This is a genomic window from Micromonospora sp. DT227, assembly GCF_049841835.1.
GTDB lineage: Bacteria > Actinomycetota > Actinomycetes > Mycobacteriales > Micromonosporaceae > Micromonospora.
Genome location: NZ_JBNCLA010000001.1, coordinates 288,779 through 470,493 on the forward strand (window position 1 = coordinate 288,779; position 181,715 = coordinate 470,493).

Sequence of the window (181,715 nt, forward strand, 5' to 3'; positions counted from 1 at the left end):
CCGCTGTCGTCCCGTCGTGGGTGGAAACCGAAGACGTCACCATTCCCGTGGGCGGGCACGGCGACATCCGGTTGGGCTCGATCGCTGCCGTCTACGGGTCGAATGCGTCCGGAAAGACCAATGTGCTGCGGGCGATGTGGTCGATGGCGAGCATGGTGTCCAACTCACATCAGTCGTGGAAGCCGTCGTCCAAGATCCCCTACTCTCCCTTCTTCGCCAGCCCGCACAACTCCTCGCCCGTGATGTTCGAGGCAGAGGTCCTACTGAACGGCGAACGACACCAGTACGGTTTCCGATTCGATCACGACAGAATCATCGAGGAATGGCTCTATGTTTTTCCCAAGGGCCGGCCCCGCCTGTTGTTCGATCGAGATGTCAACAGAGACACCGAATTCCGCTTCGGTCGCGCTCTGCGGGGCAGGCCCCAACTGATCGCGGACCTGACTCGCGACAACAGTCTCTATCTCTCAGCCGCAGCCGCCAACAACAGCCAACAACTGACCGAGCTGGCCAACTGGTTCGACACCGGAGTCCAGAGAGCGACCCCCGGAGATCGCGAGGCGCACGTCCGATACACGGTTGCCCAGGTGCGGAACGAACAGAAGAAGGCGGCAATCCTGGACCTGCTCCGCTTCGCGGACCTCGGCATCTCCGACCTTCGGATCGTCAGCCATGAGGTCGACGAGGAACTGAAGAGTCGGGTCAAGTCGCTGATGCAGGCGCTGAACCCGAATGCAGAGCCTGATGAGGTCGACTGGTCGGAGATCGCTCAGGGAACTCAGCTCGCCCACCGCATCGGAGACGACGATACGGCTTTTCTTGATCTCGATGACGAGTCGATGGGGACCAGAGCCTGGCTCGGCCTGATCGGCCCCATCATGCGGGCCTTGGAGAAGGGGACGCTGCTCCTGGTGGACGAACTGGACGCCAGCCTGCACCCACGACTCAGCAGTGAGGTGATCCGCATCTTCCACGACCCGCACCTGAACACACAGGGCGCCCAGCTCATCTTCAACACCCATGACCCCTCCCTCATGGGCGCCCTCCTGGGTGATGCGCCACTGCGACGGGACGAGGTGTGGCTGACGGAGAAGGGGAAAGATGGGGCGACCCGCCTCTACCCGCTGACGGAGTTCCGGCCGCGCAAGTCGGAGAACCTGGAGCGCGGGTACCTTCAGGGGCGCTACGGAGCGGTCCCGTTCGTCGACCGCGACCTGGCCCGTGCCGCACTCGTCCGACCGGAGGGCAACGCGCTTGCCTCCGCGTAAACCAACGTCGGCACACGGCTTACAGAGACGAAGAGGAAACCGCGAGGTCAGGCAGCGCTTTCTCCTGCTCTGCGAGGGAGAAGTCACCGAGCGGGAGTACTTCGAACACCTGCGCAAGGAGTTGCGCGGCACCCTGGTCACGATCGAAATTTCCCGAGACTCGGGCGAGCCGCTCAACCTCGTCAGGGAAGCGTGCCGCATGCTCCGGGATTCTTCCCGGGAGGCCAAACGCGCGGGGGATGACTACATGCGCTACGACTCGGTCTGGTGCATCTGCGACGTCGACGAGCACCGCCGCCTAGAGGCTGCCATCGAACTCGCCATGCGCGAAGGAGTGAACATGGCGATCTCCAACCCCTGCTTCGAGATCTGGCCCGCGCTCCACTTCGATCCGTGCACGCGCTACATGAGCGCGGGCGATCTCAGGTCGATCATTCGTCAGCATCAGCCGGGATACGAGAAGAGTCTGGACTGCCAAAAGCTCAACGGTCGTCAGGCGGAGGCGATCCGCCGGGCGATGGCACTGGACAAGCAGCATGCGAGAAACGGAAACCCGCCAGGGTCCAACCCCTCGACCGGCGTGTGGCAGCTCGTCCGAAAGCTGGCGGAGTCGGCGGGGTCACCGGCGGTCAGGTAACCCTGCGCATTGCTCCACCGGAGTGCCGGCCTGCCCGGCACCTCGACGAGACCGGGTGCTTGCGCAGCCGGCGGCAGGACCGCCGAGCCGGCTACAAACTTGATGGCATCAACGACTCACCTCGCGCGGGCGAGGCGACCGGGGACCTGGTGAGCCAGCAAAGATGTCCCGGCTCCGAGACGGAAGCCGGGGCAGTCCTGCTTCATCCGGTGCGGGCAGAGGCGCTAGTTACTCTTGAGGGAGCCGATGAAGGTACGCCAGCCCTGGGCGCCGAACGCCAGCGCGGGACCGGCCTTGTCCTTGCTGTCTCGGACGGCCACCCCGTCGCGGAGATCGGCCACCTCGACGCACGCGCCGCCGTTGGAGTCGCTGCGGGTGGACTTCCGCCACACCGCGCCGGTGAGGTCCGGGTTCGACATGTCAGCCTCTACTTTATCTCGTCCGCGATCCGCAGAATGAGTCGGCGGGACTCCGCCGGCCCCAGGGCCGCAGCTTGAAGGCGTCCCCACAGCCGATTGTAGGACCGGAGCGACTCAGGGCTGTCGAGGTAATCCGCGTCCGTGAACGTCTCCAGGTAGACGACGTCCGAGGCGACTTCCTCGCCGAACCGCAGGATGATGAAGTTGTACGAGGCTGTCACGTAGGTCTCGGCATCGAGTGGAAAGACCTGGATCGTCACGTTCGGACGGTTGGCCAGAGCGGCGATATGGGATAGCTGCTCCCGCATCGCTTCCCGGTCGCCGAGGTCACGGCGCAGTGCTGACTCGCTGAGGATGAAGCTCAACTCCGGTCCGTCGGGGCGATCGATCACCTTTTGTCGTTCGAGGCGCACTGCGGTCTGCTGTTCCACATCCTCACCTTCGATGATCGCTCGGATGTAGGGCTCGATCTGGAGGATGCCCGGGATGACCTCGGACTGGTACCAGCGGATCTCGGCCGCGTCCGCCTCCAGATCGAGGTACTGCCGGAACCAGTCCGGCACGACGTTGCGGTATCCACTCCACCGTCCCCGCTGCCGTCCGGCGCGGGCGAGGTCCCGCAGCGGCTCGGCGTCCTCACCGGTCACCCCGTAGAAGTCGAGCAGCAGCTTCAAGTCCGTCAGCCGGATGCCGGACTGTCCCAACTCCAGCCGACTGACCTTGCTGGACGCCGAGTCGATGACCTCCGCAGCCTCTTCCTGGGTCTTGCCCGCCGCCTCACGGGCTCGCTTGAGAGCGTTGCCGAGGCGACGTCTCTGGATCGTCGGGGTGACCATGCGGCGAGTATCCCGCCGTTCCGGCCAGCCGCCCGGCGACACGCCGTGAGTTCCCAAATCAGGAGTAGGTCGCTAGCCTTCTCGTCTGGACTCCTATTTTAAGGAACCAGAATTATCTTCCGGGAGGACTCATGGGACGAAAGTCCGAGCGCGAGGACCGGGGCGAGCAGATCCAGGCGGCGGAGCGGGAGGCCGCGCGGCAGCGCCTTCTCGCCCAGGCCGAGGCGGAACGGATACCCGCCGAGGAAACCACCCGGGCGGTGCCGGACCGGCAGCGGCAGCGTGGACAGCAGTGAGCTGCTGCCGGTCGGCCGGCGGGTGGCGTACTGGCGGGGGCGGCGGAAGTTGTCGCAGCAGGTGTTCGCCGATCGGCTCGGCCGGTCGAAGTCCTGGGTCGACAAGGTCGAGCGGGGTGTCCGGTCCCTCGACAAGGTGTCGACGCTGCGGGACATCGCTGCCGTCCTGCGAATCGACACCGCCGTGCTGCTCGGCCGGGACACCCGACCCGCTGCGGTGGCCCAGCGCACCGAGGGAGTGGAGGGGATCCGGGCGGCGCTGTCGGCGTACGAGATCGCTTTGGCACGGCCGACCGCCCACGGCACGGTGCTGCCGGCGGACCGGGTGGCGCGGGATGTCGAGCACGCGTGGGTGACGTTCCAGCATGCCCGGTATCCGCAGGTGGTTGCCGCCATGCCGGGCCTGCTGGCCGGCGTGCGGCGCGTCGCGGCCGACGGATGGGGGCGCCCGCTGCTGGTGGAGGCGTACCGGCTCACCGCGTCGCTGCTGGTGAAGCTCGGCGAGGTCGAGCTGGGCTGGCTGGCCGCGGACCGGGCCATGACTGGCGCGACCGGCGATCCGGTGTTGGTGGCCGCCGCCACGGTGCAGCTCGGCCAGGTGTTCCGCGCGTCGGGGCGGGCGCGGGAGGCACAGTCGGTGACCCTGGCCGCCGCGTACCGGATCGCCCCTCAGGACGGCTCTCCCGGCGGGTTGTCGTTGTGCGGGACGTTGCTGGTGCAGGCCGCGCTGGCGGCGGCCCGCCGAGGTGACGCCCGCGTCGCCGCCGAACTCATCGACGAGGCCGCCGGCATGGCCACCCGGGTGGGTGACGGTCACGACCATCACCGGACAGCGTTCGGGCCGACGGCGGTGGACCTGGCCCGCGCCGCCGCCGCGCTCGACCTGGGCGACGCGCGTGAGGCGGTCGCCTGGCACGAGAAGACGACCGCGCGGGACGCCTGGCGGTGGCTACCGGTGGAACACCGGGCGGCACACCTGATCGACGCGGCCCGCGCCTACCTTCAGGCCGACGACCCGGCCAGCGCCGGCCGCGTACTGGTCGACACCGATCGGATGGCACCCGCCGAGGTACGCCAGCGGCCGGTCGCGCGGCAGGTGCTCGCCCAGGTGGCCCGCGATCCGCGCGCTCCCGCCACGATCATCCAACTCGCCGCCGCTCTCGGGGTGAGCTGAGCATGACCGGGCCGGCTCGGACGGCCGTAGCCGGCAGGAGATCGCCTCGGCAGCAGATCAGGGGGAGACACATCGGGCAGCGGTGCGGCGCTGGCGTGCCGACTCGTAGAGCAGGACGGTCGCGGCGGCCGCCGCGTTCAGGGAGCTGGCGGCCCCGGACATGGGGATCCGGACGAGCTGGTCGCAGGCCTCCCGCCAGCCGACGCTGAGACCTGTGGTCTCGTTGCCGATCAGGGTCAGCGTGGGTCGCGTGAAGTCGTACTCGGCGGCGTCCAGTGCGCCGTGCTCGTCGGCACCCACCACGCCGACGCCGACGCCGTCGGCGCGCACGTCGGCCACCCAGGACAGCACGGCCTGGTGTGCGGGCACCCGGACCACGGGCAGCGCGAACAGCGAGCCGGTGCTCGCCCGCACCGCCTTCGGGTCGTACACGTCGGCGGCATGGCCGGTGACGATGACGCCGGACGCGCCGAGGGCGTCCGCGGACCGGATGACCGTTCCGATGTTGCCGGGGCTGGTGGGCCGGTCGAAGACGACGACGTTCATGGTCGGCCCGGCCGGGATGCGGCACAGGTCGTCCTCCCGTGTCGCGACCACGGCCAGCAGCTCCGGCACCGTGTCCGCCTTGCCGCCCAGCTCGTGCATCAGCTCACGGGAGACGGCGAACCGCTCGGCCCGGACGGTGTCCAGGGTCCTGCGAGCCCAGCCGGACATCTGGGCGTCGGCGTCGTAGAGCAGCTCCCGGACCTGCCAGCCGTGTTCGACGGCCATGGCGATCGGGCGTACGCCCTGCACGAGGAACTCGCCGCGACGCTGCCGCTTGGCCCGGTTGCGGAGCAGCGCCTCCCACTGCTGGAACCGGGCATTACGGCCACTCACCCGCACCGTCACCGGTGCACCTCGGCACCGGGGGTGTCCCGTCCGAGTCCCCGGCGAATCGCGATCTCCACGGGCGAGTACGCGCCGTCGGCCCGGTCCAGTTCGTACGGCGCGGCCGGCATCAGCGGCGGCTGGGCCATGAAGCGCGGTCGCGTCCCGTGGTGCGGTTGGGCCGCGTGCACCAGGAACGGATGGCACAGGAAGACGTCGCCCGGGGACCCGGTGGCCAGGGCGAGTGGCCGGTGGTCGGAGGCCGCCACCAACTCGGGCGCGAGGTCCAGCCCGCTCGCCCCGTCCTCGCCGTACTTCTCCAGCACCTTCGGCACGTCGAGGTGTGAGCCGACCCGGATCCGGGTCGGGGCGTCCTCCGCACCGACCTCGCTGAACAGGAACAGCATCAGCAGCGCCCGGTCCCGGGAGCGGACGTTCGTGAAGTACCAGGTCGCGCCCTCCGGCAGATAACTGCCCTCGATGTGCCAGCCCGCGTCGTCCGGCTCGTCCTCGTGCGGGAAGCGCAACGGGAACGTGCCAAGCGAGTAACGCGGTTCCCACCGTCCCGCGCCGACGAGCAGGTCGTACGCGTGGTGGAGGAACGGCGAGTTGGGCGCGGCGGCGAACGGCCCCTGCGCCAGGCCGGGCACCCAGTGCAGGGGCTGCGTCCAGGTGGCTGGGTCGTCCGGGTCGCAGCCCGTCTCCCGCCACAGCAGCCGCGCGCAGTCCGCGGCCACGCGCGGTGCGACCGCCCCCGCCAGCTTCACGAAGCCGTCGCGAAGGAACCGGGATACCAGTGTCTCGTCGTCCATGCCTCCCATCGTGTGGTGGCACCGGCCCCGATCACCCGACACTTCCCGCGCCGCGTCGGTCGGGTGGGCCGGGAAAGAGGCGGCGGGAGGGAGCGGGTCAGGACAGGGAGGCGTAGACGTCGATCAGGCGCTTGGTGATCACGTCGGGGTGGAACGTGCGCTCGTAGCGGGTGCGGGCCGCGCCGGCCAGGGCGCGCGCCTCCGCGGCGGCCAGCGGCAGCGCGGCGGCCAACGCGTCGGCCTCGGGCGCCACCACCCAGCCGGCCTCGCCCCGCTGCACCCCGGTCGGCAACGGGACGTGCCCTTCCCCGGGCGCGGCGGTCGCCACCTCGGCCGGCCCGGTGCCGGCCGGCTCGCGGGGGGTGTCCGCGCCGACCAGGTACGGGATGCCGCCGAGCGCGGTTCCGAGCACCGGCCGACCGGCCGCCAGCGCCTCGATGATCACGGTGGGCAGCACGTCGTGCCAGGTCGAGGTGGCCAGCACCACGGCGCTGTCGGCCAGCGCGGCGCGTACCCCCTGGCGGTCGAGCTGGCCCAGGTAGCGCACGTCGGGCCGCTCGGCGGCGGCCGCCTCGGCCAGCGGGCGCAACTCGCCGTCACCGGCGATGCGCAGCGGGCCGAGCGCGCCCACCGGGTGTCGCCGCCACGCCGCGAGCAGCAGGTCCAGGCCCTTCTCCGGGCTGAGCCGGCCCATGAACAGGAAGCCGTCCCCCACCGGCGCCGGCGGGCCCGGGTCGGGCACCGCGTTGGGCTTGACCACGATCCGCTCGTCCGGGATGCCGTAGTCCCGCAGGTGGTCGGCGACCGCCGTGGTCAGCGCGATGAACCGGTCCACCGACCGCCAGGTCGGACGGTGCACGGCCAGCGTGGTGGCCATCAGCGCGCTCTGCGCCCGGGAGTCGCGGTAGCAGCGGTGCACGATCGCCGGCACGCCCAGCGCGCGACCGCGGCAGTCCTGGCAGATCACGCCGTCGCGGAAGTAGAGACCGGAGGAGCAGACCTGCCGGTAGTTGTGCACCGTCTGCACCACCGGCACGCCGCGCTTGTGCGCGGTCCGCACCACCCAGGGCGAGAGCAGCGGGTACGGGTTGTGCAGGTGCAGCACGTCCGCTCGGTGCTCGACGAGCAGGCGGTCCAGGTCGTGCTGGGCCTTCGGGGCCCAGATCGGCGAGATCGGCAGCAGCGCCTTGGCCGGCTTCGACATCGACGGAATCTCGTCGGAGCTGCGCAGGAACGGCAGCACCTCCACGCCGGCAGCGGTGAGCTGGGCGATCTCCGCGTCGACGATGGTGTTCTCGCCGGACGGCTGAGCTTCCCGGTACCGGTTGTGCGCCACCACGATTCTCACGGGAAAGAAGGCTACCGTTGTCCCGTGCCTGAACTACCGGAGGTGGAAGCGCTCGCCGGATACCTGCGTGAGCGGGCGGTGGGCCGGCGGGTCGAGCGGTTCGAGGTGGCCTCGATCAACGCGCTGAAGACGTACGATCCGCCGCCCAGCGCGGTCGCCGGTCGGACGGTCACCGGCGCGGGCCGGCACGGGAAGTTCCTGGACGTCCGGTTCGACGAGGATCTGCACCTGGTGATCCACCTGGCCCGGGCGGGCTGGCTGCACTACCGGGAGGCGTTTCCGTCGGCGACCCCGCTGCGGCCCGGCAAGGGCCCGATCGCGGTGCGGGTACGCCTCGACGACGGCTCCGGCTTCGACCTGACCGAGGCCGGCACCCAGAAGAAGCTGGCCGCCTACCTGGTCACCGACCCGGCCCAGGTGCCGGGCGTGGCGAAGCTGGGGCCGGACGCGCTGGCGGCCGACCTGCCCACGTTCGTCGAGCGGCTGCGCAGCCGCCGGGGGCAGGTCAAGGGCGTGCTGACCGACCAGTCGGTGCTGGCCGGCGTGGGCAACGCGTACTCGGACGAGATCCTGCACGCGGCGCGGCTCTCCCCGTTCGCGATCACCGACCGGCTCACCGACGACCAGCTCGCCGGCCTGCACGCGGCGACCCGGACGGTGCTGGGCGACGCGGTCCGGCGGTCGATGGGCCAGCGGGCCGCGGAGCTGAAGGGGGAGAAGCGCTCGGGCCTCAAGGTGCACGCCCGGAAAGGGCTGCCCTGTCCGGTCTGTGGGGACACGGTGCGTGAAGTCTCGTTCGCCGACTCCAGCCTCCAGTACTGCCCCACCTGTCAGACCGGCGGCAAGCCGCTGGCTGACCGAAGGTTGTCGCGACTCGTACGGTGAGTAACCACACCCGGTGGTTACTGAGCGGAATCGACCGGGGATCGCGGAAGGTCCCGAACGGTGGCTCTACCCGAGCCGTCATCCATCGGTATAGTGGCTCGGTCCCCGGCTTCACAACTGACTCGGAGCCGGCCAGATCGCCACGGTCAACGTGGGAGACTGGAACGGTGAGCGACCCGCGTCCTCACGGCGAGTGAGGTTCGGGTCATGCGGGAGGACATGGGTTGAGGTGACGACAAGCCTCCAGCGCCCGGTAACCGACACAGGCCGGAGCAAGAGCGTGCGGCACGTCGACAGCTTTGAGATCCAGCCGCCGACACCGCCGTCGCACAACGGCGTACCCCGGTCGGGATGGGCTCGCGCCCGCCGCCGGGTCTCCCGCTGGCACCGTCCCTACATCGCGGTCCTGCTGCTGGCCGACTTCGGCGCCGCGGCGCTGGCCAGCTTCCTGGCCGTGCAGATCTTCGAGCAGGCCGACTCCGGCTTCAAGAACTCCCCTCAGGTGTGGTTCTACACCGTCGCGTTCCTGCTGCTGCCGCTCGGCTGGCTGCTCATCCTGTGGGGAAACCGGGCGTACGACCGGCGCTACCTGGGCCTCGGTCCGGACGAGTTCAAGCGCGTCATCCGCTCCGGTGTGGCCGTTGCCGCCACCGTTTCGTTCCTGGCCTTCGCCACGGTGACGTCACTGTCCCGGTGGACGGTCGGCTTCGCGCTGCTCGGCGCGCTGCTGCTGATCCTGCTCGGCCGGATGATCGCCCGGGCCGGTCTGCACGCGTTGCGCCGCCGGGTCGGTCAGGCCGGGCACCGGATGGTGCTGGTCGGCACGCTGCCGGAGTGCCTGGAGGTCTACACCACGGTCACCCGCAACCCCGGCGTCGGCCTGGTGCCGGTCGCCATCCACCTCACCGACGGGTACGCCGCCGCCCGGGGCCTGGAGACGCCGGTGCCGGTGTACGCCGGCCGCGACGTGCTGGCCCTGGTGCGGGAGGTCGGCGGCGACACCATCGCGGTCTGCGGCTCGGCCACCGCCGAGCCGGGTGAGCTGCGCCGGCTGGCCTGGCAGTTGGAGGGCTCCGGCGTCGACCTGGTGGTCGCGCCCCAGCTCACCGACATCGCCGGCCCCCGGGTGCACATCCGCCCGATCGAGGGCCTGCCGCTGCTGCACGTCGAGGAGCCGACCCTCTCCGGGCCGGCGCTGCTGCTCAAGAGCCTGATGGACCGGGTCGCGTCCGGGCTGGGCCTGCTGGTGCTCGCCCCGCTCTTCGCCGCGGTCGCGCTCGCCATCCGCATCTCCGACCCCGGCCCGGTGTTCTTCCGGCAGCCCCGGGTGGGGCACGAGGGGCGCACGTTCCGGGTGTGGAAGTTCCGCACCATGTACGTGGACGCGGAGGAGCGACTGGCCGGCCTGGTCGACCAGAACGAGACCGACGGCATGCTGTTCAAGATGAAGCAGGATCCCCGGGTCTTCCCGGTGGGCCGCTTCCTGCGGGCCTCGTCGCTGGACGAGCTGCCCCAGTTGATCAACGTGCTCTGGGGCGAGATGTCGCTGGTCGGCCCGCGTCCGCTGCCCGCCGACGACGGCGACTTCCTGGGCGACGTGCGACGCCGGCTGCTGGTCCGGCCGGGCATGACCGGGCTGTGGCAGGTGTCCGGCCGCTCCGACCTGTCCTGGGACGAGGCGGTCCGGCTCGACCTCTACTACGTCGACAACTGGTCGCTGGCGTACGACCTGAGCATCCTGTGGCGGACCGTCGGAGTGGTGCTGGCCCGCAAGGGCGCGTACTAACGTTCCCGGGGTGGGTGGCAACCTCTCGGCCGTCTTCGCCGTCGTCTCGCTGGTCACCGCGTTGGCCGCGGCGCTCTGGGCGGTGCTGCGGTTACGCGCCCGACGGGGCATCGCCACCGCGACCCAGCGGGCCACGTACGAGGTGCTGCACACCGCCGGCCTGGCCGCCGAGCCGCTGCGCGCCGGCCTGAGCGCGGCGGGCGCGGCGAAGGCCGTACGCCATCTGCGCGCCCTGGTGGGCGCCGCCGGCCTGGCGCTGACCGACCGCGAGATGCTGCTGGCCGTCGACGGGCGCGGCGCGCACCACGGCGACCAACTGGTCGCGGCGGCCCGGCGGGTGGTCGACAGCGGGCGCTCCACCGTGCTGCGCGAGTCGGAGCTGCGCTGCGACCTGGTCGACTGCCCGGTACGCGGCGCGGTGGTGGCGCCGCTGAGCGCGGACGGCCGGGTGGTCGGCGCGCTGGTGGCGGTGGCCGACGAGCGGCCGGCGCCGGGCCTGGTGCAGGCCACGCTGGAGACCGCGCACTGGGCCGGTGACCAGCTCGCCCTGGCCGAGCTGGACTCGTCGCGGGAACGGCTGGCCCGGGCCGAGGTACGCGCGCTGCGCGCCCAGATCAGCCCGCACTTCATCTACAACGCGCTCACCGCGATCGGCTCGTTCGTGCGGACCGACCCGGACCGGGCCCGGGAGCTGATCCTGGAGTTCGCCGAGTTCACCAGGTACTCGTTCCGCTCGCACGGCGAGTTCACCACGTTGGCCGAGGAGCTGCGCTCGATCGACCGCTACCTGACCATCGAGCGGGCCCGGTTCGGCGAGCGGCTCCAGGTGCGCCTCCAGATCGCCCCGGAGGTGCTGCCGGTGACGCTGCCGTTCCTCTGCCTCCAGCCGCTGGTCGAGAACGCGGTGCGCCACGGCTTGTCCCGCAAGCCGGGCACCGGCATGGTGAGCATCGAGGCCCGGGACGCGGGCGCCGAATGTCACATCACGGTGGAGGACGACGGAGTGGGGATGGATCCGACCACGCTGACGGCGGGCATCGCCGAGGTGTCCGGCGGCGGCAGCGACCCGGCCGACGACCCGGGGCAGCACGTCGGCCTCTCCAACGTCGACGAGCGGCTGCGGTCGGCCTTCGGGGACCGCTTCGGCCTGGTCGTCGAGACCGGCCTGGGCTCGGGTACGAAGGTCAGCATGCGGGTGCCGAAGTTCCACCCCGGCGTCCGGGTCTCGTCATGACCGCGACCGGCACCGGGTTCCTCCGCGTGCTGGCCGTGGACGACGAGCCGCCGGCCCTCGACGAGCTGGCCTACCACCTGCGCACCGATCCCCGGGTGGCCCGGCTGCACACCGCCGGCGACGCCACCGAGGCGCTGCGGGTGCTCCGCGACGACGACGTGGACGTGGTGTTCCTCGACATCCGGATGCCGGGGCTGGACGGCATGGAGCTGGCCCGGGTGCTGCGCCGGTTCGCCCGGCCACCGGCGATCGTCTTCGTCACCGCGTACGACGACGGCGCGGTGGACGCGTTCGACCTGGGCGCCACCGACTACGTACGCAAGCCGGTCCGGGCCGAGCGGCTGGCCGAGTCGCTGCGCCGGGTGATCGGCTCGCGGGTGGTGCCGTCGCATCCGGCGGCGCTGGCCCGGGCGGAGGAGGACCCGACGATCCCGGTCGAGTTGGCCGGCACCACCCGGATGCTGCCCCGCTCGGCGGTGCGCTGGGTGGAGGCGCAGGGCGACTACGCCCGGCTGCACACCGCGGAGGGCTCGCACCTGGTCCGGGTGTCGCTGGCCACGCTGGCGGAGCGCTGGGCCGACGCGGGGTTCGTCCGCGTCCACCGGTCGTACCTGGTGCAGTTGCGGCTCATCGCCGAGCTGCGGCTGGTCAACTCCGGTTACGTGGTGGTGGTCGACGGGACGGAGCTGCCGGTGAGCCGCCGGCACACCCGGGAGCTGAAGGACAAGCTGGTCCGCGCCGCCAAGCAGGACTGGAACCGCTGACTCCACAGTCGATTCCGCCGGTACGGCTGATCGACGGGTGTCGCACCGCGTACCTATCCTGGCCGGGCCGATCCCGGACGGGGCGCGGGGGGCGGTGTGGGCGGAGCCTGCGCGGGGTCGCCCCACCATCCTCACGTTGGGACGCAGATGCGTTTTTCCTTCGCACGTCGTGCCGCCACCGCGGCCGTCGTCGCCGGTTTCCTCGTCCTGCCCGGGTCAGCCCCGGCGCAGGCCGCGGAGACCAGCACGGTCAGCGGACGGCTGACCACCAGCTCCGGCGCCGGCGCGGCCGACGCCCAGGTCGAGGTGTTCGACGCCGACAGCTACGCCACGGCCGGCTGGACCACCACCGACAGCGACGGCCGCTGGTCGGTCGGCGGGCTGGACGCGGGGCGCTACCTCGTCGGCTTCCACCCGGTCGACCAGCCGGCGCAGTACTACCGGCAGCAGGCCGTGATCTGGGACGCCGACCCGGTGACGGTCGGCAGCGGCGAGACCGCCACCGCCGACGACCAGCTCCGGGCCACCGGCCTGCTCACCGGACGGATCACCGACGCCGGTGGCGCACCCGTCGCCTGGCTCAGCATCTACGCCGACCGGCCCGACAACTCCGCGAACGCCTACGGGTCCACCGACGAGGACGGGCGCTTCCGGATCGCCGCGACGCCCGGCGACTACACCCTCTCCTTCCGGCCGATCGAGGGCTCCTACCAGACCCAGTACGTCCCCGGGAAGCTCGACGAGGTCGACGCCGGCCGCTACCGGGTGACCGCCGACCAGGAGACCGTGGTCAACGAGACGGTGCTGCCCACCGGCAGCCTCACCGGCACGTTCACCACCGCGGCCGGCGCGCCGCTCGCCTCCGCCCGGGTCGCGGTCAATACCGCCAACATGTACGGCGGGGTCGACGCCGAGACCGCTGCCGACGGCACCTTCACCGTCCCGGCGCTGCTGGCCGGCTCCTACAAGGTGCGTTTCGAGACCGACGACCGGACGCAGTACTACCGGGGCAAGCTCGACTACACCGACGCGAACCTCGTGGTGGTACGCGGCGGCCAGCGGACCCGGATCGCCGACGCGCTGCTCGGCACCGGCTCCGTGCGGGTCCGCGCCGTCGACTCGGTCACCGGCGCCCCGGTGGCCGACTTCTGCGTCGAGTCGGCGGAGACGTGCAGCCGGGGCACCGGGGCCGTCACCCTCACCGGCCTGCCGCAGGGCCGGCACGAGATCTACGTCTACACGGCGGACCGCCTGCACTTCGACCGCCGCCTCACCGTACGGGTGCTGGCCGGCCAGACCACCGAGGTCGCCCCGAAGCTGCTTCCGGGCGCGCTCATCACCAGCACCATCGTCGACCGGGCCACCGGGCGGCCGGTGGCCGACGTCTGCCTCGACGCGTTCCTGCCCAAGCAGGCCGGGCTGGTGGACGGGCACGGGAACTGCAGCGACCAGGCCGGACGGATCCGGGTGGGTCCGCTGGCCGGTGGCACCTACCGGCTCTTCGCCGACCCGGGCGACGCCCCCTACGGTCGGCAGTGGGTCGGCGCCGACGGCGGCACCGGTGACGAGCGGCAGGCCGCCACCGTCACCGCGACGGTCGGCACGGTGACCGCCGGGCCGCAGGTCCGGCTCGACCCGGCCGGCCGGATCACCGGCACGGTCACCGACGCGGCCAGCGGCAAGCCGGCGAACTCGGTCGACGTCTCGGTGCTGACCGGTCACCCCGGTGTCGGCGTCAACGACGCCAGCACCGACGAGCAGGGCCGCTACACGCTCGACCGGCTCGGCCCGTACGACTGGCCGGTGGTGTTCAGCGGTCACCCGTACGCCGTCCACTGGTCCGGTGACGCGGTCAGCCGCTACACCGCCACGCCGGTGCCGGTGACCGCCGGGGGCACCGCGACCCTCGACACCGCCATGCGTGCGGGCAGCACGGTGACCGGCACGTTCACCAACCAGGACGGCGCGTCGTTCACCAACGGCTGGGTGGTCGCCCGCAGCGCCGACACCGGCGACGTCGCCGGCTCCGGCTGGATGTCCGACGGCCGCTACACGCTCCAGGTCACCGGCCGCCAGCGCGTCTACGTCACCTACGACGTGTCGTTCGCCGGCCAGGACTACTCCGGCCGCTATCTGGTGACCGGGCCGGACGGCACCCGCAAGCTCGGCCTGTTCGTGGTGCCGGCCACCGGCACGCTCACCGCCGACCTGGTGGTCCCGACGAGCTGATCCGGCACGTGCGGGGCCGGTCCGTCGGGCCGGCCCCGCGCTGCTGTTCCGGTCCCGTCGTCCACAACGATTCCGCGCTCGTCCACCGGGTTGTCCACAGGTGTGCGGCGTTATCCACAGGTTGTACACAGGGCCGTCCACGCTGCGCTTGACATTCGCGCTGATCGGGCGAGACTGCCGGGGATGACCGCAGCCGACGACCAGCAGCCGGCGGGGCAGCCCGTCGCGGCGGCCCCGGTCCCCGGCCCGCGCGTGCCGCAGCGGACCCGGGTCGTGCTGGCCGAGGTCTCCCGGACCGGCAGCCGCGCCGACCGCACCCGCTCCGAGCTGACCCAGCAGACCCGGGTCGGCGAGACGCTGGTGCAGGGCCTGATGCGCGCCCAGCTCTCGCTGGCGCTGCGGCTCAGCCTGCTGGTGGTGATCGGGCTGGGCGGCCTGCCGTGGCTGTTCGCCATCGCGCCGTCGGTCGGGCGGGTCACCGTGCTCGGCGTGAACCTGCCGTGGGTGCTGCTCGGGGTGGCCGCGTTCCCGTTCCTGATCGTGGTCGGCTGGGCGTACGTGCGGCTGGCGGAACGCAACGAGCAGGACTTCGTCGACCTGGTCCAGCGGCCGGAGCGCTGATGGCCAACGGGTACGTGGTCCCCGCGATCGTGGCGGTCACCCTGGTCACCGTCGGCATCGGCTTCTACGGCCTGCGGCTGGCCCGCACCACGTCCGACTTCCTGGTCGCGTCCCGGGCGGTCAGCCCGACCTGGAACGCCGCCGCGATCGGCGGGGAGTACCTGTCGGCGGCCAGCTTCCTGGGCGTGGCCGGGCTGATCCTCAAGTACGGCGTGGACGTGCTCTGGTACCCGGTCGGATTCGCCGCCGGCTACCTGGCGCTGCTGCTGTTCGTGGCCGCCCCGCTGCGCCGCTCCGGCGCGTTCACGCTGCCGGACTTCTGCGAGGTGCGGCTCGGGTCGCGTCGGCTCCGGACGATCGCCACCGTCTTCGTGATCTTCATCGGTTGGCTCTACCTGGTGCCGCAGTTGCAGGGCGCCGGGCTGACGTTGGCCACGCTGACCGGTTCGCCGTACCCGGTCGGGGCGCTGCTGGTGGCCGTGGTGGTGACCGCGAACGTGGCGCTGGGCGGCATGCGGGCGATCACGTTCGTGCAGGCTTTTCAATACTGGCTCAAGTTGACCGCGCTCGCCGTACCGGCGATCTTCCTGGCGCTGCAGTGGCAGGCCGACGCCCGCCCGGCGGTGACGCCACCCGACGGGCCGGCGTTCCGGACCGCGACCACCGTGGTGGTCGAGCACCGCGCGACGCTCACCCTGCCCGACGGCGACGTGCGGGAGGTACGCCCCGGCGACCGCCTCGACTTCGCCGCCGGTGACCCGGTGCCGGAGGTGTCCGGCGCCGCGATCGCCGCCACCGACTGGCTGCTGCCGGACACCGCCGGCGACGACGACCGCAGCCTGTTCGCCACGTACTCGCTGATCCTGGCCACGTTCCTGGGCACCATGGGGTTGCCGCACGTGCTGGTGCGCTTCTACACCAACCCGGACGGCGCCGCCGCCCGGCGCACCACACTCGTGGTGCTGGCCCTGGTCGGCGTCTTCTACCTGCTGCCCACGATCTACGGCGTGCTGGGCCGGATCTACACGCCGCAACTGCTGGTCAGCGGTCAGACCGACGCGGTGGTGGTGCTGCTGCCCGGCGCGGCGCTCGGCGACGGTGTCACCGGCCGGCTGCTCGCCGCACTGGTCGCCGCCGGCGCGTTCGCGGCGTTCCTCTCCACCTCGTCCGGGCTGCTCACCAGCGTCGCCGGGGTGATCTCCACGGACGTGCTGGGCCGCGGCTCGGTACGCGGTTTCCGGCTCGCCACGGTGATCGCCGGCGCGGTGCCGGCGGTGCTCGCGTTGAACGTCTCCGGGCTGGACGTGTCGCAGGTGGTGGGGCTGGCGTTCGCGGTCGCCGCGTCGAGCTTCTGTCCGCTGCTGGTGCTCGGCATCTGGTGGCGCGGCCTGACCGACCTGGGCGCCGCCGCCGGGGTGCTGGTGGGCGGCGGCGCGGCGATCGGTGCGGTGCTGGTCACCGTGCTGGGCCCGCCGCTGACCGGCTGGCCGGCGACGCTCACCACCCAGCCGGCGGCGTGGACGGTGCCGCTGGCGTTCACGGTGATGGTGGTGGTCTCCATGGCCAGCCGGCGACGCCTGCCCCGCGACGTCGGCACCACCATGCTCCGCCTGCACACGCCGGAGTCACTGCGCCTGTAGGCGCGTACCTCTCAGGTATGACGGAAAGATCGTCCTTCGGCCCGAGCAGGCGCTGGCCGGGGCGGGCTACCGTCGGACCATGACCGATCAGCACCCGGCCCTGCACCTCCGTGGCCTGGCCAAGCGCTTCGACACGAAGGTCGCGGTGGCCGGGGTCGACCTGGCCGTGCCGACCGGCTCGTTCTACGGCCTGCTCGGCCCGAACGGGGCCGGCAAGACCACCACCCTGTCCATGGCCGTCGGCCTGCTGCGGCCCGACGCCGGTGAGGCCCGCGTCCTCGGGTATGACGTCTGGGCCGACCCGGTCCGCGCGAAGAGCCTGCTCGGCGTGATGCCGGACGGCGTACGCCTCTTCGACCGGCTGAGCGGGGCGGAGCTGCTGGCGTACCACGGTCTGCTGCGCGGCATGGACCCGGCGGTGGTCGACCAGCGGGCGGCGGAGCTGCTCGACGTGCTGGCGCTCGGCGACGCCGGCCGCACGCTGGTGGTCGACTACTCGGCCGGCATGAAGAAGAAGATCGGCCTGGCCTGCGCGCTGCTGCACGGCCCGCGCCTGCTGGTCCTCGACGAGCCGTTCGAGGCGGTCGACCCGGTCTCGGCGGCGCTGATCCGGGACATCCTGCACCGGTACGTGACCGGTGGCGGCACGGTGGTCTTCTCCAGCCACGTGATGGAGGTGGTCGAGCGGCTCTGCTCGCACGTGGCGATCCTGGCCGACGGCACGATCAAGCGGGTCGGCACGCTGACCGAGGTGCGCGGCGACCGGTCGCTGGAGGACGTCTTCGTCGAGGTCGTCGGCGGCCGGACCGCGACCGGCGAGGAGCTGTCGTGGCTGTCCCGGTGACCGCCGTCGAGCCCCCGGCGCGGGCCGTCTCGCCCCGGCACTTCGTCCGGCTGAAGCTGCGGGTGCTCGGCAACAACTTCCGTGGCCAGGCGTGGCGGATCGCGCTGTTCGTGCTGGGTGTGCTGTTCGCGCTCTGGTTCGCCGCGACCGGGTTCTTCCTGCTGGCCGCGCCCGGCCTGGCCGACGAACCCCGGTACGCGTTGCTGGCCGCCGCGTTCGGCGGCGGCGTGCTGACGCTCGGCTGGCTGCTGCTGCCGCTTGTCTTCTTCGGCGTGGACGAGACGCTGGACCCGGCCCGGTTCGCGCTGCTGCCGCTCTCCCGCCGGACCCTGGTCACCGGCCTGCTCGCCGCCGCGCTGGTCAGCGTGCCGGCGCTGGCCACCCTGATCACGGTGGCCGGGCTGGTGATCACCGCGGGCGCGCTGGGTGGCTGGTCGGCCGCGCTGGTGGAGGCCGTCGGCGTGGTCGCCGGGCTGCTGGTCTGCGTGGCCGGGGCCCGTGCGGTGACCAGCGCGTTCGCCACCATGCTGCGGTCCCGCCGGGTCCGTGACCTGGCGGCCGTGCTGCTCGCGGTGCTGGCCGCGCTGCTCGGGCCGTTGCAGCTGCTGGTGCTGGCCGCGGTGCGCAGCGCCGACTGGGACCGGCTGACCGGGGTGGCCCGGGTGGTCGGCTGGACGCCGTTCGGCGCGCCCTGGACGGCCGGCATCGACGTGGCCGAGGGCCGGGCCCTCGCGGCCGTGGTGAAGCTGCTGATCACCGCCGCGACGGTCGGCGTACTCCTGCTCTGGTGGTCGCGGTCGTTGGAGTCGGCGATGGTCGGCGCGGCGAGCGCCGGGCCGGCGCGGGCCCCGCGCGGCGTGGTCGGCGGCGCGATCGCGCAGCTCTTCCCGCGCGCGGTCGGCTGGGCCCGGCGGGACCGGTTCGGCGCGCTGGTGGCCCGGGAGTGCCGCTACTGGTGGCGGGACGCCCGACGGCGGGCCAACCTGATCACGATCGCCGTGGTGGGCGTGTTCGTGCCGGTGATGGTCAACCTGGGTGGCGCGTCGCTCGCGGTCGAGGGCGGGGCCGCGTTCGGCGAGGCCAGCGCCAACTCCTCCCCGGTGCTGGTCAGCATCTCCATGGTCTTCGTCGGGGTGCTCGCCTCGGTGACGCTGGCCAACCAGTTCGGCTTCGACGGCAGCGCGTACGCGGCGAACGTGGTCGCCGGCGTGCCGGGTCGGGTGGAGCTGCGGGCCCGGATGACGGCGTTCTCGCTCTACGTGGTGCCGATCCTGCTGGTCGTCGCGGTGGTGCTGGGCGTCGTGCTGGGGCGGCCGGAATGGCTCGGGGTGATGGCCGGCGGGCTGTTCGCCGCGTACGGCTGTGGGCTGGCGATCAACGGGTTCATCTCGGTGCTCGGCGCGTACTCGCTGCCGGAGACCAGCAACCCGTTCGCCATGAACACCGGCGCGGGCATCGCGAAGAGCCTGTTCACGCTGCTGTCGATGGTGTCCTCGGCGGCGGCGGCGATCCCGTTCGTGGTGGCCGCCGGGCTGCTCGGCGACGTCTGGCTCTGGCTGGCGCTGCCGGCCGGCCTGGCGTACGGGACGGGCGCGGCGCTGCTCGGCGCGTACCTGGCCGGGGACGCGTTGGACCGCCGGCAGCCGGAGCTGCTGGCCTCGGTCACGCCGAGGCGCTGATGCCGGTCGTCGAGGCGGTCGTCACCGTGCCGGTCCCGCCGGAGCTGGCGTTCGCGGTCTCCCAGACCGTCGCACCGGTGCGTTACCGGTGGGACCCGTTCGTCCGCGAGCAGCACTTCGTCGACGGCGCGACCCGCCCCGGCCGGGGCGTGCGCACGTTCACCCGCTCCCGGCACGGGTTGACCATGGTCAGCGAATACGTCTCCTGGGCGCCGCCGACCAACGTGGGCATGAAAATGGTCCGTGGACCGTGGTTCTTCGAACGCTTCGGCGGCGGCTGGCGCTTCGCGCCCGGCCCGGAGCCGGGCACCACGGTCGCCACCTGGCGGTACAACTTCCGGTGCCGGCCGGCGTTCCTGCGCCCGGTGGCCGAGCGGATCGGCGGGTGGCTGCTCGGCCGGGACATCCGCCGCCGGATCGCCGGGTACGCGGCCGGCTGCGCCGACCCCGAGGTGCTGGCCGCCGCCCGCCGCATGCTGCCGTCCTAGCTTCGGCGCTTCGGCGCTTCGGCGCTTCGGCGCTTCGGCGCTTCGGCGCTTCGGCGGCAATCTACTTTTTCGCGCTATGACCGTGAGTCATAAATATGACCCAGAGTCATGACGGAAAAAACCAGTGCCTTGTTCCGGCCGTGGACCGTCGCCGGAAGGAGGCGTTACACGGTGCGGCGCATCGCGGCGTAGACGTGGTGACCGTCGCCGACGCTGAGCACGTTGACCAGTTCCCAGCCGTAGTTCGACAGGTGCTCGACCGCCTCCATCAACGGCGGGAAGCCGCTGCTGCCCCATTTGTGCCGGGCGATGACCATCAGGTGCCGGTGCGGGTAGGCGCGCAGGTCGACCTGACCGCCGACGATGGCCTCGGCGGTGATGACGCGGTCCTGGGCGAGCTTCTGCGGGGGTACGAGAGCCATGCCCCGGAGGGTAGGCGGATCAGTCGAGCGGCGCCCGGTGGAGGTGGGCGAGCAGCTCAGCGACGCCACGGACCGGTACGGGCGCTTCCTCGGCTGGGCGCGGGCCCGGGGCGGCACAATGTTTCACGTGAATCATGAGCAACCGGGTGCCGAGATCCACCACACCGACCCGTTCGCCGTGCCGGCCGGGCAGCGCTCGCCGGCACGCCGGCTGCGTGGCCGGCTGGCCGCCCCGGTGACGCTCTGGACCGCGCCCGGCCCGGCCGGGCTCACCGTCTCCTCCACGCTGATCGCGGAAGGGGAGCCGGACCGGCTGCTCGGCCTGGTCGACGCGGAGTCGGAGCTGTGGGCGGCGGTCGAGGATGCCGGGCGGTTCGCGGTCGCGCCGCTGGGCCCGCGCCACCGGCAGCTCGCGGACCGCTTCGCCGGCCTCTTCCCGTCGCCCGGCGGCCTGTTCGCGCTGGACGCCTGGACCGAGACGCCGTACGGGCCGGTGCCGGCGGACGCCGGTGGGTGGGCCGGCTGCCGGCTCGACAAGGCCCGCGAGTACGGCTGGGGTCTGCTGGTCGAGGCCACCATCGAGGCGGTCGACCTCCCCGGCGAGAGTGCTCCCCTGCTGCACTACCGGGGCCGCTACCGGGAGCTGACCGACTAGGTCGGGAACCTCCGGCACGAGCGGCCCGGAGGTTCCCGACCGGGCTACTTGGCGAGCCCGCCGCCGCGCTGCTGGCTGGTGGACGGGCCGGACGCGCCACCGCTCGGCGGACGGACGCTCGGGGGACCGGCCCGGCCCGCGTCATCGGTGGAGGTCATCCGGGCGATCGCGGCCGTGTTCCCGTTCTGGACCTGCGCGATCCGTTCCGTCGGGCTCTCGCTGCCCCGCAGGTAGGCACGCTGGACGTCCTGGTTCGTGTACCCACCGTCGCGTACCGCGTCGCGGACGGTCCGGGTCTCCTCCCGATAGGTGAAGCCGCGCTGCCCCGGCTGGCCCGCCGTCCGGAAGTCCAGCCCGGCCGCGGACTGCGTCATGTATTCCGTCATCCCCTCCACGGTGGAGTCGGTGAGACGGCTGCCCGGCGCCTGGAGGCTGGGGTGCTCGATGCGGTGGAAGTTCTCGTGGGCCTGCGCGAACACGGTGTGGTTGTTCGGGTTGAGGTAGGTGTCGCGTTCCCCGACCGGCCCCCGGGTGGTGATGCCCTCCACGTGCGCGGCCCGCCCGAACGCCTGCCCGGGCGCGCCGGCGTCGTTGGCCGCCACCTGCGACACGAACTCGCTGTAGCCGGGGTGGTGCACCCGGCTGTCGTCCGCCAGCGCCGAACGGTGCTCGTCGGTGTACATGTCGCTGCCGGTCAGATAGTTGCCGACGATGTTCCGGGCGCGGTCGTTGTTCTGCTCCGGGGTGGGGCGCACCACCTGATCCGGTTCCGGGGAGGGGGTCGACTCGGTCGGCTGCCGGCCGACGTACCTGACCTCGCCGGTCGCCGCGTTGCTGATCTGGATGTCCGTGCGCCCGGGGTGATTCGCCCGGACCGCCTCCTCGATCCGCGCGCGCCAGGCGTCGTCCACCGCGAACGGCACCAGCACGGTCGTCCGGCTGGCGTCCTGGCCACTGTGCACGTAGTCGACCTGGATGCTGCTGTCGTCGCCATAGGGCAGGTAGAGGTGCCCTCTCGTCGCTGGCATGGCACTCCTTCCGAAGGTGCCCTCCACGACGGGCCGGGTTCCGTCCGGGTTCACGGTCGACCCGGATCCGACCGGTTAGCGGAGTGATCTGGGTCACTGGGCGCAGCGGGGGCGCCGTTCGGCGCAGCCGTCGCCCGGGACCAGGCTGAGCCTTTCGCGCCGGGAGGCGCGCTCTCTAGCGTGCCCGGAAAATCCCCCACGCCTGCGAAGGTGGTGATCCACAGATGTCCACGGACACACCCGCGTCCGCACCCTCCGAGTCGACGGCGGAACGGTACCTAGCCGTCCAACGGTCGGACGAGTTCGCCGGGTTGCGGCGCGCGCTGCGCGGCTTCGTCTTCCCGATGACCGTCGCGTTCTTCCTGTGGTACGCGCTCTACGTCATCCTCTCCGCGTACGCGCGGGGATTCATGGGCACGAAGCTGGTCGGCAACATCAACGTCGCCCTGGTCTTCGGCCTGCTCCAGTTCGTCTCGACGTTCGTCATCGCCTGGCTCTACTCGCGGTACGCCAACCGGCGGATCGACCCGGTCGCCGACCGGATCCGCGCCGAGATGGGGGAGGTGAACCATGAACACGGTCCTCGCGGCTGAGGCGGGCAGCACCACCGCCCGGAACCTCACCATCACACTGTTCCTGATCTTCGTGGCGATCACGTTGGCGATCACGGTCTGGGCCAGCCGGCAGACCAAGACCGCCACCGACTTCTACGCCGGTGGGCGCTCCTTCTCCGGCTTCCAGAACGGCATGGCGATCGGCGGCGACTACATGTCCGCCGCGTCCTTCCTGGGCATCGCCGGCATCATCGCGCTCTACGGCTACGACGGCTTCCTGTACTCGATCGGCTTCCTGGTCGCCTGGCTGGTGGCGCTGCTGCTCGTCGCCGAACTGCTGCGCAACTCCGGCCGGTACACGATGGCGGACGTGCTGGCGTTCCGGATGCGGCAACGGCCGGTCCGGACCGCGGCGGCGGTCTCCACCATCACCGTGTCGATCTTCTATCTGCTGGCCCAGATGGTCGGCGCGGGCGCGCTGGTGGCGCTGCTGCTCGGCATCAAGCCGGGCACCACGTTCCTCGGCATGGACGCGGACACCGCCAAGGTGGCCACCATCGTGCTGGTCGGCGCGCTGATGATCATCTACGTCACGGTCGGCGGCATGAAGGGCACCACGTACGTCCAGATCGTCAAGGCGTTCCTGCTGATGACCGGCGCGCTGGTGATGACGCTGCTGGTGCTCGCGAAGTACAAGTTCAACCTGTCCTCGCTGCTGGGTGACGCGGCCGACGCCTCCGGCAAGGGCGCGGCGTTCCTGGAACCCGGGCTGCGTTACGGCGTGGAGACGCCCGGCGACGCGCTGAAGACGTTCTACAGCAAGATGGACCTGCTCTCGCTGGGCATCGCGCTGGTGCTCGGCACGGCCGGCCTGCCGCACATCCTGATCCGCTTCTACACCGTGCCGACCGCGCGGGCGGCCCGCAAGAGCGTGCTCTGGGCGATCGGCATCATCGGCGCGTTCTACCTGCTCACCCTGGCGCTCGGCTTCGGCGCGGCGGCGATCGTCGGCGGGCAGGCGATCACCGCCCAGGACAAGGCCGGCAACACGGCCGCACCGCAGCTCGCCGAGGCGCTCGGCGCGGACTTCTTCGGCGGGAACCTGGGCGGCGCGACACTGCTGGCGATCATCGCGGCGGTCGCGTTCGCCACGATCCTCGCGGTGGTGGCCGGGTTGACGCTGGCGTCGTCGTCCAGCCTGGCGCACGACTTCTACGCCAACGTGGTGAAGAACGGGCAGACGTCGGAGCGGCAGGAGGTGAACGTCGCCCGGATCTCCGCGCTGGTGATCGGCGCGGTCTCGATCGTACTGTCGATCTTCGCGCAGAACCTCAACGTGGCGTTCCTGGTCGCGTTGGCGTTCGCGGTGGCCGCCTCCGGCAACCTGCCGGCGATCCTCTACAGCCTGTTCTGGAAGCGGTTCAACACCTCGGGCGCGGTCTGGTCGATCTACGGCGGCCTGCTCGCCGCCGTGCTGCTGGTCTTCTTCTCCCCGGTCGTCTCCGGCGCGCCGACGGCGATGTTCCCCGACCACGACTGGCACTGGTTCCCGCTGTCGAACCCGGGCATCCTCTCCATCCCGTTCGGCTTCCTGTGCGGCTGGCTCGGCACGGTCCTGTCCAAGGAGCGCGACGACGACAAGTACGCGGAGCTGGAGGTGCGCTCGCTCACCGGCGCGGGCGCGCACTGACGGGTAGTTGTTAAGCGGGGCCCCCGCCTCTACCGGAGGCGTTAAGCGGGGGCCCCGCCTTACCTGTATAGGGTGCTGAGCATGAAGGTCGCTAATCGGTTTGGTGCCGGACACCGCATTCTCGTCACCGGCGGCGCCGGCTTCGTCCCGTCCCACCTGGTCGACCGGCTCGTCGAGCGCGGTTGCACGGTGGTGGTGCTGGACAACTTCGTCACCGGCTCCAAGGACAACGTGTCCCACCTGCTGGAGAAGCCGACGTTCACGCTGGTCGAGGCGGACATCTCCGACGGCCTGCCGACCGACCACCCGGCGATGACCGAGCGGTTCGACGCGATCCTGCACATGGCGTCCCCGGCCAGCCCGACCGACTTCGAGAAGCTCCCGGTGGAGATCCTCCGGGTGGGCTCGGTCGCCACGCTGGCCCTGCTGGAGCGCGCCACCGCCGACGGCGCGCGGTTCCTGATGGCCTCCACCTCCGAGGCGTACGGGGACCCGAAGGAGCACCCGCAGCGCGAGACGTACTGGGGCAACGTCAACCCGATCGGCATCCGGAGCGTCTACGACGAGGCGAAGCGCTTCTCCGAGGCGGCCACCATGGCGTACCACCGCAGCCGGGGCACGGACACCGCGATCGTCCGGATCTTCAACACGTACGGCCCGCGGATGCGGCCGGACGACGGCCGGGCCATCCCGACGTTCATCTCCCAGGCGCTGCGCGGCGAGCCGATCACGGTGCACGGCACCGGCAACCAGACGCGCTCCATCTGCTACGTCGACGATCTGGTGCGGGGCATCCTGCTGCTGCTCGACTCGACGCAGACCGGCCCGATCAACTGCGGCACCGAGCACGAGATGTCGATGCGGCAACTGGCTGAGACGATCGTGTCACTCACCGGCAGCACCTCCGAGGTGAGCTACATCACGCGCGCCTCGGACGACCCGGAGATGCGCCGCCCGGACCTGACGCTCGCCCGTGAGCTGCTCGGATACGAGCCGAGCGTGACGCCCGAAGACGGCCTCGGACGCACCATCGCGTACTTCCGTGGGCGGCTAGGGTACTGAGCCCGGCTGTCAGCCGGCTGAGCGCCGCGCGCGCCTGAGCGCGGTGGTGGAACGGCCGACCTACCCTCGGTTACATGTCAGCGACATCGTCTGCCGGCGCACCTCTCCCCCGCCCCCTGAACCGGGGTGCGGGCCGCGCCTCGGTCCCCGGCTCCGGCCGGGACGCCACCTCGCGCGCCCGCGCCACGGAAACCCGCTGGTACCCGTCACACGACGAGGCGCCCCGCTCGGGCGGCCCGGCTGGTCCGGGCGGGCCCGGCGGCACGGGCGGCGGCGGCTTCGGTGGGCCGGGGCGTCGGCCCCGCCCGCGCTGGGGGCGCATCGGCCTGGTGGCCGGCATCGCGGTGCTGGTGCTGGCGCTGCTCGGCGGGATCGGGGCCTGGTTCTACGCCCGCAACCTCGACGACGACCTGGCCCGCACCGATCCGTTCTCGGAGATCACCGGCGGCCGGCCGGCCAAGCAGGTCGACGGCGCGTTCAACATCCTGCTGGTGGGCAGCGACTCGCGGGACCCGGACGCCCCGGTCGACGGCGCCGGCAAGTGGCGGGCGGACACCGTGATCGTCATGCACATCCCGGCCGACCACAAGCGCGCCTACCTGGTCTCCGTCCCGCGTGACCTGTACGTACCGATCCCGGAGAACGCGGGCGCGTCCTGCGACTCCGGCTCGCGCAACAAGATCAACGCAGCGTTCGCGTTCGGCGGCCTGCCGCTGGCGGTGAAGACCGTGGAGTGCTTCACCGACGTACGCATCGACCACGTCATGGCCATCGACTTCGCCGGGTTCAAGGACGTCACCGACGCGCTGGGCGGTGTCGACCTGAAGGTGGAGCGCACCGTCACCTCGATCCACAAGCCGTACCGGACGTTCACCAAGGGCGTGAACCACATGAGCGGCACCGAGGCGCTGGACTGGGTCCGGCAGCGCAAGCAGTTCCCGGACGGCGACTTCGCCCGGATGCGCCACCAGCAGGAGTTCCTGAAGGCGCTGATGGACAAGGCGGCGAGCACCGGCACGCTGACCAACCCGAAGAAGCTGAACGACTTCCTCAAGTCGGTCACCGCCGCCGTCACGGTCGACCAGGGATTCTCGTTGACCGACATGGCGGTGCAGTTCCGCAGCCTGCGGGGCGAGAACCTGACGTTCGTCACCAGCCCGAACCTGGGGGGCCAGACCGTCGACGGCCAGTCGGTGGTGGTCTCCGACCGGGAGAAGGCCCTGGCGATGTACCAGGCCATCGCCGGGGACAAGATGGCCGACTGGGTCGCGGCCAACCAGAAGAGTTCGGGCGACAGCGCCGGCGGCTGACCGGGCGCACAGCCTCGCCCGTTCGGCCACATCTCGGCACCATCGGCCGGGATTGACGGGAATACCCGCCTCAGGAGGTCGCGAGAACGGGAACGGATACGTAAAGTGGTCCCGCCCCCGATCACCGAGCTGGAGCACGCATGTCGGTCCAGACCAGTCGTCGCCCGCAGTCACCGGCACCCGGATCATCCGGGCGGGTTCCCCCGGTCATCCCCACGCAGCCCGGTCCCGGCGGCCGTGGTCCCGGCGGCGGCGGGAAGAAGAAGCGCACCAAGCGCAAGGACCCGCTCTGGGCGAAGCTCACCCTGGTGCTCGGCGCGGTGCTGATGGTGACCAGCGGCGTCGCGATCGTCGGCAGCAAGGCCGTGATCGGTCAGGCCACCAACAACATCGCCCAGCGCAACCTGCTCGGCGAGGCGGGCAAGAGCGAGGCCGAGGGCGGCAACAGCCTGGACGGCCCGATCGACATGCTGCTGCTCGGCGTGGACGCCCGGGCCCGCTGGGCCGCCGACGACGTCCGGTCGGACACGATCATCGTGCTGCACATCCCGGCCAGCCACGACCAGGCCTACCTGATCTCGATCCCCCGGGACACCGAGGCCCGCATCCCGGCGTTCAAGAACAGTGGCTACAAGGGCGGCACCGACAAGATCAACGCTGCGTTCTTCTTCGGCGCGCAGAACGGCGGCGGCTGGGAGGGCGGCGCCCAGTTGATGGCCAAGACGATCAAGGGGATGACCGGCATCAGCTTCGACGGTGCCGCGATCATCAACTTCGGCGGCTTCAAGAACGTCATCGACGCGCTCGGCACGGTGCGGATCTGCGTCAGCCACGAGGTCCCGTCGCACCACATGTCGATGGTCGAGGGCAAGCCGATGTGGAACGCGGACGCGAAGAAGACCGGCAAGCCCTACAAGCCGGTGGTGCACAAGAAGGGCTGCAAGGAGATGGAGGGCTGGGAGGCGCTCGACTACTCCCGCCAGCGCTACGGCCTGCCCAACAGCGACTACGACCGGCAGCAGAACCAGCAGCAGCTCATCAAGGCGATGGCCAAGAAGGCCACCGACGGCGGCATGCTGACCAACCCGATCAAGCTGAACTCGCTGATGAAGGCCGCCGGGAAGGCGTTCGTGCTGGACACCGGCGGCGTGCCGATCGCCGACTTCATCTTCACGCTCAAGAACCTCAGCGGGAACGACCTGGTCACGCTGCGCACCAACGGCGGGACGTTCGCCGGCAACAGCAACGGCCGGGAGACGTTCAACGAGACGACCATGGACATGTTCCAGGCGGTCAAGAACGACAAGCTGGCCGACTTCATCGTGGCCAACCCGACCGTCCTCTCCACCCGGAAGTGACGAAAGCCGGCACCGGCCGGCCCGTCCCCCCGTAGCCTGACCTGAGCGGGTCTCAGGTCGGCGCCACGGGGGGATCGTCACGTCCAGACCAGCACGGAACCGACGCGGGCGGCCTCGACCGGCCCGCTGGCCCCGGCTCCTGCTCGGCAGCGGCCTCGCCCTGGTCCTGCTCGCCACGCTCGGCGTGGCCGGGCTGCACTGGCTCACCCACCGGTACGACCGCACGGTGGCCAAGGAGCAACTGCTCGACCCGGCCGCCCGGAAGAAGCGGACGGACCTGGGCGGCGCCCTCAACTACCTGCTGATCGGCTCCGACCACCGGCCCGGCGCGAACGCCGCCGACCAGCGCTCGGACACCATCCTGATCGTGCACGTGCCGGCCGGCATGCGGCAGGCGTACCTGATCTCCGTCCCGCGCGACCTGCTGGTCGCCGTCCCGGCGGCGCCCGGCTGGCCCGGCGGCCAGGACAAGGTCAACGCCGCGTACGAGCACGGCGGCGGGGGCGAGGGCGGCGCGCGGCTGCTCAGTGCCACCCTGACCCGACTCACCGGCGTCCGCTTCGACGGCGCCGCGCTCGTCGACTTCTCCGGCTTCACCCGGGTCATCGACCAGCTCGGCGGCATCCGCATGTGCGTGGACACGCCGGTCCGGTCGATCCACACCGGCACCCGGTTCGAACCCGGCTGCCGACAGATGGACGGGGCTCGGACGCTCGACTACGTGCGGCAGCGCTACGACCTGCCGAACGGCGACTACGACCGGCAGCGGCACCAGCAGCAGATGCTGCGGGCGGTGCTCGACCGGGCCGGCGAGACGCACCTGCGCGGCGACCCGGTGAAGCTGGACCGGGTGCTACGCGCGGTCGGCGGGGCGCTGACCGTCGACACCAACGGCGTACCCCTGGACGAACTGGTGTTCGCGCTCCGCGCGCTGCCGGCGGACGCGCTGCGCGGCGTCCGGCTGCCCTCCCACCCGCAGACCATCGACCAGGTGTCGTACGTGGTGCTGGACCCCGACGGCGGTGATCTGTTCACCGCGTTGCAGGACACCCGGATGCCGGAGTGGGCTGGCGCCAACCCGCGCTGGGTCAACCGGCTCTGAACGCCGCCGGGCGACTAGGCTTTGACCCGTGTTCGGAGCCCAACTTCCCAGCGTGCCCGCGTCGGCCGTGCCCGACGACGTCTACCTGCTCGACGTCCGGGAGGACGACGAGTGGGCCGCCGGCCACGCGCCGGCCGCCCACCATCTGCCGATGACCGAGCTGCCGGCCCGGCTCGCCGAGATCCCCGACGACCGCGAGGTGGCGGTGATCTGCCGGTCCGGCGGCCGCTCCGGGCAGGTCGTCGGCTACCTGCTGCGCAACGGGTGGGACCAGGTCCGCAACGTCGAGGGCGGGATGGGTGACTGGGCCGCCGCCGGCCGTCCCGTGGTCACCGACGACGGGCAGCCGGGTCGGGTCGTCTGAGGCACGTCCGGTCATGACCGAACCGCTGGTCTTCGCCCACCGAGGCTCCTCGTACGACCTGCCGGAGCACACGCTCGCCGCCTACCTGCGCGCGCTGGACGAGGGCGCGGACGGGCTGGAGTGCGACGTCCGGCTGACCCGCGACGGGCACCTGGTCTGCGTGCACGACCGTCGACTCGACCGGACCAGCAACGGTCACGGCCTGGTCAGCGCGCGTACGCTCGCCGAGCTGGAGGCGCTCGACTTCGGCTCCTGGCACCCCGCCGCGGCGGAGGCGGTCGCGGCGGCCCGGCTCGACGAGTCGCACATCCGGCTGCTCACGCTGGAACGGCTGCTCGACGCGGTGCTGGCGGCCGGACGGCCGGTCCGGCTGCTGATCGAGACGAAGCACCCCTCGCGTTACCGGGGCGATGTCGAGCGCCGGCTGGTCGACCTGCTGCGCCGGCACGGCCTGGCCGAGCCCGGCCCGGACGATCCGGTCCAGGTGACCGTGATGTCCTTCTCGCCGCTGGCCGTACGCCGGATCCGTGAGCTGGCGCCGGCGCTGCCCACCGTGCTGCTGCTGGAGGTGCTGCCGCGCTGGCTGCGGCTGGGCCGGCTGCCCTTCGGCAGTCGCATCGCCGGCCCGGGGGTGGAGCTGGTCCGGGCCCGCCCGCAGCTCGTCCCGGCGCTGCGGGCCGCCGGCAACGCGGTCTACGTCTGGACCGTGAACGAACCGGAGGACCTGGAACTCGTGCTGGCCGCCGGCGTGGACGGCGTGATCACCGACCGGCCGGCCCGCGCGTTGGCCCGGTTGGGCCGGTGAGCCCCGTCGATCCGCCAAGGGGCCGGTCGCCCGGCCGGGGGTGTCCCCGGCGCGGCCGGCGCGGCACACTCGGGGCATGCCGGAGCGAACCGACTACCCCACCCTCATCGCCGGCCACACGAGCGCGATCCACATGATCAATTCTGGCGAGTCCGGCCTCTCCGTGCTCACCCGCCTGCTCCGCGAGGTCGAACCGGCGCTCGGCGCGGCGGGCCTGGTCTTCGTGGAGTTCACCCCGGCCGGCGGGCGGGTGATCGCGGCGACCGGCAGCGCCGAGTTCGTCATCGGCCGCCCGCTGCCGGCCACCGACCCGGCCACCGTCTGCCTGCTGGCCGGCCCGCCGGTCCGGGAGGTCCGGGTGGACGCGATCCCGGGCGCGCTCGCCGACGAGGTGGTCGGCCGGGGGCTGCGCCGGATGATCGTGGCCCGCGCCGAGATCGCCGGGCTGACCGTCGGCAGCCTGCACGCCCTCTACCGGACCGCCGAGCCGCTGGACGCCTCGCAGCGCGCCGTCGTCGGGTACGTCGCCGCCTGCATCGCGCACATGTACGGCGACCAGACCGGCCTGCCGGTGCACGGCGACGGCCCGGTCGTGGCGGCGCTCGCCGACGGCCTGGCCGTGGTCGACCGCGACCAGCGGGTCCGGCTCTGGAACCCGGCCGCCGCCCAGGTGACCGGCCGGTCGGCGGACGAGGCGCTGAGCCGGCCGCTGCCGTTCCCGCTGCCCCCGCCCGGGCAGGTGCTGGACCATCGGCTGCCGGACGGCCGCTGGCTGCGGATCACCTCCGGTGAGCTGCCCGGCCCCACCGCGCTGCGGGTGGTCACCTTCCGGGACATCACCGACCAGCAGCGGCGCGACCACGACCGGGACCTCTTCGTGGCGGTGACCAGCCACGAGCTGCGCACCCCGGTCACCGTGATCAAGGGGTACGCGGACACGCTCACCGACCACTGGGAGTCACTCACCGACACCGACCGGAGGCAGGCCGCCCGGGTCATCGGCCAGCGCGCCAACGAGCTGGCCCGGCTGGTCGACCGACTGCTCACCGCCGCCACCGAGAACCGCCCCGGTGGCGAACCGGCCGCCCCGTTCGACCTGGTCGACGCGCTGCGGGCGGCGGTGCTCGACCTGCCCGCCGACCTGCGCCACCGGATCGTGCTCGCCCTGCCCGCCGACCTGCCCAAGGCCCTCGGCGACCGGCACAGCCTGACCACCGTCCTCACCGAGCTGGGCACCAACGCGGGGAAGTACTCACTGCCGGACACGCCCATCGAGATCGGCGCCGACGCGAACGAGCGGACTGTCTCGTTCCGGGTCGCCGACCGGGGCATCGGCATCCGGCCGGAGCACGTGGAACGGGCCTTCGACCGGTTCTGGCAGGGGGAGTCCGGCGACCGCCGGCGCTACCCCGGCGCGGGCCTGGGCCTCTATCTCGTCCGGCAGATCGTGGAACAGCAGAACGGCTGGGTGTCCCTCCGGCCGAGGGCCGGCGGAGGTACGGTCGCGGAGGTGCGGCTGCCCCGGGGCTGATCCGGGGCGTCCACGGGTGGAGAGGAACGGCGTGTCGACGGGACCGGCGGAACGGTCGTGGTGCGTGGTGGTGCCCCACCACGCGACCGGCGCGCGCGTGGCCCGGCACCGGCTCGCCGACGAGCTGACCGGCGTCGTCCCCCCGGCGCTGCTGGCGGACCTGGTGGCGGTCCTGGCCGAGCTGGTCGGCAACGCGGTCCGGCACGCCGAGGCGCTGCCCGGCGGCGTGGTCCGGGTGGCCTGGCGGTTGCGGGCCACCGACCGGGGGCCGGCCGTCCTGGTCCGGGTCACCGACGGGGGCGCCGGGGCGGGCCCGCGGATGCGCGTCGCGCCCCCCGACGCGGTCGACGGGCGCGGGCTGCACATCGTCGCCGGGATGGCCAGCCGCTGGGGTGTCGAGCGGGACGGCCTGGGCCAGAGCGTGTGGGCGGAGTTCGACCCGACCGGGTCGCACCGGGCGGACCTGGTCGCCACCGGCTGATCGGGTCCCGCCCCCGGCCGGGACCTGAGCCATCTAGGCTGTCTGGCCGTGAGCAAGCGTCGAAAGAGCCAACGGGCCACCGAAGCCACCCCGAAGCGGGAGAAGGTGCGCGACATCTTCGTGCCCCGACCGTTCGAGGGCCTGGTCGACGAGCCGGAGTGGATCGCCCTGCGGGAGCTGGTGCCCGCCGCGTCCGCGCCGCTGCGGTTGACCCCCGAGCTGGTCGAGGAGTACGGCGACCGGCCGGTCGTCCTGGCCACCGTGCTGCCGATGGCCGCCCCGGCGGTGGCCAAGGCGGACGGCCGGGTCCTGATCGGCCTCCAGCGGCACCAGCAGTCCGGCGACGTCTCCCGGGACCTGGCCGACGCGCTGCTCTGCGCGCTGCGGACCGAGCCGGGCGGTCAGGTGAGCGTGCCGCCGCTGCCCGGCCCCGGCCCCCGCCTCCAGGACATCCTGGTGGACGGGCCGCTGGAGATCAGCATGCACGACGGGTTCGAGTTCTGGCTCGACCCGGGCGCCACCGACGACCCGACCGTGCAGGCGTCCCTGGAGCGGGCCAACGCGGCGGTCTACCCGACGGTCAAGCTGGACGCGGCCCGGGCGGCGTACTGGTGCCAGGTGCCGGAGAAGGCCCACGTGCGCTGGGTGCTGCCGGACGACGAGGACGCGGCGCTGGACGCCCTGTCCCGGCTGGGCGCGACCGGCACGCTGACGCTCGGCGACGACACCCGGTTCGCCGGCATGTTCCGGGCGCACGGCCGCCTGGCGCCGGTCTGGGACCTGCCGGAGGACACCCCGGCCGCCACGTGGGAGGGCCCGGTCGCCGAGTTCGCCAAGCGCTACGCCGAGGCGCTGGCCGAGCGGGAGCCGCTGGACGCCGCCGGTCGCCGGGCCCGGCAGGGCCTGCTCGGCCGCCAGCTCACCCTCCGCTGACCGCCCCCGGGTGCAAGCACGGGCCCCTTCTTGACACTCACGCGTGAGAAGGGGCCCCTTCTCTACCGGAGGCGTTAAGCGGGGGCCCCGCCTTTCTCGCGGACCAGGGGGCAGGACATGCAGCGGGGGCCGCCTCGGCCGGAGCCCAGCTCCGAGCCGGCGATGGCGATCACCTCGATGCCGGCCCGCTCCAGTTGCGCGTTGGTCTCCACGTTGCGTTCGTAGCCCACGCACAGGCGCGGCGCGAGCGCGAGCGTGTTGTTGCCGTCGTCCCACTGCTCCCGTTCGGCGGTCACCGGGTCGAGGCCGGTGTCGATCACCCGGAGCTGGTCGAGGTCCATCGCGTCGGCGGCGGCCCGCAGGAACGGCGCCGGGCCGTCGACCCGGGGCTCGCCGTCCGCGCCGGCGACCACGGTGTACGCGGACAGCTCGCTGGCGATGTTCGGGTACATCAGCACGGCGTCCACGTCGACCATGGTGCAGACCGTGTCCAGGTGCATGGTGGCGCGTTCCTGGGCGATCGGCACCACCAGGATGGTGTGCGCCAGCCCGGCGGCGAAGACCTGCCGGGCCAGCCGCTCCGCGCCGGCCGGGGTGGTGCGCTCGCCGACGCCGACGGCGAGCACGCCCGGGGCGAGCAGCAGCACGTCGCCGCCCTCCAGGTGCTCCAGCCCGGGGTGGTAGACCAACTCGGTGCCGACGAAGCGCGGGTGGTGGCGGTAGATCGCGTCGGTGAGCGTGGTCTCCCGCCGCCGGGCCGGCATGGCCAGGCTGGTCACGCCCACCCGGTCGCCGATCCACACCGACGAGTCGCGGGTGAAGAGCAGGTTGGGCAACGGGTCGATGACGAAGTCGTGCCGGTCCATCAGCGTCCAGACCAGACCGCCCGGTCGTTCCGCGCCGATCCGCAGTTCCTCGTGGGCGAGCCCGGCCATGAACACGTCGGCGAGGGCGGCCGGATCGAGGTAGGCCAGGTGGTCGGCGACCCGGGCGCGGAGGGTGTCGCCGAGGCGGGGGGACCGCAGCACCTGCTCGGTCAGTTCGGCCCGGGCGTCCGCCACGGCGAGCGTCTCGGCCAGCAGGTCGGCCAGGTAGAGCACCTCCACGCCGCGCGAGCGCAGCGCCGCCGCGAACGCGTCGTGCTCCTCCTGCGCCCGTCCCACCCATGGGATAGCGTCAAAGAGGAGGGAGTCGTTGTTGCGTGGGGTGAGGCGGGCGAGTTCCGGCCCCGGGCGGTGCAGCAGTACCGTGCCGAGTCGAGCCACTTCGCTGTCCACGTAGTGCGTCACCCCCGCAGCCTAGGGCAGGCTTCCGCACCATCCGGAAAAGAAGTGTGAATGAATATGGCATTCATCCGCACTCACTCCGGCGGTCCAACTTGCCGAACCCCCGGGTGTGCAACGTAGGGTAGTGGAGACATAACTTCGAGAGACCTTTTGCCGGAGGTCGCGATGACTGTCTTTCCCGCTCGCCGGGCCGTGCCGACCCGGGCCCTGCCGCCTCCCGCGGCACATCCCCGGGTCGATGCCGCCTCGGCGCTCGAGCCGGCTCGGCCGACTCCCCTGGAGTGGGCCCGCCGCCGCCGTGCCGAGCGGGGCGCCCGCCGGCTGGAGGCCGCCGGCGCCCGCGCCCTGGGGCAACTCGACCACCTCGGTCCCGCCTGGCACGTCATCGAGTGGCCCCGGACGGACCCGGCCGACGCGCTGTTCGACCAGGGCGATTCCGACCGGGCCGGGTTCCTCGCGATCGGGCCGAGCGGCCTGTTCGCGGTCACCGTCGCCGACCACGGCCGGGCCCGCGTGCTGGTCGCCGGCGATGTCGTGCAGATCAACGGCAAGCGTCCGCCCTATGTGGCCGAAGCGCGCCGGGACGCCAAGCGGGCCAGCAAGGCGCTCTCCGACGCGGTCGGGCTGCCGATCCCGGTGACGCCGGTGCTGACGTTCGTCGGTTCCGGCGTGATCAGCGTCTACGGCCTCCCGAAGGACTGCCTCATGGCCACCCACCGGGAGCTCGACCGGCTGCTCGTGGCCGCCGGCAACCGGATCAGCCCGGCCACCGCCGAGAAATTGTCGCGGGTCGCCCAGGCGCCCTCCACGTGGCTGAACGGCACGTACCGTCCATCCGCCGACTACCGGTGGTATGACGAGGGCCGAACGGCCGCTGACAAGCGGGCCGCCCGCCGGTAACGTCTCCGGCGACGCCACGCGGTCCGCGGCACCGCCCCGACCGGTTCGTCGGTCCGCGTCGTCGCCGGCCGCCCACCCCCCGGGGCTCCCGCCGCACCGACGCATGTCCCCGGCACCTGAGCCACCCCGGCCTCACGGGCGGCACCGGCGGCCGGAGAGCGCAGCGCGGCCGGAAGGTCGCCGTGCCGACCGGCTAGCGTGGACGGACCGTCGGTGTACATAGGAGGCGCGGTGGCCCACGTCGAGCTCTCACTCTCGGAAGTGTTCACGTCCCCGGCGGAGGCATGCACCGAGCAGGAGTCCGACAACTTCGCGCAGTGGTGCGGGACGGTCTCCCGGGCCGCCGAGCCATGCCTGTTGATCGACGTCGACACGACCGTGGTGGCGATCTCCTCCTCCGGCTGCGACCTGCTCTGCCTGGGCGCCCCGGCGGACGTGGTCGGCCGGCCACTGCTCGAAGGCGGCCTGCGCCTGGTCGACTTCACCGCCAGCCCGAGTGAGCTGACCGAGCAGGAGACCGACAAGATCCCGCCGCTGCTCGCGCTGCTCTCCGGCCGGCTCGCCCGTGGCCTGCTCCGGGTCCAGGGGCCCGGCTCCGACGCCGGGACGACAGTGGACGCCATCTCCACGCCGGTGCTCACCGGCGCCGCGGTGGCCGGCTCGCTCACGTTCTTCTCCGTGCTCTGACCGCTCGCCCGAGGTCGAGGACCATCCCCCGTGCCCGCTACCCCGTCCGCCCGTCGGCATGCCCCGGTGACGCTGCTCGCGCTGCTCGCGCTGACCGCCTGCGGCACGCCGCCTGAGCTGCGTGACCCGCCGCCCAGCCCGACCGGCGCTTCCCGCGCCTCGGCGTCGGCCACGCCCACTCCCACGGCGAGCGCGACCCCGATCGTGCCGGCCGTGCCGTCCCTGCCGGCGCGCACTCCACCGGCCCCCGATCCGGTCGCCGTGCCCTGCCGGGGCACGCCGTCCGGCGACCGGATCGTGGCGATGCTGCGCGGCTCCGCCGGGGTGCTGCCCCGCAACGTCCGGATCACCGTACGGACCGGGCCGCTGTGCGCGGAGGGCTGGCAGTACACCGTGCTGGCGGTCTCCGGGCACGAGGAACTCCAGGTGGTCACGCGCGGCCGGTCCGGCACGCCCAGGCTGGTGACCGCCGGGACGGACGTGTGCGGCGTCGAGGTACGCGCCACCGCGCCCACGGGCATCCGCACCCTGGCCTGCGACAGTCCCCCGGGTGCGTAGGCTGGTCGCCATGCCCGGAACACCGCCGACCCGTTTCGTCTACCTCGGTCCCGAGGGCACCTTCGCCGAACAGGCGCTGCGCACCGTGCCCGCCGCCGAGCGGGGGAGCCGCACGCCGGCCCGCAGCGTGGGCGAGGCGTTGGACGCCGTACGGGCCGGGGAGGCGGATGCCGCCCTGGTGCCGCTGGAGAACTCCATCGGCGGCGCGGTCGGGGTGACGCTCGACGAGTTGGCCGAGGGCGACCCGTTGGTGATCACCCGGGAGGTGGTGCTGCCGGTCGAGTTCGTGCTCGCCGGTCGGCCCGGGGTGACGCCGGCCGGGGTGCGCAGCGTGGCGGCCCATCCGCAGGCGTCCACCCAGTGCCGGGGCTGGCTCCGGGACCACCTGCCCGACGCCACCGTGGTCGACGTGCTCTCCAACGGTGCCGCCGCGGCCGGCGCGGCGACCGGCGAGTACGACGCCGCGATCTGCGCCCCGATCGGCGCCGCCCGGCACCGGCTCACCGTGCTCGCCGACAAGATCGCCGACCATCCCGACGCGGTGACCCGGTTCGCGCTGCTGTCCCGCCCCGGGACACCCCCGCCACCGACCGGTGACGACCTCACCTCACTGGCGGTCTACATCGCGCACGACCGGGTGGGCGCGCTGCTGTCCGTGCTCATGGAGCTGGCCGTCCGCGGCGTGAACCTGACCCGCATCGAGTCCCGCCCGACCGGTGAGGCGCTGGGACGCTACGTGTTCTTCCTGGACTGCACCGGGCACGTCGCCGACGTCCGCCTCGGCGAGGCGTTGCAGGGGCTGCACCGGGTCTGCGCCGGCGTGCGCTTCCTCGGGTCGTACCCCCGGCACCGCTGGAGCACGGCGGCGGGCGACCGGCCGACGCCCGCGCCGGCCGGTCTCTCCGACGCCGACTACGCCGACGCGGCGGCCTGGCTGGCCCGGCTGCGCGCCGGCGAGCTGAGCTGACCGGGCCGGGTGCGCCCCCCAGGGTCGCACCCGGCCCGGAGACTTCACTGCAACAGGCCGCCGAGCAGGCCGCCCTGCTGCTGCTGGGCGCCGCTGCCGGCCACCGGCGGCTCCTCCGACGGCTGGACCACGACGAAGCCGTGACCGGCGAAGCTCATCGTGAACGCCTCACCGGTGCTGCGGCCGAGCAGCGTGCCCAGGCCGAGTTGCTCGGCCCGGTGGTAGCCGGTCTGGAGGTTGGCCGACCAGCAGACCGCCGCCTGCGGGTCGACGTACGTCGGCGCGTCCACGTTCAGCACCACCGGGGTGCCCTTGGTGGTGATCGCGATCCGGCCGTGCCCGGTGAAGACGCAGTTGAACAGGCCGGCCGAGGAGGCCACGCCCATGCCGCTGACCATCTTGATGTCGTACTGGAGGCTGGAGTCGAACGCCAGCACGCTGGAGCCGTTGATGGAGAGCGCGTCGCCCGGCTCCAGGTCGATGATGTGCACGTCCTTGGCAGCCTCGGCGAGGAAGACGTCGCCGCGACCGGAGAGCTTCATCAGCGGGACGCCCTCGCCGGTGAGCCGCTGCTTGATGAACTTGCCGATGCCGCCGGAGCCGAGCGCCTGGAACTGCACCTGGCCCTGGTACGCGACCATGGACCCGACCCGGGCCATCGCCTCGCCGTTCAGCTCGATCTTGAGCATCTTGGAGTTCTGCAGCCGCATGCCCGGCTGCTGGGACTCCTTCTCCAGGTTCTCCGCGGAGAACAGCTCGCTGCGCATCGGGTTTCCTCCTGCATCGGGATGTGCCTGATCCGCAGGTTAGGGGACGGGCGCAACCGCGGGGATCGGCCGAGCGGGGGTCGGGCGGGACCCGGTCAGCCCCAGCCGAGGGCGTGCAGGCGCTCGTCGTCGATGCCGAAGTGGTGGGCGATCTCGTGCACCACGGTCACCGCGACCTCGTCGACGACGTCGTCGTCGGTGTCGCAGATCGCCAGGATCGGGTTCCGGTAGATCAGGATGCGGTCCGGCAGCACGCCGGAGTAGTCCCAGCCGCGCGCGGTGAGCGCGTGCCCCTCGTAGAGCCCGAGCAGGTTCTCGCCGGGCGGTGGGTCGTCCTCCACCAGGATGACCACGTTGCTCATCAGCCCGAGCAGCTCCTCGGGCACCTCGTCGAGCGCCTCGCCGACCAGTTCCTCGAACCGGTCCCGGCTCATCTCCACGGCCACGCGGCCGGTCCCTCCCTCACGGTCGGCACGCGGCACGGCGAGGACGCCCGAGAGGGCGCCCCCACCGCGTCGGACGGGTCAGGCCAGGCGGGCGGTCAGGGTGATCTCGGCGCCCGGGGAGAGCAGCCGGGAGATCGGGCAGCCCTCCTTGGCGGCCTCGGCCAGCTTGGTGAAGCCGGCCTCGTCGAGGCCCGGAGCCTGGCCGACGGTCTCCAGGTCGATGCGGGTCACGGTCATGCCGGCGTCGGTCTTGTCGAAGTGCACCTTGGCGGTGGTCTCCACCGACGTGTCGGTGACGCCCGAGTCGGCGAGCTGCTTGGAGAGCGCCATCGAGAAGCAGCTCGCGTGCGCGGCGCCGATCAGCTCCTCGGGGTTCGTGCCCTCACCCTCCTCGAACCGGGACTTGAAGGAGTAGTTGCCGGACAGGCCGCCCTTGCCGGTGCGGACGGTGCCGGACCCCTCGGCGAGGTTGCCCTGCCAACGAGCGGAAGCGGTACGGATAGGCATGGCACCGACGCTAACCGAAAGCGGGCCGTCCCGCACCGCCTGTCCTGCTCACCTCGCGGTCCGGGTGACCGGGGGCCGGCTGTGCCATGATTCGACGCAGACCCGCGTACCGGAGAAGGGTGGCCGATGTCGCAGGATCCCCCGGTCCCCAGGCAGGACAACCGCGCCGACGGCACCACGGTGGTGGAGTGGGGCGACGCCGACACCGGGGCGGTTCCGTCCGGCCGGTTCGGTCGGGCGCTGGCCGGTCTGGGCCGGGACCATCGCCTGCCGCCGGTGCTCGCCGGGCTCGGCGCGGTCGCCGCGCTCGCCTCGCTGATCGGCGAGTGGCTGGTGATCACGGTGCCCGACGAGGGGGAGGACGGGAACACGACGTTCCGGCTGCCCAGTGGCGTCGCCGAGATCGGCGGCTTCGGGGCGGCGTACCTCGTGGGGCTGCTCGGGCTGTCGGTCGCGGTGGCGCTGGCGCTGCGCGGCGCCCCGGCGGTGCGGCAGCACGCCCGGATCGCCGGGCTGGGCCTGGCGGCGACGCTGCTCGGCGTGCTGGTCGCGACCGCTTCCTCGCTCCAGCCGCTCGCCCGGCGCATCCTCTTCTTCCCGGTGGAACGGGACATCCAGGTGGAGCACGGGCGCGGCCTGGTCACCGCGTTCCTCGCGGTGGCGTTGCTGGCGGTCGCGCTGCACCTGGCCGGGCGGGCCACCGACCGGACGGGCGTCGAGGCGGCGCCGGACGACGAGACACCGGCCGACGAGACGCCGGACGACCGGCCGTTCCGGCGACGTCGCCGGGCCCGGGACGACGAGGCGCCGCCGGCGCCGGCCGACCTCACGGTGGAGCCGACCGTGCCGTTCGCCGGCCCCGAACGCTCCCGCTGAGCGGGCCGACCCACCGACCCCGCCGGTCCGCCGGTCTCGCCGCCGCCACCGGCCCGCCGACCTGCCGACCCGTCGGTGCGGCGGCCACCGGATCGCCGCCGTGGATTCGCGGCGGATTCGCCGGAACGCCATGGTCGCCCCCTGCCGCGCGAGATACGGTTGCTGCCCGCCGTTCGACGGTCCTGGCACGAGCACCGGACCGGCCGGCGTGACGGCGGCGGGGCCGAAGGAGGAGCCATGACCCGCCCGGGCCTGCCCAAGCTGATCGCCACCGACCTCGACGGCACGCTCGTCCGCAGCGACGACACCGTCTCCGCGTACACCCACGGGGTGCTGGACCGGGTGCGGGCCGCCGGGATCCCGGTGGTCGGCGCCACCGGACGCGGGCCCCGGCTGGCCGAACTGAGCCGCAACGACATCCGGGCCGCGGACTTCCTGGTGATGGCCGGCGGCGGGTGGGTGGTCGACCAGAGCGACCCGGCCGGCCCGCTGGTGCTGCGCGACGAGCGCCTCCGGGGCGAGGTGCTCGCCCGGCTGATCGCCGACCTGGAGGCCGCGGTCGGCCCGCTCACCGTGATGGTGGAGGCGTCCGGCGAGGACGACACGCCGCTGTGGGGCGATTACCACCCGAGCTGGCCCTACCCGGACCGGTTCGAGGCGCGCAGCCGGGCGGAGTGCCTCTCCTGCGACGTGGTCAAGGCGTTCGCGCGGACCGAGGACCACCACGTCGACGAGCTGCTGGCGGTGGCCCGCCGGATCGTGCCGGCGGAGGTCGCCTCGCTCACCCAGGCCGGGCTCGGCTTCGTCGAGATCTGCCCGCCCGGGGTGGACAAGGCCTCCGGGCTGAGCGTGGTCGCCGAGCGGCTCGGGGTGGACCCGGCGGACGTGCTGGTCTTCGGCGACCAGCCCAACGACCTGCCGATGTTCGGCTGGGCCGGCTGGGCCCGGGTGGCGGTGGCGAACGCCCACCCGGAGGTGCGCGCCGCCGCGGACGAGGTCACCCTGCGCAACGACGACGACGGCGTCGCGGTCTACCTGGACCGACTACTCTCCCGGTGATGGGAGAACCACCCCGCCTCGTCGCCAGCGACATCGACGGCACGCTGCTCACCGACGACCGCACGCTCAGCCCGCGTACCGCGCGGGTGCTGGCCCGGATCGCCGCCGCGGGCACGCCGGTCGTGCTGGTCACCGGCCGTCCGATCCGCTGGCTCAAACTCGTGTACGACCAGCTCGCCGCGCCGCTGCCGGCCATCTGCGCCAACGGCGCGGTGGTGTACGACCCGGCCGCCGACGAGGTGCTGCGCGCCGACCCGCTCGCCCCGGAGCTGCTCGCCGAGGTGGCCCGGCGGTTACGCGCCGAGGTGCCCGGGGTGAGCTTCGCGGTGGAGATCGTGGACAGCCGGCAGATGCGGCACGAGTCGCACTACCCGCTGCGCTGGGACGCCGACGCGGACGCGATCCGCGCCGTCGAGTCGCCGGAGGAACTGCTCGCCGCGCCGGCGGTGAAGTTGCTGGTCCGGGCCGGGGAGCAGGACCCGGACGTGTTCGTCCGGGTGGTCGCCGGTGCGCTCGAAGGGCTGGCCGAGGCGACGCACTCGTCGTACAGCGGCCTGATCGAGGTCTCCGCCGCCGGGGTGACCAAGGCGGCCGGCCTGGCCTGGTACGCGGCCCGGCTGGGCATCGACGAGCGGGACGTGCTGGCGTTCGGCGACATGCCGAACGACGTGCCGATGCTGACCTGGGCCGGTCGGGCGGTGGCGGTGGCGAACGCCCACCCGGCCGTCCGGGAGATCGCGGACGAGGTGACCGGGGCGAACACCGAGGACGGCGTGGCCGCGTACCTGGAGAAGATCTTCGGGGTGGACTGACCGGCCGGGGCGCGTCAGGCGCCCCGGCCGGTGTCGGTCAGAGGTACTGGCCGGGCGCGTGGCCCTCGGTGCCGGGCATGCCCGGCATGCCGGGGACCATCCCGCCGGGGCCGCTGGGCAGCGCCTGCCGGCCGGAGCGCATCTGCTCCAACTGGACGCGGGCGGCCATCTGCTGGGCGACAAGCGCGGCCTGGATGCCGTGGAACAGCCCCTCCAGCCAGCCGACGAGCTGGGCGTGGGCGATGCGCAGCTCGCCCTCGCTGGGCGCCTGCTGCTCGGTGAACGGCAGTGAGATCCGTTCCAGCTCCTCGCGGAGCTCGGGGGCGAGGCCCTCCTTCAGCTCGACGATCGAGCGTTCGTGGATCTCGCGCATCCGGTGCCGGCTGGCGTCGTCGAGCGGGGCGGCCTTCACCTCCTCCAGCAGCTGCTTGATCATGCTGCCGATCCGCATCACCTTGGCCGGCTGCTCGACCAGGCGGGTCGGGTCCTCGCCCTTGCCCTCCTCGGTCTGCACCGTGCCGACCGGTCGACCGTCCGGGCCGACCACCACCACGGTGCCGGGGATGCCGTCGTTGGCCTGTTCGTCGTCGTGTCCACCGGAGTGTGCTTCGGTCATGGCACCCATCTTTACCCACCCCGGCCACGCGCACGCGCCCGGACCGGGCAGGCTACCGTCCCGGCATGCCCAGCGACCCGCGTGAGGTGCTGACCCGGCCGGCCCCGCCGCCGGACGCCACCGTCGCCTACGGCGACCATCCGGACCAGTGCGCCGACCTGCGCGGCCCGGCCGGTGAGGGGCCCGCCCGGCCGCTGGTGGTCGTGGTGCACGGCGGCTTCTGGCGGGCCGAGTATGACCGGACCCACACCGGCCCGATGGCGGCGGCGTTGGCCGCGCTCGGTCATCCGGTGGCCCAGCTCGAATACCGCCGGACCGGTCGGCCGGACAGCGGCTGGCCGGACCCGCTCACCGACGTGCTCGCCGGCGTCGCCGCGCTGCCGGGGCTGGCCGCCGCCGCATGGCCCGGCCGGGTGGCGCCGGTGCCGCCGATCCTTCTCGGCCACTCCGCCGGTGGGCATCTGGCGCTGTACGTGGCGGCCCACGCCCCGGAAACGACCGGCGGGGTGCTCGCGTTGGCCCCGGTCGCGGACCTCGCCGAGGCGTACCGGCTGGACCTGGACTCCGGGGCGGTGGCCGCGCTGATCGGCGGGAGCCCGGCCGACGTGCCGGAGCGGTACGCCGCCACGGATCCATCGGCATTGGTGCCGATACGAACACGCACAGTAGTCATGCACGGCGTTCTCGACCGGCAGGTTCCGGTGTCGATGAGCCGCTCATGGGTGGCCGCCGACCGGGCCGCCGGCGGCTCCGCCACGCTCATTGAGCTGCCAGAATGCGAGCATTTCGGGCTGATCGCCCCCGACTCGGCCGCCTGGCCGCGGGTGGTGACGGCGTTGCGGTCCCTGCTCGGTGATCCACCCGGCATTGACGCAGCGTCGTCGACCAGGTAGAACGCCGGAGGGGTGTGCACGATGGCCACCCCCGCGGAAGGAAGTCGGTGGCACAGATGAACCGCAGGCGGGCCCTGCAACTGCTGGCCGCACTGGGCACCACCGGGCTCGCCGCGGGCTGCGGCCCCGGCGACGACGGCACGGACCAGGCCGCCCCGGGCAGCCCGGTCAAGATCGGGCTGATCGTGCCCGGCAGCGGCCCGAACAAGGTCATCGGGGACGAGATCGCCAACGGCTTCCAACTCTTCCTCGCCACGCACGGGCAGCAGCTCGGCGGGCACCCGGTCACCGTGGTGCCGGCCGAGGAGGGCGACAGCGTCGCGACCGGCAAGGCCGCCGTCGACCGGCTGCTCAAGGAGGGCGTGCTGGCGCTCACCGGCGTGGTCAACCCGGCCGTCATGACCGGCATCCGGGACACCGTGGAGGACGCCCGGGTGCCGCTGATCGGCTCCAACGCCTCCCCGGCCACGCTCCAGGGCGTCGTCTTCATCTGGCGCACCTCGTACGTGCTGGACGAGCCGGGCGTGGCACTCGGCGAGTACCTGCGGCAGAACCTGGACCCGTCCAGCCGGATCGCCATCTTCGGCACCCAGGGCGCCGGCAGCCGGGACGTCGTCAACGGGCTGCGACGCGGCTACGAGCAGGGCCGCCGGCTCACCGAGGACCCGATCTACACGCCCGACTACGCCAACCCCAGCAAGGGCGCGTACGCCGGGCCGATCCGCAAGGCGCTGGGGCGCCGGCCGGACGCGGTCTTCTGCCACTACACCGGCGTGCAGGCGGTGCAGTTCGTCAAGCAGCTCTACGACGAGGGCTACCGGGGGCCGATCTACGCGCCCGGCTTCCTCACCGAGGGGACCGTCCTCGACCAGCTCGACGACGGCGAGAAGGGCCGGGACCGGGCGCTGATCGAGAAGTACGGCATCGAGACCGCGCTGAACTACTCGGCCGACCTGAACAACACCGCGAACCGGGTGTTCGCCTCGGCGTACCGCAAGACGTTCAACACGTCCCCGACCACGTACTCGATGGCCTCGTACGACGCCGCGCTGGTGCTGGACAAGGCGATCCGGCTGACCGGCGGGAACGTGTCCCCGCAGCAGGTCAACCTCGCCCTCGGCACGATCGGCCAGGTCGACAGCCCGCGGGGTCCCTGGCAGTTCAACCAGCCGCGTACCCCGCAGCAGAAGTGGTACCTGCGCAAGGTGCAGCTCGACGGCCGGATGCTCTCCAACGTGGTGATCAACGAGCTGGCCACGCTCGGCTGACGCGACGACGAGGGCGGCCTCCCCGGGGGGAGACCGCCCTCGCGCATGTCCAGCTCGGTGCCGCAGCTCGGCTCAGTGCCGCAGCTCGGCGATGCAGCACTTCACGCTGCCGCCGCCCTTCTTCAGCTCGGCCAGCTCCACCGGCACCGGGTGGTAGCCGGCCGCCTTCAGCTTGCCGGCCAGCCGGGTGGCGTCGCTGTTCAACACCACGTTGAGCCCGTCGCTGACCAGGTTCAGGCCGAACGCCAGGGCGTCCTCGTCGTCCGCGACGACCGCGTCCGGAAACAGCTGGGCCAGCACCTTCTGGCTGGCCGCGGAGAACGCGCCCGGGTAGTAGACGACGTTCCCGTCGTCGATCGAGGCGAGCGCCACGTCGAGGTGGTAGAAGCGCGGGTCGACCAGGCGCAGCGAGATCACCGGCCGGCCGAGCGCCTCCTGCGCCTCGGCGTGCGCGGCCAGCTCGGTACGGAAGCCGTGGCCGGCCAGGACCAGACCGCCGTGCGCCTCCGGCAGGTACGCGAAGTCGCCCTCGCCCTCGTTGGTCTCGCTCGGCGCGATGAAGTGCCAGCCCTGCGCCTCGTAGAACGCCCGGTGGGCGGCGGCCTCGGCGGCACGCTGCTCGTGCTTGAACCGGGCGCCGTAGACGGTGCCGTCCACCACGAACGCCCCGTTCGCGGCGAAGACCATGTCCGGCAGGCCGGCCTCGGGGGTGAGCAGGTGCACGTCGTGGCCGAGCCCGACCAACGTCTCGCGCAGCCGGTCCCACTGCTTGACCGCCAGGTCGGCGTCGACCGGCGTGGCCAGGTCCATCCACGGGTTGATCGCGTACTCGACGGCGAAGTGCTCCGGCGAGCACATGAGATATGTCCGCTTTCGCGGGACTCGCTGCTGGTTCACGGTCACCAAGAGTAGGTAGGCTGGAACTTTGGTAACAGCCACAACCATTGCTTCCCGAGGGCGGAACGTTGCAGATAGACGCGGTTGACCAACGAATCATTGCGTTGCTCGTGGCGGACGCCCGCGCCTCGTACGCCGACATCGGCGCCCGGGTGTCACTCTCCGCCCCCGCGGTCAAGCGACGGGTCGACCGGCTGCGCGCCACCGGCGTGATCCGCGGCTTCACCGCGGTCGTCGACCCGGCCGCCGTGGGATGGACCACCGAGGCGTTCGTCGAACTGTTCTGCGCCGGCCGGACCACGCCCGCGCAGATCGGCGTCGCCGCCCGCCGGCACCCCGAGGTGGTCGGCGCCTACACCGTCTCCGGCGAGGCGGACGCGCTGGTGCACCTGCGCGCCGCCGACATCGCCCACCTGGAGGAGGCACTGGAACGGCTGCGCGCCGAGTCGTTCGTCACCTCGTCCCGCAGCACCATCGTGCTGTCCCGACTCGTCGAGTCCCCCGGCGTCGGCCCGTCCACGAGTTGACCTCAAGCCCGCTTCACGTCGTTCACTCCTTCGAGGTGGACGATCCGGGAGGCGCGATGCGTGCGGTGTGGCTGCGAGAATTCGGTGGACCCGAGGTGCTGGTGCCCGGTCCGGCGCCGGACCCGGAGCCCGGTCCGGGTCAGGTGCTCGTCGAGGTGGCGCACGCGAACCTGACCTTCGTCGAGACGATGTTCCGGGCCACCGGGTTCGGCCCGTTCACCGGCGAACCGCCGCTGATCCCCGGCAACGGCGTCGGCGGCACGATCGGCGCGGTCGGCCCCGGAGTCGATCCGGCGCTGGTCGGCCGACTCGTCGTCACCGGCACCGGCGGCACCGGCGGGTACGCCGAGCGCGTCGTGGTCGACCAGCACACGCCCATCCCCGTACCCCCCGGGTTGCCGCTGGACACGGCCGTGGCGCTGCTCGCCGACGGCCGGACCGCGCTGATGCTGGCTCGGGCGGCCGGGCTGCGGGCCGGCGACCGGGTACTGGTGGAGGCCGCTGCCGGCGGGGTCGGCACCCTGCTGGTGCAGCTCGTCGCGCGGGCCGGCGCGACGGTGGTGGCCGCTGCCGGCGGCCCCGCCAAGGTCAACCTGCTCCGCGCCGCCGCGGTCGACGTGGTGGTCGACTACCGGCAGCCGGACTGGGCCGGGCGGGTGCGGGCCGCCGTCGACGCGCTCGACGTGGTCTTCGACGGCGTCGGCGGCACCATCGCCCGGGAGGCGTTCGACCTGCTCGACCGGGGCGGACGGATGCTCAGCTTCGGGCTCGCCGGCGGCGCCTGGGCGGACGTCCCGGCCGACGTCGCCGCCGCCCGAGGCGTGACGCTGCTGCGCCCCCGGCCCCGACCGGACGAACTGCGCGCGCTCACCGAGGAAGCCCTCGGCATGGCCGCCGACGGACGGCTCCGGCCACTGATCGCCCAGCGCTTCCCGCTGGAGCGCGCCGCCGAGGCACACGCCGCGATCCAGTCCCGGTCCACCGTCGGCAAGACACTGCTCGACGTACGCTGACCCGGGCTCCCCGCTCAGAGGTACATGCCGGTGCGGTGCTCCTGCGGCCGGGCCGGCTTGTCACCCTCACCGAAGAAACGCTTGCCGCCGAACTCGCCGTGCAGCCGATCGTCCAACTCGTCGGCGAGACCGGTCATCACCTGCACGGCCAGCATCAGGTGAGTGGCCTGGAAGTTGCGGCCGAAGACCGGGATGGACGCCCAGACCGTGTCGTCGGCGCAGTAGAGCCGGCCGATCGGCATCCGGTTGGTCAGCTCGGAGAGCTTCACGTAGAGGCGCTCGGTCGGCTCGACCTCGGTCAGCACCGGGGAGAAGACGTCGACAAGCGGCGGATTGTCGCGGACCCGCACGAAGACCATCGCCGAGCCGGCCCGGATGTTGATGTCACCGTCGGAGTCGACCTGCACCTGGTCGGAGTTCGACTTCAACATCGTCGAGACGACCGTACGGACCCGCTCCTCCAGGGCCAACACGTCGTTCTCACCCGCCTGGGCGGCCGCCGCGGCGGCCAGCGCCTCCTCCAGGTCGGCCTCCACGTCCCGGTCCGGGCCGAACTCGCTGCGGGCGGTGCCGAGCGGCTCCACCGGCAGCGGCTCACCGTCGGCGTCGTGCACCAAGTAGACCAGGAACGCGGGATGCGGGGCGCCGTAGACGTCCCGCAGCGTCCGGGAGAGCACCGCGGACAACCGGGTCGCCTCGTCGACGCCGCAGTCCAGGCCGAACTGCTCGCCGGAACCCGCCACCACGCCGGGCGGCGACCAGCCCAGCGCCACCATGTCGGCCACCGCCGCCCGGTCCAGCCGGTAACCCGCCGGCAGCGTGGCGTTGCCGATCGCCCGGGCCGACAGCGCGCCGTCCTCGCCGGCGTCCGCGCTGACCGAGTAGACGGCATCCCCGGTGCCCGAGGCGGTCGGGTCGAGTGTCACCTCCAGGTGACCACCGGCCGGCAACCCGCGCAGCCGCTCGGCCAGCGCCCGGGCGAACTCCCGCCAGGCCTCGGTCACCTTGGCCCGCAGGTCAGCCGTGGTCGGCTCGTCGAGCAGGATCGAATCGTGCTGCTCCGGCGTACCGCCGGAAGGCTTGTCGACCGGCGAGGGGTGGTCTGCCGTCATGATCGCCTCCGTCCGTTCCCGCCACCCTACCCACGGGCGGCGGGGGCCGAATCACAGCCGACCAGGATCGGACAAGTCGCTACGCCACCGGCGTCGTCCCGTCCAGCTCCACCGGCCACGACCCCGCCAGCGCGCTGAGCCGGGCCGCCACCGCGGCCGGATCCGCGCCGCGCCCCACCGCCACCCCCAGGAGGTACGCGCTGACCGGCGCGCCCGGCCGCACCACCTGATGCGCCACGTCCCGGGCCACGTCCAGCACGGCCGACACCGGCACCTCGGCCGGATCCAGCTCCAACTCGGCGCAGGCCGCGGTGACCCAGTCGTCCAACACGGTCATGTCGTCCACTCCTCGGCCCGGCGTACGTCCTCGTCAGTGTCGCAGTCGAACCAGGGCGGCGGCCCGGCACCGGACCAGGCCACCTCCCGAACCGTGGCACCGGCCAGCAGGCCCCGCACCGCCGCGCCGTCGACCGTGCCGCCCCGCTCCGCCGCCAGCCGGTCCACCGCCGCGCGCAGCGCCGGCAGCCGCCAGACGCCGCAGAGCTGCTGCCGGCGACCGTCGCCGTCCACGTAGCAGGCCAGACCGGCGGTCGACCCGTCGAGCGCGCGCCGCAGCTCCGCCACCGCGGCGGCGGTGAGCAGCGGCAGGTCGGCGGCGAGCAGGGCGACCGTGGTCGTACCGGGTCGCAGCAGGGCCAGCCCGGCCGCGGTCGCCGCCACCGGGCCACCGCCGGCGGGCTCCTCGCGGGTCACCCGCACCGCCGCGGGCACCGGGCCGGACGGACCGACCACGATCCGCTCGTCGGCGTCGGCCACCGCGGCCAGCACCCGGTGCAGCATCGGCCGGCCACCGACCGGACGGGCCGGCTTGTCCACCCCACCCATCCGGCGGGCCGCACCGCCGGCGAGCAGTACCGCCGCGTACCCGGTCACCGCCTCACCCTACCCACGGCCCACGCCGGAACACCGGGTCAGACGGGCGTGCTGAGGTGCGGGTGGGACCGGGTGCGGGAGAGGATGGCGGCATGGGACGGGCGACAGACCGGCGTGGCGTGCTGCGGATCGACCTCGGGGCGGCGGACGACCGCCGGGACCGGGTCCGCCGGCAGGACACGCTGGCCGTGGAGGAGCCGCTGGAGATCCGGGTCGGACCGGCCGGCCCCGGTCGTCGCCGGCCGCTTGCGGTGACCATGCGCACGCCCGGCGACGACCTGGACCTGGCCATCGGCTTCCTGCTGACCGAGGGGCTGATCCGGTCGGCGGAGGATGTGCACACCGCGCAGCTCTGCTCCGGAGCGGAGACCCCCAACACCTACAACGTGGTCGACGTGGTGCTCTCCCCCGGCGTGCCGGAACCGGCCACCGACCCGGCACGCAACTTCTACACCACCAGCTCCTGCGGAGTGTGCGGCAAGGCGAGCATCGAGTCGGTCCGCACCCGCTCCCGGTTCGCCGTCCGGGAGGACCCGCTGGAGGTCACCGCCGCACTGCTGGCCGGGCTGCCCGACCGGCTGCGTGCCGCGCAACGCGCCTTCGACCGCACCGGCGGCCTGCACGCGGCCGGGCTCTTCACCCCGGACGGCGAACTGCTGGCCCTCCGTGAGGACGTGGGCCGGCACAACGCGGTGGACAAGGTGATCGGCTGGGCCACCCGGTCGGACCGGCTGCCGCTGGCCGGTCACGTCCTGCTGGTCTCCGGCCGGGCCAGCTTCGAGCTCACCCAGAAGGCGTGGATGGCCGGGGTGCCGCTGCTCGCGGCGGTCTCCGCGCCCAGCACGCTCGCCGCCGAACTGGCCGAGGAGGCCGGGATGACGCTTGTCGGATTCCTCCGCGGCCCGACCATGAACGTCTACACCGGGGCGCAGCGCGTGCCCCGCTGAGGCGGCGGCACAGCGACCCGGCCGCACGTCGGCGCGGACGACACCGCTGCCTCCGGTTCAGCGGCGCGGACGACGCCGGCGGCGGCGGAGGACCGCCGGGCCGGCGACACCCGGCCAGCCGTCCAGCTCGGACGGGGCCACGCCACGGCGGAGCGCGTCGTCGAGGAGCACCGCGAGGGAGTAGGCGGGATCCGCCGCGAGCACCCGCTCCAGGGCGACGGCGGCCAGCGCGCCGTGCCCGGACCGCCAGGCGGCGAACGCGAGCAGCGTTCCGGGGGCCGCGGTCAGTTCGGGTTCGGCCCGTCGGAGCACGTCGGTCCACAGGCTGATGTCCGTGTCCCGGCCGTCGGTGCGGGACCATGCGTGGTCGCGCACCACGAGGTGGGCGAGGAGCACGGTCAGCCAGGCCACCTCGTCGTCGGTGAGTCGCTCACCGTGCCGCTGCCGACGAAACGCGGCCCGTACCGCCGCCGTGCCGGCCGCCCGCACGGCCCGCGTCCCGGCGGACCGGAGACCACCGGACTCCGCACCGCCGGGCGAGGGATCACCGGACTCCGCACCGCCCGGCGAGTGGCCGTCGGGCGGCTCCCCGGTGAGTGCGGCCAGCCGGCGGCGGGCCCGCACGGTGGCCTGGCGCATCGCGAGCCGGACCGGGCCGCCGAACGACGACACCTGCGCGGCCAGGGCGGCGCGGTCGGGCAGGGCGACCTGACCGGCGAAGACGGCCGCCGCGCTGACCCGGCTCGCGGCCGGGTCGTACGGCGTGCCCTCCACCGGGCAGCAGGTGGGCTCGTCGCAGAGGTACGACCACCAGCGACCGTCCGTCACCCGGAGCGCGTCGAGGACGATCAGCCCCGCGTCGTCCAGCGCCGCGCCCACCGCGTCCACCACGCCGGTGACGCGGGTGGCCGGACCGAAGCCGATGACCGTCGCGGCGTCGGCGTCCTGCCGGGCCACCACCTGCGCCAGGTGCCGGGCCGCCGGACCGGGGTCGACACCCGGCTCGGGGAGGTCGCCGCGGGCCGCGAACACCACCCGCCGGCCCCGCACCGCGACCACCACCACGCTGTCCTCGGGGTGGAAGCCGAGCAGGTAGGGCACGGCGGCGACGAGGTCGGCCGGGGAGCGGACGGAGAGGCGGGGACGCTCGGTGGAGTTCATGCCGGGAGCGTGCGGGGGGCGCCGCCGCCGCGACAGGCCCTGTTGACGACACGCGGCTCATCCACAACCCCCGAACGCATCGGCCCAGGTGGGCAGCGTCCGCCACCCGCCACGGTACGACAGGGCCGACGCCTGTCCCAGGTACCGGCTACCTTGCGCTCATGGACCTGGCGTACCTGCGGGCACACCCGGAGCACCTGCCGACCTTCCTGACCCACCAGCGGATCCGGGAGACGCCGGTCTCCGGCGGTGACATCTGCGCCGCCTCGCGACTCACGCTCGACGACGGCCACTCCGTCTTCGCGAAGACCTGGCCGGAGCGGGCGACGCGGCCGGTGCCGGAGGGCTTCTTCGCCACCGAGGCGGCCGGTCTGCGGTGGCTGCGCGAGGCCGACGCGGTTCCGGTGCCGGAGGTGCTGGTCGCGCTGCCGGGGCTGCTGGCGCTGGACTGGGTGGAGCCGGGCGAGCCGGGCCCGGAGGCGGCGGAGGCGTTCGGCCACGGGCTGGCCGCGCTGCACCGGGCCGGCGCGCCCGCGTTCGGCGCGGAGTGGACCGGGTTCATCGGCGCGCTGCCGCAGGACAACACGCCCGACCGGGGGCCGTGGCCGGAGTGGTTCGCCCGGTGCCGGCTGCTGCCGTACCTTCGAATGTCGGTCGACGGGGGCGCGCTCACCGGCGCCGCGACGGCGCTTGTCGAGCAGGTCGTCGACCGGGTCGGCGAGTGGGGCGGCGACGAGCCGCCGGCCCGGCTGCACGGCGACCTCTGGCCCGGCAACCTGCTCTGGGGCGCCGACGGCCGGGTCTGGCTGGTCGACCCGGCCGCGCACGGCGGCCACCGCGAGACGGACCTGGCGCAGCTCGCGCTCTTCGGTGGTCCGCCGCAGTTCGAGCGGATCCTGTCCGCCTACCAGGAGTCCTGGCCGTTGGCCGACGGCTGGCGGGAGCGGGTGCCTCTGCACCAACTGCACCTGCTGCTGGTGCACACCGCGCTGTTCGGGGCGGCGTACGCGGAGGCGGTGGTCTCCGCCGCCCGTGCCGCGCTCGGCGGCGTCCGACGCGCTACGGTCGACGGATGACCGCCCCCCGGACGACGGCAGACGGGGTCCTCACCGACCGGTTCGGCCGGGTCGCCCGGGACCTGCGGGTCTCGCTGACCGACAAGTGCAACCTGCGCTGCACCTACTGCATGCCGGCCGAGGGCCTGCCCTGGCTGGCCGGCCCGCAACTGCTCACCGACGACGAGATCGTCCGGCTGGTCGGAGTCGCGGTGCGCCGGCTCGGCGTCACCGAGGTGCGCTTCACCGGCGGTGAGCCGCTCATCCGGCCCGGCCTGCCCGGCATCGTGGCGGCCGTGGCCGCGCTGTCGCCCCGGCCGCGCATCTCGCTGACCACCAACGGCATCGGTCTGGCCCGACTCGCGCCGGCGCTGCGCGCGGCCGGGCTGGACCGGGTCAACGTCTCGCTCGACACGCTCGACCCGGCCCGGTTCGCCGCGTTGACCCGGCGCGACCGGCACGCCGACGTGCTCGCCGGCTTGGCCGGCGCGGCGGAGGCCGGGCTGACCCCCGTCAAGATCAACGCGGTGCTGATGCGCGGCGTCAACGACGACGAGGCCCCGGCGCTGCTCCGGTTCGCCCTGGCGCACGGCTACGAGCTGCGGTTCATCGAGCAGATGCCGCTGGATGCCCAGCACGGCTGGGACCGCTCGACCATGGTCACCGCCGACGAGATCCTGGCCGCCCTGCGCGCCGAGTCCGCGTTGCGGCCCGACCCGACCGAGCGGGGCGCCGCGCCGGCCGAGACCTGGCTGGTGGACGACGGTCCGGCCAAGGTCGGGGTGATCGCCAGTGTGACCCGGCCGTTCTGTGGCGACTGCGACCGCACCCGGCTCACCGCCGACGGTCAGGTGCGCAACTGCCTCTTCGCCACCGACGAGTCGGATCTGCGGGCCGCGCTGCGGGCCGGCGCCGACGACGAGGAGTTGGCCCGGCGCTGGCGGGCCGCGATGTGGGGCAAGCGGGCCGGGCACGGCATCGACGATCCGACCTTCCTCCAGCCGGCCCGGCCGATGTCCGCGATCGGAGGTTGACCGTGGAGTTGACCGTCCGTTATTTCGCCGGTGCGCGGGCCGCCGCCGGCCGGGCCGAGGAGACCGCATCCGCCGGCCGGTCGCTTGACGAACTCCTCGACGACCTGTCCGCCCGCCACGGTGACCGACTGGCCGTGGTGCTCAAGGCGGCGAGTTTCCTGGTCGACGGCGTCGCCTGTCATGATCGTCAGGCACCGTTGCCGGCCGGGGTCACGGTGGACGTGCTGCCACCCTTCGCGGGCGGCTGAGGGAGGCCGACGTGCTGGCGATGGCGACATTCGTGGGTTTCGTCGTGCTCGTGATCGGGCTGATCCACTACTACCTGTGGCGGCGGCTGGTCCGGGACACCACCCGTCCGGGGCGGGCCCGCCGGGTCGGGGCGGCGGTGGCGGTCCTGCTCGCGCTGCTCGTGCCGGCGACCATGGCCGGCACCCAGAACGGCTTCTACTGGCTGGCCTGGCCGGGCTACGTGTGGCTGGCCCTGATGTTCTACCTGCTGGTGCTGCTGCTGGTACTGGAGGTGCCGACCGCGGTGACGCGGCTCGTCCTGCGCCGCCGGGCCCGGTCGGTCACGTCCCCGGGGCCGGCGGCCGAGCCGGCGCTGGTCGGCGCCGGCACCTCCGCCGCGGCACCCGCCGAGGCCGGTGACCCGCCGCCGACCAGCGACGCCGGCAACCCACCGCCGTCCGTCGATGCCGGTGACACCCCGCCCGGCCGTCCCGGTGACACCCCGCCGGGAGCGCCCGGCCGACCGGCCGGCGGCGCACCCGTGGACCACGACCCGTCCCGCCGGCTGCTGCTCGCGCGTGGCGCGGCGATCTTCGCCGGGCTCACCGCCGCCGGTGTCACCGGGTACGGCGTCCGCACCGCGATGGGGCCGCCCCGGCTGGACCGGGTACGCATCCCATTGGCGAAGCTGCCGCGGAGCATGGACGGGCTGCGGATCGCCACCGTCTCCGACATCCACCTCGGGCCGCTGCGTGGCCGGGCGCACACCGAGCGCATCGTCGCCATGATCAACCGACTGGACGCCGACCTGGTGGCCGTGGTCGGCGACCTGGTCGACGGCTCGGTGGCCGAGCTGGGCCGGGCGGCCGAGCCGCTGCGTGACCTGCGCTCCCGTTACGGCAGCTTCTTCGTGACCGGCAACCACGAGTACTACTCCGGCGTGGAGGAGTGGGTCCGCGAGGTGGACCGGCTGGGCCTGCGGGTGCTGCAGAACGAACGGCAGGAGATCCGGGCCCGGGGTGGCGTGCTGGACCTGGCCGGCGTCAACGACGTGACCGCCGACGGCACCGGGCTGGCCGCGCCCGCCGACTACGCGGCCGCGCTCGGCGACCGCGACCCGAGCCGCCCGGTGGTGCTGCTGGCGCACCAGCCGGTGGCCGCGCACGAGGCGGCGAAGTTCGGCGTCGACCTCCAGCTCTCCGGGCACACCCACGGCGGTCAGATGGTGCCGTTCAACCTGGCGGTGAAGCTCCAGCAGCCGGTGGTCTCCGGTCTGGGCGAGGTGGACGGCACCAAGGTCTACGTCACCAACGGGGCCGGCTTCTGGGGGCCGCCGGTGCGGGTCGGCGCCCCGCCGCAGGTGACGCTCGTCGAGCTGCGTGCTCCCTAGCGGGTCGGGGGCGCGCCGTCCAGCACCGCATTGCTCAGGTCACGCGTACGCGTGGCGGCGGGCGGGTAGGCAAGCGGACGTGACAGGATGCGGCGTGCCTCCGTTCAGTGCCGCACCCCCCGGTGGCCTCCCGCCCTACGTCGCGGATCTGCACATCCACTCGAAGTACTCCCGCGCGTGCAGCCGTGACCTGACGCTGCCCAACCTCGGTTGGTGGGCCCGGCGCAAGGGCATCGGGGTGCTCGGCACCGGTGACTTCACCCACCCCGCCTGGTACGACCACCTGCGCGAGACGCTGCACCCGGCCGAGCCCGGCCTCTACCGGCTGTCGCCGGAGGCGGAGCGGGACATCGCCCGGCGGCTGCCGCCCCGGCTGGCCAGCGAGGCGGAGGCGGACCCGGTCCGGTTCATGCTGAGCGTGGAGATCTCCACGATCTACAAGCGGGACGACCGGACCCGGAAGGTGCACCACCTGATCTACCTGCCGGACCTGGACGCGGTGGGCCGGTTCAACACCGCGCTGGGCCGGATCGGCAACCTCGGGTCGGACGGCCGGCCGATCCTCGGGCTGGACTCCCGCGACCTGCTGGAGATCACGCTGGAGGCCAGCGGAGACGGCTTCCTGGTGCCGGCGCACATCTGGACGCCCTGGTTCTCCGCGCTCGGCTCGAAGTCCGGCTTCGACGCGATCGCCGACTGCTACGCCGACCTGGCCGAGCACATCTTCGCGGTGGAGACCGGGCTGTCGTCCGACCCGGAGATGAACTGGCGGGTCGGCAGCCTGGACCGCTACCAGTTGGTGTCCAACTCGGACGCCCACTCGCCGCCGGCGCTGGCCCGGGAGGCCACCGTCCTGACCGCCGACCGCGACTACTTCGCGATCCGGGAGGCGCTGCGCACCGGGGACGGGCTGGCCGGCACCGTCGAGTTCTTCCCGGAGGAGGGCAAGTACCACGCCGACGGGCACCGGCTCTGCGGCGTGAACTGGTCGCCGGAGCGGACCCGCGAGGCGGGCGGACGCTGCCCGGAGTGCGGCAAGCCGCTGACCGTGGGCGTGCTCAGCCGCGTCGAGGCGTTGGCCGACCGGCCGGCGGGGCACCGGCCGGCGCACGCCCGCGAGGTGGCCCACCTGGTGCCGTTGGCCGAGATCCTGGGCGAGATCAACAAGGTGGGTGCCCGGTCGAAGAAGGTCGAGGGCAAGCTCAACGAGCTGGTCGCGGCGCTCGGCCCGGAGTTGGAGATCCTCACGCGTACCCCGGTGGAGGAGATCGGCCGGGTCGGCGGCGAACTGCTCGCGGAGGGCATCGGCCGGCTGCGTCGCGGCGAGGTCCGCCGGGTGCCGGGCTACGACGGCGAGTACGGCGTGATCACGCTCTTCGACCCGGCGGAACTGGGCGCTCCGGGCGGCGGGGCCGGGCAGGAGACGCTCTTCGACGTACCCGTGCCCGTGCCCGCGCAGCGGCGGCCCACGGAGCCGGCGCCGAAGCCGAAGGCCAAGCGCCCGGCGGCGGCCCGGCCGGAGCCGAAGCGCAAGCCGCCCGCGCCGCCGCTGGCGCCGCCGCCCTCCCCGCACGAGCCGTTCGAGCCGATGCTCGCCGGCATGGAGGAGGTCGGCACCGGCCTGCTGGACCGGCTGGACGCGATGCAGCGGGTGGCCGCCTCCGCGCCGGGTGGCCCGCTGCTGATCGTGGCCGGTCCGGGCACCGGCAAGACGCGCACGCTGACCCACCGGATCGCCTACCTGTGCGCGGAGCTGAACGTCTTCCCGGACCAGTGCCTGGCGATCACGTTCACCCGTCGGGCGGCCGAGGAGCTGCGGCACCGCCTCGACGCGCTGCTCGGGCCGGTTGCCGAGGACGTCACGGTGGGCACGTTCCACGCGCTCGGGCTGACCATCCTGCGGGAGAACGCGGCGGCGGCCGGCCTGCCGGCGGAGTTCCGGATCGCCGACGACGCGGACCGGACGGCGGCCCGGGCGGAGGCCGGCGAGGACGACGAGCGGTACGTCGCGCTGCTGCGCAAGCGGGACCTGGTCGACCTGGACGAGCTGCTCACGTTGCCGGTGGCGGTGCTGAAGGGGGACCGGAAGCTGGTCCGGGAGTACCGCGAACGGTGGAAGTGGATCTTCGTCGACGAGTACCAGGACGTCGACGCGGTGCAGTACGAGCTGTTGCGGCTGCTCAGCCCGCCGGACGGCAACCTGTGCGCGATCGGCGACCCGGACCAGGCGATCTACTCGTTCCGGGGTGCCGACGTGGGCTACTTCCTGCGCTTCTCGCAGGACTTCACCGACGCCCGGCTGGTGCGGCTGAACCGCAACTACCGGTCCTCCGCGCCGATCCTGGCCGCCGCCGTGCAGGCCATCGCGCCGTCGTCGCTGGTTCGGGGCCGTCGGCTCGACCCGGCCCGGCTCGACCCGGAGGCGCCGCTGGTCGGCCGGTACGCCGCGACCTCGGTGGCCGACGAGGCCGACTTCGTGGCCCGCACCGTCGACGAGCTGGTCGGCGGCCTGTCCCACCGGTCGCTCGACTCGGGGCGGATCGACGGGCGGACGACCACGCTCTCCTTCTCCGACATCGCCGTGCTGTACCGCACCGACTCGCAGGCGGCGCCGATCGTGGACGCGTTGACCCGGGCGAACATCCCGGTGCAGAAGCGCTCACACAACCGGCTGCGGGACCGTCCGGGCGTGGCGGCCATCGCCCGCGAGCTGCGGCACGCCGGCCTGGACGGCTCGCTGACCACCCGGGTACGCGAGGCCGGCCGACTGGTGGCCGAGCGCTTCGCCGTGCCCACGCTCGACGGTTCCGGCACGGTACGCCCCGACGACGTCCGCAGCGCCGTGGACCTGCTCACGCCGCTGGCCCGCCGCTGCGGCGACGACCTCGGGCTCTTCCTCAGCCAGCTCGCCACCGGCGCGGAGGTGGACGCGCTCGACCCGCGCGCCGAGGCGGTCACGCTGCTCACGCTGCACGCGGCCAAGGGCCTGGAGTTCCCGGTGGTGTTCCTGGTCGGCGCCGAGGACCGCCTGCTGCCGCTGCGTTGGCCGGGCACCGAGCCGGACGACGACGCGGTCGCCGAGGAACGTCGGCTCTTCTTCGTCGGCCTGACCCGGGCGCAGGACCGGCTCTACGTGAGTCACGCCGCCCGGCGTACCCGGCACGGTTCGGAGCGGGACGCCCGCCCGACCCCGTTCCTCGACGCGATCGATCCGGCGCTGTTCGACCGGCTGGGCGCGGCGGAGCCACGCCGCCCCAAGGACCACCAACTCCGCCTGATCTGAAAGGCCGGGCCCCTTCTTAACGCCTCCGGTAGAGAAGGGGCCCCTTCTCAACAACCGACGGTCAGGTGAGCACGGCGGCGAGCCAGGCACCGGCCAGGATCGCCGGGCCGAACGGCAGCGGTGTGTCCCGGCGGATCCGACCGGCGGCGAGCAGGACGAGGACGGTCCCGCCGGCGAGCAGGTGTGGCAGGAGCAGCCCGAGCCGGAGCGCCGGCCAGCCGAGCCAGCCCAGGGGGAACCCGAGCGCGGCGGCCAGCTTCACGTCGCCGAAGCCGAGCCGGGCGCCGGGCAGCAGGGCGAGCAGCAGATAGCCGCCCAGGGAGAGACCGACCCCGACCAGGGCGGTCGTCAGGCACCCCGGCTCGCCGGCCACCAGCGCGGTCGTCGGCAGGCCGAGCCCACCGCCGAGCGCCACCGCGCCGACCAGCGGGTCGGGCAGCCGCAACGCGCTGAGGTCGGTCACCGCGAGCACCAGCCCGACGGCGGCGACCAGCAGCAGCGCCGGCAACCCGGGCTCGTCCCCGCGCGCGACGGCCAGAGCGCCGTACACCACCGCCCCGACCACGGCCACGGTCCACCGCCGTGGCCCGGCGGCCGGACCGCCGCACCCCACCGCCCACCGCGCCCTCGGGGCGCCCGCCTCCGCCCGCCCGACCTCGGTGAACCGGCGTGGCGCGGCGCGGCCGACACCGACGGCGCGGCGGCCGATCGGCACCGCGGCCAGACCGGCCAACGCGCCGAGCACCGCCGTTCCCGCCACCGTCACCGCCGACACGGGCCGGGACGCTACCGGCCGGCGCGTCCCCGGGCCGCCCCGTCGCCGGCAGCCGGCGGGGTCCGGCCCGTCCCGTTGCCGCCGGCAGCCGACCGGGTACGGGCCGTCCCGTCGCCGGCAGCCGGCGGGGTGCGGCTCGGCCGTTCGGTGCTCACCACCACGGCGACGCCGGCCACGAGCACCGCGCCGCCGAGCAGCACCTGCGTGGTGACCGGCTCGGCGGCGAGCAGCGCGCCGAGCGCCACCGCGACCGCCGGGTTCACGTACGCGTACGTGGAGACCAGCGAGATCGGCGCGTGGGCGAGCAACCAGACGTACGCGGTGAAGGCGACCAGCGAGCCGGCCACCATCAGGTACGCCAGCGCCGCCCAGGACCGCCCGGTCACCTCGGCGGGGTCGAAGTCGGCCAGCTCACCGCGTCCGGCCCCGATCAGCAGGAGCGCCAGCGCGCCGGCCACCATCTCGTAGACGGTCGCCACGAACGGGTCGGCCGGCATCCGGATCCGCCCGGACAGGTAGGAACCGATCGACCAGCTCGCGGCGGCGGCGACCACGGTCAGCGCGCCCGCCAGCGGCACCCCGTCCACGCCGTCGCGGGGCAGGACGAGCAGGACGAGCCCGACGAAGCCCAGCGCGACGCCGGCGAACGTCCACGGGCGGGGCCGGTCCCCGCCGACCGTACGCAGCACCACCACCAGCAGCGGGACGGTGGCGATCAGCAGGGCGGCGACCCCGGAGGGCACCGCGTCGCCGGGTGGGCCGGACTCGGCGAGCACCACCAGCCCGTTGCCGCCGGCCAGCAGCAGCACCCCGACCAGCGCGGCCGCGCCGAGGCGACGCGGTGGCACGCGCAGCGCCCCGGGCCCGCGCCGGAGCCGCAGCACGATGGCGAGCACCACGGCGGCGGCGGCGAACCGCATCGCGGCGGAGGTGAGTGGCGGCAGGGATTCGACGGCGATCCGGATGCCCAGGTAGGTCGAGCCCCACAGCAGGTAGACCAGCGCCAATGCGGTCCAGACCAGGGCGGCGCGGACCGGCGGCGCCGGGGAGCCGGCGACGTCCGTCGTCCTCGGGGGGCGTGAGCTCATCGTGGGACCACGCTACGGTGACCACGGCGTCGGCGTCCCGTGTTGGTGGCCGGCCTCTCAGCACCGGCTACACAGGAGGCGTTCATGTCGAACTTCGGACCACCGGGCGGCGGCGCACCCGAGCCGTGGCGGGGACGACGCCCGGACGACGGCTACGCCCCCGATCCGCACCACGACCCGGCGCCCGGCGGCCCGCAGTACGGCCCGCCCTCGCAGTACGGCCCGCCGCAGGAGCAGTACGGGCCGCCCCAGCAGTACGGGCCACCGCACGAGCAGTACGGGCCGCCCCAGCAGTACGGGCCACCGCAGGAGCAGTACGGCCCGCCCGCCGAGCAGTACGGGCCACCGCGGGAGCAGTACGGCCCGGGAGCCGCGCCCCGTCCGGGTAATCCGGCCGGTCCCGGCTACCCCGGCCAGGTGCCCTATCCCGGGCAGCAGCCCTACGCCGGCGGGCAGCCGTCGTACGGCGCGGGGCAGCCCTACGCCGGCGGGCCACCGCCGTACGGGGCGGGACAACAGCCCTACGACGAGCCGACGCCGCCGAAGCGGGGCAGGGGCCCGTTGCTGGTGGTGGTGATCGTGCTGGCGGTGCTGCTGCTGGGCGGCGGCGGGGCGTACTGGCTGCTCGGCCGGGACGGGGACGAGCCGACGGCCGGGACGACGGCGACCACCGCGCCGGCCCCGGCGCCGACCTCGGCGGCGCCGAGCGATCCGGCGGAGGCGACGCCCACCACGGCGGCCCCGGCCTCCTCGACCGATCCGCGGTTCGTGAAGGCGGGTCAGTGCGTCGCCAACCAGGGCGGCGGCGCCCAGCCGAAGCTGGTGATCGCCGACTGCGCCCCGAAGACGTACGAGGTGCTGCGCCGGATCGACGGCGCGACCAGCGGAAAGAAGGACGCCGAGGCCAAGTGCGGCAAGGTCGCCGGCTACACCGACTGGTACTTCTTCGACAGCGAGCTGGACACGCTCGACTTCGTGCTCTGCCTGAAGCGTCGATAGGCCGCTAACCGAATCTAGGGCTGTCTGGGGTGGACGCTAGACAGACCTAGATTCGACTCGACGCCGACACGCGGTAGCCGCCTCTACGCGCGTCTAGCCTGGTCACTAGACGACCGGATACTGTGCGATCGTGGATCCGGTCCGCAATCCGTACGCTCCCGGCGCCGGTCAGCGCCCGCCCGAACTCGCCGGGCGGGGGCGGGAGCTGGACGTCTTCGACGTGGTGCTGGAACGCATCGCCCGGGGCCGGCCGGAACGCAGTCTGATGCTCACCGGCCTGCGTGGGGTCGGCAAGACGGTGCTGCTCAACACGCTCCGGTCGGAGGCGATCAACCACCTCTGGGGCACCGGCAAGATCGAGGCCCGGCCGGACCAGTCGCTGCGCCGGCCGATCGCCGCCGCGCTGCACATGGCGGTCCGCGAGCTGGCCCCCCGACACCGCGCGCCGGACCGGATCGACGGCTTCCTCGGCGTGCTCAAGGCGTTCGCGCAGCGGTCCGCGCCGGCCGGGCGGGGCGGCGCGGCGCCGAAGCTGCGCGACAGGTGGCAACCGGGCATCGACGTGCCGGCCAGCAGCGGCCGGGCCGACTCGGGCGACATCGAGATCGACCTGGTCGAGCTGCTCAGCGACGCGGCGGCGGTCGCCACCGACGTGGGCACCGGCATCGCGATCTTCATCGACGAGATGCAGGACGTGGGCGCCGAGGACGTCTCCGCGCTCTGCGCCGCCTGCCACGAGCTGTCCCAGCTCGGCGCGCCGCTCATCGTGGTGGGCGCCGGGCTGCCGCACCTGCCGGCCGTGCTCAGCGCCGCCAAGTCGTACTCCGAACGGCTCTACCGCTACCAGCGGATCGACCGGCTGGACCGGATCGCCGCCGACCAGGCGCTCTGCGCGCCGGCCGAGCGGGAGGAGGTCGAGTACGAGCAGAAGGCGCTCGACCTGCTCTACGAGAAGTCCGGCGGCTACCCCTACTTCGTCCAGGCGTACGGGAAGGCGACCTGGGACCACGCGCCCCGCTCGCCGATCACCGCCGCCGACGTGCGGGTCGCCGCGCCCGAGGCGGAGGCGGAACTGGCGGTGGGCTTCTTCGGCTCACGGTTCGAGCGGGCCACCCCGGCCGAACGGGAGTACATGCGGGCCATGGCCACGCTGGCGCTGGTGGACGGCGAGGAGGGCGCCCGGGACGACATGGACGCCGCAGTGCCCACCGCGGAGATCGCCCGGTCGCTCGGTCGCAAGCCGGCCAGCCTCTCCCCGGCCCGGGACGCGCTGATCAAGAAGGGCCTGATCTATTCCGGCGAGCGGGGCACGGTCGCGTTCACCGTCCCGCACTTCGGCCGCTACCTGCGCACCCAGCCGGCCTGAGCGGCGGCCGGGCCGGCGGGTGAGCGGTGCCCACCTTGGCCACGGCTGCGGGGCTCGCAAGCTCACTCCTCGCGTGGCCGGTCAGACCCGCGACCAGGGCGACGGGAAGACCACCTCACCAGCCGGTGGTGGTGGCTCCTCGCCGGTGGACGGCGGCAGCACCAGCGCCTGCCACGGCTCTCCCAGCCCGGACCACGGGCTGGTCAACCCCAACCGGTCCGCCGGGCCGAACCCGAAGCGCCGGTAGTACGCCGGGTCGCCCAGCACCACCACGAGCCGTTCCCCCAGCTCGGTGGCGGCGTCGAGCGCCGCCTGCACCACCGCCGTGCCGTGCCCGACGCGCTGCCGGTGCGGGGCCACCGCCACCGGGCCGAGCGCCAGCGCCGGCCAGCCGCCGCCGTCGGCGCGGACCCGCACGCGGGTGAGCAACGCGAAGCCCACCACCTCGCCGCCGTACTCGGCGACCATGGCCAGCTCCGGGATCCACGCGGCACTGTGCCGCAACTCCTCGACCAGGCCGACCTCGGGCGGGGTGGTCACGTCGGGTCGGGCGAACGCGGCGGCGAGCACCCGGGCCACCAGCGTTTCGTCGGCCGGGTCCTCCGGGCGCAGTCGCAGCGTCGTCACCCGCGCGACCTTACCGAACGCAACCGGTCCATCCGCGACGGTCGCTGAAATCGATACCGGACGGACGTCGATACCTTTCGTGTGTTGCAGGGGTGACCGGCCCCCGGACGGGGTAAGACTGAACCATGAAGCCCGTGCGCTCCCTCGCCCGAGTCATGTTGAGCGGCATCTTCGTGGTCAGCGGCGCCCGCAACCTGCGCAACGCGGAACGGCTGGTGCCCGCCGCGAAGCCGGTCACCGACCGGGTCGCCCCGCTGATCCAGAGCCTGCACCCGCGCATCCCGACCGACACCGAGACGCTGATCCGGGCCAACGCCGCCACCCAACTGGTCGGCGGTCTGATGCTGGCCACCGGTCGGTTCACCCGCCCGGCCGCGCTCGTCCTGGCCGGCACGCTGCTCCCGACGACCGCCGCCGGTCATCCCTTCTGGAACAACGACGACCCGACCGAGCGCAACAACAACCAGGTCCACTTCCTGAAGAACCTCGGGCTGCTCGGTGGCCTCCTGCTCGCCGCCGCGGACACCGAGGGCAAGCCGGGCCTGCGCTGGCGCGCCGGCCACCGGATCGACCACTCACGCCGGTCGGTCAAGCGCGCGGTCCGCACCGCCCGCCGGGAGGCGAAGATCGCCGTACGCTCCGCGGCGACCGCTCGCCGGATGCCCGGCTGACCTGCATTCGCACGGCCTCCACCCCCGCAAGGCCACCAATCACCTGAACCGTCCGACACCCGTTAACGCGGTGGAAATGTCGCAAACACGTGTGGGATCGGACACGGTCGCGTAACGCGGGAGGCAACATCGTGAGGCACCGTTCTAGGCTCCGTTCTGGACCTGGACGGGCACGACGACCTTGGTACGGGGGTGGCCACGCCATGCCGACGACAGTCGGTAGACGGACCAACCGCCTCCCACCGGCGCCCCGCGTCGTCCTCGGGGTCGACCAGCGGCTCGTGGTGCGCATCGGCATCGTGGCCGCCGTCTCGTACGCGGCCTGGCTCGCGATCGGCGCCTTCGGTCGGCCGTACAACTTCTTCGACATGAAGATCTACCACGGCGCGGTGCTGTGGTGGGCCAACGGCAACGAGCTGTACGACTTCGTCGCCCCCTCGACGACCCTCGGCTTCACCTATCCACCCTTCGCCGGCCTGGTCATGCTGCCGATGTCCTGGCTGCCGGTGGACGCCGCCGGGTTCGTCAACGCGCTGGCCAGCATCGCTGCGCTCGCGGTCGTGCTGGCGGCGTTGCTGCGTCCCATCGTGGACCGGCTCGGCTGGTCGCTCTGGTTCACCGTCGGCATCGCCACCCCGCTCGCCGTGGCGATCGAGCCGTCCCGCGAGACGCTCGGCTACGGCCAGGTCAACCTGCTGCTCTTCGCGCTGATCATGGCGGATCTGGTGGGCCTGCGGTGGCGCGCCAAGCGGGGCACCCACCACGAGACCGCCGAGTCGCCGCTGGCCCGCTTCCTCTACAGCGGCGCCTGGGCCGGCGTCGGCATCGGGCTCGCCACCGCCGTCAAGCTCACCCCGGCGCTGTTCATCGGCTACCTGATGCTCACCCGGCAGTGGCGGGCCGCCTGGATCGCGGTCGGCACCACGATCGGGGTGACACTCGCGACGTTCGGTGCGGTCGGTGAGGAGTCCCGCGCGTACTTCACCAGCGTGCTGTGGCAGACCGAGCGGGTCGGCGCGGCCGACATGACCGCCAACCAGTCCCTCGCCGGGCTGCTGGCCCGGCTCTACGACTCGATCGAGACGCCCGGGCTGCTCTGGCTCGCGTTCTCGGTGCTGGTGCTGGCGCTGGGGCTGTCCCGGGCGATCAGCGCCCGCACCGACGGCGACGAGCTGACCGCGTTCACGCTGGTCGGGCTCACCGCCAATGTGATCAGCCCGATCTCCTGGTCGCACCACCTGGTCTGGGTCATCCCGGCGATCGTGGTGCTGGCCGACGCCGCGGTACGCCGCCGCGAGGCCAGCCGCGGGCTGCCGCTGCGGCACGGCGGGCCGACCCCGGCGACCGGCGTGCCCGCGCTGCGCCCGCCGATCTGGTACCCGACGCTGACCGGGTTCCGGCACGCGGCCGGCGCGCTCGGGCTCTATCTCCTCTTCCTGATCTCACCGATCTGGCCGTACGAGCACCAGCTCCCCGAGGTGTCCCACTACCAGGACGGCCTGTTCGGCGCGCTGATGGAGAACTCGCTGGCCATCGCGTTGATCGTGCTGGTCGCGGCGCTGCCCTGGCGGCCCGGTGCCGAGCCGGCGTTCTACCACGACCGGTTGGGCCGTACGGCCCCGCTCACCGCCCGGCGCTGACCGGCCGGCTCAGGGGCAGTTCACCCACTCCTCGGTGCCGTCGTCGAAGACCTGCCGCTTCCAGATCGGCAGCCGCGCCTTCACCTCGTCGACGAGCCGGGCGCACGCCGCGAACGCCGCCGCGCGGTGCGCGGTGCTGACGGCGGCGACCAGCGCGACGTCACCGATCTCCAGCGGGCCGATCCGGTGCGAGACCGCCACCGCGTGCACCGCCGGGTCGGCGGCGATGTCCGCCGCCACCTCGCGCAGCACCGCCTCGGCGGTGGGGTGACCCTCGTACTCCAGCCGGGTGACCGTCCGCCCGTGGTCGTGGTCACGGACCACGCCCTGGAAGGAGACCACCGCACCGGCCCGCCGGTCGGCGACCGCCGCCTCGTGCGCGGCCAGGTCGAGCGGCTGGTCCGTCACCGCACCCAGCACCACCCGCGTCTCCACGGTCATGAGCGCTCTCCGGGAGTCAGGGGCAGCGGCACGAGGGGAACCCGGTCACCGGCGGCGCCGCTGGTGCCGGGCCGGATCACCGCGAAGCCGTCCGCGCCGGCCAGCCCGCGCAGCATCGCGGAGCCGACGTGCCGCACCGGGTGCGCGGTGCCGGCGACCCGGTCCCAGCGGGCCAGCGCCAGGTGGGTGTGATCCCCGCGCCCGGGCACCGGCTCGGCGAGGGTGACCTGCGGCAGCACCGGCATCGGCCGGCCGGTGAGACCGGCGAGCAGGGGAGCGACAAGCGAGACCAGCGCCACCACCGCGGACTGCGGATTGCCCGGCAGGCCAGCCACGAAGCGCACCCGGCCGTCGCCGTCGACCAGCCGGGCGAGCAGCATCGGGAAGCCGGGACGCACCGCCACGGTGTTGACCACGTAGTCGGCGCCGAGCGCCTCCAGCGTCGGGTGCAGGTGGTCCACCGGGCCGTGCATGGTGCCACCGGTGGTGCAGACCAGATCGGCGTTCGCGAGCGCACCGCGCAGGGCCGCGACGTGCGCGGGCAGCGTGTCGGCGACCGGCCCGACGACGTCGCCGCCCCGCACCTGGCAGCCGTAGCGGCGCAGCCAGGCCGGCACCGAGGGGCCGAGCGCGTCACGCACCCGGCCGGCGCCGGGCGGGCCGGAGGTGAGCAGCTCGTCGCCGAAGACCAGCAGCGCGGCCCGGGGCACGCGGCGGACCCGCAGCGTGTCGTGCCCGCAGGAGGCGGCCAGACCGATCACCGCCGGGTCCACCGGCGTGCCGGCGGGCAGCAGCTCCTCCCCGCGGTGCGCCTCCTCGCCCGGCTCGCGCCACTCCGGCTGCGGCCGGGGCGTGCCGGTCACCCGGCCGTCCACCGTCCGGGTCGAATCCTCGATCCGGATGATCGCGGTGGTGCCCGCCGGCACCATCGCGCCGGTGGCGATCTCCACGGTGGTGCCGTCGGCGTCCAGCGGCGACGCGGTGTGCCCGGCCAGCAGCCGGCCCACCACCCGCCACGGCCCCGGGCCGCGCACCGCCCAGCCGTCCACGCTGGAAGTGGGGAACGCCGGCAGGTCGGTGCGGGTGGTCAGCGGCTCGGCCAGGGTGTGCCCGTCGGTGTCGGCCAGCGGCCGGTTGACCGCGGGGAGCGCGGCAGAGAGCCCGACCGCGTACACCCGGGAGCGGGCCTCCTCCCACCCGGCCGGCGGAGGCGTGCCCACCTCGACGGCGGCGGCTTCGGTTTCCGTGCTCATCCGGCGAGCCTAGCGCCGGTGTGCGCGGCCCGCGGGCTCAGTGGTCGCCGCCGCGGAGCTGGTCGACCGCGTGCCGCAGGATCGGCCCGAGCACGGCCAGGCCGTCCCGCGCGCCACCGCGCGAGCCCGGCAGGTTCACGACGAGCGTCCGGCCGGTGACGCCGGCCCGGCCCCGGGACAGCGCGGCGGTGGGCACCGCGTCGCGGCTGTGCGCGCGGATCGCCTCGGCGATGCCGGGGATCTCGTAGTCGAGGAGCGCGCCGGTCACCTCGGGCGTGCGGTCGGTCGGGGTGATGCCGGTGCCGCCGCTGGTCAGCACCACGTCGACGCCGTCGTCGCGGGCGGCACGCAGCGCGTCGCCGACCGGGTCGCCGTCGGGCACCACCACCGGCGCGTCGACCGTGCACCCCAGCTCCCGCAGGCCGGCGACGAGCAGGGGGCCGCTGGTGTCGGCGTAGACCCCGGCGGCGGCCCGGTTGGAGGCCACGATCACCCGGGCCCGGATCACGACCGGTCCTCCGGCCGGACCCACTCGCCGGTCTTCCCGCCCTCTTTCCGGAGCACCCGGACGGCGTCCACCGACGCGGCCGGGTCGACCGCCTTCACCATGTCGACCAGGGCGAGTCCGGCGACCGCCACCGCGGTGAGCGCCTCCATCTCCACGCCGGTGCGGTCGGCCGTCCGCGCGGTGGCGGTGATCTCCACGGTGTCGGCGGTGAGGCGCAGGTCGACGGTGACGCCGTGCAGGGCGATCGGGTGGCAGAGCGGGATCAGGTCCGGGGTCCGCTTGGCCCCCATGATCCCGGCGAGCCGGCCGACCGCGAGCGCGTCGCCCTTGGGCAGGTCGTCGCGGCGGAGCAGCTCCACCACCTCGGCGGTGGTGCGGAGCCGGCCGGCGGCGACCGCGAGCCGGCCGGAGACCGGCTTGGCGGAGACGTCGACCATCCGGGCGGCGCCAGCCGGATCGACGTGGGTGAGCTGCGCGGGTTCGGTCACCGCCCGACCCTATCCGCCGGGTACGACGCCCCGCGCTCCACCAACTTGTCCAGGGTTACCAGTCGGTTGACCCGAACGGCGAGTAGCGCGAACACCAACTGCTGCTTTGGCGTTCCCAGCGGGAGATCGGCCTTTCCCCGCCGGGCCGTAAGACCGCCGACAACTCGGATTTCCGCGCTGCTGTTCCAGCCCCGGTTGGTGCCGTCCAAGTCGAAACGCCAGCTTAATCCAGTTATCACAAAATCGTTGTTCCGGCGGTCCCCGGCAGCGCAAGCCGTCCATCCGAGCGGTCCGCCCCGACTGGTCAAGCCGGCCGAGTCCGGTTGTAATGTTCCTCGACCGAGACGACGCTACAGATGTCGCTCGCGTCGAAACATTCTGGATGGCACTGAGCGACCACGTGAGTACGCGAGGCAGAAGGTCGGCTCCGCTCCGCACATAACTTGTGGACAGAACGTCATTTAAGCGACGAGAGTTGCTTATATTGCGCATACCGACATTAATTCTTCCTTACTGCCCCTTCCTCCCTCTAACCTTCGTTCCAGTCAACAAGGCGCGGATACACGCACAGGCGATGTCTGCGGCGGGTCGTGCCAATGCGCCACAACCGATTGCGGGTGACGACTCCGATCGGCGGCGATTCCGGCCCGACGGGATATTGGAGGAGGGACGAACAATGCGTAGCACCGAATGGGGATGAGAGTTTCCCGCACCGGAACGAAGCGGTAGGCTGCCGCTCATCGCGTACCGACGGTGAGCGGCGGGTGACTCGGGTGAGCCGGACGACGGAGAGCCGCACGGGTGTCGACCCCGGCCTGCGCGGCCTCGTCTACACCCTGGTGGCCGGCGCATCGCTCGTCGCGCTCATCGCGGTCTCCGCCACGCGCAGGCAACACCCCGAATCGGTACGCGACTTCGTCACCGTGGCAACCCTCGTGGTGACCGTCGCGCTGGCCACCGTCATCAAGACGCGGCTACGGATCAGGTCGACCACCTTCTACTTCGCCTGGGTGGAAACCGCAATCGTCATCGGCCTGGCCGTCGCGCCGGCCTCCTGGGTCGTCCTGGCGACCGGCCTCGGGGTGGCCGCCGGATCGGTGACCCGCCTGGCACCCATCAAGGTGGCGTTCGCCATCGCGAAGCACACCCTCGTGGCCGGAGGCGCCACCGTCGCCACACTGCTGCTCGGCGGCGCCTGGCCACCTCGAGAGCCACTCCGCATCGTCGTACTGCTGGGAATCGTCTATCTGGTCGCCGCGATCCTCGACGACGTACTTGCGATTCCGGTCATCGCGCTCGCGTCCCGAACGCCGATCCTGCGCCAGTTCCGCAATAACCTCGACCTACGGATCGCCGGCTTCGGCGTGCGATTCGTCGTAGCCGCCTCCACCGTGCTGATCCTCCGGGTCGACCCCCGGCTGTTGCTCGCCGTGCCGCCCCTGGTGCTCAGCCTGCACCTGGCCTACTCCGCCAGGATCCGCGCCCGCACCGAGCAGCAGGCCTGGCAGCGACTCGCCCGCACCACCGACGCGCTCAACGTGGTCGACCTCGACCAGGTCCTCACCACCGCGGTCACCGAGGCCGCCGAACTCTTCTCCGCCGACGAGGTCGAGATCGAACTACGCGAGGGCGGGCGCACGGTCCGCGGCGGCGCGGCCGGCATCGCGTACGACGGGACCGCACCACGCCCCAGCGCCACGGACGGCCGGATCATGCCGGTCACGCTGGAAGGACACGACCGGGCGGAGAACATCGGCGAGCTGCGGCTCCGCTTCGTCGGGCCGGTCGAGCTCTCCGAGCGGGAGCAGTACACCCTGCGTACCTTCGCCTCCGCGCTGTGCACCGCGGTCCGCAACGCCCAGGCGTACGCCGAACTGGCCCGCGTCGCCGCCGACCACGCCTACGCCGCCACCCACGACGCCCTCACCGGCCTGTCCAACCGCCGGCACCTGCTGGACGAGGGCACCGCCCAGCTCACCACCCGGCACGCCGACGGCGTCACCGCCCTGGTGCTGATCGACCTCAACCACTTCAAGGAGGTCAACGACACGCTCGGGCACGGCGCCGGCGACCGGGTGCTGATCCAGGTCGCCGAACGGCTCCGCGACGCGGCACGCGCCGACGACCTGGTCGCCCGGCTCGGCGGCGACGAGTTCGCCGTGCTGCTACGCGGCCTGCCCGCCCCGGCGGTCGCCGCGCACCGCGCCGAAGCCCTGCTCGCCGCGCTGCACGACCCGATCGACCTCGACGGCATGCGGATCAGCGTGGAAGCCAGCGGCGGCATCGCCGTCGCCCCCGCCACCGGCGGGATGCCCGAGCTGCTGCGCCGCGCCGACGTGGCGATGTACCAGGCCAAGCGCGCCGGCCAGCGGATCGCCACGTACGCGGCGACCCGCGACACCGCCGACCTCAGCCGGCTCACACTCGGCGGCGAACTGCCCCGGGCCGTCGCCGACCACGAGTTCACCGTCAACTTCCAACCCATCGTCGACCTGGGCAGCGGCCAGGTCACCGGCGCGGAGGCGCTGGCCCGCTGGCACCACCCCACCCACGGCCTGATCGACCCGCTGCGCTTCCTGGAGGCGGTGGAACGCTCCGGGCTGCTGCCCGCGTTCGCCGAGGCCATCCTCGACCAGGCGCTGATCGCGGCCGGCTCGTGGCACGACGCCGGCTTCGACCTGCCCGTCTCGGTGAACGTGTCACCACGCAGCCTCCTCGACGCCCGCTTCCCCGGCGCCGTGCTGGCCCGGCTGCGCGCCCACGACCTCCCACCCGACCGGCTCGTCCTGGAACTCACCGAGACGCTCACCCTCAGCCAACTCGACGTGGTCGACCGGGTGCTCAGCCGGCTCCGCGACTCCGGCGTCCGGCTGGCCCTCGACGACTTCGGCACCGGCTACTCCTCACTCTCCCTGCTCTCCCGCATCCCGGTCCACGAACTCAAGATCGACCGCAGCTTCGTCACCGCCATGGAAACCGCACCCGAGGCCGCCGCCGTGATCCGCTCCACCCTCGACCTCGGGCGCAGCCTCGACCTCACCGTGGTCGCCGAGGGCGTGGAGAGCGAACCGCAACGCCGCACGCTCTGGGAGCTGGGCTGCACGGCCGGCCAGGGCCACCTGTTCGCCCGGCCGCTGCCGGCCGGCGCGCTGCTCGCCGCCCTCCAACGCGGCGCCGGCGGCCGGCCCGGCGCACTCGCCGCACCGCTGCACGACACCGGCGCCGTCATCCGGCTGCCCGGCCGCCGCGCCGCCGGCACCCGTACCCGCCCGGCCCCCGCCACCGACGTCCGGCATCCCTGACCAACCGGCCCGACCCGGCCGGACCGCACCCCCGGTCTGCCAGACTGGCCCGCGTGACCGCCCACGCCGACCCGGCCACCGCCGCCTCCCGCCGCTGGTCGGCGCTCGACACCGCAGCCGGCGGTCTCGCCCTCGACCTGGGCCTCTACGCCGCCGCCACGATCTTCGCCGCGGTCACCGCCGCCACCTCCACCCTGCCGCCGCACCGCGCGTGGGGCACCGTCGCCACCATCGGGTACGCGGTCGCCGCGCTCGCCGCGACCACCCAGCTCATCGCCCGCCGCCGACACCCCGGCACCCCCCTGGCCGGCCTGCCCGCCCGCTGGACGGTTACCGGCCTCACCTGGGCCACCACCGCGCTGCTCCCGGTCGTCGCCCAGAGCATCCAACGGGCCGGCGGACGCACCGACCGGGCCCAGGAGGAGGTGCTCGTGGTGGAACACGCCGGCACCCGCCTCGCCGAGCACGGCACCCCCTACCTCGGCCCCGACGCCATCGCCGCCCTGCCCCCCGGCGAGCAACTCCTCGGCTACACCCCCTACCAACCCGGAATGGCGCTGTTCGGGCTGCCCCGGGCCGCCGCCGACGCCTGGTGGACCGACGCCCGCGTCTGGTTCGCGGTCGGCACCGCGCTCGCGCTCGCCGCCCTGGTCACCACGCTGCGCACCAGCACCGGCCCCACCTCGCCCCGACGCTCCGCCGCGCTGCTGCGCGCCGTCCAGGCCGCCACCGTCCTGCCCGTCGCCGCGCTCACGCTCGCCACCGGCGGCGACGACCTCCCCGTACTCGCGCTCTGCCTGCTCGCCCTCGCGCTGGCCGCCGCCGACCGGCCCGGCCGCGCCGGCCTCGCGGTCGGCGTCGCCGGCGCGCTGAAGCTCTTCGCGTGGCCGGTGGCGGTCGTGCTGGTCTGCTGGGCCGCCACCCGCCGGGCCGCGCCGCGCACCGCCCTGGGCGCCCTCGGCCTGCCCGTCCTCGCGCTGCTGCCGGTCCTGATCGTCGACCGGGACGCACTCGTCGAGAACGTGCTCCGGTTCCCGCTCGGCCACGGCCTGGTGACCAGCCCCGCCCAGTCCCCGTTCCCCGGCCACCTGATCGCCGAGGCGCTCCCCGCCGGCCGGGTGGTCGCCGCCGCGCTGCTCGCCGCGGTCGGCCTGGCGATCGCCGTCCGGCTGCTGCGCCACCCGCCGCGCACCGCCGCCGCCACGGCCCTCATCTGCGGGTACGGGCTGCTCGCCGCGATCCTGCTGATGCCCTCCACCCGCTTCGGCTACCTGCTCTACCCGGCCGCGCTGCTCGTCCTCGCCCCCGCGCTGGCACTCGCCGAGGCGTCCGCCGGGCAGCCCGGCCGGCCGGCATTCCCGGCAACCGCCCGGCGCGACCCGGCCGGAAGGCGTACACCTGAGGCATGACCACCTACCGTGACCGGACCGAAGCGGGACAGGACCTCGCCGAGCGACTCACCGACCTCGCCGACCGGCCCGACGTCGTCGTGCTCGCCCTGGTCCGCGGCGGCGTCCCCGTCGCCCGGGTGATCGCCGACCGGCTCCACGCCCCGCTCGACGTGCTGGTCGTCCGCAAACTCGGTGTGCCCTGGGCGCCCGAGGTCGCCTTCGGGGCGCTCGGCCCCGGCGGCGTGCAGGTCCTCAACGACATGGTCGCCGGCCGGATCAGCGAGAACGACCGGGCCCAGGTCCGCCGCCGCGAACAGGCCGAACTGGACCGCCGCGAGCAGCGCTACCGCGCCGGCCGGCCACCGCTGGACCTGACCGGCCGCACCGCCCTGATCGTCGACGACGGGCTCGCCACCGGCGCCACCGCCCGCGCCGCCGTCCAGGTCGCCCGCCAGCTCGGCGCCGCTCGGGTGGTCGTCGCCGTCCCGGTCGGCTCCCCGCCGGCGTACGAGCTGCTCGCCGCCACGGCCGACACGGTCGTGAGCAGCCAACTCCCATCCGACTTCGCCGCCGTCGGCGCCTACTACGACGACTTCCACGAAGTCTCCGACGACGAGGTGACGCACGCGCTGACCGCCAACGCGTGAAAACACCCGGTACCGTCGGTGTCATGCAGCTCACCTGTCCCAAATGCCGTGGAGAGATGCGCCAGTACGAGCGCAGCGGAGTAGTCATCGACCAGTGCGGCGAGTGCCGCGGAATCTTCCTCGACCGAGGCGAGCTCGAAAAGCTGTTCGAGGCCGAGGCCAACTGGAACCGGCAGCAGGGCGGCGCCCCGCAGGCCGCACCCGCCGGGGCCGGCTACCCACCGCCTCCGCCGCCCCCGCCCGCCGCCCCGCACCAGCCGGGCTACGGCGCCGTCCCCCCGCCCCCTCCGCCGCCTCCCGGCCACGGCTACCCGCAGCCCGCGTACGGCCACGGTCAGCAGCAGCACTACGGCTACCACGGCCACTACCGCCGCAAGAAGAAGCACGGCTTCCTCGGCGAACTGTTCGACTGACCAGCGTGTAAGGAGGGGCCCCTTCTTAACGCCTGGGCGATAGGAAGGGGCCCCGCCTAACCGTGCCGGTGGCCGCGCGCCGTGGCAGGCTGCACCCCATGAGCCCGATCCGGCCGCACGAGGCGCTGGCCCAGGCGTACGACGGCATCACCGCCGCCGTCGCCCCGCTCGACGACGCCGGCCTGCAACGACCCACCCGCTGCCAGGGCTGGCTCGTCGCCGACCTGCTCTTCCACGTGCTCTGCGACGCCCAACGCGCGCTCGTCGCGCTGGCCAGCCCGGTGCCCGGCCCGGCCGACGTGGACGACATCAGCTACTGGCGGGCGTTCGGTGCCGACGGCGACGACGGGGCCGGCGCGCGGCACGCCTGGTGGGCCCGCCGCTCGGCCGCCGCATTCGACCGGCCCACCGGCGTGGTCCGGATCTGGTCCGACACGGCTCCCGCCGCCGCCCGGGCGGCCGCCGCCGCGGACGCCACCGGGCACGTCACCACCCAGGGCCACGTGCTGCGCGTACCGGATCTGCTCGCCACCCTGACCACCGAGGCGGTCGTGCACCACCTTGACCTGGTGGTGGACCTGCCGGACGCGCCACCGCCGGCGACCGGCCCGACCCGGGTGGCGGTGACCACGATGGACGGCCTGCTGTGCGACGACGCGGTACGCCCGGCCGCCTGGGACGACCACGAGTACCTGCTCAAGGCCACCGGGCGGGTGCCGTTGACCGACCGGGACCGGTTCGAGCTGGGCGAGGCGGCGGGCTGGTTCCCACTGCTCGGCTGAGAGGGGAGGCATTCGGCGCACTCATCCCCCGATCGTGTCGACTCCGTTGACTACGTCAATAGTCTCCGTAGTTGTCGCCGTCTGCGGACTACGCCGCTGCCATCGTCAACGCGTGGAGCTGGTGGGTGTGTCGGAGATCCGGGCGATGCTCGGCAACGTCTCGCGCCAGCGCGCGTCCGTGATCGCCAATCAGCGCAACTTCCCCGAGCCCATCGCCGCGTTGGCCATGGGCAAGGTGTGGCGCAAGTCCGACGTCGAGAAGTGGATCCGGGAGCACCGCCCGGACCTCTCGTCCGACTGAACCGCCGATCCGCACGGTCGCTGGACCGCTCCCCTCCCGGGAGATGAAGGTGATCATGAACTTGACGGCATCAACGTAGATCAACAACGCCGCCAACCTCATGATCACGGCCTCGGAGGAGCCCTCCGGGCGAGGCGGTCGCTCAGACGATGGCCATGTCCACGAATCGCGACAGGTGCAACTGGGCGGCGACCGTCACCGTGTCGGTCGGCCCATTCCTGTGTTTGGCGATGATGAAGTCCGCCTCCCCGGCCCGCGGCGACTCCTTGTCATAATAGTCATCGCGGTGCAAAAGTATGACAACGTCAGCATCTTGCTCAATAGAGCCAGACTCGCGCAAATCGGACAATTGCGGTCGCTTGTCCGTACGCTGCTCCGGGCCACGGTTCAGCTGACTCACCGCGATCACCGGGCACTCGACCTCCTTGGCGAGCAGCTTCAGGCCACGGGACAGGTCCGCGACTTCCTGCTGCCGGCTCTCGGTGCGCTTCGGTGAGGTCATGAGCTGGAGATAGTCGACCACGATCAGCTTCAGGTCGTGCTTCTGCTTGAGCCGTCGTGCCTTCGCCCGGATCTCCATCAGGTTCATGCTCGGGGTGTCGTCGACGAAGAGCGGCGCCTCGCTGATCTCGCCCATGCAGCGGGCCAGCTTGGTCCAGTCGTCGTCGGAGAGCTGCCCACTGCGCAGCACATGCAGCGGCACGCGCGCCTCGGCGGAGAGCAGTCGCATGACGATCTCGACCTTGCTCATCTCCAGCGAGAAGATGGCCGCGGCCTGGTTGGCGCGAATCGCAGCATTCCGGGCGAAGTCCATGCTGGCTGTGCTGTTGTGCGTCGGGATCATCGACCGACCCGCCAGGTACAGGTGGTCGGCGTTGTCCACGGTCACGCAGCGCACCGGAACACTGGCCACGGGCCGGACGTCCACGATGAAACGGGAGTGGGAACGCACGTCCGAGGACGTCCGCCGCCGGGCCAGGTGCGCGGCCCGCTTCCGTTCCAGGCGGAAGACCGGATCAGGGGTGGAGAAGTTCGCCGTGTAGGCGACCGATGAGTCCTCGGTGCGTCCGCGCACCCTCCGCTCGGTGATCGAGCATCGGTAGCCCAGGCTGACCACGAGTTCCCGAACACCCTCGATCAACCGCTTCGACGTGGAGGTGTACTGGAGGTTCCCGGCCGGCGCCACCGTACCGTCGGTGTCCATCAGGCCGGCGAGCAGCGCCCGGCGCTGGGCCTCCGAGGCTCGCAGGTAGTCCTGTGGGATGTGCTTGTCGGAAGCCACCCCGATCCGGCGGATCAACGCCAGGAACGAGCCGCCTCGCTCGTGGCACTCGGCGCATCGGCGGACCGCCTGGTTCTCGCGCAGTGCTCGGGTGGCGCCTCCGCAGTCGACACAAGTGCGGTCGGTCGGCCGCCCCACGGTGGGCAGCAGGATGGTGAACACCATTGGGCCGCTGGGTCGCACGAGGAAGCCGTCCCGGGCCACCAGGTCGACCATCTCGGCGTCCGCGGTGGTGAATCGGCTGGCTCCGGTGTGACCGTCGCCGAGCCACACCCCGAGGGTGTACGGAGGGACGACCAGTTCACGTTCCGGGAGCCGGAGCGGCGCGCAGTTCTCCACCGTGTGGTTGAGGCGCCGGTCGGCGGTGTCCGTGCGAAGCGTCGCCGCGATGTGTGCGGTGGTCACGACTCCGTCGTGCCGAACGGGGGCGCCGTCGTTGACGTGTCGCTCGGCCCGCCGGCGAAGGCCGGAGACGAGAGCGCCCGCCGGGTAGCCGGGAGCGGTCCAGTTGCGTGACTTGCCGGCCCGGGTCACCGGACGGGCGATCCGTCCGTTCGCGCCGGCCTGGTGCGCCACCGTGTGCAGCACGTTGCGGAACTCGGGGCCGACCTGCTCGAGCGTGTCCGCCAGGGTGACCAGGCGGTGCGGCTCGGCGGACGCCGCCGCTTCGGCCGCCCGTACCCTCGACAGCGCCGCCTCGGGCCAGTAGTGACGGGGACGTGCCTCGGACTGCCGACGGCTGGCCCGGGTGGTCGTCTTCCAGAGGTGTTCGGCGTCCGCCACGATGACCGAGCCATCGGAGAACTCGACCTCGTAGCAGGGGCGATCGTGCATCACCTCGAAGACGTTGGTGATGGTGGTCGGGTTGCCGTCGGCCGCGAGCAACTGGTCGCCGACGCGTACGGCACCCATTGTGGTCCACCCCTCCGGGGTGGGCAGAGGCGTGTCGAGCGCCAGCGCCTTGCCAAGACCCGGTCGACCCGCCACGATGATCAACTGCCCGGCGTGCAGGCCGTTGAGCAGGCGGTCGAGGTCGGTGAAGCCGGTCGGGACGCCGGTCATCACGCCGCCCTGGGCGCCGACCGCCTCGATCTCGTCCAGCGTGGGCTGGAGCATGTCGGCCAGGATCGCGAAGTCCTCGCTGACCCGCTTCTCGGTGATCTCGTAGACGGCCTGCTGGGCGAGGTCGACGATGTCGTCCACGTCCCGGCTGCCGCTCGGGCCGGTGCCGTAGCCGAGCTGCACGATCCGGGTGCCGGCCTCGACCAGTCGGCGGAGCACGGCCCGCTCGCCGACGATGCGGGCGTAGTAGGCGGCGTTGGCGGCGGTGGGCACGCTGGCGATCAGCGTGTGCAGGTAGGGCGCGCCGCCGATGCGGGCGAGGTCGCCGGAGTCGGCCAGCGCTGCGGCCACCGTGATCGGGTCGGCCGGTTCGCCCCGACCGTAGATGTCCAGGATCGCGTCGAAGATGGTGGCGTGCACCGGGCGGTAGAAGTCGTTGGTCTTGAGGATCTCCACGACGTCCGCGATGGCGTCCTTGGAGAGCAGCATGCCGCCGAGGACGCACTGTTCGGCGGCCACGTCCTGGGGTGGTGTCTTCTCGAAGGACGCGTCCCGCGGCGGCGGCTCGGACGCTTGCCCCCCGGCCCGTCCCGCGCGCGTCTCGTCGGTGACCGACACGGGTTCCCCCCTTGCTGCGTCGGATCGAGTCCAGCTCTATCGCCGGGGTGTGACAACTTCCGCCGACCCTCCGGTCGATCGGGGGCCATCGCCCGGCGGTCGCTGGCCACGATACGGAACCCGAGGTCAGCCACCAACAGGGCCGGTGGACGAGCCTCGGGACAACCTGTGGACGCAGGGGGCCAGCATGTGCGCAGGGTGTGCACAGGGGTGTGGAAAAGTGATGGCGTTTTCCGGGCGTATCGCTCCTGACCTGGGCTTCTGCCGTCCCCACCCTGTGGACGGAAGATTTCTGGTCGAGCCTTGGCGTCGTTCGTCCCGTACTATCGCTGCGAACGGCTGCACCTTGACAGCGGATTGCACTTTCGGGTTGAGAAGGGTCACGCTCCCGCCGTGAGACACCGGGACTGGGCAAGCGGGGAGGACAGCCCGCGCGAGCGCCGGCCGAGCGCTTCCTGGGACGCTTCCGCTGGTCCGCGGCGCGTGGACCCGTACGCGCCGGAGCGTCAGCGCACGCCGAGCCGGCGCCGGGCGATCGAGCGCGGTCAGGACGAGCCGGTGGACGCCTACCTTCCGCGGTGGGCGGTGGAGTCGGGGATCAGTCGGGCGGACGGCGGTGGGCGGCATGCCGCGCCGGACGACGACGAGGCGGAGGCCGGGCCGCCCGCTTCCGACGGTGGTTGGCGGCCCGAGGCCGGTCGGCGTCGGGACGACGGCCGGCGCGGGCTGCGGGCCGTCGGGGCCGGGCCGGTGTCCGACCACACCGCCGAGTGGACCATGGACGCCCCGCAGGAACAGGGCTACGTCGGGAGCCGGCGGGCCGAGTCCGGGGAGGACGGGCCGGTGTCCGGGACGGCGCCCCGCAGCCGTCCACGACGTGCGGCGACCCGACGGCCGGAGGTGATCTGGTCAGGGCTCCCGGAGGAGGCGGACCCGGGTGGTGACACCGGCGGGTGGGAGGCCGAGCGGCCGGCCCGGCGGAGTCCGCGGGCGGCGACCGGTTCCTCCTGGCCGCCGGCGGCGGTGGATCCCTGGGAACGGGGTCGGGCGGCCGAGCGGGCCCCGGCGGAGCAGCCGGCGGTCGACCCGTGGGACGCGTCGGGCGTGCACGCGTGGGGTCGGGCGGACGCCGGGAGCCGGTGGGAGCAGGCCGGGAGCCGGTGGGACCGCACCGAGCACACCGGTGAGTGGGACCGGTTCACCGACACCGGTCACCTCGACCGGGTGCGGGACGCCGGTCCGCGGTATCCGGCGGCCGACCCGTGGGACCGTACGGCACCGCCGGTCCGGGAGGGTTGGGCGTCGCCGGAGCAGGCCGAGGAGTTCTGGTCGGGGACCCGGTTGGCGGGTGACGATCCGCGGTGGATGGAGACGCCGACGTCGGCGCCGCAGTCGCCGGTGGTCGCGTACTCCGCGCCGCGTCCCCGGGCCGCACCCCGGCGCCGGGCGGTGGAGCCGGTCGGGCCGGGCGGGTCCGCGGTGCGCCGGAGGATGGACCCGATCGGCGGCGGTTCGTGGAGCCGGCGGTTGGAGGACGACCTGCTGGACCCGGATCCGGGTGGGCCGTTGCGACCGCTCGTCTACACGGCCGCCTGCTATCTGGTGCCGGCGGTGCTGCTCTTCCTCGGTCTGGTCCTGCTGGACGGGCAGGCCCCGGCGGGGTGTGTCACCGACATCAGTGGTGGAGGTTGCGACTCGCCGCGGGCGCACGCGTTCGCGTCGTTGTCGGCGGCGGCGCCGAGGTTCGGGCTGGCGCTGGTGAGCAGCCTCGTGGTGGCGGTGCTGCTGCGTCAGGTCGGTACGACGTGGCGGTCGGCGACGGTGGCGTTGGCGGCGGCCGTGGTGGGCGGTGGGCTGTCCACGGTGGTGATCAGCGCGGTGACCGGCCAGCCGATCGGCTGACGTGCCGGCGGCGGGTCGCCGGGAGATGGCGGGTCGCCGGGAGATGTGGAAAGGGCCCGCACCGGAGAACCGGTGCGGGCCCTTTCGTGGTGCGGTGGGGTCAGCCCTTGACCACGTTCAGGTCGAACTTGGCGGTCACCTCGGGGTGCAGCCGGATGCTGACCGGGTAGGCGCCGAGCGACTTGATGTGGCCGGGCGTCTCCAGCCGGCGACGGTCCAGGCTCGGACCGCCGGCCGCCTTGACGGCGTCGACGATCTCGGCCGGGGTGACCGAACCGAAGAGCCGACCGCCGTCGCCGGCGCGGGCCTTCAGGTTGACCTTCAGGCCCTCGAGCTGGCCCTTGATCTCGTTGGCGTGGTCGAGGTCGCGGACCTCGCGGGCCGAGCGGGCCCGCTTGATGACCGTGACCTGCTTCTCGGCGCCCTTGGTCCAGGCGATCGCGAAGCCCTGCGGCAGCAGGTAGTTACGGCCGAAGCCGTCCTTGACCTCGACGATGTCGCCCGGAGAGCCGAGGCCGGACACCTCCTGGGTGAGGATGATCTTCATGTCCGTGCCTCCCCTCAGCGGGCCGTGGCCGTGTAGGGCAGGAGCGCCATCTCACGGGCGTTCTTGACCGCACGGGCGATCTGCCGCTGCTGCTGCGAGGTCACGCCGGTCACCCGTCGAGCGCGGATCTTGCCGCGGTCGGAGATGAACTTGCGCAGCAGCGCGGTGTCCTTGTAATCGATATAGGTGATCCCGTCCTTGTCGAGCGGGTTCACCTTCTTCTTCGGCTTGCGCAGTGCCGCAGCCTTCGCCATTGCTCTTGCTCCTGGTTTGCGATCGCGGGCGCTCGGCGCCATCAGAACGGGGGCTCCTCGTCGAAGTTTCCGCCGCCCGAACCAGCGCGGGAGGGGGCCGGGGCAGCCGAGGCCCAGGGGTCGTCGAAGTTTCCTCCGCCGCCGCCCTGGCCACCACCGCCACCACCGCCGAAGCCGCCGCCTCCGCCACCGGAGCGGGACATCTTCTGCACCTTCGCCGTGGCGTAGCGCAGGGACGGGCCGATCTCGTCGACCTCCAGCTCGATGACGGTGCGCTTCTCACCCTCGCGGGTCTCGTACGACCGCTGACGCAGCCGGCCGGACACGATCACCCGGGCGCCGCGCTGCAGCGACTCGGCGACGTTCTCGGCGGCCTGGCGCCAAACTGTGCACGAGAGGAACAGCGGCTCGCCGTCCTTCCACTCGCCGGACGCCTTTTCCAAGAACCGGGGCGTCGAAGCGACCCGGAACTTGGCCACCGCCGCACCGGAGGGGGTGAACCGCAACTCGGGGTCATCGGTCAGGTTGCCGATGACCGTGATGGTGGTGTCTCCTGCCATGACCATCTCCTCGCGCACTCATCGTTGTGCCGTACAGGCTCTCAGAGCCCTCCGACAGCGCGGATGAGCTTGATCCGGACGTGCCGGGTCCTAGATGCTCAGCGCATCTCCGGGCGAATGACCTTGGTGCGCAGCACCGACTCGTTGAGTCGGAGCTGACGGTCCAGCTCAGCCACGGCCTCCGGCGTCGCCTGGAGGTCGACGACGGCGTAGATGCCCTCGGCCTTCTTGTTGATCTCGTACGCGAGGCGCCGGCGGCCCCACACGTCGGTCTTCTCCACCGAGCCACCCGCGGTCCGGATCACGTTCAGGTACGTGTCGAGCGACGGGGCGACGGTGCGCTCCTCGAGGCTGGGATCGAGGATCACCATGACTTCATAGTGACGCAAGACGTGCTCACCTCCTGTGGGCTAGGCGGCCACGGTCCTTCCGTGGCAGGAGGTCGTGCGTCGTGGCCCGCCCGATGCCGGGGGAACCCGGCCGGACGCGGACAACCGCACAAGGATAGCCGGTCCGGACGATCATGCCGGGGCCGGTGGTCCGGGTGTCCCCGGAGGCGGCGACAGGGGTCCACCTCCGGCGTCGGGCGCCGAGAAGGTGGACCCCTGTCCACGGGGCCGCGGGGCGTCCCGTCCGCATTCCTTGGGTGGGACCTGGGGAGGAACGACCACACCGATGAGGTTGGATCGGGAACGCCCCGCGGAGCTTTATCATGTTGTCATCTGGTCTGACCATACAGCGGCTGTCGTCACCACTTGGGGTAAATGCTGGAATTAATCCATCTGACCGGTTGCCGTGTGGGTGGCGAGTGGACCCGCCCCGTCGTGCCGGGCCGCACGGCGAGGCGATCCGTCGCCGGAGGCCGGCGCTCACCGTCCGTGCTGTGGACCACGTCGGGCGGAGCGTCGACCATCGATCCCACCTCGGACAACGACCGCCGGGCCGGGCGGTGACGCGTCCGCCCGTCGGAACCCGCGCGCGTGCGCACCACGCGTCGTAGGCGCGACGTAGGCTGCCCTGCATGCGAATCGGAGCCCACGTCGACGCGACCGACCCACTGGCTGAGGCGGCCACCCGGGAGGCCGAGGCGGTGCAGTTCTTCCTCGCCGACCCGCAGGGTTGGAAGGCACCGAAGCCGCGGGAGGACGCCGAGCGCCTGCGCGCCGCCGACGTCGACCTCTACGTCCACGCGCCCTACGTGATCAACGTGGCCACGCTCAACAACCGGATCCGCATCCCGAGCCGCAAGCTGCTGCTCGCCCACGCCACCGCCGCGGCGGCCGTCGGGGCCCGCGGGCTGATCGTGCACGGCGGCCACGTCAACGCCGGGGGCGACCTCGCCGCCGGCTTCGACAACTGGCGCAAGACCTTCGCGTACGCGGCGGACTCCGGCGGCTTCCCGCTGCCGGTGCTGATCGAGAACACCGCCGGCGGTGACAACGCCTGCGCCCGGCACCTGGACGCGCTGGCGCGGCTCTGGGACGCGCTCGGCGACCACGAGGTCGGCTTCTGCCTCGACACCTGTCACGCCCACGCCGGCGGCGAGGAGCTGCTGGGTCTGGTCGACCGGGTCAAGGCGATCACCGGCCGGATCGACCTGATCCACGCGAACAACTCGAAGGGCGCCTTCAACTCCGGCCAGGACCGCCACGACAACCTCACCGGCGGCACCATCGAGCCGGAGCTGCTGGTGGCGGTGATCCGGGCGGCCGGAGCACCGGTGATCGTCGAGACCCCGGGCGGCGTCGAGGGGCAGGCCGCCGACATCGCGTTCCTGCGCGCCCAGTTGGGCGCCACGGCATGACCACGGAGCAGTCCGGCGCGACCGGTCGTTCCGGCACCGACCCGCGACCGGCCCCGGAGGGCTCCCCGGCCGACGGGGCTGAGCCCGCACCGGACCGAGCCACCGGCGAGGTGGAGAGCACGAGCGCGGCGGCCGGCACGAGCGGGTCCCGGGCCGACAGCGACGCATCCGCCGACGCGGCGGACGGCGACGGCGACGGCAAGGGCAGCGCCGGCGCCGGCAAGGACAGGGACAGCGCCGGCGACGGCGACGGCGACGGCGACGGCGGCAAGAGCCGGCGCAGGTCCGGCCGGAGCGGGCGCGACGGCAGGCGCAAGACCGCCGACGCCGGCAAGAACGGGCGCGGCGCCACCGGCCCGGACCAGACCACCGGGCCGGACCAGACCGGCGACCCGGGGTCGGACCGGACCACCGGCACGAACAAGACCACCGACACGGACCCGACCGGCAGCGCCGGCACGAACAAGACCTCGAACACGGACCAGACCGCCGGTACGGACGGTGCGGAGCCGGCGGATCCCTGGACCGCGTTCGGGCCGGCGCCCGAGCCGGTGCTCGGCCGGGCCCGCCGGACGGTCCGCGCGGTGGGCCGGTTCCTGGTGCACGAGTGGACGCTCGCCGCCGTCGCCGCGCTGGCCCTGGCCGCGGCGATGACCTGGCCCACGTTGCGCTATCCGCGCTACACCCTGCCGCAGGACCACTGGGACCCGAGCCTCCAGGCGTGGCAGATGGCGTGGTCCGGCCACATCCTGCGTACCGACCCGGCGATGCTCTGGCACTCCAACACGTTCTTCCCGGAGAACTGGAGCTTCGCGTTCTCCGACACGCTGCTCGGGTACGCGCCGGCCGGCCTGCTCGGCGTCGGTCCGGAGCACGCCGTGCTGCGCTACAACATCATGTTCGTGCTGGCCCACGCGCTCGCCGCGTTCGGGGCGTACGCGCTGGCCCGGCAGCTCGGCGCGGGCCGGATCGGCGGCGCGGTGGCCGGGGCGGGCTTCGCGTACGCGCCGTGGCTGCTGGCCCAGGCCGGGCACCTGCACATCATCTCCAACGGTGGCATCCCGTTGGCGCTGGCCATGCTCGCCCGCGGTCACGGCTGGTCGCTGCGGTACGGCTACCGCCCGCGCCGCCGGCACGCGGGCTGGGCGCTCGCCGGTTGGCTGGTGGCCGCCTGGCAGCTCAGTCTCGGCTTCGGCATCGGGCTGCCGTTCGCGTACCTGCTGGCCGGGGTGGTGCTGGTCTCGGCGGTGCTGTGGTTCGTCAGGCGTCGGCGGGTGAAGCGCCCGTTCGGCCGCCGGCTGTTCCTGGCCGACCTGTTCGGCGGGCTGGTGTTCGCCGCGGTGGGTGGCCTGCTGGCGATTCCCTTCTTCAAGGTCGCCGAGCTGCACCCCAACGCGGCCCGCACACTCGCCGAGATCCAGCTCTACTCGCCGCCGGCCAGTGGCCTGTTCACCGCGCCGGGTGAGTCCCGGGTCTGGGGCGAGCTGCACGAGGGGGCGCGGGCGGCACTGCCCTGGCCTCCGGAGATGACGCTGCTGCCGGGTTTCGCGCTCTACGCGCTGGCCGCCGGTGGGTTGTTCTTCTCGGTCTGGCGGGTCCGCCACCGGCTCTTCCTGCTCGCCGGCGTGCTGGTGACGATGGCGTTGGCGATGGGCACCCGGTTCCTCGACGGCCGGTTCACCTACGTGCCGCTCTTCGACTACCTGCCGGGCTGGAACGGGCTGCGTACGCCGGGTCGGATGATGCTCTGGGCCACGCTGCTGCTCGGCCTGCTCGCGGCCGGCGCGGTCACCGCGTTCTGCGCCCGGGTGCGGGAGCTCGCCGCCGAACGGGTGCCGCCGTGGCCCGGCCCGTGGCTGCGGCTGGCCACGCTGCTGCCGCTGGCGCTGGTGCTCGCCGAGGGGTTGAACGTCACCCCGCATCCGGTGGTGCCGCAGCAGCCGGCGGTGATGCGGGCCGTCGACGGGCCGTTGCTGGTGCTGCCCAGCAGCCAGAACCTGGACCAGCCGGTGATGCTCTGGTCGACGGACCGGTTCCAGCAGATGGTCAACGGCGGCAGCGGCTTCACCCCGGCGTCCCAGGCCCGGACCCGCGAGGCCACGGTCAGCTTCCCCGACTACGCCAGCGTCGACTACCTGCGGCAGATCGGCGTCCGGAACGTGGTGGTGCTCCGGGACCAGTTGGGCGGCACCCCCTGGGAGGGGATGCTCGACCGGCCGGTCGAAGGGCTGGGCGTGACCCGGGAGCAGGTCGGCGACGCGGTCGTCTACCGCCTGTGAACGAGTGACCGCCTCCGGGGAAGGTCCACCGCCACCGTGATGACCAGCAGGAGCAGTGCGATGGCACCCGCGAGCACCGCGTTCGCGGCGATCGCCACCCCGACGTCGGAGATGGAGGCGAGGCTCTGCGCCCAGTGCGCGCCGCCGCTCCTGCAAGGCCCCGAGTCACCGCACGAGTTTCCCGCTGAGCCGTCGCCCGAAAACATGATCACCAGGCCAACCACGAAGATCGCCACACAGGCCAGGGGGGCCAGACCGGCGAACCACATCCGGAGCCGGCTGCGGACAGAAGTCAACCACAGCAGTAGCCAGACAACCCCCAGCAATGCCGAGAGGATCCACCATTGCCAGGGGATGTCGGCAAGTAGGCGCATCGATCGAGCCTAGCCGATCGCCACGACGAGTCGGTCCGGGAGACCGACTCCCGGCCCTGGTGGGTCGCGATGGTCGGGGTCATGGCGCTGGTGACGACGGAGTGCGTGATCGTCTCCAGCGGTCAGTCAGGGAAGCCGCCAGAGGCTGCCGCTGGTCTCACGGGCCCGCGGGGCGGTCGCGCACCGGCCGCGAGGCCGAACGCCAGCGCGCCCCGCATCCCGTAGACCCACGCGGACGAGTGGCGGGGGCCGGTGTGGTGCCCGACCCGAAGCGCGACCGTCGAGCCGCCGGGTCTCAGGCGGGCACAGGTTCGACGGGGTGGTCGGTGGCGCCGGAGCGGGCGCGCCAGCGCTGGTGCCAGGGCGCGTCCGGCGCGCCGTCGAGCACTCCGCCGTCGGGGTCGTCGGCGTAGGTCTGGCGCACCGCGTCCTGATCGGGTCGCAGGATGTCCCGGACGATGAAGCCGCAGAGCACCGCCACGGTGATCAGTCGCAGGCTGGAGGCCAGCACGAACACGCCCTCCGGGAAGACCGGCCGGGAGGTGGCGGTGCCGAGCAGTTCGCCGTAGAACGCGACGAAGTAGCAGACCTCGGCGAACTGCCAGGCCAGGAACGCGCCCCACCGGGGCCGGGCGAGCACCGCGAGCGGCAGCAGCCAGAGCACGAACTGCTGCGACCAGACCTTGCTGAAGATCAGGAAGGCGGCGACCACCAGGAACGCGACGGACGCGAGGCGGGGCCGGCGCGGGGCGAGCAGCGCGAGCGCGGCCACGCCGAGGCAGGCCAGCCCGAACAGCAGGTACGACACCCAGTTGAGGGTGGGGATGTTCGCGTTGAGCCATTCGAACGGGCCGAGTTCGCCGGGCGCGGACGGACTGATCCGGCCGTCCAGGTAGCGGCCGATGTACCAGAGCGTGCCCCAGTCGATGGGACGGGTGGTGTTCAGGTCGAAGAACCGGCCCCAGCTCTCCGGGTACGGGATCGCCACCGGGAGGTTGGCGGCGACCAGCGCCACCAGCGCGGCGCCGGTGGCGACGAGCCCGGCGAGCAGCCGGCCGGCGCGCAGCGTGAGGACGAGGATCGGGCCGAGCAGAAACAGCGGCCACATCTTCGCCGCGCCGCCGAGGCCGATCAGCAGGCCCGCCAGCCCGGGCATCACCATGCCGAGCCGGTCGGGTCGGGTGCGAGCCCAGGCCAGCAGCCCGAACGCGGCGAGACCGACGGCGAGCAGGTCCCAGTTGACGGTGGCGGTGAGCACCAGCGCCGGCGAGAGGGCGAACAGCGCCGCGTCCCAGGGTCGTCGTCGGCGCAGGCTGAGGATGACCGCGACGGTGGCGACCGCGAGCGCGCCGAGCACCAGCGCGTTGAGGTTGTAGAACCACTGCCCCTGGTTGAGGCCGGGATTGTCCACGCCGAGGGCGTGCACCGGGAGGCCGAGCGCGCCCATGAAGTAGCCGGTCAGCACCGGGTACTCCACCGGGTGGTCGGCGTAGGGCACCTTGCCCTCGTTGAGGCCCTCGGCGTAGTAGAGCGCCAGCACGTCGGTGTAGCACATCCGGGTGTACTGGACGTTGTTCTGCCAGGCGCCGTCCTGGCAGGGGGACTTCTGCACCCAGTGCAGCGCGAGCGTGAGGCAGATCAGGGCCAGCACGATCCGCGCCGCGCTCCAGAACCGGCTGTCGCGGCCGGCCGGCCGGTCGAGGGCGGCGGCGTGGTCACCGAGCGGTCCGCCGATCAGGCCGGACGTGCCCCGGACGAACCAGTCCGAGCGGGACGGGTGGTCCTCGGTCGCTCCGGGCCGGGGCGTCTGCTCCCCGGACGTGCCGGGTTCATCGATGCCTGCGGTCGACTGGGTGCTCATGGAGAGGCATCCTGCCGTACGTCGGGGCCGTCCGTCCCGCCGCGCGCGCAGAAATTCCGGTACGCGAAACGCGGCGGCGGCCGGACCGCTCGGTCCGGCCGCCGCCGTCGGGTGGTACGCGTCAGTTGGTCTGGCGGGTGGGTGGGGTGCTGGGCAGCACTCCGCCGCCTCGTCCGCCGCCGCCGGGGAGGCCGCCGCCGGGGTTGCCGCCGCCGGGGTTGCCGCCGCCCTGGTCGCCGCCGCCGGGGTTACCGCCGCCGCCCGGGTTGCCACCGCCGGGGTTGTTGCCGCCGGGGCAGAACAGGCCGAGCGGGTCACAGGCCGGCCCTCCGGGCTCGTTCGGGGCCGGCGGCGGGGGTGCGGGCATCTCGCCGTTGCCGGTGTCGTCCTTGCCGACGTTCGCGGCCGGCGGGAAGTCTTCCTTGTCCTTGCCCTTGAGCGCGTCGTTCATGAAGCGCTGGAAGATCTCGCCGGGCATCTTGGCGCCGCTGATGTCCGCGCCGCCCTTGTACTTGATCGCCTTGCGGGCGCCCTTGTTGCCGACCCAGACGGCGGTGGCGAGCTGCGGCGTGTAGCCGATCATCCAGGCGTCGCCGTTGCGGGTGCTGCCGTCGCCGAGTTCCCAGGTGCCGGTCTTCTCGGCGGCCTTGCGGCCGTCGTCGAGCCGGCGGTTCACCTGGCCCGGGTACTGCTCGAGCACGGAGGTGACGTCGGCGACGATGTCCTTGTCGATCCGTCGCTGCGGCTTGAGCTTCTCGCCGCCGACCATGTCCCACTTGCCGGTGCTCGGGTTCTGCTTCTCGACCTTCCGGATGAAGTGCGCCTTGTTGTAGACGCCCTCGTTGGCGAAGGTGGCCACGCCGTTGGCGTGGTCGAGCACCGTGATCGGGTACTGGCCGTACCCGATCACGTGGAAGAACGGATTCGGCGCGAGGTCCTTCGGGTCGGCCTTGGTCAGGTCGTGCGGCTTGGCCGGGTTGGTGTCGGTCTGCCACATGGTGGTGACGCCGGCCTGCTTGGCCATGTCGAGGACCTTGTCCGGGCCGATCTTCTCGGTGATGTAGTAGAACGGCACGTTCAGCGACTTGAGCGTGGACAGCTCCAGCGTGCAGGAGTCGCCACAGGCGACCTTGTCGGCGCCGGCGTTGCTGACCTTGAACTTCGTGTCCTTCGGCGTGAACGCGGAGCCCTTCCAGCGGGACTTGATGGAGATGCCCTCCTTCAGCGCCGCCGCCAGCGTGTAGATCTTGAAACTCGAACCCGGCGAGTGGCCGCCGCTGACCACGCCGTTCTCGACGTTCTTGCCGGCGTAGTCGGTGCCGGTGCCGTTGTCACCGCCGTAGTAGGCGAGCACCCGGCCGGTCTTCGGTTCGACGGACACCATGGCGGCCATCAGGTTCGACGGCTGCCCGGCGAGCGCGGAGCCCTTCTTGGCCCGCTGGGCGGCGTCGAGCGCCGCCTCCTGCATCTTGGCGTTGATGGTCGTGGTGATCTTGTAACCACCACGGCTCAGCGCCTTCGAGCAGAGCGGCTTCGCGTCGGTCGCCTCGGCCTCGTTGTCGGTGCAGAGGTTCATCTCGCGCAGTTCCTGCGAGACGTAGTTGACGACGTTGCCGTACGGCGTGTCGATGCCGAAGCCGCCGGCGCTGTTCTTCGTCGGCTTGAGAATGTTCTTCGGGTACTCGGTGGGGTGCTGCGGCATGTTCGGCGCGTCCAGCCACTTCTCGGTGATCATGCCGTTGACGACGTAGTTCCACCGGTCCAGCGCGGCCTGCGGGTTGATCGCCGGGTCGTAGCCCTGGTGCGTGGAACTCGGCTCGGGCTGCTTGATCAGCGCGGCCAGCACCGCCGCCTCGGCCACGGTCAGCTTGTTGACGTCCTTGCCGAAGTACGTCCGCGCCGCCGACTGGATGCCGTACGCGCCCCGGCCGAAGTAGATGACGTTCAGGTAGTGCTGCATGATCGTCCGCTTGTCGTAGCGGTCGTTCAGCTTGGAGGCGAGGACCGCCTCCTTCACCTTGCGGCCGTACGTGTCCTGGTTGAGGTTGTCGAACGCGTTGCGGGCGTACTGCTGGGTGATCGTCGAGGCGCCCTGCTTGTCGCCGCCGCTGATGTTGTTCCAGGCGGCCCGCGCGATGCCCTTGTAGTCCACGCCGGAGTGACGGTAGAAGTTGCGGTCCTCCGCCGCCGCGACCGCGTGCTGGACGTGCTCCGGGATCTGGTCGATGGTGACCAACTGCCGGTTCTGGTCGCCGATCCGGGCGATGGGGGTCTTGCCGGTGGAGTCGTAGATGGTGGTCGACAGCGGCGGGATGGTGTCCTCCGGGAGCACCACCTTGGTGGAGTACCAGGTGAAGCTGACCACGCCGATGCCGGCGAGCATGATGAACACGGCGAAGCCGGCGATCAGCATGTTGAGCCGGCGCCGCTTCTTCGCCCGGCCCGGATCCCCACCGCGGCCGGCGCGACCGGGGCCGGTCGGACCACCCGGGCCACCCGGACCGCCGGGTCCGCCGCTGAAGCCGGGCACCCCGGCCCGGGCCACCGCGGCACGGCCACCGACGGGTGCCGCGCCGACGCTCGCCCGCCCGGCGCCGCCCACGCTCGCCGCGCCGACCGAGGCACGCCCGGCCGGTCCGGCCGGGGATACCGGGACGGACGCCCGGCCCGCGCCCGCGCGCCCGGCGACACCGGGTGCCGGCGAGACCGGCACCGAGGCGCGTCCCGCGCCGGCGCGGCCCACCGAGGCCGAGCCCGAGGCCCCACGGGGCACCGGGGCGACGCCGCCGACCGGGGCCCGGCCGCCGACACCGCCCGGGGTGACCGAGGCACGCGCCGAGGCGCCACCCTCGGGGGCGCCGGACCAACCGTTCCCGCGCGAGCTCCGCTCGGAGCCGGGGTCGCCGTTCGGGCCCGGGATCTGGGCCCGCCCACGCGAAGAACTGGAATCGCCGTAGTTCATTCCTCACACCCTGCCGGTCGCGGTGGGGCGCGGGGGCGCCGCCACCGGGTTGCCGTGAGCTGGAACACGGAAGATTACCGGCCCGCCGCGCCGGCCCGTGTCCGTCAAATCCGACCTAATCGGACCAATTACGCCTACCGGCTGTCGCGCGTGCCGCCCGGGTAACGGGCCGGCAGTGGTCGGGACAGCCGAGTTCACCGTTGCGCCTCTCGCCTTCGCCGGGCGGTGGAGCCGTCGGCCGCGGCCGACGCGGTCGCATCCGTCGCCTCGCCCGCGAGACCGTCCCGGCCGAGCAGGAACTGCTCGACGAGGTGGTTCCAGTCACAGCCGGGGCAGACCTCCACCACGAACACCTGGAACTCACGCAGCGTCATGGCCAGCACGGGCAACTCGGCCCGGGTACGCGCCTGACCCGCCGACTGCTTGAGTTCGTCACCGTAAATGTAGTGGACGTGGGTGAGGTTCTCGCTGCGGCAGATGGGGCAGCGGTGATCGGTCGGCTCGCCGTGGAAACGGGCGGCGTTCTTCAGGTACGGCGAGGCGTCGCAGACGTCGTACGTGCCGATCCGCCCGGCGAGGAGTTCACGCAGCACCGCTCGCTTCTGGAGCGAGTAGTCGACGACCTGGCGCTGCGTACGCATGCGGCAAAGGGTACGCGCTCCGACGAACCGAGGCGACCATGGTCACGATCAGTGAGGATCGCGTCGCGTAACCAGAGGTTTGCCCTGGCCACCGGTCTCGGCTACCGTTCGATGTATCGGCCCGATACATCGCGGCGGTTAAGCCCTCCGCGCAGGGGGAAAGAAGGGATGGCGCCCGTGCTCGAGTTCGCCATCCTGGGCCTCCTGCAGGAGGCTCCGATGCACGGCTACGAGCTACGCAAGGAGTTGACCGCCAAGCTCGGCGCCATCCGGGCGGCGATCAGCTACGGCTCGCTCTACCCGACCCTGCGACGGCTGCAGGCGGCGGGGTGGATCACCGAAGCCGCCGAGACACCCGCGACCGCCGAGGAGGTTCCCGCGCTGACCAGCCGACGCGGTCGGGTGGTCTACACCATTACCGCGGAGGGCAAGGAACGCTTCGCCCAGCTCATAGCGCAGGCTGGACCCGAGACGTACGACGACACGGGCTTCGGCGTGCACTTCGCGTTCTTCGCCCGGACCGACCAGGCCACCCGGCTCCGGATCCTGGAAGGTCGCCGTCGCAAGATCGAGGAGCGCCGCGAAGGTCTTCGTGACGTGCTCGGCCGGGCAGCCGAGCGCCTCGACGCGTACACCCTGGAACTGCAGCGCCACGGGCTCGACGCCTGCGAGCGCGAGGTCCGCTGGCTGGAGGAGCTCATCGCCAACGAGCGCTCCGGCCGGGCCCCGACCGCCCCGGATTCCCGGACGGTCGGCGGCCGAGGAGACAACGACAGCCCGCCCACGCCTGGAACGTCCAGGACAGAGCGGCCGTGATGAAAAAGAAGGAGGCAGACGCTATGGGCTCCGTCCGCGTCGCCATCGTCGGTGTGGGTAACTGCGCCTCGTCCCTCGTACAGGGCGTGGAGTACTACCGGAACGCCGACCCGAACGACCGCGTCCCGGGTCTCATGCACGTCACCTTCGGCGACTACCACGTCTCGGACGTGGAGTTTGTCGCGGCGTTCGACGTGGACGCCAAGAAGGTGGGCATGGACCTCGCGGAGGCGATCGTCGCCAGCGAGAACAACACGATCAAGCTCTGCGACGTGCCGCCGACCGGCGTCAGCGTGCAGCGCGGCCCGACCTTCGACGGCCTGGGCCAGTACTACCGCGAGATCGTCGAGGAGTCGGACGCCACGCCGGTCGACGTGGCCCAGGCGCTGCGCGACGCGCAGGTCGACGTGGTGGTCTCCTACCTGCCGGTGGGCTCCGAGCAGGCCGACAAGTTCTACGCCCAGGCCGCGATCGACGCCGGGTGCGCGTTCGTCAACGCCCTCCCGGTCTTCATCGCCTCCGACCCGGAGTGGGCCAAGAAGTTCGAGGACGCGGGCCTGCCGATCGTCGGTGACGACATCAAGAGCCAGGTCGGCGCCACCATCGTGCACCGCGCGCTGGCGAAGCTCTTCGAGGACCGCGGGGTCGAGCTGCTGCGCACGTACCAGCTCAACTTCGGCGGCAACATGGACTTCATGAACATGCTGGAGCGCAACCGCCTGGTCTCGAAGAAGATCTCGAAGACCCAGTCGGTGACCTCCCAGATCCCGCACGAGATGCAGAAGAGCGACGTGCACATCGGCCCGTCCGACCACGTGCCGTGGCTGGACGACCGCAAGTGGGCGTACATCCGCCTGGAGGGCCGCTCCTTCGGCGACACCCCGCTCAACGCGGAGCTGAAGCTCGAGGTGTGGGACTCGCCGAACTCGGCCGGTGTCATCATCGACGCCGTCCGCGCCGCGAAGATCGCGCTGGACCGGAAGATCGGTGGCCCGATCCTCTCCGCCTCCTCGTACTTCATGAAGTCCCCGCCGCAGCAGTACGCCGACCACGACGCGCACGCCGCCGTCGAGTCCTTCATCAAGGGCGAGATCGAGCGCTGACACGCTGACCTCAGCACATCGCGAGGGCCGGGTCCGTCGGGACCCGGCCCTCCGTGGTCGTTCAGGCCGTCGCCCGCAAGCCCGCCGGGCGTACGAAGATCGTCCGCCGGTCGACCGCGTCGCCCCTCGCGTCGAGCTGGTAGACGTCGAGCCAGCACCAGCCGTCATAGGTAACGAGGTCCTCCCGCACCCGGATGACCCGCGCCATGATCGATCGGCTGACGAACTGGAAGCTGGCCGTTCCGGTCACGTGAACCACGTCCCCGGCCCTGACTCGACGCTCACGAGCCGAACCGCCGCCAAGCCGTGATCCGGGCCCGCGCCACCTTGACGGCCGGACAACTCCTCCCGACGCGACACACCCGACAACGGCGGTGCCGGTGGTACGCCAACACCAGCCAGGCGGCCCGCACCAACACCGGTGGTCTCCGCCCGGTCACGATCCCGACCATCCAAGCGGTACGCACCTCGCACGCGCCGGTGCCCGCTCGCGCCCCGTGGTCCGGCCGGGTGAAGTGGGCGGGTGATCAAGGAGTTTGCGTCACCGCGAACTCCGCCACAAACCCTTGATCACCCCAAGAGGCGTCCGAGGAGCGGGATAGCGATCATGAGGTTGGCGGCGACAAATCGGACGGCGAGCGCCGCCAACTTCATGATCACCGCACCAGGGGCGGGGTGGGTGGGGCGGGGTGGGTGGGGTGGGGTGGGGGTCAGGACCAGGCGCGGCGCAGGGCGACGCCCGCCTCCAGCTCCAGCAGCGTCACCTTGCGCGGCAGCCCGCCGCCGAAGCCGACCAGCTTGCCGCCCGCGCCGACGATCCGGTGACAGGGCACGATCACCGGCACCGGGTTGCGGTTGCACGCCACCCCCACCGCCCGGGCCGCGCCCGAGTCACCGAGCGCGCGGGCCACCTCGCCGTAGGTGGTCGTCTCGCCGTAGGGGATGCGGGTCATCTCCCGCCAGACCGCGCGCTCGAACTCCGAGCCGCGCGGCGCCGCCACCGGCACGCCGAACTCGGTCAGCTCGCCGGCGAAGTAGGCCCGCAACTCGGCCACCGCCCGCCGGGCAAGGTCGTCGCCGGGTTCGTCGGAGGCCGACGCCATCCGGCCGAAGTGCGCGCCGCGTACGGCGTCGGCGTCGGTGCCGACGGAGAACTCCCCGATCGGCGAGTCGAGCACGGTCCAGCGCATGCCACCCATTGTCGCGCGGCGGGCAAAGTTTCCCCCGCCCCGGGCGTCTGAGACACGGAGGTGGACGGTGGCGGAGGTCGACGGGGAGTTCACCGCGTTCGTCAACGAACGAGGGCCGGTCCTGCTGCGGGTCGCGTACGCGCTCGCCGGCAACCAGCACGCGGCCGAGGACCTGCTCCAGAACGCGCTGGCCAAGGCGTACGCCCGGTGGCCCCGGATCCGCGGCGACGCGGAGCCGTACGTGAAACGGATCCTCTACCACGACCAGGTCTCCGGCTGGCGGCGGCGGGCGCGGCGCGCGGAGGTGCCGGTGGCGGACGTGCCGGAGCGGCCGGCGGTCGGGGACGACAGTGACCTGCGGATGCTGCTGCGGGACGCGCTCCGCGCGCTGCCACCCCGGCAGCGCGCGGTGCTGACGCTGCGCTACCTGGAGGACCTGAGCGTCGAGCAGACGGCCGCGCTGCTCGGCTGCCGGCCGGGCACGGTGGCCAGCCAGAGCGCCAAGGCACTGGCTCGGCTGCGGCAACTGGTGCCGGCCCTCGACGAGCTGACCACCCGGGCGGAGGTGACCCGATGAGCACGTCGCTGGAGGAGACCCTCCGGACGGCCGTACGCGATCTGGCCGACGGCGTCGCGCCCGCGCCGGACCTGGCGCTGCGGGCGCTCGGGCGGGGCCGGCGGCTGCGTCGCCGCCGACGGGTCGCCGCGACCGCCGCCGCGCTGGTCGCGGTGGTGGCGGTGACGCTGCCGTTCGTGCTGTTGCGTCCCCGTTCCGCCCCGCCGCCCACGACCCCACCGGTCACCGTCTCCCCTTCGCCGGCGCTCCGGGCCGAACCCGGCGCGAACTGGGCGGACCGGCCGCTGGTGCTGCCCGGTGAGTGGGTGGTCACCCGCGCCCAGGTGATGGGCGGCTCCGGCAGCGGATTCCTGCTCGACCGCGGGCGCGGGCGCTACTTCGCCACCGACAAGTACGACGGCATCTTTCCGGCGCCGACCGGCTCCCTCGTCGCGGTCCGCGACGACGACCGTCCCCGGGACGTCGGTCTGTTCGATCTGGCCACCGGAACGACCCGCTGGTACGAGGTGGGCCGGGCGCTCTCCACGCCGAGCTGGTCCCCGGACGGACGGCGGCTGCTGTTCACCACCAGCCAGCTCGACCACTTCGGTTTCATCGTGCTGGACCTGGACGGGAAGAAGAAGACCCATCCGGTGGGGCGGCTCGGCTGGCCCTGCGCCGACCGGTGCGAATTCACCTGGATGCCGGACGGCCGGTCGGTCGCGTTGACGTTGAGCAGGCAGAAGTCGGAGTCGTGGCCCCGGGACCTCGCCAAGGGGGTGCAACTCCTGTCGGTCGACGACGGCCGGCCCACCCGACTGGTCGAGCTGCCGGGCGGGCCGGTCGGCCCGGACGCCTGGTCGCCGGACGGCACGTTGGTGGTCGTCCAGGGGCATCAGGAGCCGCTGCTGGTGGAGACCGCGACCGGCCGGGTGGTGAACCCGCTGCCCAGCGCCGACGTCGCCTGGGTCACCGGCGACCGGTTGCTCTACCGCCGGCCGTTCGGCGCCGGGGACTTCGTGCTCGCCGACCGCACCGGCCGGGAACTGGTCCGTCAGCCGCTGCCGAAACAACTTGTCGACCTGGCGGTGACGATCGCGCCGTACTGAGTACCCGCTCAGTGTGGAGGACGTTGCACCGGGTCGATACCGTGCAGGTCGTGGCCACGGGGACGCTCATTTTCCTGATCATCGGCGGAGTGGGCGTCGGCGTGCTGACGCTGGCCCTGCTCGGCTCGGGAGTGCTGCACCTCGGTCACCCGGACGTCGACGGCCCGGTGTCGCTGGAGGCGGTCGCCGGGTTCATCGGCGCGTTCGGGTTCGGCGGCGCGATCGTCAACGAGATGCTCGGGGCGCGTACCCCCGGCATGATCGCGGCGGCGGTGGCCGGCGGCGCGCTCGCCGCCGTGCCCACCGGCTGGCTGGCGGCCCGGTTGAGCCGCGCGGCCCGCGACATGCGCACCGACCCGACCCCCACCCGGGACCACCTGGCCGGCGCGATCGGTCTGGTGGTGACCCCGATCCCCAGCGACGGCTACGGCGAGGTCCGGGTCCGCCTCGCCGGCCAGCCGGTCAAACTCAACGCCCGGTCCGACCGGCCGATCCCGGTCGGCGCCCGGATCTTCGTGGTCGAAGCGCTCAGCGAGACCAGCGTGCACGTCGAGACCTACTGATCCCTCCGCACAGACGGGAACCCCCATGCCCCTGCTCGTCGCCATCGGCGGCGCGGTCCTCCTCGCCGTCCTGCTCGTCTTCTTCGTGCTCTCCCGGATCAAGGTGGCCGGGCCCAACGAGGCGTTCATCGTCACCGGCCGCAAGGGCCGCACCACCCAGACCGCCGACGGCATCCGGTCCACCGACATGTCCGGGCAGAAGGTCGTGCTCGGCGCCTCGGTGTTCGTGCTGCCGGTGGTGCAGAAGCTCCAGTCGCTCGACCTGTCCAGCCGGCGCATCGACGTCGGCATCCGGGGCGCGGTGAGCAAGCAGGGCATCCGCGCCGACCTGCACGGTGTCGCGATCGTCAAGGTCGGCGGCACCGAGGACGCCATCCGGGCCGCCGCCCAGCGCTTCCTGCACCAGCAGGACGAGATCGACAACTTCACCCGTGAGGTGCTGGCCGGCGCGCTGCGCTCGATCGTCGGCCGGCTCACCGTCGAGGAGGTCATCCGGGACCGGGCCGCGTTCGCCAGCGCGGTGGCCGAGGAGGCCGAGCACTCGATGACCAACCAGGGCCTGGTGCTGGACACGTTCCAGCTCCAGGACATCCTGGCCGAGGGGTCCTACCTGGCCGACCTGGGCCGGCCCGAGGCCGCCCGGGTGCTCAAGGACGCCGCCATCGCCGAGGCCCGCGCCCGGCAGGCCGCCGAGCAGGAGCGGCTGCTCGCCGAGGAGGCGATCGCCGAGGCGAACCGGAACCTGTCGCTCAAGCAGGCCGGCATCCAGGCCGAGATCGACGCGGCGAAGGCGAAGTCGGCCGCGGCCGGGCCGCTCGCCCAGGCCGAGCGGGACCAGGCGATCCTCTCCGAGCAGCAGAAGGTGGCCGAGCGCAACGCCGAGCTGAAGCAGCGCCAGCTCGACACCGAGGTCCGCAAGCCGGCCGACGCGCAGCGGTACAAGGTGGAGCAGGAGGCCGAGGCGGCCCGTAACGCGGCGGTGCTGCGCGCCGACGCCGAGCGGCAGGCCACCATCGCCGCCGCCCAGGCCATCGCCGAGCAGTCCCGGCTCACCGGTGAGGGTGAGCGGGCCCGCCGCGCCGCGCTGGCCGAGGCGAACGCGATCGAGGGCGCCAAGGAAGGTGAGGCGGAGCAGCGCCGGCGGTCCGCGATCGCCGAGGCGGTCGAGCGGGAGGGCCAGGCCGAGGCCGCGGCCATCCTGGCCAAGGGGCAGGCGGAGGCCGACGCGATGGCCCGCAAGGCCGAGGCGTTCGCCGCGTACGGCGAGGCGGCGGTGCTGGACCTGCTGGTGAAGGTGCTGCCCGAGGTGGTCGGTGCGGCGAGCGCCCCGATCGGCGCGATCGACAAGATGACCGTCATCTCCACCGACGGCGCCTCGTCGCTGACCAAGTCGGTGGCCGGCAACGTCGCCCAGGGCCTCCAGCTCGGCAGCGACCTGACCGGCATCGACCTGGCCGGCCTGCTCGCCCGGCTGGGGTCCTCCCGCAACGGCGATCGGCCGGTGGACGGTACGGCGGTCGAGCAGAGTCACTGAGACGTGCGGGCGGGATGCCGAGATTTCGGCATCCCGCCCTCACGAGGCGCTCAGTAGGTGGACGTGACCCGGTCGAAGACCTCCCAGGCACCGATTGCCGTCCGGTTGGCGATCAGCGGCTTGGCACCGGCCGAGTCGGCGCTGACGTAGTTGCCGTTGGCGTTGGCCAGCAGGCTGGTCGTGCCGTCGCTGTTCGTGATCACCTTGAACTTCTCCCATGCGCCGATCGTCGTCGCGCTGGCGACGAGGGGTGACGTGCCGCCGGCGACGGGTGACGACACGTACCGCTTGACGTGGCGGGAGTAGAGCGCGACATAGCCGCCACCCACATCGATCTGGTCGAACTTCTCCCAGATGTCGACCGCGGTGCGGTTGGCGATCAGCGGGGCGGTGGTGGATCCCCCCATCGTCACGTACTTCGCGTTGATCCGGGCCCGCAGCGCGATCGGCGAGATGACGCCACGGATCCACGCCGCAGCGGTGTCGACGCGCACTTCGGTCACGTCGGAACCCGTGGCGGTGCTGCCCACGCAGCCACTCATCCAGCTTCGGAAGTGCACGCCCACCACCTGGCTCGTCCCACCGGTCGAGCGCAGAGTCGGACCACCCAGGTCACCCTTGCAGGTGCTGACCGGATTGTCGGACGCCCGGTTCATGATCATCGTGTCCGTGTCGATGCTCGACACCGTGTAGGCGCCGGTGTTCAACTGGCGGCTGACCCACTCGGTAGCCGTTCGTCCGTAGCCGGTCGCCACCAACTCCTCGCCGACCTGCGGAGCCTGGCTGGTCAGGACCGCCGGCACCACGCCGGTCGCTGGCGCGGCGAGCCGGAGCAGGGCCAGTCGGAGGGTGCCGTTGGAGACGGTCTGGCTGACAGTGGTCTCGAAGCCGCCTGTTCCGTCGACGTTGGCGCGGTTGAGGATCACCTGCGTCGGCGTCGGCGGGCCGGGTCGCGGTGGATCAGTGGAAAGATAATGCACGCAGTCATAGGCGGTCAAAACCCAGTAAGCATCCACCAGGGTCCCGCTGCACTCGCGGAATCCGTAGTTCGAGCTACCGGAAGGTATTCTCACCTTCGCTACGAAGGGATAGCTCGACGGAGCGCTCACCGGCGGTGCGCCAGCTCCGCTGAGCCGAAGTTCGAGCAGCGTGTTGGCCGGAAGTGCATTGCCATCTCCCGGGTTGATGGCCACACCAAGCCCCGGGTTGACGTCGTAGTCCTTGTTCGTCCCGTCCGGCAGGGCGGCAGTGGCCACCAATGCCTGGCCACCTGCGCGAACACCGAAAGTGCCCCCAATCCGCAAGGTCACGTAGCCCGTTGTGGCCTTCACGTCGAAGCAGTAGTAGTAGCCGTAGGGCGGTTCGGCCAACAGTTGCTCGACCTGAATCTGATCCGCACGGCACTGCTCGTCGTCGTCCACTGCGTGGCGAGCGACAATGCGGATGTTGCCATCACCCCGTGACACCGTGATCCCAAACTCCTGCTGCACGGCGGCAGCACCCGGGTAAGCATAGTCTTCGGTGTCGACGATCGGCATGGTCTCCGCCGCGCGCACCGGCCCCGGTGGTATCACGGCCAGAGCGCTCATCACAGCAGCAGCAAGGCCTAACCGCAGGACTTTTCTCACCCATTACTCCCCGTGTGAATTTCCGTTCGAGAACGGAACCAATTCAATCGTGCCGAAAACGCCGATCGGGGGGTGGCAGGCAACGAGCCAAAAGTGCGACCACCGACGCGTCGGGCATTGAATGCTTCGCCACGTCGGCCCCCCGTGTAATGACGTACGCGGATGACCGTAACGTCTCCACGCGATGCCTCACAAGAGGGCGTTTCACAGCGCCGGAGACGTCACGACCACCAGCCGAAGGACGGGTTGCGTCCTGTTCGCCGCGCGGTCAGCCGACGATGCCCTCGCCACGGGCCCAGCGCAGCAGCTCCGCCTCGGCCTCGTCCCGGTCCAGCGGGCCACGCTCCAGGCGCAGCTCCTTGAGGTGCGCCCAGGCGCGGCCGACCACCGGGCCCGGCGGCACGCCGAGCAGCTCCATGATCGCGTTGCCGTCCAGGTCGGGCCGGACCCGGGCCAGGTCCTCCTCGGCGGCGATCCGGGCGATCCGCTCCTCCAACGCGTCGTAGTCGGCCGCGAGCTGGGCCGCCTTGCGCCGGTTGCGGGTGGTGCAGTCGGAACGGGTCAGCTTGTGCAGCCGGGACAGCAGGTCACCGGCGTCGGTGACGTACCGGCGGACCGCCGAGTCGGTCCACTCGCCCCGGCCGTACCCGTAGAAGCGCAGGTGCAGCCCGACCAGCTTGACCACCTGGGAGGTGACGTCCTTGGGGTAGCGCATCGCCTTCATCCGGGCCTTGGTCAGCCGCGCACCGACCACCTCGTGGTGGTGGAAGCTGACCCGGCCGTCCGCGCCGACCGCCTTGGTGCCGGGCTTGCCGACGTCGTGCATCAGCGCGGCCATCCGCAGCACGAAGTCGCAGCCCTCCTCCTCCATCGACATGGCGTTGAGGACCACCGTGAGGGTGTGCTCGTAGACGTCCTTGTGCTGGGCGTGCTCGTCGATGGTGAGCTTCAGCCCGGTCAGCTCCGGCAGGAAGCGCTCGGCCAGGCCGGTGTCGACAAGCATGCGCAGCCCGGTCACCGGGTCGACGCCGCACAGCAGCTTGGTGAACTCGTCCCGGATCCGCTCGGCGGTGATCCGGTCGAGGTCGGACGCCATCCGGGTCATCGCGTCCCGGACGTCGGGGTGGACGGCGAAGCGGAGCTGGGCGGCGAACCGGGCCGCCCGCAGCATCCGCAGCGGATCGTCGCGGAACGACTCCTGCGGCGTCCCGGGGGTACGGACGACCTTGGCGCCGAGGTCGGCCAGGCCGCCGTACGGGTCGGTGAACCGGTGGTCCGGGAGGCTCACCGCCATCGCGTTGACTGTGAAGTCGCGACGCTTCAGGTCATCGGCCAGGTTGGTGCCGTACTGCACCACCGGGTTGCGGCTCACCTGGTCGTAGACCTCGGCCCGGAAGGTGGTGATCTCCAGGGTGAGCCCGTCGCGCTGGCAGGCGATGGTGCCGAACTCCCGCCCGGTCTCCCAGATCGACTCGGCCCAGCCCCGGATGACCTTGACGGTCTCGTCCGGGTGGGCGTCGGTGCAGAAGTCGAGGTCGTTGCCGAGCCGGCCGAGCAACGCGTCCCGCACCGATCCGCCCACCAGGTGCAGCTCGTGACCGGCACGGGCGAAGCGCCGACCCAGCTCGTCGGCGACCGGGGACACGCGGAGCAGCTCGGCGACGGCGTTGCGCTGCGCGGCGGTCAGCTCACGGCGATCGGCGGCGGAGGCGGAGGCTTCGGACATGGGATCGCCAGCCTAGCGGGCCGAGGGTGGATCGACCGCGCCGGGCGTGGGTAACCGGGCGAGGTTGACTAAGGTTCCGGTGGTGCGGGGCCGTCGGGGCCCGGTTCCGACATCCCCCTGGGAGGCTGGAAGATGAGCGGCGGCGGGCTCTACCGCAGCGCGAACGCGCACGGCGGCGGCCTGCCGCCGGACGACGGCGCGACCTTCATCTCGGCGGAGCCGCTGAACCAGCCGGGCGTCGAGTCGGTGGCGCCGCCGCAGGAGGTGGTCGCCGAGACCAGCGCCGCGGCGAACAGCGCGGTGATGGCGATCGGCAGCCTGGTCAGCCGCGGCACCGGCTTCATCCGCAACCTGATGATCGGCGCGGCGCTGGGCGGCGCGCTGGTCGGTGACGCGTTCACCACCGCGATCTTCCTGCCGAACCAGGTGTACGAGTTCCTGCTCGGCGGCGTGCTCACCAGCGTGCTGATCCCGGTGCTGGTCCGGCGGCGCAAGTCCGACCCGGACCGGGGCGAGGCGTACTCCCAGCGGCTGCTCACGCTCGCGGTGCTGGCGCTGGCCGCCACCGTGCTGCTCGCCCTCATCGCGGCGCCGGTGCTGACCGCCATCTACGCCGGCGGCAAGGACGCCGACTACCGCGGCCTGGTCACCAGCCTGTCGTACCTGATGCTGCCGATGCTGTTCTTCACCGGCGTCAGCGCGCTGATCGCCGCGGTGCTGAACACCCGCGGGCACTTCGCCGCGCCGATGTGGGCGCCCATCCTCAACAACCTGGTGGTCATCGGCGTCTGCGCGCTCTACATCGCGGTCTTCGGCGCCAACATCGTCCAGCCCGGCGAGATGAGCTGGGAACGGATCCTGCTGATCGGCGGCGGCACGCTGCTCGGTGTCGCGGTCCAGACCGCCGGCCTGCTGCCGGCGCTGCGCAAGGTCGGCTTCCGGTGGCGGTGGCGGTTCGACTTCCGGGCGCTCGGCCTGGCCGAGCTGGCCCGGCTCGGTGGCTGGATGTTCTGCTACGTCGGGGTCAACCAGCTCGGTCTCTTCGTGGTGGTCAACCTGCTCACCCGCGCCGCCGGCGGCAACAACGCCGGTCTGCTGATCTACAACAACGTCTTCCTGCTGCTGATGATGGCGCACGGCATCATCGCGGTCTCGATCATCACCGCGCTGATGCCCCGGATGAGCGCCGCCGCCGCCGAGAGCCGGTTCGGCGACGTCACCGCCGACCTGTCCCGGGGCACCCGGATGGTCACCGCGGTGCTGGCCCCGATAGCGGTCTGCTACGCGGTGCTGGCCGCGCCGATCTCCGTGGTGGTGTTCCGGTACGGCGCGTTCACCGGCGACAACGCGGTGGCCACCTCGACCGTGCTGCTGGTCGCGGCGCTCGGCCTGGTGCCGTTCGCGGTCAGCCAGCTCTTCACGTTCGCGTTCTACGCGCTGCCCGACACGCGCACCCCGGCGCTGATCAACATTCCGGTGGTGATCCTGCGGGTGCTGCTCCAGGTCGGCCTCTTCCTGATCTTCTCGAACACGTTCGCGGCGGCCGGGATGATGCTCGGCAACGCGGTGTCGTACCTGGCCGCGGCCATCATCTCGGCGATGCTGCTGCGCCCCCGGGTGGGCCGGATCGGGTTGGGCCGGATCATGCGCACGCTCGGCCGGGTCGTGGTGGCCGCGCTCGGCGCCGCGCTGGTCGGGCTGCTCGTGCTCGCGGTGCTCCCGGGCGACCCGGCGAAGCTGAGCTGGTTCGCCGCCGCGGTGCAACTGGTGGTCGGCGGCGCGGCGATCGGCGGCACGTACCTCGGGCTGGCCATGCTGCTGCGGATCGGGGAGATCACCGAGGTGGTCGGCATGGTGCGACGGCGGCTCGGGCGCTGAACGCCCACCCGTGACCGACGGTGAACGAGGATCACCAGGCTGGGGATACGGCTGTGGATAACTCGGGATTCCGCCGTCCAGTGGGCCTCTCGGCCTGTGGACAACCAACCGTTAGGACGAGGGTGCCCAGGCCGGGACGGGGAAAGCACCGGCGCGCCACACCGGTACGCCCCTGCGCCGATCACTTGCCGTCAACCTCTAGATTGGCGGTGCGTGTTCGCTGCGACTGGCTTCCCGCCCGCCGCAGCGGGAAGATGACATGTCGGAGAACCGGGCATCCCGGGTAAGGTCGCTCTCGACGGGTACGTCCGGCGTCGACGTGGGCGTCGACGCCGACCGTGCCGGTTCCACCGAAGCCAGAGCGGGAAGCCACATGCCCAGCAGCACGGGTCCATCGATCGACACGATCACCGAGGGAGGACGGGTGACCCAGGTCGGCGAGGGTCAGGAAGCGGAGGAAAGTTCTCCCGCGGTCGTGACCCTCGGTGCTCCCACGGTCGGTGAGCTCCTCGCCGAGCGCTACGAACTGGTCGAGCACATCAACAACGACAGTGCCGGCCGGCTGGTCTGGCGCGGGGTCGACGTGGTGCTGCGCCGGCCCGTCGCGGTGGTCCTCCGCTACCCCGGCGGCGACTCCGCCACCGAGATGCTCCAGGCCGCGGTCGCGGCCAGTCGGGTCATCCACCCCAACCTGGTCGGCGTCTACGACGCCATCGACGAGGACGACCGGGCCTACGTGGTCCGCGAGTGGGTGGACGGCCAGTCGCTCCGGGAGATGGTCGCCGCCGACGGGCCGCTGGACCCGGCCCGCGCGACCGCGATCGGCAACGCCGTCGCCAGCGCCCTGGCCGCGGTGCACGCCACCGGCATGGTGCACGGCAACCTCCACCCCGGCACCGTAATGATCAGCGACGACGGCCGGGTGGTGCTGGCCGACGCGCGCACCGACGGGGCGGACAGCCAGGAGAACGACCTGCGGGCCGTCGGCGGGGTGCTCTACTTCGCGCTGACCGGGCACTGGCCGCACGGTGAGGCCCCGCTGCACGGCGCCACCGCCGGGCACGGCCGGGCCGCCCTGCCGGACGCCGTCCGGGACGCCAGCGGCAGCATCGCCGCGCCCCGGCAGGTCCGCGCCGGGGTCCCGGCGTACCTCGACGACCTCACCATGGACCTGCTCGACCCGGAGATCGCCCCGCCCTCGTCGGACGTGCTGTCCGCCGAGCTGAGCCGGCTCGACATCCCGGCCGACGAGCAGTTCCTGGAGCAGGCCGGCCCGCTGCGCTTCACCGCCGACCCCGGCGAGGAGCCGTCGTCCCCGCTGGCCGCGGCCGGCGGGCGCAAGGTCGCCCTGGGCATCGCCGGCCTGCTGGTGGTGGCGCTTGTCGGTCTGCTCGTCGGGATCAGCGTGCTCGGGGGCGGTGACGACGACGCCAAGGAGCCGGTGGCCCAGCCCACCAACAGCGCCCCCGCCACGGGCGGCAGCACCGAGGCGGCCGCGCCGGTCCGCAAGCTCACCGTCTCCGACGTCCGGATCATCGACCCGGAGAGCGGGGACCGCGCCGAGGTGCGGAACGCCGAGAAGGTCATCGACGGCAGCGACGACGAGGGCTGGGAGACCCAGACCTACCGGAACAACGGCAAGTTCGGCGGCCTGAAGAAGGGCATGGGCGTCTGGATCGACCTGGGTGCCCCGCACACGGTCAAGTCGCTCCAGGCCACGCTCTCGTCCACCGGCGCATCGGCCGAGCTGCGCGCCGGCACCAACGGTGAGTTCCCCTCCACCTCCAAGGGCGACAAGGACCTCGTCGCGGCGTACCCCACCGTGATCGGGCAGCCGTTCGAGGACCACGACGGCACCAAGATGACGTTCAACGGGTTCGACCCCGCCCAGAAGTACCAGTACCTCCTCTTCTGGATCACCGAGCTGCCGAAGAAGGACGACGGCAGCGGCTGGAAGATCGGGGTCCAGGAGATCACGGTCCAGGGCTCGTGAGCCGCTGGTCGGCGACCGGTGACGGCCCGCCGGCCGGCTCCGACCTGGAGCTGCTCCGGGCCCACGTCGCGGGTGACCGGGACGCCTTCACCGAGCTGTTCCACCGGCACCGCGACCGCCTCTGGGCGGTGGCGCTGCGGACCATCGGGGACCGCGAGGAGGCGGCCGACGCGCTCCAGGACGCGATGCTGTCGGCGCACCGCGCCGCGGCCCGTTTCCGGGGCGACTCGGCGGTCACCACCTGGCTGCACCGGATCGTGGTGAACGCGTGCCTGGACCGGATGCGGCGACGCCAGACCCACGCCACCGTCCCACTGCCCGACGGGGTGCACACCGACGGGAAGCCGGGACACCACACCGGCGGCGTCGAACCGGCCGCGCCCGCCCCCGACCACGACACCGCGCTGGTGGTCCGGCAGGCGCTCGCGGCCCTGCCGGCGGAGCAGCGGGCCGCGCTGGTGCTGGTGGACGTGCAGGGCTACCCGGTGGCCGAGGTGGCCCGGATCCTCGACGTCGCCGAGGGGACGGTGAAGAGCCGGTGCGCCCGGGGTCGGGCGCGGCTCGCCGTGCTGCTGGGGCACCTGCGCACCGGCGCCGACGACGCCGTGCACGTGCCGCGGGTCACCGCAGGGAACCGCCGGCGACCCGAGGGCGTCGGATCCTCGTCGGGACTTCCCCGGCCGGACGCCAGCCAGGAGGAGCCGTGAGTTCGCGGGAGTTCAGCGAGGTCGACCACGACCTCCTCGCCGACTACCTCGGCGGGGCGCTGGACGGCACCCCCGAGCAGGCCACCGTGGCCCGGCTGGTCGAGCAGGACCCGGCCTGGCGCGCGGCGTACGCGGCCCTGGCCGGCGCGCTCGACCTGGTGCACGCCGACCTGGCCGACTGGGCGTCGTCGCCCGCGCCGGAGCTGCCGGTGGCGGTCTCCGACCGGATCACGGCCGCGCTCGCCGGCGCCGGTCCCGCCCCGGCCGCCGACCACGTGCCCGAGCACGCCGGTCGGGATGCGACGCCGGTCACCGTGCCGGCGCAGCCCGGCCGGACGACCCGCCCACCCGGCACGGTCGCCCGTCCCGACCGGCACACCGGGCCGGGGCGACGTTCCCGGCGCTGGGCCCGGGTCGCCGGGCCGGTGGCGCTGGCCGCCGCCTCGGTCGCCGCGGTCAGTCTCGGCGTCGGCCGGCTGGCGGACACGGGTGGGGACAGCAGCACCGCCGGTCGACCGGCCGGGGAGGCGGCGCCGGCGGCGGGCGCGCCGTACCGCACGACCGGGCCGGCCGTACGCAGCGGCACGGACTGGACCCCGGAACGCCTCGGCCGGGACGCCAAGGCGGCGTCGGTCCGACCGGACATGGCCGGGCCGTCGGGCGCGGCGGGCAGCGGCCGGGAGACACCCCTGGCCGCCGACAAGAACCGCCTCGGCGCCGTGGGCGGGTTGGACCGGCTCGCCCGCCCGGAGGCGCTGGCCGCCTGCCTGACCGCGATCGGCGCCGAGCACGGCGCGGCACCGCTCACCGTCGAACTGGTCGACTACGCCCGGTTCCAGGGCAGTCCGGCGCTGGTGGTGACGTTCTCGGACGCCGGCGGCGCCCGCTGGGGCTGGGTGAGCGGGCCGGAATGCGGCGTACCCGGGTCCGGAGCGGACACCCGGTTCCGCACGCGAGTAGGGTGAAACCGCGGTCAGGGGTCCTGTCCCGCCACGTGACGTGACCCACCGGATGACCGGCTCGGGAATCCCCGCTTCGTACGATGACGTTCTGGAAGTCAGGCGCCGGCGCCTCTGCGCGGTCGGCACTCGGATCGACATCGGTGCGTACCGGTGACGAACACACACATCGGGAGACGGCAGTGGACGAGGTCCGCAACCTGATCATCATCGGCTCCGGCCCGGCCGGCTACACCGCGGCGGTCTACGCCGCGCGCGCCAACCTCAAGCCGCTGGTGATCGAGGGCGTGCAGTCCGGTGGCGCGCTGATGACCACCACCGAGGTGGAGAACTTCCCCGGTTTCGCGGACGGCATCCTCGGCCCCGAGCTGATGGACAACATGCGCAAGCAGGCCGAGCGGTTCGGCGCGGAGTTCCTCACCGACGACGTGACCCGGGTCGAGCTGAAGGACACCGGCGAGATCGGTTCGGACGCGGTGAGCACGGTCTGGGTGGGCGAGACCGCCTACCGGGCCCGCGCCGTCATCCTCTCCACCGGTTCGGCGTGGCGTCCGCTGGGCGTGCCGGGCGAGCAGGAATACCTCGGCCACGGCGTGTCGTCCTGCGCCACCTGTGACGGCTTCTTCTTCCGTAACCAGCACATCGTGGTGGTCGGCGGCGGCGACTCGGCCATGGAGGAGGCGAGCTTCCTCACCCGTTTCGCCGAGTCGGTGACGATCATCCACCGCCGCGACTCGTTCCGGGCCAGCAAGATCATGGCGGAGCGGGCGCTGGGCAACGAGAAGATCAAGGTGGAGTGGAACACCACGGTCGAGGAGATCATCGGCGAGGACGGCAAGGTCACCGGCGTACGGGTGCGCGACGTGCACACCGGCCAGACCAAGATGCTCGACGTCACCGGCGTGTTCGTGGCGATCGGCCACGACCCGCGCAGCGAGCTGTTCCGCGACCAGGTGGAGCTGGACGACGAGGGTTACGTGAAGGTGCAGGCGCCGAGCACCCGCACCAACGTGCCGGGCGTGTTCGCCGCCGGCGACGTGGTCGACCACACCTACCGGCAGGCCATCACGGCGGCCGGCACCGGATGTGCGGCCGCGCTGGACGCCGAGCGGTTCATCGCCACCCTGCACGGCTGAGAATTTCACCAAAGGGAGAAGGGGTTCATCGTGGGAGCAACCAAGGCGGTCACGGACGCGAGCTTCGCGAGCGACGTGCTGAAGTCCGACAAGCCGGTCCTGGTCGACTTCTGGGCGGAGTGGTGCAGTCCGTGCCGCAAGGTCTCGCCGCTCCTGGAGGAGATCGCGGGCGAGATGAGTGACCAGGTCACCATCGTCAAGCTCAACATCGACGAGAACCCCGAGACGGCGCGCGCCTACCGGGTGATGTCCGTGCCGACGCTGACCATCTTCAAGAACGGCGAGCCGGTGCAGTCGATCGCCGGCGCCAAGCCGAAGGGCGAGCTGCTCAAGCTCATCGAGTCGGCGCTCTGACCGACCCGACACCGCCGGAGCCCCCGTCACCCCACCCGGGTGTCGGGGGCTCCGGCGTTCCTGACCTGCGCGAACCCGAACCCGCCAGGTAACCGGCCACGGTACGCTCCGTAAGCGTCCGTCGGAGCTACCGCCTCCGCCAGCGCCCGTGCAGAGGGGGTCGTCGTGCGTCCGATCCGACCCGGTGACCGGGGCCCCGCGGTGGCCGAGATCCGAACCGTGCTCGCCGGCCTGGAACTGCTGCCCACCGACGGCCGCGCCGACGACTACGACGCCGCGACGGAACGCGCGGTCCGCGCCTTCCAGCAGTCCCGCGGCCTCAGCGTCGACGGGCGGGTGGGCGCGGAGACCTGGCGGGCGCTGGACGCGGCCCGGTGGCGGTTCGGCGCCCGTGCGCTCTACCACTCGGTCCCCGAGCCACTGACCGGCGAGGACGTCCGTTCGCTCCAGGAACGCCTGCTGGAGATGGGGTACGACGTGGGCCGCGCCGATGCCATCTACGGCATCCGCACCTCCCGCGCGGTGGCCCAGTTCCAACGCGAGATGGGGCTGAAGCCGGACGGGTCGTGCGGCCCGCACACCGTCAACGCGCTGCGCCGGCTCGGCCGCAAGGTGGTCGGCGGGCGCCCGCAGTGGCTACGCGAGTCCGACGCCATCCGGCAGGCCGGGCCGACGCTCGTCGGCCGGACCGTGGTGATCGATCCGGGCCACGGGGGCACCGACAGCGGCGTGGTGGTGCCCGACGGCTCGCTGCGCTGGACCGAGGCGGACCTCGTGCACGATCTCGCCAGCCGGCTGGAGGGGCGGCTCGCGGCGGCCGGCGTACGGGTGCAGCTCACCCGGGGCCCGTCGTCCCCGACCTGCCTGCCGGACGCGGACCGGGCCCAGCTCGCCAACTCGCTCGGCGCGGACGTGTTCATCTCGCTGCACACCGACGGGCACGCCAACCCGGCGGCCGACGGCGTCGCCACCTACCACTACGGCACCGACAACGGCGTCACCTCGGCCACCGGGGAGCGCCTGGCCGGGCTGGTGCAGCGGGAGATCGTGGCCCGCACCGGGCTGCGCGACTGCCGCACCCACGCCAAGGCGTGGGACCTGCTCCGGCTCACCCGGATGCCGGCGGTCCGCGTCGAGGTGGGCTACCTGACCTCCCCCACCGACCGGGGTCGGCTGATCGACCCGCGCTTCCGCGACCGGGTGGTCGAGGCGATCGTGGCCGGGGTGCAGCGGATGTACCTGCCGATCGAACGGGACGTGCCGACCGGCTCGATCGACGTCAGCGAGCTACGGGCGATCGTGGCCGCCGGCACCGTGGTCGACTGAGCCGGTCAGCTCGTCGAGCGGGTGGCCGGCGCCGGCCGTACCGGCCGCAGCAGCGTCTCCGGGCTCATCGAGCCGAGCAGCTTCTCCAACGCGTACTCGACGTCGGACTTCCAGCTCAGCGCCGTGCGCAGCTCCAGCCGCAGGCGTGGGTAGCGGGGGTGCGGACGGACCGTCTTGAAGCCCACCGAGAGGAAGAAGTCGGCCGGCGCGACACACGCCCGGGTGGGGCCGTCCGGCTCGTCACCGAACTTGGCGTCGCCGAACGCCTCGATGGCCTTGATGCCGCGCTTGGTGAGGTCCCGCGCCACGCCCTGCACCAGCATCCGGCCCAGACCGCCGTCGGCGAACGCGGGCACCACGTGCGCGGTCATCAGCAGCGCCGCGTCCGCCGAGACCGGCGACGTCGGAAACGCCATCGAACGCGGGACGTACGCCGGCGGGGCGTACATGACGAAACCGGCCGGCATGCCGTCGACGTAGACCAACTTGCCGCAGGAGCCCCACTCCAGCAGCGTCTGGGAGACCCATGCCTCCTTCTCCAGGCCCGGGTCGCCGGCCGCGCAGGCCTGCTCCGCGGAGACCGGATCCAGCTCCCAGTAGACGCACCGCCGGCAGGATCGGGGAAGGTCCTCCAGGGTGTCAAGCGTCAGGCTGACCAGACGTCGTGACATGAGCGCACCCCACCAACAGTCTCGGAGCGTCGGTCACCGCGGTGTCCCGCCGCCCTCCTGCTCCCGACGAGCGATCGTACGCTTCCGCCCGCCGACGCGGGAGGGGACGCGCGAACGCCCACCCGGGCGACGGACCCGGCAGTCCGGGATGTGGACGTGTCCACACGGCGGGTTCCGCGCCGGTCACCAGGGACTACGATCGACCAATCGGCCGCGCGCCGCCATTGGATGCCGGCATCGCGGGTACCACACCGGGCGGCAGCCCCGCCGACACCCGACCGAGGTGATGTCATGACCGGCACGACGCTCGACGACTACACCGACCGGTACGCCCGCCGCGTCCGGGGGATGACCGCCTCCGAGATCCGGGCGCTCTTCGCGGTCGCCAGCCGGCCGGAGGTCGTCTCGCTCGCCGGCGGAGCGCCCTACATCGCCGCGCTGCCGCTCGACGCGGTGGGCGAGATGCTCGGCCGGCTCGGCGCCGAGCACGGCGCCACCACCCTCCAGTACGGCATCGGCCAGGGCACCCTGGAGCTGCGCGAGCGGATCTGCGAGGTGATGGCCCTCTCCGGGATCGACGCCTCCTGCGGGGCCTCCCCGGAGGACGTGGTGGTGACCGTCGGCGGGCAGCAGGCGCTCGACCTGGTGGCCCGCCTCTTCCTGGACCCGGGTGACGTGGTGCTCGCCGAGGGCCCGACCTACGTCGGCGCGCTCGGGGTGTTCCAGGCCGCCCAGGCGCAGGTGACGCACGTGCCGATGGACGACCAGGGCCTGATCCCGGAGGCGCTGGAGGTGGCCATCGCCGATATGGCCCGGGCCGGCCGGCGGGTGAAGTTCCTCTACACCATCCCGACGTACCAGAACCCGGCCGGCGTGACGTTGAGCGAGGAGCGGCGCGAACGGGTGCTCGACATCTGCGAGCGCGCCGGCCTGCTGGTCGTGGAGGACGACCCGTACGGTCAGCTCGGTTTCGAGGGGGAGGCGCCGGCGCCGCTGCGGGCCCGGCGGCGCGACGGGGTCTTCTACCTGAGCACGTTCTCCAAGACGTTCGCCCCCGGCCTGCGGGTGGGCTGGATCCTCGCCCCGCACGCGGTGCGCGACAAGCTGGTCATCGCCAGCGAGGCGCAGATCCTCTGCCCCAGCGCCTTCGCGCAGTCCGCCGTCTCGACGTACCTCGGCACCATGCCGTGGCGGGAGCAGCTCAAGACCTACCGGGAGGTCTACCGCGAGCGGCGGGACGCGCTGCTCGGCGCGCTGACCGACCTGATGCCGGCCGGCACCACCTGGACCACCCCGACCGGCGGCCTCTTCGTGTGGGCCACCCTGCCGGACGGGCTGGACGCCAAGGCGATGATGCCGCGGGCTGTCTCCGCCCGGGTCGCGTACGTGCCCGGCACCGGCTTCTACGCCGACGGGACGGGCACGTCCAACATGCGGCTCAACTACTCCTTCCCGCCGCCGGAGCGGATCCGGGAGGGTGTGCGCCGGCTGGCCGGCGTGATGGAGCAGGAGATCGCCATGCGGAAGGTCTTCGGAGCGGTCGGCAACGCCGGGCCACGCCGACGCCAGGGCGGCTCCGACGCGCCCGGCCCCGACTTGGCATGATGCCGGCATGGCCGTCACCCCCGCCGCACCGACACCCGTGACCGGATCCTCCGCCGACGAGCTGCACGTGCTCGTGCTCGCCGGCGGTCTCTCCTACGAGCGGGACGTCTCCCTGCGGTCCGGCCGTCGCGTGCTGGACGCGCTGCGCGCGGTCGGCGTACAGGCGGAGCTGCGGGACGCCGACGTCGCGCTGCTGCCCGCGCTGGCCGCCGACCCGCCGGACGCGGTGGTGATCGCCCTGCACGGCGCCACCGGCGAGGACGGCTCGCTGCGCGGCGTGCTCGACCTGTGTGACGTGCCATACGTCGGCTGCGACGCCCGCTCCTCCCGGCTGGCCTGGGACAAGCCGTCCGCCAAGGCCGTCCTGCGCGAGGCCGGCATCCCCACACCGGACTGGGTGGCGCTGCCGCACGACCGCTTCTCCGAGCTGGGTGCGGTCGCCGTCCTGGACCGGATCGTCGACCGCCTCGGGCTGCCGTTGATGGTCAAGCCGGCGCAGGGCGGCTCCGGTCTGGGCGCCGCCGTGGTCCGGGACGCCGCGTCGCTGCCGGCCGCGATGGTCGGCTGTTTTGCGTACGACCAGACGGCGCTGGTGGAGCGCTACGTGCCCGGAATGGACGTGGCGGTGTCCGTGCTCGACCTGGGCGACGGCCCGCAGGCCCTGCCCCCGGTCGAGATCGTGCCCCGCAACGGCGTCTACGACTATGCGGCCCGCTACACGGCGGGGCGTACCACCTGGCACGCGCCCGCCCGGCTCGACACCGCCACGACCGCGCAGGTGACCGACGTGGCGCTCGCCGCGCACACGGCGCTCGGCCTGCGGGACGTGTCCCGCGTCGACCTGATCGTCGACGCGGAGGGCCGGCCGCACGTGCTGGAGGTCAACGTCTCGCCGGGCATGACGGAGACGTCGCTGCTGCCGCTGGCGATCCAGGCGGCCGGGCTCGACTTCGGTCGCGTCCTGGGCTCGCTGGTGGGCCGGGCCGCCGCCCGCCGCTGAGCTGACCCGGCCGGCCCCACCACTTTCACTCCCGGTTCGGACCGGCCGATCCTGTCGTCGGCTCCGCGCCGCCGTCCAACGCCGTGGGCCCGGCGTCGCCGGTCGCGGGCTCGCCATCCCCGTCGCGGGGGCCGCCGTCGGGCGTGCGCACCGAAGGCGTGTCATCGTCGGCGTCGTCGGCCGGCCCGACCGGCTCGGCCTCCGGGATCTCGTCCGCCGCTTCGATCACCGACGCCGTCTCCTCGTCGGGTTCCTCGGTGGTGTCCGCCGGTGTCGGCGAGGAGAGACTCGACGGCGCCTGCCACCGGATGCGCGGCGGCTCGGCGAGCGGTCGGCCACCGAACTCGGCGAGCCACGCCGCCACCATGGCGAGGTTCTCCCGCCACTGCTCCTCGGAGATCGGCGGCAGGATCGAGTCCCACAGCGACAGGAACGTGCCCCGTAGTTGCAGCCGCCCGTACGGGCGGGCCAGGAACCACATGTGCAGGTGCGCCGACCCGTCGCCCCAGCGGTTGACGTGCACCCGGGCGACCCCGTCCAGCGAGCGGATGGCCCGCTCCAGCCGGACGGTCATCACCCCCAGCTCGGCGGCGAGCAGGTTCGGCAGGTCACCGAGGTCCAGGTGGGAGCGGGACTCCAGGATCAGCACCATCGGCAGGCCGGTGGGCCGGTCCATGGTGCGGACCCGCCACCGCTCACCAACCCAGATGTACGCCTCGTCGGGCGCGTTGCAGGCGGTGCACTCCCGGTCCTCCTCGCCCCGACGGGGAGGTTCGACCGGCACGGGATCGTCGAGCTGCTTGACGCGAAGATCGCCCTCGAAGGGGAAGGAGGGCCACTGGGTGAAGTCCGGGACTGAGGGAGGGGTGTCCTGCACGACGCTGACCCTAACGGAGTTGGCGACGCCTGTCCCTCCCCGTTCCCACCGGAGTCGAGCCCGCTTCGACGATCCACAGCGCGTTGTCCACCATGTTGTCCACAGGCCGCCGAGATCACCACCACAGTGCGTCATCCACAGCTCAGCAAGGGTTTCCAGGTGTTGTTTCACGTGAAACGGAGTGAGCCTGTGGACAACGGCTGTGGATAACTTCTGCGGTCGTGGGGGCTCTCGTCGACCCTTCCGTTCAACGAGCGGAGGGCTCCGACGCAGCGGCTCAAAGAGGGCTCAGTCCCGCTGTGTGGGTTGGCTCGTTTCACGTGAAACGGAGCGCTCCATGATTCCTGGCTGCGCGGGGCACCCGTCGCGGTTCAGCCCTGGAGGAGCACGCGCTCGATTGGGCGCGGCCCTCTTCCGTTTCACGTGAAACGGGCTACGAGGAGCCCACAGGGTTCCGCTCGCAGCGCTCCGGCGCGCCGATTGTCGGCGCTCGTGGGTCCCGCCCGCCCGCAGCCCGATCCGCATCCCGGAGGTAGCCCAACGGGACGCGACAACGACGTCCGGCAGCGCCGCCCCCGCAGCCCATCGCCGGATGTACGCCAGCGGGCGCTCCTGTCCCAGGACGGATCCCTGAGCGTCGGCGGAAGGGCTTCCTCGTGCGGGCGGACGAGCTCAGTCCTCACAGCACCGGGCGAGCACGTTCGTGGCGGCAGCGCCCCGAACTCGCGCTGCCCCAGACGCCGACCTCCCGACGACGGACTCGTCCCACCGGTCGGCTCACGCCTGAAGCGTCCCGGCCCGGCCGCACCGCCCCGCTCGGATCCGCTCGGTCCCTCTCAGCGGTCCGTGGGAACGGCACCGCACCTGCCCCGGGTGGAGACCTCATTCCCGAACCGCTGGCCGATGCCGGCCCATGCACGAGTGCGGCGGGCAGGATGTGCGGCTTGAGCGCGACGCTCGCCTCCGTCGTCGCGCGACACCGGAGTCCGCTGGGTCTGCTGCGCCGGTGACTCGGCCGGGCTGAGTCGGTGACCGGGCCGGGATGTGGTGGGGATCGCCGCGAGGACTGCGGGATGGCTGCCTTTAGACGCGCGCCGTGCCCGAAGCCGTGCACGCGTACCGCGCACCCCGTCTGCCGCACCGTGCATGCCGTCATGGGCAGCATCGCGAGGCCCGCCCCGGTGATCGATCGGGTGAGGGTCCGGGCTCACCGCGCATGCCGTGACGGGACAGCACGGCGGGCAAGGCCGATGATCAGCCGGGTCGAGGCAGCTCGGCTCAGCGGCACGGCGAGCCTCTGTCGGGGATAGGAGACGACCGAGCAACTCCGGCGACAGACAAGCCGCCGTCGCCACGGCTCAATCGCATGCGGCGAGCAAGCGCAAGGACACCGCTCCCGCCCCCGCAGGCCGAACACCCGCCTATCCGAGTCGAGACGCTCATGGCGCATGGGGAACCGCTCTTGCGGGCCCTGGCAAGCCCAGGCTGTTTCACGTGAAACCGCACCGCCAGCCCTACCGCTTCACGGCCCCGCGCCGCCCCGGCCCGGCACCTCCCATGGCAGGGGGCGCCGGCGGCCGACGGTCCTCGCGTCGAGCGCGGTACGACCAGCGAACGGCAACGGTGGCAGCGCGGCACGACCAGGTGATCCAAACGGTCGGGGCGCGTCAACTCCGACGAGCGACAACGGGAGCAAGGCACAGCACGTCGGGCGAGTGACAACGGGATGCGAGGCACGGCACCGTGGGCGAACCGCAGCGGTGGACGGGTGCCGGAATGCCACCGGCCGCACCCCCTCAACGGGAATGCGGCCGGTCGGGTCGAGCAGTGAGTCACTCCTCGGGCTGCTCCTCCTGGCCCACGCCGATGATGCCGACGATCCGCTCCAGGTCGTCGACGGTCGCGAACTCGATCGTGATCTTGCCCTTGCTCCGGCCGATGTCGACCTTCACGCGGGTGTCGAAGCGGTCCGAGAGCCGGTCGGCGAGATCGGAGAGCGCGGGAGCATGCGCCTTGGTCCGGCGCTTGGCCGCAGGGGGCTTCGCCGGCCCCTCAGCCAGCGCCAGAGCCACCAACTCCTCGGTGCCGCGTACTGATATGCCCTCGGCGACGATCCGCGTGGCGAGCTTCTCCTGGGCCTCACCGTCGTCGAGGCTGAGCAGCGCCCGGGCATGGCCGGCGGAGAGCACCCCGGCGGCGACCCGCCGCTGCACGGCGCCGGGGAGGTTCATCAGGCGAATGGTGTTGGAGATCTGCGGTCGGCTGCGGCCGATCCGGCGTGCCAGTTCCTCGTGGGTGGCACCGAACTCCTCCAGCAACTGCTGGTAGGCCGCCGCCTCTTCGAGCGGGTTCAGGTTGGCGCGGTGGATGTTCTCCAGCAGCGCGTCCCGGAGCATCGCATCGTCCTTGGTCTCCCGGACGATGGCGGGAATGCTCTCCCGCCCGACCGCCTGGGCGGCACGCCAGCGCCGCTCGCCCATGACGAGTTCGTACTTCTCGCCGTCGAGCTGCCGCACGACGATCGGCTGGAGGAAGCCGACCTCCTGGATCGAGGTCTTCAGCTCCTCCAACGCCTCCTCGTCGAAGACGTGCCGCGGCTGCTTCGGGTTCGGCACGATGGTGTCGACCGGGATCTCGGCGAAGCGGGCACCCGGCACCGGGCTCAGCTCGAACTCCGGCTCGGCGGCCGGCGTTCCACGGTCGAGGACCGCGCCGGCCCCGGCAGGGGGCGGGTCCGCGACGGGAGAAGCCGGGGTGGCGGCCACCGTCGGGACGGATGCCTCATCGGCCTCCGGCGGGGCGACGCCCGGCGCCGGCCCGGTGGGGATGAGGGCGCCGAGCCCTCGGCCCAGACCGCCGCGGGGACGGTTCTTCATGCGACGCCTCCCAGCGACTTCTCCGCACTACGCATTCCGGCTCACCGGCTCCTTGACCCCTCGTTCGGCGATCTCCTGGGCGGCCTCGAAGTAGCTCGTGGCACCCCGCGAACCGGGATCGTAGGTCATGACCGACTGGCCATAGCTCGGTGCCTCGGAGACACGCACGTTGCGGGGGATGACGGCCTGGAGCACCTTGTCCCCGAAGTGGTTCCGGACGTCCTGCTCCACCGCGTCGGCCAGCCGGGTACGCCGGTCGTACATGGTCAACAGGATGGTGGAGACGTCGAGCTTCGGGTTGAGGTGCTGGCGTACCAGGTTGATGTTGTTGATCAGCTGGTTGAGCCCTTCCAGCGCGTAGTACTCGCACTGGATGGGGATCAGCACCTCCTGCGCGGCCACCAACGCGTTGACGGTCAGCAGGCCGAGCGAGGGCGGGCAGTCGATGAAGACGTAGTCGAAGTGGCCCGGGTACGCCTCGATGGCGCGCGACAGGCGGGACTCCCGGGCGACCACCGAGACCAGCTCGATCTCGGCACCGGCCAGGTCGATGGTCGCCGGCACACACCACAGGTTGGGGATGCCCTCGACCGCCTGGGCCACCTCCTCCAGCGGCACGCTGTCGATCAGGCAGTCGTAGACGTCCGGCACACCGGTGTGGTGTGGCACGTTCAGCCCGGTGGACGCGTTGCCCTGAGGGTCGAGGTCGACCACGAGCACGCGGTTGCCGTGCAGCGCGAGCGCCACCGCCAGGTTCACGGTGGTGGTGGTCTTGCCCACGCCACCCTTCTGGTTGGCGACGCACATCACCCGGGTCCGGTCCGGGCGGGGCATGTTGACCTCGCCACTGGGATTCAGGATCTGCACGGCGCGCATCGCCTCCATAGCCAACGGTGGGTCATCCTCTTCGCGCGTCGGGGTTTCACGTGAAACGTACGTGTCGGCCGCGGCCTCGCCCCCGTATCCGGCGACCGGTGGCGTGTCGGCCGACACCGGGTCCGGGACGGGCTGGTGCGGTACGGCGGAGACCGGCGGTTGCGGTTCGTAACGGGCGGGGATCGCGGCGTTCGCCCGCACCGATGCCGGCCGCGGGGACGGGGCGTTCACCGGGCCGTCGCTCGGGTCGTGCGGTTCGCGGGCCGGGGGGACGTTGGCCGGTGCGGACGAGACCGGCCGGAGAGCACCCGCCACCGACGCCTCCGGCCGGTGGGCCGGGTCGACCGGAGAAGGCGGTGAGGCGTCACGGGAATCGTTCACCGCCCACTCCTGGTAGCTGGTTTCACGTGAAACGGAACCGTCCGGGGCTCGCCCGCCGGCGCCGGTCAGCCGTGGCTCGTCGTACCTGCCGTCGTCATGCACCTGTCATCCCTACCCGCTCCGGATGGTCGGTTCGCACCGTCGATCGGGCCTCCGCTGTGCGCGGCGTCACCGGCCGGCGGAAACGGTCGGGTCGGGTGCCGCCCGGCACCGCCGCTCCACACTATCGACGCGCGGTCAGCCTACGGCCGACGGGCGTGGCGGGTCCATGTCGGGTTGTGATCGATCCGGTCACGCCCCACCGGTCCAACGACCCGGTGGGGCATCCGGAAAGCCTGCTCCACTCAGCGATCCCGGTTACGGTCGCCACGTCGGCGACCGCCACGCGAGCGCTTGGGCCCCTTCGGCTTCTTCGGGTTGACCACCCGTTCCCGGACCACCTCGACCACAGTTGCCGCCGGTTCGATCAATCCGGTCCCGCACCGGTGCAGCGTGGGCTCCCCGCCGCCGAGACGGGTCACCGCATCGGCGTGCTCGGCGATCTCCTCGGCGGCGGAGGCGCCCTTGAGCGCCAGCAACCGGCCGCCCGGCACGGTCAGCGGGAGACACCAACCGGCGAGCCGGTCCAGCGGGGCCACGGCCCGTGCGGTGACGATGTCGGCGGAGAGCGGATCGCGGTCCCGGGAACCGGCCGCCGCCTCGTCGGCCCGCCCCCGGAACACCCGGACGGACCGGGTCAGGCCGAGGCGCTGCACCGCTTCCACCAGGAAGGCGACCCGCCGGGCAAGCGGTTCGACAAGGGTCACGGTGAGATCCGGACGGGCGATCGCCAACACCAGGCCGGGGAGCCCGGCACCGGAACCGACGTCGATCACGCGGGCGTCCGCCGGGATCCGCTCCGCCACCACGGCGCAGTTGAGCAGATGCCGGTCCCAGAGCCGGGGCGTCTCGCGGGGGCCGATCAGGCCCCGGAGCACACCCTCGGTGGCCAGGAGTTCGGCGTACGCGGCGGCGAGGTCGAGCCGGTCGCCGAAGAGTGCGCGCGCGGCCTCCGCCAGCTCCGGCGGCAACGTGGCGCCGGCCGGGTCGGGTGCGGCACCCGCGACGGGCCCGTCCGCCGTGGACGGCTCGGGAACGGCTGCCGAATCCGCGAAGGCCGGCACCGCCACCACGTCCGGTTCGGCGAAGAACGGGTCGACCGTCCCGGCCGGAGCGTCGGTGTCGACGGGCTCGGCCGCTGCCGGCACGTCGCCGGAGAAGGCCGGGGTCACCTCGGTGTCGGCGGGAGGCTCGACGCCGTCCACCGTCGTGGTGTCGCCGGAGAACTCGGGATCGACCGCAGCCCCGGGCGCGTACGCCGGATCAGTCGGCCGGTCCTCGTCGGAGCGGAACGGGTCGGGGGTCGTTTCGGGCCGCACAGCCGGCGGCCCGGGTGGCGTACCACCCGGGCCGGCCACGGCGTCCGCCGTCGTGTCGTCGGAGGCCACTGACCTCAGTCCGCAACCGGACGGACGACGATGCGGCGGTTCGGCTCCACGCCTTCGGACTCGCTCTCCACGCCGCTCATCGCGTTGACCACGTCGTGCACGCACTTGCGCTCGAACGCCGACATCGGCTCCAGGCGCACCGGCTCGCCGTGCTCCTTGACCTTCTCGACCGCGTTCTTGGCGACCGCGGCCAGTTCCTTGCGCCGGGCGGCCCGGTAGCCACCGACGTCCAGCAGCAGACGGCTCGGCGTGCCGGTCTGCCGGAACACCGCCAGGCGGGCCAGCTCCTGGAGCGCCTCCAGGGTGGCGCCCCGCTGGCCGACCAGGCTCTGCAGTCGGCCGCCGACCACCTCGACGACCGGCCGGCCACCAGAGACCAACTCGTCGATGTCGCCGTCGTAGTCGAGGATGTCCAGCAGGCCCTCGACGTAGTCGGCGGCGATCTCGCTCTGCCGGAACAGGTCGCTGTCGGCCGGGGCCTTCTTCTCCCGGGTTACGACCGCGCCCTCGTCGGTCTCGGTGGCGGCAGCCGCGGGGGTCTCCTCGTCCACGGACTGGTCGGCGCTGGGGATGCTGGTGTCGGTCACGGTCTCATCTCCGTACTCGCTCGGCCGGACCGTCGAGGTCCGCTTGTCTCCCGGGGGCCGGCGGGAGGTTCGCCGGATGCCCCTCGGGCACGTCCGTACGGGCCAGTGTCGCCCGTGACCGCGCGTCGCGCGGCGGTTCCGGCCCGGCGCCGACTCCTCGGGTGCTGCTCGGGTCCGGAGGGGCCGCCACCGGTCGCGGCGGCGGCCCTGTGCGGCTCAGCCCTGCCGCTTGGCGGGGCGACTGCCGCCCTTCTTCGGGTTGGTCGGCTTGGCGCCCGGCTTCGGACCGGCCACCTTCGGCGCGGCGGCCGGGGCCTTGGCCACCGGCGGGGCGGCCTTGCGACCGAACAGGCCACTGGTCTTGGCCGGCTGGGCGGCGGTCTTGCCGGCGGTGGCGGTGGCCTTCTTCGGCGGCACCAGCGGCGGGAACTTCCGCAGCACCCACTGCTGCTGGCCGAGCGTGAAGAGGTTGTTGGTGACCCAGTAGATGATCACGCCGATCGGGAAGATCGAGCCCGAGACCAGCAGCGAAACCGGGATGCCGTAGAGCATCAGCCGCTGCACCATGCGCTGCTGCGGGTCCTCCGCCCAGCCGGTCTTGAGGATCATCTGCCGGCTGGTGAGGTAGGTCGTGGCGATCATGATGAGCACCAGGATGCCGGCGATCAGCTTCACGGTGCCGGTGTTCGCGCCCAGCGGCGCCAGGTCGGCGGCGGTGGAGCCGAACCGGCCGGAGATCGGGGCGGTGAAGAGCTTCGCGCTGGAGGCGCTGTTGAACTGGTCGGCCGTCCAGCCGTAGAGCGTCTTGCCGGGGTTCGTCGGGTTGAGCCGCTTGAGCGTGTGGAACAGGCCCAGGAAGACCGGGATCTGGAGGAACATCGGAAGGCAGCCCATCAGGGGGTTGGCCTTTTCCTTCCGGTAGAGCTCCATCATCTCCTTCTGGAGCGTCTCCCGGTCACCCTTGTGCTTCTCCTGGAGCTCCTTCACCTTCGGCTGGAGCGCCTGCATGGCCCGTTGCGACTTGATCTGCTTGACGAAGACCGGGAACAGGATCACCCGGACCGTCACCACCAGGAAGATGATGGCGAGGATCCAGGCCCAGTTCGTGCCGATGACCGCGCCGACCGGCACCCCGATGGCGTCCCAGGCCGAGTGCCAGGTCAGCAGGATCCACGAGATCGCGTAGTAGATCCAGTCGAGACTCAATTCTCAGGCTCCAGTCACGTCGGCACGGCGGCGACCGCCCGGCTCCGGCACCGGGTCGTGTCCACCTGGGTGAAAGGGGTGGCAGCGCGACAGCCGCCGGACCGTCAGCCAGGCTCCCCGCAACGCGCCGTGCCGGGACACCGCCTCCACGGCGTAGGCACTGCACGACGGGTAGAACCGGCAGCGGGCCGGCAGTGCCGGACTTATCCACCGACGGTACGCGATGATGGGTACCAGCAGCATGCGGGCACCGGTTGTCGGCGAGGGGGGCGTGGGGCCGCCGTTCATCGCGACCGCCGTCCCCGGGGAGCCCGTGCGGCGGCGAGCGCGGCGTCCAGGTCGGCCCCGAGTCGGGCGTACGCCGCGTCGGCGGCCGGGGGCAGGGCGCGTACCACCAGGGTGGTGCCGGCGGGCAGCTCGGCCAGGCGTTCCCGGACCAGGTGCCGCAGCCGGCGGCGGACCTTGTTGCGCACCACCGCACCGCCGACGGCCTTGGACACGACGAAGCCGGCGCGGCGGGGTGCGGAGATCTCCGCACCGCTGCTCCGCGCCGGCTCCGGCGAAGGTGTCGCGGTGGACTCGGTCGGCTCGGGGAGCGTCAGGTGGACCACGACGGCGCCACGGCCGACGCGTCGGCCACCACGAACCGCTGCGGCGAAGTCGCTACTGCGCCGCAGTCGCTGTGCGGCGGCCAGCACGACTGCCCACGTCCCCGGACCGGCCGGCCTCAGGCCGCCAGGCGGGTGCGGCCCTTGGCGCGACGGGTCGAAAGGATGGCGCGGCCGGCACGGGTGCGCATGCGCAGCCGGAAGCCGTGGGTCTTCGCGCGCCGGCGGTTGTTCGGCTGGTAGGTGCGCTTGCTCACGTCAGGCTCTCCGTTGTCGTACGCCCCGCGCGGCGGATCGCCCGGGGTCCTGTGCGGGTCCCGATCACCTGGACGGTGACCGCTGATCGACGCTGCCCGGCGAGCCGGCCTCCGGTGGTGCTGGGGAGGTGGCCGCAGGCAACGAGCATCCATCACCCTAGCAGAGGGCGAGAGAGCGTCCGCTCCAGCCTACGCAGCACCGCAATGACCGTCAAACCCTTCCCGCCCGGCCCCGACCTGCGCCGCGACGGCGGCCGACGGGGTCGTTTCCAGTGCGATCGTCACCGCCTCCAGGGTGTCGGCGGTTGATGGCGCGGGGTCCGCGCTGTTAGCGTGCGCGATTGCGGTCGGCGTCGGGTGCCCGGGTTTGTCGCCGACCGGCAAGACCGGACAAGCTGTTGAATCGTTCGGCACGGTGAACCCGCTTCAGCGCCTCCGCCAATCAGGGGGCAGGTCCGACCCGCGTCCGGTGGGCGGCCACAATCGGTCGGTACACAGGCTGTGGATAACTTGTGGATGACGACCGGTCAGCCGTCCGGGCGGGCGTGAGGATCAGGCGAGGGGGTGGCACGACGGTGACCGGAGCGACAGACCTTGCCGCGGTGTGGGCGGCGGCCACCGAGGAACTCGCCGACGAGATCATCTCCGCCCAGCAGCGGGCGTACCTCCGGCTCACCCGGCTCCGCGCGATCGTCGAGGACACCGCGCTGCTCTCCGTGCCGGACGCGTTCACCCGCGACGTGATCGAGTCCCGGCTCCGCCCGGCCATCACCGAGGCGTTGAGCCGCCGGCTCGGCCGACCGATCCAGGTGGCCGTCACCGTACGGGTCCCCGACGACCCGAGCGGGCGGCCGGCCGGCACGGTGTACCGCAGCGGCCCGGAACCGCTTCCCGACCGGGACGGCACGGTCGGCCTGCTCCCCGGATTCGACCGGGCGGGCCCGCCGCCCGAGTCCGCGTACCCCGCGCCCCGCCCGGAGCCCCAGTACGCGGCGGACACCCGGCCGGAGCATCCGATGGAGGAGCCCGCGCCACGGCAGCGGAGCACGGACGGCGGCCGGCCGCACCTGATTCCGGCCGGCCGGGACGGGCAGGACACGCTCTTCGGCGCCGCGTTCGCCGAGCCGCTGCGCGCCGCCCCCGACCGCCGGTCCTTCGACGACCGCCCCGACCTGGAGCCGACCGCTCCGGACCGGGGTGGGTACGAGCCCCGCTACCGGGAGGCCCCGGGTCCGGTCGACTCCCCGCCGCTGCGCGGACTGCCCCGTGACGGTGTCACCGACAACGGTCCGGGCCGTGGTGCCACCGACAACGGCCCCGGCCGCGGTGCCCCCGATCACCACCGGCCGGGCGGGCAGGCCGACCGCCGGCTGCCCGGCGTGGAGAGCGGCGGCAACCGGCTCAACCCGAAGTACATGTTCGAGACGTTCGTCATCGGCTCGTCCAACCGCTTCGCGCACGCGGCGAGCGTGGCGGTGGCCGAGTCGCCGGCCAAGGCGTACAACCCGCTGTTCATCTACGGCCACTCGGGGCTGGGCAAGACCCACCTGCTGCACGCCATCGGGCACTACGCCACCACGTTGGGCAACGCCCGCTCGGTCCGGTACGTCTCGACCGAGGAGTTCACCAACGACTTCATCAACTCGTTGCGGGACGACAAGACCAGCGCGTTCCAGCGTCGCTACCGGGACGTGGACATCCTTCTGATCGACGACATCCAGTTCCTGGAGAACCGGGAGCGGACGCAGGAGGAGTTCTTCCACACGTTCAACACGCTGCACAATGCCAACAAGCAGATCGTCATCACCTCCGACCGGTCGCCGCGCCAGCTCGCCACGCTGGAGGACCGGATGCGGACCCGGTTCGAGTGGGGGCTGCTGGCCGACATCCAGCCGCCCGACCTGGAGACCCGAATCGCGATCCTGCAGAAGAAGGCGGCGCAGGAGCGGATGTACGCCCCGCCGGACGTGCTGGAGTTCATCGCGTCCCGGGTGTCGAACTCGATCCGGGAACTCGAGGGCGCGTTGATCCGGGTCACCGCGTTCGCCAGCCTCACCCGCTCCTCGGTCGAGCTGTCGCTGGCCGAGGAGGTGCTGCGCGACTTCATGCCGGACGGCGCCGGCCCGGAGATCAACGCCGACCAGATCATGGCCTCCACCTCTGAGTACTTCGGGGTCAGCCTGGAGGACCTGCGTGGTCACTCCCGGTCCCGGGTGCTGGTCAACGCCCGCCAGGTGGCCATGTACCTCTGCCGGGAGCTGACCGACCTGTCGCTGCCCCGGATCGGCCAGGCGTTCGGCGGACGCGACCACACCACGGTGATGCACGCCGACCGCAAGATCCGGCAGCAGATGGCGGAGCGGCGCTCGCTCTACAACCAGATCGCCGAGCTGACGAACCGGATCAAGCAGAACACCTGAGACGCTCGTCTCGTACCCGACACGACAGCCCGGCCGGACGACGTTCCCGGCCGGGCTTCTTCGTGCCCGTCGGGCGCCGCGTGGACGCCGCCGGGCCACCCGAGGACGCCGCCGGTTGACCCTCGACCCGGTGGAGGGCCCAGAATCGGCGTCGTGCTTGTCCACAGCTCGTACCGGTTGTCCACATACCCTGTGTCACAGGCGGTGGATAACCACCCTGTGCACCCGGCCGGTTACCCACAGACTGTGGACAACTCCTGGGGACGAGCCTGTGGACGCCTGGGGACAACGGTCACGTTGTCCACCGACGACGGCTCGCCTGTGGGGATCCTGTTGAAGGTTCTGGGGACGACGGGGGTTCGGGCCGTCGGCGTTGTCCACAGCGCTGGGGAGAAAACCGGTGGATTACCGGTGGACAACCGGTGGACAGCGGTGGAAAACCCGGCGGCCGACGGGGCCTGTGGACCGGGACCCGAGTTGTACCCCGGGTTATCCACCGGGAACCCACCTGTGGAAAACGTGATTGACCTGCGCAAACGCAGGTTCTCCACAGTTTGCACAGGTGCGATGAAGACGATGAGTTATCTCTTCTAAACAACAAAAACCAATCATCACCGTTGGACTTCCTGTGGATCGGGCCGCAGCACTGCCGTCGGCAGTCGGCCGGGCACCTGGATCCACGGGGTCGGGCGCACAGCCGATGCCCACGCGCCCTAAGGTGCGATGGGTACCCGCACGGTCGGGCGGGACGGGTGGCAGCGGTCGGCATGAGAGAGTTGTCGCTGACGTCGACGCGGAGGCATTGATGAAGTTCCGAGTGGAGCGCGACGCGCTCGCCGAGGCGGTCGCGTGGACCGCCAAGAGCCTGCCCAACCGACCCTCCGTGCCGGTGCTGGCCGGGGTGATGCTCCGGGTGACCGACGGCAACCTCCAGGTCTCCGGCTTCGACTACGAGGTCTCCAGCCAGGTGACCGTCGAGGTGCAGGGTGACGCGGACGGCGCGGCACTGGTCTCCGGTCGACTGCTCGCCGAGATCACCAAGGCGCTGCCGGCCAAGCCGGTGGACATCGCCGCCGTCGGCTCCCACCTGGAGCTGGTCTGCGGCAGCGCCCGGTTCACGCTGCCCACCATGCCGGTGGAGGACTACCCGACCCTGCCGGAGATGCCGGAGAGCGCCGGCACCGTCGACGCCGCCGCCTTCGCCGCCGCCGTGGCCCAGGTGGCCGTGGCCGCCGGCCGCGACGAGACGCTGCCGATGATGACCGGCGTCCGGATCGAGCTGTCCGGCGGCACCATGGCCATGCTCGCCACCGACCGCTACCGTCTCGCGCTGCGCGAGATGGAGTGGCACCCGGACGACCCGGAGATCAGCCTCAACGCGCTGGTGCCGGCCCGCACGCTCAACGACACCGCGAAGGCGCTCGGCCCGCTCGGCGGGCACGTCACCATGGCGCTCTCCGCCGGCGGCGCCGGCGAGGGCATGATCGGCTTCTCCGGCGGCACCCGCCGGACCACCAGCCGCCTGCTCGACGGCGCCAACTACCCGCCGGTGCGCTCGCTGTTCCCGGCCGCCCACAACGCCGAGGCCCGGGTCGCGGTCGCCACCCTCATCGAGGTGGTCAAGCGGGTGGCGCTGGTCGCCGAGCGCACCACCCCGGTGCTGCTCAGCTTCAGCGCCGACGGCCTGGTCGTGGAGGCCGGCGGCACCGAGGAGGCCCGGGCCAGCGAGGCCATGGAGGCCACCTTCAGCGGTGACCCGCTCACCATCGGCTTCAACCCGCAGTACCTGATCGACGGCCTGTCCAACCTGGGTGCCCAGCACGTCCTGCTGCGGTTCGTCGACGCCTTCAAGCCCGCGGTCCTTTCTCCGGCCGGCGAGGATGGCGAGGTCATTCCGGGGTACCGGTACCTCATCATGCCGATCCGCGTCTCCCGCTGATCGCCGGCAGCACCACCCTGACGTACGGAGGTAGCAGCACATGCAGCTCGGCCTGGTAGGACTCGGCCGGATGGGCGGCAACATGCGCGAACGGCTGCGCGCCGCCGGGCACGAGGTGGTCGGCTACGACCGCAACCCGGAGCTCAGCGACGCCGCGAGCCTCGCGGAGCTGGCCGAGAAGCTCGACGCACCGCGCGCCATCTGGGTCATGGTCCCGGCCGGTGTCACCGACGCCACCATCGACGAGCTCGCCGGCGTGCTCGGCGAGGGCGACATCATCATCGACGGCGGCAACTCGCGGTTCAGCGACGACGCCCCGCGCGCCGAGCGGCTCAACGAGCACGGCATCGGCTACGTCGACGTCGGCGTCTCCGGCGGCGTCTGGGGCCGGCAGAACGGCTACGGCCTGATGGTCGGCGGCGCGCAGGAGCACGTCGAACGGCTCATGCCGATCTTCGACGCGCTCCGGCCCGAGGGCGAGTTCGGCTTCGTGCACGCCGGCCCGGTCGGCGCCGGCCACTACGCCAAGATGGTGCACAACGGCATCGAGTACGGCCTGATGCACGCCTACGCGGAGGGCTTCGAGCTGCTCTCGGCGTCCGAACTGGTGACGAACGTCCCCGGCGTGGTCAAGTCGTGGCGCAAGGGCACCGTCGTCCAGTCCTGGCTGCTCGACCTGCTCGACCGGGCCCTCGACGAGGACCCGGAGCTGGCCGAGCTGAGCGACTACACCGAGGACACCGGCGAGGGCCGGTGGACGGTCGACGAGGCGGTCCGGCTCGCCGTGCCGCTCAACGTGATCACCGCCGCGCTGTTCGCCCGGTTCGCCTCCCGGCAGGACGAATCACCCGCCCTGAAGGCCGTCTCCGCGCTGCGCCAGCAGTTCGGCGGGCACGCCGTCCACAAGCGCTGACCGGCGTCCACAGCCTGTGTACGTCCGCCGGCTCGAACTGGTCGACTTCCGCTCGTACGAGCGGGTCGGCGTCGACCTGGAGCCGGGTCCGAGCGTGCTCGTCGGCGCCAACGGCGTCGGCAAGACCAACCTGGTCGAGGCGTTGGGCTACGTGGCGACCCTGGACTCGCACCGGGTCGCCACGGACGCCCCGCTGGTCCGGATGGGCGCCACCTCGGCGGTGATCCGGTGCGCGGTGGTGCACGACGGCCGGGAACTGCTCGTCGAGCTGGAGATCGTGCCGGGCAAGGCGAACCGGGCCCGGCTCGGCCGTTCCCCGGCCCGCCGCGCCCGGGACGTGCTCGGCGCGCTCCGGCTGGTGCTCTTCGCGCCGGAGGACCTGGAACTCGTCCGCGGGGACCCGGGCGAACGCCGCCGCTACCTGGACGACCTGCTGGTCAGCCGCCAACCCCGCTACGCCGGTGTCCGCGCCGACTACGAGCGGGTGGTGAAGCAGCGCAACGCGCTGCTGCGTTCCGCGTACCTGGCCCGCAAGACCGGCGGCTCCCGTGGCGGTGACCTGTCCACGCTCACCGTCTGGGACGCCCACCTCGCGCAGCACGGGGCCGACCTGCTCGCCGGCCGGCTGGAACTGGTCGCCGCGCTCACCCCGCACGTGGCCAAGGCGTACGACGCGGTGGCGGCCGGCCGGGGTGCGGCCGGGATCACCTACCGGCCGTCGGTCGTCCTGCCCGAACCGGCCGCCGACCGGCCGGCGCTGGCCGAGGCGCTGACCGCCGCGCTCGCCGCGGGCCGCGCCGCCGAGATCGAACGCGGCACCACGCTGGTCGGTCCGCACCGTGACGACCTGGCCCTCACCCTGGGCCCGTTGCCGGTCAAGGGGTACGCCAGCCACGGCGAGTCCTGGTCCTACGCGCTGGCGCTGCGGCTGGCCGGGTACGACCTGCTGCGCGCCGACGGGATCGAGCCGGTGCTGGTGCTCGACGACGTCTTCGCCGAGCTGGACACCGGCCGGCGGGAACGCCTGGCCGAGCTGGTCGGCGGCGCCAGCCAGCTTCTGGTCACCTGTGCGGTGGACGACGACGTGCCGGTGACGCTGCTCGGTGCCCGTTACACGGTTGGCGAGGGGACGGTGCGACGTGCCGGATGACGACGAGGTCCGGCTCCCGCCGGCCCGACTGGGGCCGGGGCGAGACGGGGGAACGTCTGGCCGGGGTGGGCCCGCCGCGCGTACCCCCGGGAAGCCGGCGGACGGCGATCCGGGCGCGGCGGCGACGGAGGGCGCGGCCGGGCCGGAGTTGGCCCGGGCGGTGCTGGACGCGGCGAAGGCCCGGCGCCAGGCCGCGGCCGGCCCCCGACGACGCAGCGCGGTCCGTGGCGACGGTGAGAAGCGGCTGCGCGGCTACTCCGGGCCCGGCCCGGATCCGCGTGACCCGCAGCCGCTCGGCGCGGTGCTCGACAAGCTGGTCAAGGCGCGCGGCTGGCAGCAGCCGGCGGCCGAGGCGACCGTCTTCGGCGCGTGGGAGAAGGTGGTCGGCGCGGAGGTCGCCCAGCACAGCCGCCCGGTGAAGCTGGAGAACGGCGAGCTGACCGTGGAGGCCCGCTCGACGGCCTGGGCCACCCAGTTGCGGCTGCTGGCCGGCTCGCTGCTCAAGCAGATCGCCAGCGAGGTCGGCCACAACGTGGTGCGCAAGCTGCACATCCACGGCCCGGCCGCGCCGTCCTGGTCGCGCGGCCCCCGGCGGGTACGCGGCCGTGGCCCCCGGGACACCTACGGCTGACCCTGAGCGGCTGCTACACGTCGGCGTAGACCGCGAAGCCCCGCTCCGCGCAGCGCCGGTAGAACGCGGCCAGCACGCTCAGCTCGGCGCAGGTGAAGTTCCACTGCGGCGGATCGCTGCTGTCGTCGCGCAGCTTGTCGAGCCGGCTCTCCAGCCAGCGGAGCTGCTGCTCGGCCAGCCGCCCGTCGCCGAGCAGCGCGCGCAGCACCTCGCTGACCGACTCGAACGTGACCGCCTCGCCGTACGGCCGGTGCCGGGCGATGAACTTCTCCACGCCCTCGGCGATCCAGGCGCAGCCGTCCGGGTCGATCACCGGGTCCTCGTCCTCGGCCGCGTTCTCCGTGGCGTAGAGCACATTCTCCAGCCCGAGGATCAGGTCGACCAGTTCGGTGTACGCGGTCGCCCGCACCGTGCCGGTCTTCGCGATCAACTCGGCGAGCGCGGCGGTCGGGGCGGAGATGCGTGGCATGTCCACGATTTCGCCGAAGTCCACGAACTCAGCCGGCGCGACCGGATCGTAGAAGCGGCCGGTACGCGGCCAGTGCACCGCGACGTTGTCCAGCCCCATCTGGCGTCACCTCTCACCAAGTGTCTGTCGGACCATCCCAGGCGATGGTCCCCGGTCCGGGCGCGAAAGATCAATACCGCAACGGCGGCGCCGCAAAAGGTACGGCACGTCGCGTTCCGCCGCGACCCCCGGCCCGCGAACCGCCGGTTACCGGCCCGGCGGCCCGGACCGGTCGCGGTGGCCGATGGCACGGCGGGTGCCGGTGGCGTGTAGGGGGAGTCGCGGGCAGCGAGGTTCGTCCGGCTACGGCATTCTCAGCCGCCTCTCCAGGGGTGCCGAGTGGCGGTTTGGTCGGCTGCGCACAGTAAGATTGGAGGCGAGACGAAAGACCCGGCACGGAGCGATCGACATGGGCCCCCAGGGCCCTTGATCATTGTGCCGCATCGGGTCCGAGCCGATCGCGATCCGCGGGCAACCGCGGCGCCCGGCGTACCCGATCCGTTACCTGGTGATCCCGGGAGCGGCCCGGGCACGCCGACGTCGCGTCCTGTCCGCCGAACCCGCGCCCCGCGCCCACGCGCGGCCGGTGCGAGAAAGTGGCCGAGCGTGGCAGCGGAGGACAACAAGAAGTACGGCGCCGAGTCCATCACCGTGCTGGAGGGCCTGGAAGCGGTCCGGAAGCGGCCCGGTATGTACATCGGGTCCACCGGCGAGCGCGGTCTGCACCACCTGGTGTGGGAGGTCGTCGACAACGCGGTGGACGAGGCCATGGCCGGCTACTGCGACACCATCGACGTGGTGCTGCTGGCCGACGGGGGCGTCCGGGTCACCGACAACGGCCGGGGCTTCCCGGTCGACATGCACCCCAAGCTGAAGAAGCCGGGCGTCGAGGTCGCGCTGACCGTGCTGCACGCGGGCGGCAAGTTCGACGGCAAGGCGTACGCGGTCTCCGGCGGCCTGCACGGTGTCGGCGTCTCGGTGGTCAACGCGCTCTCCACCCGGATGGCCGTGGAGATCCACAAGGACGGCTTCGTCTGGCGGCAGCGCTACAACCAGTCGAAGCCGACGCCGCTGGAGAAGGGGGAGCCGACCGACCGGACCGGCTCCGCGGTCTCCTTCTGGCCCGACCCGGACGTCTTCGAGACCGTCGACTTCGACTTCCACACCATCTACCGGCGCCTCCAGGAGATGGCCTTCCTCACCCGCGGCCTCACCATCCACCTGCTGGACGAGCGGGTGCCGGAGGACGAGGAGGGCAAGCCCCGCGAGGTCACGTTCCACTACGACGGCGGCATCGCCGACTTCGTCCGGCACCTCAACGCCTCGAAGAGCCCGATCCACAAGACGGTGGTCGAGTTCGGGGCCGAGGAGACCGGCATGTCGGCCGAGATCGCCATGCAGTGGAACGAGTCGTACGGCGAGTCGGTCTACACCTTCGCCAACAACATCAACACCCACGAGGGCGGCACCCACGAGGAGGGCTTCCGGGCCGCGTTGACCAGCGTGGTCAACCGCTACGGCGCGGAGAAGAAGCTGCTCAAGGGCGACGAGCGGCTCTCCGGTGAGGACATCCGCGAGGGTCTGGCCGCGATCATCTCGGTCAAGCTGACCGACCCGCAGTTCGAGGGGCAGACCAAGACCAAGCTGGGCAACACCCCGGTGAAGGGCTTCGTCCAGCGGGTCTGCAACGAGTCGCTTGTCGACTGGTTCGACCGCAACCCCGCCGAGGCGAAGATCATCATCACCAAGGCGTCCCAGGCCGCCCGGGCCCGCATCGCCGCGCAGCAGGCGCGCAAGCTGGCCCGGCGCAAGTCGCTGCTGGAGTCCGGCTCGATGCCGGGCAAGCTGGCCGACTGCCAGTCCACCGATCCGCGCGAGTCCGAGGTCTTCATCGTCGAGGGCGACTCGGCCGGCGGCTCGGCCAAGCAGGGGCGTGACCCGCGTACCCAGGCGATCCTGCCGATCCGCGGCAAGATCCTGAACGTGGAGAAGGCCCGGATCGACCGGGTGCTGAAGAACAACGAGGTGCAGGCGCTGATCACCGCGCTCGGCACCGGCATCCACGACGACTTCGACATGGAGAAGCTGCGGTACCACAAGGTGGTGCTGATGGCCGACGCCGACGTCGACGGCCAGCACATCCAGACGCTGCTGCTCACCCTGCTGTTCCGCTTCATGCGACCGCTCGTCGAGCTGGGCCACGTCTACCTGGCCGCCCCGCCGCTCTACAAGATCAAGTGGAACAAGAAGGGCGACGACGCCCAGTACGCGTACTCCGACCGGGAGCGGGACGGGCTCATCGCGCTGCGCCAGCAGAAGAAGGCCAACGCCAAGCCGGACGACATCCAGCGGTTCAAGGGCCTCGGCGAGATGAACTACCCGGAGCTGTGGGAGACCACGATGAACCCGGCCACCCGTACGCTGCGCCAGGTCACGCTCGACGACGCCGCCACCGCGGACGAGCTGTTCAGCGTCCTGATGGGTGAAGACGTCGAGGCGCGCCGGTCGTTCATCCAGCGCAACGCCAAGGACGTGCGGTTCCTGGACATCTGACGGACGCGTGCCCGGGCCGGCCGGAGGATCCACCGACCGGCCCGGCAGTCCACAGAGTTATCCACAGCCTGGCCGCTTTCCACAGCCGTTATCCACAGCTAGATCACGACTCTGAGTCTGATAAGGGTTAACAGTGACCGATCTTCCCGAGTCCACCCCGAACGAGCCGGAGGCCCCGGAGACACTGGCCGCGGTCGTCCAGCACGACCGCATCGAGCCGGTCGGCCTCGAGGTCGAGATGCAGCGCTCGTACCTCGACTACGCGATGAGCGTCATCGTCGGGCGCGCCCTGCCGGACGTGCGGGACGGGCTCAAGCCGGTCCACCGCAAGATCCTTTACGCCATGTTCGACTCCGGCTACCGGCCGGACCGCGGCTACGTGAAGTGCTCGCGCGTCGTCGGCGACGTGATGGGCCAGTTCCACCCGCACGGCGACTCGGCCATCTACGACGCGCTGGTCCGGATGGCGCAGCCCTGGTCGCTGCGCTACCCGCTTGTCGACGGCAACGGCAACTTCGGTTCGCCCGGAAACGACCCGGCCGCCGCGATGCGCTACTGCCTTACCGCAGATGTCCGTATTCGCACCGTCGAGGGCAGTGTTCGGATCGGCGACATCGTCCCTGGTGTCGCGCCGAGCAGCGAGACCGACATTGAGCTCAAGGTCCGCGATCGCAACGGCGACCTGGTTCGCGCCTCGAAGTTCTTCCACTCCGGTGAGCACCCCACGCTGCGGCTGCGCACCCGCGAGGGGTACGAGCTGACCGGCACCCACAACCACCCGGTGCTCTGCCTGGTGAACGTGGCCGGCGTGCCGACCCTGCTGTGGAAGCTGCTCGCCGAGGTTTCCCCCGGTGACCGCGTGGTCCTCCAGCGCACCGTGCCGGACGAGATCGGCCACCCGATGCTGGAGCACGTCGAGGCGGCCGTCCTCGCCGGCGCGTTCGTGTCCGAGGGCTGGGTGTCCGAGGGCCGGGCCGGCTTCAACAACGTGGATCGGGAGTTCTTCGTCCGGGTCCTCGCCGCCTACGATCTCGCGGTCGGCGGCCCCCGGTATGTTTCCGAGCGGGTCATCGCGTCCGGCAGCACGCTGCACGAACTCGACGTGCAGAACCTTTCCGCGCTTCGGGCGAGCGTGCTCGGTGAACTGACCGGGGCGCGCAGCGCCGCCAAGTTCGTACCGGAGTTCGTCTGGCGCGGAACGGCGGCGGTCAAACGGGCCTTCCTCCAGGCGCTGTTCGAGGGCGACGGTTCGTCGTCGCTACTGCCGCGCCACACCATCCAGGTCTCGTACTCCACCCGCAGCGAGCGCCTGGCCCGCGAGGTGCAGCAGCTCCTGCTGGAGTTCGGCGTCATCAGCCGGCAGTGCCGGTACGAGGACGGCGAGATCAAGGTCGTGGTCACCAACCGCCGGGACGCCCGGATCTTCGCCGCTCACGTCGGCTTCCTCGGCCGCAAGCAGGCCAAGCTGGAGTCCGAGCTGGCCCAGGTGCCGGCGAGCAGCACGGCGCTCTCCGGCGACATGGTGCCGTTCGTCGGCGACTTCATCCGGGAGCACGGCGCCACGCGGTGGACCGAACGCGACTGGCTGCGCCGGCACAACGTGGACCGGGTCGAGCGGTGGGAGCGGGATCGCGACGAGATCGCGGCCCGGATCACCGAGCCGGGAATCCTCGACGTGGTCGAGCCGTTGGTCGACGGCCGGTTCTACTACGCCGAAGTGACCGAGGTCACCGATTCGGGTATGCGTCCGGTCTACAGCATTCGGGTCGACACCGACGACCACTCCTTCATCTCTGACGGCTTCGTCAGCCACAACACCGAGTGCAAGCTCGACCCGCTGGCCATGGAGATGCTGCGGGACATCGACGAGGACACCGTCGACCTCCAGGACAACTACGACGGCCGGGCCAAGGAGCCCACCATCCTGCCGTCGCGGATCCCGAACCTGCTGATCAACGGCTCCGAGGGCATCGCGGTCGGCATGGCCACCAAGATCCCGCCGCACAACCTGCGGGAGATCGGCGCGGCGGTGCAGTGGTGCCTGGAGCACCCGGAGGCCGACGAGGCGACCACGCTGGAAGCGCTGCTGGAGATCGTCAAGGGCCCGGACTTCCCGACCTACGGCCTGATCGTCGGCCAGCAGGCCATCCAGGACGCGTACCGGACCGGGCGCGGCTCGATCCGGATGCGCGCCGTGGTCGAGGTGGAGGAGGACAAGCGGGGCCGGCCGGCGCTCGTGGTCAGCGAGCTGCCCTACCAGGTCAACCCGGACAACCTCGCCGAGCGGATCGCCGAGCTGATCAAGGAGGGCAAGCTCGCCGGCATCGCCGACATCCGGGACGAGTCCTCCGGGCGTACCGGCATGCGGATCGTGCTGGTGCTCAAGCGCGACGCGGTCGCCAAGGTGGTGCTGAACAACCTCTACAAGCACACCCAGCTCCAGGAGACGTTCGGCGCCAACATGCTGGCGCTGGTCGACGGCGTGCCGCGCACGCTGAACCTGGCGCAGTTCATCCGCTACTACGTCGAGCACCAGATCGAGGTGATCCGCCGGCGGACCGCGTTCCGGCTGCGCAAGGCGGAGGAGCGGGCGCACATCCTGCGCGGCCTGAGCAAGGCCCTGGACGCGCTGGACGAGGTGATCGCGCTGATCCGGCGTTCGCCGACGGTGGAGGACGCCCGACAGGGACTGATCCGGCTGCTGGAGATCGACGAGGTCCAGGCGACCGCGATCCTGGACATGCAGCTGCGCCGGCTGGCCGCGCTGGAGCGGCAGCGGATCCTGGACGACCTGGCCAAGCTCGAGGTGGAGATCGCCGACCTCAAGGACATCCTGGCGAAGCCGGAGCGGCAGCGGAAGATCGTCTCCGACGAGCTGGGCGAGATCGTCGCGAAGTGGGGCGACGAGCGGCGCACCAAGATCGTGCCGTTCGACGGCGAGGTCTCGATGGAGGACCTCATCGCCCGCGAGGACGTGGTCGTGACGATCACCCGCACCGGGTACGCGAAGCGGACCAAGGTCGACCTGTACCGGTCGCAGCGGCGTGGCGGCAAGGGCGTGAGCGGGGCGACGCTCCGGCAGGACGACATCGTGAGCCACTTCTTCGTATGCTCTACCCACGACTGGATCCTGTTCTTCACGAACAAGGGTCGGGTCTACCGGGCGAAGGCGTACGAGCTTCCTGAGGCCAGTAGGGTGGCCAAGGGCCAGCACGTGGCCAACCTGCTCGCGTTCCAACCGGACGAGCAGATCGCGCAGATCATCGAAATCCCGAACTACCAGGTGGCGCCCTACCTGGTACTGGCCACGAAGAACGGCCTGGTGAAGAAGACGCGGCTCGAGGAGTTCGACTCCAACCGTTCCGGCGGCATCATCGCGGTCAACCTGCGCGATGAGGACGAGCTGGTCGGTGCGGTGCTGGTGGCGCCGGAGGACGACCTGTTGCTGGTTTCCAAGAACGCGCAGGCGATCCGCTTCAACGCCACCGACGAGGCGCTGCGTCCGATGGGCCGGGCCACCTCGGGGGTGATCGGCATGCGCTTCAGCGGTGAGGACGAGCTGCTCGCCGTCGAGGTCGTCCGGGAGGGCCTGGACGTGCTGGTGGCGACGAACGGGGGGTTCGCGAAACGTACCCCGATCGAGGAATACCCGGTCCAGGGCCGGGGAGGTAAGGGCGTGCTGACTGCGAAGATCACCGAGCGACGCGGTGGTCTGGTCGGCGCGGTCGTGATCGATCCGGAGGACGAGTTGTTCGCCATCACGAGCAACGGCGGCGTCATCCGGACTCCGGTGAAGCCTGTACGCCGTACGCGTGACCGGAACACAATGGGGGTCAAGCTGATGGACCTCCCGGACGGCGTGACTATCGTGGCGATTGCTCGCAATGCCGACGAGCCTGACGAACAGGACTAGTTGATGACGGAGACACAGGCGAAGTCGGGGAACAAGGGGACCTCGGCCACCCCGGTCGACGAGGAGGCCGCGCAGGGCGGCACACCAGCGACCGGCCGCGCGGCCGTGGGTCGGGCCACGGTCCCCGCCGACGCGCCTGCCCCGAAGTTCACCCGGGCCCCCGGCATGGCTCCGCCTCCCGACAAGCCGACCGACGGTTCGGAATCCCGCGACTCGACCGAGACCAAGGTCGACGCGCCGACGTCGGCCGAGGGCTTCGCGGCTCTCGGCGCGCCGAAACCCGCCACGAGCACACCGCCGGCCAGGCCGACAGCGACCGCCCGGGCCTCCACCGGCACCACCGGCACGCAGCCGCGCATCGGCGCCGGCCTGGGCACCGCCCCGAAGGGGGCACCAGAGGCCACCGGTCCGGCCGGCGGCAACCCGGGGCGTCCCGCCAACGGGGGCGGCCTGCCGCCGGGCATCAGCGGCGCGGCGGCGGTCGGCGCCGCGCGCGTGGGTGAGGCGGTACGCGCCGCGCGTACCTCGGTCGGTTCGGCCGCTTCGCGCGGGCCGCGCCGGGCCCGGCTGAACCTGAAGCGCATCGACCCGTGGTCCGTGATGAAGTTCGCCTTCGCGGTTTCGGTGGTGCTCTTCATCGTGGTGGTGGTGGCCACGTCGGTGCTCTACCTCGCGCTCGACGCGATGGGTGTGTTCAAGAGCGTCAACGACAGCCTGACCGACCTGGTGAACGCCGGCGGCGGTTCGGGCGGCGGCGGGTTCCGCATCACCGCGAAGGGCGTGATTCTCACGTCCGCACTGATCGGCCTGGTGAACGTGGTGCTGTTCACCGCGCTGGCCACGCTGAGCGCGTTCGTCTACAACGTCTGCGCCGACCTGGTCGGCGGGATCGAGCTGACGCTCGCCGAGCGGGACTGACTCGACGACGCCGGGGCACCGCGTAAAGCGGTCGCCCCGGCGTCGCGCGTCCGGGTAGGTTCGGGACGGCGCGGGTGCTTCCGCCACGGGCCCCCCGATTTGGGCGCGCTGGCGGGCATGGGTTAACCTTGCTCGTCGCCACGCGGGGCTATAGCTCAGTCGGTTAGAGCGCAGAGCTGATAACTCTGAGGTCGCTGGTTCGATTCCAGCTAGCCCCACCGCACATCGTCCGACGGTAGTCGAGCGCAAGGGGTCAATCCCATGTTCAAGAAGCTCCTGATCCTGGCCGGCATCGTCGGGGTGGCCGCCGTCGTGGCCAAGAAGGTCAAGGCGTCGAACGACGAGCGCGCCCTGTGGCACGAGGCGACCACCGCTCCCGACCTGCGCTGAGCGCCGTCCCGGGGCCCTAGCTCAACTGGCAGAGCACTGCCTTTGCAAGGCAGGGGTTAGGGGTTCGAGTCCCCTGGGCTCCACCAGCACTTTTCTCGGTTGATCTCAGTCCCGAGTACAGCCAAGCGGCTCATCCGTGTGGCGGCGAGCCCGTGCCGATCGGCGTTCACGCAGCTGAGCACCTCGTCCCGCTGGTGACAGCCCTCCCCGGTCCAGGTGAATAGTCCCTGCCAGGACCGGGGACCTTCGACCTGGATGTCGTCAGGGACGGCCACCTCCCATGGCCCGGCACGACACGACCGGCAGGGGATCCACTTGAGAACCTCGGTCGTAGTCTCCGACGACTCCTTCGAATCGGTCACGGGGTCACGTTCGTTGCAGCGGACGTGGCCCCGCTTCTCTATGTGGCTGTCACCTCGTGACCACCGTTGGTGGGCTGGCCCCAGCGGCTGATCGCTGAGCGGGAGTAGCCGGTCAACTCCGCGATGCGCTGGTAGGGCACCCCAGCGGCTTCACCCGCCCGGTACGGTTGTTGACCATGCAGCGGTTGGCGCTCTTCGATCTCGACAACACGCTCGTGGACCGTTCGGAGGCATTCCGACGTTGGGCGGTCGAGTTCTGCGCCGATCGCGAACTGCCGGACGACGCGTTGGCCTGGCTGATCGCTACGGATCAGGACGGGGCCGTGCCCCGCGACTGGTTCTTCGGCGAGGTGACCGAGCGTTTCGGCCTGGCAGCCTCGGTGGATGAAGCATGGAGGCAGTACCGACATCGGATGCCGGAACTGGTGAGATGTCCTCAAGAAGTGCGGGCGTCGCTGAGACTACTGCGCGACGAGGGCTGGACGGTCGCGATCGTGACCAACGGCCAGGCCGACAACCAGCTAGGGAAAATCAGGCGTACCGGGCTGGACCAGTGCGTCGATGCCTGGGCAGTGTCCGGGGATTTGGGCATCCGGAAGCCAGCACGCGAGATCTTCGAGGCAGCGACCCGTGAGTGCGGCCTCGATCTGCGGGGCGGGGGCTGGGCGATCGGTGACAGCCCTGTGCTTGATGTCGAGGGTGGCCGCGCGGCAGGGCTTGCCACCCTGTGGGACGCTCCTATGGTGCGTCAGCCGAGGGAAGGACTGGCCATCGGAACTCACCCCGCCCGACCGCACCGTCACGGACGTCGTGGCCGCTGTCCAAGTGCTGCGAGGCGAGGACTCCGGCCTGTAGCTGTACAGCCATCCGTACAGCCAAGGCCACCTGCTGACGCCGACGCCATCTGACCAGGTGCGCAGTCACTCGACCAGCCCTTCCGCGATCTTCTTCTAATCCCCAGGCCGCCCTCGGCCGCCGGCGCCCGCGCTTGACAACTGTCATTGAGACTCGTCCGGTGGGGCGCTCCACCTTTGTCGCCCTGGCCCTGGCCTGCTCCACGGTGTGTGGGTCGGCGGCAGACGGGATGGCGCCGGAGGGGAGCATTCGCTGGCGGCAAAGAGCACGGTAACGATGGAAGCTCAGGCGCTACCACAGATGTCTCGCGAGACATGAGCTGCAATAATCGACAAACATGGACGAGGGCAACCTAACCCAGCGGGCCGCGTCGCGTCCGGGCAATCCGGCAGGTTTTCGCTGGTCCGAGCACCGAGCCGCGCAAGCTGGCCTGATCATAACTATTGTGCCCATCGCGCTAGCGGCGCTCAGGCTGTATGTGGTGTCAGGGGGCGATGACGTTGTGCTTAAATCCCTGGCCTCGACGCTCAGTATTCAAGCACTGATCCTTGGTACGTACCTCGTGACGCTGCCCATAATCTTCATGGCGGCATCGTGGATGGCAGTGGAATGGCTGGGGCGGAGCGACGAGCGGCATCCACTGGCAATCAAAGCCTGGGCGATGCTGACGATTCTAAGCGTAAGCGCACTCCTGCTTCCAGTTGGATTCGCAATCATCGGTATCGTGCCGATGATAGCCCGACTAATCAGGGCGCATGGTTCGCGCACTCGCGTCGCAGGAGTTCAAGCAGCATCGGCGCGACGCGAGCCCCGGAAGAAGCGGAGAACGCCGCGACGACCTGGACTCGCGCGGCGAGTATACCTCGCAGTCTCGGCTGGCCCTGTCGTTGCTTTCTGGGCCGTCGCTTTAATATTTATTTTCGGCGCTGGAATGTGGCTCCCGTCGCAGGCTGTCCTACTCAAAGGCCGCAGTTATCCAGCTGTTGCTTATGTGCTGAATCAAGCAGATGGTCAAACGACACTGCTTTTCAAGGATCCGGCCGTTGTGCGAACGGTTGCTACGGCTGATATCGAAGCGCGGGTAGCCTGCGTAGCGGCGTCTTCTCCGCCTTCCTGGCTAATTAAGCCAACCTATGTATATGTACTGCCTACAAGCTTGAATATCCCCGACCCGCTTGAATGTGATGAGATCATCGACCACTGGCCGAGCAATCCAGCCGCGCCCGTGCCGGATTGATCGGCCAGCGCGCGGCGGCAGGCGACATCCGCGGACGGTCCCGAGTGCAGCCAAGCGGTCACGCCGACTCCTTCTCACCGAGAACCCGGTCGATGGCCGAGGCAGCCTGACGAGCCCGCGCCGGCAGGACGTGCCCGTAGGTGGCAAAAGTACGGCCCGCTCCAGCTGAAGGAACGGGCCGTAGCCGTGCGCAAGGGTGGACAGCCCGGCCGTGAGCCGATGAATCAGATGGTGAAGCCTCCGTCGACGTTGACTGTTGCCCCGGTGATGTAACGCCCGCCCGGGCTGGCGAGGAACGCCACCGCAGCGGCTACGTCGGCTGGCTTCGCGTAGTGGCCGAGGGCGGTGAACCCGTTGATCGTGTCGGCGTTGGGGCCGTCGGCCGGGTTCAGTTCGGTGTCCGTGGCTCCTGGGTTTACCAGATTCACGGTGATCGCCCTGCCGCCGAGTTCGCGGCCGAGTGCCTTGGTCAGGCCGATCAGGGCGGTCTTGCTCATCGCGTAGAGCGAGAAGCCCGGGAAGACCGGCGCTCAGCCACACCGCCGCCCGGTATCGGGCCGGTACGACGTCCAGGAGCGCCAGATTGGGGAGTAGATGCGCGACATTGTGAGGAAGTGGCCCGGAAGCCGAGCATGCCGAGATTGGGCTGAGCCCGAATGCTCGAAACGACCGGGACTTCTTTTTTTGAACGCCTGCCCTCAGCGTGTTTACCGTCAGGTGCGGCGAAGCTCATCCCGAGTTGTATGCACGGTCGGAGCGCATCTTGTTCGGTCTTGTTTACCTGGCCAAGGGGGGGCTGTGGCCCGACGTCGGGGCGCACGTGCGGCCGGTCCCACCCCGGGACGCCGGCCGCCACCTCGACGCTACCCAGATCGACAGGGGTCGTGCCTATAATCCTCGCCATGAAAAATGTGAAAATCGCCGGTGGGGCCACCACCGCTCTTGCCACGGTTCTCCTCGTCGGAGGGATTGCAACCCCGGCGCACGCGGCGACCGGCCCGGAAATCTGTGGCGGCTCGGAGTACGTTCGCATCGAGGCGCACGAATTCCTCAACGGCCGTCTCGTGGTTTCGAAGCACCGGAACAGCAACACCATGTGTGCGGTGACGTTCAACACCACCGGCACGACGCGATACACCAGGGCGACGCTCGTCAGGGTGCCCGCCGGCGGCGGGGTGACGTACGGATCCAAGGAGGATGCGGGCCAGTACACCCAGTACGCCGGGCCGATCTACCTCGCGAACCAGTACCCGAACAACGACTTCTACGCCGAAGGTCAGGTCGGCGGCAACAGCGTCCAGCTCTACTGCACGCTCACGTACTGCGCCGTTCCCCGCTAGTTCCAGGACGCCATAAGAAGTCCTGACGTGCCGGTGTGGTGGGCGGGGGTCCTTCCTCCACAGGCGATGCGCCCGGCCCGACGAGATGTCGAGCCGGGCGCATCGGCGTCAGCTATGCCACGAAGCGGGAACGGCGTCGGCGTCCGATCAGGTAGCCCGCGCCGCCGAGCAGCAGAAGCACAGCGCCGATGGTGACCACGGTCGCGGTGTCGGCACCGGTCAGCGGCAGCCCGCCGCCCGAACCGCCGGGGGCGTCCGTGCTGGCGGAGGGCGCAGCGGTCGGGGCCTCGGTAGTGGTGGCGCTGGGAGTCGCGCCGGGCCGCGACGTGGGCGTGGGCTGCGACGTGGGCGTGGGCGTCGGCGAGGACTGGGACGCGCAGTCGAGCGCTCGCGCGGCGTACCGGCCGTCGTTCAGGTAGGCCAGGTAGGCGTCGATGGACGGCGCGTCCAGCACCTTCTGCGCGGCGGCCTGCACGTTGGGGCCGGCGTTCGTCAGCGTCTGGGCCACCGACACCCGCAGCGCCGTCGACCAGGCGTTCTCCAGGTCCGTCCGGAGGAATGCGCGGAGATCGTCGGCGGTGCCGTTCAGTCGCTCCTGGATGGCATTGGGCAGCACGGGCAGCGACTCGCGGTTCGCCTCGGCCAGGATCTGATTGGCCAGCAGCCTTACCTGGGTGGTGGTGGCGGTGGCCAGGTCGATGGTGACCATCGTGCGGACGTCCTTGTACACCTTGCGGTCGACCGTCTGGCAGGCCTCGTTCGGCCCGGGTGACGGCGTTTGTGCCATGGCCGGTGCCGCCGGGATCAGCAGGGCCAGCGCCATGAGGACGCCGGCCGGGATCTTCCCTCGCATGTGTTCTCCCCGTTGTAGATCAAACAGACGATATTACCGGCGACGAATCCGTCCCGGGTGCCCGAAGTTGGCCGGGGTGCGCCCGTTCCGGTGCTTGATAGGCAAGCCAGCACTTGCCTATGATGGGCGGCGTGGGCGACCTGTACCAGGCGCTGGCCGATCCCACCCGCCGCCTGATCCTCGACGAGCTGACCGAGCGCGACGGTCAGACGCTGTTCGAGATCTGCGGCCGGTTGGCCACCCGGCACCAGGTCGGCTCGTCCCGGCAGGCGATCTCCCAGCACCTCGACGTGCTGGAGGCCGCCGGCCTGATCGTCACGCGCCGGCAGGGCCGGTACAAGTTCCACCACCTCGACACCCGGCCGCTGCGTGCCATCACCGAGCGGTGGCTCCGACCCGAACCCACCCGGGAGACCCCATGAGAATCAACCTGACCAGCGTGTACGTCGACGACCAGGAGAAGGCTCTGCGCTTCTACACCGACGTGCTGGGCTTCGTGAAGAAGACGGACGTGCCGACCGGCGAGCACCGCTGGTTGACCGTCGTCTCGCCGGACGCTCCCGACGGGGTCGAGCTGCTGCTGGAGCCGGAGGCCCACCCGGCCGCCAAGGCGTTCAAGGAGGCCCTGGCGGCCGACGGCATCCCGTTCACCCAGTTCGCGGTGGACGACGTGGCGGCCGAGCACGAGCGGCTGCGACAGCTCGGTGTGCTGTTCACGCAGGAGCCGGTGGACATGGGGCCGGTGGTGACCGCTGTCTTCGACGACACGTGCGGCAACCTGATCCAGATCGCGCAGTACAGGTAACGTCCGTGCCCGTCTGGCGAAGTCCGCTGCTGGCCGGCACCGTGGCGGGGCTGGAGAGGGAGATCCGTGGTGCCTGGGAGCTGCTGATGCGCGAGCTGGACGTGGCTCCCGGGTCCCCGGAGGAGACCGAGCTGGCCTGGCTGGTCGTGGACGATCCTGCGGCGTACGACTGGCGGACGGTGGACGGTGCGCTCGACCGACTGACATGTCCCGCCTGCGGAGCCCGGTTGACCGGCGGGCCGGTGACCTGCGAGCAGTGCGAGTTCCACCACCGGATGCGGTTCGGGGCGCGGGAGGCCGACCGTCCGCACGTGACGCCCGGCAATGAGCATGCGGTACGGGTGGCGACCGCGGTGGTACGCGCCCGGGAGCGGTACTCCCCCCGGGCGCGTGTGGGCTACGAGCTGGCGCTGCCGGAGCTGGTCGCGGGCGCGTTGCCCACCACTCCGCAGGCTCAGGCGGCCAAGGCGCTGATCAACAGGCTGACCGACGACGAGTGTGACCGGGTGGCGAGCTTCGCCGAGGTGGAGGCGCTGGCGAAGGGGCGCTGAGTTCCGTTGGTCAGCCCAACCGGTCGAGGAGGTCGCGGCTGCGGGTCACCACCAGCGCGGTCGCCTCCGCGTCGTACGACGGCAGCGAGCTGTCGGTGAACAGGTGTCGGTCACCGGGGTAGACGAACAGCTCTCCCCGGTCCGGGCCGACGATCGAGACCAGTTCGCGGGCGGCATCGACGTCACCCTCGAGCCCGAAGAACGGGTCCCGCTCCATGCCGTGCACCTGCACCGCCACGCCGTCGGGCCAGGGGCCGATCGCCCATTCGCCGGTGACCGGCAGGCAGGCTTCGTAGAGCAGGGCGGCCCGTGCGCCGGGCCGGGTCTGGGCGAGCCGTTGGGCGATGGCGGCGCCCCAGGAGACGCCGGCGTGGATCAGGTCGGGGCGCAGGTCCGCCGCGATCCGGTCGGCACGCTGGTCGAGGACGTCCCTCCCGATGCGCTTGACCAGCGCCGAGCCCTCCTCGACGCTGGCCGGACGCTCGCCGTCGAAGAGGTCGGGGAGGTGCACGGTGTGCCCGCCGGCGCCGAGGGCGCCGGCGAGGGCGCGTACGCCGTCGGTGAGCCCTTGCAGGTGGTGGAAGAGGAGGATCTCGGCCATCTCTAGACTCCCGATTGTCGGACCGGAATCATCGAACGAACCAGAATATTAGAACGGTCGAGAAATGTCGGTCAATAAGCGGGTCCCGGACTACGACCTCGACGACCTGCTCGTGGTCACCGCGCCCGAGCAGTTGCGTGCGCTCGCCGACCCCCTGCGCGGCACCCTGCTGGAGCTGCTGCTGGAGCGCGCGGCCACGGTCAACGAGCTGGCCAGCGCCGTGGACCGGCCGAAGAGCAGCGTGGCCTACCACGTGAACCAGCTCGTCGACGCCGGGCTGCTGCGGGTGGTGCGTACCCGCCGGGTCCGGGCCATCGAGGAACGCTTCTACGGCCGGGTCGCGCGCACGTTCTACGTCGGCGTGCTCAACCGGCCCGAGGACAAGCAGGTCGTCGCCCGGATCAACGGGCTGGCCGAGGCCGCGGCGGAGGCCGCCGCCGCGCACGCCGCCGACGAGCTGCGGTGCACGCTGGTGCACGCGCGCATCCCGATCGAGGACGTGCGGGAGTTCTGGGCGGAGGTGCAGGCGCTGGCCCGACGGTTCGCCCAGATCCCCCGCGCCGGTGACCAGGTCTACGGCTTCGCCGCCGGCCTCTACCCCACCGACGCACCCACCCTCCCCGACCCGGACCACCCCGCCGACTGACCCCCGCCTGCGTCAGGACCGCGATGATCATGAAGTTGGCGGCGGTGAAACGGGCGAAACGTGCGGCCAACTTCATGATCGCCGCAGTGCGGCGGGGCCGGGACGGGACGGGGAGCGGGGCAGGCTAGCGTCGCAGCGTGAGCAACGGATCCCCGCGTGTCCTGCCGGCCGGCAGCGGCATCGACGAGGCCGCCGCCGTCCTACGCGCCGGCGGGCTGGTCGCGTTCCCCACCGAGACGGTCTACGGGCTGGGCGCGAACGCACTCGACGCCCGGGCCGCGGCGCGGATCTTCGAGGCGAAGGCGCGGCCCAGCTTCGACCCGCTGATCAGCCACCTGGCCGACGCCGCCGACCTGCCCGCGCTGGTCGGCGCCGTGCCGCCGGCCGTGGCCGCGCTGGTGCGGCGGTTCTGGCCGGGCCCGCTCACGCTGATCGTGGACCGGCCGGCGACGATTCCGCCGATCGTCACGTCCGGCCTGGACACGATGGCCGTCCGGGTGCCCGACGAGCCGGCTGCCCGCGCGCTGATCGCCGCCGCCGGCATACCGGTGGCCGCGCCGAGCGCCAACCGGTTCGGCCAGCTCAGCCCCACCCGGGCCGAGCACGTGGTGGCCGGGCTGGGCGGCGCGGTGGACGTGGTGCTCGACGGCGGGCCCACCCGCTGCGGCATCGAGTCGACGATCGTGGACGCCCGGGGCGAGCGGCCGGTGGTGCTGCGGTTGGGCGCGCTACCGGTCGAGGCGCTGGTCGAGGCCGTCGGACCGGTCGAGGTCCGCCAGGGCAGCTCCGGTCAGCCGGTCGCGCCCGGGACGCTGGCCGCGCACTACGCCCCGCGTACCCCGTTGCGGTTGGGTGCGGCGGACGCGTGCGACGGCGGCCGGCGGGGGTTCCTGGCCTTCCGGGAGCCGCCGGCGGACGGCGACTGGGCGGCGGTGGAGGTGCTGTCGCCGGCGGGTGACCTGACGGCCGCCGCCGCGCGGCTCTTCGACGCGCTGCACCGGCTCGACGCGGCCGGCGTGACCGAGATCGTCGCCGAGCCGGTGCCCGACGAGGGGGTCGGGCGGGCGATCAACGACCGGCTGCGCCGGGCGGCCGCCACCTGGCAATAGGGCCCCGTCAGGACGAGCCGGGCTGCGGCAGGCGGTCCACCAGCCGGGTCAGCGCGCCGTTGGCGAACGTCGCGCCGAGCGCTGAACCGGTGGCGATGGTCCAGCCCACCGGGCCCAGCGGGGTGCAGCCGAAGAACTGGCTGACCCCGGGCGTCTGCACCACCAGGACCAGCACGCCGACGGACGCGGCGGTGGCGGCCAGCACGGTCGGGCTGGTGCCGCCGGCCAGCACGGTCTGGCCGAGCTGGGTGCCGATCAGCGAGGCGAGCGCGACCGTACCGGCCCGGCGTTGCGTGCCGGTCCACCGGGCCAGCGTCCAGCCGGCGGTCGCGCCCAGCGTGGTCGCCGCCGCGCGCAGCCCGATCTCCCGGGTCATGGTGGCGCCGAGCGACGAGTCGGGGCCCTCCCGCAGCAGGTGGTCGGCGCGGTCGTCGGCCGGTGGCCGGACCGCGATGGCGAGCGCCGGCGCGAGGTCGGTGAGCAGGTTGACCAGCAGCAGTTGCCGCCCGGTCAGCGCGGACCGGCCGGTCGAGGCGGCGGTCAGCACACTGAACGCGATCTCGCCGAGGTTGCCGCCGACCAGGATGCTCAACGCGTGCCGGACGGACGACCACATGGCCCGCCCCTCGACCAGCGTGGCGATGATCGTCTCCAGCCGGTCGTCGGTGACCACCAGGTCGGCGGCGGCGCGGGCGGCCGGAGTGCCCCGCTGGCCGAGCGCGATGCCCACGTCGGCCAGCCGGATCGCCGGGGCGTCGTTGGCGCCGTCGCCGGTCATCGCCACGGTCCGGCCCCGCTGCTGCAACGCCTGGATGATCCGGACCTTGTGCGCGGGCGTGCAGCGGGCCACCACGTCGGTGGCCATCAGCCGCTCGGCGAGCGCGCCGTCGTCGAGCCGGTCCAGGTCGGTCGCGGTCACCACCCGCTGCTGGCCGTGGTCGGGGCTGATGGTGGCCGCGATCGCCTCGGCGGTGGCCGGATGGTCACCGGTGATCATGATGGTGTGCACGCCGGCCGCCCGGATCCGCTCCACCGCCGGCCGGGCGCTCTCCCGCACCCCGTCCGCCAGCGTCAGGAAACCCACGAAGACCAGGCCGTCGACCTGCTCGTCGGTGACCGCGTCGGTGGACACCCGGCACTCGGCCACGGCGAGGATCCGGTGCCCGGCGCCGGCCCGGTCGGCCAGCATGGCCTGCACCTCGTCCCGGCCGGCCGGGTCCAACGGCCGGTCACCGGTGGCGGTCCGCCGGGACGCGCAGCGCGGCAGCACCGACTCGGGCGCGCCCTTCACGCTGAGCAGCGACCCGTCGGCGGTGCGACCCACCGTGGCGCTGTAGCCCCGGGACGGCTCGAACGGCAGCCCACCGGTCGCGGTCCACTCCGCCGCGCCGGTGCGCTCGGTCACCCCGGCCTTGTTCGCGCCCCGGCGTACCGCGCGGTCGGTCTGCTGCGGCAACTCGTCCGGGTCGGCCGCGGCCGGAGTGGCCCGCAGCGCCGCGGCCAGCGTCGACCGGAGCGGCTCGTCGTCGAGGCGGTCCGCCGCGGCGTACCGGTCGTCGCCGGTGCCCACGCCGGCCAGCAGCAGCTTCCCCTCGGTCAGCGTGCCGGTCTTGTCGAAGCAGAGCACGTCGACCCGGCCCAGCGCCTCGATCGTGCGCGGGTTGCGGACCAGCGCGCCGTGCGCGGCCAGCCGCCGCGCCGCCGCCAACTGCGCGGCGCTGACCAGGAACGGCAGCCCCTCCGGCACCGACGCCACGGCCAGGTTCGCGGCGGTCGCCGCCGTCTCGGCCAGGGGTACGCCCCGGAGCAGCCCCGCCCCGGCCACCGCGATCGCCGAGCCGGCCGCCAGCGGTACGGCGCTGTTCGTCAGCTTCCCCAGTCGCGCCTCCACGCCGCTGACCGGCGGGGCCTGCCGGGCCAGCGCCAGGCTCCGCCCCGACTCGGTCTCCGCGCCGGTGGCCACCACCACGGCGGTGCCGTGCCCGGCGGCCACCGTGGTGCCCTCGAACAGCATCGAGTGCCGCTCGGCGATCGCCGCCGCGACCACCGGGTCGGCGCTCTTCGCCACCGGCAGCGACTCGCCGGTCAGGGACGACTCGTCGGCCTCCAGGCCGTCACTTGTCAGCACCCGGCAGTCGGCCGGTACGGCGTCCCCGGAGGAGATGCTCACCACGTCGCCCGGCACCAGGTCCTCGGCGGGCACCACCCGTTCCGCGCCGTCCCGCCGTACCCGGGCGGTGACCGCCGAGCGGGACAGCAGCTCGGCCAGCGACCGTTCGGTGTTGCGCTGGTGCACGGCGCCGATCAGCGCGGAACTGCCGACCAGACCGCCGACCAGCGCCGCGTCGACGAGGGAGCCGAACGCGGCGGAGAGCACCGCGCCGGCGGCCAGCACCGGGGTGAGCGGGTTGGACAGCTCGTCGACGAACGCGCGGAGCAGCCCGGCCGGCCCGTGGCCGTCGCCGGGACCGGCACCCCGCCGACGGTCCGCCTCCTCGTCGGTCAGCCCGCCGGAGTGCGTGTCGAGCTGGTCGAGGACGGTCTCCACCGGCATGAGATGCCAGGCGGTGAGCGCGGGCACCGGGGTGCCGGTGCGGTCCGGCAGCCGGTGCGCCCGGAACACGCCGTGCGCGAACGCGACCGCGGCGGCGCCGTTCACCGCCGCCATGGTCCGGCCGGGCAGTTGCCGCCGGTCAGCGGTGAACGCGCCGAGCGCGCCGAGCCCGCTGCCGGCCATGGCGATCCGGATGTTCTGCCGGGTCATCCGGCGGGCCACCCCGGCGGCGTCGACGATCAGGGCCGGGACGCGCAGGTCGTCGCCGACCAGCAGGTGCGCGCCCCACGGGGGCAGGTCGTCGGGCGCGGCCACGCCGAGACCGCAGTCGGCAGCCGCGAGCGCCGACCGCTCGCCGGAGACCACCAGCACCACCGCGCCCTCGCGTTGCAGGTCACGTACCGCGTCGGCGAGCCGGGTCCCACCCGGTACGCGACGGTCGCCCACGTCGTACCGGCCGTCCTCGGCGCCGCCGACGACGAGCCGGAACCCGGCCTGGCGGGTGGCGGACACCAGCGCGTCCACCCCGGGGGCGGGTTCCGGCTCGACCCGCAGCACGGCGGCGAGCCGACCGTCCCGGGCCAGCCCGAGCAGCCGTCCGCCGTCGGAGCGCAACCGCTCGCTGTCCGGGGTGTCCCCCGGGTCCTCGGCGGCCAGCCGGTCCAAGGGCCCGATCTGCCAGCCGTCGTCGGCGCGTACCGCGTCCGGGTCGGCCGGGTCGAAGAGGGCGAACGCCCGGGCGGCCACCTGGCCGGTGTCGGCGCCGGGCAGCGGCGCCAGGTCGGCCAGCACGCCCCGGTCGGAGCCGAGCACCGCCGCGTCCAGCAGCACCGTGTCGATCCGGTCCAGCTCGCGCAGCACGCTGCGGTCCATCGCGATCACGCCGCGCCGGGCCAGCATCCGGCCGAGCTGCGCCGCGTACCCCTCGCGACCGCTGCCGGGCGCCTTGGACAGCGCGGAGAGCGCCAGCGCGGCGGCCCGCTTGCCGCCGGCGAACGGAACCGCCGCCGCGCCGGCCGCCGCGCCCGCCGCGAGCATCCGCTGGACGTAACGCTCGGCCTGGCCGTCCGGGACCGGGCAGGGACGCTCACCGTCCGGCACCCGGGCGACCGCCCGGTCCGGGTCGCCGGTCAGCCGCGGTTCGGCGCGGCTCCAGGCGGCGAGCTGGGCGCGCGCCTCACCCCACTGCACCACCCGCTGCGCGCCGTCGAGCACGATGCCGGCCCACCCTCCGGTGAGGCCCTGCACCACCGCCTCGGCCAGCGGAAAGACGACCTCGGCGCGGGGGTCGGCGCGGAGACCCCGGTCGGCCAGCGCGTGCAGCTTCGGGTGCAGGTCGACCGCGTTCAGCAGTCCCGCGACCTCCCCGGGGACCGGGGTGAACGGCAGGATCCGGGTGGCCGCCGAGATGGTCAGGCCGAGCGCGTCGGAAGCCAGCGCGCCGAGCGTACGGGGGGTGCGCGGCCCTTCCTCGGGCGGATGCGGCGGCGGGATCTCCGGGTCCGGCTCGTACGGGCAGGTGTGCTCGGCGCGCGCCACCGTGTCGATCAGGTCCCGCAGCTTCGGCGCCGGCTCCCGGGTGGCCACCACCACCCGGCCGGACGGCGCGTTCACCCGCGCCCAGGCCACGCCGGGCACCGCCTCCAGCGCCGCCTCGACCTGCCGGGCCAGCCCGTCCCCGCCGTCCTGACAGACACCGTGCACCTCGATGTGGTGCCGGCCGTCGGCGGACCACACCCGACGGCGGGTCAGGCCGGCCGTCCGGGCCAGCCGGGTGGCGGCCGTGCCGACCGCGCCCGCCGCCTCGGTCACCCCGGTCGGCACGGCGGCGCCGGGCAGGACCGAACCGACGGTACGGGCGACCCGCGCGACCGCGTCCGGTACGGCGGCCGGAGCCAGCAGGAGACCGGCGAAGCCGTACGCCATCTCGCCTCCCGGACTCGTCCCGGCGGCCCGACTTCCCGGCGCGACGTCCGTTATGCCCTCCCGGAGGGGGAAGTTTCCCCACCGCCCCGGGGCATGGACGACGGGGGCGGTGGAATGCCGATCGGGTCGATGCCGTCGTCGCAACCGGGGAGGCTGGGATGAGCACACTGACCCGACATCTGAGCGGATCGCGGGAAATGGTCCGGGCGTACAGCCGGCGGGTGGACGTGCCGCTGCTGGGTGAGGTGGCGGTGCCCCCACCGGACAAGCTGGCCTACTACGCCGGCATCGGGGTGCTCACCGCCTTGCAGGTCATCGAGTGGCCGCTGGCACTGGTCATCACCGCCGGGCACGTCCTGGCCGACCAGCACTTCTCCGGCCTGGTGAAGGGCGTGGGCGAGGCGCTGGAGACCGCCTGACGAGACCGGGCCCACAGTTGACCTCAACCGCGGTTGAGGTCACAGGCTGGGTGCATGACGATCGCCGCCACCGCCGCAGCGGAGGACCGGGACCTCTGGTCACCACGCCTGCGGGCGATGACCGTGGGCAGCGTCGCCCTGGTGTCGTTGCTGGCGTTCGAGGCGCTCGCGGTGGGCACCGCCATGCCGACGGTCGCGCGCAGCCTGAACGGGCTCGGCCTGTACGCGCTGGCCTTCGGCGGCCCGTTCGCCTCCGGCGTGGTGGCGATGGTGGCGTCCGGCATCTGGTGCGACGCCCGCGGACCCCGGCCGGCCATGTGGCACGGGGTCGCCTGGTTCGTCACCGGGCTGGCGGTGGCGGGCGCCGCCACCAGCATGGGGACGCTCGTCGTCGGGCGGGTGGTGCAGGGCTTCGGCTCCGGTCTGCTCTCCGTGGCGCTCTACGTGATCGTCGGGCACGCGTACCCGGAGCGGCTGCGGCGGCGGATGTTCGCCGCCTTCGCCGCGGCCTGGGTGGTGCCGTCGCTCGTCGGTCCGGCGCTGGCCGGCCTGATCGTCGAGCACCTGGGCTGGCGCTGGGTGTTCCTCGCGGTGCCGGCGGTCGCGGTGCCGGCGGTGCTGCTGATCCAGCCGGGCCTGCGGACGCTGGCCGGCGCCGCGTCGACCCGGCCGCCGGTCGGCGCGCTGGCCCGGGTGGGTTGGGCCTGCGGCGCCGGGGCGAGCGCCGCGCTGCTGCACTACGGGGGGCAGCAGCGCGGCGCGTACGCCGTCGGCCTGATCGGCGTGGCGCTGGCCGGGATGCTCGCCTGCGTACCCCGGTTGCTGCCGCCCGGGTTCCTGCGGGCGGCGCGCGGGCTGCCGACGGTGGTCGGCCTGCGCGGGCTGGCGTCGGCGGCGTTCGTCGGCGCGGAGGTGGTGATCCCGCTGATGCTCTCCCGGGAACGCGGGTTCACGCCCACCGGTGCCGGTCTGGTGCTCACCGTCGGGGCGCTCTCCTGGTCGGTGGGCTCCTGGTTCCAGGGGCGGATCGCCGCGCCCCGGTCTGCCGCCAGCCTGCCCCGGGCCGGGCTGGCCTGCATCGCGGTCGGCACGGCGGGTGTCGCGTCGGCGCTGCTGCCGGGAGTGCCGGTGGCGCTCGCGGTGTCCGCCTGGGCGGTCGCCGGCCTCGGCATGGGGCTGCTCTATCCCTCGCTGTCGGTGCTCACGCTGGAGCTGTCCGCCCCGGCCGAACAGGGCCGGAACTCCTCGGCGCTGCAACTGGGCGACTCGCTGGCGGCGGCCACCGTGCTGGCGCTGACCGGGGCGGTGCTGGCCGCCGGTTCGTCGCCCGGGCCGGTCAGCTACGCGGCCACGCTCGCCGTCGCGGCCGGCTGCGGCCTGCTCGGTCTGGTGCTCGCCGGCCGGGTGACCCCGCCGGCAGCGCCCTGACCGGACCCGTACGGGGGAACGGGGCGAAGACGAGAGCCGGTCGCGTCCGCCGTCGACCTACCGTGAGCCCATGCTGGTCTTTGTCGCCACCGTGGTGCTCTACGTCTTCGGCTTCGTCTTCCTCTACGGCGTGATCCGGGTCGGTGTCCGGCACGGCATCCAGGACGCCGAGGCGAACCGCCCGGAGCCGCTGCAACGCCGCCAGCTCACCGAGGTGTAAGGAGGGGGCCCGCTTAACGGATTCTGCATAGCAGGGGGCCCCGCTTAACACGCTGGCGAGCGGATTCTCCGCACAGGTGCGAGGATCGCACCCGTGATGGGGACGCTGAAGACCGAGCCGGCCCGCCTCCGGCTGGACCTGCTGGCTCCGCCGGTCGCGGCGGCGGTGGATCGGTGGCCGGACGAGGCACCTGTCGACGTGGACGAGGTGCTGGTCGCCCCGATCGACGCCGAGTTGGCCGACACCGCGGCCTTCTGCGCGGCGTACGAGGTGGAGCTGGCGGAGTCGGCCAACTGCGTGGTGGTCGCCGGCAAGCGTGGCGGCGAGATCCGGTACGCCGCCTGCATCGTGCTCGCCACCACCCGCGCCGACGTGAACGGCGTGGTCCGCAAGTTGCTCGACGTCCGCAAGGCGAGCTTCGCGCCGATGGCCGAGGCGGTGGAGCTGACCGGGATGGAGTACGGCGGAATCACCCCGATCGGGCTGCCCGAGGAATGGCCGATCCTGGTCGACGCGCGGGTGATCGCCACGCCGCACGTGATCATCGGATCGGGCGTACGCCACAGCAAGATCGCCCTGCCCGGGCCGGCGCTCGGCGCGCTGCCCGGGGCGCAGGTGGTGGACGGGCTGGCCCGACCGGCCTAGCCGCTCACTGGCATCGATCTTGTTCCACGTGAAACATCACCCGGCCGCCTCGCGCTGCTCGACCTCGCGCAACGCGGCGAGCAGCGTCTCCGGCTCCTGGGCGCCGGTGACCGCGTACTTCCCGGCCAGCACGAAGGTCGGCACGCTGGAGACGCCGAGATGGTGCGCGGCGCTCAGGTCGGCGGCCACCTCGCGGCGACCGAGGTTCGACGTCAGGTAGCGGCGCGCCTCGGTCTCGTCCAGCCCGACCTCACCGGCGAGCGTGACGAGCACGTCGATCGAGCCGACGTCCAAGCCGTCGAAGAAGTGCGCCCGGTAGAGCCGCTCGACCGTCTCGGCGGCCCGACCGTGCTCGGTGGCGAACCGCACCAGCCGGTGCGCGTCGAACGTGTTCGCCGCCACCGCGCGGTCGAACCGCAGGTCGAGTCCCGCGCCGGCGGCGACGCCGGAGACGTGGGCGGCCATGCCCTCGGCCTTGTCCCGGCCGCCGAACTTGTCGCCCAGCGCGTCCAACAGCGGCTTCGGCTCGGCGACCGGCGTCGGGTCGAGCTGGAACGGCCGGAACCGGACGGTCACCTCGCCGTCGTACGAGTCGAGGGCCTGTTCGAGTCGGCGCTTGCCGATCCAGCACCAGGGGCAGACGACGTCGGCGTAGATCTCGATCTCCATGACCAGCGACAACCCGCCGGTCAGGCGATCTGTTCCCGGACCTGCCTCTTCAGTCGGGCCAGGATGGCCGTGCCGCCGCGCACCCGGAGCGGGCTGATCGCCTGGGCCAGGCCCATCCGTTGGTAGAGGTCGTCCGGTACGGCCAGCACCTGCTCGGCGCTCGCCCCGGCCAGCCCGTCGGCGAGGATGCCGGCGAACGCCCGGGTGGTCGGCGCCTCCGGGGGGCAGTCGAAGACCGTGTTCACCGTGCGGTCCGGGTTCACCTCGGCGCGCAGGAAGAACGCGGTCTGGCACTCGGGGACCTGCTCCAGCTCCTCCCGGTTGACTCCCTCCGGCAGGGGCGGGATCACGTCGGCGAACTCCAGCAGCATCTCCAACACGACGTCGCGCGGGGCGGCGGCGAACTCGTCGACGATCTCGGCCAGCTTGGTCGGCATCTCGGGCATGGGTCGAGGCTATCCGCCCTTCTGGTGGTGAGAAGGGGCCCCTTCTCTACCAGAGGCGTTAAGAAGGGGCCCCGCCTTTCACGAGTTCGGGGCGGCTTCGCTGATGTCGCTCAGGGCCGACTGGGGGTCCAGCTGCATGGCCAGGTCGCCGAGGGAGACGATGCCGACCAGCTTTCGGTCGCTGTCACACACCAGCACGCGCCGGATGTTGCGCTCGCGCATCAGCGCAGCCGCCTCGTTCGCGGTGCAGTGCTGCTCGATCATGACGACCTCGCGGGTGATGATCGACCCGATCGTGGTGGTGCCCGGGTCGGCGCGCTCCGCCACGGCGCGCACCACGATGTCGCGGTCGGTCAGCATTCCGGCGAGCGTGGCGCCGTCGGTCACCACCACGTCGCCGATGTCCGACTCCTTCATCACCCGGGCCGCCTCGTCCAATGGGGTCTCTGCGGGAAGGTAGACAACCTGCTTGGTCATCACGTCACTGACGCGGTACATGAGAGCCTCCGAAACGCCTCGGTCGATCCGATTGCGGTACCCGGTGGCACGATCGCTACACCCGGTTGCGGCGCGTCGCGGCAAGCTCGTCGCGCAGACGCTCGAGGACCGCGTCGACCGGCAGCTCGGTGCGCTCACCGGTGGCCCGGTCGCGCAGTTCGGCGTACCCGTCGGCCAGCCGGCGGCCGAGCACGACGGCGCGCGGGATGCCGATCAGCTCGGCGTCGGTGAACTTCACCCCGGCGGAGACGGTGGCCCGGTCGTCGACGAGCACCCGCAGGCCGGCGTCGGCCAGCCGCCCGCCGAGGTCGAGCGCCGCGTCGAGCTGCGGCCCCTTCCCGGCCACCACCAGGTGTACGTCGCACGGCGCGACAGCGGCCGGCCAGACCAGCCCCCGGTCGTCGTGGTGCTGCTCGGCCACAGCGGCGACCGCCCGGGACACGCCGATGCCGTAGCAGCCCATGACGGGCCGGACGGGCCTGCCCTCGCGGCCGAGCACGTCCACCGCGAACACGTCGGTGTACCGGTGGCCGAGTTGGAAGACGTGCCCCACCTCGATGCCGCGCCGCATGGTCAGCTCGCCGTCGGCACAGGACGGGCAGGGGTCGCCGGGCCGCACCTCGGCCGCCTCGATGGTGCCGTCGGGCACGAAGTCGCGCCCGCACACCACGTCGGTGGCGTGCCGCCCCGGCTCGTTGGCCCCGGTCAGCCACGTGGTACCGGCGACCACCCGGGGGTCGACCAGGTAACGGATGCCGTGCTTGGCCAGGATCTGCGGCCCCAGGTAGCCCCGGACCAGCTCCGGATGCGCGGCCCAGTCGTCGAACACGGCCACGGTGGCCGGGGCCAGCACCGCCCCGACCCGTCTCAGGTCCACCTCGCGGTCGCCGGGCAGGCCGACGACCAGCAGGTCGGCCCGCTCGGCACCGGGCCGGCGAACGGCCAGCACCACGTTCTTCAGCGTGTCCGCCGCGGTCCAATCGGTGCGGCCGGCGAGCGCGCGGGTGTTCGCCACCTCCACCACGGCCGCGATGGTCGGCGTCTCCGGGGTGTCGTGCACCGCCGTGGCGGGATGCGCGTCCGGGTCACCGGCGGCCGGGGCACGGGTTACCACCGCCTCGGTGTTGGCCGCGTAGTCGCAGGCCGTGCAGCCGACGTAGGTGTCCTCCCCGGCCGGCGTGGCGGCCAGGAACTCCTCGGACGCCGAGCCGCCCATCGCGCCGGACGTCGCGCGCACCACCGTGAAGTCCAGCCCGAGCCGGGTGAAGATCCGCTGGTACGCCTCGCGGTGCCGGGCGTAGGTAGCCGCCAGCCCGGCCGGATCCAGATCGAAGGAGTAGGCGTCCTTCATCAGGAACTCGCGCCCGCGCAGCACGCCGGCCCGGGGGCGGGCCTCGTCCCGGAACTTCGTCTGGATCTGGAACAGCGTCACCGGGAAGTCCCGGTACGAGGTGAACAGATCCTTCACCAGCAGCGCGGCCATCTCCTCGTGGGTCGGCGCGAGCAGGTGCTCAACGCCCCGGCGGTCGGCGAGCGTGAAGATGTCGTCGCCGTACTCCGTCCACCGCCCGCTGGTCCGGTACGGCTCGGCCGGCAGCAGTGCCGGGAAGTGCACCTCCTGGTCGCCGATCGCGACCATCTCGTCCCGGACGATCGCGGTGATCCGGTCCAGCACCAGCTTGCCCAGCGGCAGCCAGGTGTAGCCGCCCGGCGCGGCCCGGCGGACGTAGCCGGCGCGGAGCAGCAGCCGGTGGCTCGGCACCTCCGCTTCGGCCGGGTCCTCGCGCAGGGTCCGGAGCAGCAGGGTCGACATGCGCAGCAGCATTGCCGCAGCGTACGGCGACCAGCCGGGACCGGGCGATCCGTTTCGGCCCGGTGCTGCCGTACCGGCACCCGGAGTCGGGTGACCGTCGTATGCGTCGGGTAGGAAGACCGCCATGAGTGAGCGACCGCGTTTCTCGTTGACGTCCACCGTGCTCGACGCGCCCTCCGCACAGGAACTCGCCGGCTTCTACGAGCGGCTGCTCGACTGGCCGCGAAGCGAGGATGAGCCGGAGTGGGTGGTGCTGGCCGCGCCGAGCGGCGGGGCCACGCTGGCGTTCCAGGACGAGCCGGCGTACGTGCGTCCGGTGTGGCCGGCCGGGCCGGGGGACCCGCCGATGATGCTCCACCTCGACATCAAGGTCGACGACCTGGAGACCGCCTCGGCGTACGCGGTGTCGCTCGGGGCCACGCTGGCCGATCACCAGCCGCAGGACGACGTACGGGTGCACCTCGACCCGGCCGGCCATCCGTTCTGCCTCTACCTGTGACCGCCACTCCGTCGGCTCGCGCGCTGAGCCAGTACGCGACGACGACCGGCAATCTCACCGCCCGGATGGCGTTGCACGCCTACGGCACCAACCCGCAGGACTGGTTCGCCTGGCTCGGCGAGCGGCTGCCGCTGGCCGGGGACGTGCTGGAGGTGGGCGCCTTCCGGGTACGCAAGCACTCGGTGCTGATCAGCGCGACCCGCGGCCCTCGCTGACCCGGACGAAGGCTCGCCAGGCGTCGGCGGTGAAGGTGAGCACCGGACCGGTCGGGTCCTTGCTGTCCCGCACCCCGACCATCCCGACCAGGTTGCCCGCCACCTCGACGCAGTCGCCCTGCGTGCCGCTGCGGGTGGACTTCCGCCAGATCGCGCCGGTCAGCTCCATGAGGTCATCACTTCCTTCATCAGCTCGGCCGACTGGTGGCGCGGAAGCGCTCGCTCCGGACACTCTCCCATCTGGACAGCAGCGTCGCCACGTCCTCGTCGTTGTCGACCACCACGCCGCCGAGTTGGTTTTCGAGATGACCCACCCAGCCGCCGTCCGTGCCACGGGCCAGAGCGAACGGGCCGACCAGGCCGACGTGCATGGTGACCCGCGTCGGCACGATGTGGACGTCGATGTGCGGGTGCTCGGTGCGTTCGATGAGATGGGCGATCTGCTCGGCCATCAACCCCCGGCAGCTCTCGTCGGCGCGGCGCAGGGCGGACTCCTCGATGACCGCGATGTATTTCGGGTGGTTGGCGCTCGACAGGATCGCCTGCCGGTCCAGTCGAACCCCGAGCCGCCGCTCCACCTCGTCATCACTGATCAGGTCGTCGGTGCGGATCATGGCGCGGGCGTAGTTCTCGGTCTGGAGCAGCCCGGGGACGAGTGGTAGGTGCGCAGTTGTTGGGCCTGGCGTTCGGCGTCCAGCCAGGGGCGGAACCAGCTTGGCTGGCCGTCCCGTTCGGCGAGCTTCAGCAGCGACGTCAACAGCCCACCGGTGCCCAGCACCTCGTCGGCCCGGCTCAGGAAGAACCGGTCCAGCGGACGCTGACCCAGCTCCACGGCCGACACCTGCGAGTTGGAGAAGTGCACGAGTTTCCCGAACTCCTCCTGACTCAGCTCGGCCTTCAGCCGTAGGGTTCCCGGATCCGCCCCGCCCCGGCCGTGGCGACTTCCAAGCGTAGTGGTCTGATCAGCACACTGTCACGCATGAACCTGCCCGTACCCCGGCTCGGGCCGTACCCGGACCGACCGCGTCCCTGCCCGCCGGGCCACCCGGCGCACCTGCCGATCCGACCACTGTGGCTCTGCCGCGCCTGCGGCGCACCGTGGCCCTGCGCCCAGGCCCGCCTGCTGCTCACCACCGAGTACGCCCACCACCCGGTCGACCTGGCCGTCTACCTCTCCGGGCTCTACCACGAGGCCACCCACGACCTGTTCCGGCTCGCCCCGCACCACGGCCCGACCGCACGCGAACTGTTCGACAGGTTCGTCGGCTGGGGGCCCTACCGTCGAGGCGCTGCCGGGCGCGCCGTCGAGGGATACGATCCACCGACGTGACCACCCGCAGGAATGTCGTGTCCGGGGACTTCGACCTGACCATGGACGAGCTGCGTGTCGTGGCGCATTACGTGGTCCGGCACGCCGAGGACGTCCTGCCGGTCTTCGAGCACGCCGTACCCGATGATCCCCGGCCCCGGGCGGCGATCGACGCGGCCCGCGCGTTCGTCGACGGCGCCGACCGGACGCGACGGCAACGCGTGACGGCCGTGGACGCCCACCGGGCCGCCCGGTCCGCGCCCACCGAGGCCGCGCGCCTGGCCGCGCGGTCCGCCGGCGATGCCGCCGCCGCCGCGTACCTGCATCCGCTCGCGCAGGCCAGCCAGGTCGGCCACATCCTGCGGGCCGCGGCGAGCGCGGCGCGGATCGGGGAGCTGACCGCCGGCGGTGACCCGGCGGTCGGTGACGCGCTGCTGGACCGTTCGCGGCGGTGGGCCACCCCGGTGCTCGTCGACGTGCTCCGCCGCTACCCGCCGGCGACCGGCGGCAGCAGTCGGGCCGCCCGGCTGATGAGCAAACTGGACGATGCCCTGCGCACGGACGGAACGGAGCACCCGTCGTGATCCTGCCGAAGGTCCGGGACCCCCGCTTCGTGACCATCCGCCGGGGCGGGACGCTCACCGACGACGACCACCGGTTGCTCGCGCTCTGGGCCGCCTCGTGCGCGGAACATGTCCTCGGTCTCTTCGAGACGGTCCGACCCGACGATCCGCGACCGCGCCAGGCGATCGAACACATCCGGGCCTGGGTGCGCGGCGACATCACGATGATGGTGTCCCGCGCGGCCGGCGGTCACGCCATGGGGGCGGCCCGCGACCTGCGGGGAGCCGCCCGGCACGCCGCGTACGCGGCCGGCCAGGCCGGGGTCGTCGCCCACGTCGCCGCGCACGAACTCGGCGCCGCCGCGTACGCCATCAAGGCGGTACGGGCCGCCGCGCCGCGCGGGGAGGCCGACGCGGCGGGCCGACGCGAGTGCCGCTGGCAGCGCGACCAGCTCCCGCCGGCGATCCGTGAGCTGGTCCTCGACGACCAGCGGCTGCGCAACGACATCTGCTGGTCGGTGTTCGAGGACTGAGCCGCCGGGACCGACCACCCGACGGGCGGCAACCATCGAGCGGCGGGGTGACGTCTGGGGAGGCATCAGACCGACGCACCACTGACCCGAAGGATCGGCTCGTGTGGACCCTCTCCTGAGTGAGTTCGACTCGTTCGTGCGCACCCGCACACCGGCGCTCCTGCGCTCGGCCTACCTGCTCACCGGTGACCAGCACCTGGCCGAGGATCTCGTCCAGTCCGCCCTCGCCCGTACCCACCGCTCCTGGAGCCGGCTGCACGACAGCGGTAACGCGGAGGCGTACACCCGGAAGATCATGTACCACCTCCAGGTCTCCTGGTGGCGACGCCGCCGGGTGGCCGAGTCGATGACGGGCGACCTGCCCGAGCCCCGCGGAGGCGACTCGGCTCCCGACCACGCCCAGCAGACCACGCTCCGGCTCACGCTCCGGGCCGCGCTGGCCCGGCTGTCCGCGAAACAGCGGGCCGTGCTGGTGCTGCGGTTCTTCGAGGACCGCACCGAGACCGAGGCCGCCGACCTGCTCGGCGTCACCGTCGGCACGGTCAAGAGCCAGACTTCGAAGGCGCTCGCCAAGCTGCGCACCGTCGCCCCGGAACTCGCCGACCTGTACGCCACGGAAGGAACCGTCCGATGAACCAGGATCGCCTGCGCTTCGACCTGGCCGACCTGGCCGACGAGGTCACCCCGGTCGACCTGCGGGACCGGGCCCTGCGTACCTCCCGCCGGCTCGCCGTCCGGCGGGCCGTCGCCACCTCCGCCGCCGTACTGCTGGCGCTGGCCGCCGCGACCGGGACCGCGCTCGCGATCCGGCCGGACGGCTCGGCGCCCGCGCCGGCCCTCCCGTCGGTGACCAGCACCCCGCCGCCGGTGCAGCCCACCCCGACACCGTCCGTCGAGCCGTCCCGCTCGCCGTCGAAGGGGCCGAGCGTGGGCCCCGGCCAGCCGTCGTCGGCATTGGCCGGCACGCGCTACTACCTGGAGCAGACGTCCGCCCGGTCCCGGATCCACGCGGTCCGTGGCACCCAGGACCGGGTGGTCCACGAGGTCGTCCACTCCGGTGGCGGTTGCGAGGCCAACACCGTCAGCGTCTCGCCGGACGGCAAGCGGGTGGTGTGGGTGCAGGACAGCACCGACAACAACATGAGCGGCGTCCTGCTGATCGCCACCGTCGGGGACGACGGGGCGAGGACGCTGGCCGAGGGGATCAGCTGCCTCGGCAGTCGGCCGTTGCGCTGGCAGAGCGACGACCTGCTGATGGTGCAGCGGAAGAACGGGCAGTCCGTGCTCTACGACGCGCAGGCCCAGCGGCAGATCATCGGCGACCCCGGCCAGGAGACGGATCGCTGCTGGTCCGCCGACGGCACCTGGCTGGCCGCGGTGGCGGACGGCAAGCCGTACGTCACGAACGGCACCCGGACGCGGCAGTACACCTACACGCCGCCGAAGCAGGAGGCCGACAAGTGGGGCGGCTGGGAGGCGCGCAGCGTCTCCATGGACGGCCGGTACGTGGCGGTGGGCTGGATCGGCACCGACCCGTCCCGTCGGGACGGCAGCTTCGCGGTGGTCGACACCACCACCAGCAAAGTCGTCGACCTGCCCGGCACGGGCGAGGTGCGCAGCGTCCTGTTCAGCGCCGACGGCACCGTGCTGCTGCGGCGGGGAACCGGCATCACGGTCCTCGACAGCGCGTTCGAGCCACTCGGGACGGTGGCCGAGCCGGCCCCGGCCCGGAACCGGGCCCTGCTGGCGTACGTGCCGTGACGGTTTGCCGACACCTGTGAGGAGCATGCGCGGCAACCATCCGCACCGAAACCGACGTCTGGCACTGCGTCAGACCCACGCCTCACCGAAGCCGGGGACCCGATTGTGAACGTCATCCACACCGCTCGCGGACTGCGTACCGTTGCCGCCCTCGCCGCCGCCGTGTTCGTCACGGCAGGGACGAGCGCCTGCGGCGAGACCGGAACCACGCCGTCCGCGCCCACCACCGCGCGGTCGTTCGCCTCCGCCGCCGCCGACGGAACTCCGACCGCCGTTCCCGCCACCCCGGCGGCCTCGTCGGCCACCCTGGCCGGCACTCGCTACTACCTGGCGTTCGGCGACCGGGCGGCGGAGATCCACGCGGTCCGGGGCGACACCGACCGGGTGACCACGAGCGTGCCGTACGGCACCGGCGACTGCGTCCGGAACACGATCACCATCTCCCCGTACGGCGAGCGGTTGGCCTGGGTGGAGGCCACGGCCGGGGCGGAGACCGGCACGCTCGTGACCGCACTGGTCGACGGCACCGGCCGGGCCACGATCGGGAAGCGGACGCCGTACTCCGGCAGGACCGCCTGCGTCGGCGACGAACCGCTCGTGTGGAACACCAACGACCGGCTGCTGGTGCAGCAGGAGGGGCACGCCGCGCTCCTCGACCTGTCCACCCGTCGGCCGGTCGTCGGGGACGCCGGGAACGAGACCCTCAAGTGGTGGACCCCGGACGGGCGGAACTGGGCTGCCGTCTCCGAGGGTCGGCCGTACGCGACAGACGGCCGGAGGGCCACCTTCTACCGCTACACGCCGCCGAAGGCCGATGCTGCGCGGCACGATGGCTGGCGGGTCCGCAGCGTCTCCCCGGACGGCCGGTTCGTGGCGGTCGGCTGGATCAACACCGACACGTCCCGCAACGACGGGAGCTTCGCGGTGGTCGACACCACCACCAGCAAGGTGGTCGAGTTGCCCGGCGACGGTGCGGTCCGCAGCATCCTCTTCACCACCGACGGCACCGTACTGGTCCGGAGGGCCGCCGGGATCACCGTCCTGGACCAGCGGTTCCGGCCGGTCGGCACGGTGACCGAGCCGGCCGGGCTGGGCCGGGCGGCACTGCTGGCTTACGTGCCGTGAGTTGATCTCGGCGCCGGGCGGTCCACCCTGTGGATCACCCGGCGCCGAGACGTCCACCACGTCCGGGCCCGGGGGGTGAGCGGGAGCGCACCGGGCGGTGACAGACTGGACGACGCTTCTGCGGGGGACGTCGGAGGGAGGCGCCGTGCGCTGGCGCAGCTTCGTGGCGGTGGGCGACAGCTTCACCGAGGGCATGGACGACGCATATCCGGACGGCAGCTACCGGGGGTGGGCCGATCTGGTCGCGACCCGGCTCGCCGCCGAGGCCGGCCCCGACTTCCGCTACGCCAACCTGGCGATCCGGGGCCGGCTGTTCCCGAACGTCGTGGCCGAGCAGGTGCCGGCCGCGCTGGCCATGAAGCCCGACCTGATCAGCTTCGCGGCCGGCGGCAACGACGTGCTGCGCCGCAGCTTCGACCCGGACGTCTTCGTCCCGCGCTTCGACGCGGTGGTCGGGCGGCTGCGGTCCGGCGGCAGCGACGTGGTGCTGTTCCGGTTCGCCGACGTGATGGCCCGGCTGCCCGGTCAGCGGCTGGTGGCGCCTCGGGTGACGCTGCTCAACCGGGCCGTCGGTGAGGTCGCCGAGCGGCACGGCGCGATCCTGGTCGACCTCTACGCCGACGAGGCGTACCTCAACCCGATGCTGTGGAGCACCGACCGGCTGCACCTGTCGGCGGCCGGGCACCGGCGGGTTGCCGCGCAGGTGCTCAGCGCGCTCGGCGTGGGCTGCGAGGAGGAGTGGCTGATGGTGCCGCCGCACCCGGCGCCCAGCCCGTGGCTCGCCGCCCGCCGCGCCGACCTGCGCTGGGCCGGCCGGCACCTGGCGCCGTGGATCAAGCGTCGGCTGACCGGCCGCTCCTCCGGCGACTTCGTCACCGCCAAGCGGCCCGTGCTCGGCCCGGTCGACGCCGGCTGAGCGGTGCGCACCGTCCACGTCGCGGCCCTGCTGCGGCTCACCCTCGACGACGAGCCCCGCGCCGGGCTGGCGGTCCTGGTGGGCGGCGACCGCGTCGAGGCGGTCGCGCCGCTGGGTGAGCTGACCGGCGCGTACCCCGAGGTGCGGGTGCGGCGGTGGGCCGGCACGCTCGGGCCGGCGCGGATGCACGACGGCCCGCTGCCGCCCGCGCCGACGCCGCGTGAACGGGTGCACGCGCTGTTCCGGCTCGGCGTCGCCGCGGTGCTCGACGCGCACGTCACCGATCCGGCGCTACGCGCCGCCGCGACCCGCAACGGGATGGCGGTGCGGCCCGCCGCCCGGCCCCCGACGCTGGTGGCCGGTGGCCGGGCCGACCTCGCCGTGTTCGACGCGGACGGCTCCTGCCGGGCCACCGTGGTCGCCGGGCGGCTGGTGCACCGCCGCGCCTGACCACCGTCGGCCAGCCGGGCGGGGTCAGGAGAACCGCACCCACGTCCGGTCCGTCCCCCGACCGACGCCGAGGAACCACGACGGCCCGTGCCGGACCGTGATCGTGCCGTCCGGCAGGACGCCCAGCGCCGTGTCCGGTGCCGGCGTCCGCAACGCCTCGCGCAGCTCGGGCACCTCGGCGTAGCGACCGCCGGTCACGAACCCCAACCCGCCGTACGCGTCGGCGACCACCAGGAGACCGTCGCCGGGCGCGGCCACCGTCGCGGTGTCGTCCGGTAGGTCCGCCCCGGGCTGCCAACCTTCGCCGGCCGGTCGCCAGGTGCCGTTCGGCCGGTCGGTCCGGATCAGCCAGACGTCCCGCCCGTCCGGGGCGAGCACGAGCTGCCGGGCGCCCGCGACCGTCGGCAGCTTCCGCCAGGTGGAACCCTGGTCGGAGCTGGTGACCACGGTCAGTCTCCCGGCGGACCAGACGGCCAGCCAGAGCCGGCCGTCCGCGCCCTCGACCAGGGTGTCCTCCGTGTCCGACCGCATCGTGACCGGCGGCTGCCGGAAGTGCTGGCCACCGCTCACCCGGAGCACGCGTCGTCGCTCGCAGTCCAGTCGGACGCCGTCCGGGGGACAGCCGAGGTAGAGCCCGCTCGGGGTGGCGAAGACGCGCCGGACGGCTGCCGGCGGCGCGTCGTACGGGTGGCTGGTGAACGTGCGCCCGCCGTCGGTCGTGACCAGGTATCCGCCGCGCGTCGTCACGGCCAGCGTGTCCGCGTCCACGGGCAGGATCTGCACCAGGCCGTCGGGCACCGCCGGCAGGTCGGTGGGCCGCCAGGTCACGCCACCGTCGGTGGTCCGCGCGACGGTACGCCGGCAACCACTCACCGACTCCTCGGCCGGACAGGTGTCGAAGAGCGCCCAACCGGCCCGGGAGGAGACGAAGCGCAGGTCGGCCAGCGCACCGCGTACCCCGGGAAGGGTGACCGTGCGGACGGTGAGCCGGCCGGTCGCCTCGCTCGGCGAGACCGACGGCGCCGGAAGCGGTCCCGGCCGGTCGCCGCGATGGGCGACCGCGAGCGCCGAGGCCGGCCCGGCCAGCGCCACGGCGAGCAGGCCGGCCAGCAGGCCGCGCCGCCGCCGGCGCTCCCGGATGCGACGTTGCGCGTCGGCCACGCCGGGCGGCCGGAAGGTCGGTGCCGCCGCGGTCTCGAACTCGACGAACAGTTCCTCCAGGTCAGGCACGGCGCAACTCCGATCCGGTCTCGGTGAGGTGACGGGCGAGCGCGGCCCGGCCCCGGGACAGCCGGGACCGGACGGTGCCTTCCGGCGCACCGACCTGCTGGGCGATCTCGGCGACGCTCAGGTGCGCCAGGTGGTGCAACACGATCGCGCGGCGCTGGTCGGCGGGCAGGACGGCAAGCGCGTCGAGCAACGCCACCCGGTCCGGCTCCGGGCCGGGCACGTGCTCCTCCCGCTGCCGGGCCAGGTGCCGCACGGCGGTACGCATCCGGCGCAGCCGACTGGTGGCCAGGTTCCAGGCCACCCGACGGACGAACGCGGACGGATCGTCGTACCCGGCGATGCGGGGCCAGCGTTCCAGCGCCCGGCAGAACGCCTCCTGGGTCAGGTCCTGCGCCTCGCCGTGGTCACCCAGGTACGCGTAGAGCTGCACCGCGATGCGGTGGAAGTGGGCCCGGTAGAACTCGGTGAAGTCCGCCGGTGCGGTCCCGGCCCGGGGCGGCCCGGTCTGTTGCCGTGGGGTCATCGCGGTCCTCCGCGGTCGGGGGCGTTCGCAACTGTCACGTACGACCAGCCGGATCCGCTGCATCCCGATCCTCCCGACGGCGTGATCATCCGTACGGTCCGGTCGGGTGGTGGGGCCGGTGTCACATCCGGCGCGCCCGATCCGGCGTACCTTGGGGCTCATGCCTGTGCCGAGTGATCCGCATCCCCGCCTCCAGTCGTACGCCGACCCGCAGCGCCTGGTCACCACGGAGTGGTTGGCCGAGCACCTGGGCGACGAGGGCCTCGTGGTGGTCGAGTCGGACGAGGACGTGCTCCTCTACGACACCGGTCACCTCCCCGGCGCCGTCAAGGTCGACTGGCACACCGAGCTGAACGACCAGGTCACCCGCGACTACCTGGACGCCGCCAGCTTCGCCGAGCTGTGCGCGGCCAAGGGCATCGGCCGCGACGACACGGTCGTCTTCTACGGCGACAACTTCAACTGGTGGGCCGCGTACGCCCTCTGGGTCTTCTCCCTTTTCGGCCACGCCGACGTGCGGCTGCTCGACGGCGGCCGGCAGAAGTGGATCGCCGAGGGGCGGGAGCTGACCCGGGACAAGGTCAGCCGGCCCCGCGCCTCCTACCCGGTGCCGGAGCGCGACGACGCGCCGATCCGGGCGTACCGGGAGCAGGTCATGGCGCACGTGGCGGCCGGCCGGCCGCTCGTCGACGTGCGGTCGCCGGGTGAGTACACCGGCGAGATGCTGCACATGCCGGACTATCCGCAGGAGGGCGCGCTGCGCGGCGGGCACATCCCGGGCGCGGTGAGCAAGCCGTGGAAGTCCGCCGCGAACGACGACGGCACGTTCAAGTCGGCCGACGAGCTGCGCGCCATCTACGCCGACCAGCTCGGGTTGAGCCCGGCCGACGACGTGGTGGCGTACTGCCGGATCGGCGAGCGGTCCAGCCACACCTGGTTCGTGTTGCACCACCTGCTCGGGTTCCCGCAGGTGCGCAACTACGACGGCTCGTGGACCGAGTGGGGCAACCTGGTCCGGGCGCCCGTCGTCAAGGGCGACCAGCCCGGCGGCCTGACCCACTGAGCGTTCCCGGCCGGCTCCGGTCGGGGCCGGCCGGTCACCCCTCGATCGCCTCGGGGGACGGCTGGGTCAGGTAGCGCTGGATCGTCGGGCCGACCCACCGGGCCAGCTCGTCCGCGTCGAGGTCGACCACCGGGGGCAGCCGGATCACGTACCGGGTCAGGGCGAGGCCGAGGATCTGGCTGGCCACCAGTCCGGCGCGGCGGGCGGCGGTCTCCCGGTCGACGCCGGACCGTGCCACCGCGGTGGCGAGCTGGTCGGCGAAGATGCCGCGCATGCGGTCGGCCGCGCCCGGGTTGGTGTGGGCGGCCCGGAGCAACGCGACGAGCGTGCCGTCGGCCTCCCAGCGGCGCAGGAAGTGCCGGGTCAGGGTCTCGCCGAGCCGGTCCGGGGGCACCTGGGCGAGGTCGGGCAGGCGCAGGTCGAACTCGGCCGCCGCCGCGAAGAGCCCCTCTTTGCTGCCGTAGTAGCGCATCACCATGGACGGGTCGATCCGGGCGTCGGCGGCGATGGCGCGGATGGTGGCCCGATCGTAGCCGTCGGCGGCGAAGCGTTCCCGGGCGGCGTGCAGGATGGCCGCCCGGGTGACGTCCGAGCGGCGGGCGGGGGAGGCCGGTGCGGTCATGTCCACGACTGTAGGCCAACAAGCGTTGACAGTGCTTCGGAGTGATGTCAACAATCGTTGGCAAACAGTTGTTGACCCTATCGGAGGTGGGCGATGCTGCCCGAACGCACCGACGTGCTCGTGGTGGGCGCCGGACCCACCGGCCTGGCCGTGGCCGTCACGCTGGCCGGGCACGGCGTGACCACCACAGTGGTCGACCGGCTGGCCGCGCCGCCGGTCACCTCGCGGGCCGCGGTGGTGCACGCCGGCACGCTGGAGGTGCTGGACCGGATCGGGGTCGCGGACCCGCTCGCCGCCCGCGGGCTGCGCTCGGCCCGGTTCAGCGTCCGGGACCGGGACCGGCTGCTGCTCACCGTCCGTTTCGACAGGCTGCCGTCCCGCTATCCGTACGCGCTGCTGATCTCGCAGGCGGAGACCGAGGCGGTGCTCGCCGACCGGCTCACCGCGCTCGGCGGGCGGGTGCTGCGGTCGTACGAGCTGACCGGGCTGGACCTCGACGGCTACGGCGCGACCGCCCGCTTCGCCGATGGCGGCGCGGTCCGGGCCCGCTGGGTGGTCGGCGCGGACGGGATGCACAGTCGGGTCCGCGAGCTGGCCGGCATCGGGTTCGGCGGCCCGGCCGACCCCGGCGAGTCGTTCCTGCTCGCCGACGTGCGGGTGGACAGCGCGCTCCCGCGCGACCAGGTCAGCCTGTTCCTGTCGCGCGGCGGCCCGCTGGTCTGGGCGCCGCTGCCCGACGGCACGGTCCGGCTGGTCGCCACCGTCGACGCCGCGCCGCGCGAGCCGCGGGCGCACCATTTTCAGGCCCTGCTCGACGAGCGCGGCCCGGTCCGGCGGCCGGACCGGGTCACCGAGGTGGTGTGGGCGTCCCGGTTCCGGATCCACCACCGGATCGCCAGCCGGTACCGGTCCGGCCCGGTGCTGCTCGCCGGCGACGCGGCGCACGTGCACAGCCCGGCCGGTGGGCAGGGGATGAACCTCGGGCTGCGCGACGCGGTCGCCCTCGGTGAGGCGCTCGCCGCCGGCCCGGAGGCCCTCGACCGGTACGCCGCCGACCGTCGCCCCCGGGCCGAGGAGGTGCTCGGCTTCGCCGCCGGGCTCACCCGGCTCGCCGCTGCCCCGCCGGCCCTCCGCCCGTTGCGTGACCTGCTGCTCCGGACCGCCTCGGCGCTGCCACCGGCCCGCCGACGGCTGGCCGTCCGCCTGGCCGGCTTCGAGCCCGCTCCCCTCCCACCCGACCTCCCACCCGAACCGCCGCAGCGGGGTGGACGGAGCGGGTCCTCGGTTCGGCGTTGACCGGCGGGTAACCACGGGTCCCCCACCTCGAAGGCGAGGTCTAGGCTGGCCCGGTGGCGGTGGAACAGCAGGCGCGGGGGGCGACGGGCGGGGCCCGACGCCGGTCCCGGCGGGACGAGATCCTGGAGATCGCGGTCGGCCTCTTCGCCCAACGGGGCTATCACGGCGTGTCGATGGACGACATCGGTGCGGCGGCCGGCGTCACCGGTCCGGCGCTCTACCATCACTTCGCCGGCAAGGAGGCGATGCTGGTCGCAGCGCTGGTGCCGGTCAGTGAGGGGCTGCTCGCCGGTGGCCGGGAGCGGGCCGCCGGCCGCCCGGGCGACCCGCGCGGCGCGCTGGAGTCGCTGATCGACTTCCACGTCGAGTTCGCGCTGGCGAACCCCGCGGTGATCGCGCTGCACCTGCACGAGCTGGACCGCCTCCCGGACGAGCCGCGCCGCCGGATCCGCCGGCTCCAGCGGATGTACGTCGAGGAGTGGGTCACGGTGCTGACCGCGCTGCACCCGGGCCTGCCGGACGGCGCCGCCCGGGTGCTCGCGCACGCCGCGTTCGGCCTGATGAACTCCACTCCGTTCCTCGGTGGCGAGGTGGATCGCCGGCGCCGGGCCGAGCTGCTGCGCGGCGCGACCCTGGCGGCCCTGCTGGCCCCCACCGACCCCGCGACCCCACCTGACACGCCGCACGCGCCTTAACGCATGTTAAGAAGGGGCCTACACCTCAGGCGTCGAGAAGGGGCCCTTCCTTGCCGAACATGTTTGATTCGCTGCTGGTGGCCAACCGTGGGGAGATCGCGCGCCGGGTCATCCGCACGGCCCGACGGCTCGGGGTGCGGGCGATCGCGGTGCACTCGGAGGCGGACGCCGACCTGCCGTTCGTGACCGAGGCCGACGAGGCGGTCTGCGTCGGCCCGGCCAACCCGGCGCTGAGCTACCGCAACGTGGAGGCGATCCTCGACGCGGCCCGGAGCACCGGCGCGCAGGCGATCCACCCCGGCTACGGCTTCCTGTCGGAGAACGCCGACTTCGCCCGTACCGTCGAGGGGGCCGGCCTGGTCTGGGTCGGGCCCGGCGCGGACGCGATCACCGCGATGGGCGACAAGATCAACGCTCGGAACCTGATGGCGGCGGCCGGCGTCCCGGTCGCGCCCGGCACCACCGAGCCGGCGGCCGACCTGGACGCGGCGGTCACCGCCGCCGCCGAGATCGGCTACCCGGTGATGGTCAAGGCCGCGGCCGGTGGCGGCGGCATGGGCATGGGCGTGGCCGTCGACGAGGTCGCGCTGCGCACCGAGTACGACAAGGTCCGCGCGTTCGCCGAGCGCATGTTCGGCGACGGCTCGGTGCTGATCGAGCGGTACTTCCCCCGGGTACGCCACGTCGAGGTGCAGATCCTCGGCCTGGCCGACGGCCGGGTGGTGGCGCTCGGCGAGCGCGAGTGCTCGGTACAGCGGCGCAACCAGAAACTGGTCGAGGAGTCCCCCTCCCCGGCGGTCTCGGAGGAGCTGCGGGCGCGGTTCCTGGCCGCCGCGGTCCGGGCCGGCGAGGCGGTCGGCTACCGCAACGCGGGCACCGTCGAATGCCTGCTCGACCCCACCACGCAGGAGTTTTTCTTCCTGGAGATGAACACGCGGCTCCAGGTCGAGCACCCGGTCACCGAGTACGTCTACGGCGTCGACCTGGTCGAGGAGCAGTTGCGGGTGGCCGCCGGCCTGCCGCCGACGTTCGACCCGGACGCGCTCACCCCGCGCGGGCACGCCATCGAGCTGCGGATCAACGCGGAGGACCCGAAGCGCTTCCTGCCCGGCCCCGGCGCCATCACCACCTGGAACGAGCCGTCCGGCACCGGCGTACGGGTCGATTCCGGTTACGTCGCCGGCAACACGGTCACCCCGTTCTACGACAGCTTGCTGGCCAAGCTGATCGTCAGCGGTGACACCCGGGAGGAGGCCGTCGAGCGGGCTCGGGCGGCGGTCGCGCAGTTCGAGGTCGCCGGCCCGAAGTGCAACCTGCCGTTCTTCGCCGAGCTGCTGGAGAACCCGGAGTTCCGCTCCGGCGACTACGACACCGGCATCGTCTCCCGCATGCGCTGACCTTCGACACGAGTGAGGTGAACCTGATGACGGAACTGCCCACGTCGGTGAGCATCCGCGAGGTCGGTCCCCGGGACGGGCTCCAGAACGAGGAACCGATCCCCACCGACTCGAAGGTGAAGCTGCTCGACTCGTTGTCCCGGACCGGGGTCCGCCGCATCGAGGCCGTCTCCTTCGTGCGCCCGAAGGCCATCCCGCAGATGGCCGACGCCGACGAGGTGTGGCAGCGGGCCGAGAAGGTCGACGGCGTGCGCTACTCGGCGCTGGTGCCGAACACCCGGGGCGCGCAGCGGGCCCTGGCCGCCGGCTTCACCGAGATCGAGGTGGTGGTGTCGGCCAGCGACACGCACAACCGGCGCAACGTCAACCGCTCGACCGACGAGTCGCTCGACGACATCGCCGAGCTGATCGCGCTGCTGCACGACGCGGGCGCGACCGCCGAGGTGATCGTGGCGACCAGCTTCGGCTGCCCCTACGAGGGTGACGTCGACCCGACGCGGGTGGCCGCCATCGTGGACCGGGTGGTCCGGGACGGCGCGGACCGCGTCGCCTTCGGCGACACCACCGGCATGGGTACGCCCCGGCGGGTCCGCGAGCTGGTCACCGCCGTACGCGACCGCAACGCTCAGGTCCCGGTGCTGCTGCACTTCCACAACACCCGGGGCACCGCCCTGGCGAACATGCTGACCGCCATGGAGCTGGGGGTCACCGAGTTCGACGCCAGCGTCGGTGGCCTCGGCGGCTGCCCGTACGCCCCGGGGGCGAGCGGCAACCTGGCCACCGAGGAGGCGGTGCACATGCTGCACGACATGGGCATCGAGACCGGCATCGACCTGGACGCCCTGATCGAGGCGGCCGAGCTGGCCGAGCGCCTGCTCGACAAGAAGCTCCCCTCCGGCGTCCTCCGAGCCGGCCCCCGAACCCGCCTGACCCCCCGCCCCTCCTGACCCCCCGCCCCTCCCGTCCCCGCCCCTCTCCCCGCCCCTCTCCCCGTTGATCTTGCACTTCGGGCCCTTGCCATGCGTCTTTTGTGCCATATGTCGGGGCCGGAAGTGCAAGATCGCGGAGGTGGGGGCGGGGTGGGGGTGGGGTGGGGGTGGGGTGGGGGCGGTGGGTCGCCGGAGGGGGTGGGGGTGGGGTAGCCTAACGATCGTTCAGGTCGGTGGGTGGCAGAGGGAGTCGGCGTGACGCTCGACGGTGAGGCACTGGAGCAGCTGCGCAAGCGCGCCCGCGCCGGCGGTGCGGACAAATACCACGCGGCCAACGCCGCCAAGGGCAAGCTCTTCGCCCGCGAGCGGGTGGCCTACCTGGTCGACGAGGGCTCCTTCGTCGAGGACGGGCTCTACGCCAACGCGATGGCCGACGGCCTGCCCGCCGACGGCGTGGTGACCGGCACCGCGACCATCGACGGCCGGCCGGTCTGCCTGATGGCGAACGACTCCACGGTCAAGGCCGGCAGTTGGGGCGCGCGTACCGTCGAGAAGATCATCCGGATCATCGAGCGGGCCTACTCGACAAGCGTCCCGATGGTCTACCTGGTCGACTCCGCCGGCGCCCGGATCACCGACCAGGTCGACCTCTTCCCGGGCCGGCGCGGCGCCGGGAAGATCTTCTGGAACCAGGTCCGCGCCTCGGGTTCGATCCCGCAGGTCTGCGCGCTGTTCGGGCCGAGCGCGGCGGGCGGGGCCTACATCCCGGCGTTCTGCGACGTGGTGGCCATGGTCGAGGGCAACGCCAGCATGTATCTCGGCTCCGACCGCATGGTCGAGATGGTCACCGGCGAGAAGACCACCCTCGAAGCGATGGGTGGCGCCAAGGTGCACTGCGCCGAGTCCGGCGTGGGGCACTTCCTCTGCAAGACCGAGAACGACGCGCTCGACGTGGTGCGGACCTACCTGTCGTACCTGCCGTCGAACTGGCAGCAGGACCCGCCGGCCGTCGAGGCGAAGCCGGCGCCGGAGAAGGCCGACCTGGCCGCGCTGGTCCCGGCCAGCGAGCGGCAGGCGTTCGACATGCGCCGGTACGTCAAGGGCCTGCTCGACGAGGGCAGCTTCTTCGAGATCCAGGCGCTCTGGGCCAAGGAGCTGACCATCGGCTTCGGCCGGCTGAACGGCGAGGTCGTCGGCGTGGTCGGCAACAACTCGATGTTCAAGGGCGGCGTGCTCTTCGTCGACTCGGCCGACAAGGCGACCCGGTTCGTGCAGCTCTGCGACGCGTTCAACGTGCCGCTGCTGTTCCTGAGCGACGTGCCCGGCTTCATGGTCGGCAGCGCGGTGGAGAAGCAGGGCATCATCCGGCACGGCGCGAAGATGATCACGGCGATCTCCGAGGCCACCGTACCGAAGATCTGCGTGGTGGTCCGCAAGGCGTACGGCGCGGGTCTCTACGCGATGGCCGGCCCCGGCTTCGAGCCCGACGCCACGATCGCGCTGCCCACCGCGAAGATCGCGGTGATGGGCGCGGAGGCCGCGGTCAACGCGGTCTACGCCAACAAGATCGCCGCCATCGCCGACGCCGACGAGCGGGCCGCGTTCGTCGCCGCCAAGCGCGAGGAGTACGAGCGCGACATCGACGTCGTCCGGCTCGCCAGCGAGCTGGTGGTGGACACGATCGTCGAGCCGCACGAACTGCGCGCCGAGCTGGTCCGCCGGTACGCCGCCGCCCGCACCAAGTCCCGCCACTTCTCCACCCGCCGCCACGGCGTCACCCCCGTCTGACCGGTAAGGACGGGCCCCCTCTTAACGCCTGGTGCAGAGGACGGGGACCCTCCTGACGCTTCCGCCGCTCCCGGCGTCACGAGCGCCCGGCGGCCCGCCCCCTTCCAGGAGGATCGACATGGACTTCCGGCTCGACGAGGAGCAGCAGGCGCTGCGGGAGAGCGTGCGGGACTTCGCGCGCGAGGTGGTCGCCCCGGTGATCGGCGAGCACTACGAGAACCACACCTTCCCGTACGAGGTTGTCCGCCAGATGGGCAAGATGGGGCTGTTCGGGCTCCCGTTTCCGGAGGAGCACGGCGGCATGGGCGGCGACTACTTCGCGCTCTGCCTGGCGTTGGAGGAGCTGGCCCGGGTCGACTCCAGCGTGGCCATCACGCTGGAGGCGGCGGTCTCGCTCGGCGCGATGCCGATCCACCGGTTCGGCACCGCGGAGCAGAAGGAGCGGTGGCTGCCGAAGCTGCTCAGCGGCGAGGCGCTGGCCGGCTTCGGGCTCACCGAGCCGGGCACCGGTTCGGACGCGGGCGGCACCCAGACCCGGGCGGTGCTGGACGGCGACGAGTGGGTGATCAACGGCTCGAAGGCGTTCATCACCAACTCCGGCACCGACATCACCGCGCTGGTCACCGTCACCGCGGTCACCGGCACCAAGCCGGACGGCAGCAAGGAGCTGTCCACCATCATCGTGCCGTCGGGCACGCCCGGCTTCACGGTCGCGCCCGGCTACTCCAAGGTCGGCTGGAACGCATCGGACACCCACGAGCTGACGTTCGACGACTGCCGGGTGCCGGCGGGCAACCTGCTCGGTGAGCGCGGCCGGGGCTTCGCCCAGTTCCTGCGCATCCTCGACGAGGGCCGGATCGCCATCGCCGCGCTGGCGGTCGGTCTGGCCCAGGGCTGCGTCGACGAGTCGATCAAGTACGCCAAGGAGCGTCAGGCGTTCGGCCAGCCGATCGGCAACTACCAGGCGATCCAGTTCAAGATCGCCGACATGGAGCTGAAGGCGCACACCGCCCGACTGGCCTACTACGACGCCGCCGCCCGGATGCTCGCCGGTGAGCCGTTCAAGCGGCAGGCGGCGATCGCGAAGTTGCACGCCAGCACCGTCGCGGTGGACAACGCGCGGGAGGCGACCCAGATCCACGGCGGCTACGGCTTCATGAACGAGTACCCGGTGGCCCGCTTCTGGCGCGACTCCAAGATCCTGGAGATCGGCGAGGGCACCAGCGAGGTGCAGCGCATGATCATCGCGCGCGACCTCGGCATGTGACCGAGGCCCGACTCGGCCGTCTGTCGGATATCGGCGTCGGACGGTCGGGTGGTTGACCGTGGACTGTGGAGCGTCGGATCCCCTCCGTACTCTTCCTGCCCATGACTCCCGAACATGATCGTTCGCGGAGCCCGGGGGGTCGGGCGGCGCTGTCCGATCTGTTGCGCGGGCACCGGCTCGCCGTCGGCCTGACCCAGGCCGAGCTGGCGGGCCGGGCCGGCGTGGGCGTGCGGACCGTTCGCGATCTGGAGCGGGGGCACGCGACCCGACCCCAACGCACCACCGTCGACCTGCTCGCCGACGCGCTCGGCCTGACCGGTTCGGCCCGCCGGGAGTTCGTCGCCACCGCCCGGCCCGCGCCGGCCGCCGCGCCGGTCGAGGCCGATCCGGGTACGCCGGTCGCGCTGCCCCAGCCCGTACCGCTGCTCGGCCGGGACCGCGACGTGACCGAGGTGACCGCCCTGCTCGACGCGCACCCGGTGGTGAGCCTGGTCGGGCTCGCCGGCGTCGGCAAGACCGCGCTCGCGCTCACCGTCGCCCACGCGGTCGCGGCCCGGCACCCCGGCGGCGTGGTCGGCGTGCTGGTCGGCGACGGCTCGGACGCCGCCGACGTGCTCGCCGCCTCGGTGACGGTGTTCGGCGTGAGCCGCCTCGCCGACCTGCCCTGCCGGCTCGCCGGCCGACCGGCGCTGCTGCTCGTCGACGCCGTCGAGCGGGCGCCCGGGCCGGTGGCCGAGGCGGTGCGGACGCTGACCGCCGCCGCGCCGACCGTACGGATCCTGGCGACCGGGCGTCGTCCGGTCGGGCTGCCCGGCGAACTGGTCCGGCCGGTGGCCCCGCTCGACGTGCCCCCCGCCGGCGCCGAGCCGGCGGACCGGGCCGACCTGGATCGCTGGCCCGCCGCGGCGCTCTTCGCCGCCCGGTTCACCCAGGCCCGGCACGCGCCGCCCGCCCCGGCCGAGCTGCCGGCGCTCGCGGCGCTGGTCCGCCGCCTCGGCGGCCTGCCGCTGGCGATCGAGCTGATGGCGGCGCGGGGCCGCATCCTCGACGTCCCCGAGCTGCTGGACCGGTACGGCGACCGGGTCCTCGACCTGGCCGGCGGGCGTCCCGGCTGGGCACCCGCCGACCGGGTCGCCGGCACGGTGACGCTGCGGGAGGCGGTCGCGACCAGCTACCACCTGCTCGCCCCGGCCGAACGCGCCGCGCTGCGCCGGCTCTCCGCCTTCCGTAACCGCTGGTCGGTCGCGCTGGCCGAGGAACTGCTCGCCGACGGCGACGACCGGTGGGACGCGGTGCCACTGCTGGACCGGCTCAGCGAGCTGGGCCTGCTGAGCGTCCGGGGCGCCGGCCCGTTCCGGTTCCGGCTGCTCGACGCGGTCCGCGACTTCGCCGCCGAGCAGGCCGACCTGGCGGGCGAGACGGCGGCGATCCGGCTCCGGCACGCGTCGGTGATCGCCGCACTGGTCCGGCGTACCGCGCCCGGCCTGGTCGGCGCGGACCTGCCCGGCACCGTGCACCTGCTCGACGAGGCGACCGGTGACATCATCGCCGCGTTGGCGTACGCCGCCGAGGAGGCGCCGGCCACCGCGCTGCTGCTGGCCGCCGCGTTGCCCCGGTGGTGGCGGTTGCGCGGACGGGACGTCTCCGGCCGTCGGTGGCTGCGGCGGCTGCTGGCCGATCCGCGTACCGCCGACGCCCGCCCGGTGCTGCGGGCCTGGGCGCTGCTCGGGTCGGCGCGGCTGGCCGCGGAGCACGGTGCGGGGCCGGAGGAGCTGCCGGCGGCCCGGGCGGCGCTGGCCGTCTTCGCCGAGGTCGGCGACGTGACCGGGGAACTGTCCGCCCGGTCGGTGCTCTGCGCGGTGCTGCGCGGCCTCGGGGCCCACGACGAGGCGCGTGCGCAGGCCGAGGCGGCGCTGACGCTGGCCACCCGGCACGGCCGGGTACGCGAGATGGCGGTGGCGCAGCACCACCTGACCTGGCACGACGTACGCGTGGGGGAGTTGGCCGACGCCCGGCGGCGGCTGGCCACGGTGGACCGGTTGGCGGCGCAGTGCGGCGACCAGCGACTCCGCCTGCTGGCGCGGGCCGATCTGGCCGAGCTGACGCGGTTGGAGGGTCGTTACGCCGAGGCGGTCGAGCAGGGTCGGCGGGCGGCGTCCGCGCTCGTGGAGCTGGGTGATCCGGGGCGGCGTCGCCGGACCATCGGTACGGTCGGGTTGGCGCTCGCACTCCAGGGGCGGGACGACGAGGCGCTCGCGGTGGTGACCGAGCTGTGGCCGTCCGGCCCGGTGCCGGCCGCGCGTCGCGCACCGGCCGTCGAGCGGTGGGAACCGGCCGGTACGGGCCGGGACGCCCACACCGAGGACGCGCTCCGCGCGTTGATCGAGGGCCAGGTGGCGCTGCACCGCGGCGATCGCGAGCTGGCGGCGGAGTGGTTCGCCACGGCGGCGGAAGCGGCGGCCGGGGGCGCGGACCGGCGGGATCTGGTCGAGGCGCTGGTGGGGTTGGCGGCCAGCACCGGCGACCCGGCCGTGCTGGACCGACTGGACCGGGCGCGGCAGATCACCGGCGTGAATTTGCTGCCCCGTGAGGAGGAGTTGCTCTACGCGCTGGCTGCGCAGCGGGGACGCCCGGGCCGGAGCTGATGCCGGGCCGCTGTGGCGGAGGGCGCGGGGGTGGCGCGAGCGAAGTAGCCCCCTGGTGCTGCCCCTCGCTCCACGCTCGCGCCGGCACCCCCCGGTGCTCCCCCGCGTCGAAAGCTTATCCAGCCACCCCGACTACTTTGGGCGTTATTGATCGCTTTTGCCCTGGCGTATCGGCGGTTCTGCCGGTCATTCTGCCGGTGACCGGCGGGTAGCGACCGGCCTCAGCAGGCGGCGTTCCCGGCCGGTTCGGTGCTGCCGGCCGTGGCGCCGGGGTGGACCGCGTCCCGGACCCGGCGCAACCCGTCCAGAAGCCCGTCGAGCTGGGCCGGTTCGAGCTGGCCGGTGAACCACTGCTCGATGATCTTCAGGTGGCCGGGCAGGATCTCGTCCAGCCGGCCCAGGCCCGCGGCGGTCACCACCGCGAACGAGCTGCGCCGGTCGGAGGGGCAGGCCCGCCGACGGATCAGGCCGTCCCGCTCCATCCGGTCCACCACCCGGGTCACCCCGCTGGTGGAGAGCGAGGTCTGGGCCGCCAGGTCGGTCATCCGGAGCTGGTTGTTGGGGGAACGGGCCAGCCGGGTGAGCACCTCGAACTCGACCGGGGAGAGTCCGTGCTCCTCGAACTGGGCCGCGAACCGGGCGGAGAGCCCGGCGTGCGCCTCGACGAGCAGGCCGACGGCGGTGATCCGGGGGTCGTCGAACACGTTCTGATCCACGTCACCATCCTAGCAACACTTGACACAGGGAATATTGCTGTGGCTATAGTTGCTCAGTCAGTCGTTGGGCTACTAAACAATCTTCTCCGGAGGAGCGCATCATGACCAGCAGCACCGAGGCGACTACCCGCGACTGGGAGGGTCTCACCATCCCCGCCCCCGGCACGTACCTCCTGGACGCCGCGCACAAGCGCGTCGGCTTCGTCGCCCGGCACATGATGGTCAGCAAGGTACGCGGCGAGTTCGCCGACGCCACCGCCACCATCACCGTCACCGACGACCCGCTGCAGTCCTCGGTCACCGCCAGCATCCAGGCGGCCAGCATCAACACCGCGCAGGCGGACCGGGACGGGCACCTGCGCAGCCCGGAGTTCCTCGACGCCGAGCAGTTCCCGACGCTGGAGTTCCGCAGCACCGGCGTGAAGTCCCGCGAGGGCAACGAGTTCGTGCTCGCCGGTGAGCTGACCGTGAAGGGCGTGACCCGTCCGGTGGACCTCCAGGTCGAGTTCGAGGGCGTCGGCCGCAGCCCCTTCGGGCAGGACATCTTCGGCTTCTCCGCGCACACCGAGATCGACCGGGAGGACTTCGGTCTCACCTGGAACGTGGCGCTGGAGACCGGTGGCGTCCTGGTCGGCCGCAAGGTCAAGATCGAGATCGAGGGCGAGGCCATCCGCCAGGGCTGAGCCCCTCGCCGGACCCACGGGCCCGCACCGTCCACCGACGGTGCGGGCCCGTCCCCGTCTCCCACCCCCGCCGCGCCGGGTGCGGATTGTCACGTGTTGTTCGCTGGTTAACGGCGCTGGGCGGGGCGGTGGCGGGGTACAGGTGCAGACCTGCGCCCGGTCGGCGGTTCACGAGCCGGGCGCTCTTACGCACACCACGTGAATGGTTCACAATGCGTTGCGGAACGCCAACGGTTCCGTGGCACCGGCGCCGGGAGGACACATGGGCAGGGACGTCGAGCAGGGCGCCTTCTCCCGGGAGGATCGGGTCCGCTACCGGCAGAAGGTCCGGCGATGCCTGGACGTCTTCGCGCTGATGCTCGACGACTTCGGCTTCGACGCCGACCGGCCGATGACCGGGCTGGAGATCGAGCTGAACCTGGTCGACGCCGCCGCCGAACCGGCCATGCGCAACGACCAGATCCTGGCCGACATCGCCGACCCGCTCTTCCAGACCGAGCTGGGGCAGTTCAACCTCGAACTGAACGCCTCGCCCCGGCTGATCGAGGGCACCGGGTTCAGCGACTACGAGCAGGATCTGCGTGGCAGCCTCAGCCGCGCCGACGAGCGGGCCGCCAAGTCCGACGCCACCATCGTGATGGTCGGCATCCTGCCCACCCTCACCGAGGGGCACCTGGTCGCCGACAACCTCTCCACCGACGAGCGCTACCGGGTGCTCAACGACCAGATCGTCGGCGCCCGCGGCGAGGACATCGAGCTGGACATCAACGGCATCGAGCGGCTGCGGACGCACACCGACTCGATCGCACCGGAGGCCGCCTGCACCAGCCTCCAGTTCCACCTCCAGGTCGCCCCGGACAGCTTCGCCGACCACTGGAACGCCTCCCAGGCGATCGCCGGCGTGCAGGTGGCCGTCGGAGCCAACTCGCCGTTCCTCTACGGCCGGCAGCTCTGGGCGGAGACCCGCATCGCGCTCTTCGAGCAGGCCACCGACACCCGGCCCGACGAGCTGAAGGCCCAGGGCGTACGCCCGCGAGTCTGGTTCGGCGAACGCTGGATCACCTCGATCTTCGATCTGTTCGAGGAGAACGTCCGCTACTTCCCGCCGCTGCTGCCGATCTGCGAGGAGGAGGACCCGGTCGAGGTGCTGCACGCCGGCGGCGTGCCCCAGCTCGGCGAGCTGCGGTTGCACAACGGCACCGTCTACCGCTGGAACCGGCCGGTCTACGACATCATGAACGGCCGCCCGCACCTGCGGGTGGAGAACCGGGTGCTGCCCGCCGGCCCGACCGTGGTGGACATGCTCGCCAACGCGGCGCTCTACTTCGGGCTCGCCCGTGGCCTCGCCGAGTCGGACCGGCCCATCTGGAGCCAGCTCACGTTCAGCTCGGCTGAGGAGAACTTCCACGCCGCGGCCCGGCGCGGCATCGACGCGGTGCTGCACTGGCCCAAGCTCGGCGACGTGCCGGTCACCACGCTCGTCCTCGACACGCTGCTGCCGGTGGCCGCCCAGGGGCTGGACCGGTTCGGCGTCGCCCCGGCCGAGCGGGACCGCCTCCTCGGCGTGATCGAGGGGCGCTGCCGTACCGGCCGTAACGGGGCGGTCTGGCAGACCGAGACGGTGTGGGCGGCCGAGCGGCACCGGGGCATGGACCGGAAGGCCGCGCTGCACCACATGGTCCAGCGCTACGCCGAGTTGCAACGCACCAACGAGCCCGTCCACACCTGGCCCGTCGACTGATCGTCGCCGGCCCGGCTGTTCGCTGGCCACCCGGGCGTGTCGCCGTCAGGAAGGAAGTTGGTCCGGAGCGGTATGACACAGAGGCATAAATATGCCCTGGAGGTATATCGCTTCCCGCGGTTTCCTCCCGTGCAGACGTGACGGAGCGTATCCGTCGGTTCGCCTGCGTCGTGCCGGCCGGACGCCGGCTGACTGTCGGGCCGGCTGACTGTCGGGCCGGCTGTCGGAGTCGGGCGGGATCAGCGGGCGCGGCGGCGCGTCTTCGGTTCGACGGTCGGGGACGCCGACTCGGGCGGTGGCCCGGCCGGCGTGTTCTCGGTGCCCGACTCGCCCGGGCCCGGCTCCTCGTCGCGGCTGCCGGCGGGCCGGTCCGGCACCACCTCGGGCTGCCGCTGCTGCGGCACCGTCCGGCCCCGACGATCGGCACCGGTCCGTGCGGCGCGACTCGGCGACGCGGGCCGCTCGCCGGCGCGGCCGGGTGACGCGTCCGGCTTCTCCGCGGTCGTCGGCGGCGAACCGGGGCCGGCCTCGCCGGCCGGCTCGGTGCCCGGCGTGCTCTCCGGCTCGGGCTCGACGGACGTTTGCGAGGCAGGCCCGGCCGGCTCCGCCGGGTCGGGGCCGGCCGGCGTCGCGGTCGCGTCGATCGGCGGTTCCGCCTCCGCGCCGCCCCGACGGTCGGCCCGCTGGGCCAGCGCGGCCATCAGCATCGAGCCGCCCACCCCGGCGATCACCGCGTACGGGGCGATCAGGTGGGCCGACAACTGCTCGGCGGCGATCCCGGCCAGTCGCGGTACGGCCAGCAGGTACGCCAACGCCACCAGCAGCGGCCCGGCCGCGCCGGAGGCGGCCGCACCCACCCGCACCCGCGGCGACCGGGTCGCGCGCCGGGCGGCCAGCACCCCGATCACCAGCGCGGAGCCCAGCGAGAGCAGCGCCCCCGGCCAGTAGAAGTAGTCACGGATCCAGAAGCGGGCGCTGTCCGCGCTGATCTGCCAGATGCCGAGTTGGGCGGTGGTCAGGCCCCGGCCGGAGAGCACCCCGTCCACCACCGACACCACGGCGAGCAGCCAGAGCCAGCCGGTGGTGGCGATCAGGTTGGTGGCGGCGGCACGGGTGTGCAACGCCCAGGTCGCCAGCAGCACGCCGAGCACCAGCCCCGGCCCCCCCCCCCCGGCGGCGGCCCTCGGGGGCGGGGGGGGGTGGGGGGGCCGCCCCGCCCCCGCCCCCCCCCCCCCCCCCCCCC

General features: G+C 72.6%; 173 protein-coding genes, 2 tRNA genes and 2 pseudogenes (1 of these 177 cut by a window edge). 114 read left to right on the forward strand and 63 right to left on the reverse strand.

The annotated features are described in order from the left end of the window. Positions 1–1,268, forward strand: partial view of an AAA family ATPase gene (locus tag ACLQ2W_RS01480; protein ID WP_425784943.1) — the 3' portion only. The gene continues 58 nt to the left of window position 1, outside the view; 1,268 of the gene's 1,326 nt are visible here — the last part of the coding sequence; its start codon lies beyond the left edge, outside the window; the stop codon is at positions 1,266–1,268. After that, a complete protein-coding gene (locus ACLQ2W_RS01485; protein WP_425784944.1) occupies positions 1,222–1,905 on the forward strand; it encodes an RloB family protein in 684 nt (227 codons plus the stop codon). Before ACLQ2W_RS01480 ends, ACLQ2W_RS01485 begins: the two co-directional genes overlap by 47 nt. A gap of 224 nt (positions 1,906–2,129) precedes the next feature. Here ACLQ2W_RS01485 and ACLQ2W_RS01490 read toward each other — a convergent pair whose 3' ends face one another. Further along, positions 2,130–2,324, reverse strand: coding sequence for a DUF397 domain-containing protein (locus ACLQ2W_RS01490; RefSeq protein ID WP_425784945.1), 195 nt, complete (start codon positions 2,322–2,324; stop codon positions 2,130–2,132). A gap of 8 nt (positions 2,325–2,332) precedes the next feature. Then, the gene (locus ACLQ2W_RS01495; protein WP_425784946.1) at positions 2,333–3,160 is read right to left on the reverse strand and encodes a helix-turn-helix domain-containing protein; all 828 of its coding nucleotides are present in this window, start codon (positions 3,158–3,160) and stop codon (positions 2,333–2,335) included. Between the two features lie 131 nt (positions 3,161–3,291). Here ACLQ2W_RS01495 and ACLQ2W_RS01500 point away from each other — a divergent pair, with 131 nt between their 5' ends. Both ACLQ2W_RS01500 and ACLQ2W_RS01505 read left to right on the forward strand, forming a co-directional pair. Further along, complete coding sequence (locus tag ACLQ2W_RS01500) at positions 3,292–3,456, forward strand: hypothetical protein (protein WP_425784947.1); 165 nt, start codon at positions 3,292–3,294, stop codon at positions 3,454–3,456. Continuing rightward, on the forward strand, positions 3,443–4,630 hold the full coding sequence (locus ACLQ2W_RS01505) for a helix-turn-helix domain-containing protein (RefSeq protein WP_425784948.1): 1,188 nt from the start codon (positions 3,443–3,445) through the stop codon (positions 4,628–4,630). Before ACLQ2W_RS01500 ends, ACLQ2W_RS01505 begins: the two co-directional genes overlap by 14 nt. 57 nt (positions 4,631–4,687) lie before the next feature. On the opposite strand, the gene ACLQ2W_RS01510 is transcribed toward ACLQ2W_RS01505, so the two are convergent. From ACLQ2W_RS01510 to ACLQ2W_RS01520, 3 genes are all read right to left on the reverse strand, one after another. Beyond that, complete coding sequence (locus tag ACLQ2W_RS01510; protein WP_425784949.1) at positions 4,688–5,521, reverse strand: TrmH family RNA methyltransferase; 834 nt, start codon at positions 5,519–5,521, stop codon at positions 4,688–4,690. Further along, positions 5,518–6,312, reverse strand: coding sequence for a phytanoyl-CoA dioxygenase family protein (locus ACLQ2W_RS01515; protein ID WP_425784950.1), 795 nt, complete (start codon positions 6,310–6,312; stop codon positions 5,518–5,520). Before ACLQ2W_RS01515 ends, ACLQ2W_RS01510 begins: the two co-directional genes overlap by 4 nt. 97 nt (positions 6,313–6,409) lie before the next feature. After that, the gene (locus ACLQ2W_RS01520) at positions 6,410–7,660 is read right to left on the reverse strand and encodes a glycosyltransferase family 4 protein (protein WP_425784951.1); all 1,251 of its coding nucleotides are present in this window, start codon (positions 7,658–7,660) and stop codon (positions 6,410–6,412) included. Positions 7,661–7,684: 24 nt separating this feature from the next. On the opposite strand from ACLQ2W_RS01520, the gene ACLQ2W_RS01525 reads away from it, so the two are divergent. The 10 genes from ACLQ2W_RS01525 (at position 7,685) to ACLQ2W_RS01570 (ending at position 19,830) form a co-directional block, all read left to right on the forward strand. After that, positions 7,685–8,545, forward strand: coding sequence for an Fpg/Nei family DNA glycosylase (locus ACLQ2W_RS01525; RefSeq protein WP_107156473.1), 861 nt, complete (start codon positions 7,685–7,687; stop codon positions 8,543–8,545). Between the two features lie 280 nt (positions 8,546–8,825). Continuing rightward, on the forward strand, positions 8,826–10,331 hold the full coding sequence (locus ACLQ2W_RS01530; protein ID WP_281934084.1) for a sugar transferase: 1,506 nt from the start codon (positions 8,826–8,828) through the stop codon (positions 10,329–10,331). A gap of 10 nt (positions 10,332–10,341) precedes the next feature. Then, on the forward strand, positions 10,342–11,565 hold the full coding sequence (locus ACLQ2W_RS01535) for a sensor histidine kinase (protein WP_425784952.1): 1,224 nt from the start codon (positions 10,342–10,344) through the stop codon (positions 11,563–11,565). Then, entirely contained in the window at positions 11,562–12,329 is a 768-nt protein-coding gene (locus ACLQ2W_RS01540; protein WP_281934080.1) for a LytR/AlgR family response regulator transcription factor, read from the forward strand. The genes ACLQ2W_RS01535 and ACLQ2W_RS01540 overlap by 4 nt, the downstream gene beginning before the upstream one ends. A 147-nt stretch (positions 12,330–12,476) precedes the next feature. Beyond that, positions 12,477–14,558 carry a carboxypeptidase regulatory-like domain-containing protein gene (locus ACLQ2W_RS01545; RefSeq protein ID WP_425784953.1) on the forward strand — a complete coding sequence of 694 codons (2,082 nt, stop codon included), beginning with the start codon at positions 12,477–12,479 and terminating at the stop codon, positions 14,556–14,558. A 183-nt stretch (positions 14,559–14,741) separates the two neighbouring features. Next, positions 14,742–15,179 carry a hypothetical protein gene (locus tag ACLQ2W_RS01550; RefSeq protein WP_107156467.1) on the forward strand — a complete coding sequence of 146 codons (438 nt, stop codon included), beginning with the start codon at positions 14,742–14,744 and terminating at the stop codon, positions 15,177–15,179. Then, complete coding sequence (locus ACLQ2W_RS01555; protein WP_357298594.1) at positions 15,179–16,819, forward strand: cation acetate symporter; 1,641 nt, start codon at positions 15,179–15,181, stop codon at positions 16,817–16,819. Before ACLQ2W_RS01550 ends, ACLQ2W_RS01555 begins: the two co-directional genes overlap by 1 nt. Before the next feature lie 79 nt (positions 16,820–16,898). Further along, the gene (locus ACLQ2W_RS01560) at positions 16,899–17,663 is read left to right on the forward strand and encodes an ABC transporter ATP-binding protein (protein ID WP_107156465.1); all 765 of its coding nucleotides are present in this window, start codon (positions 16,899–16,901) and stop codon (positions 17,661–17,663) included. Further along, entirely contained in the window at positions 17,648–19,342 is a 1,695-nt protein-coding gene (locus tag ACLQ2W_RS01565) for an ABC transporter permease (RefSeq protein WP_425784954.1), read from the forward strand. Before ACLQ2W_RS01560 ends, ACLQ2W_RS01565 begins: the two co-directional genes overlap by 16 nt. Next, on the forward strand, positions 19,342–19,830 hold the full coding sequence (locus ACLQ2W_RS01570; RefSeq protein WP_425784955.1) for an SRPBCC family protein: 489 nt from the start codon (positions 19,342–19,344) through the stop codon (positions 19,828–19,830). The genes ACLQ2W_RS01565 and ACLQ2W_RS01570 overlap by 1 nt, the downstream gene beginning before the upstream one ends. Before the next feature lie 164 nt (positions 19,831–19,994). Here the strand turns inward: ACLQ2W_RS01570 and ACLQ2W_RS01575 are convergent, their stop codons facing one another. Next, positions 19,995–20,252 (reverse strand): hypothetical protein, encoded by a 258-nt coding sequence (locus ACLQ2W_RS01575; RefSeq protein ID WP_281934068.1) that lies wholly within the window; start codon positions 20,250–20,252, stop codon positions 19,995–19,997. Here ACLQ2W_RS01575 and ACLQ2W_RS01580 point away from each other — a divergent pair. Then, entirely contained in the window at positions 20,251–20,907 is a 657-nt protein-coding gene (locus ACLQ2W_RS01580) for a flavin reductase family protein (protein WP_425784956.1), read from the forward strand. The genes ACLQ2W_RS01575 and ACLQ2W_RS01580 overlap by 2 nt on opposite strands. A gap of 44 nt (positions 20,908–20,951) precedes the next feature. Here the strand turns inward: ACLQ2W_RS01580 and ACLQ2W_RS01585 are convergent, their stop codons facing one another. Then, complete coding sequence (locus tag ACLQ2W_RS01585) at positions 20,952–21,935, reverse strand: hypothetical protein (RefSeq protein WP_425784957.1); 984 nt, start codon at positions 21,933–21,935, stop codon at positions 20,952–20,954. Positions 21,936–22,159: 224 nt separating this feature from the next. On the opposite strand from ACLQ2W_RS01585, the gene ACLQ2W_RS01590 reads away from it, so the two are divergent. From ACLQ2W_RS01590 to ACLQ2W_RS01640, 11 genes are all read left to right on the forward strand, one after another. Further along, complete coding sequence (locus tag ACLQ2W_RS01590; protein ID WP_425784958.1) at positions 22,160–22,528, forward strand: DUF485 domain-containing protein; 369 nt, start codon at positions 22,160–22,162, stop codon at positions 22,526–22,528. Further along, the gene (locus ACLQ2W_RS01595; protein ID WP_425784959.1) at positions 22,506–24,179 is read left to right on the forward strand and encodes a solute symporter family protein; all 1,674 of its coding nucleotides are present in this window, start codon (positions 22,506–22,508) and stop codon (positions 24,177–24,179) included. The genes ACLQ2W_RS01590 and ACLQ2W_RS01595 overlap by 23 nt, the downstream gene beginning before the upstream one ends. A gap of 81 nt (positions 24,180–24,260) precedes the next feature. Next, positions 24,261–25,241: an NAD-dependent epimerase/dehydratase family protein gene (locus ACLQ2W_RS01600; RefSeq protein WP_425784960.1), complete on the forward strand. Its 981-nt coding sequence runs from the start codon at positions 24,261–24,263 to the stop codon at positions 25,239–25,241. Between the two features lie 74 nt (positions 25,242–25,315). Beyond that, positions 25,316–26,551 (forward strand): LCP family protein, encoded by a 1,236-nt coding sequence (locus ACLQ2W_RS01605; protein WP_425784961.1) that lies wholly within the window; start codon positions 25,316–25,318, stop codon positions 26,549–26,551. Between the two features lie 140 nt (positions 26,552–26,691). Then, positions 26,692–27,909 (forward strand): LCP family protein, encoded by a 1,218-nt coding sequence (locus ACLQ2W_RS01610; protein ID WP_425784962.1) that lies wholly within the window; start codon positions 26,692–26,694, stop codon positions 27,907–27,909. Positions 27,910–28,093: 184 nt separating this feature from the next. Next, complete coding sequence (locus ACLQ2W_RS01615; protein ID WP_425784963.1) at positions 28,094–29,011, forward strand: LCP family protein; 918 nt, start codon at positions 28,094–28,096, stop codon at positions 29,009–29,011. Positions 29,012–29,039: 28 nt separating this feature from the next. Continuing rightward, positions 29,040–29,375, forward strand: coding sequence for a rhodanese-like domain-containing protein (locus ACLQ2W_RS01620; RefSeq protein ID WP_281934052.1), 336 nt, complete (start codon positions 29,040–29,042; stop codon positions 29,373–29,375). A 13-nt stretch (positions 29,376–29,388) separates the two neighbouring features. Continuing rightward, positions 29,389–30,180 carry a glycerophosphodiester phosphodiesterase gene (locus tag ACLQ2W_RS01625; RefSeq protein ID WP_405091727.1) on the forward strand — a complete coding sequence of 264 codons (792 nt, stop codon included), beginning with the start codon at positions 29,389–29,391 and terminating at the stop codon, positions 30,178–30,180. 76 nt (positions 30,181–30,256) lie between these two features. Beyond that, entirely contained in the window at positions 30,257–31,711 is a 1,455-nt protein-coding gene (locus ACLQ2W_RS01630; RefSeq protein ID WP_425784964.1) for an ATP-binding protein, read from the forward strand. Between the two features lie 64 nt (positions 31,712–31,775). Further along, a complete protein-coding gene (locus ACLQ2W_RS01635; protein ID WP_425785988.1) occupies positions 31,776–32,192 on the forward strand; it encodes an ATP-binding protein in 417 nt (138 codons plus the stop codon). A 48-nt stretch (positions 32,193–32,240) separates the two neighbouring features. Beyond that, on the forward strand, positions 32,241–33,125 hold the full coding sequence (locus tag ACLQ2W_RS01640) for a DUF5926 family protein (protein ID WP_425784965.1): 885 nt from the start codon (positions 32,241–32,243) through the stop codon (positions 33,123–33,125). 74 nt (positions 33,126–33,199) lie between these two features. Here the strand turns inward: ACLQ2W_RS01640 and ACLQ2W_RS01645 are convergent, their stop codons facing one another. Further along, positions 33,200–34,414 carry an arginine deiminase gene (locus ACLQ2W_RS01645; RefSeq protein WP_425784966.1) on the reverse strand — a complete coding sequence of 405 codons (1,215 nt, stop codon included), beginning with the start codon at positions 34,412–34,414 and terminating at the stop codon, positions 33,200–33,202. Positions 34,415–34,576: 162 nt separating this feature from the next. Between ACLQ2W_RS01645 and ACLQ2W_RS01650 the strand changes: the two genes are divergently transcribed. The 4 genes from ACLQ2W_RS01650 (at position 34,577) to pheA (ending at position 37,523) form a co-directional block, all read left to right on the forward strand. Beyond that, positions 34,577–35,311 carry a hypothetical protein gene (locus ACLQ2W_RS01650; RefSeq protein WP_425784967.1) on the forward strand — a complete coding sequence of 245 codons (735 nt, stop codon included), beginning with the start codon at positions 34,577–34,579 and terminating at the stop codon, positions 35,309–35,311. A 231-nt stretch (positions 35,312–35,542) separates the two neighbouring features. Next, positions 35,543–35,998: a hypothetical protein gene (locus tag ACLQ2W_RS01655; RefSeq protein WP_107156449.1), complete on the forward strand. Its 456-nt coding sequence runs from the start codon at positions 35,543–35,545 to the stop codon at positions 35,996–35,998. A gap of 30 nt (positions 35,999–36,028) precedes the next feature. After that, positions 36,029–36,556, forward strand: a complete 528-nt coding sequence (locus ACLQ2W_RS01660) for a hypothetical protein (RefSeq protein WP_425784968.1) — start codon at positions 36,029–36,031, stop codon at positions 36,554–36,556. Between the two features lie 10 nt (positions 36,557–36,566). Continuing rightward, the gene (gene pheA, locus ACLQ2W_RS01665; protein WP_107156447.1) at positions 36,567–37,523 is read left to right on the forward strand and encodes a prephenate dehydratase; all 957 of its coding nucleotides are present in this window, start codon (positions 36,567–36,569) and stop codon (positions 37,521–37,523) included. A gap of 44 nt (positions 37,524–37,567) precedes the next feature. Here pheA and ACLQ2W_RS01670 read toward each other — a convergent pair whose 3' ends face one another. The 3 genes from ACLQ2W_RS01670 to ACLQ2W_RS01680 all read right to left on the reverse strand — a co-directional run bounded on the left by ACLQ2W_RS01670 (position 37,568) and on the right by ACLQ2W_RS01680 (position 39,243). Beyond that, entirely contained in the window at positions 37,568–38,290 is a 723-nt protein-coding gene (locus tag ACLQ2W_RS01670; protein WP_281934036.1) for an AIM24 family protein, read from the reverse strand. 95 nt (positions 38,291–38,385) lie between these two features. Beyond that, a complete protein-coding gene (locus ACLQ2W_RS01675) occupies positions 38,386–38,730 on the reverse strand; it encodes a metallopeptidase family protein (RefSeq protein ID WP_199199675.1) in 345 nt (114 codons plus the stop codon). 84 nt (positions 38,731–38,814) lie between these two features. After that, positions 38,815–39,243, reverse strand: a complete 429-nt coding sequence (locus ACLQ2W_RS01680) for an OsmC family protein (RefSeq protein ID WP_281934034.1) — start codon at positions 39,241–39,243, stop codon at positions 38,815–38,817. A gap of 126 nt (positions 39,244–39,369) precedes the next feature. Between ACLQ2W_RS01680 and ACLQ2W_RS01685 the strand changes: the two genes are divergently transcribed. The 3 genes from ACLQ2W_RS01685 (at position 39,370) to ACLQ2W_RS01695 (ending at position 41,990) form a co-directional block, all read left to right on the forward strand. After that, positions 39,370–40,119, forward strand: a complete 750-nt coding sequence (locus tag ACLQ2W_RS01685; RefSeq protein WP_425784969.1) for a hypothetical protein — start codon at positions 39,370–39,372, stop codon at positions 40,117–40,119. Positions 40,120–40,356: 237 nt separating this feature from the next. Further along, positions 40,357–41,178 (forward strand): HAD family hydrolase, encoded by an 822-nt coding sequence (locus tag ACLQ2W_RS01690; protein WP_107156443.1) that lies wholly within the window; start codon positions 40,357–40,359, stop codon positions 41,176–41,178. Beyond that, positions 41,178–41,990, forward strand: a complete 813-nt coding sequence (locus ACLQ2W_RS01695) for an HAD family hydrolase (RefSeq protein ID WP_405091733.1) — start codon at positions 41,178–41,180, stop codon at positions 41,988–41,990. Before ACLQ2W_RS01690 ends, ACLQ2W_RS01695 begins: the two co-directional genes overlap by 1 nt. 37 nt (positions 41,991–42,027) lie before the next feature. Here ACLQ2W_RS01695 and ACLQ2W_RS01700 read toward each other — a convergent pair whose 3' ends face one another. Beyond that, a complete protein-coding gene (locus ACLQ2W_RS01700) occupies positions 42,028–42,615 on the reverse strand; it encodes a bacterial proteasome activator family protein (RefSeq protein WP_405091734.1) in 588 nt (195 codons plus the stop codon). 56 nt (positions 42,616–42,671) lie between these two features. On the opposite strand from ACLQ2W_RS01700, the gene ACLQ2W_RS01705 reads away from it, so the two are divergent. Continuing rightward, positions 42,672–43,499, forward strand: a complete 828-nt coding sequence (locus ACLQ2W_RS01705; RefSeq protein WP_425784970.1) for an alpha/beta hydrolase family protein — start codon at positions 42,672–42,674, stop codon at positions 43,497–43,499. A 47-nt stretch (positions 43,500–43,546) separates the two neighbouring features. Continuing rightward, entirely contained in the window at positions 43,547–44,767 is a 1,221-nt protein-coding gene (locus ACLQ2W_RS01710; protein ID WP_425784971.1) for an ABC transporter substrate-binding protein, read from the forward strand. Between the two features lie 72 nt (positions 44,768–44,839). On the opposite strand, the gene ddaH is transcribed toward ACLQ2W_RS01710, so the two are convergent. Beyond that, positions 44,840–45,673, reverse strand: coding sequence for a dimethylargininase (ddaH, locus tag ACLQ2W_RS01715; RefSeq protein ID WP_405091737.1), 834 nt, complete (start codon positions 45,671–45,673; stop codon positions 44,840–44,842). Positions 45,674–45,732: 59 nt separating this feature from the next. On the opposite strand from ddaH, the gene ACLQ2W_RS01720 reads away from it, so the two are divergent. Continuing rightward, entirely contained in the window at positions 45,733–46,191 is a 459-nt protein-coding gene (locus tag ACLQ2W_RS01720) for an Lrp/AsnC family transcriptional regulator (RefSeq protein WP_107156437.1), read from the forward strand. Between the two features lie 56 nt (positions 46,192–46,247). Continuing rightward, complete coding sequence (locus tag ACLQ2W_RS01725; RefSeq protein WP_425784972.1) at positions 46,248–47,204, forward strand: zinc-binding dehydrogenase; 957 nt, start codon at positions 46,248–46,250, stop codon at positions 47,202–47,204. A gap of 14 nt (positions 47,205–47,218) precedes the next feature. On the opposite strand, the gene ACLQ2W_RS01730 is transcribed toward ACLQ2W_RS01725, so the two are convergent. The 3 genes from ACLQ2W_RS01730 to mobA all read right to left on the reverse strand — a co-directional run bounded on the left by ACLQ2W_RS01730 (position 47,219) and on the right by mobA (position 49,249). Beyond that, the gene (locus ACLQ2W_RS01730; protein WP_425784973.1) at positions 47,219–48,316 is read right to left on the reverse strand and encodes a T3SS (YopN, CesT) and YbjN peptide-binding chaperone 1; all 1,098 of its coding nucleotides are present in this window, start codon (positions 48,314–48,316) and stop codon (positions 47,219–47,221) included. Positions 48,317–48,395: 79 nt separating this feature from the next. Continuing rightward, complete coding sequence (locus ACLQ2W_RS01735; RefSeq protein ID WP_281934018.1) at positions 48,396–48,653, reverse strand: DUF6457 domain-containing protein; 258 nt, start codon at positions 48,651–48,653, stop codon at positions 48,396–48,398. Beyond that, a complete protein-coding gene (gene mobA, locus ACLQ2W_RS01740; protein ID WP_425784974.1) occupies positions 48,650–49,249 on the reverse strand; it encodes a molybdenum cofactor guanylyltransferase in 600 nt (199 codons plus the stop codon). The genes ACLQ2W_RS01735 and mobA overlap by 4 nt, the downstream gene beginning before the upstream one ends. 92 nt (positions 49,250–49,341) lie before the next feature. Between mobA and fdhD the strand changes: the two genes are divergently transcribed. Beyond that, entirely contained in the window at positions 49,342–50,196 is an 855-nt protein-coding gene (fdhD, locus tag ACLQ2W_RS01745) for a formate dehydrogenase accessory sulfurtransferase FdhD (RefSeq protein WP_107156434.1), read from the forward strand. 57 nt (positions 50,197–50,253) lie between these two features. Here the strand turns inward: fdhD and ACLQ2W_RS01750 are convergent, their stop codons facing one another. Further along, positions 50,254–51,357: a DUF4192 domain-containing protein gene (locus tag ACLQ2W_RS01750; protein ID WP_425784975.1), complete on the reverse strand. Its 1,104-nt coding sequence runs from the start codon at positions 51,355–51,357 to the stop codon at positions 50,254–50,256. 161 nt (positions 51,358–51,518) lie between these two features. Here ACLQ2W_RS01750 and ACLQ2W_RS01755 point away from each other — a divergent pair, with 161 nt between their 5' ends. From ACLQ2W_RS01755 to ACLQ2W_RS01775, 5 genes are all read left to right on the forward strand, one after another. Beyond that, complete coding sequence (locus ACLQ2W_RS01755; RefSeq protein WP_425784976.1) at positions 51,519–52,433, forward strand: fructosamine kinase family protein; 915 nt, start codon at positions 51,519–51,521, stop codon at positions 52,431–52,433. Next, positions 52,430–53,446, forward strand: coding sequence for a GTP 3',8-cyclase MoaA (gene moaA / locus ACLQ2W_RS01760; RefSeq protein ID WP_405091744.1), 1,017 nt, complete (start codon positions 52,430–52,432; stop codon positions 53,444–53,446). The genes ACLQ2W_RS01755 and moaA overlap by 4 nt, the downstream gene beginning before the upstream one ends. A 2-nt stretch (positions 53,447–53,448) precedes the next feature. Then, positions 53,449–53,694: a MoaD/ThiS family protein gene (locus ACLQ2W_RS01765; protein WP_107156430.1), complete on the forward strand. Its 246-nt coding sequence runs from the start codon at positions 53,449–53,451 to the stop codon at positions 53,692–53,694. A gap of 11 nt (positions 53,695–53,705) precedes the next feature. Then, positions 53,706–55,064, forward strand: coding sequence for a metallophosphoesterase (locus ACLQ2W_RS01770; RefSeq protein ID WP_425784977.1), 1,359 nt, complete (start codon positions 53,706–53,708; stop codon positions 55,062–55,064). A gap of 94 nt (positions 55,065–55,158) precedes the next feature. Next, complete coding sequence (locus ACLQ2W_RS01775) at positions 55,159–58,347, forward strand: UvrD-helicase domain-containing protein (RefSeq protein WP_425784978.1); 3,189 nt, start codon at positions 55,159–55,161, stop codon at positions 58,345–58,347. A 61-nt stretch (positions 58,348–58,408) separates the two neighbouring features. Here the strand turns inward: ACLQ2W_RS01775 and ACLQ2W_RS01780 are convergent, their stop codons facing one another. Then, positions 58,409–59,122 (reverse strand): prepilin peptidase, encoded by a 714-nt coding sequence (locus tag ACLQ2W_RS01780; protein ID WP_425784979.1) that lies wholly within the window; start codon positions 59,120–59,122, stop codon positions 58,409–58,411. Positions 59,123–59,133: 11 nt separating this feature from the next. After that, entirely contained in the window at positions 59,134–60,210 is a 1,077-nt protein-coding gene (locus ACLQ2W_RS01785) for an EamA family transporter (protein ID WP_425784980.1), read from the reverse strand. Positions 60,211–60,294: 84 nt separating this feature from the next. Between ACLQ2W_RS01785 and ACLQ2W_RS01790 the strand changes: the two genes are divergently transcribed. Continuing rightward, positions 60,295–61,209 carry an LppU/SCO3897 family protein gene (locus tag ACLQ2W_RS01790; protein ID WP_425784981.1) on the forward strand — a complete coding sequence of 305 codons (915 nt, stop codon included), beginning with the start codon at positions 60,295–60,297 and terminating at the stop codon, positions 61,207–61,209. 130 nt (positions 61,210–61,339) lie between these two features. Further along, entirely contained in the window at positions 61,340–62,575 is a 1,236-nt protein-coding gene (locus ACLQ2W_RS01795) for an ATP-binding protein (protein WP_425784982.1), read from the forward strand. A gap of 81 nt (positions 62,576–62,656) precedes the next feature. Here ACLQ2W_RS01795 and ACLQ2W_RS01800 read toward each other — a convergent pair whose 3' ends face one another. After that, positions 62,657–63,202, reverse strand: coding sequence for a GNAT family N-acetyltransferase (locus tag ACLQ2W_RS01800; RefSeq protein WP_425784983.1), 546 nt, complete (start codon positions 63,200–63,202; stop codon positions 62,657–62,659). Between the two features lie 125 nt (positions 63,203–63,327). Here ACLQ2W_RS01800 and ACLQ2W_RS01805 point away from each other — a divergent pair, with 125 nt between their 5' ends. Further along, a complete protein-coding gene (locus ACLQ2W_RS01805; protein ID WP_425784984.1) occupies positions 63,328–63,873 on the forward strand; it encodes a DoxX family protein in 546 nt (181 codons plus the stop codon). Between the two features lie 203 nt (positions 63,874–64,076). Beyond that, positions 64,077–65,513: a glycosyltransferase 87 family protein gene (locus ACLQ2W_RS01810; protein ID WP_425784985.1), complete on the forward strand. Its 1,437-nt coding sequence runs from the start codon at positions 64,077–64,079 to the stop codon at positions 65,511–65,513. Between the two features lie 9 nt (positions 65,514–65,522). Here ACLQ2W_RS01810 and ACLQ2W_RS01815 read toward each other — a convergent pair whose 3' ends face one another. From ACLQ2W_RS01815 to moaC, 4 genes are read right to left on the reverse strand one after another with little or no spacing between them, the layout of a single operon-like run. Further along, the gene (locus ACLQ2W_RS01815) at positions 65,523–65,954 is read right to left on the reverse strand and encodes a molybdenum cofactor biosynthesis protein MoaE (protein ID WP_425784986.1); all 432 of its coding nucleotides are present in this window, start codon (positions 65,952–65,954) and stop codon (positions 65,523–65,525) included. Continuing rightward, the gene (locus ACLQ2W_RS01820; protein WP_425784987.1) at positions 65,951–67,207 is read right to left on the reverse strand and encodes a molybdopterin molybdotransferase MoeA; all 1,257 of its coding nucleotides are present in this window, start codon (positions 67,205–67,207) and stop codon (positions 65,951–65,953) included. Before ACLQ2W_RS01820 ends, ACLQ2W_RS01815 begins: the two co-directional genes overlap by 4 nt. A 37-nt stretch (positions 67,208–67,244) precedes the next feature. Then, a complete protein-coding gene (locus ACLQ2W_RS01825; protein ID WP_405091756.1) occupies positions 67,245–67,715 on the reverse strand; it encodes a MogA/MoaB family molybdenum cofactor biosynthesis protein in 471 nt (156 codons plus the stop codon). Further along, complete coding sequence (gene moaC / locus ACLQ2W_RS01830) at positions 67,712–68,203, reverse strand: cyclic pyranopterin monophosphate synthase MoaC (protein WP_107156418.1); 492 nt, start codon at positions 68,201–68,203, stop codon at positions 67,712–67,714. Before moaC ends, ACLQ2W_RS01825 begins: the two co-directional genes overlap by 4 nt. Before the next feature lie 773 nt (positions 68,204–68,976). Here moaC and ACLQ2W_RS01835 point away from each other — a divergent pair. The 6 genes from ACLQ2W_RS01835 to ACLQ2W_RS01860 all read left to right on the forward strand — a co-directional run bounded on the left by ACLQ2W_RS01835 (position 68,977) and on the right by ACLQ2W_RS01860 (position 75,039). Continuing rightward, positions 68,977–71,505 carry a putative bifunctional diguanylate cyclase/phosphodiesterase gene (locus ACLQ2W_RS01835; RefSeq protein WP_405091757.1) on the forward strand — a complete coding sequence of 843 codons (2,529 nt, stop codon included), beginning with the start codon at positions 68,977–68,979 and terminating at the stop codon, positions 71,503–71,505. 53 nt (positions 71,506–71,558) lie between these two features. Beyond that, positions 71,559–72,914, forward strand: coding sequence for a glycosyltransferase 87 family protein (locus tag ACLQ2W_RS01840; RefSeq protein WP_425784988.1), 1,356 nt, complete (start codon positions 71,559–71,561; stop codon positions 72,912–72,914). Next, positions 72,911–73,543, forward strand: a complete 633-nt coding sequence (locus ACLQ2W_RS01845) for a phosphoribosyltransferase (RefSeq protein WP_425784989.1) — start codon at positions 72,911–72,913, stop codon at positions 73,541–73,543. The genes ACLQ2W_RS01840 and ACLQ2W_RS01845 overlap by 4 nt, the downstream gene beginning before the upstream one ends. Positions 73,544–73,566: 23 nt before the next feature. Next, positions 73,567–73,956, forward strand: coding sequence for a zf-TFIIB domain-containing protein (locus ACLQ2W_RS01850; protein WP_343444319.1), 390 nt, complete (start codon positions 73,567–73,569; stop codon positions 73,954–73,956). A gap of 98 nt (positions 73,957–74,054) precedes the next feature. After that, positions 74,055–74,738 carry a maleylpyruvate isomerase N-terminal domain-containing protein gene (locus tag ACLQ2W_RS01855; RefSeq protein ID WP_405091760.1) on the forward strand — a complete coding sequence of 228 codons (684 nt, stop codon included), beginning with the start codon at positions 74,055–74,057 and terminating at the stop codon, positions 74,736–74,738. A 112-nt stretch (positions 74,739–74,850) separates the two neighbouring features. After that, the gene (locus ACLQ2W_RS01860) at positions 74,851–75,039 is read left to right on the forward strand and encodes a hypothetical protein (RefSeq protein ID WP_425784990.1); all 189 of its coding nucleotides are present in this window, start codon (positions 74,851–74,853) and stop codon (positions 75,037–75,039) included. A 142-nt stretch (positions 75,040–75,181) separates the two neighbouring features. On the opposite strand, the gene dnaB is transcribed toward ACLQ2W_RS01860, so the two are convergent. After that, the gene (gene dnaB, locus ACLQ2W_RS01865) at positions 75,182–78,001 is read right to left on the reverse strand and encodes a replicative DNA helicase (protein ID WP_425784991.1); all 2,820 of its coding nucleotides are present in this window, start codon (positions 77,999–78,001) and stop codon (positions 75,182–75,184) included. A gap of 483 nt (positions 78,002–78,484) precedes the next feature. Here dnaB and ACLQ2W_RS01870 point away from each other — a divergent pair, with 483 nt between their 5' ends. After that, on the forward strand, positions 78,485–79,903 hold the full coding sequence (locus ACLQ2W_RS01870) for a hypothetical protein (protein WP_425784992.1): 1,419 nt from the start codon (positions 78,485–78,487) through the stop codon (positions 79,901–79,903). A gap of 100 nt (positions 79,904–80,003) precedes the next feature. Here the strand turns inward: ACLQ2W_RS01870 and rplI are convergent, their stop codons facing one another. From rplI to rpsF, 4 genes are all read right to left on the reverse strand, one after another. Further along, the gene (rplI, locus tag ACLQ2W_RS01875) at positions 80,004–80,450 is read right to left on the reverse strand and encodes a 50S ribosomal protein L9 (RefSeq protein ID WP_107156411.1); all 447 of its coding nucleotides are present in this window, start codon (positions 80,448–80,450) and stop codon (positions 80,004–80,006) included. A 14-nt stretch (positions 80,451–80,464) separates the two neighbouring features. Then, positions 80,465–80,704, reverse strand: coding sequence for a 30S ribosomal protein S18 (rpsR, locus tag ACLQ2W_RS01880; RefSeq protein ID WP_007073789.1), 240 nt, complete (start codon positions 80,702–80,704; stop codon positions 80,465–80,467). Between the two features lie 41 nt (positions 80,705–80,745). Next, positions 80,746–81,282 carry a single-stranded DNA-binding protein gene (locus ACLQ2W_RS01885; RefSeq protein WP_269694542.1) on the reverse strand — a complete coding sequence of 179 codons (537 nt, stop codon included), beginning with the start codon at positions 81,280–81,282 and terminating at the stop codon, positions 80,746–80,748. An 80-nt stretch (positions 81,283–81,362) separates the two neighbouring features. Continuing rightward, positions 81,363–81,653, reverse strand: coding sequence for a 30S ribosomal protein S6 (gene rpsF / locus ACLQ2W_RS01890; RefSeq protein ID WP_088643630.1), 291 nt, complete (start codon positions 81,651–81,653; stop codon positions 81,363–81,365). 632 nt (positions 81,654–82,285) lie between these two features. Here rpsF and ACLQ2W_RS01895 point away from each other — a divergent pair. Then, positions 82,286–83,068, forward strand: a complete 783-nt coding sequence (locus ACLQ2W_RS01895; protein ID WP_281933967.1) for a deoxyribonuclease IV — start codon at positions 82,286–82,288, stop codon at positions 83,066–83,068. Further along, the gene (locus ACLQ2W_RS01900; protein ID WP_425784993.1) at positions 83,065–85,347 is read left to right on the forward strand and encodes a hypothetical protein; all 2,283 of its coding nucleotides are present in this window, start codon (positions 83,065–83,067) and stop codon (positions 85,345–85,347) included. Before ACLQ2W_RS01895 ends, ACLQ2W_RS01900 begins: the two co-directional genes overlap by 4 nt. On the opposite strand, the gene ACLQ2W_RS01905 is transcribed toward ACLQ2W_RS01900, so the two are convergent. The 4 genes from ACLQ2W_RS01905 to ACLQ2W_RS01920 form a co-directional block, all read right to left on the reverse strand. After that, positions 85,335–85,721: a hypothetical protein gene (locus ACLQ2W_RS01905; protein WP_425784994.1), complete on the reverse strand. Its 387-nt coding sequence runs from the start codon at positions 85,719–85,721 to the stop codon at positions 85,335–85,337. The two genes, ACLQ2W_RS01900 and ACLQ2W_RS01905, sit on opposite strands and share 13 nt — an antisense overlap. 295 nt (positions 85,722–86,016) lie before the next feature. Beyond that, positions 86,017–87,582 carry a glycosyltransferase family 87 protein gene (locus tag ACLQ2W_RS01910; RefSeq protein ID WP_425784995.1) on the reverse strand — a complete coding sequence of 522 codons (1,566 nt, stop codon included), beginning with the start codon at positions 87,580–87,582 and terminating at the stop codon, positions 86,017–86,019. A gap of 121 nt (positions 87,583–87,703) precedes the next feature. Further along, positions 87,704–90,544: a transglycosylase domain-containing protein gene (locus ACLQ2W_RS01915; RefSeq protein WP_425784996.1), complete on the reverse strand. Its 2,841-nt coding sequence runs from the start codon at positions 90,542–90,544 to the stop codon at positions 87,704–87,706. 194 nt (positions 90,545–90,738) lie between these two features. Further along, complete coding sequence (locus tag ACLQ2W_RS01920; protein ID WP_107162012.1) at positions 90,739–91,185, reverse strand: DUF5318 domain-containing protein; 447 nt, start codon at positions 91,183–91,185, stop codon at positions 90,739–90,741. A gap of 177 nt (positions 91,186–91,362) precedes the next feature. Between ACLQ2W_RS01920 and ACLQ2W_RS01925 the strand changes: the two genes are divergently transcribed. Together ACLQ2W_RS01925 and ACLQ2W_RS01930 are read left to right on the forward strand one after the other, a co-directional pair. Continuing rightward, the gene (locus ACLQ2W_RS01925) at positions 91,363–92,001 is read left to right on the forward strand and encodes a PadR family transcriptional regulator (protein ID WP_107162022.1); all 639 of its coding nucleotides are present in this window, start codon (positions 91,363–91,365) and stop codon (positions 91,999–92,001) included. A gap of 23 nt (positions 92,002–92,024) precedes the next feature. Further along, a complete protein-coding gene (locus tag ACLQ2W_RS01930; protein WP_107162010.1) occupies positions 92,025–93,104 on the forward strand; it encodes an inositol-3-phosphate synthase in 1,080 nt (359 codons plus the stop codon). A 61-nt stretch (positions 93,105–93,165) separates the two neighbouring features. Here ACLQ2W_RS01930 and ACLQ2W_RS01935 read toward each other — a convergent pair whose 3' ends face one another. Next, positions 93,166–93,354: a hypothetical protein gene (locus ACLQ2W_RS01935; protein WP_425784997.1), complete on the reverse strand. Its 189-nt coding sequence runs from the start codon at positions 93,352–93,354 to the stop codon at positions 93,166–93,168. 460 nt (positions 93,355–93,814) lie between these two features. Continuing rightward, entirely contained in the window at positions 93,815–94,294 is a 480-nt protein-coding gene (locus ACLQ2W_RS01940) for a methylated-DNA--[protein]-cysteine S-methyltransferase (RefSeq protein WP_425784998.1), read from the reverse strand. Positions 94,295–94,361: 67 nt separating this feature from the next. Between ACLQ2W_RS01940 and ACLQ2W_RS01945 the strand changes: the two genes are divergently transcribed. From ACLQ2W_RS01945 to ACLQ2W_RS01960, 4 genes are read left to right on the forward strand one after another with little or no spacing between them, the layout of a single operon-like run. Beyond that, complete coding sequence (locus ACLQ2W_RS01945) at positions 94,362–94,871, forward strand: SigE family RNA polymerase sigma factor (RefSeq protein ID WP_107162006.1); 510 nt, start codon at positions 94,362–94,364, stop codon at positions 94,869–94,871. Beyond that, positions 94,868–95,959, forward strand: a complete 1,092-nt coding sequence (locus ACLQ2W_RS01950; RefSeq protein WP_425784999.1) for a TolB family protein — start codon at positions 94,868–94,870, stop codon at positions 95,957–95,959. Before ACLQ2W_RS01945 ends, ACLQ2W_RS01950 begins: the two co-directional genes overlap by 4 nt. Positions 95,960–96,000: 41 nt before the next feature. Continuing rightward, positions 96,001–96,522, forward strand: a complete 522-nt coding sequence (locus ACLQ2W_RS01955; RefSeq protein ID WP_281933951.1) for an NfeD family protein — start codon at positions 96,001–96,003, stop codon at positions 96,520–96,522. A 25-nt stretch (positions 96,523–96,547) separates the two neighbouring features. Next, positions 96,548–98,056 carry a flotillin family protein gene (locus tag ACLQ2W_RS01960; protein WP_281933949.1) on the forward strand — a complete coding sequence of 503 codons (1,509 nt, stop codon included), beginning with the start codon at positions 96,548–96,550 and terminating at the stop codon, positions 98,054–98,056. 50 nt (positions 98,057–98,106) lie between these two features. Here ACLQ2W_RS01960 and ACLQ2W_RS01965 read toward each other — a convergent pair whose 3' ends face one another. Both ACLQ2W_RS01965 and ACLQ2W_RS01970 read right to left on the reverse strand, forming a co-directional pair. After that, positions 98,107–99,684 carry a trypsin-like serine protease gene (locus ACLQ2W_RS01965; protein ID WP_425785000.1) on the reverse strand — a complete coding sequence of 526 codons (1,578 nt, stop codon included), beginning with the start codon at positions 99,682–99,684 and terminating at the stop codon, positions 98,107–98,109. Between the two features lie 268 nt (positions 99,685–99,952). Further along, positions 99,953–101,410 carry a CCA tRNA nucleotidyltransferase gene (locus ACLQ2W_RS01970; RefSeq protein ID WP_425785001.1) on the reverse strand — a complete coding sequence of 486 codons (1,458 nt, stop codon included), beginning with the start codon at positions 101,408–101,410 and terminating at the stop codon, positions 99,953–99,955. 132 nt (positions 101,411–101,542) lie between these two features. Here ACLQ2W_RS01970 and murJ point away from each other — a divergent pair, with 132 nt between their 5' ends. The 7 genes from murJ (at position 101,543) to ACLQ2W_RS02005 (ending at position 109,763) form a co-directional block, all read left to right on the forward strand. Further along, positions 101,543–103,288: a murein biosynthesis integral membrane protein MurJ gene (gene murJ, locus ACLQ2W_RS01975; RefSeq protein WP_425785002.1), complete on the forward strand. Its 1,746-nt coding sequence runs from the start codon at positions 101,543–101,545 to the stop codon at positions 103,286–103,288. Between the two features lie 373 nt (positions 103,289–103,661). After that, on the forward strand, positions 103,662–105,281 hold the full coding sequence (locus tag ACLQ2W_RS01980) for a protein kinase family protein (protein ID WP_425785003.1): 1,620 nt from the start codon (positions 103,662–103,664) through the stop codon (positions 105,279–105,281). Further along, complete coding sequence (sigM, locus tag ACLQ2W_RS01985) at positions 105,278–105,988, forward strand: RNA polymerase sigma factor SigM (protein ID WP_425785004.1); 711 nt, start codon at positions 105,278–105,280, stop codon at positions 105,986–105,988. Before ACLQ2W_RS01980 ends, sigM begins: the two co-directional genes overlap by 4 nt. Further along, positions 105,985–106,953: a hypothetical protein gene (locus ACLQ2W_RS01990; protein WP_425785005.1), complete on the forward strand. Its 969-nt coding sequence runs from the start codon at positions 105,985–105,987 to the stop codon at positions 106,951–106,953. Before sigM ends, ACLQ2W_RS01990 begins: the two co-directional genes overlap by 4 nt. 176 nt (positions 106,954–107,129) lie before the next feature. After that, positions 107,130–108,083 (forward strand): thioredoxin-disulfide reductase, encoded by a 954-nt coding sequence (gene trxB / locus ACLQ2W_RS01995; RefSeq protein ID WP_425785006.1) that lies wholly within the window; start codon positions 107,130–107,132, stop codon positions 108,081–108,083. A 30-nt stretch (positions 108,084–108,113) separates the two neighbouring features. Next, on the forward strand, positions 108,114–108,437 hold the full coding sequence (trxA, locus tag ACLQ2W_RS02000; RefSeq protein WP_281933936.1) for a thioredoxin: 324 nt from the start codon (positions 108,114–108,116) through the stop codon (positions 108,435–108,437). Positions 108,438–108,602: 165 nt separating this feature from the next. Continuing rightward, the gene (locus ACLQ2W_RS02005; RefSeq protein ID WP_425785007.1) at positions 108,603–109,763 is read left to right on the forward strand and encodes an N-acetylmuramoyl-L-alanine amidase; all 1,161 of its coding nucleotides are present in this window, start codon (positions 108,603–108,605) and stop codon (positions 109,761–109,763) included. A gap of 5 nt (positions 109,764–109,768) precedes the next feature. Here the strand turns inward: ACLQ2W_RS02005 and ACLQ2W_RS02010 are convergent, their stop codons facing one another. Further along, on the reverse strand, positions 109,769–110,434 hold the full coding sequence (locus ACLQ2W_RS02010; RefSeq protein WP_405091780.1) for a GNAT family N-acetyltransferase: 666 nt from the start codon (positions 110,432–110,434) through the stop codon (positions 109,769–109,771). 291 nt (positions 110,435–110,725) lie between these two features. Here ACLQ2W_RS02010 and ACLQ2W_RS02015 point away from each other — a divergent pair, with 291 nt between their 5' ends. Then, positions 110,726–112,039 (forward strand): PLP-dependent aminotransferase family protein, encoded by a 1,314-nt coding sequence (locus ACLQ2W_RS02015; RefSeq protein ID WP_425785008.1) that lies wholly within the window; start codon positions 110,726–110,728, stop codon positions 112,037–112,039. A 7-nt stretch (positions 112,040–112,046) separates the two neighbouring features. Then, positions 112,047–113,039, forward strand: a complete 993-nt coding sequence (locus tag ACLQ2W_RS02020; protein WP_425785009.1) for a D-alanine--D-alanine ligase family protein — start codon at positions 112,047–112,049, stop codon at positions 113,037–113,039. A gap of 25 nt (positions 113,040–113,064) precedes the next feature. Here ACLQ2W_RS02020 and ACLQ2W_RS02025 read toward each other — a convergent pair whose 3' ends face one another. The 9 genes from ACLQ2W_RS02025 to rpmH form a co-directional block, all read right to left on the reverse strand. Beyond that, a complete protein-coding gene (locus ACLQ2W_RS02025; protein ID WP_425785010.1) occupies positions 113,065–113,916 on the reverse strand; it encodes a hypothetical protein in 852 nt (283 codons plus the stop codon). 1,832 nt (positions 113,917–115,748) lie between these two features. Further along, the gene (locus ACLQ2W_RS02030; protein WP_425785011.1) at positions 115,749–116,792 is read right to left on the reverse strand and encodes a ParB/RepB/Spo0J family partition protein; all 1,044 of its coding nucleotides are present in this window, start codon (positions 116,790–116,792) and stop codon (positions 115,749–115,751) included. A gap of 27 nt (positions 116,793–116,819) precedes the next feature. Then, positions 116,820–118,151 carry an AAA family ATPase gene (locus tag ACLQ2W_RS02035; RefSeq protein ID WP_425785012.1) on the reverse strand — a complete coding sequence of 444 codons (1,332 nt, stop codon included), beginning with the start codon at positions 118,149–118,151 and terminating at the stop codon, positions 116,820–116,822. A gap of 242 nt (positions 118,152–118,393) precedes the next feature. Then, positions 118,394–119,119, reverse strand: coding sequence for a 16S rRNA (guanine(527)-N(7))-methyltransferase RsmG (gene rsmG, locus ACLQ2W_RS02040; RefSeq protein WP_425785989.1), 726 nt, complete (start codon positions 119,117–119,119; stop codon positions 118,394–118,396). A gap of 422 nt (positions 119,120–119,541) precedes the next feature. Then, positions 119,542–120,123, reverse strand: a complete 582-nt coding sequence (locus ACLQ2W_RS02045) for a protein jag (RefSeq protein ID WP_425785013.1) — start codon at positions 120,121–120,123, stop codon at positions 119,542–119,544. 216 nt (positions 120,124–120,339) lie between these two features. Then, positions 120,340–121,329 (reverse strand): membrane protein insertase YidC, encoded by a 990-nt coding sequence (gene yidC, locus ACLQ2W_RS02050; protein ID WP_357298789.1) that lies wholly within the window; start codon positions 121,327–121,329, stop codon positions 120,340–120,342. A 3-nt stretch (positions 121,330–121,332) separates the two neighbouring features. Beyond that, positions 121,333–121,572: a membrane protein insertion efficiency factor YidD gene (gene yidD, locus ACLQ2W_RS02055; protein ID WP_233220212.1), complete on the reverse strand. Its 240-nt coding sequence runs from the start codon at positions 121,570–121,572 to the stop codon at positions 121,333–121,335. Between the two features lie 41 nt (positions 121,573–121,613). Then, positions 121,614–122,027, reverse strand: coding sequence for a ribonuclease P protein component (gene rnpA / locus ACLQ2W_RS02060; protein ID WP_425785014.1), 414 nt, complete (start codon positions 122,025–122,027; stop codon positions 121,614–121,616). Positions 122,028–122,056: 29 nt separating this feature from the next. Further along, the gene (rpmH, locus tag ACLQ2W_RS02065; protein ID WP_091061882.1) at positions 122,057–122,194 is read right to left on the reverse strand and encodes a 50S ribosomal protein L34; all 138 of its coding nucleotides are present in this window, start codon (positions 122,192–122,194) and stop codon (positions 122,057–122,059) included. A gap of 575 nt (positions 122,195–122,769) precedes the next feature. On the opposite strand from rpmH, the gene dnaA reads away from it, so the two are divergent. The 5 genes from dnaA to ACLQ2W_RS02090 all read left to right on the forward strand — a co-directional run bounded on the left by dnaA (position 122,770) and on the right by ACLQ2W_RS02090 (position 129,247). Beyond that, positions 122,770–124,614: a chromosomal replication initiator protein DnaA gene (gene dnaA, locus ACLQ2W_RS02070; RefSeq protein WP_425785015.1), complete on the forward strand. Its 1,845-nt coding sequence runs from the start codon at positions 122,770–122,772 to the stop codon at positions 124,612–124,614. Positions 124,615–125,419: 805 nt separating this feature from the next. Further along, the gene (gene dnaN, locus ACLQ2W_RS02075) at positions 125,420–126,553 is read left to right on the forward strand and encodes a DNA polymerase III subunit beta (RefSeq protein WP_396772397.1); all 1,134 of its coding nucleotides are present in this window, start codon (positions 125,420–125,422) and stop codon (positions 126,551–126,553) included. A 40-nt stretch (positions 126,554–126,593) separates the two neighbouring features. After that, a complete protein-coding gene (gene gnd / locus ACLQ2W_RS02080; RefSeq protein ID WP_405091790.1) occupies positions 126,594–127,466 on the forward strand; it encodes a phosphogluconate dehydrogenase (NAD(+)-dependent, decarboxylating) in 873 nt (290 codons plus the stop codon). Between the two features lie 16 nt (positions 127,467–127,482). Further along, positions 127,483–128,616: a DNA replication/repair protein RecF gene (recF, locus tag ACLQ2W_RS02085; RefSeq protein WP_425785016.1), complete on the forward strand. Its 1,134-nt coding sequence runs from the start codon at positions 127,483–127,485 to the stop codon at positions 128,614–128,616. Continuing rightward, positions 128,606–129,247: a DUF721 domain-containing protein gene (locus ACLQ2W_RS02090; RefSeq protein WP_425785017.1), complete on the forward strand. Its 642-nt coding sequence runs from the start codon at positions 128,606–128,608 to the stop codon at positions 129,245–129,247. The genes recF and ACLQ2W_RS02090 overlap by 11 nt, the downstream gene beginning before the upstream one ends. Positions 129,248–129,260: 13 nt before the next feature. Here ACLQ2W_RS02090 and ACLQ2W_RS02095 read toward each other — a convergent pair whose 3' ends face one another. After that, positions 129,261–129,815, reverse strand: coding sequence for a hypothetical protein (locus ACLQ2W_RS02095; RefSeq protein WP_425785018.1), 555 nt, complete (start codon positions 129,813–129,815; stop codon positions 129,261–129,263). A gap of 546 nt (positions 129,816–130,361) precedes the next feature. On the opposite strand from ACLQ2W_RS02095, the gene gyrB reads away from it, so the two are divergent. The 8 genes from gyrB to ACLQ2W_RS02135 all read left to right on the forward strand — a co-directional run bounded on the left by gyrB (position 130,362) and on the right by ACLQ2W_RS02135 (position 139,983). Next, complete coding sequence (gene gyrB / locus ACLQ2W_RS02100; RefSeq protein WP_425785019.1) at positions 130,362–132,308, forward strand: DNA topoisomerase (ATP-hydrolyzing) subunit B; 1,947 nt, start codon at positions 130,362–130,364, stop codon at positions 132,306–132,308. Between the two features lie 133 nt (positions 132,309–132,441). Continuing rightward, positions 132,442–136,221, forward strand: a complete 3,780-nt coding sequence (gyrA, locus tag ACLQ2W_RS02105; protein ID WP_425785020.1) for an intein-containing DNA gyrase subunit A — start codon at positions 132,442–132,444, stop codon at positions 136,219–136,221. Positions 136,222–136,224: 3 nt separating this feature from the next. Beyond that, the gene (locus ACLQ2W_RS02110; RefSeq protein WP_405091795.1) at positions 136,225–137,139 is read left to right on the forward strand and encodes a DUF3566 domain-containing protein; all 915 of its coding nucleotides are present in this window, start codon (positions 136,225–136,227) and stop codon (positions 137,137–137,139) included. Positions 137,140–137,283: 144 nt separating this feature from the next. Then, a tRNA-Ile gene (locus ACLQ2W_RS02115) sits at positions 137,284–137,357 on the forward strand. 43 nt (positions 137,358–137,400) lie between these two features. Next, positions 137,401–137,529 (forward strand): DLW-39 family protein, encoded by a 129-nt coding sequence (locus ACLQ2W_RS02120; protein ID WP_013283222.1) that lies wholly within the window; start codon positions 137,401–137,403, stop codon positions 137,527–137,529. 10 nt (positions 137,530–137,539) lie between these two features. Then, positions 137,540–137,615 (forward strand) — tRNA-Ala (locus ACLQ2W_RS02125). Between the two features lie 452 nt (positions 137,616–138,067). Beyond that, complete coding sequence (locus ACLQ2W_RS02130) at positions 138,068–138,799, forward strand: HAD family hydrolase (RefSeq protein WP_425785021.1); 732 nt, start codon at positions 138,068–138,070, stop codon at positions 138,797–138,799. A gap of 284 nt (positions 138,800–139,083) precedes the next feature. Beyond that, positions 139,084–139,983, forward strand: a complete 900-nt coding sequence (locus tag ACLQ2W_RS02135) for a hypothetical protein (protein ID WP_425785022.1) — start codon at positions 139,084–139,086, stop codon at positions 139,981–139,983. 224 nt (positions 139,984–140,207) lie between these two features. On the opposite strand, the pseudogene ACLQ2W_RS02140 reads toward ACLQ2W_RS02135, so the two are convergent. Further along, a pseudogene (locus ACLQ2W_RS02140) lies at positions 140,208–140,501 on the reverse strand (SDR family NAD(P)-dependent oxidoreductase); the annotation flags it as partial. A gap of 384 nt (positions 140,502–140,885) precedes the next feature. Here ACLQ2W_RS02140 and ACLQ2W_RS02145 point away from each other — a divergent pair. After that, positions 140,886–141,323, forward strand: coding sequence for a hypothetical protein (locus tag ACLQ2W_RS02145; RefSeq protein WP_425785023.1), 438 nt, complete (start codon positions 140,886–140,888; stop codon positions 141,321–141,323). 112 nt (positions 141,324–141,435) lie between these two features. On the opposite strand, the gene ACLQ2W_RS02150 is transcribed toward ACLQ2W_RS02145, so the two are convergent. Then, positions 141,436–142,176 carry an LPXTG cell wall anchor domain-containing protein gene (locus tag ACLQ2W_RS02150; protein WP_425785024.1) on the reverse strand — a complete coding sequence of 247 codons (741 nt, stop codon included), beginning with the start codon at positions 142,174–142,176 and terminating at the stop codon, positions 141,436–141,438. A 119-nt stretch (positions 142,177–142,295) separates the two neighbouring features. Here ACLQ2W_RS02150 and ACLQ2W_RS02155 point away from each other — a divergent pair, with 119 nt between their 5' ends. From ACLQ2W_RS02155 to ACLQ2W_RS02165, 3 genes are read left to right on the forward strand one after another with little or no spacing between them, the layout of a single operon-like run. After that, positions 142,296–142,598: an ArsR/SmtB family transcription factor gene (locus ACLQ2W_RS02155; protein WP_425785025.1), complete on the forward strand. Its 303-nt coding sequence runs from the start codon at positions 142,296–142,298 to the stop codon at positions 142,596–142,598. Continuing rightward, positions 142,595–142,981: a VOC family protein gene (locus tag ACLQ2W_RS02160; RefSeq protein WP_425785026.1), complete on the forward strand. Its 387-nt coding sequence runs from the start codon at positions 142,595–142,597 to the stop codon at positions 142,979–142,981. Before ACLQ2W_RS02155 ends, ACLQ2W_RS02160 begins: the two co-directional genes overlap by 4 nt. A gap of 5 nt (positions 142,982–142,986) precedes the next feature. Then, positions 142,987–143,532, forward strand: a complete 546-nt coding sequence (locus ACLQ2W_RS02165; protein ID WP_425785027.1) for a hypothetical protein — start codon at positions 142,987–142,989, stop codon at positions 143,530–143,532. Positions 143,533–143,542: 10 nt separating this feature from the next. Here the strand turns inward: ACLQ2W_RS02165 and ACLQ2W_RS02170 are convergent, their stop codons facing one another. Then, entirely contained in the window at positions 143,543–144,133 is a 591-nt protein-coding gene (locus ACLQ2W_RS02170) for a dienelactone hydrolase family protein (RefSeq protein ID WP_425785028.1), read from the reverse strand. Positions 144,134–144,197: 64 nt separating this feature from the next. Here ACLQ2W_RS02170 and ACLQ2W_RS02175 point away from each other — a divergent pair, with 64 nt between their 5' ends. Both ACLQ2W_RS02175 and ACLQ2W_RS02180 read left to right on the forward strand, forming a co-directional pair. Continuing rightward, entirely contained in the window at positions 144,198–144,779 is a 582-nt protein-coding gene (locus ACLQ2W_RS02175; protein WP_425785029.1) for a helix-turn-helix domain-containing protein, read from the forward strand. A 161-nt stretch (positions 144,780–144,940) separates the two neighbouring features. Further along, positions 144,941–145,888, forward strand: a complete 948-nt coding sequence (locus tag ACLQ2W_RS02180) for an L-threonylcarbamoyladenylate synthase (protein WP_425785990.1) — start codon at positions 144,941–144,943, stop codon at positions 145,886–145,888. Positions 145,889–145,895: 7 nt separating this feature from the next. On the opposite strand, the gene ACLQ2W_RS02185 is transcribed toward ACLQ2W_RS02180, so the two are convergent. After that, positions 145,896–150,368, reverse strand: coding sequence for an HAD-IC family P-type ATPase (locus ACLQ2W_RS02185; protein ID WP_425785030.1), 4,473 nt, complete (start codon positions 150,366–150,368; stop codon positions 145,896–145,898). Between the two features lie 158 nt (positions 150,369–150,526). Here ACLQ2W_RS02185 and ACLQ2W_RS02190 point away from each other — a divergent pair, with 158 nt between their 5' ends. The 4 genes from ACLQ2W_RS02190 (at position 150,527) to ACLQ2W_RS02205 (ending at position 153,080) form a co-directional block, all read left to right on the forward strand. Continuing rightward, a complete protein-coding gene (locus ACLQ2W_RS02190; protein WP_281933880.1) occupies positions 150,527–150,787 on the forward strand; it encodes a hypothetical protein in 261 nt (86 codons plus the stop codon). Positions 150,788–150,841: 54 nt separating this feature from the next. Then, positions 150,842–152,215 carry an MFS transporter gene (locus ACLQ2W_RS02195; RefSeq protein WP_425785031.1) on the forward strand — a complete coding sequence of 458 codons (1,374 nt, stop codon included), beginning with the start codon at positions 150,842–150,844 and terminating at the stop codon, positions 152,213–152,215. 70 nt (positions 152,216–152,285) lie between these two features. After that, the gene (locus tag ACLQ2W_RS02200) at positions 152,286–152,435 is read left to right on the forward strand and encodes a hypothetical protein (protein WP_199199841.1); all 150 of its coding nucleotides are present in this window, start codon (positions 152,286–152,288) and stop codon (positions 152,433–152,435) included. Positions 152,436–152,531: 96 nt separating this feature from the next. Beyond that, positions 152,532–153,080, forward strand: a complete 549-nt coding sequence (locus tag ACLQ2W_RS02205) for a YbaK/EbsC family protein (protein WP_425785032.1) — start codon at positions 152,532–152,534, stop codon at positions 153,078–153,080. 36 nt (positions 153,081–153,116) lie between these two features. Here the strand turns inward: ACLQ2W_RS02205 and ACLQ2W_RS02210 are convergent, their stop codons facing one another. The 4 genes from ACLQ2W_RS02210 to ACLQ2W_RS02225 all read right to left on the reverse strand — a co-directional run bounded on the left by ACLQ2W_RS02210 (position 153,117) and on the right by ACLQ2W_RS02225 (position 156,518). Beyond that, a complete protein-coding gene (locus ACLQ2W_RS02210; protein WP_425785033.1) occupies positions 153,117–153,749 on the reverse strand; it encodes a DsbA family oxidoreductase in 633 nt (210 codons plus the stop codon). A gap of 20 nt (positions 153,750–153,769) precedes the next feature. Next, entirely contained in the window at positions 153,770–154,195 is a 426-nt protein-coding gene (locus ACLQ2W_RS02215) for a SufE family protein (protein WP_425785034.1), read from the reverse strand. Positions 154,196–154,273: 78 nt separating this feature from the next. Beyond that, a complete protein-coding gene (locus tag ACLQ2W_RS02220; RefSeq protein WP_107158151.1) occupies positions 154,274–154,693 on the reverse strand; it encodes a CBS domain-containing protein in 420 nt (139 codons plus the stop codon). Positions 154,694–154,748: 55 nt separating this feature from the next. Beyond that, the gene (locus ACLQ2W_RS02225) at positions 154,749–156,518 is read right to left on the reverse strand and encodes a proline--tRNA ligase (protein ID WP_425785035.1); all 1,770 of its coding nucleotides are present in this window, start codon (positions 156,516–156,518) and stop codon (positions 154,749–154,751) included. A 112-nt stretch (positions 156,519–156,630) separates the two neighbouring features. On the opposite strand from ACLQ2W_RS02225, the gene ACLQ2W_RS02230 reads away from it, so the two are divergent. Continuing rightward, positions 156,631–157,005, forward strand: a complete 375-nt coding sequence (locus ACLQ2W_RS02230; RefSeq protein ID WP_425785036.1) for a VOC family protein — start codon at positions 156,631–156,633, stop codon at positions 157,003–157,005. Next, positions 157,002–157,220, forward strand: coding sequence for a hypothetical protein (locus tag ACLQ2W_RS02235; RefSeq protein WP_425785037.1), 219 nt, complete (start codon positions 157,002–157,004; stop codon positions 157,218–157,220). The genes ACLQ2W_RS02230 and ACLQ2W_RS02235 overlap by 4 nt, the downstream gene beginning before the upstream one ends. On the opposite strand, the gene ACLQ2W_RS02240 is transcribed toward ACLQ2W_RS02235, so the two are convergent. Together ACLQ2W_RS02240 and ACLQ2W_RS02245 are read right to left on the reverse strand one after the other, a co-directional pair. Further along, positions 157,195–157,389, reverse strand: coding sequence for a DUF397 domain-containing protein (locus ACLQ2W_RS02240; RefSeq protein WP_425785038.1), 195 nt, complete (start codon positions 157,387–157,389; stop codon positions 157,195–157,197). The two genes, ACLQ2W_RS02235 and ACLQ2W_RS02240, sit on opposite strands and share 26 nt — an antisense overlap. Continuing rightward, positions 157,380–158,109: pseudogene (locus tag ACLQ2W_RS02245) on the reverse strand (helix-turn-helix domain-containing protein). Before ACLQ2W_RS02245 ends, ACLQ2W_RS02240 begins: the two are co-directional and overlap by 10 nt. A gap of 90 nt (positions 158,110–158,199) precedes the next feature. On the opposite strand from ACLQ2W_RS02245, the gene ACLQ2W_RS02250 reads away from it, so the two are divergent. The 8 genes from ACLQ2W_RS02250 to ACLQ2W_RS02285 all read left to right on the forward strand — a co-directional run bounded on the left by ACLQ2W_RS02250 (position 158,200) and on the right by ACLQ2W_RS02285 (position 163,877). After that, on the forward strand, positions 158,200–158,550 hold the full coding sequence (locus ACLQ2W_RS02250) for a hypothetical protein (protein ID WP_425785039.1): 351 nt from the start codon (positions 158,200–158,202) through the stop codon (positions 158,548–158,550). Next, positions 158,547–159,113 (forward strand): putative immunity protein, encoded by a 567-nt coding sequence (locus ACLQ2W_RS02255; RefSeq protein WP_425785040.1) that lies wholly within the window; start codon positions 158,547–158,549, stop codon positions 159,111–159,113. Before ACLQ2W_RS02250 ends, ACLQ2W_RS02255 begins: the two co-directional genes overlap by 4 nt. Next, complete coding sequence (locus ACLQ2W_RS02260; RefSeq protein ID WP_425785041.1) at positions 159,110–159,625, forward strand: putative immunity protein; 516 nt, start codon at positions 159,110–159,112, stop codon at positions 159,623–159,625. The genes ACLQ2W_RS02255 and ACLQ2W_RS02260 overlap by 4 nt, the downstream gene beginning before the upstream one ends. Positions 159,626–159,728: 103 nt before the next feature. Further along, positions 159,729–160,259: a SigE family RNA polymerase sigma factor gene (locus tag ACLQ2W_RS02265; RefSeq protein ID WP_107158158.1), complete on the forward strand. Its 531-nt coding sequence runs from the start codon at positions 159,729–159,731 to the stop codon at positions 160,257–160,259. After that, entirely contained in the window at positions 160,256–161,386 is a 1,131-nt protein-coding gene (locus tag ACLQ2W_RS02270) for a TolB family protein (protein ID WP_425785042.1), read from the forward strand. Before ACLQ2W_RS02265 ends, ACLQ2W_RS02270 begins: the two co-directional genes overlap by 4 nt. A gap of 105 nt (positions 161,387–161,491) precedes the next feature. After that, positions 161,492–162,511 carry a hypothetical protein gene (locus tag ACLQ2W_RS02275; RefSeq protein WP_425785043.1) on the forward strand — a complete coding sequence of 340 codons (1,020 nt, stop codon included), beginning with the start codon at positions 161,492–161,494 and terminating at the stop codon, positions 162,509–162,511. A gap of 145 nt (positions 162,512–162,656) precedes the next feature. Further along, positions 162,657–163,427, forward strand: a complete 771-nt coding sequence (locus tag ACLQ2W_RS02280) for an SGNH/GDSL hydrolase family protein (RefSeq protein ID WP_405091817.1) — start codon at positions 162,657–162,659, stop codon at positions 163,425–163,427. 3 nt (positions 163,428–163,430) lie between these two features. Then, entirely contained in the window at positions 163,431–163,877 is a 447-nt protein-coding gene (locus ACLQ2W_RS02285; protein WP_425785044.1) for a hypothetical protein, read from the forward strand. Positions 163,878–163,901: 24 nt separating this feature from the next. Here ACLQ2W_RS02285 and ACLQ2W_RS02290 read toward each other — a convergent pair whose 3' ends face one another. Beyond that, complete coding sequence (locus ACLQ2W_RS02290; RefSeq protein WP_425785045.1) at positions 163,902–165,107, reverse strand: WD40/YVTN/BNR-like repeat-containing protein; 1,206 nt, start codon at positions 165,105–165,107, stop codon at positions 163,902–163,904. Beyond that, positions 165,100–165,630, reverse strand: a complete 531-nt coding sequence (locus ACLQ2W_RS02295; RefSeq protein WP_107158163.1) for an RNA polymerase sigma factor — start codon at positions 165,628–165,630, stop codon at positions 165,100–165,102. Before ACLQ2W_RS02295 ends, ACLQ2W_RS02290 begins: the two co-directional genes overlap by 8 nt. Positions 165,631–165,790: 160 nt before the next feature. Between ACLQ2W_RS02295 and ACLQ2W_RS02300 the strand changes: the two genes are divergently transcribed. Beyond that, positions 165,791–166,693, forward strand: coding sequence for a sulfurtransferase (locus tag ACLQ2W_RS02300; protein WP_425785046.1), 903 nt, complete (start codon positions 165,791–165,793; stop codon positions 166,691–166,693). Between the two features lie 34 nt (positions 166,694–166,727). Here ACLQ2W_RS02300 and ACLQ2W_RS02305 read toward each other — a convergent pair whose 3' ends face one another. Beyond that, complete coding sequence (locus ACLQ2W_RS02305; protein WP_425785047.1) at positions 166,728–167,315, reverse strand: TetR family transcriptional regulator; 588 nt, start codon at positions 167,313–167,315, stop codon at positions 166,728–166,730. 93 nt (positions 167,316–167,408) lie between these two features. On the opposite strand from ACLQ2W_RS02305, the gene ACLQ2W_RS02310 reads away from it, so the two are divergent. The 7 genes from ACLQ2W_RS02310 (at position 167,409) to ACLQ2W_RS02340 (ending at position 177,332) form a co-directional block, all read left to right on the forward strand. Then, positions 167,409–168,611, forward strand: coding sequence for an FAD-dependent monooxygenase (locus ACLQ2W_RS02310; RefSeq protein WP_425785048.1), 1,203 nt, complete (start codon positions 167,409–167,411; stop codon positions 168,609–168,611). A gap of 53 nt (positions 168,612–168,664) precedes the next feature. Further along, on the forward strand, positions 168,665–169,306 hold the full coding sequence (locus ACLQ2W_RS02315) for a TetR/AcrR family transcriptional regulator (protein ID WP_357298874.1): 642 nt from the start codon (positions 168,665–168,667) through the stop codon (positions 169,304–169,306). Between the two features lie 59 nt (positions 169,307–169,365). Next, positions 169,366–170,703 (forward strand): acetyl-CoA carboxylase biotin carboxylase subunit, encoded by a 1,338-nt coding sequence (locus ACLQ2W_RS02320; protein ID WP_425785049.1) that lies wholly within the window; start codon positions 169,366–169,368, stop codon positions 170,701–170,703. 35 nt (positions 170,704–170,738) lie between these two features. Next, on the forward strand, positions 170,739–171,650 hold the full coding sequence (locus ACLQ2W_RS02325) for a hydroxymethylglutaryl-CoA lyase (protein ID WP_425785991.1): 912 nt from the start codon (positions 170,739–170,741) through the stop codon (positions 171,648–171,650). A gap of 237 nt (positions 171,651–171,887) precedes the next feature. After that, positions 171,888–173,420, forward strand: a complete 1,533-nt coding sequence (locus ACLQ2W_RS02330) for an acyl-CoA carboxylase subunit beta (protein WP_425785050.1) — start codon at positions 171,888–171,890, stop codon at positions 173,418–173,420. 118 nt (positions 173,421–173,538) lie between these two features. Beyond that, positions 173,539–174,687, forward strand: coding sequence for an acyl-CoA dehydrogenase family protein (locus ACLQ2W_RS02335; RefSeq protein WP_281933805.1), 1,149 nt, complete (start codon positions 173,539–173,541; stop codon positions 174,685–174,687). Positions 174,688–174,788: 101 nt separating this feature from the next. Then, the gene (locus ACLQ2W_RS02340; protein WP_425785051.1) at positions 174,789–177,332 is read left to right on the forward strand and encodes an ATP-binding protein; all 2,544 of its coding nucleotides are present in this window, start codon (positions 174,789–174,791) and stop codon (positions 177,330–177,332) included. A 221-nt stretch (positions 177,333–177,553) separates the two neighbouring features. Here the strand turns inward: ACLQ2W_RS02340 and ACLQ2W_RS02345 are convergent, their stop codons facing one another. Continuing rightward, a complete protein-coding gene (locus ACLQ2W_RS02345; RefSeq protein WP_107158170.1) occupies positions 177,554–178,048 on the reverse strand; it encodes a MarR family winged helix-turn-helix transcriptional regulator in 495 nt (164 codons plus the stop codon). Positions 178,049–178,149: 101 nt separating this feature from the next. Here ACLQ2W_RS02345 and ACLQ2W_RS02350 point away from each other — a divergent pair, with 101 nt between their 5' ends. Together ACLQ2W_RS02350 and ACLQ2W_RS02355 are read left to right on the forward strand one after the other, a co-directional pair. After that, positions 178,150–178,731 carry a YceI family protein gene (locus ACLQ2W_RS02350; RefSeq protein WP_107158171.1) on the forward strand — a complete coding sequence of 194 codons (582 nt, stop codon included), beginning with the start codon at positions 178,150–178,152 and terminating at the stop codon, positions 178,729–178,731. Positions 178,732–178,993: 262 nt separating this feature from the next. Then, a complete protein-coding gene (locus tag ACLQ2W_RS02355; RefSeq protein WP_425785052.1) occupies positions 178,994–180,472 on the forward strand; it encodes a glutamate--cysteine ligase in 1,479 nt (492 codons plus the stop codon). Between the two features lie 239 nt (positions 180,473–180,711). On the opposite strand, the gene ACLQ2W_RS02360 is transcribed toward ACLQ2W_RS02355, so the two are convergent. Continuing rightward, a complete protein-coding gene (locus tag ACLQ2W_RS02360) occupies positions 180,712–181,614 on the reverse strand; it encodes a hypothetical protein (RefSeq protein WP_425785053.1) in 903 nt (300 codons plus the stop codon). Positions 181,615–181,715 lie beyond the last annotated feature (101 nt).

Bases quoted from the DNA above. Each gene is read 5' to 3' on its own strand.
- ACLQ2W_RS01575 (WP_281934068.1), bottom strand. From the start codon at position 20,252: ATGGCTCTCGTACCCCCGCAGAAGCTCGCCCAGGACCGCGTCATCACC.
- ACLQ2W_RS01845 (WP_425784989.1), top strand. From the start codon at position 72,911: ATGACCACCTACCGTGACCGGACCGAAGCGGGACAGGACCTCGCCGAG.
- ACLQ2W_RS01735 (WP_281934018.1), bottom strand. From the start codon at position 48,653: ATGACCGTGTTGGACGACTGGGTCACCGCGGCCTGCGCCGAGTTGGAG.
- ACLQ2W_RS02295 (WP_107158163.1), bottom strand. From the start codon at position 165,630: ATGACCCCACGGCAACAGACCGGGCCGCCCCGGGCCGGGACCGCACCG.
- ACLQ2W_RS02190 (WP_281933880.1), top strand. From the start codon at position 150,527: ATGAGCACACTGACCCGACATCTGAGCGGATCGCGGGAAATGGTCCGG.
- dnaN (WP_396772397.1), top strand. From the start codon at position 125,420: ATGAAGTTCCGAGTGGAGCGCGACGCGCTCGCCGAGGCGGTCGCGTGG.
- ACLQ2W_RS01625 (WP_405091727.1), top strand. From the start codon at position 29,389: ATGACCGAACCGCTGGTCTTCGCCCACCGAGGCTCCTCGTACGACCTG.
- ACLQ2W_RS02195 (WP_425785031.1), top strand. From the start codon at position 150,842: ATGACGATCGCCGCCACCGCCGCAGCGGAGGACCGGGACCTCTGGTCA.
- ACLQ2W_RS02015 (WP_425785008.1), top strand. From the start codon at position 110,726: ATGACCGGCACGACGCTCGACGACTACACCGACCGGTACGCCCGCCGC.
- ACLQ2W_RS02225 (WP_425785035.1), bottom strand. From the start codon at position 156,518: ATGCTGCTGCGCATGTCGACCCTGCTGCTCCGGACCCTGCGCGAGGAC.
- ACLQ2W_RS01605 (WP_425784961.1), top strand. From the start codon at position 25,316: ATGTCAGCGACATCGTCTGCCGGCGCACCTCTCCCCCGCCCCCTGAAC.
- ACLQ2W_RS01940 (WP_425784998.1), bottom strand. From the start codon at position 94,294: ATGCGCTGGACCGTGCTCGACTCGCCGATCGGGGAGTTCTCCGTCGGC.
- ACLQ2W_RS01920 (WP_107162012.1), bottom strand. From the start codon at position 91,185: ATGCGTACGCAGCGCCAGGTCGTCGACTACTCGCTCCAGAAGCGAGCG.
- ACLQ2W_RS02350 (WP_107158171.1), top strand. From the start codon at position 178,150: ATGACCAGCAGCACCGAGGCGACTACCCGCGACTGGGAGGGTCTCACC.
- ACLQ2W_RS01905 (WP_425784994.1), bottom strand. From the start codon at position 85,721: ATGCGCCTACTTGCCGACATCCCCTGGCAATGGTGGATCCTCTCGGCA.
- ACLQ2W_RS01490 (WP_425784945.1), bottom strand. From the start codon at position 2,324: ATGTCGAACCCGGACCTCACCGGCGCGGTGTGGCGGAAGTCCACCCGC.
- ACLQ2W_RS02155 (WP_425785025.1), top strand. From the start codon at position 142,296: ATGATGGGCGGCGTGGGCGACCTGTACCAGGCGCTGGCCGATCCCACC.
- ACLQ2W_RS02220 (WP_107158151.1), bottom strand. From the start codon at position 154,693: ATGTACCGCGTCAGTGACGTGATGACCAAGCAGGTTGTCTACCTTCCC.
- ACLQ2W_RS02170 (WP_425785028.1), bottom strand. From the start codon at position 144,133: ATGGCCGAGATCCTCCTCTTCCACCACCTGCAAGGGCTCACCGACGGC.
- ACLQ2W_RS01850 (WP_343444319.1), top strand. From the start codon at position 73,567: ATGCAGCTCACCTGTCCCAAATGCCGTGGAGAGATGCGCCAGTACGAG.
- ACLQ2W_RS01910 (WP_425784995.1), bottom strand. From the start codon at position 87,582: ATGAGCACCCAGTCGACCGCAGGCATCGATGAACCCGGCACGTCCGGG.
- ACLQ2W_RS01690 (WP_107156443.1), top strand. From the start codon at position 40,357: ATGACCCGCCCGGGCCTGCCCAAGCTGATCGCCACCGACCTCGACGGC.
- ACLQ2W_RS02305 (WP_425785047.1), bottom strand. From the start codon at position 167,315: ATGACCGCACCGGCCTCCCCCGCCCGCCGCTCGGACGTCACCCGGGCG.
- ACLQ2W_RS01580 (WP_425784956.1), top strand. From the start codon at position 20,251: ATGCCCCGGAGGGTAGGCGGATCAGTCGAGCGGCGCCCGGTGGAGGTG.
- ACLQ2W_RS02215 (WP_425785034.1), bottom strand. From the start codon at position 154,195: ATGCCCGAGATGCCGACCAAGCTGGCCGAGATCGTCGACGAGTTCGCC.
- fdhD (WP_107156434.1), top strand. From the start codon at position 49,342: ATGGGACGGGCGACAGACCGGCGTGGCGTGCTGCGGATCGACCTCGGG.
- ACLQ2W_RS01500 (WP_425784947.1), top strand. From the start codon at position 3,292: ATGGGACGAAAGTCCGAGCGCGAGGACCGGGGCGAGCAGATCCAGGCG.
- ACLQ2W_RS01595 (WP_425784959.1), top strand. From the start codon at position 22,506: ATGAACACGGTCCTCGCGGCTGAGGCGGGCAGCACCACCGCCCGGAAC.
- ACLQ2W_RS02135 (WP_425785022.1), top strand. From the start codon at position 139,084: ATGGACGAGGGCAACCTAACCCAGCGGGCCGCGTCGCGTCCGGGCAAT.
- moaA (WP_405091744.1), top strand. From the start codon at position 52,430: ATGACCGCCCCCCGGACGACGGCAGACGGGGTCCTCACCGACCGGTTC.
- ACLQ2W_RS02270 (WP_425785042.1), top strand. From the start codon at position 160,256: ATGAACCAGGATCGCCTGCGCTTCGACCTGGCCGACCTGGCCGACGAG.
- ACLQ2W_RS01815 (WP_425784986.1), bottom strand. From the start codon at position 65,954: ATGACCGTGGAGACGCGGGTGGTGCTGGGTGCGGTGACGGACCAGCCG.
- ACLQ2W_RS01695 (WP_405091733.1), top strand. From the start codon at position 41,178: ATGGGAGAACCACCCCGCCTCGTCGCCAGCGACATCGACGGCACGCTG.
- ACLQ2W_RS01895 (WP_281933967.1), top strand. From the start codon at position 82,286: ATGCGAATCGGAGCCCACGTCGACGCGACCGACCCACTGGCTGAGGCG.
- ACLQ2W_RS02230 (WP_425785036.1), top strand. From the start codon at position 156,631: ATGAGTGAGCGACCGCGTTTCTCGTTGACGTCCACCGTGCTCGACGCG.
- ACLQ2W_RS02300 (WP_425785046.1), top strand. From the start codon at position 165,791: ATGCCTGTGCCGAGTGATCCGCATCCCCGCCTCCAGTCGTACGCCGAC.
- ACLQ2W_RS02340 (WP_425785051.1), top strand. From the start codon at position 174,789: ATGACTCCCGAACATGATCGTTCGCGGAGCCCGGGGGGTCGGGCGGCG.
- ACLQ2W_RS01610 (WP_425784962.1), top strand. From the start codon at position 26,692: ATGTCGGTCCAGACCAGTCGTCGCCCGCAGTCACCGGCACCCGGATCA.
- ACLQ2W_RS02020 (WP_425785009.1), top strand. From the start codon at position 112,047: ATGGCCGTCACCCCCGCCGCACCGACACCCGTGACCGGATCCTCCGCC.
- ACLQ2W_RS01515 (WP_425784950.1), bottom strand. From the start codon at position 6,312: ATGGACGACGAGACACTGGTATCCCGGTTCCTTCGCGACGGCTTCGTG.
- ACLQ2W_RS01700 (WP_405091734.1), bottom strand. From the start codon at position 42,615: ATGGGTGCCATGACCGAAGCACACTCCGGTGGACACGACGACGAACAG.
- gnd (WP_405091790.1), top strand. From the start codon at position 126,594: ATGCAGCTCGGCCTGGTAGGACTCGGCCGGATGGGCGGCAACATGCGC.
- ACLQ2W_RS01560 (WP_107156465.1), top strand. From the start codon at position 16,899: ATGACCGATCAGCACCCGGCCCTGCACCTCCGTGGCCTGGCCAAGCGC.
- ACLQ2W_RS01680 (WP_281934034.1), bottom strand. From the start codon at position 39,243: ATGCCTATCCGTACCGCTTCCGCTCGTTGGCAGGGCAACCTCGCCGAG.
- ACLQ2W_RS02010 (WP_405091780.1), bottom strand. From the start codon at position 110,434: ATGTCACGACGTCTGGTCAGCCTGACGCTTGACACCCTGGAGGACCTT.
- ACLQ2W_RS01590 (WP_425784958.1), top strand. From the start codon at position 22,160: ATGTCCACGGACACACCCGCGTCCGCACCCTCCGAGTCGACGGCGGAA.
- ACLQ2W_RS01540 (WP_281934080.1), top strand. From the start codon at position 11,562: ATGACCGCGACCGGCACCGGGTTCCTCCGCGTGCTGGCCGTGGACGAC.
- ACLQ2W_RS01900 (WP_425784993.1), top strand. From the start codon at position 83,065: ATGACCACGGAGCAGTCCGGCGCGACCGGTCGTTCCGGCACCGACCCG.
- ACLQ2W_RS01785 (WP_425784980.1), bottom strand. From the start codon at position 60,210: ATGAGCTCACGCCCCCCGAGGACGACGGACGTCGCCGGCTCCCCGGCG.
- pheA (WP_107156447.1), top strand. From the start codon at position 36,567: ATGCCCGGAACACCGCCGACCCGTTTCGTCTACCTCGGTCCCGAGGGC.
- ACLQ2W_RS01855 (WP_405091760.1), top strand. From the start codon at position 74,055: ATGAGCCCGATCCGGCCGCACGAGGCGCTGGCCCAGGCGTACGACGGC.
- yidD (WP_233220212.1), bottom strand. From the start codon at position 121,572: ATGCTGCTGGTACCCATCATCGCGTACCGTCGGTGGATAAGTCCGGCA.
- ACLQ2W_RS02095 (WP_425785018.1), bottom strand. From the start codon at position 129,815: ATGGGGCTGGACAACGTCGCGGTGCACTGGCCGCGTACCGGCCGCTTC.
- ACLQ2W_RS01915 (WP_425784996.1), bottom strand. From the start codon at position 90,544: ATGAACTACGGCGATTCCAGTTCTTCGCGTGGGCGGGCCCAGATCCCG.
- ACLQ2W_RS02200 (WP_199199841.1), top strand. From the start codon at position 152,286: ATGCTGGTCTTTGTCGCCACCGTGGTGCTCTACGTCTTCGGCTTCGTC.
- ACLQ2W_RS01545 (WP_425784953.1), top strand. From the start codon at position 12,477: ATGCGTTTTTCCTTCGCACGTCGTGCCGCCACCGCGGCCGTCGTCGCC.
- rpsR (WP_007073789.1), bottom strand. From the start codon at position 80,704: ATGGCGAAGGCTGCGGCACTGCGCAAGCCGAAGAAGAAGGTGAACCCG.
- ACLQ2W_RS01725 (WP_425784972.1), top strand. From the start codon at position 46,248: ATGCGTGCGGTGTGGCTGCGAGAATTCGGTGGACCCGAGGTGCTGGTG.
- ACLQ2W_RS01555 (WP_357298594.1), top strand. From the start codon at position 15,179: ATGGCCAACGGGTACGTGGTCCCCGCGATCGTGGCGGTCACCCTGGTC.
- murJ (WP_425785002.1), top strand. From the start codon at position 101,543: ATGAGCGGCGGCGGGCTCTACCGCAGCGCGAACGCGCACGGCGGCGGC.
- ACLQ2W_RS01820 (WP_425784987.1), bottom strand. From the start codon at position 67,207: ATGAGCACGGAAACCGAAGCCGCCGCCGTCGAGGTGGGCACGCCTCCG.
- ACLQ2W_RS01810 (WP_425784985.1), top strand. From the start codon at position 64,077: ATGCCGACGACAGTCGGTAGACGGACCAACCGCCTCCCACCGGCGCCC.
- ACLQ2W_RS01750 (WP_425784975.1), bottom strand. From the start codon at position 51,357: ATGAACTCCACCGAGCGTCCCCGCCTCTCCGTCCGCTCCCCGGCCGAC.
- ACLQ2W_RS01960 (WP_281933949.1), top strand. From the start codon at position 96,548: ATGCCCCTGCTCGTCGCCATCGGCGGCGCGGTCCTCCTCGCCGTCCTG.
- ACLQ2W_RS02320 (WP_425785049.1), top strand. From the start codon at position 169,366: ATGTTTGATTCGCTGCTGGTGGCCAACCGTGGGGAGATCGCGCGCCGG.
- ACLQ2W_RS02150 (WP_425785024.1), bottom strand. From the start codon at position 142,176: ATGCGAGGGAAGATCCCGGCCGGCGTCCTCATGGCGCTGGCCCTGCTG.
- ACLQ2W_RS02210 (WP_425785033.1), bottom strand. From the start codon at position 153,749: ATGGAGATCGAGATCTACGCCGACGTCGTCTGCCCCTGGTGCTGGATC.
- ACLQ2W_RS02110 (WP_405091795.1), top strand. From the start codon at position 136,225: ATGACGGAGACACAGGCGAAGTCGGGGAACAAGGGGACCTCGGCCACC.
- ACLQ2W_RS01570 (WP_425784955.1), top strand. From the start codon at position 19,342: ATGCCGGTCGTCGAGGCGGTCGTCACCGTGCCGGTCCCGCCGGAGCTG.
- ACLQ2W_RS01730 (WP_425784973.1), bottom strand. From the start codon at position 48,316: ATGACGGCAGACCACCCCTCGCCGGTCGACAAGCCTTCCGGCGGTACG.
- ACLQ2W_RS01685 (WP_425784969.1), top strand. From the start codon at position 39,370: ATGTCGCAGGATCCCCCGGTCCCCAGGCAGGACAACCGCGCCGACGGC.
- ACLQ2W_RS02205 (WP_425785032.1), top strand. From the start codon at position 152,532: ATGGGGACGCTGAAGACCGAGCCGGCCCGCCTCCGGCTGGACCTGCTG.
- ACLQ2W_RS01495 (WP_425784946.1), bottom strand. From the start codon at position 3,160: ATGGTCACCCCGACGATCCAGAGACGTCGCCTCGGCAACGCTCTCAAG.
- ACLQ2W_RS01805 (WP_425784984.1), top strand. From the start codon at position 63,328: ATGAAGCCCGTGCGCTCCCTCGCCCGAGTCATGTTGAGCGGCATCTTC.
- ACLQ2W_RS02250 (WP_425785039.1), top strand. From the start codon at position 158,200: ATGAACCTGCCCGTACCCCGGCTCGGGCCGTACCCGGACCGACCGCGT.
- ACLQ2W_RS02175 (WP_425785029.1), top strand. From the start codon at position 144,198: ATGTCGGTCAATAAGCGGGTCCCGGACTACGACCTCGACGACCTGCTC.
- ACLQ2W_RS01550 (WP_107156467.1), top strand. From the start codon at position 14,742: ATGACCGCAGCCGACGACCAGCAGCCGGCGGGGCAGCCCGTCGCGGCG.
- ACLQ2W_RS02185 (WP_425785030.1), bottom strand. From the start codon at position 150,368: ATGGCGTACGGCTTCGCCGGTCTCCTGCTGGCTCCGGCCGCCGTACCG.
- ACLQ2W_RS01630 (WP_425784964.1), top strand. From the start codon at position 30,257: ATGCCGGAGCGAACCGACTACCCCACCCTCATCGCCGGCCACACGAGC.
- ACLQ2W_RS02160 (WP_425785026.1), top strand. From the start codon at position 142,595: ATGAGAATCAACCTGACCAGCGTGTACGTCGACGACCAGGAGAAGGCT.
- ACLQ2W_RS02335 (WP_281933805.1), top strand. From the start codon at position 173,539: ATGGACTTCCGGCTCGACGAGGAGCAGCAGGCGCTGCGGGAGAGCGTG.
- ACLQ2W_RS01670 (WP_281934036.1), bottom strand. From the start codon at position 38,290: ATGCGCAGCGAGCTGTTCTCCGCGGAGAACCTGGAGAAGGAGTCCCAG.
- ACLQ2W_RS01930 (WP_107162010.1), top strand. From the start codon at position 92,025: ATGGGCTCCGTCCGCGTCGCCATCGTCGGTGTGGGTAACTGCGCCTCG.
- ACLQ2W_RS01600 (WP_425784960.1), top strand. From the start codon at position 24,261: ATGAAGGTCGCTAATCGGTTTGGTGCCGGACACCGCATTCTCGTCACC.
- ACLQ2W_RS02240 (WP_425785038.1), bottom strand. From the start codon at position 157,389: ATGGAGCTGACCGGCGCGATCTGGCGGAAGTCCACCCGCAGCGGCACG.
- ACLQ2W_RS01705 (WP_425784970.1), top strand. From the start codon at position 42,672: ATGCCCAGCGACCCGCGTGAGGTGCTGACCCGGCCGGCCCCGCCGCCG.
- ACLQ2W_RS02120 (WP_013283222.1), top strand. From the start codon at position 137,401: ATGTTCAAGAAGCTCCTGATCCTGGCCGGCATCGTCGGGGTGGCCGCC.
- ACLQ2W_RS01790 (WP_425784981.1), top strand. From the start codon at position 60,295: ATGTCGAACTTCGGACCACCGGGCGGCGGCGCACCCGAGCCGTGGCGG.
- rplI (WP_107156411.1), bottom strand. From the start codon at position 80,450: ATGAAGATCATCCTCACCCAGGAGGTGTCCGGCCTCGGCTCTCCGGGC.
- ACLQ2W_RS01585 (WP_425784957.1), bottom strand. From the start codon at position 21,935: ATGCCAGCGACGAGAGGGCACCTCTACCTGCCCTATGGCGACGACAGC.
- ACLQ2W_RS01755 (WP_425784976.1), top strand. From the start codon at position 51,519: ATGGACCTGGCGTACCTGCGGGCACACCCGGAGCACCTGCCGACCTTC.
- ACLQ2W_RS02030 (WP_425785011.1), bottom strand. From the start codon at position 116,792: ATGAAGAACCGTCCCCGCGGCGGTCTGGGCCGAGGGCTCGGCGCCCTC.
- ACLQ2W_RS02145 (WP_425785023.1), top strand. From the start codon at position 140,886: ATGAAAAATGTGAAAATCGCCGGTGGGGCCACCACCGCTCTTGCCACG.
- ACLQ2W_RS01650 (WP_425784967.1), top strand. From the start codon at position 34,577: ATGACTGTCTTTCCCGCTCGCCGGGCCGTGCCGACCCGGGCCCTGCCG.
- ACLQ2W_RS02310 (WP_425785048.1), top strand. From the start codon at position 167,409: ATGCTGCCCGAACGCACCGACGTGCTCGTGGTGGGCGCCGGACCCACC.
- ACLQ2W_RS01950 (WP_425784999.1), top strand. From the start codon at position 94,868: ATGAGCACGTCGCTGGAGGAGACCCTCCGGACGGCCGTACGCGATCTG.
- ACLQ2W_RS02355 (WP_425785052.1), top strand. From the start codon at position 178,994: ATGGGCAGGGACGTCGAGCAGGGCGCCTTCTCCCGGGAGGATCGGGTC.
- ACLQ2W_RS01980 (WP_425785003.1), top strand. From the start codon at position 103,662: ATGCCCAGCAGCACGGGTCCATCGATCGACACGATCACCGAGGGAGGA.
- ACLQ2W_RS01970 (WP_425785001.1), bottom strand. From the start codon at position 101,410: ATGTCCGAAGCCTCCGCCTCCGCCGCCGATCGCCGTGAGCTGACCGCC.
- ACLQ2W_RS02130 (WP_425785021.1), top strand. From the start codon at position 138,068: ATGCAGCGGTTGGCGCTCTTCGATCTCGACAACACGCTCGTGGACCGT.